The sequence below is a fragment of the Halalkaliarchaeum sp. AArc-GB genome, assembly GCF_031432225.1.
Lineage (GTDB): Archaea > Halobacteriota > Halobacteria > Halobacteriales > Haloferacaceae > Halalkaliarchaeum.
The window spans coordinates 1-190,230 of record NZ_JAVKGM010000004.1 but is presented as its reverse complement, the minus strand read 5'-3'; the positions used below and the strand labels follow the sequence as shown (position 1 = coordinate 190,230).

Sequence of the window (190,230 nt, the reverse complement as noted above, 5' to 3'; positions counted from 1 at the left end):
ATAGAATTAATCGTCACGAAACCGTGGGTGTGCAGGGAGAGCTTCGCGCGAGGGTATGTGGAAACGTCCATACGTTTATGGGTATGGAGAAGACAACATAGGTTGTTGGATGGCGTCTTACACCACCATCGCAGACTGGCAAGCTGTCGAAGCCGGTTACGTCGTCGACGTCACCATCCGGAAAACTGAAGACGAGACGTATCCGAGCGGATGGAACTACAGTCTCCATCTCGGGAAAATCGGTGGGGACACCGTTCTTCGATACGATAACGCTCACGAACGGGTGAAGGGTCACGAGCGTCACACCAGGGAGAGCGTCGAAACCATCGAATTTCCGGGGATGCTATCACTGTATCATCGATTCAAAAGAGAATGTGAAGAGTTGTCCCCTGTAACGTGGGACTGGCAGGAGTAGGACGTCTCCAGGAGGAACACACCATGGCCACGCTCAAAATCACCGTCGGCGAACGAGACCGTCTCGATCAGCGAACGCAGCGTCGTATCGAGGCTGTCCAGGAAGGAAACGAACTCGAGGACACACAGCCAGTGCTGAACTTCGACACGTATGCGGAACTCAGTCGCCTCTTGAGTCCCAAGAACCTGGAGCTGCTGGAGGCGATATCCGCACACGAACCGGAGAGTATCCGCCACGCTGCCGAACTGGTGGATCGGGACTACAAGCAGGTCCATCGAAACCTCTCCGAACTCGAAGATCTCGGGGTCATCGAATTCGAGGGAGGCGGACCCGGGAAGGCGAAGAAACCGATCCTGGCCTACGACGCCCTCGAAATCGACATTCCGTTCGCCAGTCGGAACGATCCCAACGCCGGCGCCGCCGCACCCTAACAGTCCGGTTCCGCCTGTCGCTATCGGTCGTCGCGTCCGTTCCCTCCACCGGCTTTATTACCCCGACCATCCCCCTCGATCCGGAGCCCGCCGTGGGCTTCAGCCACGGCGAGCAGGTCGGCGATGGGGTCGTCAGGCGAGAGGTCGTGGCGTTCGACGTACCGCAGCAGCGTCCCCGGGGGGTACTGGACGGGCGTTTCGGCGGCCGCAAGCAGGATTCCAAGCGCCTCCGGCGGCGGGGCGTCCTCGCCGACGTTGCGGACGAACCACGTCACCAGGGTGTCGAAGGTGGCGGTGACGTCGTTCGAGACCATTCGGTGGCGGACGACGTCGTCTTCGGTCGACAGCGTCGCGTCGAAGCCGTAGCCGAAGCCGTCGTTTGTAAACGAGGCCGCCAGCCACCGGCTCACGTCGCCGGCGGTGACCTCCTGCCGTCGGGGGTCGGACCGGGAGCGGTTCCGGGTTGTGTTTCTCGCGTCGCCTGTCCCGTCGTCCGCGTCATTCCCGTCGTCGAGGTCGTCGAGTCCTTCCGGGGGCACGTTCGGCGGGTCGTCGCTGGCGGAGACGACGTAGCGCCCCTCGTCGAGCTCCTCGACCCGTTTGTCCTCGCTGAAGTCGAGGTCGTCCGGGTCGAACGCGGGCCCTTCCTTCTCGTCGGCGTCGGGAGGAATTTTGGCGATGTCCTCCGGATCGAGGGGGGACTCGTCGTCGTCACTCATCGGCGGGGGTTCGCGGTGAAAACGAATAGGTGTTTGGGCGAGTGATACGGTTCGAAGAGGTCAGCGACCGTCTCGGCTAGAGGATCACCGCGGATCCGGGATCGCCGAACAGGTCCGGGGCGTTGAGCGTTTCCGAAGTCGTTGCAGACGACGGAGCGACGATGTCTAGCTGCGCCTGATCACCCTGTCCGAAGTTTTCTACGGCGCTGCCGCCTTCCTGCGGATTGATGATCAACGTGAAACGATCATTGTCGACGACTGCTTCCGAGGGATCTGTGACCCAGGCGCCGTCAGGATCCTTGATCCCAAATTCGCTGGGTCCAAGCTGATCGACTCCAGTAGCATCCGTGTTGGCTACCAGATTATCTTGACCGTTCGGCCCCACAATCTGAATCGTCGTCTCGTTGAGGTCGATCTGATCGGCACCGGCTGCAGTGGTAACGCTCACGTTGATCGAGTTCAGCTGATCGTCGTCGGGTGTTTCGTTAACAACTCCCACCGAACTCACTACGTCGAGCCGATCACTAACCTGGGAGGTACTCTCTTGACCCGTTGCCTCTGCCTGCGTCTGGAGGAAGCCAGCGGTGTTGATCAACACGCCGGCGGCGATCGCGGCGACCAGCACCATCGCGATGAACACGATGAGCGTGCCGATCCCCACCTGACCGCGCTCTTCCTCTTGCATGAATTCGAACATTGTTATAGCCTCACTGAATTGTCTTCCTGGGTAAGCGTGGTCGGGATCCGAATCTCTATCTGAGTTGTAGCTCCTGCGTCCGTGGTGAACGTGACAGTGAGCCGTTCTCCCTCACCGAGAGTTCCATATATGCCATCATTGGTCGTGTCTAGATTGAGCGTAATCTCGGCTCGATCACTGCTATCGGTGAGGACTGCGTTATCTACACCAAGTATGTCCTCGATATTAGCAGGGTTATCTGTACTAGAATCAATTTCGAAGACTTCCTGTCCTTGTTCTCCAATGAGTTCGACGGTTGTCTGGTTGAGGTCAATTGCACCAGCGCCGGGCGCTTTCGCAACAACGAATGTCAACTCATCTACGGTATCGCCGGCGGTGACATTACCCGACTGACTCACGATCTGAAGCCGCTCGCTAACCTGACTTGTACTCTCTTCACCCGTTGCCTCTGCTTGCGTCTGCAGGAAGCCGGCAGTGTTGATCAACACGCCGGCGGCGATCGCGGCGACCAGCACCATCGCGATGAACACGATGAGCGTGCCGATCCCCACCTGACCGCGCTCTTCCTCTTGCATGAACTCGAACATTGTTTTCGTTCGGCCCGCGGCGTTCTCCCCCGCGGACTTACTCGAAACGAGCATCAAGGAAGTGTTAAAAGCCCCGTCCAAAATATCTCTCCTGATAAGAACGCGCTGTCTTGCGATTTTGGTGGGGTTTCACCCCAAAAACCACCGGTTTTTGAGCCGATTCTTTGCTTCTGGTTTTCAGCGGTGAAAATCAGCGACCCCTTCGAAACGAATTCGTCCCGATTTCTCGCGCGAGAGCGCCCGAAACCGGAGAAATCCCGGGTTCTGGTCCGTTTAATCGGTTGTTTATCGGGGTGGAGGGACGGCGACACGGGGGCGGCTCGAGAGGGCGGCGCTCGTCACTCGTGAACGATCAGGCTGTACACGACGAAGGTGAATCCGGAGGCGGTCAACCCGCTGTTGACCAGCAGTAACGACCGAACGCTTTCGAAATCGGTGACAAAGGCGCTTATCGTAGTCGCAATCGCCGCGCCCACGACCAGCGTGAACCCGATCGAGAGGTGGACCATCGACTGTCGGTGTGTCTGGGCGTACGCCCGGATAGCGAGCCAGACCATGGCCAGGCCCGCCGCGACGAGCGCCGCCGTGGTGGCCAGATACAGGCCTTCCACGAGTTGCATATCTACCCGTCGCTCCACCGACCCAATAAATCTCAGGGCCCATCTATCACGTCCGATAACGAACGATCGATGGGCTTTCGATCTGTAATGTGTCGTTAATAGTGCGTTTAATAAGCAATAGTCTTTCTATTTTAAGGCCTGTCAAATCGGTTTTTCATTCTACTTAAACCCCAGATATAAGGCGGTTTTTTTCTCAAAACGGATTATTCGTCCCCCGAGATAGTATTGTATACTTAACACACGTTAAAAGAACGGGAGTCGAAACGTCATTTACCGGCTGACCCAGAGGCGATACACTACGGCAAGACGACTACCGATCCCGGTGGACCGATTCCGCGGCGTCAGTGACGCGCTCGGCCGACAGCTCCGCGAGGGGAATCCGCCGACCGCCGGTTTCGGTCTCGATCACGTCGACCAGCCCGGTTCCCCGCCCGGTCCCCCGTCCGTTTCCGGATTCCTCGCTTGCGTCGACGACCAGCGTGTCGACATCGGCCTCGGCGAGCCCCCGCGCGGCCTCCCGAGTCCGGGCGGTCGGGCTGCCGTCGGCGACGTTCGCCCGGCCGTCGGTGACCACCACGACCAGGCCGGCGTCGGCGTCCGATCTGGCGACCAGCCGCCGGGCGGCATCGAGCCCCGACGGCAGGGGGGTTCGGTCGCCGGTCGGCAGTTCCTTGAGGTGCCTGGCGGCGAGGGTGACACTGTCGGTCGGCGGCAGGAGGACCTCGCTCTCCTCTCCCGCGACGGCCACGAACGCCACCCGATCGCGGTGCTCGTAGGCGTCCTGTAGCATCGACAGCACCACCCCTTTGGCGTCGCGCATCGCGGCGCGCATCGAGGCGCTCGCGTCGACGACGAACACCACGAGCGTCCCCGCGGTGCCGCTCTTCACGGAGGTTTTTAAGTCCCGCTCCGTCGGGGTGGTCCGCCCCTCGGCGGCGGCGGCCCGGATCGAGGCGGCGGCGTCGACGGCGTCGTCTTCGCCCGCGGGTTCGGTTCGCACCCGCGCCCCTCGGGCATCCGTCGACTCCGACACCCGGGCACGGGTACCGTCCCGGACCCGGGCGGTTTCGGCGGTCGGCTCGACACCGTCCGGTCGGTCGGCCCCTCCGATCTCCGCCCGGGCCTCGCCGGGGACGATCGGCGTCGCCTCCTCGGTTTCGTCCGACTCGCCGTCGTCGTCGCCGTCCGGATCGTCGTGACCGTCTTCGTCGACACTGCCTTCGGTAGCCTCGTCGCCAGTTGGTGCTTCCTCCGTGAACCCTTCACCGACGTCGGGGGACGATCCCTCTCCACCCGCCGGGTCGCCGCCGTTGTCGCCGCCGTCGCCGTCGGCCGCCCCATCGCAGTCGTCGCTTTCATCCGGCCCCGTGCGTTCCCCCTCACTTCCACCGTCACCGCTCTCCGATCCGTCGCCGCTCTCCGATCCCTCACCGCTCTCCGATCCCTCACCACTCTCCGATCCGTCGCCGCCCTCGTCGTCCCCGTCGAAGTGATCCTCGAGTACGTCGTCGACGTCGGGATCGTCCTCGAACGGTCGACTCTGTAGTCGGTGGGGGAGCGCGAGCCGAGCCGCCTCCCGCAGGTCGGGTTCGATCACCTTCCCCCGGTCGTCGAGCGCGGCGAGCGTCCGGGCTGTGTGGGCGATCGCGATGTCCCCCCGGTGGCCGTCGACACCGGCGTCCCGACAGAGTTCGGCGATCTCGCGTTTGAATCCCTCGGGTACGGACACGTCGTCGAGTCGATCGCGCGCGCCGAGCAGACGCTCCCGCTCGGCGTGGGTCCCCTCGCGGTAGTCACCCTCGAACTCTTCGGGCGCGGCGTCCCGCGAGAGCGCCCGATCGATGATCTCGACCCGGGCGTCGACGTCGCGACAGCCCGTCACCGTCGCCTGGAGCGCGAACCGGTCTCGGAGCTGTGGCCGGAGGCTCCCCTCCTCGGGATTCATCGTCCCGATCAGGGTGAACTCCGCCGGATGCGTGAGGCTCACGCCGTCCCGCTCGACCCGGTTGACGCCGCTTTCTGCGGCGTCCAAGAGCACGTCGACCAGGTGATCCTCGAGCAGGTTCACCTCGTCGACGTACAGGATGCCGCGGTTGGCCCGCGCCAGCAGGCCTGGATCGAACTCCGCCTCGCCCTCGAGCGCGTCCGCCACCGACAGGGTCCCGACGACGCGCTCGCGGGTCGCTCCGAGCGGCAGCGTGACGAGCGGGATCGCCCTCGTCTCCACCGGCGGATCCTCGCGCGTCCGGCAGGACCCACACTGGCGCGCGGAGTCGTCGGGCGGACAGCCGTACGGGCAGTCCGCGACCGCGCGTTGCTCGGGAAGCAGGTCCACGAGCCCCCTGACGGCTGTCGACTTCGCGGTCCCTTTCTCGCCGCGGATCAACAGTCCGTCCAGCGCGTCGTTGGCCGCGACGGCCAGAAGCGCTCGCTTCAACTCCTCTTGCCCGACGATCGCGGGGAACGGCGTCCGGTGGTGAGCCATGTCGATATGAAATCTTATTTGTAGTACCTAAATAATGCTTTACTAAATCGTGACGACGATCGGGCTGTACACGGCGACCGAAAACGAACTGGGCGCGGTCGGCGAGGCGGCCGACAGGCTCGCGGCCGGCGGGCACGGGGAGATCCGCGAGGACACAGCGTCGATCCGGCTTTCGGTCCGATCGAAGGGCGATTTGCGCGAGGAGACCGACATCTCGGCGTTTCTCGCGGAGCTGGAGTCTGTCGACGCGGCGGTGTTCTGGCTCCACGGCGGTCCCGAGAGCATGCCCGGCTACGACCGCGCGGTCGAACGGCTGACCCGGGCCGGGGTGCCGCTGGTCGTGGTGTCGACCGGCGGCGGTACCGACACTGAGTCCGTCGGTGACGCGACGGTCGCCGACGCCGACCGCGAGCGCGTGGCCGCCTACCTCGAACGGGGAGGCGTCGTGAACGTCGAGAACTGCTGTCGGTACCTCGCGAGCGAGTACGGTGACTACGAGGGCGGCTACGACGATCCCGTCGAGCTCCCGACGGAAGGCGTCTACCACCCCGACTATCCGGGAGTCACCTACGAGGAGCTGTGCGAGTTGCACGATTCCGGAGCGCCGACGGTCGGGATCTGGTTTTACGAGTCCCACTGGATCCACGCCAACACGGGGTTCGTGGATGCGCTCGTCCGCCGGCTGGAGGCGCTGGGGACGAACGTCCTGCCGGCGTTTTGCGTCCCGGTCGCCGGCGAGGAGGACCGCAAGGACGCCGAGTGGGTCGCGCGCAACTGGTTTTCCGGGGTCGACGCCGTGATAAGCACGTTCGTGTTCTCGCTGGCGATGAACGAACGCGGACGGGACGCGATCGAACCCGGCGGCGAAGACGGGTCGAGGGCGGCGTCCGAACTCGAGGAGCTGTTCCTGCGAGAGCTCGGTGTTCCCGTCCTGCAGGCGATGACGACGAAACGCTCCCGCGAGGCGTACGCGGACGCCGACACCGGCGTGTTGGGGTTCGAACTCGCGCTGTCGGTGGCGCTGCCGGAGTTCGACGGCCCCATCGTCACCCATCCGATAAGCGGGAACGAACCGGTCGACGTCGAGGCGGGGATCGGTACCCAACCACGACGTCACCTCCCGATCGAGAACCGGATCGACCATCTCGCCCGCCTGGCACTCAACTGGGCCCGGCTCCGGCACCTTCCGAATCGCGACAAGAAGATCGCAGTCGTCCTGCACAACTACCCACCCAGCGACGACGGGATCGGGACCGCGTTCGGGCTCGACACGCCCGAAAGCGTCGTCAACCTGCTCCGGGAGTTCGACCGTCGCGGATACGACGTCGGAACGGTGCCGGAAGACGGCGCGGCGGTGCCGGAAGACGGCGCGGCCGTGTCGGAGGGCCGTACGGGGGTACCTGAGGACGGCGCGGCAGTGATCGACCGCCTGACGGCCCAGCTCACCCTCGACGGCCGGTGGATCGACCCCGACGACGTCAGGGAGGCGAGCGTCGACGTCGTCTCGCCCGACCGGTACCGAACCTGGTTCGACGGGCTCGACGGGCGCCTGCAGGAGCGCGTCCGCGAGGAGTGGGGCGAACCGCCGGACCGGCCCATCGCCATCCCCGGCTGCGAGTACGGCAACGTCCTCGTGACGGTCCAGCCCCCCCGCGGGTTCGGGATGGACCCCTCGAAAGTGTACCACGACTCCGACCTGCAGCCCCCCCACGAGTACGTCGCCTTCTACCGGTGGCTCCGGGAGTCGTACGGGGCCGACGCGGTCGTTCATCTGGGAACCCACGGCAGCCTTGAGTGGCTCCCCGGGAAGACGGTCGGGCTCGACGGCGCGAGCGCTCCCGACGCCCTGATCGACGACCTGCCGAACGTCTACCCGTACGTGATCAACAACCCCGGCGAGGGGACGCAGGCGAAGCGGCGCTCCTACGCCGCGATCGTCGACCACCTCACGCCGCCGATGCGCGAGGCCGGCACCTACGACGACCTCGCGGAGCTCGAGGAGCTGGCCCGCGAGTACCGGGAGGCCGGCGCCGAACGCGAGGGCCACCTCGCCGACCTCGTCCGCGATCGGGTGGCCGAACTGGACCTCGGGACGGAGCTCGGGATCGGCCACGACGCCGGTCCGGACACGGTCGAGGAGGTCCCGGTGCACGACCTCGTCGAGTCGCTCCACGAGTACCTCACCGACGTGAAGACCACCCAGATCCGAATGGGGCTGCACACGCTGGGAGAACCACCCGCAGGCGAGCGGTTCGTGGAGTACCTGGTCGCGCTCACCCGGATGGAGAACCCCGGCGCGCCGAGCCTCCACCGGAGCGTGGCCGACGCGCTCGGGCTCGACTACGACCGGCTGCGGGACTCCCCCGGCGCCTACGACGAGGAGCTGGGAATGTACTGCTCGGAGGCGATCGATTTCGTCGGCGAGGTCGCGACCGGACTGGTCGAGGAGCTCGCTCGAAACGAGTTCGACACCGCGATCACGGAGTTCGACACCGCGACCACGGAGTTCGACACCGCGACCACGGAGTTCGACGTCGGGCGGGTTGGTCGGAATCTCGATCCGTCGCCGTGCGACCTCGGCCTCGGCTGCCCCGATCCATCGGAGCACGACGACCTCGGGACGGTACTCGAATACGTCTGCGAGGAAGCCGCCCCACGAGTCCGGGGCGCGAGTGCCGAGGTTCCCCGGATCGCCGACGCGCTGGCGGGCGGCTACGTCCCGCCGGGAGGAAGCGGCGCGCCGACCCGCGGGGGCGTCGACCTGCTGCCCACCGGGCGGAACTTCTACACGCTGGATCCCCGGAAGGTGCCAGCCCGGCCGGCCTGGGAGGTGGGCAGCGAGGTCGCCGAGGGCGTGCTCGAACGGCACCGCGAGGAGCACGGCGAGTACCCCGAGGAGATCGGCGTCGTGGCGTGGGGGACGCCCACGGTCCGGACCCGGGGGGAGACGATCGCACAGGTGCTGGCCGCGATGGGCGTCGAGCCGGTCTGGACCGACGCGGGTCGAATCGAGGGCGTAGAGCCGATCCCGCTGTCGGAGCTGGGTCGTCCACGCGTCGACGTGACGACGCGCGTCTCCGGGCTGTTCCGGGACGCGTTCCCGGCGGCGGCGAGCGTGATCCACGAGGCGATCGACACCGTCGCCGATCTCGAGGAGCCCCACGATCGGAACTACGTCAAAAAGCACGTCGAGGAGGACGCCGAAGCCTTCGAGCGGGAGGGCCTCGACGACGAGGCGGCCAGGGAGGCGGCCGCCAGGCGGGTGTTCACGACGGCGCCCGGCGGCTACGGTGCGGGCACGAACAAGGTGCTCGACGAAGCCGACTGGGACGACCGGTCGGACCTCGCGCGGGCGTTCCTCCAGTGGGGCGGATACGCGCTCGACGGGGACGGCGAGGTGACGGAAGCACACGACGCCTTCGAGCGTCGTCTCGGGGAGATCGATGCGACCGTGAAACTCGAAGACACCGACGAGCAGGACGAGTTCGACTCCTCGGACTGGTACGCCTTCCACGGCGGGCTCGTCGCCGCCGTCGGCGAGGTGTCGGGGAGCGACCCCGCCTCCTACGTCGGCGACTCCAGCGACCCGGGCGACGTGCGGGTCTACACCAACGAACAGAAGGTCCGCAAGTCGATGCGGACCCGGGTGTTGAATCCGGACTGGCTCGAGAGCATGGAGGAGCACGGCTACAAGGGCGCCGGCGACCTCGCGACGACGGTCGAGGTGACCCTCGGGTGGGACGCGACTGCGGACGTCGTGAGCGATACGCTCTGGGAGAACGTCGCCGAGGAGTACGCGTTCGACGAGGACCGACGGGAGTGGATGCGCGAGGTCAATCCATGGGCGCTGTCGTCGATCACGGCGACGCTGCTCGAGGCGATCGACCGGGAGCTGTGGGACGCCGACCCGGAGACGGAAGACAGGCTGCGCGATCTCAATCTTTCGGTCGAGGGCGACCTGGAGGCGAGGGCAACCGACGCGGAGCTGTCGAGACACTAAGACTATGACGACACGAGACACCGACGACGAGTACGCGGACCTGGGTGCAACGACGCAGGAAGCAATGGACATCGCGGAGACGAGCATCGACATCGTCCGTCAGTTCGTCCCCGACGAGACGCTCGCGGACCGGTTCCGTCAGAAGGCGGTCCACTCCTCGGGCGACATCGAGTTCCAGCACCTCCTGCGGTTCGGAAACGATCCCGCAGTGGCGGGTGCGCGGGCCGTCCTCGAGGGATCGCCGATCGTGACCGACATCTCGATGGCCGCCGCCGGGATCACCGAGCGGGGCCACGACTGTCCGATCCGGACGACGATCGGACACGGCGACGACCTGGCCGAGGAAACCGGGATGACCCGATCGGCGGCAGCGACGCTGGAGCTGGACCGGGAAGGCGTCTACGACGGGGCGATCGTCACGATCGGCAACGCCCCGACCGCCGCGTTGACGCTCGCCGACTGTATCGAATCCGGCACCCGGCCGGCGGTCGTCGTCGCGACGCCGGTGGGCTTCGTGAAGGCCCCCGAGAGCCGAGAGCGGCTCCGGCAGGTCGGCAGGGAGTACGGCGTCCCGACGATCACGAACGTCGGCCGGCGCGGCGGGAGCGGGCTCGCCGCTGCGCTCACGAACGAACTGATCCACGTCGCCACCGACGCACGGGACGGGGAGATCGATCTCGAAGCACGAGGTGACGGCCAGTGACAGACGAGTACGACCTCGATTCGGGGCCGGATCCGGCGACCATCGCTGCCGCGACGCCGGAACCGGAGCCGGAACCGGAACCGGAACCCGAGGGCGACGACGAGACGGACGCTTCCGGCACCGTACACGCGGTGGGGATCGGTCCGGGGAACCCGGAGTACCTCACCCGTCGGGGCGCTCGGGCGATCCGGGAGGCCGACGTCGTGGTCGGCTTCCAGGCCGTGGTCGACTTCGTCGCCGACGAGACCGACGCCGACCTGCTCACCTGCGGCTACGCCGACGAGGCGGAGGCGCTCTCGGCGTTCGCCGACCGGGTCGCCGACGGCGAGACGGGGACTGCGGTGTTGATGGGCGACCCGAACCACTCGGGATACCAGTTCCTCGGGAAGGTCCAGAAGGCCGTCACGGGGGAGGTACCCGACGCGACGGTTCGGGTGATCCCCGGCATTTCGGCCATCCAGTTGGCCGCGAGCCGGGCGCGGACGCCGATGGAGGACTCCCGGTTCGTCACGCTCCACAAGAGCGGCGCCATCGACGCGGAGCTCGAGACGCTCGCCCGGAACGCCGGCGACCGCCACCTGCTGGTGTTGCCCCGGCCGTTCGACTGGATGCCCGGCGACGTGGCGGCGTTCCTGCTCGACAGGGGCGCCTCCGAGGACCTCGAGGGGCTGGTGTTCGAGCACCTGACCCACGACGAGGAGGCACACACCCGAACGACGCTCGACGAACTGGCCGAACACGCCGGCGGGGACGACGCCGAGTCGACGCCGTTTTCGGATCTCTCGGTGCTGGTCGTCCGGGCGGACGTCGAGTCGGACGGAGGTGACGAAACGTGACCGACGAAGCGACGCTTCTGGTCGGCCACGGCTCCACCCGCGAGCAGTCGAACGAACAGGTCGAGGCGGTCGCGTCGCTGCTCGACAACCGGATCGATCCCCCGGTCGAAACGGGGTTCATCGAGCTCACGGAGCCGCTGTTGCCGGAAGCGCTCGACGAGAGAGCCGCCCGGGTCGACGAACTCACGGTCGTCCCCCTCGCCCTGTTCGCCGCGGGACACGTCAAAAACGACATTCCGCTGGCGATTCAGCAGGCTCGAGGGCACCACGACGGCGTCGAAATCAACGGCGGCGCACCGATCGGCGTGTCGCCGACGATGGTCGAACTCGTCGACGATCGGATCGCCGACGCCGAAGCCGAGCTCGGCATCGATCGAAAGGTGGACGACGTCGCCGTCGCCTTCTGTGCCCGGGGGTCGAGCGATCCCGACGCCAACGCCGACGCGTACAAACTCGGTCGGTTGCTCTTCGAGGGGCGGGCGTTCGCTCGCGTGGAGACGACGTTCATCGGCATCACCGAGCCGCTGCTCGACGAGACGCTTTCGGCGATCGCCTTACACGAGCCCGACGCCGTCGTCGTCGTGCCCTACATGCTCGGGGACGGCGTGTTGACCCGGCGGATCGCCGACTGGACCGCCGACTTTGCCGAAGGTCGAGATCTCGTCGCCGGGACGACCGACGTGATCGGTACCGATTCCCGGCTGATCGACGTTCTCGTTCGTCGGTGGCGGGACGCCCGGGAGGAAGAGGTCACGATGTCGTGTGACACCTGCAAGTACAAGGTCTCGCTTTCGGGCTACGAGGAGGAGGTCGGCGGCGAGAAGGCGCTCGAGGAGGCGATTGCACACCAGCACGCACACGCTCACGGCGGGGACGACCACGACCACGATCACGGCCACGACCACGATCACGGCCACAACCACGATCACGGAAACTGAACCGACGCCTCGCGAGCCGCAGTCTTTTATATACATCCCGGCAATCACCGCCCGTGACGGACACCTATCGGACGGTCGCCGGGGAAGCGAGCGCGGCCTTCGAGATCGAGGGCTCGGAGTTCGTCGGCTACGTGGCGCCGGTGGACACCGTCGCGGAGGCGGAGGCGTTCATCGAGCAGGTCGAGAGTCGGCACGCCGACGCGACCCACAACGTGCCAGCCTACCGGGTGCCGGCGGGGGAGGCGTCGGCCGACCGCCCCGGAGAGGTGATGTTGCGGGAGTACGCAAGCGACGACGGCGAGCCGACGGGATCGGCCGGCAAACCGGCGTTGAACGTGCTCCAGCAGCAGGAGATCCAAAACGTCGTCGCTGTCGTAACACGATACTACGGCGGGACGAACCTCGGCGTCGGCGGACTCGCCCGGGCGTACGCCCGCGGCGTGAAGGACGCCGTCGCGGAAGCCGGCGTCGTCGAAGAGCGTCCCCACAGGACGCTGTCGATCGTGACCGACTACGACGACTCCGGGACGGTTCGTGGCATCCTCGAATCCGCCGACGTGGAGTTCGAAGCCGACTACGACGAACGCGTTTCCTTTTCGGTTCGGGTAGCCGTCGAAGCGGTCTCACAGCTGGAGGAGCGACTCAACGACGCGACGAGCGGGCGCGTAGAGATCGAGTAGCCCCGAGTAGTCGGCGCAGTTCGAGATCGAGTAGTGCGGTCGCTCACGCCCGAACGCGGGAGGCGACCAGTTCGCGCACCGTCAATCCCTGCTCGACGACGTCCCGGCGGTACTGCATGTACACCGCGCCGAGCGGTGGCTGGATCACGTACGCAAGCGCGATCGGCAACACCGCAGACGCCGGCGGGAAGCCGGGAGCAGCGGCGATCGCGATCGCGATCGAGAGGTTTCGCATGCTCGTGGCGTACACCAGAGCGACCTCGCCCGGTCCGTCCATCAGGAGCCGGCCGACCGCGGAGCCTGCCCCCAGGACGATCGCATAAAACAGCACCAGCGGGACGACCACCAGCGCCGAGGCGACCGGGTCCGCAAGAATCTCCGTCGATCGCATTGCCATCGCGATAAAAACGATCAACATCACCCCGAACGAGCTGATCCCGCCGAAGGTGGGCTTGAGCCGCTTGAACCCCTCCGGCCCGTATCGCCGGAGGAGGTACCGCCGCGTCAGGTTCCCCGCCACCATCGGGATCGCGACGATCACCGCGAGTTGACGGTACAGGGCGGCGGGATCGAACCCGACCCCCTGCTCCAGGAGAACCGACAGATACAGCGGCAGGATGACGACCGCCGCGAGGAGGTTGACCGCCATCGCAACCAGCGCACCCTCCAGGTCGCCGCCCGCCAGCCCGGTCCAGGCGGCGGTCATCCCGGAGGTGGGGATCAGCGCGATGAAGTACAACCCGACGGCGTACTCGGGCGTCCCTGCGAAGAAGAGCCGGGCGAGCGCCACCGCGACGAGCGGAGCGAGCCCGAAGTTCAAAAGGAGGCTCGCGAGGACGACCCGTGCGTGGAGCCGGACGTTGAGCACCTCCTGCAGGTCGATGTTGATCATCATCGGGTAGATCATCACGAACAGTACCGGGAGCACCGCCGACTGCAGTGCCGTCTTCGTTCCGGGGCCGATCACCTGACCGGCGACGAGACCCAGAAACAGCGACACGACCACGGCCGATATCAGGTTCGCCTTGATCGTCCGGAACAGCTCCCCGATCATCGGCTGTCACCGCCGTTGAATGCTCCGGAGCTGGCACACGGCGATCCGTGCTCCAGGTCAGCTGTCGTGCCAGTGCTCGGTTCCGCCATGCAGGTAGTATTGTTTAATATAGTCAAAAGCGTTCCGATTAGTCCTCAGGTGTCGCTAGGTTTGTTCCGAATTTCCAACCCTCTTTGGGCACTCTTAAGGCGCATTTGTCGGAGGATCTGTTTGACATCGTTGGAGGGATGATGTTTATTACCCCCAATACCACAGTGTTCGAGTCGGGGACGGGAGCCGCGGTGCCGGTGGGGACGGAATCGGACGAACAGCGACGAAAGTCTCCCTCACTCCCCACCCGCAAAACACACTTTGGCGATCAGTTCCACGTAGGTACCGACATGAGTAGTGAAGTGATAACATACCTATTAATCGGGCTCTGCGGTACCCCCTTCGTCTTTATCGTGGGGTTCGTTCTCGCGAAAGAACACATCCAGTATCTGGCGAGGAAGGGGGGCGAGGAACGGTATCCAGAACGGCTGCAGCGGGTCGTACAGAAGTATCGACAGGAGCACTATCCCGATCGCTGAAGAGCCATGTTCGAACTCCTGGTACTGGCTTCGGTCCTCGGGGCGTGGTACGTCGCCGTGTTCCTTTTCAGCTACCACGTCGCCATCGGGCACGTGGACAGGCTCCTCGAGATCGAAGAGGGCCAAGCGCCGCCGCAGTTGCTGCCCGAACTGGGCGAGTACGGAGAAAAACGGGCGTTATCCGCCGACGACATCGATCGGATGGACGACTGGGACCGGTGGGAGTGACGGATAGAGAGCGCGACTGACCGTGGCGTCGTGTCTGGTGGGTTCAGTCCCAGTCGTCCGGGAGACGACCGCCGACCTCGAGCTCCTGGATGTAGCCGTCGTCCATCTTCTCGCGGATCCGCTGTGAGGTCGTGTGGGTCGGTTCGACCTCGTCGTCTGCGAGTCGGGAGACGGCTTCCGTAACGAGCGTTACTACCTCGGTGAGATCACGTGGGTCGAGTTTGTCCAGGGTGTCGGCGTGGGTGTGCCCCCAGCCACGACCTGACTGGTCGGAGGTGGTCGAGACCATCACCGCGGGGATCCCCTCCTGGACGAACGCCCACTGATCGCCGTGGGGAGAAATCGTGTCGCCAGTCGATAGCGGCGCGTCGTAGTCGTCGGTCACGGACTCGAAGACGTCCCCGATCGTCGCGAAGCCGTTGGTCCCCACCCGGAGGTTCCGGGAGTTGCAGGCGCCGTCGAGGTTGACGACGCATTTGACCGCCTCCTTCGGGAGCGACTCCGCACAGTGGTACGCGCCCCACAGCCCGATCTCCTCGGCGCCGAACGTCACGAGCCTGAGCCGGCAGTCGAGGTCGTCGGCGACCCGGGCGAGCAGCCGACCGATCCCGGCGACAGCCGCACAGCCGGCGGCGTTGTCGTTCGCGCCGTCGCTGATGTCGTGACCGTCGACGTGCGCCGTCACCAGCACCTCCCGGTCGGCGTCCGCCGGACCGACCGTCGCCTGGACGTTCCGGGACGTCGCCGGCTCGTTCCGGCAGTCGACGTCGAGTTCGACGACGGGAGCATCGTTCCCGCCGTCGTGGTCGGCCGCGAGGCGGGCGAGCCGGTCGCCGACCTCCGCCGAGACGCCCACCGCGGGGATCGGTCCCGGTCGTTCGTGGTAGCCGATCTCGCCGGTAGGCGGGAGTGCACCCTCGATGTGGTTCTGGAAGACGAACCCGGCTGCGCCCCGGTCGGCGGCGTTGACGTACTTTTCCATCCGGTGGATCCACCGATCCGACGAGTCGGGACTCTCGCTGGAGGCCATCACGATCGCACCCTGGATATCCTCCGCCGCGTCCGCGAAGTCGTCGTACGAACCCGTCCCGACGTCGACGAGGGGTCCCGAGACCATGTCTGCGGGAGTGCCGGGCAACGCGATCACCTCGTGGCTCTCCTCGTGGGCGCGTTCGAGGGGGCCGGAGATCCGCAAGGAGGAGTCGCCGCGCCACCACCCCGGGATCTCGAACTCCACGATCTCGGCGTCGGCGAGTCCCGCCGAATCGAACGCCTCACAGACGAGTTCGGCTCCCCGGCGCTCACCCTCCTGGCCGGCCATCCGGTTCCCCACGTCAGCGAGGTCTTCGAGCAGCCCCCACGCGAACGAACTGGTCCGTGCGTCGCCGACGACGCTCTCCGGAAGGTCCGTCATATCTTCCCTTCGGATCCCCTGGCCCTTCACGCTGCGGGTCCCGGAACCGAAACGATCGAACGAGGCACTTTTTATCGGGTGGCGCCGAAACGTCTCTCCGTGAGCGATCCCCTTCCGGTCGGCTGTTCGTCGATCGACGATCTGCTGGGCGGCGGTCTCGAACGCGGCACCGTCACCCAGGTGTACGGCCCGCCCGCGGCCGGAAAGACGAACCTCGCGCTTTCGGCGGCCGTCGAGGTCGCTGCCGGCGGAGGGCGGGTCTGTTACGTCGACACTGAAGGGCTCTCCGTCGATCGCTTTCACCAGCTACTCGAGGGGCGAATCGGCCGGCCGGACGTCGATGGCTCGCTGGAGGAAATCGCGGGACGGCTCGTTATCTCCGATGCCTACGACTTCGAGCAACAGCAACAGGCCGTCCGGGACGCCGAGGATCTCGCTCCAGACCTGGAGCTGATCGTCCTCGACAGCGCGACCGGCTTTTATCGGCTCGAACGTACCCTCGAAGCCGACGAGGACGCCGGCGAGTCGCTCCGGGCGGTCGCCCGGCAGGTAACCCATCTGCTGTCGCTTGCGCGCAAACACGACCTCGCCGTCGTGATCACCAACCAGGTGTTTACCGATCCCGACAGCGACCGGGCGAAACCGCTGGGCGGACACACGCTGGATCACTGGACGGGCGTGATTCTCCGCCTCGACCGATTCCGTGGCGGGAACCGCCGGGCCACCCTGGAGAAACATCGATCGAAGGCGGCCGGCGAGTCGACGACGTTCAAGATAACCGGCACTGGACTTGCAGACGCCGACAAGATGTGAGACAGTCGAACTGAGACGGACGAGATTCCGGGTAGCAGCAACGGTCCTTTTATATCCCGGACGACCACAAACGGCCATGACCGGGAGTCACGACGAGCCCGACGAAAACGGGTCCGAACACCCCGATCCTGCCGACGTCTTCTCGTGGCTGGGGAACGAAACCCGGCTTTCGACCGTCAGTGTTCTCCACGGCGCAGAGGAGTCCCCCGTCCAGTTTTCCACGCTGTACGACCGCGTGGACGTCGACGACAGCGCGCAGTTCAACTACCACCTCAAGAAACTGGTCCCCTATTTCATCTCGAAAACGGACGACGGGTACGAGTTGACCGCCGCTGGTCGCCGGCTCGCCCGCGCGGTGACCGCCGGGATGTACACGCGTAGTCCGACCGTCGATCCGTTCGACGTCGGCGGCGAATGCTACGCCTGCGGCGACTCCCGACTCCGGGGCGCGTACGCCGACGAGCGGTTCACCGTCGACTGTGACGAGTGCGGCGAGTCGATCCTGCGGGTCCACGTTCCGCCGACGCTGGTTCGCGGTCGGGACCCCGACGAACTCGCCGACGCCTTCGAGCGGTGGTCGAGATACCAGGTCGAACAGGCCCGAACCGGGATCTGTCCCGAATGCGGCGGCACCGTCGACCCCCAGGTGCGGACCGATCTGGGCGAGGAGATTCCGTTCGAGGCGGTGGCGGCGTACCGCTGTACCGTCTGTGGTCGAGAGGCGGTGACGTCGTTCGGCTCGATCGCCTACCGACACCCGGACGTTCGGGGGTTCCACGAGCGCCGGGAGGCGTCGCTTTCGGACCGCCGGATCTGGGAGATCGGCCAGTACGTCGCCGGCGAGGGAGTCGAGGTGCACTCCCGGGACCCCTGGCTGGTCCGGGTGACGTTCCGCGCCGACGAAGACGTCTGCCAGGTGGAGATCGACGGCGACCTCGACGTGGTCGGAGTCGAGATCGCGGCCGACGAAGCTGGAGGCAAGTGAGAAATCACTCCTTGCTCGGGCCGAACAGCTCTCCGGCGTCGGCGGGCACGTCGAAGTCGTGGAAGTGGTCGCCCTCCTCTTTCGAGAGGATGTTCAGCGCGGCGGCGGCGCCGTCGCCGGCGGAGATGACGGCCTGCCACTCCTCGGTCCTGACCATCGCGCCCGTCGCATAGGCGTCTGCGACGCTGGTCTCCATCGTCACGTCGACGTCGACGACATCGCCGTCGAACGCGCAGCCGAGCGATTCGGCCAGGTCCCGGTTCGCGCCGGTCGCGAGCACCAGGTAGTCGGCGACGTACTCCCCCTCGGCGGTCTCGACGGCGAACCCGTCGTCGGCCGCGGCGACGTCGGTCACCTCCTCGCCTTGTCGGCGGTCGACGCCGAAGCTGTCGACCTGTGTACGGGCGGTCTCCATGAACGCCGTGCCGTCGACGGAGCCGACGCCCAGGTAGTTGAACAGGTGCGCCTTGTGCATCCACGTGCCGTCCGCGTCGAAGACGGTGGTCTCGAGGCCGTTCTTCTGTGCGAACAGGGCGGCGCTCAGCCCCGCGGGGCCACCCCCGACGACGAGGACGTCTGTGTTACCACTACTCATGCAACTGGCGTTCGGTCCGAACCGTCAAAACGTTGACCCGGTTTCGCGTCAGAGACGAGAGACCCGAACTGACTCTCGTCCGCCCGGAACCGCTTTTAAAGGGCGTGTTGGACGGCCCAGAACGTTCGCTTTCGGCTCCCCCGACCGAACGCTTCAAGCGACTGCCGCCACCACGTTGGGTATGCCCGAACCAGGCGACGACGCACCCGACTTTACCCTGCAAAACCAGGACGGCGAACCGGTCACGCTGTCGGAACTCGACGCGGAATACACGGTCGTGTACTTCTATCCCCGGGCGGACACGCCGGGCTGTACGACCGAGGCGTGTGGTTTCCGCGACGAGTGGGACACCTTTGCCGAGGCCGGCGTCACCGTCGTCGGGATCAGCGACGACCCGGTCGAGGACCTCGCCGACTTCGCCGAGAAGTACGACCTGCCGTTCGATCTGCTGTCTGATCCCGACGGCGAAGTCGCCGCAGCCTACGACTCCTACGGCGAGAAGAACATGTTCGGAAACACGTTCGACGGGGTGTTCAGGAACACCTACGTCGTCGACAAAGGGGGCGAGATCGTGCTGAGCTACGAGGGGGTCTCGCCGGAGGAGCACGCCGAAGAGATCCTCGAAGACATCGGTTCCTTATAAACGGTTGCCGAGTTCGAGACGCCGCCGGCGATCCCGATCAGAACCCGTCGACGAGACGTTCCAGCTGTTCGGGTGGAACCGCCCCCCGCGCGGCGTGGTCGTCGTAGACGAACGTCGGCACGCCGGTGACACCGTCTCGCTGGGCCGCCTCGAACGCCCCCCGTAGGCGGTCGCGGTACTCCTCGTCGGCGACGCAGCCCCGGATCTCGTCGGGATCGAGCCCCACCTCGAACGCGAGATCCGCGAGCACCTCGACGTCCCCGACGTCGCGGCCGTCGACCCACAGCGCCTCGAAGACAGCCTCGTCGAACGCGAGCCACCTGTCGGGGTGTTCAGTTTTCACGTACAGCGACGCCGCCTGGGCAGGAAGCGAGTCCACTCCGTCCGGGAGCTCCTCCAGGTCGAGCATCTCCTCGGCGCCGTACTGTTCCCGGAGTTTCTCGACGTTGCGCTGGACCTCCGCGTAGTACGCGTCGTCTTTTCCGTCGTCAATCGAATCGTCGATCTCGCCGTCGGGACCGCGCTTGTGCGACCGGAGGTCGAACGGCCGCCAGTCGACCCCGAGGTCGCCCTCCCGCCGCTCCCGGTATGCGTCCAGCGACCGACGACCGAGATAACAGAACGGACATATGTAATCCGAGTACACCGTGATCGTCTCCGGGTCGCCGGTCGACTCCCCGCCGCCGGATCGGTCCTCGTTTCGGTTCACGATACGCTGTGTAGGCCACACCCAGACATAAGGCTCGGCGTGGTGTGACGAGCCGGTCGCACGACCGCAGAAACAGGAGCCGAGAGCAACGGCGAACTCTCGAACTGGCAGACTGCGGGGAAGTGCAGACGGTGGGTGTATATAAATAGTGGCCGAAGGGACGGGCCGATCACACGTCCGCGGGGATGATTTATCGTGGATCGTGCTACCGGAACACGCAATGTCGAAAACAGCAGTCGTCATCCTGGCAGGCACCGATTCCCACGCCGACGTCGGCCGCCTCGTGAACGGCCTCGAGACCGCAAAGGAGTTCGCCGAGAACGGCGACGACGTGGAGCTCATCTTCGACGGCGCGGGCACCCAGTGGATTCCCGAACTCGAAGACGAGGACAGCGACCACCACGAACTGTACCAGACGGTCCGCGACGACGCCGCAGCCTGTGACTACTGTTCGGGGGCGTTCGGCGTCGCCGACGGGGTGGCCGACTCGGGAATCGTCAGGCTGGACGACCACGACGGCCACCCGAGCATCCGATCGCTCGTCTCGGACGGCGCGGAAGTCATCACGTTCTAGACACCCACCTTTTGCTGCGGTCGTTCGCTGGCTCGCGGCTTCGCCGCTCGCGATTCGAGGTGCTCACTTCGTTCGCACCTCGCTCCGCTCACTCCCTGTCGCCGGGCGGCGACGCCGCCCGGCTGCAAGAGGTTCCGTTGGAACCTCCCTGGCAAAAGCTGGACCAAAAGCCTGCGAGCCTCCCGATGGTCGGCTCTTGGCCCGCTCGCTCCCTGCGGTCGCTCGCGGTCGACGCGGGGTTCTACTTACCAGCGAGTTCAGTCAGCCTCGCGGTGAAAACAACCCCTTGTGAATAGTTCTATGACATCCTCTTGAAAAGACGAGCGACAGCACCGGCCGCGAGCGAAGCGAGGCGCTCCCTTCGGTCACGCCTCGAATAGGCGAGCGGCGGAGCCGCGAGCAACGCGAGATGTTTCACCGATAGCGAGGGCCGAAGGCCCGAGTTATCGGCTTTTTTGGTCCAGATTTTTTGGCGAGGGTCGAGGGGAGCGAGGGTCGAGGGGAGCGAGGGTCGAGCGAATGCGAGAACCTCGGAGACGCGAACGGGGAGCGAAGCGACCCGTGAGCGCGCTCGAAGAGCGCCCGAAGCCCCCGTTAAAAAAGGTGGAGGTACAAGACATTTATCGCGTCGTGTGTTAGGGGTCAGTGAATGCTGCTGATCCTCTGTGTCGACCTCGACGACGACCTCGGCCGAAAGACCGGGCTGCAGACCCCGGTGATCGGCCGCGACGAAGTCGAACGAGCAGCGGTCGCGCTCGCGACGGTCGATCCGGAGGACTCCGACGTCAACGTCCTGTTCCAGGGCGTTCACCTGTACGACGACCTCGTCCATCGGGAGGACCAGGAAGTCGAGGTCGCGGCCGTCACCGGCGTCGAAGGCAAAGACGTCGCCGCCAACCGCGCTGTCGGGCGGGAGGTCGACCGCGTGCTCGCCGAGCTGGAGACCGGCGAGGAGGTACACGCGATCGTCATCACCGACGGCGCACAGGACGAGTCGGTGCTGCCGGTGATCCGCTCGCGGATGCCGATTGACGGCGTCCGGCGGGTCGTCGTCCGGCAGGCACAGGACCTCGAGTCGATGTACTACACCATAAAGCAGGTCCTGGCCGACCCCGAAACCCGCGGTACCGTCCTGGTGCCGCTGGGAATCCTGCTGTTGATCTACCCGTTCGTGGTGATCGCGGGGCAGTTCGACGTCGGTGGGGCCGTCGTTTTGGGGCTCATTTCGGCGCTTCTGGGGCTGTACTCGCTGTTCCGCGGGTTGGGGCTGGAGACCACCATCGACAGCGTCGCCGAGCGGGTCCGGGCGGGGCTGTACGCCGGCCGGGTGACGCTCATCACCTACGTGGTCGCGCTCGCGCTGCTGGTCGTCTCGGGGGTCCAGGGGTACGAAACGGCGGTGACCGTCTCGGCGACCGTCGAAGACGCCTCCCGGACGGTCGCGCTCGCGGCGTTCGTCCACGGCGCGATCCAGTGGGTCGCTGCAGCGGGGATCACCTCCAGTCTGGGCCAGATAACCGACGAGTACCTCGCGGGACGGTTCCGGTGGCGCTACCTCAACGCGCCGTTTTACGTGATCGCGATCGCCGGGGTCGTGTTCGCGCTGTCGGGCTTTTTCCTCCCCGAGGCGCCCGGCATCACCACCGTGACGCTCTCGGAGCTCGCGATCGCGCTGACCGCCGGCACGCTCCTCGGCGTCCTGTCGACGCTCACGTTCGCGGTCGCCGAGTCGAAGACCCCCTCGACTGCAGAACCCGCCTGACCGGTGCGACCGCTCAGTCCCGATCCGCCAACAGCTCGGTTGCGGTGAGCAGCGACTCCAGTTCGATCCCGTGATCCGCCAGCAGCTCGCTCGCCCCCTCCTCTCGGTCGACGACGACGAACACCCGGTCGACCGTCGCGCCGGCTTCCCGGAGCGCCTCGACCGCCGAAAGCGCCGATTTCCCGGTGGTCGCGATGTCTTCGAGAACGATCACCTCCTCGCCGTCGTCGAGTCGTCCTTCGACCCGGTTTCCGGTGCCGTACTCTTTGGTCTCCTTGCGGACGATAACGTACGGACGACCGAGTTCCGTCGCCGTCACCGCGACCAGCGGCACCGCCCCGAGCGCCACGCCAGCGAGCGTCGACTCGGTGTCGGCGAGCCGCTCTGCAAACGCCGACGCGATCGCCTCGAGGCAGTCGGGATCGGTCTCGAAGAGGTACTTGTCGACGTAGTAGTCGCTCGTGCCACCGTGCGAGAGCTCGAACTCGCCGAACTCGACGGCCTCGGCCGCCCGGAGCGCAGCCACGAGGTCGCGATCGGTGCCGTCGTTCGTCCGGGGGGAGTCGGAATCACTCATTATCCAACCCAGACGCGGGTGGTGCCTAAAAGCGCCGCGGACGGGTCCTGGTCGGCTGTGGAGTCATTCGGTGCGGACCTGAACCGTTCCGTCCCCAGTGACGCCCACGAGCAGCTCCCGCCGGACCTTCCGCCCCTGGACTGCGTCGCCTGCGGCGTCGCTGATTGCCTTCATCAGGTCCGGCGCGGTGCGGTTCACCTTCACGCCCGCCTCGTCGCAGGCGTCGTACACCCGGTTCGGGATGTCGTACAGGTCGGTTCCGGTGTCGATCCGAACCTGCACCGGGGCGGTGAGCGCCTCCGCGAAACTGACGGTCTCGTGTGCCTTCCTGACGTTCTCGCGGGCGCTGGCCTCGACGCTGGAGACGTTCGCTCGTGACGTCCCGAGACGACTCGCGATGTCGGCCTGCCGGAGCCCCCGCTCGCGGAGCGCGAGCACCTCTGCCTGCCGCCTGGTGAGAATGTTCTCGTCGGGATCGAATCCGAGCCGCTCCAGCAGCTCGTCGACGTCCGCGGCGTCACCGGCGTCGTCACTCATACCTGCCGGTTCGTAGGGTGTACTCAAAAAGGCAACCGAAAACTGCAGGCGCCGACCGTCCGGCTGTGGTCCGTCCGGCCGATATCAGTCCGCTGGCGATTATCCGAGAGTGCCGACTGTCCGCACCGGCTCGAGGACTGTGCAGTCGCGTTATCCGCCCCAGAAGTTCTCCCGGCTCCCGAGCCGCTCCCGGCCGACCGACTCCTCGTCGTCCTCCGAGGGCTCTGCGCCGTCCTCCTCACCTTCGGAGACGCCCTCGATCTCGTCTTCCTCTTCCGACTCCAGCGGGAGCCGTTCGACGATCTCTTTTGCGGTGGCGTGGTTCGATTTCACCCGGTCGATCCGCACCCTCGCCCTGGCCTCCGGCAACAGCCCGTCGATCAGGACGATGAATCCGTCGTCGGTCCGGCCGACACCGGCGCCGCTTTCGTGGATGTCGTCGACCTCGACGATCACTTCCTCGCCGGGCTGGACCGGCTGCTGTTTTAGCTCCGAGATGGGCATGTTGTAGTGGTTGCACCACTCGGCGCCCCCGCGGTCGCCGTAGTGCTGGCATCCCATTCCCTGGATTCGTTCCTGAAAACTCGGGCAGTCGTCTGCGAGCGGACAGTTCGGCATGTCTACCGGTAGGCAACGGAGCGGTCTAAACGTTTCCGGCCTCGTTCCACGGCGCCTCCTCGAAGTCGACGATCCGCTCCTCCCGTTCGATTTCGTCGATCCGGGCGAGCGCGTCGTCGTCGAGATCCAGGTCGCGGGCCGCCCAGTTGTCCTCGATGTGATCGAAACTCGCCGCCTTCGGGATCGGCGCGACGGTCTCCTTCGAGAGCAGCCATGCCAGACTCACCTGGGCTGGCGAGGCGTCGTACTCGTCGGCGATTTCCTGGAGGGTGACGTTTGCGGCCACCCGATTGCGCGCGATCGGCGAGTACGCCACCAGCCAGTGGTCGTCCTCGAGGGCCACCGCTCTGAGTTCCCGCTGCTGGAGCAGCGGGTGACACTCCACCTGGTGGGCGAAAACCGGGCTGTCCAGCCGGTCGATCGCCGCCTCGAGCTGGTCGGGACGGAAGTTCGAGAGGCCGACGTGCTCGATCACGCCCTCCTCGACCAAGTGATCCAGTGCCGGCAGCGTCTCCGCGGGATCGTACGTTCGGATCGGCCAGTGGACGTACAACAGGTCGATCGAGTCGACGCCCAGCCGCTTGCGGCTTTCCTTCGCCGTTTCGATGACGTCGTCGTATGCGAGGTTGTCCGTCGAAAGCTTCGTGGCCACGAACAGTTCGTCGCGGTCGACCCCCGACCGATCGATTCCGTCAGCGACGGACGCCTCGTTGTCGTACCCCTGCGCGGTGTCGATATGCCGGTACCCGACGTCGATCGCGTGGGTGACCGCCGCCGCACACTCCGCGGGGTTCTCGAGCTTGTACGTCCCGTAACCGAGCCGGTCGAAGGTGTCGCTCATGTGGCACACTCGATCCGGATGGCGTGTATAGCTGTCGGCAGCGGGGGTGTACTTAAGTGGGACCTCGTCAGAAGGAACGGCATGCGCGAGGTCACCGTCGACGGATTCGTCCGGGAGTCGCCGCCGTCGATAAAGCGGCACCTCACCCCCGAGCAAGTGGTCGAATACGAGGGGAGCTTCGAGGTCGACCGCGTCGAGGCGGCCGGCGAGGCGACGTTCGTGACGGCGACGGGTCCGGGACTATCGATGACGCTCCGGTTCGAGACCCGCGAGGGGCGGCTCTACTACACCCAGGAGGGGGAATCCGGCCCGTTCGCGGCGATGGAGACGTGGATCGACGTGGAGCCGGAAAACGAGGGGTCCCGGGTGCGGTTCACCTCCGTGGTGAAGCTGTCGGCGCCGCTGCCGTTCGGCGACCGGATCGCCGCATGGAAGCGGAGAGGGGAGTTGAAACGGGCGATACGCTCGCTGCGCGAGGACGTCGAGTGAGGTCGGGAACTCGCCGGAGCAGTTCACAGGCGGGACCGGTCGCCAGTGCCGTCGGTGAGTGCGCTGGCAAGCGCCCCCTCGACGACGACGTCGTCACCCAGGTCGGTGAGCCCGATCTCGGGGACGTTGATGAACACCATCTCCTCGAGCCGTTCGCGGATCGGATCGAGCACACGCTCGGGATTGTTGAGCGCGACCGCGCCGCCGACCGAGATCACGAGCGGCGCGTACGCGTGGATGACGTTCGCGACGCCCATCGTGTTCCAGTGAGAGAACTGATCGAGGACGTAGTCGGCGAATTCGTCCTCGCCGGCGTGGGCGAAGACGTCCGCCGCCGAAAAGTCGGGGTCCTCGACGTCCAGCACCGTCTCGATGGGATCCTCGGCGTGGAGACGGCGGGCGTAGCGGGGAATGTTGTTACCGGAGCAGTAGGCTTCCCAGTGACCGTCCTTCCCGCAGCCGCAGGTCATGAATCCGGTCGGGTCGAGCGTCATGTGGCCGACCTCGCCGGCGTTGCCGTCCCAGCCGTCGAGCACCTCGCCGTCGACGCAGACGCCGGCCCCGATCCCCGAGGAGATGGTCAGATACACCATGTCGTCGGGGTTGCGGTCCGAGTGGAACCGCTCGCCGATGACGCCGGCGTTCGTGTCGTTGTGGAGATACACCTGATCGGTGTCCAGTAGGGCCGACAGCGGGCCGGTAAGCGGGATCCGGTCGATCGCGTCCGGCAGGTTCGCCGGGTTCTCGACGACGCCGGCCGCCAGGTCCAAGGGACCGATCGAGCCGATTCCCGCTGCGACCGCCGATGACGGCTCGACGCCTGCCTCCGCACACGCCTCCCTGACCCGGTCGAGCACCGCCTCAGTGACCGCGATCCCGGACGGTCCCTGTGGCGTGGGCCCCTCGGCGGAACCGAGAACTGTCGCGTCGTCGTCGCCGACGACGGCCCTGACGTTCGTCGCCCCGATATCGACGCCCACGTAGTAGGCCATCACCTCAAGGAGGTGGCCGACGCGACTTAAGAAAGGCGTTTCACGCCGATGCGTTCGGAGTCAACCGGGGACGCCACAGAGAAGAGAGATCACTGGGTGTCGCTGCGGACGAACGTCACCGGGCACGGCGAGGAGAGCATCACTTCCTGTGCGACGCTCCCGAACACCGCCTTGCCGGTCGGCGACCGGCGCCGGCCGCCGACGACGACGCTGTCGGCGTCGACCTCGTCGGCCAGGCGCACGATCTGGTCGCCCCGGTCGCCCACCGCACCACGGACCTCGTAGTCGATCCCCACCGCGTCCAGTTCCTCTGTAAGCTGTCGGATCAGCGAGTGCCGGCTGACGACGTCGGTCGGGAACACCTCGCCGTTGTCCGGATCGAACCCGAGTTTCACGGCGAGTTCGTCGTACGCGTCCCGATCCAGAACCTGAGCGATCACGACGGTTGCATCCGTCGGTTCCGCGAGCTCGATCGTTTCTTCGGTCAGTCGGTCGATGCGGTCGGCTTCGTCCGGCCCGATTGCCAGGAGGACTGTCTCTATTGCCATGTCGATTAGTCGTTCGTCTCGGAAAGGGATAAGTTTGTTGGAGAATTTACTCGATTTAGAATAAAAATCTTTCAGGGTCTGTAATCCCCGGTTTCAGAAGGTATAGATAAACAAGTGTTAGCTCTCCACACGAAATCGAGGGGTCATGAACCAAGATATGACAGTTTTAGCAATTGTTTCGAACCGTCGTGTTGGCCCCGGAACGCCGGAGGATTTCGCGACCGAGGATCCGGCGACGAGACGGCCGCACCGGGAGTGCAGTCAAAACGGCAGCAAAGGAAACACCGATACGGGAGGATTTCCTGGATAGTGGTATGAACAGCCAGAACAGAACACGCGTCAAGGAAGTAATGTCGACCCCGCTGGAGACGATCGCACCGGACGCATCCATCTCCGAGGCCGCAGAGAAGATGCACGAACGTGAAATCAGCGCACTAGTCGTGCGGACCACCCCGCGCTCGATCGTGAGCAGTTCCGACATCATCGCCGCCGTGGCACAGGGGGAGGACGTCACCGAACTTCGAGTGTCGGACGTGATGACCACGGACGTGGAGACGGTGACGCCGGACCTCTACATGGAGGAAGTGGCAGCGATGATGACGACCTACGGGATCAAACACCTCCCGGTCGTCGACGACGACTACGTGGGCATGGTCTCCTCGACGGACGTGACCGCCCACCTCTCGTGAGGGCGTGACCGTTCACCGTTCCCGAGACGATCGGAAAAACGGCAGGGGACGGACTTAAGAGACAGCGGCCATCGCTTCCTCGAGCGTGAACGCCCCCTCGTACAGAGCGGTGCCGACGACGACGGCGGCCGCGCCCGCCTCCCTCAAGGTACGGACGTCCTCGACGCTTGCGACCCCGCCGCTTGCGACCACCGGGATCTCCACCGCGTTTGCGACCCGAGAGACCAGCTCCGCGTTTACCCCCTCGAGTTGCCCCTCGACGTCGACGTCGGTAAACAGGATCGCGCCGGCACCGAGCTCCTCGTAACGCTGTGCAGCCTCGGCGGGGTCCAGCCCGGTCGACTCCGTCCAGCCCGCGACGACGACGTTCCCGTCCTTCGCGTCGAGGCTCACCACCACGCGCCCGGGGTGGGTCTCGGAGATCTCCGCGACAACATCCGGGTTCTCGACGGCGGCGGTCCCGAGGATCACCCGGTCCACGCCGAGATCGAGTAGTTCCCGGGCGTCGGCGGCGGTCCGGATTCCCCCGCCGAGTTGGACGTCGACGCCGAGGCCGTCGACAGCCTCGACGATCGCCTCGATCGCGTCGGCGTTGACGCGCTCACCCTCGAAGGCGCCGTCGAGATCAACGAGGTGGAGACTGCGAGCGCCGGCGTCGACCCACCGGCGCGCCGCCGCGACCGGGTCGCCGTAGCGCTTCCCGGTGCCGCGCTCGCCTTGCACCAGCTGGACGACCTCGCCGCCGGAGACGTCGACGGCCGGAACGACCTCGAACTGTGAAAACGGGTTCATTCGACCGGAACGAGGAACCGCGGAACCTATATTCGTTGCCTTCGCAGGGGCCAAGCGTGCCGCGTTTCCAGTATCCGTGCCCCGGCTGCCGGACGACGAACAGCCTCCACCAGCAGGGCTGCTCGTTCGAGGGCGCCGACTGGAGCGCGATCGAGAAGGCGTACACCGACCTGCTCGCCGTCCTGTCGGATCCCGACGCGGCGCCGCTTTCGGAGGCCGCGCTTCGAGAGGCGGTCCACGGCGAGTGGGGCGGACTGTACAAAGCCGCACTGGGCGTGCTCCGTCACGAGGGGCGCGTCGTGGAAGACGACGGGCGCCTTCGGCTGCTCACCGCCGCCGAGTACAAAGAGCAGGTGTCGGAGCCGGATCGGGAACCGCTGCGGACGATCTACGAACACGGCTCCGTGCCGGGGTGTCACGACAACGCCGTCTTCGCGATGATCGCCTGGTACGAGATGGTCGGACTCTCGTGGGCCGAAACGAAGGAGAACGTGGTCGAGTGGCTCCGGACCTCCGGCGCGTGGGATCGCGGCGGGTTCGAAGAGTCGTCGCCCGAGGAACTCGTCGAGAGCAAGCGCCACGTCTACGACGCCGGCTACGGCTGGAAGGAGAAGGCACAGGCGGCGAAACGCGTGATCGAGCGTCACCGATAGCTCCCCGTTCGTCTCACCGTCCGCCGGCTGTCAAAGCATACTTACCGCCAGCGCGGCGAATAACGGGTAATGAGTACCGACACGGAGGAGCCGAGCGAGGACCGGCGGAAGTACGAGTTCCGCAAGGTCATCGAGGAGCTCCAGGAGTACGAGGGGTCGGGCACCCAGCTCGTCACCATCTACATCCCCGAGGACAAGCAGATCGCCGACGTCGTCTCCCACGTCACCCAGGAGCACAGCGAGGCGGCGAACATCAAGTCCAAACAGACCCGGACGAACGTCCAGGACGCGCTTACAAGCATAAAGGACCGCCTCCGCTACTACGACACCTATCCGCCGGAAAAAGGGATGGTTATCTTCTCCGGGGCGGTCGACGCCGGCGGCGGCCAGACGGATATGGTGACCCGGACCCTGGAATCGCCCCCGGAGCCGATCCAGTCGTTCCGCTACCACTGCGACTCGGACTTCCTCACCGGGCCGCTCGAGGACATGCTGATGGACAAGGGCCTGTTCGGCCTGATCGTCCTCGACCGGCGGGAGGCCAACGTCGGCTGGCTGAAAGGCAAACGCGTCGAACCAGTCAAGTCTGCCTCCTCGCTGGTTCCCGGAAAGCAGCGGAAGGGTGGCCAGTCGGCCCAGCGGTTCGCCCGCCTGCGCCTGGAGGCGATCGACAACTTCTATCAGGAGGTCGCGGAGATGGCCAACGAGCTGTTCGTCTCGAAGCGTCACGATCTCGACGGGATCCTCGTCGGCGGCCCCTCGCCGACCAAAGACGAGTTCCTCGACGGCGACTACCTCCACCACGAGATCCAGGACAAGGTGATCGGCAAGTTCGACGTCGCCTACACCGACGAGTCCGGACTGTACGACCTGGTGGACGCCGCCGACGAGGCGCTTGCAGACCAGGAGGTCATCAAGGACAAAAAGCAGATGGAGGAATTCTTCGAGAATCTCAACACCGGCGAGAAGGCCACCTACGGCTTCGACCAGACTCGCCGAAACCTCGTGATGGGCTCTGTCGACCGGCTGCTGATCTCCGAGGATCTCCGGTCGGACGTCGTCGTCTACGAGTGCCCGAACGGCCACGAGGAGTACGAGGTGGTCGATAGCCGGCACTCGACGCCCGATCACGACTGTACCGAGTGCGGCGAGCCCGCCGACGTCCAGGAGCGGGAGGACGTGATCGAGCACCTGATGTCGATCGCCGAACAGCGCGGCACCGAAACGAAGTTCATCTCTACCGACTTCGAGAAGGGCGAACAGCTGCTGGACGCCTTCGGCGGCGTTGCCGGTATTCTGCGGTACTCGACGGGGATCTGATTTTCGTCCGAGACAGTCGCTCTCGGAGCCGGGAAACGGTCCCGGAACGAGTCAGGGAACAGATAGTGGGAATGGGATGACCCCCGTTTTTTGGGGAAAGATACAATTTCTACCCACAGCAATACGCACGTATGTCCGAAGCAACGCTGGACGACCGAGGCCGCCTCACACTACCGAAGGCGATGCGCGAGCGATACGGCGACCGGTACTACGTCGTCGAGGTACACGACGGGATCAAGCTCATTCCGATCGCTGACGATCCCCTGGCGGCACTCCAGGACGAGTTCGCCGACGTCGAGAAAACCGCCGAGGAACTCCGCGAGGAGGCACGTGACACAGCGCTGAACGAGGCAGGTGAATGAATGTACGCGGAAACCGATTTTCTGTTGGCACTCATCAAGGACGAAGACTGGCTCGATACGGCCGCAAAAGTGGTGTATCGCAATCACCGAGACGAACTGTGGACGTCACCGTTCACGCTCGTCGAGCTCCTCCTCGTCGCCTACAGGGAGGATCGAAACGCCGAACGGGTCGTTGCCAACGCCGCTGCGCTCGTGGATGTACGCGGAGACGTCAACACGATCATCGCGGCGGCCGCCTACGTAGAGGAGAACGGATTTACGCCGTTCGATGCGCTCCATCTCGTCGAATCCGAGGGAGACACGATCGTTTCCAGCGACGAGACGTACGAGGACTTCTCGCCGAGATTGGACCTCAAAACTGTCAACGCTGAACTCGAAGAGGAATGAGTCGAACGAGGAAGGAAATCAGATATAACAGTTGTTGGCAATGTGGGTGATGTTATTCAATTCGAGAGGGTCGAAGGCGGAACCTCTTTCAGACGCTGAACTTCAGGTAAAAATCCTTCCGAATCATCTCACTGAATTCTGATAACTCCCCCTCGGGAACTTCCCCAATTTCGAGTGACGCCGGGTCGTCAATCATGTTACTCAGGAACACGACCGCCTTCCAGTATTTCCCGTGCTTTCCGAGGTCATGATCGTCATCCCGGTCGGCACCAATCGCGTTCGCCACTGTCCACATGTTGTACAGCAGCACCGCGTACCCGAACAGGAATATCCGGTGTTCAATCTGGCTTGATCCTGACTGTGGTAGAAACCGGTTCTTGATCACTCGATATGAGGTTTCTACACCCCATCTTCCGCGGAATTTCTCAGCCAGTACCTCCGCGCCGTTTCGCTCCTTGGTGGCGAACTCTCGCGGTTGGTGTAGAACTGCGTCAGCGCGTCGGTCGGGTCGTCAAAGTCCTCTTTCTGGAGACGCGATTTCTTCTCTTCCGGCAGCACGAACATGTAGTCGCGTTCGTCCTTGACGTCGCCGACGCCCCACCGGAACATGTCCCACTCCTTGTCTTCTTCGAGGACCTCTTTGACCTCCTGAAGCTTGTCTGAGCCCTTCTTGCCCTTGATGATGAAGTCGGCCTCGCTCCGGACTTTGGTCGCTACGCCGCCTTGGTAGAACTCGCTGTCTAGGTAGACCCAATCGATGTCGAACTTCGCCGTAGCGAACCGCAGCAGCCGATCAACCACGCCATCCAGGTTCGAGGCCGACTTCACCGGAAGCGACACGACCGTGATCGGCGTGTTCGTACCGACGAGAGCCAGCGTAGCGAACTTCCACGCGTAGGCGTAGTTGCGACCAGCCTTCGTCCCCGAGACCCACTCGGGAATCTCGCCGTCCTCGTACGTGCCGAACCACGGCCACGGCGTCACGTCGATGGCGACTTCCACCGTGTCCCCGAAGTAGTCGTACTCCTCTTCGAGCAGCTGGATCATCGACTCGTTCGCCGCCAGGTACATCGCCGTGATTTCACGGCGGTCGGACTTGGCGAGGTGCGTGACGAAGTTGCGGCGCTTGGGTGGTTCACTACCCCACAGCCACGGCTTTCCCTCGATCACTTCCTGCGAAGTCTCCATGCTCGTCCCATGAAGACAGGCGACATCCAGCAGTTTGAACAGCACGTTCTTTTCGTGGGTGAGGTTGTTAGAGCGCTTGATCTGAAGGAATTTCAGGGCCTTCTGACGAAGATCGCGCGTGATTAGCTGGAGATCGCGTGGGCCTTCACCATCGGAAGCGAGAGACGGTGGGGCAGGTACGAGTTCTTCGTGTTTTGTCCCTTGGACGAATTCGATTACGTCATCCTGAAGCCGGTCAAAGTACGGTTGGAAGAGTTCTTCGACATCATCTTGATACCGAGACAGCGTCGGCTGAGTCACGGGCTCGGAGAGATTCAGCTCATCATCGTACTTTCCGGTGTTCTCACCTGACGATTTGGTAATACTATTCACCGATTCGTCTTTGAGTAGATTCGCCAGCAACAATGAGCGGACCAACTCATCAACAGCAAATTTCTGTCCGAACGATGGGAGTTCATCGACGTGTCCGTGGCCAGCTCGGAGCTCCAACTCTCCGACGGCACTGGCCAGATCGTCGTGTCTGATGATGTTCTGAAACAGTTGTTGCTTCAGGTTCTTATACGCGGGATCGCTGGTCTTGATGAAGGTACCCTTCCCGTCCCTGAGCGACTCTTCTGGATCAAGATCGCCGTGAATTAACTCGTACTCCTCTTTGAGAAAGTCCTGGATCGATTCGATCCGAGGTAGCTGCGACTCGTCGGTATCCCCACCGCTGTCTCCCGGCTCAAACGTGTATTCCGTCTTTTCGGGGTCGTAATCTGAATCGTCCACTGTTCGTAGATATTTTCGATATCTTTTAAATTCTGCCAGTCAAACACACACGCTCTTACGCAAAACAGTGGAATATACTCAACATCCAGACATTGGTCCTGCCTAGCTTGCAAGATATAGAGCTTGTAGTCATCACCTGAGTAAGTAGCGCGGTTACGCATTTCTTCCCGGGATATGAGAACCGGACGATACACTTATTTGGCCTTTGTGGAGATTAGTGGTATGGGGCGTTATCGTTCCCACCAGTCCGTAAAGCGTGTTTCCGGACTCGTACGCGCCACTACCCCATGGGGATTCCCACTTCTGTATCTTGGCTGGGCGTACCTGTTTTGGCTTCCGGTAGTTGCGTCAGACGCCTCGGTCTGGTCGTACCCGAACGTGGTTCTGTTCCTGATTGGCGGGGTAAGTCCCCTTCTGGCTGGACTCGTGCTGTTGTGGATGAACCACGGGCGAGCTGGGTTCGCCGATCTCCGTCGGCGATTGCTCGAAGTCGGTCGGATCAGTGGCCGATGGTGGCTGATCATCGTGCTGTTCTACCCGCTGTTCAATCTCGGTACGGCTGCTGTTGCGCTCGTCACCGGATTCACTGCCGAACCACTGGCGTTCATCGGCTCTGACCGACTGTTTGACCCCGGAGCGTTGTTCTTCTTGCTTGCGGTCGCGCTCCTCTTCCCCGCAATCGAAGAGATCGGTCTTCGTGGCTACTGGTTCGATCAACTCCAGGCACGCTGGAGCGCACTCGTGAGCAGTTTGATTTTGGGGACTGTGTGGGCGCTGTGGCACGTTCCACTTTTCTACATGTCCGGCTACTACGAGGGGACGACGTTCCAGCCCGAACTGTGGTGGTTTCTACCGAGCATCGTTCTGACTGCGATCATCGGAACGTGGGTCTACAACAATACTGCCCGGAGCGTCCTCGCGGTCATTGTCTTTCACTTCTTCGGAAACTTCACCGGCGAAACGATGGGATTTGCTGCCGAACTGTATCCCCTCGTCCACATCGGGACTGTGATTGTCGCGCTCGCGCTCGTGATCTGGTTCGGGCCGAGTTCGCTACGAGGCCGGGATACTCCACGACCGGTACCGGACTGGGGAATTGACCGCTAAGCTCCGTGAGCGATACGCACGCTCTATTTAACAGCATCGACTTCACTCGTAGGTCATTTTCGGGAATACTGCCATCAGGAACAGGAGTATTGCAACGAAAGAAAGCGAACCACCGAGCCAGTCAGCAAGTCTCGGCAGGAACAGGTCAGCCACTGGATATGCTACTCCCCACCAGAGGACGAGTAAGACAACCGCTACGCTTGCAACGACCCCTCGCTTCAGACGAGAATGGTCTGCAAGCGGCACGAATGTTCTTGTCCCATTCCGAAGGTCGCGGCCGAGAAGCCATGTTAGCCCTACCCCAGCGATTCCGAGAACGCCTGCCCCTATTCGACCGGCAGTTTCTACCCGGGAATATGTACGAGCGAGGGAGATTGTCCCGAGTCCGCGACTCTCGGCCCATTCTGTGAGTATGGCAGCGATCAACCGGAGGCTCCGGTTACTGTTGGTGAGAATCACGATCCCGTCGCCGGTCTCCGGGATGCTGTGATACCAGGTCCACGTACCGGTTCCCTGCCCTCCATGTGAGACTGCTCGATGCCCATCTGGAAGGGTCTCGACGAGGTGACCAAGCCCATACCCATCTGAGCCGTATCCGTAAAACCCGGTCGTCTCCACTTCCTTCGAGTGCAGTTCCGCAACACGCTCGGAACTCAACACCTCTCTACCGGCCTCTCGTCCGTCGGCTGCTGGCATCCCTGCTGCAACAATGGTAGCGATGTCTTCCACGGTCGCATACAGCATCCCGTGGGCCAGCGGTGCTTCACGATACGGCTCGACTGCTTCACCGGCCCGCTCGTGGCTGGTCGCAAGCCCCGATTGCAGGGCTTCATCCAGATCGAACGTCGCTGTGTCCATTCCAAGCGGCTCGAACACGGTGGCTTCCATGTACTGTGCGTAGTCTTGTCCGGTAACCTCCTCGACGAGCAGTTCGAGTAACACATAGCCGGGATTCGAATATCGGAATGTCGTTCCGGGAGGGTCTTCCGGTCGTGCTGGTGGCGCACCTGCGTTCCCGCGGACAGCTTCCTCTAAGGAGGGAATCGACGACTCGGGTGGATAGTTCGTGTATATTCCCTCTGGAAGACCTGCAGTATGACTGAGGAGCCGTCGGACGGTCACCTCGTCCCACGCATCCGAATCGGGGAGTTTTGCAGTCGGGATATACTCGCTGACCGGGGTATCAAGATCAACCTCGTCTCGCTCGACAAGGACCATTACACCCCACGCAGTGATCGATTTCGTGATCGACTGTGGTCGGCAGAGCGTGTCCGGCGTCATCGGGCAGTTCGTCTCCCGATCAGCGTCGCCGTATGCATTAGCCCACGATACTTCACCATCGGTGATGACGGCAACGGCCGCACCGGGAACATCGTATCGGTTGAGCAGTGTCGGGACGCGGTCATCCAGAACGGATGCAAGGTCTTTGTCGTCACCAGCACTTCGCTCCGAGAGAACAGAAATACCAGCAAAACCCGTGACCGCGGCGATAGAAGACCGACGGAGATAGTCGCGGCGTGAGTACTCCATGTAGTTCGATTGGCATGAGAGAGAATAATTCTATTTTGGATTCCCAGACTGTCGGAATGCTGCATACGCGCCTTGTATCCATCACGGCGTATTCTGACTGAAAATAGAAACGACCGTCTCCTCAGTCCAATAAGCACCTACAGTCAATACTGTGAGCGGATGTTTCGCCAGTCACCTCTCGTCACAGACAACGTCTCGCAACTCTTCGAGGAGTTCTGGGTGATGTTCCGCGAGAACATCGACATCGGTCTCCAACTCTTCGATTCTACTACGCACACGATGGATTGTCTGGTATCGTTTTTCATCAGATACAGTAACCTCACCGGTAATTCTCTCACGGTCAGTCGTTGTCATAATGGCTCGATATTTGCTCACGTACCGTGATTCAGAGACCATCTACTTCTACGTTAGCACCATAGCAACCTAACTTTGCATCATAGCCAATAGTTTGCTATAATGCTAAGTTCTAAGTTGGTGGCCAATAGAGATGTAGCTGAGAAGCGCGGGATGGCTGAAAATGAGACCGGTGTTGAAGGCACCGACCTCGCGCTTCGTGGAGCACACGAAGCATGAAGAACTCAACCCTAAAACCAGATGAAGACATCGGACTGAAGCTGTCAGACGATATGAAGCAGCGGGATAACCTGCTGCTGTACCATGACAGTGAACCGCACTGCAGGGAGCCGCTTGAAGCCAACGCGAAGACACAACTGGAGAAGTTAGAACACTCCTGCGAGAGGATTACTGATGATTACCGGGACGGTTGTGGGAATGAACGACCTGATCCGCCAGCAGCACATGGGTGGCGTCGTTTACACCTCTCTCGACGCGCCGAGGAACGCACCCGATACTCGCTGACCTTTAAACGTGATCAGGTCACAAAACTGGCTCACCATGATTGAAGACATCGACCACGACGTATTCGTGCGGATTCAGACTGACCTGCTGGTGGTCGGTGACAGCATCATGACCGACAGACACCACGCCTCGAACGGCAACTACGAGGACGACGATCCGCAGAACCAAATCGGCGGCATCATCCCCGCCTTTCCACTCTCGGGCTGGCTCCGCCACGGAATGGAGCGCGTCGTCTCCGAGAACGACGGTACTGCCTGCCATCCCGGCGAGGCCAACGCGAATTTCATGAAGGAAGATGTCTACGAGCGCGACCTCGATGACGGCTACCACGAGAAGGGCGCGTGCGTCGATGACCCGAAAGAAGACCACGGCTGCGTGGTTTTCGACCTCTTCGGCGGCTTCGGCAACCAGCCGGGAAAGGTGATGCGTCGCCCGATCAAGTTCAACCCCGTCCGCTCCAGCGTGGACTACACGCGCGGACAGGCCGAAGGCCACTACCGCCGGCTCAACCGGAACATCGTCTCCCGCAATCGGGAGGACAACCGCGAACCGCTGCGGAACGCCGAAGTGGACGCCGTCGCCAATCTTGACGGTTGCTGGCACCTCTCCTTCCGGGAGACGAAGCCCGAGTTCATCGGCCTGCTCGCCGAGGGGATCGACTTCCTCGATGGGCACAAGACGGACTTCATGCACCAGCTCGGTGGCGCGCGGAACTTCGGCGCGGGGATCGTCGATTGCCACCTCATCAATCCGCTCTACGAGGAACGCGAACTGAAGCGCGTCTTCGACCGCGGGAAGGGCAACACGAACAAGATGGACGAGAAAGACGACCAGTGGGCCGAAGAGTATCGCCCGGCATTCGTGGAGGCGCTGGAAGAGCGCATCGAGGAGGGGCCGTAGATGCCCGAGAACGTCACCCTCAGCGACTTCCAGGGCGACGGCGGCCAAGACGTGATGGTCGCAGCCTACCGCCACGACGCCCACAAGCTGAACGGCGAGACGCACAACTACGCGCCGGACACCTTCCACGGCGTCCCCGTCAACCAGACCGTCCCGCACGGCGCGGACGGCGACGCGTCGGCGCTCTCACGGCCTAACGGGAAGCCCGAACAGACGGTAGACAACCACGAAACGCACTACCGGCTCTCGCTGCTGACGGGCGACTCTCACTACGACCCCGAGGAGTTCTCACGCCCGCGCCTCTCTGAGGCCATCAACGACCTGCTGACGGGCTCCGACCCCGAGGCGATGCATCGGGCATGGCTCACGTCGGACGTAGCGAGCGGGTTCAACGAGAGTATCTACTACCCGTACACGAGCTTGAAGTACCACACGCTGCTCGTAGCGTCGCTCTTGGACAACTACCGCGCCGGTCACGAGTTCCCCGATCTCCTCCTGGTCGTGGACGATGCCGAGGAGATCGTGCCCCACCGGACGGTCTACGCGGGCGACCGCTTCGCGCTTCGAATCGACGAGGACGCGGACGCGCAACCGTGGGCGCGCTTTGGAAGCCGCCCGTGGCAGTCGTGGGCGTCGGCGTGGAAGCGCCTCACCGCGCACCCGCTCGACGTTAATCACGACAAGCACGACATGGTTCTCGATGCGAACCTCCGTCGGATCTGGAGTTGGAGTACCGCACTCCAGTACATCGAGGATCTCGAAACCCGGAGGGAGAACGCATGACCCGCATCCAGCAGGTTCATTGGGAACTCGACATGGACTACCTCGGGCATCCGTACTACGTCTCGGGGAACGCGATTTACCACGCGCTCGGGATGCAACTGGAGCACGATGTCCACCAGCACATCAACGCCAGCCACGGGATGTTCGTGCCGGGGCAGTTCGGGACGTTCCCCGAGGAACACTCGCAGAGCGGGATTCGCCCGTACATGGGGTCGTCGCTCCCCGACGTGGAGAGATACGACGACCTGTTCCTCTTCCGGCACCCAGACCATCCGTGGCTGCTCGATACCCGACCCCGCGACGGGCTGAACGCCCACGACATCCGATTCCAGAGCGGGATGCCCGCGCTGGCTCACGAGACGATCATGGGCCGGCCCGACGACGCTCGGAAACAGCAGCAGACCACGCGTTGGTACGTGAACGCCTACTTGCACGCCGATGACCCGGACGTTCTGCCCCTCGGCGAGGACGTGCTTGACGGCCTCCAGTTCGGAGGCAAACGGAACTACGGCTACGGGACGACCACGCTGAAAGACACGCAGGTCGTTGACCTGGAGGCAGTGGACTACTCGCGTCTCGAAGACGGCGAGGCGTTCATCCTCGAACTCGTGACGCCGTTCGTCCTCCGGTCGGAGTACCCCAAGGCGAACAACGTGGACGTGCCGTGGTGGTGGAGCGTAGACGACGAAGCGCAGCTGCGCCACCGCCTGGAGAAGGTCATCGAGGGCGGCGACGTATACGAGTTGGAGACCGTCGATCACGGCGTGGTCGTTGGCTACGATGGCGACCGTCCGGTGGAGACCGCGATGTCCGGACTCACCCGCGTCGGGAACCACTCGAAGTACGGCTTCGGAGAGCTTCGAGTGAAGCCCGTCACTCCAGATGAAACGAACGTCAAGAAACAGATAGAAAAGCCGAAGTCGGAGCACTGACAAACGAATAATGACTGGCAAGGATTCCGCAGTGTCCAGGTCGGTCAGACTGAATAAAGTAGATCACATTGCCAACAACTGATAAAGCCGGAAATACGACCACCACACCATGTCCCTCGACAGATACGAACCCGCGCTCGACGACCTCGATCCCGAGGAGGGCGAGGTCGAGACCGCCGAACTCGTCGTCACTGACGACGTGCTCGTGAAGGCGTTCGCGCTGGGTCCCGGCGCGGAACTCGATCCCCACGAGCACGCAGACAGCACCAACGTCTTCCACGTTCTGTCGGGCACCGTCACCGTGCTCCAGGGCGACGAGACCGAGACGGTCGCGGCCCCCGGCGTCGTCCTCCACGAACGCGGCGTCGATCACGGCGCGCGAAACGACACCGACGAGACCGTGGTGTTCACGGCGAGCCTCTGTCCGCTGCCGTCCTAGCGGAGGACCGCCGTTTCGCACCGTCAGGAACCCGTTGACTCCGACGGAGGAGAACCCCTTTAAGAGCCCCGACCGTCCGAATACGCATGAGCGAGCGACGCGGTGCCGTCTCCCGGGAGACAGCCGAGACCGACGTGGAGGTGACGCTCGTCGTCGACGGCGACGGCGAAAGCGAGATCGACACCGGCGTGAGCTTCTTCGATCACATGCTCGCGTCGTTTTCGAAACACGGGCTGTTCGACCTGACGGTCCGGTGTGACGGCGACCTCGAGATCGACGACCACCACACCGTCGAGGACGTCGCCATCGCGCTCGGCGAGGCGTTCGAGGAGGCGCTGGGCGACAAGCGCGGCATCGTCCGGTACGCCGACCGGCGGGTCCCGCTGGACGAGGCCGTCTCGAGCGTCGTCGTCGACGTCTCGGGTCGCCCGCGGTGGTACTTCGAGGGCGAGTTCTCACAGGAACAGGTCGGCGGGTTCACGAGCGACATGGCCCGCCACTTCGGCGAGTCGCTGGCGATGAACGCCGGCCTCACTCTCCACGCCGGCGTCGACGGCGAGAACGCCCACCACGAGATCGAGGCGCTATTCAAGTGCCTCGCCCGGGCGCTCGACGACGCCACCCGGATCGACGAGCGGCGGAGCGACACGCCGAGCACGAAAGGAGAGCTGTAAAAGAGGACACCCACGACACACTCGCCGCGCTCAAAGGTGAAGACGAGACGTTCGACGACGTACTCTCGCGTTTGATCCAGGACCGTTGCGAACGGGTGCAAGCGGGCGCCGGACTCTGGGAAGGGACCGATGCCGCCGAGAAAGCCCGGGAGAAGCGATGGGAGATGAAGCGGTAGGTCTGTTCCACGTGGCCGTATCCGACAGCAGTGTACTCACCGACTATTTAGCTGGCGAACGGAAGGCCGTTGACTACGTCGAGTCGCACGCAAACGAGAGAGCCCTCGTCCCGAAGTTAGCGATGTTCGAGGTGTATCAGGGACGTGCTCACCGTCGATTTTCTCTGAGTCCGAACTCGACGCCAGTCAGTTCCGCCGAAACCTCCCACAGCCGCCGCGCAGCCTCGCGGTCGTACGATCGCTCGGAGGAACGTTGTCGCTCTGGCGGCCCGCGCATAGTGAAGAATCCACCGGGGCCGTAGTACTCGCCACCCTGGACATCGGAGGCGGTCGCGGCGTACAGCGTCGGCAACGCGCCGTCTGCCGCCGGCTGGGCGAAGACCGCGTTCGCGGCGCGCATCATCACTTTTCGAACCGCAGAGTCAGTCATTTCGGGACCGCGCGATTGCAGGCTGGTGTCGGCGTATCCCGGGTGAACCCCGACACTTGTGATGTCGACCTCGGCGTCCTCGACCCGCCGGTCGAGCTCGTAGGCGAAAAGCAGGTTCGCGAGCTTCGACTGTGCGTACGCGTCCCACTTGCCGTACGACTCCTCCCCGTGGAGGTCCTCGAAGTCGATCTCCCCACGTTCGTGCATCCCGCTGGAGACGGTAACCACCCGTGCGTCGTCATCGAGCGAGTCGACCAGCGTCCCCGTGAGCGCGAAGTGTCCCAGGTGGTTGACGCCGAACTGTCGCTCGAACCCGTCCTCGGTTTCCCGTCTCGGAATTCCCATGATCCCGGCGTTGTTCACCAGGACGTCGATCGGGTAGTCGTCGAGCTCCAGCCGTTTCGGAAACGACGTCACCGACTCGAGATCGGCGAGATCGAGTCGCCGGACTACGACGTCGCCTGCGTTCGTCTCCCCTGTGTTCCTGATCGACGCCCGAACCGCTTTGGCTGCGGCCTCGCCCCGGTCCAGGCTCCGGCAGGCCATCACAACCCGGGCACCCTTCCGGACGAGAACCTTCGCCGCCTCGAACCCGATCCCGCTGTTCGCGCCCGTGATCACGATCCGACGACCGGTCTGGTCCGGGACGTCGTCGACGTTCCAGGACATCTATTCGACCAGTTCGATCGCGTCGTCGCCGTTCGGAACCGCACACAGGAACGCCCCCTCCTCGTCACCGTCGTTGCGGTACCAGTGGACCGTTCCCGCAGGGATCAGCAGGGCGTCGCCCGCAGAAACGACGTACTCCTCGACGTCGTTACCCTCGCCGATGCCGACGCTGTACTCGCCGGCGAGGACGTACTGCTCGTGCTCGACCTCGTTGGTATGTTTCGGGACCTCGGCCCCCGGCGCGAGGGTGAACCGTCGGATCGCGAAGTTCGGCGCCCCGTCGGACTCGTCGATCAGAACGCCCTTGCCGAGACCGTCGGCGGCGCCGACCGCCTCGTAAGTGACGTCTGCTGCGCGCTTGACGACCGGATCGACGGTTCGGGCGGATGCATCGTTCATATTCGATCACTGGTTCCCGACGAACAAAAACCCGGGCGCCAGCACGCTTTTAAGGCCCACCGGGCCGAAGGCAAACTATGCGCGGTATTCACATCGGGAGCGCGTTCGGTATCCCCGTCAGACTCAACTGGACGTTTCTCATCATTCTCCCGATCTTCGCGTACATCATCGGCGCGGACATCGGACTGATCGCGGAGGCACTAAACGACCTGTTCGCCGCCGACATCGACATCGGACAGCTCGAAAGCGGAATGACCCAGTGGGTGCTCGGGCTCGTCGCCGCGATCGGATTGTTCGTCGGCGTCTTGCTCCACGAGTTCGGCCACTCGCTGGTCGCGATGCGGTACGGCTACGAGATCGACTCGATCACGCTGTGGCTCCTTGGCGGGCTCGCGAGTTTCACCGATTTCCCCGAAGACTGGAAACACGAGTTCTGGATCGCGATCGCCGGGCCGGTGGTCAGCGTCGCCGTCGGCGTCGTCGCGTACGTCGGCTTCCTGTTGACGCCGTCGGGGCTGGACGGCGTGGCGTTCGTGCTGGGCTATCTGGCGCTGCTCAACGTCGTGCTCGCGGTTTTCAACATGCTCCCCGGCTTCCCGATGGACGGCGGTCGGGTACTCCGGGCGCTTCTGGCACGCAACCGCCCGCACGCGCAGGCGACTCAGATGGCCGCCGAGGTTGGGAAGATCTTCGCGTTCGTGCTCGGGCTGCTCGGGCTGTTCGCGTTCAACGTGATCTTGATCCTGCTCGCGTTCTTCATCTACATCGCCGCCTCCGGGGAGGCCCAACAGACCGTACTCAAAGCCACCTTCGAGGGCGTCTGCGTCCGCGACGTGATGACCCCCAGAAACGAGCTCAAGACGGTGACGGAAACAGAAACCGTCGCCGAACTCTTCGAACGAATGTTTCGGGAGCGCCACACCGGCTATCCGGTCGTCCGCGGCGGGGAACTCGTCGGGGTGGTGACGCTCAACGACGCCAGCGATATCAAGGAGGTCGAACGCGACGCCTTCCGTATCGACGACATCATGTCGACCGACGTGGCGACGATCCAGCCCGACGACGACGCGTTGACCGCCCTGCGAACGATGCAGGAGAACGGCGTCGGTCGCCTGCCGGTCGTCGACGAGGACGAAACTCTCGTCGGTCTCATCTCCCGGACCGACCTGATGACCGCATTCGACGTCATCCGGTCGGGTGGGTCGATCAGCCCCTTCGACGGAGAGAACATTCCGGGGCCGTTCGACGCCGGAAACCCGTCGAAGTGAACGAAGGACGGGGGGCTACGCTTCGACTTCCTCGTCGGCGGCGCCCGGCGCGTGTCGCTTCACGCGTTCGACCGCCTCGATACAGCCGGATCGGGAGGCGTACCCCTCGCCCGAATCGGCGATGATGTTGCCGTTCCGGTGTCGCAGCCGCCAGCGCCACTCCCCGCCTTTGTCCTCGTACACCTCGAACGCGGCGCGTTCGACGTCGAGGACGTCCGCCTCGCGGGCGTACTCGCGAACGCGATCGACGGCCTCGATGCAGCCAGACCTGGCGGAGTAGCCCTCCCCAGAGTCTGCGATGACGTTCCCGTTCCGGTGGACGAGCCGCCAGCGCCACTCGCCGCCCTTGTCCTCGTACACCTCGAAGACGGCGTCGGTGTTGGTTTCTTCCTCGGGTTCGGTCCCCGGGTCGACGATCGGCGCCTCGGTAACGTTCTTCCGGACGCTTTCGAGTCCCTTCCGGGCGTCACTGCGGCGGGTGTATCCCTGGCCGGAGTCGCCGAGGATGTTCCCGTTCTCGTGGAGGAGCCGCCAGCGATACTGGCCGGCCCGGTCGCGGTACACCTCGAACGCCGCCGGGTCGATGTCGAGATAATCCGCCGCCGAAACGTGATCGCGGACGTTCCGCATCGCCCGCCGTGTGTTGGACTTCGAGGCGTACCCCTCGCCCGAGTCGGCGACGATGTTGCCGTTTTCGTGTCTGAGCCGCCAGCGCCACCGGCCGCCCTCGTCCTCGAACACCTCGAACGTGGCAGCGCTCTCGAGGTCCTCGTCGACGCTGGGTACCGCGAGGTCGGGTTCGTCGGCGTCTTCGGGAACCGGCTCGCCGTCCTCGGTCGTCGTCTCGACGGCCTCGGATTCGAGCCGCAGGACGCCCGCACCGAGCGCGTTCCGCATCACGCTGTGCATTCCCTGCTGGCACTTCTGGCGGGAGCTGTACCCCTGTCCGGCCGCCGCGATCACGTTTCCGTTGCGGTGTCGGAGCCGCCAGCGGTGTTTCCCGCCCCGGTCCTCGAACAGTTCGAACCGTGCACTCGAACTGTGCAGCGCCGCGAGCTCGGCCTCGCGCTCGGAGAGTTCCTCCTCGAGTTCCGAGAGTTCCTCCTGCCGGGCGGCGAGATCACCCTCGAGTTCGTCGACTCGAGACTGTGACTCCTCGACACGCGCAGAGGAGGTCTCGAGTTCCGCACGCTGTCGTTCGGTCGTCTCGGTGAGCTGTGCGTGTTCGTCGTACACCGGATCGGTCCACAGCGGGACGACGGTGCCGGCGAGCCCGATGACGATCAGTCCGACCGTGTACACGCCGATGATGTCGATCCGGCCGGTCGCCCGGGGCCACCCGCCGGGGAACACCGACAGGAACCAGACCACCGCGCCCACCGAGAGCAACCCACCGACGACAGCGAGCCACATCGCGGTCCGTCGCAGTGGGAACCGGATCACCGCGCCGATCATGATCAGCGGCGGCGCGAGTGCCGCCAGCGCGTAGCCGATCCCACGTGAGACCGTCTGGGCGTCCGTGACGGCGAAGACGATCACGCCGAGCAGGCCAGCGAGGACGCCGATCACGAACAGCCAGTAGCCGAAGATTTCGTCGTCCGTTCTGGCCGTCCCGATCCGGTTCGTGTACAACGATTGGAGCATTCCGGATGGTTGTTGGTCCGACATATGTGTGAGATGAACTGCCAACTATATACCAGTATGCACCCGGCTGAAACTAGTTCGTCGCCCGGGTTGGTCGTTCGACCGCTGCCTCTTCCCGGGTTCAATCTCGCCTTCCGGCGTTTCCACTCCTCCCTGCGGTCGTCGTGGAAAAGTCCGGGTGCGAGAATCGAACCCGCGTCTCAGCCTCCACAAGGCTGAAGGATAACCACTACCCCAACCCGGACACGCGTTTCAACGTACGCCGTCTGGATGGCATATACGTTACGAAACGGAAAAGGGACTATGCTTCGACGAGCAGTTGATCCGCGGTCAACACCCGCGTCCCGATCGGCTTTTTGACGTACTCGCCGGCAGACCGGGCCACGAGCTGGTCGACGCCACGCTGGGCCGCCACGTCGAGGAGACGCTGGGTCGCCTCCCCGTCGAGGACCACCGCGTGTGGCGCCGCCTCCCGACGCTCGACGACGTCGAACGCCTCCTCGGCGTCGATTTCCTCGAGGAGTTCGAACTCCGCATCGAGCAGTCGGGCGAGTCCCGTCGATTCCGTGATGACCTCCTCGACGTGGCTCCGGAGGGTTCGGGCCTCCTCTGTGGACGCGTCCGCGTCGGGCTCGCCGGGTGCATCTTCGGTGGGGTCGGCCTCCCCGCGGTCTCTCGGTTCCTCGTCACCACCGGGACCGTCACCTGTGTCGACACCGTCGGCGTCGGATTGCGCTACCTCCGGTTCCGCCAGCTCGGACCCCTCGCTCGGTTCGACGTCGACAGTGGATTCGACGTCGCGATCGTTGGTTTCGCCCGTCTCCGCCTGCTGGTCGTCCGTCGCAGTCTCCTCCGATTCGTCTTCGGTATCTCCGTCGTCGATCCGATCAGGGGTCGCCGGGTCAGTCGGAACCCGCGACCCCGACAGAGGGTCCGTACCGTCACCCTGTAGCGAGAGCCGGGCGTTCGGTTCGTCGGCGATCTGGGCGTACGGCACCTTCGCCCGGAGCGCGTCCATGACCTCCGTCCGGTCGAGCTCCTCGACGGAGCGGCCCGCCGGCGCGAACGTCACGTAGTCGACGTTGCCGACCTGGGCGAGTTCCTGGAGGATGAGCTCGCCGCCGCGGTCGCCGTCCAGAAACGCCGTCACCGTCCGTTCTTCGGTGAGGTCGGCGATCGCGTCCGGAACGTTTGTCCCCTCGACCGCGACGGCGTTTTTGATGCCACACTGGAGCAGCCGCCCGACGTCGGCCCGCCCCTCGACGACGATGACGGCGTCGGAGTCGTAGACGCGAGGACCGGCAGGGAGCCCATCGTACTCGTCGATGTCGTCGATCCGAGCGGACTCGCGGACCTCGGTGAGGATCTCCTCGCTGGAGATGATCGACTCGTCGAACCCCTCCGCGAGCAGCTCCTTGGCCCGGTCGACGACCGCCCGGCGCTTTGCCGCGCGGACGTCCTCGATGTCCGCCACTTCGATGTGAGCGTGGCACGGTCCCACACGGGTGATCGTCTCGAGCGAGGCCGCCAGGATCGCCGTCTCCGCCTTGTTCAGGCTGGAGGCGATCGTCACCTCGCCGAACGACTGTCCGTTCTCCGATTCGATCTGTACGTCGATGCGACCGACCTTCGAGGCCTGCTGGAGCTCCCGGAGGTCCAGCTCCTCGCCGAGTAGCCCCTCGGTCTGTCCGAAAACCGCGCCGACCACGTCCGAGCGTTCGACGACGCCGTCGGCGGCGATGGTCGCGTGAATGAGATATTTTGCTGTGTCGTTCATGGATGTGTCCCCCTCGACGCGCGAGGCGGTGTGAATGTGGGTGAGATGATGGTTGTGTGGCTGTCGCGGCGTGAATTCCCACGACACACCCGACCAGATCGGCCGGGCCACACGATTGCAGTGTCACCGGAGCTATCATACGAACGGTCGCCGCATATACCTGTCGTCGCGGTCTCAGCGCTGATATTTCGCCGGTCGAACCGGGCGACGGCTGAAGGGAAACGGACAACTACCTGGACGGCCACGGGTTCTAACAACTGACCGATGCCCCGAACCGAAACCGTCCTGTGGGCCCTCGCGTTCCTGCTGCTCGTCGTCTTTTCGGTGCCGTGGTTCCTGTGGGGCAACGCGACCGTCGTCGCGGGACTGCCGATCTGGCTGTGGTGGCACATCGGCTGGATGATGCTTGCGGCGATCGTCTTTTACGCGTTCACCAGGCGTGCGTGGGATCGCGAGATGGGAATCGATCCGGACTCGAACGGTGAGACGCCGTGATCGGCGGGGGACTGCAGTTCGCGATCGTCGTCGGCTACCTGTTCGTAGCGCTCGGGATCGGCCTGCTCGCCTACTGGGTCTCGGAGGCGACCGCCGAGGACTACTTCCTCGCCTCGCGGTCGCTTGGAACGCTGGTGTTGCTTTTTACCACGTTCGCGACGCTGCTTTCGGCGTTTACCTTCTTCGGCGGCCCGAACCTCGCGTACGCGGCCGGGCCGGAGTGGATCCTCGTGATGGGCGTGATGGACGGCGTCATCTTCGCGATCCTGTGGTATCTCGTCGGCTACAAACAGTGGCTCGTCGGGCAACGCCACGACTACGTCACGCTGGGGGAGATGCTCGGGGACCGGTTCGGCTCCCGGCGCCTGCGAGCGACCGTCGCCGGCGTCAGCCTCTTCTGGCTGTTCCCGTACGTGATGCTCCAGCAGATGGGGGCCGGCGAGGCGCTTGTGGGGCTCACTGACGGCGCAGTACCGTACTGGGGTGGGGCGGCGCTGATCACCGCGTTTATGATCCTGTACGTGATCCTGGCGGGACTCCGCGGCGTCGCCTGGACCGACACGCTCCAGGGGCTGTTCATGCTGTCGATGGTGTGGATCGCCGTGCTGTGGGTGCTGTCTGCGGCCGGCGGCCTGGGGGCGGCGACCGACGCCGTCGCCGCCTCCCATCCGGAGTTCCTCGCGCTGGGCGGGGGGGTGTACACTCCACAGTTTATCATCTCGACGGCAGTGACGATCGCGTTCGGCGTCACCATGTTTCCCCAGATCAACCAACGGTTCTTCGTCGCCGAGAGCGACCGCGTCCTCAAGCGGTCGTTCACGCTGTGGCCGGTGCTCGTGCTCCTGTTGTTCGTTCCGGCGTTCATGCTGGGCACGTGGGCGGCCGGACTGGGCGTTGCGGTCCCCGAGGGGGCGAACGTGGTCCCGGTCGTCCTCAACGAGTTCACCCCGGAGTGGTTCGCGGCACTCGTGATCGCGGGCGCGATCGCGGCGATGATGTCCTCTTCCGACTCGATGCTGCTGTCCGGGTCGTCGTACTTCACGCGGGACGTGTACCGGCCGCTGGTGGACCACGAGGTGAGCGAGCGACGGGAGGCGTGGCTCGGCCGGATCGGCGTTGCCGTCTTCGCGACCGCGGCGTTCTTCGCTAGCCTCACGCGGCCGGGAACCCTCATCGAAGTTGGCGACACCGCTTTCTCCGGGTTCGCGCTCCTGACGCTCCCGGTGCTCGCGGCGCTGTATTGGGACCGGACGACCGGTGCCGGAATGATCGCGGGGATCCTCGTGCCGCAGACCGTCTACGTCACGCACGTCCTCGTCCCGGCCCGGACGGTCACACTACTCGGGAGCGAGATACCGCTGTTCGCCCGGACGTACGGTGGCTGGGACGTCGCGCTCGGGTTGATGGTGCTGGGGCTGGCGATCACGGTTGCGGTGTCGCTTTCGACGGCACCGAATCCGGCGGCTGAGCCGTCCCGTTTCGACGTTCGTGGTTGAAATGAAAAGCGGCTGAGGGGAGTAAGCCCCCTTCTGTTCGTCCCGACATTCGGCTGAGCGCCCGCGCCGTGGCCGGACTACCTGTCCGGCGGCGAGGCCGCCGGGTGGTGCGGGCTTGCACCGGCGAGGATTCGCCGTTCCATCCGTTCCCGATCGTCGGCTCGCGGGTAACCCCGCTCGCATCGGAGCACGTGAGGCCCCGCAGCCCTCGGTGGGTTAACTCCCTTCCCTCGCGGGTCGGTTCGCCCGTCCACGGCGGACCGCGGACGCCGTCGACCGCGTTCGCGGTCGACGCACCTCATCGGTCGGATCGGGGGGTGTCGTTTCTGTTCCAGAGCCAGCCGTCTCCGACTCCGGGCTTGCGCCCGGTCGCCCGTCCGGCCGGTGGGGGGACTTTCCTCATGGCCGGCGTCGCCGGCCACGGGGGTCGGGCTCCCTCTGCCAGGGGAACGTACGTCCCACATGCGATTAAGAGTTCGGTTACCAACCGTCTAACCGACAGTAGGGACCCTCTATCTCAACCGTCTATAATGAAGGGAAAGTTGAAGTCGTGTCCGATCATGTGAATGGGTATGTCAGAGGCGCAGGCCGTTCGGCTATCCTACGAGGACGGGGCCCGGGCGGTCGAACTGGCGCGTGAAGCCGTCGAATCGTTCGTTCTTCACGGCCAACGGGAACAACCGGGGAGCATGCGCGAGGCGTTCTACCAGCGTACCGGTGCGTTCGTCAGGCTGGAGTCCACCAGGGGACGCGGCCGCCTCCGCGGCTGTGCCGGCGCGTACAAAACCGGCGACCAGCTCGGTCACGCCATCGTCGAGGCGGCGATCAAGGCGGCTTCGGGTGACTCCGCCGGCTCCGAGGTCGGCTCGAAGGAGCTCGACAACCTTCGCGTGTCGGTGTGTGTCGTCTGCACGACTGTGCTTACGGACGACCCCCTCGCCGACATCGAACTGGGTTCCCACGGGGCAGCCATCGATCGGGGCGAAAACCACGGCTGGCTGTTCCCGACGCTGCCAGTGAAACACGGCTGGAGCGCCGAGGAGTATCTCGACCGCGTCGCCCGGAAGGCCGGACTCCCGCCGAAGGTGTGGCAACACGACGACGCGATGGTGACGCTCTTCGAAGGGCAGGTGTTCCGCGAGCGGGACGACGGCGCCAGCGTCGAAGAACTCTCTCTGTAGGCTACTCCCACTTCATCCCCGCGAGTATCAGTCCCGTCTGGGCCGACGCTTGCGGATCGGTTCGATGGGCGACACACTGACTTCACCGACGTGCAAAACGGCGGGACGTTCACGGAACGCGGTGAGGTCCCGGGACGACCGGACGACCATACCGTTGCCGGCGGTCAGGAGAACGGCTCCCTCCTCGCCGACGATCGCCGTGATCGTCCCTCGGATGTCGTCCGGAGAACTCGCGGGATCGAAGGCGACCACGTACGTCCGTTCCGTTCCGTCGTCCGGGTACTCAACGTCCATCGTCTCCACGTCCGTCGTCTTCACGCCCATCCTCGTTTACGGCGTCGAGTTCGTCGAACCAGCGCCGAACGCGACCATCCCCCGCATCCGTGATCGCAGCGACGCGTGTCGGTTCGAGCCGGACGAGCTCCCGAACGGTTTCGATTCCCTCCCGCTGGAGGCGCTCGGCGTAGGTCGGACCGATACCCGGGACCGTCCGAACCGGTTCGCCGCGTTCGCCGAGTTCTCCTTCCCGCTCTTCCGCCTCTCGCTCCTCCCGCTCTTCCGCCTCTCGCTCCTCCCGCTCTTCCGCCTCTCGCTCCTCCACAGATTCTGCGAGGACGAGATCGACGACAGTGCCGCGGTCTGTGTCGTCCGTGGGCGGCGGGTCCTGCTCGACCACGGTCCCGACAGGGGCGTCGGCGGGGGTCCGTTCGATTTCCCCGACCGACAGCCCAGCCTCCGCAAGCGCGGTTCTCGCTTCCGGCAGTCGTAGACCGAGACAGGAAGGAACGTCGACAGTCGTCGCCTCGGTAACGACCACGTCGACGTCTGCCCCTGGTTCCGCGAGGTCGCCCGGCTTCGGGAACTGATCGACGACCAGCCCGCCCGGATCGCCCGGCTCCGAATCGACCCGACCGACGGACAGATCAACCTCCGCGAGGAGCTGCCGGGCAGCCTCGTTCGACCGCCCGACGACGCGGGGGACGCGGACCAGATCGAGATCCCGTTGTGGCGGGGTCGGCCGAACCCCGAACCGGATCGTGCTCAGCGAGTCGGCGCTGTACTCCTCCGCGAGCCGCGGCAGGTGTAGCGCCATCCCGTCGTCCCGCTGGACGAGGCTGGCCTTGAGATCCACCTCCAGGTTCGAAATCGCATAGCCCGCCCGTTCCAGCTCCTCGAAGTCGCCGATCGAGTTGGCGAACGCCGTAACGACCCTGTCGGGTTCGACCGTGAGAACGTCCGCCGTCAACTCCTCGATCCGCTCGCGGAGTCGATCCCGTTCGGTCTCGGCCTCGTGACGGAGCTTCTCGAGACGATCGACCTTCGTCGACAGCATGTCCCGTTCGATTTCGACGTCGACCAGGCGGTCCTGGATCGACTCCACGAGGCGATGCTGGTTCCGGACTGCACCGGCCAGTTCGTACTGTTCGCGCGTGTCCAGCTTCCCGACGTCGACCGAGGGATACCGCTCCCGGATGAGCGTTTCGAGGTCGGTCATGCGTCGTTCCTGTCGCTCCCGTTCATGATCGCCACGACCTCACCGTTCGTCCGTCGGCGGCACCGGAGCGATCCGGAACCGGACCCGACTCGTGGCGTTCACGTCGTAGCCGTATCGCGAGGTGAGGTGTGGCCCGTACGGCGCCGCCGCGAGGAACTCCCGGTAACCGCGCTTGCGGTCGGGCTCCTGATCCTCGCCGGTCTCGCCCCTTTCGACGCGTCGACGTCGGTGTCGGTCTCGAAGCTCCCGGCCGTGTATCGAAAGCGCGACCGTAACGTCCGCCTCGACCTCCGTGAACCGGAACCACGGTGGATCGACCGCCCCCTCCAGCCCCTCGGCCTCCTCGATAGCTCTCGTGGCCTCGATCGAGTGATCGTCGAGCGCGAGTTGTCCGTCCGCAACCGCCCTGGAGACGCCTTCCACGACCTCCCCCAGCGGTCTAGAGAGCCACTGATCCATGGATCGAGATCACTCCGACGCCGACTGCCGAACGATCGTCGGAACGGCCCGATCCGGCGCTTCCTTGGGAACGAGCCGGGTCTTGAGTCGGCATGAAGCGCTCGCGTCGAGGCCGTACACCTTGCTGTGGTACTCGCTGTGGCGTTTGACCGCGATCTCCGTCTCGCGCTCCCCCGAGGCGCTCTGGGTGCTTCCACCCGCCCGTCCGCCGATCTTGAAGATCCCCAGATCCAGTGCGGCGCCGCCACCCCCGCCGAACTTCTTTTCAGACTCCTCGTAACTCGACCGCATCGACTGTTCGTACGTCGACGTCCGGTCGACCTCCCGGGTGTGGTCGTACCACCGAACCCAGAACCGCATATCGATCTCCGTCTCCGAGAACTCGTAAAACGTCGGCGTGATCCCATACGCGAGCAGGGAGAGCTCGGTGTCGTTCGTCACCGTCTCGAAATCGACCACGTTGCCGTCCTGATCCAGTTCCTCGATGATGCTCAACACCACCGAACCCGCGTCGAGTTTCATGTCCGCGAGCGTCTGGGCGGTCCGCACTGAATTGAGGTCCAGCGCCGTCTGCCCTTGCGCGATCGCCAGCGCCGACTTCCGCACGAGCTCGGGGAACGGGATCTCTTCGAACGTCTCCGCACCTGGGTTCGACATGATAACAATCCACAAGCAGCCAGAGATGTTATATCTTATTGATTAAAATGTTATATTTCACCAGTGTTTGTAAATTAGCGCTTGAATACCGGTTTTTAGGGGGTTACTGTTCGACACCAACTATTAATTTACTGTTATAAGAGCAGGCGAGGGCGAGATGCGCGCGAGCGATTCCCCCGAAATCAGCCGAGAAGCACTCGACGTACGTCCACTTTTACTGCAACAATTGCCAAATACCGCTGCGGAATATTTCCTTATATATATTGGATACGTCCTTATATATGACGTTCGTAGTATTATTACGGTGAAAAGTTCCGTTCGTGTACCGAGCGTTTATATACATCCGATTCCGGACGGGAAACCGTGATTCGGACGATGATCGAACAACTATTCGAGAATAGCATGGACAAACACACTGAATATTTGGTTATAAGTGAGGGATACTCGTGACCGTCGACCCCACGGTGCTGGCCGACGGAGTCAATCTGCTGTGGGTCGCGCTCGCCTGCTTTTTGATCTTCTTCATGCACGCCGGGTTCGCCATGCTGGAATCCGGTCAGGTGCGCGCGAAGAACGTGGCCAACCAGCTCACGAAGAACCTGCTCACCTGGAGCGTCGGCATCGTCGCCTACTTCTTCGTGGGGTTCGGGATCGAAGCGATCGCCGGCGGGCTCACCGGCGGGGGGTCCTACAGTGCCGGCGACCTCACGGCCGTGATGACCGCAGCCGACGGCGCGTGGATCAACGAGTGGCTGTTCGGAGCAGTCTTCGCGATGACCGCTGCCACGATCGTCTCCGGGGCCGTCGCCGGGCGCGCCAGGCTCCGGGCGTACGTCGGGTACACGCTGCTTCTGGCAGCGATTATCTACCCGGTCGTGGTCGGCTTCACCTGGGCGGGCGGGTTCCTCGACGCGCTCGGGTTTCACGACTTCGCCGGCGGCATGATCGTCCACGGGATGGGGGGCATCGCCGGGCTCACCGCCGCGTACGTGATCGGCCCGCGTCTGGACCGCTACGCCGAGGACGGCTCGACGAACGTGGTTCCGGGCCACTCGATGACGTTTGCGGTGCTGGGAACGCTGATCCTGGCGTTCGGCTGGTACGGCTTCAACGTCGGCACCACCGCCACCGTGTTCGCAGTCGAGGGAGGCGAACTCGTCCTCGACGGCTACGCGGTGGTGGGACGGGTCGCGCTCGCGACGACCGTCGGGATGGCGATGGGCGCCATCGGCGCGTCCATCGCGGCGCTGTACCTCACCGGGAAAGTCGACACCCTGTACGTCGCGAACGGCCTGCTCGCGGGGCTGGTGGCCGTCACCGGCATCGCAGACGTCGTCACCTGGTGGGGCGCGATGCTCGTGGCGCTGCTTGCGGGGCTCCAGCTCCCGTTCGTCTTCGAGATCGTCACCGACCGGATGAAAATCGACGACGTCTGTGCGGTGTTTCCGGTCCACGGCTCCGCAGGCGCGCTCGGCGTGCTCGCGCTGCCGTTCGTTCACGTCGGCGGCTTTTCGACGAGCCTGCTGGTCTCGCAGGTCGTCGGCGTCGCCGTGATCGCGGGGTGGACCGTCGGCGCGACCGCGGCCGTCTTCGGCGCGTTCAGGGCGGTCGGTCAAGCGCGGGTCTCGCCGGCGCACGAACGCGAGGGCCTCGACGTCTCCGAACACGGCGTCGACACCTACCCGGAGTTCGGCAAACCCGACCTCGCGGCCGACGGTGGTCGGGCGGTGCGGGCTCGCTCCACCGACGCCACGGAAGTCAGAACCGACGGCGGGACCGCCGCGGACGGAAGCTCCGACGACGGCATCAAGCTCGTGATGGCGATTGTTCGGCCGAACAAACTTGCGGACGTGAAGTACGCGCTCGCGGAGGCCGGCGCCCCCTCGCTTACGGTGACTCGGGTCTCGGGTCGGGGATCGCAGCCGGCGAAGACGGGCCAGTGGCGCGGCGAAGAGTACACCGTCGACCTCCACGAGAAGGTCAAAATCGAGTGTGTCGTCGCGGACGCCCCCGTCGACGACGTCGTGACCGCGATCCACGAAGCCGCCTCGACCGGAGAACCCGGGGATGGAAAGGTGTTCGTGCTCCCCGTCGACGGTGCCGTCCAGATCCGAACCGGCGAGGAGGGGCCAACAGCTGTCTGAGGTTGCACCACGTTTTAACCCGGTTCGGAACAGAGTTGTTACCATGTCACAGGATACCGAAGACCGGCTCGCGAACGTCGAGATCGGCGAGGAAATATACGACGGCGACGGAAACGGACTCGGAACCGTCCGTGGACTGGACGACGCCGGCTTTTACGTGCTCGCACGCGAGGAGACCGGAACGGTCCCACTGTCGGAGGCACGGGACATCTTCGGGAAGGCGTACGTGATGTGGCGCTGCTGGGAGTGCGGCGAGATGGGGAAGATCGAAGGTGACCTTCCCGACTCGTGTCCGTCGTGTGAGGCGCCGAAAGAGGAACTGTACTACTGGGCGGAGGACTAAGCCGATCGGGGGATCATCGGGGGACGATCGGACGCGATCGTTTTTTGCCGTCGGGCGAAGCAGCACCGGTATGGAGATCCTCGTGTTCGGCGCCGGCAGCCTCGGAAGCCTCGTGGGAGGCCTCCTCGCCCGGGCCCACGACGTCACGCTGGTGGGGCGGGACCCACACGTCGCCGCGGTCCGCGAGGAGGGACTGTCGATCACCGGCGCCGTCGACGCCCACACGACCCCGGACGCGACGACCGACGGAACCGAGCTGCGTGCCGATCTCGCGGTCGTCACCGTGAAGGCGTACGACACCGAGACCGCGGCCGACGCGCTCGCGACGGGTTCCTACGGTGCGGTTTGCTCGCTCCAGAACGGCCTCACCGAGGAGGTTCTCGCGTCTCGCCTGGCCGGAGAGAACATCGACGCCGGCGAAGGACGCGAGGGCACGCCGCCGACGATCCTCTCGGGGACGGCGACGTACGGTGCGCGCCTCCGGGAACCAGGCCACGTGGAGTGTACCGGCGAAGGGACGATCGCGATCGGCGCCTACGGCGGCGGTGCGGATCCGTGGGCAGACCGGGCCGGCGAGGCGTTCGACGCCGCCGGCATCGAGGTCGAGATCGCGACCGACATGCCGCATCGCCGGTGGAAAAAGCTCGCGATCAATGCCGGGATCAACGCGCCCACCGCTCTGGCGCGCGTGAGAAACGGGGAACTCGTGGATGGTCCTGCCGGCGATCTCTCCCGCGAGGCCGCCCGGGAGACCGCCCAAGTCGCCCGCACTGATGGCGTATCCCTCTCCGAGAGCGCGGCCGCCGACGCAGTCGAAGCAGTCGCCGACGCCACCGCCGCGAACCACTCCTCGATGCGGCAGGACGTCGATCGGGGCAACCGGACCGAGATCGACGCGATCAACGGCGTCGTCTGTGACCGGGGGAAAGCCCACGGTATCGACGTCCCGATCAACCGGACTCTGGCGGGGCTCGTTCGGGCGTGGGAAGCCGAACGCGACCTCCGGTGACTGACCCCCGTCCAGGCGGTCCGATCACTCGAGATAGCCGAGATCCCGAAGCCGCTCCTGGGCCGTTTCGTCCATCTCCTCGACGCCCGACTCCCCGACACTCGACGGATCGTCGGCGTTCTCGGCCGTCCACCGACCGCCCGCCGCCTCCTCGAACGACGCGAGCGCCGCCTCGACGTCGGCGATCGACTCGGAGTCGGATCCCGCCAGGTTCCGCGTTTCTCCCGGATCCCGGTCGATGCGGTACGCCTCGTCGGGGATCCGGTCGGCCCGGACGTACTTCGCGTCGGTCGACCGCGCGGCGCGCATCCGGGCGTAAAACCGGGAGTTCCGGTCGAGCGTGATCCCGGCGGCGTTCGCCTTGTTCTCGAGTTGGGTGAGTTCGACGACCGGCTGGGCGTACTCGACGAACGCGTAGTCGGCGTCGTCGCCGTCCCGCCGACGCTCGAGCACCGCCGACTGTCCGGGATCGGGCGCGTCGACTCCGTCGAACGCCCGGTACTCCTCCGACAGGAGCGACCGCGTCGGGTCCAGCGGGACACCGTCCCCACTACTGGGAGAGTCTGCCTCGTCGACGCCGGGGGAATCGGCATTTTCCGGGTCGAGCCCCAGCGCGTCCAGAACCGTGTGATACAGATCCAGCAGTTCGACGAGGTCCTCGCGTCGACCTGCCCCCACTTCGGGATGTTTCACTAGCAGTGGCACGTTGATCAGTGGGTCGTACAGCCCGAACTCGTGGCCGTAGAGATCGTGTTCGCCGTGGAGTTCGCCATGATCCGCACAGACGACGACCGCTGTGTCGTCCCACCGATCGGTCTCCCGGAGCCAGTCGAACAGCCGGCCGAGTTCGGCGTCCATGTGAGCGATTTCGGCGTCGTACAGCCCGCGGATCGCCTCCCATTCCTCGTCATCGATCTTCCGTGCGCCGGCGTTGTACTCCTTCGAATTCTGGCACACTGACGTCGAGTCGATGCCGGACGCGAACCGCTCGGCGTACTCCTCGGGGGGGTGGTACGGCAGATGTGCGTCCATCAGATTACAGAAGACGAACCAACCCGGGTCCCCGGCAGACGAGTCGGCCTCCGCGCTCTCGATGAACTCCCGTGCGCGATCGATCGCCCGCGGCGTCTTGGAGTCGGATCCCCCGCCGGACGCCAGGTACTCGTGGATCGTGTTGCCGAACGCGACGAGTCGGTTCGCGACGGATCGGAGCCGGTCGTCGTCGTTGAGTCGCTTCCAGGCACGCGCCAGCGGCCCCGACAGGAAGTCACCCGGCATCGCCTGAAAGAAGTTGTCTCGGTCGTCGAAACCGTCAGTGAGCCGCGTGTACGGTGTGATCCACGCGTTCGAGGAGTAACAGGCGGTGTCGTAGCCCGCCGTCGAAAGCGTCTCCGCGAGCGTCCGTTCACTCTCGAGGTACGGAGTCTCCTGATCGGCGCCGTGCTGGTGGGGGTACAGTCCGGTGAAAAGGGAGGCGTGAACCGGAAGCGTCCACGGTGCGGGCGCGACCGCCCCCTCGAACACGGTCGACTCCGCGGCGAACCGCTCCAGGGTCGGCGTCGTTTCGCGGTCGTACCCGTACGGCGTCAGGTGATCCGCCCGTACCGTGTCGAGCACGACGAAGAGCACGTTGTCGACGGCGTCCGCGTCGCTCATACGGGTACGCCACCGTCGCCGAACAAAAAGCGTCCGTTCTCGCGCCGGCCGCGAGAACGGGGGAGCGACCGGCTACCGACTCAACACCACTCCTCGAGAACCGCCGCGTCCGACTGTCGGACCGAAAGCCACGCCTCCTCCGTGGAGATGTCCGCGATGACGAGTGACGGGCGCGAAGCGCTCTCGTCGACGGAGGCCATCACCTGCGAATCGTCCCGTGGCGTGGGGTCCCGTGTCATGGTTGAAACCAGCACACTCGCGTATTTAAACTCGTCGAAACGACAGGAAGAAACGACGAAATCCGACACACGATCGTGTTTTGAATTCGAAGAGCGTTTGAGATTTGTTCGATGTTCGGCCCCACAACGAGGGATATTTCGGAGGATCACTCGGAGAAGTCCTTCGCAGTATACAAGAGGTACGACGCAATAGGGGACCCCATGAACGTCGAAGACGCCATGACGCCACGGTCGCAGCTCGTCGTCGTCGAGCTGCCGGGGACCCGCGACGACGCACTCGCGTACATCCAGGAGCACGGTTTCTCGTCGGTGCCCGTCGTGAAGCGGGACGGCGACGAGGAGGTGTACCGGGGGATCGTCTCGCGGGACGACCTCATCTCCAAACCCGAGGAGGACCAGCTCGCGCTGTTGATGCGGGAGGTGCCGACGGTGACGCCGACGGACACGCTGGTCGAGGCCGCAAGAGTGATGCTGGAGAAGGGAGCCCGCCGGCTCCCCGTCGTCGAGGCCGACAGCCTCGGGCTGAAGGGGATCGTCACCGTCACCGACGTGATCCGTGCGATCGCCCGCGGCCACGAGAACGGCAACACCCCGTGTGGCGACCTCGCAACCCGGGAGGTCAACGCCGCCTACGTCGGGACGCCGCTGCCGACCATCGAGCGGGAGCTCGGTCTCGCGCGCGTTCCGTATGCAGTCTGTCTCGACGAACACGGGAAGATGGCCGGGATCGTCACCGAGGTCGACATCCTCGAGGTCGCCCGCGTCGTCGAGGGCGAGGAAAGCACCGGCAACAGCTTCGCCGACCAGGACGCCGACTACGCCTGGGAGGGGATCAAGGGAACCGGGAACCGCTATCTCCCGACCCGGAACGTCGAGATCCCGACCGCGCCGGTCTCGGAGTTCATGAGCGAGGAGCTCGTCACCGTGAGCAAGCGCCGGACCGCACGCGAAGCGGCTCAGGAGATGATCACGAACGAGATCGAACAGATCCCGCTCGTCAGCGGCGGCGAACTCGTCGGCATCGTGCGAGACGTCGACCTGCTGGAGGCCCTATGACCGATCGGGAGCTTTCCGAACTCGCAAAACGGCGTGGCTTTTTCTTCGGATCCAACGGCGTCTACGGCGGCACGGCCGGATTTTACACCTTCGGACCGCAGGGCGCAGCGCTCAAGCGGAACCTCGAGGACGCCTGGCGCGACCGGTTTACCCTCCGACAGGGCAACAGCGAGATCGAGGCGCCGACAGTGATGCCCGAGGCCGTCTTCGAGGCGTCGGGGCACCTCGACGGCTTCGACGACATGCTCGTAGAGTGTGCGACCTGCGGGGAGTCCCACCGCGCGGATCACCTGATCGAGGACGCGACCGACATCGAGGAGGCCGAGTCGCTTCCGGTTGCGGAAGTCGAGGAGCTGATCCGCGAACACGACCTCGCGTGTCCGACCTGTGGAGCCGAACTCGCCGGCGAACCCGTCGAGGAGTTCAACCTGATGTTCGAGACGACGATCGGTCCCGGGTCGGGCCAGTCGGGGTATCTCCGCCCCGAGACCGCCCAGGGGATCTTCGTCGAGTTCCCCCGGCTGAAAGAGTACGCCCGCAACCAGCTCCCGTTCGGCGTCACCCAGATCGGGCCGGCGTACCGCAACGAGATCTCGCCGCGCCGCGGGATCATCCGGGTCCGGGAGTTCACCCAGGCCGAACTCGAGAAGTTCGTCGATCCCGAGCGCGACGACCCCCCGATCGGGGAGGTCGCAGACGTGGAACTGACGCTGTATCCGGTCGACGAACAGCAGGCCGAGGACGGCGACTACGTCGACGTGACAGTCGGTGACGCGATCGAGGACGGGACGGTCGAATCCGCCTGGGTCGGCTACTACCTCGGCCTCGCGAAGCGGTGGTTCCGGCGGATCGGCGTCGATCTCGATCGGCTCCGCTTCAGGCAGCATCTCCCCGGCGAACGCGCCCACTACGCGGCCGACTGCTGGGACGCCGAGGCCGAACTCGCCGGCAACTGGATCGAGATCGCCGGCTTCTCCACCCGGTCCGACTACGACCTCCGGAAACACGAGGAGCACTCCGGGGAGGCGTTCACGGTCTTCAGACAGTACGACGAACCGAAGACCGTCGAACGGGCGACCGTCGATCCGGACATGAGCGTGCTCGGTCCCGAGTTCGGCGGTGATGCCGGCGAGGTTGCCACAGCCCTCGAATCGCTTGCCGGGCGCGATCCATCGGCGTTCGACTCCGAGGAAGTCACCGTCGAGGTCGACGGCGAGGAGTACACCGTCGACACCGACGTCGCGAACTTCGAGGTCGAAACGGTGACAGAAGCGGGCGAACACGTACGTCCCCACGTCATCGAACCCTCCTTCGGAGTCGGGCGGATCGTCTACACCGTACTGGAGCACGCCTACCGCGAGGACGCAGTCGACGGCGAATCGCGGACGTATCTGGCGCTCGAACCCGAGCTCGCTCCGACGGACGTGGCCGTCTTTCCGCTGGTGTCGAACGACGACCGGCTGACGTCGCTGTCGGCGGAAGTTTCCGCCGAACTCAGGGCCGAGGGACTGTCGGTGACGACCGACGACTCCGGATCGATCGGTCGCCGATACCGCCGTCAGGACGAGATCGGAACCCCGTTTTGCGTGACCGTCGACCGCGACGGGATCGAAGGGGACGGAAAAGAGACGGTCACGCTCCGGGAGCGCGACACCGCCGCACAAGTGCGACTTCCGGTCGACGCCCTCGCGGCGGAGCTGTCGGCGCTGTCGACCGGTGGACGGACGTTCGTCGATCTCGAGAACGCCTACGAGAGCGTCGAAACGGACGTCTCTCGAACTTGATCGACCGTGAGCCTCGAACTCGGGAGGCGTGCGGTTCACGCGACCGGTGCCGGGCTGCCGGCGCTGTGGCTGTTGGGCGCGCCATGGTGGATCGTTCAGCTGCTGCTTGCAGTCGCGCTCGCGGTCGCACTCGTCCTCGAGTATCTGCGGCTGGTCGTCGGGCTCGACCACTGGGTGTACCGGAAGCTGACCCGTCCCTACGAGGACGACAGCGTCGCCGGCTACGCGCTGTACATGGTGAGCATGGCTGCGGTGGGGTTCGTCTTCGTCCCGTCGATCGCCGTCCCCGGTATGCTCATGCTCGCGCTGGGGGACCCGTTCTCCGGAATGCTGGGCTCCGGCGAAGTCGGCGGCTGGAAGGCCCCCGACGTGCTGGCGGCGACGTTCGGCTTCTGTTTCCTGCTCGCCGCGCCGTTTACGGTGTCGACCGCGGGCGTCGCCGTCGGAGCGCTCGCGGCGGCGGTCGGGGCGCTGGGTTCGACGGTTGCAGACGGTGCGACACCGGTCGTCGCCGGCTACGTGATCGACGACAATCTCACGATTCCGCCCGCCGCATGTCTGGGGATCACACTGGTGTATTTCGCGACCGGAATCCCCGTGGAGTTTGCGTTCCCGTTTTGAGGCGACCAACGGAGACGACTTTTGCCCACAATTATGTATCGGACGCCAGTATGTCCGGTATGGAAATTTACGAGAGCGATCTCCCCGGCGTGGGCAAGAAACACGAGATCGATCTCACCGACGGATCGCGGCTCGTGATCGTCACTCACAACACCGGAAAGCGGGAAGTGTTCCGCAGACCCGACGAGGACGCCGACTCCGAGAAACTGTTCGAACTGTCCGACAGGCTGGCTCGGATCGTCGGTACTGTTCTGGAGGGGGCGTACTTCCAGCCGATCCAGTCGGAAAGCGTCGAAACAGCCCTCGGTGGTGACACGCTTCTGGAGTGGTTCGCGGTCGACGAACACTCCCCGCTCGTCGGGAAGACCCTCGAGGCGGCCGACATCGGCCAGCGAACCGGCGTGTCCGTGATCGCGATCGAACGGGGCGGCGAGACGATCGGGAGTCCGACGTCGGACGACGAGATCAAATCGGGTGACACGCTGGTCGTCATCGGGAGCCGCGACGACTGTGAGGCGTTCGAGGAGCTTTTGACCGGTGGGGGACGAGACGCCGACGTCGACAGCGTCGACGCCGATCGGGACGGTGAAGCGTGACCGACGTGAGGAAGTGATCTCGAATGGCCAGTGAACTGTTGCTCCTCGAGGTCGGCGTCCTGTTTGCGGCCGTTGCGCTCGCCGGGTTCGTCGCGACGCGCTTGGGCCAGTCAGTGATCCCCTTCTACATCGTCTCCGGGATGCTGTTGTCGCCGTACGTGCTGGGTCGGCTCGGCATGCCGTTCGTCGAAGAAACGGTATTCGTCGAGATCGGCGCGGAGTTAGGTATCGTCTTCCTGCTGTTTTTCCTCGGGCTCGAGTTCAATCTGGACCGACTCATGGAGAGCAAACAGGAGATCGGCACTGCCGGGACGATCGATCTCGTGATCAACTTCGGCGTCGGGCTGCTCCTGGGATACGCGCTCTTTCGCGATCCACTCGCGGCGTTTCTGGCCGCGGGGATCGTCTACATCTCCTCGTCGGCGATCATCACCAAGTCGCTGATTGACCTCGGATGGATCGCAAACGACGAGAGCGCGCCGATGCTCGGCACGCTGGTGTACGAGGACCTCGTGATCGCTGTGTATCTCGCCGTCGCATCGGCGATCGTCCTCGGCGGCGACGGGTTCGGCGATGCGGCAGTCTCGATCGGGATCGCGATGGGCTTTATCCTGCTGTTGCTACTTGCAGTCTACTTCGGCACCAGCTACTTCGCCCGCGTTCTCGAGACAGATTCCAACGAGTTCGTCGTGCTCCGGGTGATCGGCGTGACCGTCCTCATCGCGGGGGCAGCGCTCGCACTCGGCGTGAGCGAGGCGGTCGCCGCGTTCTTCGTGGGCATGGCCTTTTCGGCGACTGGGCACGTCCACGAGATCGAAAACCTGCTGGAGCCGATTCGGGACACCTTCGCCGCCGTCTTCTTCTTCTGGATCGGGCTGATCACCGATCCGCTGTTGTTCGCGGGAGTCGCAGGCCTCATCGTCGCGGCGGTGATCGTCACGACCCCGACGAAGCTCGTCTCCGGTTTCCTCGGCGGCAAGGCGTACGATCTCGACGATCGTCGGAGCACGCGCGTCGCCCTCGGGATGACCACGCGCGGGGAGTTCTCGCTGATCATCGCGACGATCGCGCTTGCGGGGGCCGAGGCGGGGACGTTCCCGGAAGCGCTCGCGACCGACATCAACGCCTTCGCCGTCGGTTACGTGCTGGTGATGGCGATCCTCGGAACGACGCTGATGCAGTACTCCGAACCGTTCGAACGGTTCGTCGTCGAGCGGCGGAGCGAAAGCGACGCCTCAGTGTCCGCCGACTAACAACGGTCGGCGTTTAGTAGCTGGGACCCGTTGATCGACCGTGAGCGACGCAGACACCCCACTGTCACCCGACCGGCCCGAAGTCGACCGACCGTTCCGTGTCGACGCCCCCTTCGATCCCGCCGGCGACCAGCCCGACGCGATCGAGAAACTGGTCGAGGGGTACCGAGAGGGGGCCGAAAAACAGACCCTCCTGGGCGTCACCGGCTCCGGGAAGACCAACACTGTCTCGTGGGTTGTCGAGGAACTGGAGCGTCCGACGCTGGTGCTGGCACACAACAAGACGCTCGCCGCCCAGCTGTACGAGGAGTTCAAGAACCTCTTTCCGGACAACGCCGTCGAGTACTTCGTCTCCTACTACACCTACTACCAGCCGGAGGCGTACGTCGAGCAGACCGACACTTACATCGACAAGGAGATGTCGATCAACGAGGAGATCGATCGGCTGCGTCACTCGGCGACGCGGTCGCTTTTGACCCGCGAGGACGTGATCGTCGTGGCGTCGGTGTCGGCGATCTACGGGCTGGGTGACCCGGCGAACTACCGCGAGATGGCTCTGGAGATCGAAGTGGGGGAGGAGATCGGGAGAGACGAACTGCTCGCGGCGCTGGTGGATCGAAACTACGAGCGCAACGACGTCGACTTCCAGCAGGGCACCTTCCGGGTGCGGGGCGACACCGTCGAGGTGTTCCCGATGTACGGCCGATATCCGCTCCGGATCGAACTGTGGGGCGACGAGATCGACCGGATCTCGAAGATCGATCCGCTGGAGGGGACCGTCGAGTCCCGGGAGCCCGCGACGTTGATCCACCCCGCCGAGCACTACTCGATCCCCGAAGAGCGGTTGAACCGGGCCATCGAAGAAATCGAGGAGTTGCGGGAACGCCGGGTCCGGTACTTCGAACGCCAGGGAAACCTCGTGGCCGCCCAGCGGATCGACGAGCGCACGACGTTCGACCTGGAAATGCTCCGGGAGACCGGCTACTGTTCGGGGATCGAGAACTACTCCGTCCATCTGTCGGACCGGGAGTCCGGGGAACCACCGTACACGCTTTTGGACTACTTTCCGGACGACTTCCTCACCGTCGTCGACGAGTCACACCAGACGCTCCCGCAGATTCGGGGACAGTTCGAGGGTGACAAGTCACGCAAGGAGTCGCTCGTGGAGAACGGCTTCCGGCTGCCCACTGCGTTCGACAACCGGCCACTCACCTTCGAGGAGTTCGAGGAGAAGACCAGAAAAACCCTGTACGTCTCCGCGACGCCGGGCGAGTACGAACGCGAACAGTCCGCACAGGTCGTCGAACAGATCGTCCGGCCGACGTATCTGGTCGACCCGGCGATCGAAATCCAGGACGCCACCGGACAGGTCGAAGACCTCATGGGACGGATCGACGACCGGATCGGCCGGGGCGAACGGACCCTGGTGACGACGCTGACCAAGCGCATGGCCGAGGACCTCACGGAGTACCTGGAGGAGGCCGGCGTCGACGTGGCGTACATGCACGACGAGACGGACACGCTGGAGCGACACGAGATCGTTCGCGACCTCCGGATGGGGAACATCGACGTGCTCGTCGGGATCAACCTACTCCGGGAGGGGCTCGACATCCCGGAGGTGTCGCTGGTGGCGATCCTCGACGCCGACCAGGAGGGGTTCCTCCGGTCGGAGACCACGCTCGTCCAGACGATGGGACGTGCCGCCCGAAACGTCAACGGCGAGGTCGTGTTGTACGCCGACGAGACCACCGACGCAATGGAGTCGGCGATCGAGGAAACGAGGCGGCGTCGACGGATCCAGCGCGAATACAACGAGGAACGCGGCCACGAGCCGACGACGATCGAGAAGCCGGTCGGCGAAACCAACCTGCCGGGGTCCGAAACCGACACGAGTGGGCTGGCGGGCGACGACGTCGACGACGCCGAGGAGGCCGCCCGCCGGATCGAACTCCTCGAGGATCGGATGCAGGAGGCCGCAAACAACCTCGAGTTCGAACTGGCGGCGGACATCCGCGACCGGATTGCGGAACTCCGACGAGAATTCGACGTGGATGGTGAGGACGATCGCGACCGTGGCGTGCCGCCGGAGGTCGTCCCGACCGGTGACGTCCCGACCGAGGACGTCGAACCCGAGTAAAAAATCGTCTGTCGTTTCGGTTCGGCGAACTCAGGACCGATCGACTTCCGGAATGATCTCTTCGTCGTCGACGGGCGCCTCGCCCTCGGCAGTCGGGACGTCACCGCTCGTCCCCTCGATCTCCAGGGACTCCAGTTCCTCGAGTGCGGACTCGATGTCGTCGAGCCCGAGCATCTCTTCTGTCTCCTCGTCGAACTCGAGAGCGTCGAGCGCCTGCATCTCCTGGACGTCTGCACCCGAAAGTTGTTTGCCGTACCGACCGACGAGACTGGTCAGCTCCTGGGGCAACACGAACGTGGTCGACTCCCCTTCCCCGATCGCTTCGAGGGTTTCCATGCCGCGTTCGATGATTGCGCGTTCGCCCATCGCTTCCGCGGATCGGGCACGAAGCACCGTCGAGATCGCATCCCCCTGCGCTTCCAGGATCTGGCTCTGCTTTTCACCCTGCGCCCGGATGATGTTCGAGCGTTTGTCCCCCTCGGCGCGTTCGATCGCCGACCGGCGTTCCCCCTGGGCTTCGAGGATCATCGCCCGGCGACGGCGCTCGGCGGAGGTCTGTTCCTCCATCGCCCGCTGGACCTCGCGAGTGGGGTTGACCTCGCGAACCTCGACCGATTCGACGCGGATCCCCCACTCGTCGGTCGGTTCGTCCAGTTCGGTCCGGATCTTCGCGTTGATGGTCTCCCGGCGCGAGAGCGTGTCGTCCAGTTCCATGTCCCCGATGACCGCACGGAGGGTCGTCTGTGCGAGATTGGAGACTGCACGTTTGTAGTCGTCGACCTCCAGGAACGCCTTTTTGGCGTCCATCACCTTGATGTAGACGACCGCGTCGGCCGTCACCGGCGAGTTGTCCCGTGTGATCGCCTCCTGTGTGGGGACGTCGAGCGTCTGAGTCCGCATGTCGAACGGGTACGTCCGGGAGACGAACGGCGGGATGACGTGGAGCCCCGGTTCGAGCACGCGGCGGTACTCCCCGAAAATGGTGAGCGGCCGCCGTTCGTACGCCTCGACCACTTCGAAGGCGCTCATCAGCGTGATCGCCGCGAACAGGACGAACAGGATCCCCACCCCGACGAGGAGGTCACCCAGGAGGAGGGCGTATCCGAGCGCGAGGACGCCGATGAACGCCACGGCGCGCTTGAGGCTGTCGGGAGCGCCCGTGGCACTCATCCGCCCAAGCTTGCGAAGGAAACTCATACATGATCATCGAGTCCCGCACTCTTGGGCGTTTCCCCGGCGAGACCGTCGTTCTCCGGTGCGGAACCAGCGCTCCCCGATCAGCTCCAGTGTCTTCCCCGATCAGGGCCGGTTCTGGTCGTTCTGCTCGTCCTCGTCCGGTAGCTTGAGGACGTTCTCTCGACCGAGACGGAAGCTCTCGAGTTTCCCGTCCTCGCGAAGCGAGCCGACGACCTGGCTCGTCCGGGCGTCGGTCCAGTCCATTTCCCGGACAACCTCCTGCTGTTTCATCCGGCCGCCGTGCTCCCGAACGAGTTTCAACACTCGCTCCTCGGGGCTCAACAGTTCCTCGGCCGGCGGTGTGGGTTCGGCGTCGTCCTCGTTGCCGTCCTCCGATCCGGCGGCAACCCCGGTGGTCGAGTCTTCGCCGGTGGTGGCGGTGGCTCCCGGGTCGTCCGCTCCGGCGTCGCCGACCCCACTGCGACGGCGGAGATAGACGAACGCCACGGCGACGATCGCGATTGCAAATATTCCGGCGATGACCGCACTCGAGATCGGCGTTTCCGCGGGATCAGTAGGATCCGTTGGCTCCCCGGGTTCGGTCGGTTCCGTCGGATCTGTCGGCTCTGCCGGTGTCGGGACGATCGTCACTCTCGGTTCGTCACTCGAGAAATCGAACGGGCCGTCCCAGGTCGCGCTCGTCGACGACGACCTCGTCGGGTCGGGCCTCACCTCCGAGGCCTCGTAACCGTCCGGCCACGCGAGGACGAACCGGCTGTCCCCGTCGAGGAACAGTCCGGAGATCGCATCACCTGCCAGGATCGTGTCCTCCTCGACGGCGGCGAATCCACCCCAGGTAAACGAATACACCACTACCCCATACTCCCGAGCGAGCGTCTGTCTGTACGTTTCCACGGTGACGTCCGAAACCGACATCTCTCGACCGGTTGACTCCTCGGCGGTGGCGACGGTCGACTCCATCCGGTCGCGGAACCGGTCGACGTACGGCGTCTCGTTTTCCTCGATTTCCGTTTCCAGTTCCTCGAAGGCCGTCTGGCTCTCCTCATCGGCCAGGAGGAAGCGGTACTCAACGGTCCAGACCGCGTCCCCGTTCTCGTCGACGTCAGCCTCGAGGAGGATGTCGTCGGCGTCTGCGTCGTCCGTCTGGAAGAACGGGTCCTCGAAGGTGGCCGGATCGGTATCGCCGAATGTGGCAGTTCCCGAACCTGCGATCCCCGGACCGGCAAACAGGATCGCTGCCCCCACGAGTGCGACGCTCACTGCGAGAACGAACACCAGCGACCGGTTCCGCCAGTCCATGCCTACCGGTGATTGTGACCCCCGAGGAGAAAGTCGTTATCATCTGCGACAACTTCCCGGTCGTTGATCGGTGTTCATTGTGGTTGTGAATCCGACACAGTCTTTTTGTCCCCGACGAAACGAGAGTTCGTATGGATCTCCGCAGCGCAATCGAAGTCGAAACCCTCCTGAAAATCGTGCTGGGGCTGGTCGTCATGTGGCTCGTACTCGAGGTGCTGGGCGCGGTACTCCGGATCACCACGGCGTTTTTCCGGCTTTTGACCCCAGTTATCGGTCTGGTGATCGTCATACTCATTGTGTTGTGGTTGCTCGACCGGATCTGATAATAGATGGACACGTTCGATGTTCAGCCTCAACGTCCCGTTACCTCCCGCCGTCGATCGCCTCGTCGACCATCTGCGTCCGGAACTGACGCGATTCGATCGGATACGGGAACGGCGTACCCTCGTCTGCAAGCGGCTCGGCGTCGACGTTCTCTCCGATCCACACCGTCCTCCTGAAAAGGACGCCGCGCTCTCGGAGCTCCGATCGGAACTCCGGCCGCTCGTTCGCGGAACCGATCCGTTTCGGGTGGAGATAACGGGTATCGACGCCTTCGAAAAGCCGACAGCGGGTCCGGGACCGGTCGTGTACCTCGCCGTCGAAAGCGAACCACTGGTTCGTCTCCACTGGCGGCTCGTTCGGGCGTTCGGTGCGATCGAAGGGATCGAAGGCGAAGCGTACGTCCCTCACGTGACGCTTGCACGCGGGCTGGAAAATCGGTCGAACGAGTTCGGGAACCGAACGAACGAGTTCGGTCGACAGAGCGGTCCGGGGCTCAAACGGGAACTCGATCGGTTGCGGTCGGCCGCCGGCGAGATCGACGTGGAGTGGCAGGTCGACGAACTGGAGTTGTGGGATCCGGAGTTTCGGGAATCTGCGGGCAAAATTCGACTGTAAAGGTTCTGAGCGAGAAACTCCGGAGTTAGTCTCGGGAGTCAGTCTCGGGAGTCAGTCGCTCTGGATCCGGGGCGCAAGCATGTAGGTCACCTGACCGAGCCCCTCCGAGAACTCGTAGTGGAGTTTGACCGGGAACTCCTCGCCGAGTTCGACGACGACTTCCGCGTCGCCCGGGATCGCCTTGTTCATGTCCTTGAGATAATCCAGCGAGAACAGCGAGTCAGCGGGACCGACAGTGAGATCGATGAGGTCCTCGGTGGTGAGTTCGAAGTCGACGTCGTCGGTATCCCCCTCCGCCTCGATGTAAAAGGCCTCGGTGTTGTCGTCGACCCGCAGCCGGATGTGGTCACTGACCATGTCGGAGGCTTTGATCCCGCGATCGAGCTGTGCTCCTTCCAGGACGATTTCCGCCGGCAGATCCAGGTCGGGGATGTCGGGCTCCTGCCGGATCGCGTCCGGGTCGATGAGCGCGAGCGTGTACGAGAGGCCATCCATCTGGATGTGGAGCTTGCGGGTCTCCTCGTCGAGTTCGAGGTGAACCAGATCGTCGCTGTCGGCCATGCTCGCGATGTCCTCGAGACGATTGAGGTTGACGCCGATGACGCCCCCGTCAGCCTCGTAGGACTCGAAGGCCGCTGCCTCGAGAGTGAGATCGACCATCCCCACGTTCGCGGGATCGACCGCCCGGATGGAGAGTTCGTCCTCGTTCAACCGGATCTTGCACTCGTCGACCAGCACGCTCACCGAGTCGAGCGCGTCCCGGAGCGTGGACGCGCTCACGATGGCCTTGAACATATGAGGAGTGATACGGCACCTCGCATTAAAAACCACCCGTTTCCTGGCTGTTTCGAACGGATCCACAGCCGGTACGAGCCGGATCCGCCGACCTTGCAGTAGTTGGCGAACAAGCGATTTACCAAATTTACCACGGCTCGTCTTTCAGTCCGAGGCGGTACGCGAAAACGTTGGTCCCGACGTGAAGCACCGGGGTGATGACAAGCACTGCCAGAACGATCGCGACGGAGAACGTGTCGAAAAACCAGTCGCTCGCGAACACCGCCGAAAGGACGAGTCCACCGACGACAAAGTCCAACTGATCGAGTCCCGGGAAGGCGGCCCCCCGTTCGCGTCCGGTACGACGTTTGAGGAACGAAGCGCCGATGTCTCCGACCATCGCCCCCAGCGCCAGGCCGAACGCCGCTGCGATCGGAAAGCTCGGAAGGTCCACACCGACCGCGACGCCGATCGGTTCGACGACGAGGTTCAAAACCATTGCAAGGAGAACACCCGCGATCGTCCCGGCTGCGGTGCCACGCCAGGTTTTTCCGTCACCGAGGACGCGTTTCCCGTTCCACGTCGCACCCCCGTCGATCGGTCGCCCGCCACCGGCGACGACCGCGACGTTGTTCGGAATATATGCTGGTAACATTACCCAAAAAGCGGTGACAACGACGGAAAATGTAGAAGCTATCACGAGCACGACGGATCCAGCCATATCGGAAGGACGAAAGCGGAGGTAAAAGGGCCGACGGTTCCAGGCTCCGCGTTCGCGAATCTAGAATCGGTTTCTCGATCGTGCCGATCCTCGCCTTCTCCAACAGTTGGAGTATTCATCCAACAATCGGACCCCCCCACCCCTTCGTTTCAGGTGGAACCGGAAACACGTGGGTAGGGGGGCAGAACTATCTATTATAAACAAGTAGTTTTAACACTTTGTAGCTAAAACAATATCCGCAAACTATTCTCTTACTATTTTTCATCTGGTTAATTGTTGTTAAGTAAGAACGATGGATAGCTACAAGGAGCTCTCCTGAATGTTTCTCGTGTTCACTCTATCGCTCTTTTCGGGTTCCACCTGAAACGAAGGGGTGGGGGGCGGAGGGAAGGAGTGAGGGCCGAAGGAAAGGAGTGAGGGCCGAAGGAAAGGAGTGAGGGCCGAAGGAAAGGAGTGGGGGCCGAAGGGAAGGAGCGGGGGCCGAAGGGAAGGGGCGAGGGAGGCGGAAAGCAATGGAGAAACAAAAGCTAGAGGGGACGAACGCAACGAAAGATCATGGAACGTTAGCTCGCCCGTTTTCGCGATCGAGTCAGTCAGTAAACAACGTGTGATTCCGGATATGTGTCTGACGCAGATTTAAGTGCGCACGGGGACGTGAATGCGGTATACGGTCGCGTATCGACCGAAACGGAGGACTTCAGGAGGCCACGGATGGGACTGATAACGAACCTGAAAGACAGCATTTCACGGGCCGCGGACCGACTGTTCTCGGCATCCGAGCCCAAACGAATCGGCATTTACGGTCCGCCTAACGCAGGCAAGACGACCCTCGCCAACCGGATCGCTCGCGACTGGACGGGGGATGCAGTCGGACCGGAGAGTCACATTCCACACGAAACGAGGCGTGCACGCCGCAAGGAAGGTGTCGAGATCGAACGGAACGGCCGAACGGTGACGATCGACATCGTCGACACGCCCGGGGTGACCACGAAGGTCGACTACAAGGAGTTCCTCGACCACGACATGGAGAAAGACGACGCCGTCCGACGCTCCAGGGAGGCGACCGAGGGGGTGGCGGAGGCGATGCACTGGCTTCGAGAAGACGTCGACGGTGTCATATACGTTCTCGACTCGACGGAGGACCCCTTCACCCAGGTGAACACCATGCTGGTCGGGATCATCGAGTCCCAGGACCTGCCGGTGCTCATCCTGGCGAACAAGACGGACCTCGAGGAGTCGCAGATACAGCGCGTCGCCAACGCGTTCCCGCAACACGAGACGATACCGCTGTCGGCGCTGGAGGGAAGCAACATGGACGAAGTGTACGACAAGATCGCGGAGAAGTTCGGGTGATACAGATGCCCGAAGCAACACCTACCGACCTGGAGCCCGTTCCCGGGGAACCGGACGGGACCAACGGAACCGACGGTGGCAACGGTAACGGCGTCAGGATCGACCTGATAAGCGGCGCCCGAATGGAGGGATTAACCGGGATGGAGAAGATCCGGCTCATCCTTGACGGCGTCCGGGACGGGAACATCGTCATCCTCGAGGAGGGGCTGTCACCCGACGAGGAGTCGAAACTCATCGAGGTGACGATGACCGAGATCAGCCCGGACGACTTCAGCGGGATCGAAATCGAGACGTATCCTCGGGCGGAAACCGCCAACCAGTCGATCCTCGATCGCATTATGGGTCGAGAATCGACGAAGAAACTCACGGTGATCGGGCCGGCGAATCAGATCGAGACGCTCCACAAAGACGAGAACCTGATCAGCGCACTCGTCTCTCGGAAGTGAACGCCGGACATGCCTCATCAGTGTACCTCCTGCGGTCGGGTTTTCTCTGACGGCTCGAAAGAGATGCTTTCGGGTTGCCCGGACTGTGGAGGGAACAAGTTCCAGTTCCGGCCGTCGAGTGCGGTCGAAAAGCAGCGGAAATCCGCCTCGGAGATGAAAAAGCGAAAGCGGTCGACTTCCGATACGGGGTCCTCGTCAAGAACCGCGGGAAGGTCGGATAATCCGACGGTCGAACGGAAGGAATCGACCACAGAACAGCAGGACGAACCCCGAAACGAGGGGGAAGTAGTGTCTTCCACGGACCTGGGCGATTCCCCGGAAAACCGCGCGCAGGCGGACGCTCGATCCGGCGTCGTTTCAGAGGAGGAACTTTCGGCTCTGGCGGAATCCACGAGTGGGGACACGGAGTCGTCTCCCGACGAGGGAACCGGGCGAGCTTCCGACAGGGAAGTCGAGGGGGAACGCGTCCCCGAGAACGTCGACCGTCCGGACCTCTCCCAGCTCCGCGAGGAGCTCAACAGTCAGTTCGAGAGCATCAAGATCGTCAGCCAGGGGCAGTACGAACTCAACCTGATGGAACTCTACGACCGGCAGGAGTACATCATCTCCCTGCAGGAGGACGGCCGATACGTCATCGAGATGCCGGACGCGTGGGGACCGGACGACGAGTGAATCTCGTGGACTGCGATGTGTTCGGCTGGCAACCGTTGATGAAGTGGACACAGTTATCCGCGTTCCCCTGCTACCGGGGCGCATGAGCACGTTTCACCTTCGTGATCGAGGGCTCCCGGTAGTGGCATCCGGGGGCGTGTCCGAAGGACCAGGCGGATCGAACGGGTCGGCGTCTGCAGAGGCCTCTTCCATGCGAACTCGGGGTGAGTGTTGATGCGGGTGGTTGCGAAGTTCGGCGGAACTAGCCTGGGCAGCGGCGACCGGATCAACCGGGCTGCCGATTCGATCGCCAACGCGGTGCGGGAAGGCCACGAGATCGCAGTCGTCGCGAGCGCGATGGGATCCACCACCGACGATCTCCTCGAGGAGATCACCTTCGAGACCGAGGATTCCGACAGGGCGGAGATCGTCTCTATGGGCGAACGCACCAGCGTCCGGATGCTCAAGGCGGCGCTCGTCGCCCGAGGGATCGATGCAGTGTTCGTCGAACCGGGCAGCGACCTGTGGCCGATCGTCACGAACGAACACGGGGAGGTCGACGTCGAGGTGACCAAACGTGGAGTCGAGGCGCTCGCGGCCGAACTCGGGAACGTGGTCCCGGTCGTCACCGGATTCCTCGCGGAAACACCGGACGGCCGCGTCACGACGCTCGGGCGGGGTGGCAGCGACACCACGGCAGTCATGCTCGGCAGATACATGAACGCCGACGAGGTCGTCATCGTCACTGACGTCGAGGGCGTCATGACGGGCGATCCCCACGTGGTCGAGGGCGCGCGAAACGTCGGGCAGATCACCGTCGACGAGCTCCGAAACCTCTCGTTCCGGGGCGCGGAAGTCATCGCCCCGAGCGCGCTCGCGTACAAAACGGACGACCTCGACGTTCGAGTCGTTCACTATCAGCACGGGGATCTGCTCACGGGCGGGACCCGCATCGAAGGCGCGTTCGAGAATCTGATCGACATGCGGGAGGAGCCGCTCGCGTGTATCACCGTTGCCGGCCGATCGATCCGAAACCGACCGGGGATCCTGGCGGACCTCTCGCAGGCGCTCAGACAAGAGGAGATCAACATCGACGCGGTCGCAAGCGGGATGGATTCGGTCACGTTCTACGTCGACGTCGAACGGGCGGAGGAGGCGGAGGCACTCCTCCACGAGGAAGTCGTCCACGACGATCTGCTCTCCTCGGTGACCGTCGAGGACGACATCGTCGTCATCCGGGTAACCGGCGGAGAACTCCCGAACCAGCCAGGAGTAATAAGCGAGATCGTGGCCCCGATCGCGGAGGCGGGGATCAACCTCCACGACGTCATTACCAGCGCCACCTCGGTCGCGCTGTTCGTCGCGTGGGATGACCGCGAGCAGACCCTGGAAATCGTCCAGCAGGAGTTTTGAATCGCCTGTCTGAAACGGGAATGAACCGGTGAACAGAGAAGGTATTTTGAAGCACCCTCTCTGAGGAAATGTATGAGCTACGACGCGGTCGTCTTCGACAACGACGGTGTACTCACGGAACTCACTCCACACGACGTGCTCCAGGACGCGGTTCGGGCTACGTTCCGAGAGTTCGACGTCGACCCGTCACCGGACGCAGTCGAAGCCCTAGTCAGGGAAGAAATCGATCCGATTTACCAGGTTTGTAAGGAATACGATCTCGACGCCGAACAGCTCTGGGCTCGACGGGAAGCAAACGCCACTAGTGCTCAAAAGGAGGCGATCGACGCGGGGATAAAGGGACTATTCGACGACGTCGACACACTCCGGGAGTTCGACGCGACCAGGGGGGTGGTATCGAACAACCAGCACGCGACCGTCGAGTACATCGTCGACGCATTCGACCTCCAGAACCTCTTTTCAGTCACGATCGGACGGGAACCGACTCTCGAGGGGTTCCTGAACCGGAAACCGAACCCCTACTACCTCGAGCGTGCAGCTTCGCGGATCGAGGCGAATTCGGTCCTGTACGTCGGCGACAGCAACGTCGACGTGGCCGCTGCTCGGCGTGCGGGGATGGACGTGGCATTTCTCCGCAGAGACCACCGGAACGGCTACGAACTCCAGTTTGAACCTACCTACGAGATCGAATCGCTTGCGGAGCTCCCGGCGCTCGTCTAGCCGAACGCGTACATCGCGAGGATGATCACGACGAGAAACGCCGACACTCCGACTGTACCCAAAACGACCTTTGTTGCCGTGCTCATACCTACGGCTCCGACGGCCGCCTTCTTAAATTCACCTCGTTCGAGCGGATCTACCAGTCACCCTTAAAAGGGAACCGACCGAAACAGTGTGGTATGCGAGTACGTGACGCGGTCGAAGCTGACGCCGACGCGATGGCAACGTTGGCGGATCGGCCGGTGGAAGTGATGCGGAATCTCGTTCACGATAGAACTGTCCGCGTCGCCGTAGACGGATCGGAAGAAAGCGTCCCGCAGGAAGGGACACCCACCGAAACCGAGTCGGAGTTCTCGGGGATACGCGGGATAGTGTCGTTCGATGCGCGTCAGAAAACGGTTCACATCACCCAGCTTGCCGGCGATGGCGAGGCAGTCGAGCGGCTCCTGGAGGAGCCGATCAGGTTCGCCCGCAGGGAGGGGATGGACGTCGAGGCGATCGTCGCTGCCGCCGACGAACAGGGCAAAGCTGCAGTGGAAACAAAGGGGTTCAGCCGGGCGGGTGACGGGCCACGGTTCGACGGGAAACCGACGGTTCGGTACCGGCTGGAACAGTGACTCGGGGGGTTCGGTTTCCTCACTGACCGAGCACTGCTCGCACCGCAAACAGGGCGTTTTCCTTGCGTTCCCGCAGCCGGCGATAGAAGTAGGAGAACCACTTGTTCCCGTAGGGGGCGTACTGCCAGACTTCGTACCCCTGGGAGGCGAGATCTCGCTGTGCGTCCTCGCGGACCCCCATCAGCATCTGGACTTCGAACTCCGTGCCGTGTTCGTCGTGGAGCCGCTTTGCATACGAGATCATCTCCGGATCGTGGCTTCCGATGCCGACGCCGCGCTCGCGGTTCTCGAAGCAGTAGCGGATCAGTTCCTTGTACGCTTCGTTCACTCGCTGTTTCCCCTTATAAGATATTTCGGGATCCTCGTTGTATGCACCTTTCACCAGCCGAAGACGACCGGGTCGGTCGATCAACCGTTCCATGTCGTCCATTGTCCGCTCGAGGTTCGCCTGGACGCACAGCCCCACGCCCCACGGATGGATGTCCATCGCTTCGTCGAACGCGTCCAGAGTCGCATCCGTGGTGGTTGCATCCTCCATATCACACCACACGAAGACGTCGTGTTCAGCTCCTGCCTCGACGATCCGGTGGAGGTTCTTTGCAAACACGTCGTCGCCGAGGTCGAGCCCGAGTTGAGACGGCTTCACGGAGACACACGCGTCCATCTCGGTTCCTGCGATGTCTTCGACTAGACTGAGGTAGGTGCGCGTGTCCTCCTCGACGGGCTTGTGATCGTCGTAGTGTTCTCCCAAGAGATTCAGGATGACTCCGACGCCGTCTTCGTTCATCTGCCGGGTGTGTTCGAACGCTGCGGCCGGCGTTTCTCCGGCGACGAATCGACCGGCGATGGGTGGCAGCATGACCCAACCTACCCCGGCCCGCATAAAGAGCGTACCGCTGTCTTCTCACAGTTCGAAAAAACGGCTCACTCTGTTACCATGATACACGGTAACTTGTATACATAAGGGGGAGAGGTTAATTTCAGTCCCGATAATTTGAACCGCGGGTATATAACAGGGTTTCAGAAATCTCCGGATATGGGAGAGAGGCGTCGCCACTCGAACCTGGGCTCGGACCTGGACACAGATCGAGGGGCGCAAACAGAAGGGGAAGTTCGGAATGAGGGGCCAATCAAGGGGACCTATCGACGTTTACTCAGACAAATTTTGCGTGCAGTCGGGGTCAACGATTCGACACGATACAAGATCCTCGCGGCTGTCGCGATCCAGTACGGGTTGTTTCTCCTCATGGCGGGACTGTTTTTCGTGGATCTCGGTGAGTATCTCCTCCCGCTGATCGCCGTGTTCGTACTCGGGGGGACCGTCGCATTTTTCAATACGATCATGCTGACCGAGTGGGACTACGTCGGTCCGATCACGGAACTCGACGAGGAGGCCAGCAAGATCGCCGACGGAGATCTCGATCTTCGGAAGATCGAGGCGGAAACGGACGACGACATTGCCAGCCTGGCGGATTCGTTTGCGGAGATGCAGGCGTATCTCGAGACGGTTGTCGACCAGGCGAACGCGATCGCCCGACAGGAGTTCGACGATCCGGTGCTCGACCAGGAGATTCCGGGGGAGCTCGGCGATGCGCTCGAGACGATGCAGGCCGACATCCAGCAGTTTACCGAGGAGGCACAACGGGCCCGAAGGGAAGCCGAGGAGCTCGCCACGAGTCTCGAACGACAGGCCGAACAGTTCGGCGAGACGATGGAGCTGGCCGCGGAGGGCGATCTCACCCAGCGACTCGACGAGGACATCGACAACGAGGCGCTCCGGTCGATTGCGGAGTCGTTCAACGAGATGCTCGGCGAGATCGAGCGGACGATCCTGGAGATGCAGGAGGTGGGTGACGAGGTCGCCGCCGCGAGCGAACAGGTCGCGTCCGGCTCGGAGGAGATAAAGCGGGCGAGCGAGCAGGTCGCCCGGTCGGTCGAGGAGATTTCCGATGGGGCGGACAGACAGACCGACCAGCTCGGCCAGGCCGCCGACGAGATGACAGACCTGTCGGCGACGGTCGAGGAGATTGCCTCCTCGTCGGACGAGGTTGCCGAGATGGCCCACCGCGCCGCCAGCCACGGCAAGGAGGGAAGCGAGCTCGCCGGCGAGTCGGCAGCGAGCATGCGGGACATCGAGAGCAAGACCACCGAAACGGTCGAGGAGATCGAGGGCCTCGACTCTCGTATCGACGAAATCGACGAGATCGTCGAAGTCATAAACGACATCGCGGAACAGACCAACCTGCTGGCGCTCAACGCCTCGATCGAGGCGGCCCGCGTCGGCGACGCCGGTTCCGGGTTCGGAGTCGTCGCAGACGAAATAAAGAGCCTCGCGGAGGAGACCCACGACGCAACCGAAGAGATCGAGGATCTCATCGACGAAATACAGGGGACGAGCCGCGAAGCCACCGAGGACATCCGCGAAATGAACGAACTCGTCGACGACGGAACGACCACGATCGAGGAGGGGTTGAACGCCCTCGAGGAAATCGTCGACGTCGTCGAGGAGGTCAATGCCGGTATCCAGACGATAAACGACACGACCGACCAGCAGGCGGAGTCGGCCCAGGAAGTCGTCGCCATGGTCGACGACGTTTCCGAGGTGAGCCGCAAGGCGGCCGAGGAGGCCCAGAACGTCTCTGCGAGCGCGGAGGAGCAGACGGCGTCCGTCTCCGAGATCTCGACGAGCGCCCAGCAACTGTCGGACCAGGCGGATCAGCTCCGTGCGACGCTGGAGACGTTCGAAGTCCGCGAGGAACCGAGGGCGAAGCAATCGAGCGAGAACGCTGGGACGTTCGAGTGGGACGCGACAGATCGACCGACTGATTCGGGGACGAACCGATCGGGAGACACGTCCGTCGCCACCGACGGGAACGGCTTCAACTGGAATTAGTTCGCCGAATAGAGATTCTGACCGGATAACGAATTGATGAATCAGTGAACGGGGCTGAAATCGTTCGAGGACAACGCTTTTATGCCGCCTCTTCGTCTGCTTCGTTTGCATCATCTGGACTTCGGGTGCGAATCGAACCTCCGAGAATTCGGGCCGACGGCCGGGGAACCCGTCGTGTTCCGGTTCGCGCACCGATGTCCTCCAGTCGAAACGAAGGGGTGCAATATGGACGAGGACGACACGAAGCCAGTCGACGACGGCGACAGCAGGGACGACGAACCGTCGGTATCTTCCGAAAGGGTCCGAACGGACGACTCGAAGGCGATCGCCAATCCGGACGGGAAAGGAAACCCGGACGAAATAACCGGCTCTCGGGACGCTACTGATTCGAACTCCGGCGATGTCGACGACGTGTTGGCGGCCGGAACGACTGGGCAGACGTCGGACGGAGGGGGAAGCGAACCGACGAGCCGCGATCGGTCTTCGCCGGAGGTCGACATCGGGAGCATGGTGCTCGACGACGAGGGTGAAGACGACAAGGGGTTGTTCGACGACCTGTTGTCCGGCGAACCGATCTTCGAGAACAAGGAGGTGCTCCGACCGTCGTACACGCCTCACAAACTCCCGCATCGTTCGGATCAGATCAACCAGATGGCGACGATCCTCGTGTCTGCGCTTCGGGGGGAGACGCCGTCGAACATTCTGATCTACGGGAAAACCGGAACCGGGAAAACCGCGAGCGCCAAGTTCGTCTCACAGGAACTCGAATCGACGTCCCAGAAGTACGACGTCCCCTGTGATGTCGAATACATAAACTGTGAAGTGACGGACACCCAGTATCGGGTGCTCGCACAACTGGCGAACAAGTTCATCGAGAAGAACCAGAACCGAATTCAGGGACAGCTCGAACGTCTTCGAGAGCTCCGTTCGGACGTCGTTCGGGACGGCGACCTCCAGCAATCCATGGACGGACAGTCGGCGGGTTTGGGCGGACAGTCGGCGGGTTCGGACGAACAAACAGCGGGTTCGGACGGACAACCGGCGGATTCAGAAGAGATCACCGTCTCGGAGTTCGACAGCGTCGAGGAACTCGACGAGCGGATCGAGGGTCTCGAAGCAGATGCCGAGGGGATGAAGGAAGTTCCGATGACGGGGTGGCCGACCGATCGCGTGTATTCGACGTTCTTCGAGGCGATCGACTACCGCGAGCGCGTCGTCGTCATCATGCTGGACGAAATCGACAAACTCGTCGAAAAGTCGGGTGACGACACGCTGTACAACCTTTCGCGTATGAACTCCGAGCTCGACAACTCCCGGATCTCTATCATGGGGATCTCGAACGATCTGAAGTTCACCGACTTCCTGGATCCCCGCGTCAAGTCGAGCCTCGGCGAGGAGGAGATCGTCTTCCCGCCGTACGACGCGAACCAGCTCCGGGACATCCTCCAGCATCGCGCGGACGTCGCGTTCAAGTCCGACGCGCTCACCGAAGACGTGATTCCGCTGTGTGCGGCGTTTGCGGCTCAGGAACACGGCGACGCCAGGCGCGCGCTCGATCTCCTCCGAACGGCGGGGGAACTCGCCGAGCGCAGTCAGGCGGATCTGGTCCGCGAGGAGCACGTCAGACAGGCACAGGACAAGATCGAACTCGACAGGGTCGTCGAGGTCGTCCGGACGCTACCTACCCAGAGTAAGATCGTTCTGTTTTCGATAATCCTGCTCGAGAAAAACGGCGTTCACAACATCAACACCGGCGAGGTGTTCAACATCTACAAGCGACTCTGTGAGGAGATCGACGCAGACGTGCTCACCCAGCGCCGCGTTACGGATCTGATTTCCGAACTCGACATGCTCGGGATCGTCAACGCCGTCGTCGTCTCGAAGGGTCGGTACGGAAGGACCAAGGAGATGAACCTCTCGGTGCCGATCGAGGAGACGGAGGCAGTCCTCCTTTCCGACTCTCGGCTCGGCGACATCGAAAACGCACAGCCGTTCGTTCAGGCGCGCTTCGACAACTGACTCCCGATCCTCTCGGTTTCGCTGAACCGGAACGCTAGTTGCGCCGATTCATCCAGCCCGCGTTGCGCCCGACAGCCACTGCGCTCGCCCCGGACGCGACAAGCACGGTTTCGGGGTCGAGAGGAACGGCGGGTAGCGTTCCGGCGAACGGCCCGGCTTCGCCGGTGAAGATCAGGCGGATCCACCCCAGCATCGGAACACGGAGGCGAGCCACGCCGGTCACCCAGTCCTCGTGGACCACCGGGGCGATGCCGTTGTGTTCGTAGTCCTGATCGTACCACCTGTTGTGATCGCCCTTGGTAATGAACCCGTCATAGGGGGCGGGACAGGTCGCGAGTTCCTCGCAGCTGTCGGCGTTCATCGCGTCCTGGTCCACCCGGTCGTACCAGTTCTCCCCCTCTTCGACGTGGTGGTGGGCGCGGTGGATGATCGGTGATCCGGCACGGTCGGGCGGATCAAAGACGATCACGGATCCGGGCATGCCGAACGTTTCATAGCCCACCTCGGCACCCTGTTCGTAGGTCACGACCCCGGTTCCGGGGACGGCGACGTCAGGAGCGTACCGCCCGGGTTCGGTAACGAGCACGAGGTCGCCCATGTTCATGTTCGGCTCCATGCTCGTGCTCTCGACGGCGACGAGGGGCGGCCATACTCCACTTATGGCAAACAGCACCAGGCCGATCGCGACTACAACCACGACGCTCAGCAACACCTCCCGGACGACCATATACGGGCCGTCCTGGTCGTTCAGGAATCGATCCAACGGGGTTCGATTGTCCTGCCTGGCGTCGGGTTCGCCGCCGAGATCCGGCTCGGCGTCGTTACTGGTTTCGTCACTGCTGGTTTCGTCGCTACCGAGATCAACACTATCGGACCAGCCACTATCGGCCTCGTGGCCATCGCCTTCGTCTGGCGGAACGGGATCGCCAGCGTCGGTGTCGTCGTCGGTAGGGGGCCGCTCCCCGGATGTCATCGGAGAGTATTCGTCACCTCGTCGTTTCAACCTTCTGGGTTCGAAACGATGTGGAATTCGGCCCCGGAGCGCTCCGGCACGCTTTTGAGCGATCGAATCCATCCGGGAGACGTGCCGCTGGAGACGCCCTCGCGTATCGTCCAGGAGCTGGCGAGCCGGGGCTACAACGCTGAACGCGAGGCCGTCACGCTGATCGCCGGCGCGTCGAACCCGGGTGCGGTCCTCGAGGCGACAGTCGATCGCACTCCCGGTGACGCGCTCCGGATCACCGCTGACACCGTTCGTGAGGTCCTCGAAGCCGACCCGAACAGCCGGGACCGAACCCCGAACGACAACCCCTCTGTTTCAACTGGAACCACCACCGAGAATCCACCCGACGATGGCCAGTCGTCTCCAGTCGAAACGAAGGGGTCTTCGGATCGGGGGAGCGGACGGTCCAGCCGAGATCCCTCCAAAAGCGGAGATGCCTCCAAAAGCCGAGATGCCTCCAAAAGCCGAGATGCCTCCAAAAGCCGAGATCCCTCCAAACGATCCATTGAGGTCGCCGGAGACATCACGGGACAGTCGACCGGGACGGGAACGTACGACGATTTCGTCGCAGTGTTCCGGGACCGGTTCGAGAAACTCTCGAAGAAGCTCCGAAACCGGGTCAACCATCGGCCCGCGGAGACGATTTCCGCGATGTCGGGCGGAACCGACGTCGAACTCATCGGTCTGGTGAACGAGATCCGGTCGACCTCTGGGGGACACTGGATCGTGGAACTGGAGGACACGACCGGCACCTTTCCGTGCCTGGTGATGAACGACAGGGACATCGTGGAACTCGTCGACGACCTCCTGTTAGACGAGTGTATCGCCGTCTCCGGGACGCTCTCGGACGATGGCGAGATCGTGTTCGTCGACTCCATCCACTTCCCCGATGTTCCGCGGAGTTACCGCCCGTCGACGGCGGATCGTCAGGTCCAGGCCGCATTGATTTCGGACGTTCACGTCGGCAGCCAGGAGTTCGCCGCCGACGCGTGGCACCGGTTCACCGACTGGCTCCACTCCGAGGAAGCGGCGTCCGTCGAGTACCTGCTGATCGCTGGCGACATGGTCGAAGGCGTCGGCGTTTATCCGAACCAGGACGAGGAGCTTTCGATCGTCGACATCTACGACCAGTACGAACGGTTCGCGGAGTGTCTCAAGGAGGTTCCAGGGGACATGGAGATCGTTATGATCCCCGGAAACCACGACGCAGTCAGGCTCGCGGAACCCCAGCCCGGCTTCGACGAGGAGCTTCGGGAGATCATGTCGGCACACGACGCCCGGATCTACGGCAACCCGGCGTCTGTAACGATCGAGGGGGTCACCGTGCTCATGTACCACGGTGTCTCGCTGGACGAACTCATCGCCGAACTCCCCGAGGAGAAAGCAAGCTACGAGGAACCACATCGGGCGATGTATCAGCTTCTCAAAAAGCGACACGTCGCGCCACAGTACGGCGGCCATATGCGTCTCGCCCCCGAAACGGAGGATTACCTCGTGATCGAAGAGATTCCGGACGTGTTCCATACCGGCCACGTTCACAAACTGGGGTGGGGGAAGTACCACAACGTTCTCGCGGTGAACTCCGGCTGCTGGCAGGAGCAGACTGCCTTCCAGAAGTCCGTGAACATCGAACCCGACTACGGCTACGCCCCGATCCTCGATCTCGACACGCTCGAGTTGGCGGTCCGGAAATTCGTGTAGCCACCTGTCTGGACGATGCGTTCCGTGACGGGTTCCTTATGAATCCTCCAGCGGTAGGGAAACCATGTTTCAGAACCGGCCGGATCGCGATACTGAAGTCGTACTCGTGGGACGCTCGAACGTGGGGAAGTCGACCCTCATGCGCGAACTCACGGGACACGACTTCACAACCGGGAAGAAACCCGGCGTCACCCGGAAGCCGAACCACTACGACTGGGCCGGCGAATCGTTCATGTTCACGGACCTTCCGGGGTTCGGCTTCATGTCCGGTGTAGAAGAAGACCGGCGAGAACAAATAAAAACGGACGTAGTCAGGTACATCGAAGAGTACGCCGACAATATCATCGCGTCCGTCCTCGTCGTCGACGGGAAGGCGGTGATCGACATTATCGACCGCCACCGGGCGGACGGGGAAATCCCACACGACGTCGAACTGTTCCACTTCCTCGAGGACGTCGGCGCCAGTCCGATCGTGGCCGTAAACAAGATGGACAAGGTGGACGACCGCGACGACCGACTCGACGAGGTGTGTGATCGACTCGGCCTGTTTCCCCCGTGGCAGCAGTGGCAGGACACCGTCGCGCCTATCTCCGCAAAGCAAGGACGGATCGAACCACTACTGGAGTGTCTCCGTTCCCGATTCAAGGCGGAAAAGCGGGACGACCTTTTAAAATTCGTCACCTGAACCGCCGTGTTTTTCTGGATCGTTCGCGGAAAAACCTTCCTTCCCTTAAAGACCTAAAACCTGTGTTATCATTCCTCACGATTTGTCATCGATATAGCAATCCACATTAACCCCGAACACGAAATCTTCGCTCATGAGTGAATCGTTCGTCATCATCGGCGACGGAATCGCTGGCTCGTCGGCGGCAGAGACACTCCGTGAAGAAGCGCCTGACGCAGACATCACGATCCTCACCGACGAGGGTGAAGCGCTGTACAACCGGATTCTGATAAAGGAGTACGCGAAGGGCAAGCTCCCCGAAGCGCCCGTCTCGATCCACGAAACGTCGTGGTACGAGGAGCGGGACATCGATCTCCACTTGAACACGCTCGTCACCGACATCGACGTGGAGAACGACCAGGTCGAGACCCACGAGGGCGAGACATACGGCTACGACAAGCTCCTCGTCTCGATCGGTGGCACTCCCCAGCAGCTTCCGGTTCCGAACTCGGACGCCGAAGGGATCCACCACTTCTGGACGTTCCAGGACGCACGGGCGATCCGGGAACACGTCGAACAGGCCGAAAGCGGCGTCGTCGTCGGAGCTGGCCTGCTCGGGATCGACCTGGCGGCGATCTGTGGTGCACAGGACCTTCCGGCCCACTATCTGATGCGCGGCAAGTGCTGGTGGCGGTATGCACTCTCGGAGGAGGGCGCCGAGATCATCCACGACGCGCTCCGGGACGTGGGTGTCACACCGGTGTTCGAATCCGGCGTCGACCACTTCGAGACGGACGAGGACGGCAAGCTCGTCGCCGCCGTCGATCCGAACGGCGAACGGTACGAGGCGGACTTCGGGGGCGTCGCGATCGGCCTCGACTTCAACACCGAGCTGCTCGAGGACACCCCTGTCGAGACGGACACCGGCATCTACGTCGACGAGTACATGCGGACGGACGTCGACAACATTTTCGCAGCGGGTGACGTCACCGAGTTCCACGACGTCATCCTGGGCGAGCGCGCACAGAACGGCGCGTGGGGCTCCGCAAAACAGCAGGGGACCATCGCCGCGAAGAACATGATCGACTACGGCAGCGAGGAGTTCCGTTGGGTTTCCTCGTACTCGATCACGCACTTCGACTTCCCGTTCCTCTCGTTCGGTCACCCGACGCTGGGCGAGGAGACTGTCGAGCGGAAACACTCAGAAAACGAGTGGCGGCGGCTCGCGTTCAAGGACGGCAAGATCATCGGCGGCGTCCTGATCGGCGACCTCTCCCCGCAGTCGGCGTACAAGCAGCTGATGCGGGAAGAGCGCATCGTCGCGGACCAGAAGGACGTCCTGATGCAGGAGGACTTCACGGTGGACGACCTCTCGGCCCCACAAAAGCAGTAAGCCGGCGACCGATCACAGATCGCGCGGCGTAGAACGTCGACGGCGCGAGGGAAAGCGAAGCGGTTTTCGGCGCAGCCCGGTTTCTCTCCGGTATGGACCCCGGTTCCAGCGACATGACGCTGGCGTTCGAGCTCGAGGCGCTCAAAGAGCTTGCGGATCCGAACGCGGTCATCAACGACGCCCGGCAGTGGACGAAATATCTCGGCGTAGTCAGCGAGAAACCGACCTACGTCGTCACGAACTTCACGCGGAAACACCGGATCCGTCAGGACTTCTTTTCGGGCCCCCGTGGCGTAACAGAGAGCCTCGAGAACGTCAAGGATCAGTTCGACACTGAACGATACGTACTCGTCGGAAACTCCGAGGACGCCGAAGAGATCGCAGAGAACGTCGGGTGGGAGTATCTCCCCTTGTCCGACGCGGCAGAGGCGGCCGACTGGCAGATCGCGGCCGACGACGGGAACGACGTCGATCCGTTCCAGGAGGACGGACGCGACGACTGGCCCTGACCGCCGATTTCTGCGTTTCGGCCGTCCCGCGACTACCGTCATGGACGACGGCATGGAAAGGTCTAACAGCGCAGACTCCCTCATTTCGGGAGATGAGTCACCAGCTGCCAGACGTTCAGGCGAGTCGTCCGGACGTGACCGTCGGCCTCTCTCAGGTCGGTGTTACCGGAGTTCAAAAGCTCGTCAAACTCTCGCGCGGATCGCTGCGTCCGATCGTTCTGATGGCGGAGTTCGAAGTGTTCGTCGATCTGCCTGCCGGCCGAAAAGGGATCGACATGAGCCGAAACATGGAGGTCATCGACGAGATCCTCGAAGACATCACCCGCGAGGAGGCGTACCGGGTCGAGGACGTCTGTGGAGACGCTGCAGAGCGCCTCCTCGAGAAGCACGACTACACGTCGACGGCCGAAGTCCGGATGACCGCAGACTACATGGTCCGGGATCGAACCCCTGCGAGCGAACGCCCTACGCAAAACACCGCGGAAATCATCGCTAGTGCGGTCGCGACCGACGAGGAAACCCGATCGGAGATCGGGGCTGAAGTCACCGGGATCACCGTCTGTCCCTGTTCACAGGGGATGTCTGAATCCCGTGCTCGCGAGCAACTCGAGGACCTCGGGGTCGACGAGGAAACGATCGATCAGTTCCTCGATCGTGTTCCGCAGCCGGGACACTCACAGCGCGGTCACGCGACGCTTACCGTCTCCGACGAAGGGTCACCCGACGTCGACCTGGTTGAACTGATCGACATCGCGCGGGACGCGATGAGCGCCAGGATCTACAACCTGGCGAAACGACCAGACGAGGACCACATGACCTACCACGCCCACGCGAACGCGAAGTTCGTCGAGGACTGCGTCCGGTCGCTGGCGGAGGACGTCGTCGACCAGCTCGATCACCTCCCCGACGAAGCAGTCATTCGGATGAAACAGTCCAACGACGAGTCGATCCACCAGCACAACGCCCACGCCGAGCGGGAGGTCACGATGGGACAGCTGCGCGAGGAGCTCGCCGGAAACGGCGTCTGACTGCGGATATTCGAAATCCGATCACGGAGTTTCGCGATCTCGCTCTCGTCTACAGATTCAGCGGTTTCGCGTTCTCCCATCGGGGCTCGAACGACTCTCGGACGTCGCCGGCGAACTCCGGATCCTTCAGATCGATCATCGCGAACGCTTCGCCCGGATCCAGGGGATTCGACACTTCGATGCAGACCTCGACGTCGTCGATCAACTCGAAGGTGCCCTGTAAACCGGTGGCGACGCGGACGGAGAAGTTCTCCCGGTCGGCGAGCCGTTCGGTGTACCGTCGGCCCACGCTCCGAGGGAGCCCGTCGACGACGTCGGGCGAGAGAAGCAGGGAGACGGAGACGCCGCGTTCGAGCGCTTTCTCGAGCTCGTCGGTGATCTGTTCGCCGATCTCGCCGAGGTCCAGCCCTGCGGCGGGTGCGCCCGCCACCATGACGATCTCCCGTTCGGCCGTCGAGATCCGTTCGAGCAGCAGATCCAGCGTTTCGTCGGGACCGACCGCCGCAGTCCAGAAGTGGCCGTCGACCGGTTCGGCGGTCTCAAGTTCCTGTGAGAGCTCGTCGACGACGTCTTCGTACTGTTCGGCCTTCCGTTCGAGCTCCGCTTTCCTGTCCGCGAGCAGACGATCGAGCCCCGCGTCGGGCTCGACGGCGACGTACTTCTTCGGCCGGCTCGCTGCCTGGCTCCGAACCAGGCTGTACTGCTCGAGACTGTTCAACACGTCGTAGATCCGTCCCATCGGGACTTCGCTCGCCCGCGACAGCTCCTTTGCCGTCGTCGGGCCGAGACGCAGAAGTGACCGATAGGCCCGGGCCTCGTACTCCGAGAGCCCGAGATCGCGGAGGCTCGCCATGCCCGAACGTTGCCGCGTCAGAGTATAAACGCACCGAAAGTTTATGGAATGTTGGAACGTCCAGTCGCCGCATATCTCCGGGAATCTGGCGTCGTTTCCGTTTCGAGACGACAACCGACTGGCCCGGATCGGGGCGGTGCCAACTTTCGACTCGTTTTTCCCGTGACGGACGGCGGTTTCCCCCCGTCGACAGCGGCTTCTCCCGAGTTCGCTCCGGTTTGCACCCCTTCGACGCCTGTACTTTTATATTCTCCACCGAATTCGTCGAACACATGAGCAAATCGTTCACGGTTGCCAGCGCGAAGGGTGGCGTTGGCAAAACGACGACGACGGCGAACCTGGGGGCGGCGCTCGCGGCGGCCGGTCACGACGTAGTGCTCGTCGATGCGGACATCGGCATGGCGAACCTCGGGGCGATGCTTGGAATCGTTCCGGAGGGGCCGACACTCCACGACGTGTTATCGGGTGACGCGAACCTCGAGGAGGCGCTTTACGAGGGGCCCTGTGGAATGCGCGTTGTTCCGGGGAGCGTCGAACTCGAGGCGTACGCGGGCGTCGACCCGGCGAAGTTGCGGGAGGTCGTCGAGACCCTGTCGGAATTCGACGGCTACGTCCTCGTCGACAGCAGTGCTGGATTGAGTCACGACAGTTCGCTGCCGCTCGCGCTCGGCGACGGGACGCTTCTCGTTTCGACGCCGGACCGGGCGTCGCTTCTGGACACCGAGAAAACACGCGAGCTGACTTCCCGACTCGGCGGCTCGGTACTCGGCGTTGCCCTGACGCGAGTCGAGCCGGACCACCCGATGCTGCAGTCGGCACCGGAGGTACTGGGCGCCGACGTGATCGGAGAGATCCCCGAAGACGAAGCGGTGACCGCGGCTGCTGCCGCACAGGAACCACTGGAGGTTCACGCGCCGCAGTCTCCGGCTGCGGTTTCCTACCGCGAACTCGCCAGGGAGCTCACCGGCGAAGCGATCCCCGAACCGGAACCGGAGACGGAGCCAGAATCTGTCGCCATTTCGGGCGGTGGTTCAGAACCCGAAGACGAATCCATTTCGGATTCGGGGGAGGAGGCGGAGGAGGCTGCCGTGGCTTCGGGACCGGAGCAGGAGGCGGCGTCCGATGCGGAACCTGAAGACCTGGAGTTAGACGAGGAGTTGGGTGAGGAGACGGATGAGTCAGAGGAGCTGGAGTTAGACGAGGAGTTAGAGGAGGAGTCGGACGAGTCAGAGGAGCTGGAGTTAGACGAGGAGTTAGAGGGGGAGTCGGATGAGTCAGAGGAGCTGGAGTTAGGCGAGGAGTCGGATGAGTCAGAGGAGCTGGAGTTAGGCGAGGAGTCGGATGAGTCAGAGGAGCTGGAGTTAGGCGAGGAGTCGGATGAGTCGGAGGAGCTGGAGTTAGGCGAGGAGACGGATGAGTCAGAGGAGTTGGAGTTAGGCGAGGAGTCGGATGAGTCGGAGGACTTGGAGTTAGAGGAGGAGTTGGGTGAGGAGACGGATGAGTCAGAGGACTTGGAGTTAGACGAGGAGCCGGAAAACCCGGAACCGGATACTCGTGAAGACGAGGAAGGTTCCGAAGACGAGATCGAACTCGAAGAGCCGATTCAGGAGGCTGGCTCCGGGAAAAAAGACGAATCGGCGGCGGCCGAAACCACAGCAGAGTCGAACGAAGAAGAACCGGCAGAATCCGGCGGTGAGTTGGCGGAACCCATCCCCGACGCAGAGCCGTCTGACGCCCAGGAGGACAGTCCTGACGCGGACGAGGAGTCGGACGAGAACGAACACGACGAAGGCGACGGGAAAACTGCAGAGGACGAAGCTGACGACGAAGAAGCAGAGGGAGCGGAGGAACCGGAGGAACCGGAGGAACCGGAGGAACCGGAGGAATCTGACGAAGCTGACGAAGAAAAAGAAGAGAAGAGCGGTTTCTTCAGCAGACTGTTCGGCCGTTAGCAGGGTCGGCGGGACTGTTTGGCCCTACGTTTCGAACAGCCCGCTCACGTCGTCGCGTTTCCGTCGTCGTCGACGAATCCGGGCAGCCAACTGGTCGTAGACGAACTCCCGAGACGGATCCTCGCCGGCGACGAAATCGAAAAGCAGCGTCGTGATCGCCGCGCGGCCATCCGCCTGTTCTTCCCGGGCGACTTCGATTGCCTCGGCCAGTATGTCTCCCTCGTAGGTCTCGTACTCCTCGGCCAGCGCGTCGACCGCCGGTACGAGTTCCTCGAATGGGAGATCCGTCACCTCGAGAACGTCTTCCCGGTACGAGATCGGATCCGGGGGTCCCCGCTCGATCCGCTCGGGATCGCGTGCGAGCGCGTTCAGGAACGCGACGGCGTCTCCGACGGCCACGCCGCGATACCGGTTCGGAAGGTCGTCGAGATACTCGCGACCGCTCTCGGCTAGCCCCACCGCACCACTCCAGTTGCGGTTTCGGGCGTGGTGTATCGCCGCAGTCAACTGTATCAATCCGTGAAACAGCTTCTCGTCGTCGGTTCCGGTCTCGAGTTCCAGCCAGACCTCCTCCCAGGGGTCGTGTGCAGCGTGATACTCCCCAGTTGCGTACAGCACGAGTCCGGCCCGAAGCGGCCCGCCGATCGACACGTCCATGACGTTACGTTTGGCGTCCGATCCCGACAGCGCTCAGACGGCCATCTCGTTGGTGACGCCGATCTCCTCGCCGACGTCGGGGATATCCAGTTGGGAGAGCGTCTCCCGGAGCGGGACGCCCTGGGTGTCCCACCCGCGGACGGCGTAGTACCGATCGAGTTCCCGTTCGTACTCCGCTTCGTCGATGAATGCGCCCTGACTTGGCCCGTCCGGGACCGTCTCGGTGAACCGCGGGGGGAGGCGATCGTCCTCGCGACTGAATCCTTCCCGCACGTTGTACGCCTTCGAGAGGTTGTACATCCGCTCGCCCGCGGTGAGGAACTCCGACCGGGAGAGGTCGAAGCCGGTCATCGCGTTGACCAACTCACGGACACCCTCCGAGAGAGTGATGCCGCGGGTGAACTTGCAGACGCCGGTGATGTCGTAGACCGCCATCAGGTCTTCCATCTCCTTGAGTGCGATCGCCTTGCCCTCCATCTTCGTGCGATCGTAGTTCTCGAAGTCCCAGAAGTCCCCGCCCATCTCGAGGGCGTACAGACAGGACGTGAGGTGGTCGGCACCGCGGGGTGAGACCCCGAACGCCAGCGCCATTCCCTTGATTCCGCGTGCCTCGAACCCGGCGGGAGCCTGGTTTTTCACGTGGACGGCGAACTCCTCGCCGGCGCCGGCCCGCTGTGCGGCCCGGACGTGACCGTCCATCAGCAGCTGTCCGAGTTCGCCCTCGCCGCTGGCCATCCGACGCAACAGCTCCAGCAGCGCGTCGGCGTTCCCGAACTCGAGGTCGACGTCCTCGTCTCCGACGTCGATTATGTCCTTTTCGGCTGCCTCCATCGCCCACGCGATCGCGTTGCCGGCGTCGATCGTGTCCAATCCGAGCCGGTCGCAGATCTCGTTTGCCTTCGCGACCGCCTCGATGTCGTCGACCTCGACGTTTCCGCCCAGCGCGTACTGAGTCTCGTACTCCGGGCCGTCGACGGCGATGTCGCCGTACTTCGTGTCTTCGGCCTCGAAGAACTGGCTGCACGGTTTCGTACAGTACGGACACGGTCGCTTGGTGTCGACGTACTCCTCGGTCCAGTATCGCGGATCGAGCGACACGCGATCCTCCTCGGGATCTTCGAGTTTGTCGTACGCCCGCTTGAAGAAGCCGGACTGCCAGTTCCGCGTCGGGAAGATGCCGAGCGCGGTGTTTTTCGCGTCGAACGCCTCGCCGGTACCGTACTGGACGTCGACTGTGGGGTTCCCGGTTCCGGTGATGTCGGTGCCGCCCCGCCCGGTCGTCTCCAGACGCCACTTCTTGTTGAGCTCCTCCAGTTCCTCGGGACGGGCGACAGGGATGTCCTTCGTCCCCTTGACCGCGATCCCCTTCAGGCGCTTCGAGCCCATCACGGCGCCGGGTCCGCCGCGACCCGCCTGCCGGTCTTCGCATTCGATCATCGAGATCCGGGACTCGTTTTCCCCGGCCGGTCCGATGACTGCCGTCCGGAAGCCGGAGCCGTACGTCTCCTTGAGCTTCTCTCCGGTCTCCCAGGTGTCGAGCCCCCACAGGTCCTCGGCGGACTCGACGCGGACGTCGTCGTCCTCGATGACGAGCGTCGACGGCTCCTCGCAGGCGCCCCGCACGATCAGCGCGTCGTAGCCGGCCCGTTTGAGCTGGTCGCCCATCTTCGCTCCCACGATCGACTTGCCGTATCCGCCGGTGAGCGGAGACTTGAATCCGAACGTCGTCTTCGACCCCGTCGGAACCGACGGGCCGACCAGCAGCCCCGGTGCGATCGCGAGCACGTTTTCGGGATCCAGTGGATCGACCTCTGGACCGACCTCGTCGTAGAGAATCCGGGTGGTGAATCCAGATCCACCGAGATACTTCTGGACGTAGTCGTCGGACAGTTCTACTGTCCGGTGTTCTCCAGTTGTCAGATCGACATCGAGAAGCCGTTTCCAGTAACCCATAACAGTACGTTACTCGTTTCGGGAGCAGCATAACAGTTGTTCTGTTTCTCGGTCGTTGCTCACGTTGCCACGCTACCCTACCGATCGATTTTACCGTCTCCAGCCGGTATATACCGTTACATGGCGGATTCGGATCTCGAAGTCACTATCGTCGACGGCTACGTCGACGAACCGGCACACTTCGGCGTCCCGCCGTACATTTCGACGTATCCCCGGTTCACGGCGGGGGCGCTGGTCGACGCCGGCGTCGCTCCCGGCGACGTCACCTATCACACGATCGATGCGCTCCGGGACGACAGGAACCGGTGGCGGGACGTAGCGGGGGCCGACCTCCTGGTGTACGTCGGCGGGATGACCGTCCCCGGGAAGTACGTCGGCGGCACGCCCGCCGAACCCGAAGAGGTCCGGGAACTCGCGTGGACCGCCCGCGGGACGACCCTCCTCGGGGGGCCGGTCCGGTTCGGCGTCGGCGAGGAGAACGCCGGCGCACAGGAAACCCGCCGCGAGGATCTGGATTTCGATTTCGTCGCGAAAGGTGACGTCGAGGCGGCCGCCCACGATCTCGTCGCGAACGACCTGGAGGGGTTCAACGACCGAATGCGCGACAACGACGAACTCGACCGGTGGGCAGCGGCCGGCGCGTTCGTCGTCGAGGGGCATCCGAACCATCCCGACTACCTGATCGCAGAGTTGGAAACCTCCCGCGGCTGTGCCTACCGGTGTTCGTTCTGTACCGAGCCACTGTACGGCAACCCGTCCTTCCGGACGCCGGAGTCCGTCGTCGAGGAAGTCCGGGCACTCGCCGACGCCGGCGTCCGACACTTCCGGCTCGGGCGGCAGGCGGACATCCTCGCGTTCGGCGGCGACGGCGAGGCCCCCAATCCCGGGGCGCTGTCCCGGCTGTACGGTGGGATCCGCGAGGCGGTCCCGGACCTCGGCACGCTGCATCTCGACAACATGAACCCGGTGACGATCGTCGAGTACCCCGAGCGCTCCCGGGAGGCGATCCGCATCATCGCCGAACACAACACGCCGGGGGACACCGCCGCGTTCGGCCTCGAATCCGCCGACCCGGTGGTGCAAGAGGAGAACAATCTACTCGTCACTGCCGAGGAGTGTCTCGAGGCGGTACGGGTCGTCAACGAGGTCGGCGGATGGCGTCCCGGCGACGATTCGGGGCCGGAGACCGGCGATCCGGACGGTGACGGTCGGCGGTACGGCCCGTCGACAGATCCCGCCCCGGGCCAGAATCTCCCGAAACTTCTTCCGGGCATAAACCTGGTCCACGGGCTCCAGGGCGAACGCGAGGAGACGTTCGAACACAACAGACGGTTCCTCGAGCGGGTCCTCGAGGAGGGGCTGATGGTTCGGCGGATCAACATTCGGCAGGTGATGTCCTTCGAGGGGACGGAGATGTCCGACGTCGGCGCTGACATCGCCCGCGACCACAAAAAGCAGTTCAAACAGTACAAACAGGAGGTTCGGGAGACGATCGATCGACCGATGCTGCGGCGCGTTGCCCCGCCGGGGACGGTGTTGCCGGACGTCCACCTCGAGTACCATCGCGACGGGAAGACGTTCGGCCGGCAACTCGGTACGTACCCGCTGCTCGTCGGGTTGCCGGGCGAACGACAGCTCGGGGACAGCGTCGACGTCGCGATCGTGGACCACGGCTACCGGTCGGTGACGGGGATCCCCTTCCCGCTGGACGTCAACGCGGCTTCGATGGACGAACTCACGGCGATACCGGGAATCGGGCGCTCCCGGGCCGGAGACCTCGTCGTGAACCGACCACACGAAACGCTCCCCGAACTGGACGACGGGAGTGTCGGCGGGGCCGACGTCGACCTGTCGGCGTTTCTCACCGTCCGAACCGACGCTGGCGGTTCTGAAAATCCAGAAGTGCCCGGAGATAGTCCCGCTTCCGGAAGTCCCGCCAGTTCACGTCGGTGAAGTACAGCTCCGCGTAGACGGACTGCCAGATCAGAAAGTCCGAAAGTCGCTCGGCGCCGGTTTTGATGAGCAGGTCCGGCTCGTCGGGGAAGACCAGCCGTTCGCTCACGTCCGCCTCGTCGATACTGTCCGGATCCAGCGTTCCAGCCTCCACGTCGGCGCCGATCTCGCGCACCGCCCGAGCGAACTCCTGTTTCCCGCCGAGACCGATGTTGACCGTGATCGGCGCGTTCGCGGGCTCCGTAGACTCGGGCGTCCTGACTGCGACCGGACGCGGAGCGTCGACGTCGCGAAGTTCCCGTTCCAGGGTCGGCACCACGACCTCGTCGAGCACGCTTACCGTAATCGTCACCTGCTGGCCGCCGTACTCGAACGCCCAGCCGAGAAACGACTCGAGCGTGTCGTACGCGCCCTGTTCCAGCAGGTCGCGCTCGGTGATCGCGACGGCGACGTGGCGCGGCGGCTCCGCATCGTGTAGCCGGTGGCGGACGGCGAGGTACCGATCGTACAGCCCCACGTCGCCCTCCACGGGGTGTGGATCAAAAAGGACGCCGTTTCGGGGGCGATGTCGGGAGCGTTAAGTGCGCGTCGGGGATACCTCGTGACGTGACGAACAGGCTCCGCCGTGCCGGGGGATTCGCTGCGGTTTCGTCGCTCGCACTCGCGGCCCCCGAACTCGGACAGGCGGCCGCTGTCCCCTTCGCGGCTATTGCGGTACTTGCGGCGTTCGTCGTCGACGACGGCCCCCTTTTCGAGCTGTTCGCCCGCCCGAGCGATCGACAGGAGGGTCGCCTGTACGGGCTGGCCGGCTTTTCGCTCGCGGCAGCGGGACTGGCGGTGTTTGCGACGATCCCGACTGTTCCGATGTCCGAGAGCGTCTTCGCCGCCGCTGTGGTCGTCGTCGGGTTCGGCAACCTCGGCCGCGCGCTGGTCGCCGAACTCTCCACCGAGGAGTTTCTCGAGGTCGCCGGGTTCGTTGCGGCGGGCTTTCTTGCGGCGACGGCCGCCCAGGCGATCGTCGCCACGCAGCTTCCGGGGCGGGTCGACCTCTCGCTTTTCGCTTTCCTCGCTGCAGTCGCGGCGCTGGTCGCCGCGTTGTTGCGATCCATGTTGTTCCCGCGGGACGATCCGCTGGTGATGCTCTCGGTGGGCCTCGTCCTCTGGCTGTTCGCCGAACTCGTGCTCGCGGTGTCCCCGATACTGGTCGGAGCCGGACTCGCGATCACCGTCGTGCTCGGGTACGTCTCGTATGCCCTGGGGACTGCCTCCGTTCCGGGCATGCTCACCGGCGTGCTGCTCGGGCTGCTCGCGGTCGTACTCGGCGGCGTCGGCTGGTTCCTCGCGCTCATGGCGTTCTTCGCGATCGGCGGGCTCTCCTCGAAGTACCGCTACGAGGAGAAGAAAGCCCGCGGCGTCGCCGAGGAGAACGAGGGGGCCCGTGGCACCGGGAACGTGCTCGCGAACTCTGCGGTCGCGCTCGCGGCCGTCCTCGGGTTCGCCGCCACTGCACACGGCGACGTTCCCGCCTGGCCGCTGGCGCTCGCGTTTGCGGGGTCGGTGGCGACGGCACTGGGGGACACGCTCTCCTCTGAAATCGGCGGGCTGTACGACGATCCGCGGCTGGTGACGACGCTGGAACCGGTCGAACCGGGAACCGACGGTGCGATCACCTGGCAGGGGGAGTTTGCGGGCCTGGCCGGGGCGGCCATCGTTGCCGCGATCGCGGCGGCCTCCATGCCGCTCGGATTCCAACCGATTATCGGGGCCGGAATCGTGCTCGCTGCGGGGTTCGTCGGGATGACCGTCGACTCTCTGCTCGGTGCCGCAGTCGAGGGCGACCTGCTCGGCAACCAGGCGGTCAACTTCGCCGCCACGCTCGCCGGGGCGATCGCCGCCGTCGGGTTCGGGGTTCTCCTCGCCTGGTGAGTCGCCACGGGCGCGCGAGACGCCTCGCTTTTACCGCTCGATCGCGTATCGGACGACAGCAGTGGCTATCACCGACAAGATCTACGTCAAGAACCACAGACAGCTCGCCTCGCAGCTGGAGACGAATCTGCCGAAGGGAGCGTTCGCGGGAGCGACGCTGGATCTGCTGTTCACCGGCGACGGGTTGGCCGACCTCGACGAGGCCACCCGGGAGCGGGTGCTCGACTTCGCCGAGGACTTCCTCGATTGCGACTGCGAGAACAACCCGTACTGCGGCTGCCCGGAACGGAAGTTCATCCGGTACCTGCTCGAACTGCGGGCCCAGGGGATGGGTCCCGACGAGATCGTCGACACGATGACCGCAGAGTACATGGTGTACGCGTATCCGGGCGACGTGTTGTCGTTTCTGGACAGCGCGGTCCGGCGGCTCGAGGCGGTCGAGTCGCTTTCGGCGGTCGAGGGAAACGACGAGATGGAACGGAAGGCTCGCGAGGCGCGGCAGGCACTCACCCGAGCCTGAACGACGGCTCGTCCGGTTCCCCGTCGAGGTCCTCCAGCTGGATGACGTCCTCCTCTTCGTCCTCGAGCTGTTCGCGGAGGTAGTTCACGTACCGTTTGTGCTCCTCGAGCTGCTCGCGGAGGTGTTCGGCCTCGAGTTCGAGGCGCTCGTGCTCCCGGATGAAGCTTTTCGGCACCTCGACTTTCGGCGGGAACGACTCCTCGCCGTCCATGTTCTCGAGCTCGTGTTCCGGGACCACTCGAACCTGGCCGCCGTGGGCAACGAGGGTGTCCACGTAGTCGCGGAACACCGCCGACAGAGAGATGTCGCGCTCCTCGGCGATCTCGCGGAGCGTCTCGAACGCGTCCTCGTTGACGCGAAACGAGATGGTCTTGTTCTTGTTGCCCATCGTATTACCCACTCTACGCCCCGATTACTTAACGGTTTGTCAGACGCTCGCCGTTTTTCGACCCGAATACCCTTTGCGACATGGTCTCATGCAGGACACATGACTGTCGCACTCGACGGCGACTCCCTCGAAGTTGCCGACGTCGTTGCGGTGGCCCGGCACGGGGAGCCAGTTTCGATCGCTCCCGCCGCCCGGGAGGCCGTCCGGGAGGCACGAACGCGGGTCGAGGACGTCGTTTCGGTCGGCGATCCTGTTTACGGGGTAAACACCGGCTTCGGCGAACTCGTGGACCAACGGATCCCACCGGAACGGCTCGAGGAACTCCAGTCGAACCTCCTGCGGAGCCACGCCGCCGGTACCGGACGCGAACTCGATCGCGAGGAAGTCCGGGCGATGCTTCTCACAAGGCTGAACGCGCTTCTTTCCGGTTACTCCGGGGTGCGGATCGACGTCGTCGACGCGCTCGCGGCCCTCCTGAACGAAGGCGTCCATCCGGTGGTCCCGTCGCGGGGGAGCCTCGGAGCGTCCGGCGACCTCGCACCGCTGGCCCATCTTGCGCTCGTACTCGTGGGAGAAGGTGAGGCCGACGTCGACATCGACGGCAGCGCTGACGGGACACGACGACTCCCCGGCGACGAGGCGCTTGCCACTGCGGGACTCGAGCCGCTCTCGTTGCGAGCGAAAGAGGGGTTGGCACTGATAAACGGGACACAGCTCACTCTCGGATTGGCGGCGCTTTTCGTCCACGACGCCGAGCGGCTCTGCCGGGCGGCCGACGCGGCGGGGGCGCTCACGACGGAGGTGACGATGGGAACGACCGCCTCCTGTGCGCCGGCGGTCCACGACGCCCGGCCTCACCCCGGTAGTGCCGAAAGCGCCCGCGTGGTCCGACAGCTCACTGTCGAATCGGAGGTGGTCGAATCCCACCGGAACTGCGACCGGGTGCAGGACGCCTACTCGATCCGGTGTCTCCCGCAGGTTCACGGCGCCGTTCGCGACGCCGTCTCCCACCTCCGGGACGCCGTCGAGGTCGAACTCGACAGCGCGACCGACAACCCGCTGGTGTTCCCCCGCGAGATGGTCGACGACCGGGCGTCCGGAACCGGGCGGGCCGCGGTGGTCTCCGCCGGCAATTTCCACGGGGAACCGCTGGCCTTGCCGCTGGACTACGCGGTCGGCGCGCTCACGGAACTCGCGTCGATCTCGGAACGCCGCGTCGACCGGCTTCTCAACCCGGCGCTCCAGGAGCCGTACCTCCCGCCGTTTCTCGCGCGCGAGCCGGGCGTCGAATCCGGGCTGATGATCGCACAGTACACCGCCGCGTCGCTCGTCAACGAGTGTCGAAACGTCGGCCGCGCCGCGACGGACAACGTCCCCGTCTCGGGCAACCAGGAGGATCACGTCTCCATGGGTGCGACCGCCGCACTCGGAGCCCGGCGGACCCTCGATCGCGCCCGGCGGGTCGTCGCCACCGAGCTCCTGTGTGGCGTCGAAGCGACCGAGTACCTCGACCCGGAGCTGTCGCTGGGGGATGGAACCGAATCCGTCCGACAGCTCGTTCGGGACGTCGTCCCGCCGCTTTCGGGCGACCGTCGGCTCGACGGCGACCTCGAGGCGGTCGCCTCGCTGATCGCGGAGGGGCTCTTGGACGAGGTCGTTCGCGAAACGGCTGTGGAGTCCGATTAGGTCCGTCCGTCAGGAGGCGCTATACCCCTGCGTCCGCCGTCGGCTCGGAGTCGAGTTCGTCCGACCCCTCGGTTTCCTCGAGGCTCTCGAGCGCCGCGATGGCGGCGTCCCTGTACTCCTCGACTGGGAGGTCGTACTCCTCGCGGGCCATCCGGGCGTATTCGTTGCCCTCATCGTCGAAGGCGGCGATGCGGTCGATCGTCCGTTCGGCGGTCTCGACGACCCACCGGTCGCGGGTCTCGGCGTCGACCTCGGTGATCGCCTCCGGGCGGACGGAGACGTTGACGGTGCCGTCGTCGGTTTCGAACGTGCGCGGTTTGCCGACCACCGAGACGTACGCCGGCGGCTCCAGATCCCGGAGGACGCTTGCCGCCTCCGGCTGGTACTGTCCGGCGTAGACGAAGAACGTCCCCGTCGGATCGACGATGCGACCGCGCCAGTACTCGTTGTCCTCGCCGACGTCTTCCTTCTCGGTGAGGGTGCCGACCAGGAACACCCGGTTCGCCTGCTCTCCCGTCGGGAGCAGCAGGTAGACGGGCGCGCGCTCGTCCTCGGATTCCTTGAACGTGTAACCGGCGTCGTTGAACTCTCCTGCGAAGACGCGCCGGGCGACCTCTCGCGTGGGTGTCGTTTGGCTTTGACTCATCGTGTTCACCTCAAAGCGATCGCGCCCTCACGAGCGCCTGTTCGGGGTCGACTGCCCCCGGCGATTCCTGTTCGTCGACGAGGAGATACCGGCCGAGCAGCGGTCCACTCACCCGGTAGTACTGACCGAGCACTCGCCCGGCCATCTCGTCGGCGACGACGGTCGTGTCCAGCGCGTCCATTGCCATCTCCTTGGCCTCCTCGAGGGCGATCCCGGTGAGCTCCTCGGTGGCCTCCTTGTCGAAGATGACCTCCTGGGTCTCGACGCCGTCGTCGAGGACGCCCTTGATCCGGAGGTCGAACTCGCCTTCGACGTCGCCGTGCTCGGAACATCGGCCGTTCTGAAGCACGCGCGTACAGCTGTCCTCCGGGCACCGCTTTATCAGGCCCGAGCCGGACTGGATGTCCACGAGCGCGCCTTCGACGGTTTCTGCGTCGTCGCCGACCTCGATCTCCTCGTCGAGTTCGGTGATCTCGGTCGTGCGGTTGAGCTTCACCGAGTAGCGCCCCTGGTACTCGTCGGTGACGACGTTCGAGAGCGCGTACGTCTTCCCCTCCTCGAGGTGGTCGAGGTCGGAGGTTTCGAAGGCGACGAACTTGATCGTCCCCGACTCGTCGCCCAGGAGCCCGACCTGCGCGATCGAATCGCTTCTGGGCTCCCACAGGTCGACGACCTTCACTCGTAGGTCGACCCACTGTTCGTCCTCCTCGATGTCGCTTGTCTGCATCTGCTGGCTCCCGCCGCGACTGGTGACGTCGTCGCGTTCGAGCCCTGCTTCGTCGAGGTAACTGTTGTAGACGCTGCGCCGTGCTTCGTCGACCGGCACGCGGTATTCGCTCACGAGGTTGTCGAGCCGCTCTTCGACCTCGTCTACGTCCACGTCCAGGTGATCCGAGAACTGTTCGGCTATCTCCGCTGCGTGTTGCCGCAACTCTGTCATAGGGTATCCCGCCTCCACTTCGTTTTCAATGGGAGGCACACGGTGGTTGGTGCGTCATAGCTTAAAAGCCATCGCCAGCGGACCGGAAGTGAATCGGGCGGTCACACTGACCGTAGCGGACTTGATCCACTCGAACAGTTTCCAACATATAAAAGAAGATTTTTAATCTAAAAGATTTTGAAATAAACGCATGACGGACACCGACGACGGAGACGGATCGCTCGTGGCGCTCGTCGGGGCGACGGGTGGTGCAGGGACGACGCGGACGAGTGTCGAGCTGGCAACGACACTGGCACGGGGTGGTCGGTCGGCGGTCGTGGTCGACGCGGCGTTCGCCACCCAGGGGCTCTCGGAGTACGTCGCCGGACGGATCGCCCCCGACGTGACCGCCCTCGTCACCGACGAGACGAACGTGCCGGTTCGCTCGGCGACCGTCGAACTGGCCGACGCTCCCCTCGACGACGAGGCACAGCACTCGTTCGGCAGCGTCGAACTGCTCCCGGCCTACGCCCCGTTCGAACGGCTGGCGCGTGCGAAGACGCCCGCGGCCGCAGAGCGGTTCGAGGAGCTGCTCGCTGGCGCGGCTGACGCGTTCGATCACGCGATCGTCGACGTGCCGCCGGTGGCGTCGAACCAGGCGATTGCGGCGGTGTCGGCCGCAGACACGGTCGTCGCGGTGACGCCGGCCGACGACCACGGAACCGATTCCCTCGTCCGCCTTCGCGATCGGCTGGCGGATCTCGACGTTCCGGTCGACGCCGCCGTCGGCGTTGGCGGGGAGCTGCCGGTCGCGGGTTCGTCGACCGAGAGTTCGTCGACCGAGAGTTCGTCGACCGAGAGTTCGTCGTTCGTTAATTCTTCGACGATGAATCTGTCGCTTCCCGGGACCGATCCGTCTCCGCACGACGCCCCGTCCTGTCTCGAGGACGACCGCTACGGAGAGGCGCTCGTCGAACTCGCCGAATCGACGATCGGCGTTACCCTTTCGATCGCGTTCGAGCCCGAGAGCGTGCGCGACCGTGTGGCTGCCGCCGTCACGGATCGCGTGGGACCGAACGCGACGGACGGCTCCTGAACGAATCGTCACTACTTCGGTTCCGGAGTCCACCCAGAACGCTCACTCCAGGAGGTCGTGGAACGTGTTCCGGATCGTCACCGGCGTCACGTCGGCGACGTCGGCTGCCGCCCGCTGTGTGAGATCCGACGATCCGTGCACGTGTGCGGCGGTGTACAGACAGGCGGCGGCGACGCCGCTGGGATCGCGCCCGACGTCGACTCCGTTCTCGCGTGCGCGATCGGCCAGCTTCCGGGCTCGCCGTTCGATTTCGGGCCCGACGTCCAGCTGTGACGCGAACCGGGGGAGATACTCCGCCGGCGGAACCGGACCGACCGGAAGGCCGAGTTCGCGGTTCATCGCGTCGTAGGCCGCCTCGTGCTCGTTCGGTGTTGCTTTGGCGACGTCGACGACTTCCTCTACGGTCCTGGCGAGTCCGGCGACCCGACACGCCGCGTACAGACACGCCGAGGCGAACCCCTCGATCGACCGGCCACGGAGCAGCGACTCCCCTTGTGCGGAGTCGAAGAGGGTACACGCCTGATCGCGCACGTGCTCGGGCAACCCCAGCACGTCCGTCATTCGCCGGATCTCCGTGAAGCCGTACACCTGGTTCCGTTCCCGCTTCGATCGGATCTTGGTCCGGTCGTGCTGCCGGCGGAGACGGGCAAACTTGCGGCGCTTGCGTCCCTTGACCCGGGTGTGACCGATCTCGGTCGAGAGCCCCCGGTCGTGACGCGACCGGGTCAGCGGCGCGCCGGTGCGCTCGGGGTTCGTGTCATCGTCCGCGAACGAGCGCCACTCGGGGCCGCGATCGATGCGGTCGGCGTCGACGACCAGTCCACAGTTCGAACAGATCGTCTCGTCGCCGTCGGCGTGCAATTGACCGTCACATTCCGGGCAACCAGCGGCTCGTGCCTGGCTCATACGTGAAGGTTGGTCGCGATGGTTTACTTAAACGGGGGACGAACGGCGACGAGAACCCCGGAACTACCGCGTCGAACCTACCGGTTACCGGTGTGTTCGGAGGGCGAACCGGAGATCTTCGTGACGAATACGGATATTTAACTGGGATGAGCAGACAGTCGTTCACGTGACGCTGTCGGACATCGCATCGGGACTGGAGGTGACGACGAGCCAGCGCGAGGCGGAGAGTCATGGCGTCGCGACCGTCGACGGGACGGAAGCGACGTTGCGAGAGCGGATCGAACCGCACGCCGACGAGCTTCCCTGTACCGCAAGCGCCGCCGCCACAGTACTCGAGTCGTACGAATGCGGCACGAGCGTCGGGGAGAGCGCACGCGAGGCGGCGGTCGCGCCGATGACGGCCGCGAAGGCGCTCCACCGGTGTGGCGTCTCGGGGATCTGTCCGCTGGCGCCGACGAAACGCCGGATCGTCCGGGACTGGCTCGACGGCGAACTCTCCCGGAGCGAGGCACAGTCACTTTCCGGTGCCGACGAGGCCGAGTTCGCGCTGGCAACGTACGTCGAAACCCACGATCCGATTCCGGAGCTGGTGGACGCGGTCGCGACCGCCGGCCGCGGTCGAGATCCCGCGGTCGAAAAGCGGGACGCGCTCGCGGGGACGATGAGCGACGCGACGGAACTCCGATAGTGATCTTCCTTCGCTGACCCGTTTTCGATCCGGACGGTTTTCACCGACAGGAGTCTGCCGCTCTCGCGAGTTCTCGGATCCGTTCGGCGGCCGTACTTTTCGGCGCGGAGTCGGTGATCGGCGTCTCCGTACGGACCGACCGCCCCAGTCGCGGATCCGCTGGTACCGGCGTCACCGGCCCGCCCAGCGCCGACGCCATCGACTCCGTCGGCGGTGGATCCACGACACGGTTGCACGCCGCGCCGACCAGTCCGGCATCGAGCTCCCGTGCGAGCTCGCGGGTCCGAACGGCGTTCGCGAGCGCGAACGGCTGGGGTGAGACGACGAGCAGACACGCGTCCGCAAGCGCCAGTGGAACGCCCACGTCGGTGCGCAGTCCCGCCGGACAGTCGACCACGAGCGTCCCCCGTTCTCGTTCGAGCGTTTCGAGCACGTCCCGCAGTCGGCTCAGATCCGACGCCCGCGCACCGGAAAGCGATCGGCCACAGGGGACGAGCGTGACCGGTCCCTCGTGGACACACTCGGTCGGTGCCGCGCGCCCGGCGAGCGCGTCGTGGAGGTCCGGTCCCCGGCCCGCCGGGAGGTCGGCCATCCCGAGATCCGCATCGACGGCGACGGCGTCGAGCGCGGCAGCGAGGTTGTACGCGACCGTCGTCTTGCCGACGCCGCCCTTCCCGCCAGCGACCGCGAGGATCACGCGAACCGCTCCAGTGTGTCGACCGGAAGTTCGACAGATCGTGCCCGGTCGGCTCGCGACTGTGCCCGGGCTGCGTCCTCCAGGGCCTGCTCTGCGGCTCGACGCAGCCGATCTGCTCTCGAACGGAGCCGCGATGCGTACCCCTCGAGGATCTCGGCGTCCTCCTCCAGTGCCCTGTCGAGCACTCTCGCGATTTCGATTCCTGTATGGCCGACGGGAGCCGTTTCGTCCCCGACGAGAGCTGTCTCTGCGAGTTCCTCCAGTACGTCTGCTGCCCCTTCGACGCCCGTCGTTTCCAGCCGTTCTCCGAGCTCGATCCGTCGGACCGCCCGATCGATGTCGTCGCTATGCTCCGGTGGGTCGTTCCGGCTCTCCGCGACCGATTCGCCTGCTCCAGTCGTCTCCGGTTCGGTGACGGCCATTCGGGGCGGCCGAAACGTTCCGAGAGAGCGTCTCGCGCGGGATTCCGTGTCGTCCTCCGGAGCTGGCCCTCGGCCGGTGGACTCGATTTCGACGGCAGGATCCTCCGGCGGCGAGGAACAGGCGTATCCGATCCCGATCGTCTTTCCGGCGGGAACCGTGATCGTGACTCCCGTTTCGTCCCAGCCACGCTTCGGAACGCCGTTTTTCCGTGGCGGCAACACGGTACCGCCGAGCCGGTTTTCCAGTCTGGCGTGCCGTATCACGGGTGCGGGGTTGTGCACGCTCGCCGTTACGAACGTCACCCCGTCCCGTCGTTCGACGTCGTGCTCCAGGTTCACGCCGACGAGTGCTTCCTCTTCCGGTTTGAATCATTCCTCGCAGAGCCAGACGTCGACCTCCAGGATGCGGGCCACCCGCCCGGCGTCGTCGATGTCGGTCTCGTGGGCGTCGACCACGATCGGCACCTCGAGATCCGCGAGCGCGACGGCGGCGAGCTGTGATGCTGTCCCTCCGAACTTCGATCCGATCGCCCCGTCCGAATCCTCGTCGACGAGCGATCCAACGCGTTCCCGGATCGCCTCGAACTCGTCAAACAACGCGTCTACGAGGGCGGCCCTCGCCTCCCGGCGCCGGTTCTCGAGTCGGTCCTGCAGTTTCATCCGACGATCCCGAACGCTCCGGGCGTTTCGAGCATCCCGCTTTGCCGCCTCGAGCGCCTGGTCGGCCGCGATCCGGTCGGTCGACACCTCTGACAGCTCCGCGACCGCCGCTTCGAGCGCCTCGGCCGTCTCCTCGGTTGGCTCGCCGAGCTCCCGTTCCGTTCGAAGCCGGCCGCGAAGCGACGCGATCCGCTCTCGCAGCTCCGCCTCGTTCTTCGTCGCGTCGACGACCTTTCGTTTTGCCGCTTCGATCTCCCTTTCGGGCTTCGGCACCTCGATCGACGCCAGCTCCGCTTCGAGATCCCGGATCACGTCGTCGTGGGATGTCGTTGCCCCGCGGGTCCGTGCCGCGGCGGCCACCAGCCGACGGACGGTCGTCTCGGATTTTCCGATCGGCCCGAGCACGTCGTATGCGTCGGGTTCGTCCGGACGTCGCTCGCTTGCGTCCCGCTCTGGTCGAGAAGCGGCAGCCGGTTCGTCGATCCGCGTTCCGTCCCGGATCGCGGCGTGAGCGGCGGCCGGCGATATCGCGAAACCGCGTAGATCTCGTCCCCGTTTTCCGGCGGAACACTCCCGTAGTCGGTTCACAGCTCCCGCCCCCGGAGCTCGTCGGGATCCGGATAATCGGTGCCGGCGGCGAACTTGGCGTACGGCGTGCTCGGTTTCGCCCGTTCCTCGTAGGCTCGGGCCGCCGTTCGAATCCGCTCGGGAACACCCGCGAACTCGTTGAACGGTTCGGTTCGCTCGATCTGGACGTCGTCACCGTGTTTGTACCGCATCCGCAGCGCCAGAAACACTGAAAACGCCGTCTCCGAAAGCAGAGCTACCCGCCCGAATCGGCGGACGACGGCGTTTTCGTGTGACCGACAAACGTTCCGCAGCGTCGTCCGAGCCTCCCGCGAATACGTCGCCACGAACAGCATATATTCGACAGTATCTACTATTCAAATATATCTTTCGAGAATAGATACAATAACAACAGCAGAGAAATATATCAAACTCGTTCGAGGTCGACCTCGTCGCGGTCACAGTCGAGATCCCGGAGGGCAACGATCCGTTCGGCCGCCGCGGGAGCGGAGGGGGCGACGACCACGGCGTCAGCGGCGGCGTCGGGAGCGGTCGCCCGGAACAGCGCCTTTTCGCCCTCGAAATCGGTCGCATACGTCCGGAGGACGCCGACCACGCGCTCTTCGGTCGTCGCGAGATCCGTCTCGCCCGCTTCGAACGCACACAGTGCCTCCTCGACGTTCCGGAGCGCGGAGATCCGATCCATCGTCACGTGGTCCGGAGGTGGTTCTGCCGCGGTTCGTACACCTCTCCCTTCCGGCGGAGCTTCTCGATCTCGTCTTCCGCCTTGGTGGGGTCCATCCCCACCTCGTCGGCCCGCTCGATTACCTCTTCGATCGGCGCGCCCTCCTCGAACTCGTCTTCGAGCTCCTCGATCAGCCCTTTGAGGTTCTTGATCCGGTCGCGCTGGCTCTTCGAGGTGCCGGTCTCGATCACGTCTGCGTCGAACTGACCTGTCTCGGGGTCGACACCGATGTCCTGGAGGCTGGATTCGACGATGTCGATCACGCGTTCGGCGTCCTCGCTGTCGACGGTGTCGGACAGCCGGACGCGGGCGCTCGCCTCCGAGAGCCGCACCAGCGCCTCCAGCTTCCGGGCGGTCACGGGGACTGGGGCGTCCTCGTCTGCTCCCTGCGCGCGAAGATCGACGTAAAAGCCACGGATCGCCTCCCGTGCCTCGTCGGTCATCGTCGGGAAGCAGTTGCGCTTCGCGTAGGCGATGTACTTGCGCAACATCTCGGCGTCCAAGAGTGGCTCCACCTCCTGGGTGGCTTCCTGAACCTCCGCCTCGGTGAACTCCGAGGTCGCGAGTCGCTCGCGTTGAGTGTTCATCTCCCCGGCGTAGTTCGTCGTCAGGATGTGATCCGCCAGCCGGGCGTCGTGGTCGGGGTCCGGCTGGTCGGTGACGGTGAAGATGAGGTCGAACCGCGAGATCAACGCCGGCTCCAGATCGATCTGCTCGCCCAGGGGTTCGTACTGGTCGAACCGGCCGTACTTGGGGTTCGCGGCGCCCAGAAGCGAACACCGGGATTTGAGGGTGGCATTTATTCCGGCCTTGGAGATGCTGATTGAATTGTGAAGCACGACGCCCTTGCTGACGAACGTGTTCGTCGGTTCGACGGTGACGTCGTACACCCAGTCACAGGCGTTTTCGCCTTCGTTCGAGATCCGTTCGACGTCCGTGATTCGGTAATACCGCAGGTCGGAACCGTCCTGGAGTTCCTCGATACGCCGTTCGGCTTCGGCTATCGCATCCTCTATAGCCCGCTTAGCACCGTCGAAGATATCCTGTCGTCGCTCCTTACTGTATCCTCCGTTTTCGGCGTAGTGAATCGAACTCGTCGTTACACCGTCGACTCGTTCGGCGAGTTGTCTTCCGGACCAACCGACCGCCGATCGAGCAGATCCGATGTCTTCTGCCTCGGAGAGTTCTGCTTCGATCGTAGCGATTCGTTCCCGGAGAGTTTGTATTTCCGTCTGCAGCGTTTCTGTCTGGATTCCATAACCGTTGTCGAGGATCGGCTTGAACCGCCCCGTGAGCCGGAGGCCGAGTAGGCGTCTGAGCGATCTGATCTCCTCGGCAGCGCTGGTCGGTACGACGTCGTGATGGCGTCTGGTCGCTTCGCTCCGATCGACAAAGGCTCTAGCCTGATCGTATCGATGGTCTTCCGTTTCCACGACGGCGTCGACGAACCGACCGACGGAGTCACCCATGACGTACACCTTCCAGGAATCTTCAGCGGTGTCGTGGTGGATCCGAGACGCGACGCCAATCTTCGAGAGCGCGTCCGCGTAGTCTTCGGCGAGCCCGGGGGACGCCGTCGAGAATGACATCGCTTCGCTCTCGACGCCGCCGTCCCCGGCGAACGCGCCCACGAGGAACCGTCGGATTTCCTCCTGTGAGGCCGCGAGCACCTTCGCCGGGATTCGCTTGTCCCTGGCAGTGTTCAAAAGCTCCGGAAAGTTCGACTCGAACCATCGGTAGAGCTTCGTCGAAATCAACGACATCGTAATCGTACCGGCCGCATTCGTATGATCTGCAGTCAACATCCCGAAGAGGTCGTCGACGAGTTTTCCGAATCGATCGAGCAGTCGCTGGTCCTGGTTCGAGAACCCGATTTCGTGGGTGCGACCCACGTACGAGTGTCCCTCCGCGACGAGGAATCCAAGGAACTCCGCGAGTTTCGGGCTCATCTCGTCAGGCAACGTCACGTCCTTTTCCTTTCCGACGTGAGGCTCCTCCGCCAGTTCGACCGCCGCGGCCGAATTCGGCAACTGCCGCGGTGCCGGAACGAACTCGTCGACGTCGACGTCACATGCGGGGACGGTTTTCGTCTCTCCATCTCTCGAAACGAACATGGGGTGCTCGGGGGTCACGGTGACGCTCCGCCCGTTCGAGAACGTCACCCGGACGAACTCCTCGGGCGCTTCGTGGCGGCTGACTCGATCGACGGGGACCTTTCGCGTCTCGTTCGTTTCGAGATCCGTCGAGTGGACCGAGACGCCGTCGACGGGAAGGATCTCGCAATCGACCCCATCGACGACCCTATCGGGACTCTCGGACATCTTCTCGTCGACGAACTCGCCGATCTCGACTCGGCGACCGTCCGCAAGCAGGATCTCCGAACCCGGGTGGTATGACTGCTGTTCCAGCGCTTCGTGCATCGCGGAGCGGTCCTCGGAGTTGTGGACGACGATCCCGTTCGCGACGAAGTTGTGCGTCCCATCGACGGTGAGGTCGTACACCTTCGGCTCCCGTTTCTCGTCAGTTACCGTATCGATAGTCTCGACTTCTGCTACCCGTCTCGTCGTGACGTCCCTTCGAGACCTCGTCGGGATCGTCGCCGATCCGACGCCCCCATCCGTCGCCGCCGGGGATCCGTCTCGGCCATCGCGGGGAACGTAAACCCGGTCGCCGCAGTCCAGTTCCCCGGCGGCTTTCTCGGTCCTGCCGGCCTCGACGTCTACGAAGAACGGGTGGTCCGCCGTTGCCGTCACCGACTCGCCGGTCCCCAGTTCCACTCGCACGAGGCTGTCGGGTGCGTCGTACTCGTGGATCGCGGTCACGGGTCGACGGACGATCCTCCCCCGTTCGTCCATCGTCCACGCAGTGAACTCGATGTCCCGGATCGTTCGCCCGTTCGAGAGTTCCTCGATGGTTCCTGTTTCAGTCGCGTTCGCTGCCATCTCGCGGATCGGTACGGTTTCTCCATCCCCCAGTCGGACGCGTGTATCACCGGTCACACACCGCATCTTGTCCAACTCGTCGACTGCTGCGATCCCCTTGTCCGCGAGCACGAGCGCACCGGCCTCGAGGGTCCACTGTTGGCCGTCGCCGAAGTCGTCGCGTACGGCGGCGGCGGTGTTGTGCGTGACGATCCCGTTTCCGACGAAATTGTGCGTCTCGGGAACCGTCAGGTCGAACACCTCCTTCTGGCCGGTGTCGGCGGCTGAAACAACCTCGTCCCAGACAAGGGAGGCTTCGGCGGTCTCCCGGGAAACGGTCTGGAGGGGATCAGAATCGTAGCCTGCCAGAACCTCTTCCGTCGGTTCGAGTTTTTCTCTGGCGGACGCGAAGAACTCCCGAACCGGAGGCGAAAAGCGGTCGACGTCGTCGTACTCCGGTACGGCTACGTGATCTCCAGCATCGATCTCGGAAATCTCGCGCCATTCGAGCCCCCTCTCGTCACAGACGAGGACGGGCGTGTTGACCGACGCTTCCAATTCCTTTCCGTGCGCGGTCTCGATCCGTCGGCACGGCTTCTCTGGCATTCGCCAGACGTGTGAACTCTCGCGTAGTTCTATCTCGCCGCTCCCGCGATCGAAGCTGTAGACTTCGTGTTCGCTTTCGGAAGCGGTGTCCGCGTCTACGGGAGTCGGATGGTGCTCCGCGGCGAGTTCGCGGATCGGCACGAAGCCCTCGGCTGTGTGAATAGTTGTGTCACCGGTCACGCACAGCCCGGCCGAACTGCTTCCCTTCCCCGAGGTGTACACCGACCTCGGGGCGATGTTTTGGATATAAGAGAGTAGCTGAGAGTTGTGTGAGACGATCCCGTTCGAGAGGTAGTTGTGGGTGCCTTCGATTTCCAGGTCGTAGACCCACTCGTCGCCCGTGTCGACGGGTTCGATCGACGTGATCCGATCCCTGCCGATTTCGTTTTCGGCCGGAGACGTGGACGGCCGGTTTCCTTGCCCGTCCACCGTCCCACCGTCGGTTGTGGCTATCGTCAAACTGTCTTCGTCCCGAATTGGCCCGATTGGACCGTCGGTTTCGGGAGCTGCCGCGATGACCTGTCCGTCGGTCAGGTTTTCTGCTTCGATCGGTCGGAACGCGTCCCCGACGTCGACGAATAGCGGATGAGACGACGTCACCTCGAGTTCCCGCCCGGAATCTGTGCGGATTCGATACATTCGATCGGATGATTCCCGCTTCCACACCCTCGTCGCTCGCGCGGATCCGATTGTCCCATTTGGGAGAAGCGACGGGACATCGATGTCGACTGAATCGTACACTCCGTCGTCGACCGGCGTTGGGTCGTCGAGGTTATCCTCGACCAGTTCGCGTATCGGCACCCGTCGGCCGTCCGCCAACGTCACCATCGTATCCCCGGCGACGCATTTCCCGGTACCAGGATCTCCGATCAACAGCATGTGCAGGTCCCCCCGGATGCGGGAGCCGTCGGGGAGGTGTTTGGTGACGCCGGAGAACAGCTGGAGGATCATCGCGAGCTTCTCCTGTTCGTAGCCGTAAATCGACGGCGCGACCGAGTCGACCATCTGCTGGTAGATGTCGTCCTCGCTCGATCGCTCGATGATGTTCTGGACGTCGTCCTGGGTGATGTCCATGTCCTCGAACTCCTCGTCCTCGATCGAGATGGAGACGCCCTCCATATACAGATCGAAGACGGGTGTCTTCTCGTTGCCGTCGGTCATCTGCTCGATGTGCAACACGCCGACGACAGTGACGTGGTCGCCGGGCGTCACCCGGCCAGTGATGTCGTCTTCGACGTCGACGTCGATCGCCTGGGGCGTCTCCCCGCCGCGCAGCCCCTCGGGGGACTCCTGGACGCGGAGTTTCTGAGAGTCGATGAACTCCGACTGGTCGTGGTTGACGCGGAACGGACCCTGTCGCTCACAGCCCTGACACTCGTGGGGCTCCTGAAAGCCCGAATCCGACTGGGGGATGTAGGTCATCGTCCCGCAGCGCTGGCACTCGAAGGCGGCTTCGGTGATCTTCGGGCGGACGTCGGTCGCCTTCCGGACGATCCCCTGGACGGCGATCATCCGGCCGATGTGGTCGTCCTGGACACGGATCCCGCGAATGTCGATCGTTTTCGATCGCGGGAGGTTCTCGACCCGAACGTGAGCCTGTCCGAGACTCACGTCCGCCGGAAGGTCGTACAGCCGCAGCGCCTCCTCGGCGTACTCGCGGAACTGTTCCGGCTTTGCCAGGTAGTCCTCCGCGAGGTCGGGATCGAACGTGTACAGGTCGTCGTAGTCGACGTACAGCGACCGCTGTTCGTTGGGGTATCGCTGGGCGAGCTGCCCGATCTGCTCGCGGTAGTAGTTGCGGTAAAACTGGATGAATCGCTCGGTGAGGTCGTCCGTTCCAGCCGTGGCCATCGCGCCGGGATACGTCGGCATCACGTATGAACCTCATGCTCGCGGGGCGGAACTGAACAGTTGCAAACCACATGACAACTTCCTGCCGTCGGTCGGGATGTCGAAGGCGCAATTGTTTCGGTGGTCTCTACAGAATATGACCGTATGCAGGTGCTGGGTGACGCTGGCTATCCTGGCGGGGGGATGGATGCGACAGTGACTGATCCCGGGGTTGGATCTGGATTCCCACAGTTCGCCCCACCGGTACCAATACCGGCACAGACGCCGACGCCGTCCGGGGAGTTCGAACTCCTCGCCGGACTCCCCACGTGGGCCCAGGTGCTCGTGATCCTCGCGGGCGCGGTCATCGCGGCGAAACTCATCGAACTCGCGGGGAAGTGGCTCGTCCGGTCGATCGGGGACGGTGGATCACTCAGAACCGTCTTCTTCGAGGAGATCACCCTCCCGCTGTACGTGTCTGTGTTCCTGTGGGGCGTCCTCGAGAGCATCGCGCTCGTCGAACTGGAACTGGCGGTCGGCGGAGTTCGGAACGTGATTCTGACAGTGATCCTCGTGATGTGGACCCGGGCGGGGATCCGGATCGGAAACCGATCGCTGAGCCAGTTGAAGGATCGCGACAAGAGCTACGAGTTCGCGCCGATGCTGAAAAACATCTGGTCGGTCGCGGTCGTGTCGATCGCGTTCGTCTCGCTGTTGTCGATCTGGCAGATCGACGTCACGCCGCTTCTTGCCTCAGCGGGGGTGCTCGGGATCGTCATCGGCTTTGCCGCCAGGGACGCTGTCGCGAACTTCATCGGAGGGATCGCGCTGTACTTCGACGACACCTACAAACTGGGTGATTTCATCGTGCTCGAATCCGGTGAGAGGGGCACCGTCGTCGACATCGGGCTCAGATCGACGACCCTCCTCACCCGGGATCGGGTGATGGTGACGGTTCCGAACTCCGTGCTCAACTCCTCGCAGGTCGTAAACGAGTCGGCGCCACAGCGGTACAAGCGCGTTCGGGTTCCCGTACAGGTCGCGTACGGCTCCGACATCGACACGGTGGAGTCGATACTCGACAGTGTCGCCGAGGACCTCGACCTCGTAATCGATACCCCCTCCCACGAGGTCAGGTTTCTGGAATTCGGCGACAGCGGTCTCGAATACGAATTACGCGGGTTCATCCCACATCCTGCGCGTGAACCCCGGGCGGTTCACCGGATAAACCAGGAGATCTACCGACGATTCGGCGAGAACGACGTCGAAATTCCGTACCCACAGCGCGACGTCCATTTCCCCGAAGGCTCTCACGAGGTCCCTGAAGAGGCTGTGAACCAATCGATCGACTGAGCCGCGTCGCCGCTTCCGGACGGTACGTCCCGGTTTCGCAAACACCTTATACGCCGATTTGCATGATGTACACGACGAATATGGCGAGACCCGAAGTTCTCGAACGAGTGAAAGCCGCCGAGCGCGAGGCCGACCAGATCGTCGAGGAGGCCAGCGCCGAAGCCGACAAGATCATCGAGGAGGCCCGAAGCGAGGCCGACCGAATCCGGAGTGAGGCACAACAGGAGGCCGAGGAGGCGGCCCAGACGCGACTCGAGGAGGCCCGCGAGGAGATCGAAACCGAACGGGAAGAGATCCTCGAGTCGGGCGGGGAAGATCGGGCCGAACTCGAAGAGCGAGCACGCGACCGGTTCGACGAGGTTGTCGACCTCGCGCTGGAACGGTTCGAGGAGGCGGTATATGCTCAGACCTGAGCGGATGAGCAAGGTCTCGGTGACGGGATCCAAGCGGGTACTGGACGACGTCATCGAGGCCGTACACGACCTCAACCTGCTCCACATCAGCGAGTACGACGGCTCCTGGGAGGGGTTCTCCCCAGGCAATCCGATCGACGGGGCCGAGGAGACGTCCGAAAAGCTGGTGACCGTTCGCGCTCTCGAGAGCGTTCTCGATCTCGATCCCGAGGACGCCGGCGTGCGAAAAGCCCTCTCGGACGACGACATCGAGGCGGAACTCGAGGAGGTCCGCGAGCGGGTAAACGAACTCGACGACAGGCGGGAGGAACTGAAAGACGAGCTCCGGGAGATCGACGAGGAGATCGACGCGATGGAGCCGTTCGCCGACCTGGGTATCGAACTGGACCTGCTGTCGGGCTACGACACCCTCGCGGTGGCGGTCGGGCTCGGCAAACCCAAGGACGTCGAGGAAGCGCTCTCGGGGGCGGAGTCGATCGGTCCGTTCGAGCTGTTTTCCGGCGACCGGACGGTCGCCGTGTTCGCCCGGTCGGAGACGGACTCGGAGGACCCGATCGCGGACGCGCTCGTCGGCATCGACTTCCAGCCGATCGACGTCCCGGCAGCCGAGGGGAGTCCCGAGGATTACGTCCGTGAGCTCCGCTCGCGACGGCGCCAGCTCGACTCGAAGCTCGACAACGTCGAAAGCGAACTCGAGGTCGTAAAGCGGGAAGCGGCAGACTTCCTGCTCGCAGCCGAAGAGGAACTCTCGATCGACGCACAGAAGCGCGACGCACCGCTTTCGTTTGCGACGACCGCCAACGCGTTCGTCGCCGAGGGATGGATCCCGACCGAGCGCTACGAGGAGTTCGAGGGGGCCATCCGCGATGCGGTCGGCGACCACGCGGAAGTCGAGGAGATCGAGCGGGCGGCGTTTACTCCCGACGGCGATCACCACAACGAAGCAGTCGGCGAGGCTGCGGCCGACGGTGGCTACGAGACGAGCAGCGAGAAACCGCCGGTCGTTCAGGACAACCCGACGATCGCCTCGCCGTTCGAGACCCTCGTCAATGCGGTTTCCCGGCCGAAGTACTCGGAGTTCGATCCGACGTTGCTGGTGTTTCTCACGTTCCCGCTGATGTTCGGGTTCATGATCTCGGACATCGGCTACGGAATCCTCTACGTCGCGATGGGCTACTACTTCTGGAAGACGTACGACACGGCCGGGATGAAAAACGTCGGCGCTGTCGCGATGTGGGCCGGCGCCTTCACGATCTTCTTCGGGTTCCCCTTCGGCGGGGACGTCTTCGGTCACCACCTCCTGGACACGGAGATGGCGAAAGGCGTCGCTCCAGGCTACACGAGCTGGGCCCAGGCCTGGCTGGTCGTGACAGTGCTGTTCGGGGTGCTCCACCTCAACATCGGCTACGTGCTGTCGTTCGTGAGTACGATCCAGCACCACGACCTCAAACATGCCATGTACGAGGCCGGCTCGTGGCTGCTCCTGCTGAACGGCCTGTGGGTGTGGGTGTTCAGTTCCCACTACTACGAGGCCAAACCGGAGATCCTGTTTGCGGCGTTCGAGACGACGCTCGGGATACAGACGCAGGGGCTCCCCGAGATCGTCGGCCTCCTCGGCCTCGTTGCCGTGGTCGTCGGCGCAGTACTGCTCGCCGTCGGCGAGCCTCAGGAACTGCCCGAGGTGCTGTCGCCGCTCGTGAACGCGGTCTCCTACACGCGGATGACTGCTGTGCTCCTCGCGAAAGGTGGGATGGCGGTCGCCGCGAACCTGCTCGCGTTCGGCGCCTACATCGAGGACGGCAGCTTCGTCTTCATGTTCACTCCCTCGAACCTCGCTGAGGCGCAGGCAGCCGGCCAGGACATCGTCTTCGCAGGGCTGACGACGCAGGGTGCCGTCGGCATCGTCGGTGGCATCCTGGTGGCGATCCTGGGTCACATCGTCGTGTTGATGCTCGGAATCACTGCCGCCGGCATTCAGGGGATCCGTCTCGAATACGTCGAGTTCTTCAACAAGTTCTACGAGGGCGGCGGCCGGAAGTACGATCCGTTCGGCTACGTCCGCCGGTTCACGAGAGGCTGACTGCCGTTCGTCGGCTCTTTCCCTCGACTGTTTCCAGTTCGTCGGCTCTTTCCCTCGACTGTTTCGACAGCCGATTCCCTGGCGACCACGTTCGCTTCGGTCGATTTCTCCCTTTTCAAAACCCGTCACTCCTGTGCACGCACTTTACACATTCGATCTCGGAGAAAACAGCCGGTTCGGGCCCTGCGACGAACGTCTTTGGGAAGCTTTATGGCACTTCTGGCAGCAATAAGTTACTGTTCGGAGAGCGGCGAACACTACTCGAAGTGGATTGATACAAATGATCGAAATCGCACACGAACTCGGAAATTTCGTACTGCAGAACGGTGCTGAGACTGGCGGATGGGACCCGGAGGCTGCCCAACACCTCGCGAGCGCGGCGGCGGCGATCGCCGTCGGCCTCGCCGCGCTCGGATCGGGATACGCCGAACGTGGCATCGGTGCCGCCGCGGTCGGCGCAATGGCCGAAGACGAGGACTTGTTCGTCCGTGGCCTGATTCTGACAGTCATCCCGGAAACGCTCGTCATCCTCGCGCTGGTCGTCGTGTTCCTGGTCTAACCGACCTACCTTTCACAAATGAGTCTGGACACTGTCGTTGAGGACATTCGAGAGGAAGCCCGCGCGCGTGCGGACGAACTCATCGAGGACGCCGAGGCGGAGGCCGAGGAGATCGTCTCCAGTGCCGAGGAGGACGCCGAGCGCATCCGACAGGAGCGAAAGGCGGAGGTCGAGCGCACGATCGAGCAGGAGCGCGACCGATCGCTCTCGAGCGCCAAACTCGAGGCGAAACAGGAACGGCTCGAGGCTCGTCGCGACCTCCTCTCGGAGGTCCGGGAGGAGACTGAAGGTGCGCTGACTGAACTGGACGGTGACCGTCGCGAGGAGCTCACCGAGGCGCTGCTGGAGTCGGCTCTCGCCGAGTTCGACGACGAAACCGTCGTCGTTCGCGGCCGCGAGGAGGACGGCGAGCTGCTCGAGGCGCTGTTGTCGGACGTCGAGGACGCCAGCGTGGGCGACGCCTACGACTGTCTGGGCGGCGTCGTCGTCGAGGGCGAGGGCTCGCGGGTGAAAGTGAACAATACGTTCGACTCGCTGCTCGAAGAGGTCTGGAACCGGCATCTCAAAGAGCTGAGCGACAAACTGTTCGAGCAATGAGCACCGCCGGGAGTTCGAACACGGAGTACGTGGTCGCCAGAGTCCGCGCCCGCCGCGGAAGCCTCTACTCCGACGAGGAGTACCGGAAGCTCATCCGCATGACGCCGGCGGAGATCGCCCGGTTCATGGAGGAGTCGACGTACAAACCCGAGATCAACGCGCTCGGGACGCGGTACTCCGGGGTCGACCTCATCGAGTACGCGCTCAACCGGAACCTGGCAAAGCAGTTTAACACCATTCTCGGCTGGGCAGAGGGTCGGCTGTACGACCTTCTGGCGCGATATCTCCGGAAGTTCGACGCCTGGAACGCCAAGACTGTACTCCGGGGAATCTACACGGACGCTTCCCGCGAGGCAATCGAGTCGGACCTCATCCGTGCCGGCGAGTTCGACGACCGGCTGATCTCCCGGCTGCTGGAAGCCGGGACGATCGAGGCTGCCGTCGACGTGCTCGAGGACACGCTGTTCGGCGATGATCTCGCCGCGGCGTTTGCCGATTACGAGGAGACCGACGTGCTGGTACCGCTCGAGAACGCGATCGATCGGGCGTACTACGACCACCTGATCGCCGACATCGGTGGCGACGAACCCACCACCCAGTACCGGGAGTTCCTCCAGGCGGAGATCGACTTCCGGAACGCCAGAAACGCCCTCCGACTCGCGCGATCGACGGCCGCCATCGACCCCGCCGAGTACTACATCGCCGGGGGGAAGCTGTTTACGGAGTCACAGCTCGCCCAGCTCGCGAACAACCTCGACGAGCTGGTCGGCTACATCCGGGAGAGCCAGTACGCTGACGAGCTGTCCGACGCACTCGGGCAGCTGGAGGAGGCCGACAGCCTCATCGCGTTCGAGCACGCCGTCGACGCCGCCCTACTGGAGTACTCGGACCGTCTCGGGTACGTGTATCCGGTGTCGATCACACCGATCGCCTCGTACATCCTCGCGAAGGAGCGCGAGGTCGAGAACATCCGTGCGATCGCCCGCGGCAAGGAAGCGGGACTGTCCGAGGAAGAGATCGAACGGGAGCTGGTGATCATATGAGCCAGGAAATCGCCGTCATCGGCAGTCCGGAGTTCACTACCGGATTCCGCCTGGCCGGCGTCAGAAAGTTCGAGAACGTCCCGGAAGAGGACAAAGACGAGCAGCTCGACGACGCGGTCGAACGGACCCTCGCGGACGACGACGTCGGCATCATCGTGATGCACGACGAGGACATGGAGCATCTCTCCCGTGGCGTCCGGGAGTCCGTCGAGACGAGCATCGAACCGACGCTTGTGACGCTGGGCGGCAGCGCCGGCAGCGGCGGACTACGAAACCAGATCAAACGCGCCATCGGCATCGATCTGATGGAGGAGGAAGACTAATCATGAGTCAAGCGACACAACAGGAGACCACCGACACCGGTGTCATCCAGCGAGTCAGCGGACCGGTCGTGGTCGCCCGCGATCTCGACGCCCGCATGAACGACGTCGTCTACGTCGGCGACGAAGGGTTGATGGGGGAAGTCATCGAGATCGAAGGCGAGACCACGACCATACAGGTGTACGAAGAGACCTCGGGCGTCAGCCCCGGCGAACCCGTCGAGAACACGGGCGAGCCGCTGACGGTCGACCTCGGTCCGGGAATGCTCGACGCCATCTACGACGGCGTCCAGCGTCCCCTGGACGTCCTCGAAGAGAAGATGGGGAGCCCATACCTCGACCGCGGGGTCGACGCCCCCGGCATCGACCTCGAGGAGACCTGGGAGTTCGAGCCCACCGTCGAGGAAGGAGAGGAAGTCGAGGCCGGTGACGTCGTCGGGATCGTCGAGGAGACGGTCACTGTCGATCACAAGGTGATGGTCCCGCCCGACTTCGAGGGCGGCGAGGTGACCGCCGTCGAGGCCGGCACCTTCACCGTCGACGAGACGGTCGTCGAACTCGACACCGGCGAGGAAGTGACGATGCACCAGGAGTGGCCGGTCCGGGAGCCGCGTCCGACCGTCGAAAAGCGGACGCCCCGGACGCCGCTGGTGTCGGGCCAGCGGATCCTCGATGGCCTGTTCCCGATCGCGAAGGGTGGGACGGCCGCGATTCCGGGACCCTTCGGGAGCGGGAAAACTGTCACCCAACATTCACTTGCCAAGTGGGCCGACGCAGACATCGTCGTGTACGTCGGCTGCGGCGAGCGCGGAAACGAGATGACCGAGGTGATCGAGGACTTCCCCGAACTGGAGGACCCGAAGACCGGCAACCCGCTGATGGCCCGAACCTCACTCATCGCCAACACCTCGAACATGCCGGTGGCGGCCCGCGAATCCTGCGTGTACACCGGGATCACGATCGCGGAGTTCTACCGCGACATGGGCTACGACGTGGCACTGATGGCCGACTCCACCTCCCGGTGGGCCGAGGCGATGCGGGAGATCTCGTCCCGTCTCGAGGAAATGCCCGGCGAGGAGGGGTATCCAGCCTATCTGGCCGCACGGCTCGCGCAGTTCTACGAGCGCGCCGGCTACTTCGAGAACGTCAACGGCACCGAGGGGTCGGTGTCGGTCATCGGCGCGGTGTCGCCGCCGGGCGGCGACTTCTCCGAGCCGGTCACCCAGAACACCCTGCGGATCGTGAAAACGTTCTGGGCGCTGGACGCCGACCTCGCCGAGCGCCGGCACTTCCCGGCGATCAACTGGAACGAGTCGTATTCGCTGTACCGCGAACAGCTGGATCCCTGGTTCACCGAGAACGTCGCCGAGGACTGGGCGGAGATCCGCCAGTGGGCGATCGACACCCTCGACGAGGAGGGCGAGCTCCAGGAGATCGTCCAGCTGGTCGGCAAGGACGCGCTGCCGGAAGACCAGCAGCTCACCCTCGAGGTGGCACGCTACCTCCGGGAGGCGTACCTCCAGCAGAACGCGTTCCACGACGTCGACACCTACTGTGAACCGACGAAGACGTACCGCATTCTCGTCGCCATCAAGGCGTTCAACGACGAGGCGTTCTCTGCCCTCGACGCTGGAGTGCCGGTCGAGGAGGTCATCGACGTCGACGCCGCACCGCGACTCAACCGAATCGCGGTCCAGGAGGAGTACGAAGAGTACGTCGACGAGCTCGTCGACGAGCTCACCGAACAGCTCCGTGCGCTCTACTGAACCATGAAAGAGTACCAGACTATCACCGAAATCAGCGGCCCGCTGGTGTTCGCCGAGGTCGACGAGGCGATCGGCTACGACGAGATCGTCGAGATCGAGACCCCACAGGGGGAGATCAAGCGGGGCCAGGTGCTGGAGTCCTCGGAGGGCCTCGTGGCCATCCAGGTGTTCGAAGGCACCTCCGGTATCGACCAGAACGCGTCCGTCCGATTCATGGGCGAGACGCTGAAGATGCCCGTCACCGAGGATCTGCTCGGTCGGGTGATGGACGGCTCGGGACAGCCGATCGACGGCGGGCCCGAGATCGTCCCCGACGAGCGGCGGGACATCGTCGGTGCGGCGATCAACCCCTACTCCCGGGAGTATCCCGAGGAGTTCATCCAGACGGGCGTATCCGCCATCGACGGGATGAACACGCTCGTTCGGGGCCAGAAGCTGCCGATCTTCTCCGGATCGGGCCTCCCGCACAACGAACTCGCGCTCCAGATCGCCCGCCAGTCGACGGTTCCCGAAGAGGACGCCGCCGCCGAGGAGGGAGAGGGGTCCGAGTTCGCAGTGATCTTCGGTGCGATGGGGATCACCCAGGAGGAGGCAAACGAGTTCATGGCCGACTTCGAGCGCACCGGCGCGCTGGAGCGGTCGGTCGTGTTCATGAACACGGCCGACGACCCCGCAGTCGAGCGGACGGTCACGCCGCGGCTGGCGCTTACGACCGCGGAGTACCTCGCGTTCGACAAGGGGTATCACGTGCTCGTGATCCTCACGGACATGACCAACTACTGTGAGGCGCTGCGGGAGATCGGCGCGGCCCGCGAAGAGGTGCCGGGTCGCCGTGGCTACCCCGGTTACATGTACACCGACCTGGCGACGCTGTACGAGCGCGCCGGCCGGATCCAGGGCCGGGAGGGTTCGGTCACCCAGATCCCGATCCTCACGATGCCGGGCGACGACGACACCCACCCGATCCCCGACCTGACGGGATACATCACCGAAGGGCAGATCTACGTCGACCGTGACCTCAACTCTCAGGGGATCCAGCCGCCGATCAACGTGCTGCCGAGCCTCTCGCGGCTGATGGACGACGGGATCGGCGAGGGACTCACCCGCGCGGATCACGCGGACGTCTCCGACCAGATGTACGCCGCGTACGCGGAGGGTGAGGACCTCCGTTCCCTGGTGAACATTGTCGGGCGCGAGGCGCTTTCCGAGCGTGACAACAAGTACCTCGACTTCGCGGACGCGTTCGAAAACGAGTTCGTCGAGCAGGGGTACCAAACGAACCGCGACATCGACGAGACGATCGATATCGGCTGGGATCTGCTGTCGGAATTCCCGAAGGAGGAGCTCAACCGGATCGACGAGGAACTCATCGAACAGCACTACCGCGAGGACGAGACCGACCGCCAGGTCGTCGAGGCGGCGGAGTAACCACCCATGGCCGAGGACGTCAAACCGACGCGCAAGAACCTCATGGCGATTGAGGACCGAATCGAGCTCTCCGAGCGCGGCCACGACACGCTCGAGCAGAAGCGCGACGGACTCATCATGGAGTTTATGGACATCCTCGATCAGGCCAAGGACGTCCGGTCGCAGCTCGACGCCGACTACGAGGCCGCCCAGCGGAAGATCAACATGGCCCGGGCCATGGAGGGCGACGTCGCGGTCCGCGGTGCGGCGGCGGCGCTGAAGGAGCATCCCGAGATCACGACCCAGTCGAAGAACATCATGGGGGTGGTCGTCCCCCAGATCGAGTCCACCAAGGTCCGGAAGAACCTCGAAGAGCGCGGCTACGGGCTACTCGGCTCGTCGGCACGGATCGACGAGACCGCCGACGCCTACGAGCAGCTTCTGGAGACGATTATCCTCGCGGCCGAGGTCGAGACGGCGATGAAGAAGATGCTCGAGGAGATCGAGACCACGAAGCGTCGCGTCAACGCCCTCGAGTTCAAACTGTTGCCCGAACTGTACGACAACAAGGAGTACATCGAGCAGAAGCTCGAGGAACAGGAACGCGAGGAGATCTTCCGGCTCAAGAAGATCAAAGCGAAAAAAGAGGAGGAGGAAGCCGAGGAGAAGGCCGAGGCCGCAGCGAACGCCGAGACGGCCCGCCTCGAGCAGGCCGAATCCGAGCGGTAATGACGCCTGTGCCCTGTCCCCGGTGTGAGGCGCCGACCGTCGCGTTCGCCGTCCCAGCATCGCTTCGCGAGCACGTGGACGGTGCGTCGTCGGCGTCGATCTGTACCGACTGTCTGTTGCTCGAGCCACTGGACGACACCGACAGGTCTGGCGCGTTGGGACCCGTCGAATTCGACCCGCTGCCGTTTCCGGACGGCGAGGGCGGGGCCGCAGCAGCGCTCGCGGTCGGCCTGCTCGACTCGCTTGCGCTCAACCGTCCGGCGATCGAGGCCTGCCTCGAGTACGCCGAACGTGACGGTGTAGACGTATTCCTCGCGCTCGATCGGCTCGCCGAGGGCGGCGTGAACCCGCCGTTCGATCCGGCCAGACGAAAAGCGCAACTCGAAAACCTGCTCTAGTTTCGCGGGCGAGGACCGTCACCTCGCAAGCAGTTCGACGAGAAGCGCCTTCTGTGCGTGGAGCCTGTTTTCCGCCTGGTCCCACACCAGCACCCGATCCGACTCCATCACCGCGTCGGTGATCTCCTCGCCGCGGTGGGCCGGCAGACAGTGCATCACCTTTGCGTCGGTGCCTGCAAGCAGTTCATCGTTCACCTGAAAACCGTCGAAGGCGGCGAGCTTCTTTTCGCGTTCGTCCTCCTGGCCCATGCTCACCCACACGTCCGTGTAGACGACGTCTGCGCCGTCGACCGCATCCCCGGGATCCGTTGTCACGGCCGGTGCCGCCCCGAGTTCGCCGGCGCGTTCGATCACCTGCTTCTCCATCGCGTACGCCGGCGGCGTCGCGACCGTCACGTCGATCCCCGCCATCGCCGCCCCGAGGACGAACGACTGGCCGACGTTGTTTCCGTCGCCGATCCACGCGACCGAGACGTCGTCGCCGAACTGCTCGCGCAGCGTGAGCAGGTCGGCGAGCGTCTGGCACGGATGTGCCTCGTCGGTGAGGCCGTTTATCACCGGACAGTCGGCGTACTCCGCGAGCGTCACCACGTCCTCGTGATCGAACACCCGTGCCATCACGGCGTCGACGTACCGTCCCAGCACCCGCGCGGTGTCCCGGAGCGGCTCCCCGTGCCCCAGCTGGATGTCGTCGGGACCGAGGAACATCGCGTGGCCGCCCAGCTGCGTCATCCCGGTTTCGAAGGAGACTCGCGTTCGCGTGCTGGGCTTTTCGAACAGCATCCCGAGGGTGGCGTCCGCCAGCCGCGTTCCGTCTTCGCCGGCCTTCATCGCGGCGGCTCGCTCGAGGACTCGCTGTAGTTCCGCCGACGAGAGGTCGTCGATGTCGACGAAGTCGGTCGCCTCGATCCCGGAGGGGGCTCCCTCCGACGCTTCTCCGGCCGTGCTGTCGGGGTCTTCTTGATCGGTCATCGTCTGTCTCTCGTTCGGGTCAGTCGTCGTCCGATACGCACCGTTTACACACCGCAGTCAACACGCGCACGCTCCGGTCGAACTCCGAAAGCGACAGGTGTTCGTCGGGGGCGTGATCCAGCGCCGAGTCGCCGGGGCCGTACGTCACCATCGGGCGGTCCCAGGCGTCGGCGTAGAGGTTGACGTCGCTGGTGCCGGTCTTCCGCAACAGCCGCGGATCGCCACCCTCGCCGCGGATCGCCACCCGGAAGGCCCGGGCCAGCTCCCCCCGTGGATCACTCATGGTCGGCGGGATCGGCTCCTTCCAGGAGACGGTCCCGCCGTCGAGCTCCGCCTCGGCGCGCTCCCGAACCGCCTCTACAGTGCTCGAGGGAGGGACGCGAAGCTGGACGTCGACGGTCGCCTCCACCGAGAGGCCGTCGGCCGAGAGCCCGCCGTCGAAGCCGACGGGCTTTGTCGTCACCTGCTCGAAAACCGGCGTCCACTCGTCGGGGTCGAACGCCGCCTCGATCCGGTTCCACCACGCGATCGCGTCCTGGATGGCGTTCGGTTCCGGCCGGGAGGTGTGGCCGGACTCGCTCGTGGTGACGTACGTTCCGGACAGAAAGCCCCGGTAGCCGAGTGTAATGCCGTCCCAGCCGGAGGGCTCGCCGTTGATCACCGCCTCCGGGGGGGAGCGGTCCTCGACGAGGTAGCGGGCACCCCGGGAGTCGGTCTCCTCGCCGACGACGCCGACGAACGAGGCGCCGGTACGGACGGCCGCGACAGCCATCGCGGCGAGCGGTCCCGTCGCGTCGACGCTCCCTCGCCCCCACAGTTCGTGGTCGTTTCCCCCGTCGACAACGTCACCGTCGCCACCGTCGTCATCGACGGCAGCCTCGTCACCGCTATCACCGCCGGCTTCCGTCTCCGCGGTCCGGATCTCGACGGGCACCTCGCCCGGGACGGTGTCGACGTGGGAGGTAAGGAGCACGGCGTCGTTCCCGGGAGCCCGGACGTTGCCGACGTCGTCGAGAAACACCTCCCGATCGTTTGCCTCGAAGAAGGCGGCGAGCCGTTCGGCCGCTACCTGCTCGTCACCGGAGGGCGACGGGATCGACACCAGATCGTACAGTAGGCCCCGTCCGACCGTGTTCAGGGCAGTGTGGTGGCGTTCGTCGCTGGCTTCGGGTATGTCAGTCACGTTCTCGGCGCTTTCGGAGACACTCATCACGAGAGAACCTCCGTGACGGCGTCGACGACCCGGTCGGCGTGGGACTGTTCGACGACGAGCGGCGGCAGGAACCGAACGACCGTCCGACCGGCCGGCAGCGCGAGCACCTGCTGGTCGATCGCGAGATCCCGGAGCACGCGGTTCGCCCCGCGTTTCACCTCGATTCCGACGAGCAGTCCATTGCCGCGCACGTCACGTACTGGAAGGTCGTGTTTCTCGGCGGCCGCCTCAAGTTCTTCCCGGAAGTACGTCCCGATCTCGCCGGCGTGAGACGGGAGGTCCGCCTCGACGATTGTCTCCAGGGTCGCGTTTGCGGCCGCACACACGACCGGGCCGCCGGAGAACGTCGAACCGTGGTCGCCGGCGTCCTCGGCGATCCAGTCGGCACACAGCGTCGCCGCCGCGGGGAGCCCGTTTGCCAGTCCTTTCGCCGTCGTGAGCATGTCCGGGACGACGCCCGCGGCCTCGCAGGCCCACAGCGTTCCCGTCCGACCGAGGCCGGTCTGGATCTCGTCGAAGACGAGCGCTGCCCCCGCCTCCGTGGTGATCTCGCGGGCACTCTCGAGATAGCTTCGGGAGGCGGGGTGGATCCCGCCTTCCCCCTGGACGGGTTCGAGAAACAGCGCCGCCGTTTCCTCGTCTACGGCCGACTCGAGAGCCTCGGCGTCGCCGTACTCGACGAACTCGATCCCGCCGGCGAGCGGTTCGAACGGTGCCTTGTACTTCTGTTTCCAGGTCATCGCGAGCGCTCCCATCGTCCGGCCGTGGAACGCCCGCTTCGTGGCGACGATCTTCCCACGGCCGGTCGCGCTCCGAGCGAACTTCATGGCCGCCTCGTTGGCCTCGGTGCCGGAATTGCACAGCCAGACGTTCGAGAGGTCGCCCGGCGCGACAGTCGCCAGCCGATCGTACAGTTCCGTCCGGACCTCGACTGGATACGACGCCTGGACGTACGTCAGCGTCGCGGCCTGTGTCTGGATCGCGTCCACAACCGCGGGATGGGAGTGCCCCAGCGGCGTCACCGCATACGAGGCGCCGAAGTCGAGGTAGTCGGTGCCGTCTGCGGATTGTAAGTACACGCCGTCTCCCGATTCGATCCGGATGGGCTTTTCCGAGAAGACGAACCCGCTCATCTCACGCCTCCGTCTCCGACTTCGTCTCGGGTTCGGCGTCCGCGTCGGCTTCGGACGTAGGGTCGACGCCGAGTACGCCCGGGTCGATCCGGGTGCCGGCCCCGCCGAGCGCGGCGACGACCGGGTCACGGAGGTTGGCGTCCGACACCGTCACGCCGGCGGCGCCTCCCTCCAGGGCCTCGACTGCGGCCATCACCTTCTTCGTCATGAACCCCTCGGCTGCGGACTCGAGCGCTTCGAGTTCCGCAGGCGAGGCAACCGACCCGATCAGCGTCTCCGGATCCTCCGGATCCGCGTATATTCCGTCGACGTCGGTCAAAAGCACCAGTTCGGCGCCGATTTCGGCGGCGATCGCCCCCGCGGCGCGGTCGGCGTCGGTGTTGACGGGCGTGACTCCGCCGTCGGACTCCTCGCCGGCCATCGGCGGGGAGACGACCGGGACGTAGCCCGCCTCCAACAGCAGCGACAACAGCTCGCCGTTGACCGACTCGAGCTTTCCGGAGTGCTCGCCGCGTTTGATCTTCTTCTTGCCGTTCTCGCGCACTCGGACCGCCGACTTGCGCGGGCCCGAAAGGAGCCCCCCGTCCACGCCCGAGAGCCCGACGGCGTCGACGCCGGACTCCTGCAGGAGCGCAACCAGGTCCGTGTTGAGTTTGCCGGGCAACACCATCGAGAACACGTCCATCGTCTCGGCGTCGGTAAACCGTCCGGAGACGCCCGAGGGCGTCTCGACGTAGGTCGGTTCCTTGCCGAGCCGTTCCAGCGTGTCGTCGACTGCCGTCGAACCGCCGTGGACGACGACTACCTCGCGCGCGTTGGCGACGAGGTGGGCAACGTCGCCGACCGCCCCGGCTGGATCGACGGCCTTCGCGCCGCCGATCTTCACGACGACGGGTGCCTCTCCGTCCGTCGACTCCGATACCTCTCCCTGTGTGGATGGTTCGTCCTCGTTCATGGCGATCCCACGGGGTGAAGTCCCCGGAACTCCAGGCCGGCGGTCTCCTCGAACCCGAGAGCGACGTTGGCAGCGTGGACTGCCTGTCCGGCAGATCCTTTCATCATGTTGTCGATCGCAGAGAACGTCACGACCCGGCCGTTTCCGGGATCGAGTTCGAAGCCGACCTCCGCGTGGTTCGTTCCGGCGACGGCCTTGGGCTCCGGATAGCGATACACGCCTGAGCCGCCGGCGACGAGCCGGACGAACGGTTCCTCCTCGTACGCCTCGCGGTAGGCCGACCAGAGGTCGCCCTTCGAGACCGGCTCCGGGAAGACGTGACCCGTCGCCGACGCGCCCCGAACCATGTCCACCGCGTGAACCGTGAAGGCGACATCGAGACCGAGGAATTCCTCGATCTCGGCCTCGTGGCGGTGGCCCGTCGGAGCGTACGGCCGCACGACCCCGGACCGCTCGGGATGGGAGGAGGCGACGCCTCCACCCGCCCCGCCCTCCGAGGAACCGACTTTCACGTCGACGACGATCCGATCGTCCTCGCCGAGCAGTCCGGCGTCGACGAGCGGTTGCAACCCGAGGATCGTCGCCGTCGCGTTGCACCCCCCCGAAGCGATCAGGTCGGCGCCAGGGAGCTGCTCCCTGGTGAGTTCAGGCAGGGCGTACACCGCCCTGTCGAGGTACTCCGGCGCGTCGTGGCCGTCGTACCACTCCTCGTACGCCTCGACGGTGTTCAACCGGAAGTCCGCCGAGAGATCGACGACAGTGTCTGCGGCCTCGAAGAACTCGTCGATCCGGCCCATCGACACGCCGTGGGGCGTCGCCGCGAACAGGATGTCGACGCTCTCGAGGTCCGTCGGGTCGGTAAACCGCAGATCGAGCCCCCGGAGGTTCGGGTGGACTGCACCGACCGTCTTGCGGTCGTACGAGCGGGAGGTCGCCTGCACGATCTCGAAGCCTGGATGGCCCGAAAGCAGGCGGAGCAGCTCCCCGCCCGTAAACCCGGAGCCACCGACGACAGCGGCGGTGAGTGCGTCGTGTGCCTCGCTCATACGGCCGATACCTCTGTGTCGCCGGCGTCGACTTCGCCGCCGGAGCCTTCCGTTCTCTCGGCGGCTGCGTCGGCTTTCGTCTCGAGCCAGTCGACGACCGCCGCGGGCACGTCGACATCGACGGTCTCGTTCAGCGCCTTGAACTCCACCGTGTGGTTCACCTCGTGGACCGTGTATTCGCCGGACTTTGCGCCGCCGACCTCCATCAGGTCGACGCCGAGCAACCCGCCGCCGACGGCGTCGCTGGCCCGCTCGACGAGATCCAGCGCCGTCTCGTCGAGCTCGAACGCCGCGGTATCGCTGCCTTTCGCGGCGTTCGTGAGCCAGTGGTCCGACGTCCGGGTCATCGCCGCGATCGGTTCGCCGTCGGCCGCGAGCACGCGCACGTCACGACCCGGTTTATCGACGAACTCCTGGACGTAGAACACCTTGTGCTCGTAGTGGCCCAGCGTCGCCTTGTGCTCGAGAATCGCCTCGGCGGCCGACCGGGAGTCGACCTTCGCCATCAGGCGCCCCCACGAGCCGACGACCGGCTTGAGCACGCACGGATAGCCGAACTTCTCGATCGTCTCGAGGGCGGCGTCTGTCGTGAACGCTACCTCGGTCTCGGGCGTGGGGACGTCCGCGTTCGACAGCGCGAGGGAATTTTTCACCTTGTTCGCGCAGACGTCGGCTGTCTCCGGGCCGTTGACCACCGGGACACCGTAGCTGTCGAGGAACCGGGTTGCATACAGCGACCGGCTCGTCGCGAGACAGCGATCGACGACGAGATCGAGCCCGTCGACGGGCGCAGAGGTCTCTTCGAGCCCGAACTGGTGTTTCCGAACGTCGATCTTCTCTACCTCGTGGCCGCGGTCGCGCAGCTCCGAGAGGAGTAATTTCTCGTCCTTGCGGATCCGGGAGTAGAGGATGCCGAACTGCAATTTCACTCCCCCCAGTCCTCTTCGAGCTCCGGGGCTCGGTCGAGGACTGGCGGGTTGACGTCGAGTACCTCCAGCTCCGCACCGCAGGTGTCACAGTCGAGTATCTCTCCAGCCTCCAGGTCGTCGTACAGGGTCACGTCGGCCCCGCATTCGACGCATTCTGCCTGGCTCATGTGTGTAGATGATGCTATGGGGGAGAACCTACATAAGGGTTGCGAAAATAAAGTAATTCTTACAATTTCCCAAGCCCGGAGCTAAGCGCCAATTAGCTGCAAACCGCCGCCGTTAGAAATCCAGTGTCAGATTCCGTTAGTGTATTGTTGTCCCCTCGCGGGGACGGCGGCGGAATCGGAACGCCGACGGGTCGTCGCGCTCGTCGGGATCGGACGTCGTCTCTTCGGGATCGTCGCTCACACATAGGTCGCTACCTCCGTTGCCAGCGTTTCTCTCGCGGTTTCGATCCGATCGCGGCGCTCGCGTGCCGCGGCTTCGTCGTCGCCAATCGCCTCCGTCGCCGTCGCGATCGCGGCGGTCACTTCGGGTTCGGCGGGACCGCCCACGGAGTCGCGGCTCGCGACGCTTTCGGCGGGATCGAGCGCGGCCTTGACCTCCTCGCGGCTCACGTGGGCAAACAGCGACTCCCCGGTCACCTCTTCGGCGACTGCGTCAATGTTTGCCGCGGAGACGTCGGTTTCGAACCGTTCGGCGGCCGTCGCGACCACCTCGTGGGCTGTCCGGAACGGGACGCCCGCCATCGCAAGCAGGTCGGCAACGCCGGTCGCCGTCGAGAACCCCTCGCCCGCGGCGTCGGCAAGCGCCGTCTCGTCCCACGACGCGGTGGCGACCGCGCCCCCGGCGACGTCGGTCGCGTCGACCACCGCGTCGACCGCGTCGAAGGCGTGGGGGTGAACGCGCTGGAGATCGCGGTTGTACGCCCGGGGGAGCCCTTTCAGGCTCGACAGCGTCGCCGTGGCGGCGCCGACGGCGTCGCCTGCGACGCCCCGAACGAGTTCCAGCGTGTCGGGGTTTTTCTTCTGGGGCATGATCGAAGAGGTCGACGCGTAGTCGTCGTCGAGTTCGAGGAATCCCCGATTCGAGAACAGCACCAGATCTTCTGCAAGTCCCGAGAGCGTGACTGCATGGGTTGCGAGCGCTCCCGTCGCTTCAGCGAGGAAGTCGCGGGCGGAGGCGGCGTCCATCGAGTTGCGGACGATCCCGTCGAAGCCCAGCAGAGCTGCGGTCCGGTCGCGGTCGACCTCAAAGGGCGTCCCCGCGAACGCGGCGGCGCCCAGTGGCGAGCGGTTCGTCCGGTCGTACGCGTCCAGCAGCCGGGCGGTGTCGCGCGCGACCGCCGACTCGTAGGACAGCAGGTAGTGGCCGACGGTCGTCGGCTGGGCCGGCTGGAGGTGGGTGTACCCGGGCATCACCGTCCCGGTGTGATCGGCTGCGGTGGAACACAGCGCCTCCCGGAGCGCGATCGTCGCGTCGATCGCGTCCAGCAGGTCCGAACGCAGCCGATACCGGATGCACGTCGCCACCTCGTCGTTGCGCGAGCGGGCGGTGTGCATCTTCCCGCCGTCGGGACCGATCCGGTCGATGACGGCGGTTTCGATCGCCTCGTGGACGTCTTCGCCCGCCGGGAGTCCCTCGTGGCCCGACGCCTCGACGTCGTCGAGCGCCGCGAGGATCTCGCCTGCGGTCTCCTCTTCGACGATCCCCTGTTCGGCGAGCATCGCCACGTGGGCGCGATCGACCGCGAGGTCGGCCGCGAAGATGCGCCGGTCGGCGGCGAGACTCGAGAGGAACTCTCTTGCAGGACCGCCGCTGAAGCGGTCGCGGCGAACTGCCGTCCCATCGCGATCCTCCCCGGCTCCGGTCATGTCACTCGTGAGTGTCGTTCGATCCGTCGACGGATCCGTCGATCGTTTCGCCGGCGGTTCCGCCGCCCAGCGTGCCGCCGTCGGCGGCCAGCTCCGCTTTCGACTCGGCTACGTTCTTCGCGACCTCGTTGGCGAGCCGGCTCTGGAACCCGTGGTACTTGGCGACGCCGGTAGCGTCGCCCTGCTCGATGCCGTCGACCGTCTCGGTGTTGAAGGAGGCGGCCGACTCGGAGTACACCGCGTAGTCGCTTTTGCGACCGACTACGCGCGCCTGTCCTCCTTCGAGTTTGATCGTCACCGTGCCGGTCACCTTCGTCTGCGTCTCGTCGATGAATCCCTCCAGGGCGTTGACGAGTGGTGCGTCGACGAGTCCCTCGTAGCCCTTCTGGGCCCACTCGTTGTCGACGGTCGTTTTGAAGTCCAGTTCCTCTTTGGTCAACACCAGCTGTTCGAGTCCCGCGTGGGCGTTCAAAAGCACCGTCGCCGCGGGATGTTCGTAGTTCTCGCGCACTTTCAGACCGAGCATCCGATCTTCCATCATGTCGGTCCGGCCGACGCCGTGGGCGCCGGCGATCTCGTTGAGGTGCTCGATCAGTTCGACGGAGTCGTACTCCTCGCCGTCGACGGCGACCGGATAGCCGTCTTCGAAGGTGATCTCGAGCAGTTCGGTGTCGCCGGTCGGGGGCTGGGTCCACTCGTAGATCTCCTCGGGCGGGACGTAGCCGGGATCCTCGAGCTTGCCCCCCTCGACCGACCGGCTCCAGAGGTTCGTGTCGATCGACCAGACGCCCTCGTTGCCGCTCTCGACGGGAAGCCCCTTCTTTTCGGCGTACTCGATCTCCCACTCGCGGGTGAGCCCCAGGTCGCGAACGGGTGCGGCGACCTCCATGTCGGAGGCGCGCCACACTGCCTCGAACCGGAGCTGGTCGTTGCCCTTGCCGGTACAGCCGTGTGCGAGCGCCCCGCAGTTCTGTTCTTTCGCCACATCGAGGATCGCCTTCGCGATCACCGGGCGGGCGAGGGCGGTCCCCAGCGGGTAGCCCTGATACGTGGCGTTCGCGCGGACACTCTCGAGACACTGGTTTGCAAACTCCGCTCGCGCGTCCACGACGTAATGTTCGACCCCGAGCGCCTCGGCGGTCTCTGCGGCCTCCTCGAACTCCGCCTCGGGCTGGCCGACGTCGACCGTGACGCCGATGACTTCGTCGTATCCGTACTCCTCCTTTAGCAGCGGGACACACACCGTGGTGTCGAGTCCGCCGCTGAACGCGAGTGCCGCGCGTGTCATGTGTCTCACTCTGTGGCCTTGTGGGACTTAAATTCGTCGCTTTTGTTTGTGAAATTAAATGAAAGGGATGACTCTCGGGACGCGAAACGCGTGGAAACTGGGGAACATACGGCAGCCGACGACGGGGGTGTTTATAAGTGGCCTCAAAGGGCCGGTCGTCGTCGGGCCGGGCCGATCGGTCGGCCCGGTCGCGACGCTCGTCGCTCTCGGAGAAGGGCGGAACTGCGACGAGCGGTCGCCATCATTGGTGTGTCGTAGCGTCGGAACCGTACTAAAAGCTTTCGAGAGTCGAGCGGCGCCCCGACGTGCAGTCGATCCGGAGTGGTGTCAGGTCGTCCGGAACGCCCGATCGCCCGCGTCGCCCAGTCCGGGCACGATGAAGCCGTCCTCGTCGAGTTTCTCGTCGATCGCGACCGTGAGCAGCGTCGCCTCGTCGAACTCCTCGTCGACCCGGATGAGTCCGTCGGGAGCCGACACAGCAGAGAGCACGAACAGGTCCTCCGGGTCGTTCGCCTCCTCGAGGACGTGATCCAGCACCGCACACATCGTGCTGCCGGTCGCGAGCATCGGATCCGCCACGATCACGGTGTCGTCCTCGCTGATCTCGGGCAGCTTCACGTAGTCGATCGAGATCGGGAACTCGCCACCCTCGTCCATGCCGGCCTCCTCGTCGCGACCCGCCGAGATCACGCCCTGCTTCGCCCGGGGGAATGCTTTCAATAACCCTTCGACGAACGGCGTCGCCGCCCGGAGTACGTTGATGATCACCACGTCGTCCAGGCCTGTCACGCGCTCGCCCGTCGTCTCGGCGAGGGGGGTCTCGATGGAGACGAACTCCGTCTCCATCGCCCCGTCGATGATCTCGTAGCCGCAGATCCGACCGAGTTTGACGAGCCCCTTCCGGAACGCCACCTGTTCGGTCTCGACGCTTCGGAGCTTCGAGAGGGTGTCCTTCGCGAGCGCGTGGGTGATCAGTTTCGCGTGATCGCGGTTCTCGATGGTCATACTCCAACTGGGGTTCGGAGAGCCCTTAAAAGAGGGCGATCCCCGACGGGACGCACGCAGGCGTGGGGATCGTCGACACTCCCCCCGTCGACTCCGAAACGGTTTAGTCGAACGCTCGCGCACCGTCGGTATGCCGACGGAACCCAACACGGGGTACGATCCATCACTGGGTCGGAAGTTCGTTTTCGTCACGGGGGGCGTAATGTCGGGGCTCGGGAAGGGCATCACGGCCGCCAGCATCGGCCGACTGCTCGTCAACGCCGGTTTCGACGTCACCGCCGTGAAGATCGATCCGTATCTCAACGTCGACGCCGGAACGATGAACCCCTACCAGCACGGCGAGGTGTACGTGCTGAAAGACGGGGGTGAGGTCGACCTCGATCTGGGGAACTACGAGCGGTTCCTCGGGATCGACATGACCTCCGATCACAACGTCACCACGGGAAAGACGTACCAGCACGTGATCGAAAAGGAGCGTGCGGGCGATTACCTGGGAAAGACCGTCCAGATCATTCCCCACATCACCGACGACATCAAACGTCGCGTGCGCGAGGCCGCCGAGGGGACCGACGTCTGTCTCGTCGAGGTCGGTGGCACCGTCGGCGACATCGAGGGGATGCCGTATCTCGAGGCGCTCCGGCAGTTCGCCCACGAGGAGGACGAGGAGGACATCCTGTTTACCCACGTGACGCTGGTTCCGTACTCGAAGAACGGCGAACAGAAGACCAAGCCCACCCAACACTCCGTAAAGGAGCTGCGCTCGATCGGACTCCAGCCGGACGTGCTCGTCGGTCGATGCGACGACGAACTCGAACCGTCCACCAAGGAGAAGATCGCGCTGTTCTGTGACGTCCCCACCGACGCGGTGTTTTCGAACCCGGACGTCGAGGACATCTACCACGTCCCGCTGGTCGTCGAGGACGAAGGGCTCGACGAGTACGTGATGGAGGAGCTCGGCCTCGCAGACGAGGCGCTTCCAAAGGCGGACCGCAGCACGCAATGGCGGGAACTCGTCACGCGCGAGCGATCCGGCAGCGTCGACATCGCACTCGTCGGGAAGTACGCGCTGGAGGACGCGTACATGTCGATCCACGAGGCGCTGAAACACGCCGGCATCGAGCTCGGCGTCGAAGTGAACACCCTGTGGGTCAACGCCGACGAGATGCGGGACCACCACACCGAACGGCTGAAAGACGCCGACGGGATCGTCGTTCCCGGCGGATTCGGATCCCGCGGCACCGAGGGGAAGATCCGCGCGATCCAGTACGCCCGCGAGAACGACGTCCCGTATCTGGGGCTGTGTCTCGGTTTCCAGCTCGCGGTGATCGAGTACGCCCGCAACGTGCTCGGGCTCGAGGGCGCCCACTCTGCGGAACTCGATCCCGACACCCCGCACCCGGTGATCGACCTGTTGCCAGAGCAGTACGAGGTGGACGACCTCGGGGGAACGATGCGACTGGGCGCACACACCACCGAGATCCAGTCCGGCTCCCTCGCGGCCCACGTGTACCGCGACGACTCCTGCACCGAGCGCCACCGCCACCGCTACGAGGTGAATCCCGAGTACATCGGCGACCTGGAATCCGGCCCGCTTTCCTTTTCGGGGCGGGCGAACAACCGCATGGAGATCCTCGAGCGCGACGATCATCCCTTCTTCCTCGGGACGCAGTTCCATCCGGAGTTCCGATCGCGGCCGGACCGGGCGAGCCCGCCGTTCGTCGGACTCTTACAGGCCGTGATGGGGGAGCTCGACGCCCGAGAGGTCGTCGAAGGGGAGCGACGAGACGTGGACCGTCCTGACATCGAGCCCGACGGGGAGGTGCGTGCCTGATGGTCGACCCCGGGCCGTTCATCGAGGAGGCGATCGAGGAGATCGAAGCCGAGATCGACGACGCCAACGCCGTAATCGCGCTGTCCGGCGGCGTCGACTCGTCGGTGTCTGCGACGCTCGCCTACCGGGCGATCGGCGACCAGCTGACGCCGGTGTACGTCGACACCGGACTGATGCGGAAAGGCGAGACCGAGGAGATCCGGGAGACGTTCTCGTTCATGGATAGCCTCCGGATCGTCGACGCACAGGATCGGTTCCTGGACGCGCTCTCGGGCGTCACCGATCCCGAGGAGAAGCGGCACGTCATCGGCGAGGAGTTCATCCGTGTCCTCGAACAGGAGGCGCGGGAAGCGGGCGCGGACTACCTCGTCCAGGGGACCATCTATCCCGACCGCATCGAGTCGGAGGGCGGGATCAAATCCCACCACAACGTCGGTGGACTCCCGGACGTCGTCGACTTCGAGGGGATCGTCGAACCGGTGCGGGACCTCTACAAGGACGAGGTCCGCGAACTCGCTCGGGAGCTGGGGCTGGAATCGGTGATCGCAGAGCGGATGCCGTTCCCCGGCCCGGGACTCGCGGTTCGGGTGGTCGGCGAGGTCACCCGCGAGAAGGTCGAGGTGGCACGCGAGGCGTGTCACGTCGTCGAGGAGGAGCTGGAACCGTACGAGCCGTGGCAGGCGTTCGCCGCCGTGGTCGGCAAGGGCACCGGCGTCAAGGGAGACAACCGGGTCCACGGCTGGATCGTCGCGGTGCGGTCGGTCGACTCCCGTGACGGGATGACTGCCCAGGCGCAGGAACTCGACTGGGAGACGCTCCAGCGGATCCAGTCGCGGATCACGAGCCAGCTCGACAACGTCTCTCGAGTCGTCTACGACGTGACTCACAAACCACCCGCGACGATCGAATACGAGTGACGACGCGAGCGAAATCCAGGAAAACCCATGACATCTACTGATGCGGACGCAGGCGAACTGAACCAGACGAACGCGCGCGTGATCGTCGCCGGCCCCGACGAACACGGGCTCGCCGCCGAACTCGAGTCTCGAGGGGCGACGGTCGCCCGGATCCCCGGAATCGTCAACGGCGAAACGCTCGCGGAGGCGGGAATCGAGTCGGCGGCGATCCTGGTGTTGACGGATCTGGGGGAGGCGTCGGCGATCCCGGTCGCAAAGGAGGTCAATCCCGATCTGCGGGCGGTGTCGTACAGCCACCAGTCGCTGCCGGAGTACGCGAAGGCACAGGCGGATCTGGCCGTCGACCCCGATCTCCTTTCGCCGGACGTCGTCGCCGAGGAACTGCTCGAGTAGCTCCGTTGTCGCCTTCGGCGCGCGCAAGCCGAACGAACAGTCGGAATTCGGTCCGACTACTCGTCGTTCCGAAACTGACGGACGCATCCGACTTAATCCGGCTTAATTGGGCAGTAGGTGAGTGTAAACCTCCTGAATCCGGCTTCGCTACGTCCACGGTTCAAGTGGCTCTCTAGGAAAGGATCGATCGCAATGAACGCAAAAACGCTACTCGCGATCGCCACTGCGGTCGCGGTTCTGTTCGCCGGCCTCGGCGCGGCTGGCGCCGTCGCTGCCGACCAGTCCCCCGACCAGCCAGCCGACGAGGAACTGCCCGACACTGCCGACGACGCTGCCGACCGCGATCGCGACGGCGATCGCGCGAACGAGTCCGAACGTGATCGGGTTCGCGAACACGCAAACGAGACCGACGGCGAGTTCGGCCCACACCACGCTGACGACCGGCACGGCCCGCACTACGCCGACGAGAACACACCGGCTGTGGACGACCGGCCCGGATTCGCCGGTCCGATGTGGGGTGTTGCCGATACCGTACCGGACGACGTTCCCACGAACGTGACGCACATGCACGAGGTCATGCAGTCGTACTTCGACAACGAGGAACCGCCTTACCGGTTCGGTGAGACGATCCGTTCGATCGCCGGCGGCGAGCACCCCTGGAGCGACGACCACCCGCGGAACGACCGCGGTGACGACCACCGACACGGGAACGGACGGTAACTGATGTACGAAAGGGACCACCTACTGGATCGACGCACGTATCTGAAAGCCACCGGTGGGATCGCCGCCGTCGGCAGCGCCGGCCTCGCCGGCTGTGTCGGCGACGACGCGTCCGGGGGGGCGACCGGGACGCTCGCGACCCGAGTCACCGACCAGCCCGGCGACATCGGCGACTTCGAGTCCTGTATCGTCACGATCGAGGGCCTGTGGGTAAAACCGGCCGGTGTCGACGAGGAAGACGACGAGGGCGACGACGGGAACGACGGTGATAACGACGAAGGCAACGACGAAAACAATGACGAGGACGAGGAGGAGACTCCGGATCTGAGCGAGGCCCGGGAGTACCACGAGTTCGACGAGCCACAGGAGGCCGACCTGGTCCAGCTGCAGGACGGCGAGACCCAGCTCGTCGACGAGCAGGAGCTTGCGGCCCGCGAATACGAGTTCCTCCAGCTCGAGGTGACCGACGTCGACGGAACCCTGGCCGACGGCGGCGACGCCGACGTCTCCACGCCCGGGAACGCGCCCTTGCAGTTCAAACACCGCTTCGAGATCCGCGAAGCCCAGCGAACCGTCTTCACCGCCGACTTCACGCCGGTCCGGCGCGGCGCGACCGGAAGCTACCTCCTCCAGCCCGTCGCACAGGGAACGACAGTAGAGTACGAGGACGTCGAAGACGAAGAGGACGACTCGGACGGCGATGCCGACGGCGACGCGGACGACGACCAGTGATCCCCCTTCGGCCCTCCGTTCGACCTCCAGACGACCGTTAATCGGGCGTATTATCCCGACGCGGCGCGCCGTTTCGTCCGTGACCGACGACCGCGACCGATGGAACGAACGGTACAGGGACGACGAGTTCGAGCTCCCCGACGATCCCGTTCCCGAGCTGGCCCGCCGGATCGACACGCTGCCCGACGGCCGGGCGCTCGACGTGGCGACGGGGAGCGGTCGGAACGCGCTGTTTCTCGCCGAACACGGGTACGACGTCGAGGCGGTCGACGTTTCCGACGAGGCGCTCGCGCAGGCGCGTGCTCGTGCCGACGAACTCGACCTCGAGATCGACTGGATCCGCGCCGACGTCACCGATCCCGAGGGGGCGTTCCAGCTCGAACCCCGGGCGTACGACCTGATCGTCGTGAGCTTCTTTTATTCCCCCGAGCTGCTGCCGGAGCTCAAGGAAGCACTCGCGCCCGGAGGCGTGCTGGTGTACGAACACCACCTGCGGTCGAGCGATCCCGTCGAGGTCGGCCCCTCCGACGACCGGGTTCGGTTCAGGTCGAACGACCTGCTCCGGTCGTGCCTCGACTTGACGGTGCTTCACTACGCGGAGGCGACACGACACGGGAAGGAGGACGGCAGGCCGTCGACGATCGCGACTGTCGTCGCCCGCAAGTCCTGCGGCGGTGCCCAGTCGTACCCCGCCGAGCGCGACATGCGGGACGCCCCCCGGGAGTAGTCGCCGGCGGACGGGAGCAACAAAAAGACGAAAGGAAGGCTTTACCGGCCTGACGGCGTACGGGCCGTCAAATGGTACTCGACGACCTCGGGAGTTCCCTTCGGGGGACTCTCAACGACCTCCGCGGGAAGTCCCGCATCGACGAGGACGACGTCGGGGAGGTCGTAAAGGAGATCCAGCGCGCCCTCCTGCAGGCGGACGTCGAGGTCGGGCTGGTGATGGAGCTGTCCGACAGCATCGAACAGCGTGCGCTGTCGGAGGACCCCCCGGCCGGAACGACCGCGCGAGATCACGTCCTGAAGATCGTCTACGAGGAACTCGTCGATCTCGTCGGAGAATCCACGGAACTGCCGCTGGAGCCCCAGACGATCATGCTCGCCGGCCTGCAGGGGTCGGGGAAGACCACCACCGCCGCCAAGATGGCGTGGTGGTTCTCGAAGAAGGGTCTCCGGCCGGCGGTGATCCAGACGGACACGTTCCGCCCGGGCGCGTACGACCAGGCCAAGCAGATGTGCGAGCGGGCGGAGGTGGAGTTTTACGGCGATCCTGACGAGAACGACCCCGTCGAGATCGCCCGTGCGGGAATGGAGGCGACCGCGGACGCCGACGTCCGGATCGTCGACACCGCCGGCCGCCACGCCCTCGAGGACGACCTCATCGACGAGATCGAGGAGATCGAGGCGACGGTCGCCCCGGACGTCTCCTTGCTCGTGCTCGATGCGGCGATCGGGCAGGGCGCCAGAGACCAGGCCCGGGAGTTCGAGAGTTCTGTCGGCATCCAGGGTGTCGTCATCACGAAACTCGACGGGACTGCGAAAGGTGGCGGGGCGCTGACCGCCGTCAACGAGACCGACTCCTCGATCGCGTTCCTCGGGACGGGGGAGACCGTAAAGGACATCGAGCGGTTCGAACCCTCCGGGTTCATCTCCCGGCTGCTCGGGATGGGCGATCTCAAGCAGCTCTCCGAGCGGGTCGAACGCGCGATGCAGGAGACCCAACAGGAGGACGACGACTGGGAACCCGAGGACCTGCTGGAAGGGGAGTTCACCCTGAAGGACATGCAGCGCCAGATGGAGGCGATGAACCGGATGGGGCCGCTGGACCAGGTGATGGACATGATCCCCGGACTCGGCGGCGGGCTGATGGATCAGCTGCCCGACGACGCGATGGACGTCACCCAGGACCGGATGCGCCGGTTCGACGTCGCGATGGACTCGATGACAGACGAGGAACTGGAGAACCCCAGAATCGTCGGCCGATCGCGCGTCGAGCGCATCGCCCGCGGCTCCGGCGTCGACGAGGAGACCATCCGGGAACTCCTCGAACAGCACAAGATGATGGAGCGGACGCTCAAACAGTTCCAGGGGATGGGCGAGGGCGACATGCAGCGGATGATGAAGAAGTTCGGCGGCGGGGGCGGCGCCGGCGGCATGGGCGACCTCGAGGAGCTGGGCGGCGGCAAGGGTCCGTTCGGCTGACGCCGTGGGCCGAAACCCCGGCGACGGACGTGGCGCCAGTCGACGCCTCCGCGACCGCCTCGGAGGGCTCACACGCTTCGACGTCCTCGCGCTGACCGCGGCCATCTGGTTTCTCGGGAAGTTCCTCCGGTACGCGTTCCCGCCGCTTTTCGAACCGTTTCAGGGGACGTACGGCGTCTCGAACGCGGAAGTCGGCGCAGCGTTCACCGGGTTCATGCTCGTGTACGCCGCGATGCAGTTCCCCTCCGGCGCGCTCGCGGACCGGCTGGGATCGGTGCGGGTCGTCGTCGCGGGTGCAGCGCTTGCAGCGGTCGGGGCGCTCGCCGTGGCGGTCGGCTCCGTCGCCGGGGCTGCCGCCGGGTTCGGCGTCCTCGTCGCGACGATGCTCGTGATGGGTGGGGGGACCGGCGCCCACAAGACGGTCGCCATCCGGCTGCTCGCCCGCGTCTATCCGGCCCGGACTGGTCGGGCGCTGGGCGCGTTCGATACGGTCGGAACGTTCGGCGGCGTTGTCGCGCCGATCGCCGTCGTCGCGTTCACCACCGGGCTGCTCTCGGGGCTCCCGGGTGATCCCTGGCGATGGCTCTTCTTTTCGGCGGGACTCGTCGGCGTCGCCCTCGCGGTTGCGTTCCTCCGGCGGGTTCCCGGTCGACTCCAGGCCGAACACGCCGAGACCGAATCCGCCGTCGCGGAATCACCCGCCGCCGAATCCGCCGTCGGCGAATCAGCCGACGTCGATTCCGGCGATTCGGTCGACGACGACCGATCCGTCGAGGAGAAGACTGGCTCGAATCCCGCCCTCCGACGATACGTGAGGCTGTTTTCCGGTCGTCGTCTCGCCGCGTTCGTCGTGGTGACGCTGTCGTTTTCGTTCGCGTACAACGGACTGGTAGCCTTTCTTCCGCTGTATCTCACCCGCGAAGCCGGGCTTGCGGCGGCGACCGCCGGCGGACTGTACAGCCTGTTGTTTCTGGTCAGTTTTGTCCAGCTGTTCTCGGGGGAGGCGAGCGACCGGGCGGGACAGCTTCCCGTGATCGTCGCGGCGCTGTCGCTGGCCACGGCCGGCGTGCTCGCGTTGGTGCTGCTCCCGATCGGGGGCACGCCCGGGGGTGCCCTCGGTGTCGCGGTCGCGGTCGCGGTCGGCGGGATCGGGATGCACGGGTTCAGGCCGGTGCGGGGCTCGTATCTCATGGTCGTCCTGCCCGACGACATCGCCGGCGGCGCGCTCGGAGTCGTCCGAACCGGATTGATGGGGGCGGGCGCGGTCGCCCCCGTGATAATCGGGGTTATCTCGGACGGAGTCGGCTTCCGCCCCGCATTCGCGCTGCTCGCGGCCGCGATGGCCACGGCGGCGACGATCGCGGTCGGCCTTTGGCTCACCGCAGAGCGGGCGTGATCTCGAAGCGGACGGAACTGGTGTCCTTTTCACGCCGCGCCGACCACATCCGGTATGGACGAGGGTACGTTACGGCTCGCGACACGGGGTTCGACCCTCGCGCGCCGACAGGCGACAACCGTCCGCGACTCGCTGTCGAGCCGACGGCTCGACGTCGAACTCGTGGAGATCGAAACGCGCGGGGATCGAATCACCGACGAGCTGATTCATCGGCTGGGCCGGACGGGGGCGTTCGTCCGGGCGCTGGACGAGAAGGTGCTCGAGGGGGAGGTCGACGCGGCCGTCCACTCCATGAAGGACATGCCGACGGAGTTCCCTGATGACCTGGTCGTCGCCGGCGTCCCGGAACGGGCTCCCGCCGGTGACGTGCTCGTCACGCCCGACGGGACCCCGTTCGCGGAGCTTCCCAACGGTGCCACCGTCGGTACGTCGTCGCTTCGTCGAGGCGCACAGCTATCCAACGCGCGCCCGGATCTCGAGGTCGAACCGCTCCGTGGCAACGTCGACACCCGCCTGGAAAAGCTGCTCGCGCCGTCGCTGCAGCGGGAGCACGAACGGCGGCTGGAGGCCGAATCGGACGAGGCGTTCGACGAGGACGTCACGTTCGACCGCACCGCCGAGGAGTGGTTCGACGACCTGACTGAACTCGAACGGAACGCAATGGAACGGACGGTCGACCCGGAGTACGACGCGATCGTCCTCGCGGAGGCGGGCCTGCGCCGGAGCGGCCTGTTCGACGACGTCGAGACGGAGCGGCTCGAACGCTCGCAGTTCGTCCCCGCCCCTGGACAGGGAGCGATTGCGGTTACCGCCGCCGACCCGGACGTGATCGACCTGGTTCGGTCTCGCATCGACCATCCCCCGACGAGGATCACGACGACAGTCGAACGGACCGTCCTCGCGGAGCTGGGTGGCGGCTGCATCGCGCCAATCGGCGTCAACGCCATCCTGCAGGGCGAGTACGTCCACGCGCGGGCACAGGTGTCGAGCACCGACGGGGAGACGGTCATAAACGACACCCGGGATCTCCCGGTCGAATCACACGCGGAGGCGGCTGCAGAGTTCGCCGACGACCTCGCAGATCGGGGCGCAGCCGACCTCATTGACGAGGCCCGCGAACGCGCCGAGGGGGGAGACGCGTGAGCCCGCCGTCCCGAGTCGCGGTGTTTCGTCCGGACGACGACCGCATCCGGACGGCAGTCGATCTGCTCGAGGAGCTGGGAGTCGAGCCGATCGCCGATCCGATGCTGGCCGTCGAGCCGACCGGCGCCGCTCCGGCGTCGGCGGAACTCGTCGTCCTCACGAGCAAGACCGGCGTCGAACTCGCCGCCGAGGCGGGTTGGTCGCCCGAGGAGGCCGGTCCGGACGGCAAGGCGGTCACCCTCGTCGCGATCGGTCCGGCGACGGCGGCGGCGGCCCGCGAGATGGGCTGGGCTGTCGACGTCGTCCCCGACGAGTACACCTCTTCGGGGCTCGTCGAGGCGCTCGACGGGCGGGTCGACGGCCGTACTGTCGAGGTCGCGCGCAGCGATCACGGCAGCCCGGTGCTTCTGGAGGGACTCCGGGAGGCGGGCGCCGACGTCAACGAGACGATTCTTTATAAACTCGTCCGGCCACCAGCGTCCGGGCAGTCCGCCGAACTCGCCGCCCTCGGCGACCTCGACGCGGCGGCGTTCACGTCGTCGCTGACTGTCGAACACTTCCTGGAGGCGGCCGAGGAGCGGGGCGTTCGCGAGGACGCCCTCTCGGGACTCGATCGTGCAGTCGTCGGTGCGATCGGCGAGCCGACACGGAACACGGCCGAATCCCGCGGGATCGACGTCGACGTCGTGCCCGAGGACGCCACCTTCGAGGCGCTCGCCCGTGCGGTCGTCGAGGAAGCGACACGCCGGGCGGAGTCGGAATAGCTGCCGAGAGACGGGTAGTTACCGGTCGTCTCGGGCCGAAAGCAGCCCTCGTTCCTCGAACACGCGCGCCAGCCGGGACATCGAGGCGACGACGACGTCACAGGCCGGACGGACCGCATCCTTCGGGAGATACCCCACCGAGAGCCCGGCGACCTCCAGCATCGGAAGGTCGTTCGCGCCGTCGCCGACCGCGACGGTTCTCGCCATCGGGACGCCGATCTCCTCGGCGAGGTCCTCGAGTGCCTCGTCTTTCGTCCCTTCGACCAGCGGACCGCCGACGTTCCCGTTGAGCTGACCGCCGCGGATCGGCAGCCGGTTCGCGATCACGTGGTCGACGTCGACGCCAGCCGAGTCGAGTGCGGCTTCGACGCCCCGATCGAAACCCCCCGTGAGAATTGCTACTTCGTGACCCTCCTCTCGGAGCCGTTCGATGAGCCGCCCGGCACCCGGGCGAAGGGTCACCTCGCCGTAAGCCGCCGTCACGTCCTTCTCCGGGAGCCCCTCGAGCAAGGCGGCGCGCTCCCGGAGGCTCTCGGCGTAGCTCAACTCGTCGTTCATCGCCCGCTCGGTGATCTCGGCCACTTCCGATTCGACGTCCGCTCGTCGAGCCAGCAACACGGTCATTTCCGAATCCGAGAGGGTTCCATCGAAGTCGAACGCGATGAGTCGCATGTTCGACAGTGGTGTCCCGATCCCTTTTATATCGGGGTGGTCGCGGTCGCGGACGCGGTTCGGCCGGTCACGACTCCGACCGGGTTCGCTCGATCCTGACCCGAAGAACGCGGGTCGGCGAGGCGGAAAGCACCGTCACCGTCGCGTCTCCGAACTCGAACCGTTCGCCTTCCTCGACGAGCCGTCCCGCGTGGGCGGCAAGGAGGCCGGCAACCGTCTCGTAGACGTCGGCGGTCGGAAGCGAGATGTCGAGTGACTCGTTTGCGTACTCGACGGTGGTCCAGCCACGGACGACCGCCGTCGTCGCGTCGACCACCTCGATCGGCTCGGATTCGTGGACGTCGACGATCTCCCCGACAACTTCCTCGAGAACGTCCTCGAGGGTCGCCAGCCCGTCGACGGAGCCGAACTCGTCGACCACGAGCACCATCCGCCGTCCGTCCCGTTGCATCTCCGCGAGCAGATCGTCGACGGACATCGTCGCCGGCACGAACCGGGGTTCCTCCATGGCGTCTGCGAGCGATCCTCCGGCCCGACGTGCGGCAAGCACGTCCCGAACGTCGACGATTCCACGGACGTCGTCGCGATTGTTGCCGTACACCGGAACACGGGTCACCGTCGCGTCGACGCAGGTGTCGATCACGGTGTCGAGTTCGGCGTCGACGGGGACGGTCACCATGTCGCGTCTGGGCACCATCACAGCCTTGACTGGCGTCTCCTCCAGGTCGAGCACCGACCGGATGATGGATCCCTCGTCGGAATCGAGTGCGCCGGTCCGTTCCCCCGTCGTCACGATGGTTTCGATGTCCTCCCGGGTCAGGTACGTCTCGAACTCCGAACTGCCGCCAGTGAGTCGGTTTACGGCCCTGGTTGCGACCTCGAAGACGTAGACGACGGGATACATGACCCGGGTTGCAAGCGCGAGTGGACGCGAGACGCGAAGCGCCCACGGTTCCGCGTTGGTCACCGCGTAGGATTTGGGAGCGATTTCCCCGAGAATGAGCACGAAGAAACTGGTGAAGACTGTCGACACCGCAACGGCCTCCCCCGAAGGCAGCGTCCTGACCAGCACCGCGGTCGCGATCGACGCCGCGGCGATGTTGGCGACGTTGTTGCCGACGAGTACGGTTACCAGCAGCCGGTGAGGGTCATCCCGTAACCGGGCGACGACCGCGCCGGCCCTGCTTTCGGCTTCGAGGGCGTCGACCCGGTGTTGGGCGAGCGAAAACAGCGCGAGTTCGCTGCTCGAGAAGAAGGCGCTCACGCCGATCAGTACGAGAATGCCTGCGAGGCCGGCAAGGAAGGTGCCGTCGATCGCGGCGAGAAGCGGTTCGGCCATAGCTGCACAGACGGCCAACGAGCACAAAGGATCTAGGGGAGCGGGGACGAAACCAGTCCATGAGCCGAAACGACGAAATCGCCCGTCGTCTCGAGGAGTTCGCGGACCTGTTGGAGGCGCAGGGCGTCGAGTACAAGCCGAACGCCTACCGGCGCGCCGCCGAGAACGTCCGGGAGTATCCCGAACCGGTCGAGGCGCTGGCGAAGGCCGGCGAGGACGCCGTCGCCGAGATCGATCGGGTCGGCGACGCCATCGCGGCGAAGATCGTTGAGTACGTCCAGACCGGCGGGATCGAGGAACTCGACGAGCTTCGGGAGGAGCTTCCCGTCGACATGGCGGCGCTCACGAGCGTCTCCGGGGTCGGGCCCAAAACCGTCGGTACGCTGTACGAGGCGCTCTCGATCACGACACTCGAGGAGCTGGAGGCGGCCGCCGAGGCGGGCGAAATCCGGGAGGTGAGGGGATTCGGCGCGAAGACCGAGGAGAACATCCTCGAAAACATTCCGTTCGCCCGGAAATCCCAACAGCGGTCACGGCTCGGGAACGCCCGTCCAGTCGCAGACGACCTGCTCGCGACGCTTCGGGAGTCGCCAGCGGTCGAGACCGCCGAAACAGCCGGATCGATCCGGCGGTGGCGCGAGACCGTCGGCGACGTCGACGTCCTCGTCGCGAGCACGGACGGACCGGCGGTGCTCGAGGCGTTCACCGAGTGGGACGCCGTCGACGCGGTGATCGAGTCGGGCACCTCGAAGGGGAGCGTTCGCGCCGACGGCATGCGGGTCGACCTCCGGGTCGTCGATCCCGACGAGTTCGGATCGGCGCTCCAGTACTTCACCGGAAGCAAGGACCACAACGTCCACCTCCGAAACCTCGCGATCGATCGCGGCCTCAAGATGAACGAGTACGGCGTCTTCGACGTGAGCGACGTCGAGGATCCCGACGCCGACCAGCGGATCGGCAAGCGGATCGCCGGCGAGACGGAGGCGGAAATGTACGACGTGCTCGACCTCCCGCTCATCCCGCCGGAGTTGCGCGAGGACCGCGGCGAGATCGAGGCCGCACAGGCCGGTGACCTCCCGGATCTCGTCGATCCCGAGGACGTACGGGGTGACCTGCACACTCACACGGACTGGTCCGACGGGAGAGACGACCTCGAGACGATGGTCACTGCGGCAGCGGAGCGCGGCTACGACTACTACGCGGTCACCGACCACGCCGAGGGACCTGGCGTCTTCGGCAACGCGGGGCTTTCGGACGCTGAGATCAGAGAGCAGGGTGACGTCGTCGCGTCGGTCGCCGAGGAGGTCGACCTCGAACTGTTCCACGGGATCGAAGCGAACATCGATTCGGAGGGGGTCGTCACGACGGACGACGACGTTCTTGCGGAGTTGGACATCGTGATCGCCTCGCCACACAGCGCGCTCGACCAGGCTGGCGAAAGGGCGACTGAACGCCTCTGTCGGGCGATCGAGCACCCTCACACCGACGTGATCGGCCATCCCACGGGTCGGATCATCAACAGCCGCCCCGGGCTCGACGTCGACGTGAGCCGCGTCGTCGAGGCGGCTGCCGACCACGACGTTGCGCTCGAGGTGAACGCCAACCCAGCGCGGCTCGACCTGGCGGACGAACCGATCCGGCGCTGCGTCGAGGCGGGCGTCCCGATCGTCGTGAACACCGACGCTCACAGCCCCGGCGAGTTCGACTACGTGCGGTACGGTGTTCACACGGCCCGACGGGGGTGGGCCGAGGCGGCAGACGTGCTCAACACGTGGGACGGTTCCGCAGTACGGTCGTTCCTGGAGTCGTGACCCGACCACCGGAATCCGGGGACGGACGCCGCCTCTTGCTGGATGCCATGCTGGGCAAGTTGGCGACGTACCTCCGGATGTGCGGCTACGACACTGCCTACGCCCTCGATCGGGGGATCGAAGGCGACGAGGAACTGCGCGCAGCAGCCAGCGAAGAAAACCGGATCCTCCTCACCAGGGACCGCTCGCTCGCCGACCACACGGCAGCCGAGCCGAACGGCGAGACGCCACCGGGGTCGGTGTTACTGGTCGAACGCGAGGTGACAGACCAGCTCCGAGAGCTTCGCGACGCCGGTTTCGACCTCTCGCTTTCGGATCCACCGGCGCGGTGTGGCCGGTGTAACGGGCGTCTCGAGACACCGGCCTCCGACGCGTCTCGACCCGAGTACGTCCCCGACCAGGATCCAGTCTGGCGGTGTCGCGACTGTGGGCAGTGGTTCTGGAAGGGGAGTCACTGGGCCGATGTCGAAGCGAGACTCGCGGACGTTCGAACCGGGTGATCGCAGAGTGGAAGTCAGCGACCCCTCGGCGTCCAGTCCTCGCAGGCGTCCATGTCGTCCATCCGCCCGTCGTGGAAGTCACAGTACGGCTGCATTCCTTCCGGGGTTCTGACGTACCGGAACTGCGTACACGAGCCGCAGTACTTGTCCGCAGTGGATTTGGACGCGCGATCGGCTCCCGCCCTCGAACTGCCTCCTCGTGATTTCCGCGCCCCGTTCGACACATTAGTCGGGGAGTCGGTCGTCCCACCGGAGGAACTCGTCGAAGCAGCGCTCCGGGATTGGGTACTCCGGGATGGGTTGCTCCGGGAGGGGACGGTGGAGGACGTGTTGTCCGGCGAAGACGTATCCAGCGGGGATGAGATGCCCGTTGTCTCCGCGCCGCCGTCGCTCGAGGGCGCGCTCGTCGGCGATGGTCCCGTGGCCGGTCCCGATGACCGACTCGATCGGCCCCCGCCGGTTCGGTTCGTCTGCGTGTCCACGTCGCCGTCCGGGGTCGATCCCAGGAAGCCGATGCCACCGAGCCCGCGGGACCCGCGTTCGACCTCGACAATTTTCGTTTCGCCTTTCCGCGTGACTTCCATCGTCACCGTCCCACCCGGGTCGTTCCGGCGTTTGAAGTTGGCGACGCCGACGAACAGACACCAGAACGTCGTCAGCGTACCGAGGAAGTAGATACTCGAGGTAGCAAGCGTCAGGTCGGCGAGCCCCTCCCCACAGTTGGAGCCGATCCACTGGCACGGATACGCGTGGTAGAACATCGCGACGCCCAGGATGGCGACTGCGGCACCGACGGTCGCCGCGGCGCGGGTCGCCCGGCTCGCCGGTAGCACGGCGAAGATGCCCAGAAATACCGCCGGAACGCCGAGCCCGCCGAGCACGCCGCCGTACAGCCGAGCCTCGCCCAGCGAGTACCCTCTCGTGGTGAGGATCTCGGTCCCTGCCGCGAGTATCCCGGCGACGACGAGTAACACCCCCCCGAGAAACAGCCCGATCCCGAGGTACAGCCGTCGGAGGTCGACCTCCGTCCCCGGCCCATCCCCGTACGCCTCCGAGAGACTGGTCATACGCGCGAGTACGTGATCGTCCCCCAAAAGGATATGTCAGACGCACGCACGACGGGAAACCGAGGCATGTCGTCGGTCGTCACGTCCCGAAAGGACTACTATCGTCGGCCGAAGAGATGCGGACATGAGCGACGAGGAATCCGAGGAGCCGGAGGAACCGACCGTCGAACTGGGAGAGGGCCCCGACGTCGAGGGGGCACCGCTTTCGCGTGTCGCCGCCCGGCTGACGTGGCCCCAGACCAAAAGCGACGTCGAGGCCCAGGAGGGTGACGCCGAGATCCGGACACCCGACGGACCGAAACTCATCTCGGAGCTGCTCGAGGAGGTCGACGAAACGTATTTCGACTCCAGACAGGCGTTCGTCGCGGAGATCGAGGCTGTCGCCGGCCGCGGCCCCGTCGCGACCGAGTAGCCGGCCGACGAAGACTTTTGCTCACTCGGCCCTACCCGTCGGTATGACGTTACCCTTCGATCCGGACGAGATCGACCCCGAGGAGTACGGCGAACAGCAAACGACCCTCGGGATGGGACACGAGGAAGCCATCGAGCACGTGCGGGAGGTCTGTGAGGGCGTCGGTTTCGGGATCCCCGTCGAGTTCTCGCCGTCGGAACTGCTCAACGAGAAGGTCGACGCCGACCGCGATCCCTACTACGTTCTCGGGGCGTGCAACCCGGCAGTAGCCGATCGCGCGCTGGACGCGACTGACGGCCGGATCGGCGCGCTGTTTCCGTGCAACATGGTCGTCTGGGAGCGGGAGCCGGGGGTGCAGGTGGTGTACCACGTCTCGATCATGCGGATCGCGCGACTGCTCGGGATGGCAGTCGACGACGCGGAGATGGACCGGATCGTCGCCGACACCGCCGAACTCGTCGACACGGCCTTCGAGAAACTCGAGGCCGACCGGAGCAGGTGAGCGCTACCGGTCGCTTTCATCTCGCCCCGGTTCGTCTCGCCTGGCGGCGAGTTCCGACTCGAGTTCGTCGATCCGCCGGTTCTGTTCGTCGACTTTCGCCTGCAGATCCGCGTCCGGCTGATCCGTGGATCGATCCCCCGACCCGCGGCGCAGGAGGACCACGGCGACGATCACTGCGACTCCGACGAACGCGCCGAAAAACGCGAGCATGAGCAGGACGACCAGCAGTTCCGGACCGCCGGGAACCTGAAGCACCATACCGGGGCCACGGAGCGGAACTCAAAAAACCGTTCCGGCGGTCACCGTGCTCGCGAGCCGAACTCCGCAAGCGACGTCTGTAGCCCGGCACACATTCTCGACTTTCGCCGGAGATCCGCGAGGGAAACGGGGAGGTGGGGAGCGATCCCACGGACTGCGTCGCCGAACGTCTCCGCTTCGCCCGGCTCGTCGTCGAACGCGTTCCGGACCGTCTCCCGGACCTGCCAGACCCCGGCCGGGCCCCAGTAGTCGTCGGAGACGTGCCGGAGCACGAGCGCCTTGGCCTGGCGACCGCGGTCCTGGAGATGTTCGAGGACCGCAAGCCGGGCGGCGTAGTAGGCGCCCGCAGTCTCCTCGACGTATCCCGTTCGACCCTCCCGGCCTTCAGCGTCGGCTGCGAGCCAGACGCCCGCCTCGGGATCCGGGTTCCAGATGGACCCCGGGGCTTTCATTTCGACGAGCTCGAACTCCCAGTTCCCCGGCGCGAGCACGATCCAGAAGGCGTTTCCGAGATAGTCGTTCCGATGGACTTCCACGGTGTCGATCCCTGGGGCGTTCCGGATCGTCCCACGGAGGAACTGTCCCACGGTGTCGTCGACGGCTGTGATCGACCACCGCGTCGGTACGAGCCGGCGGTTCTCCCGCTCGCCGAGCGCGCCGGCCGACAGGATCGTGTTGATCTCGTAGACGTCGAATCCCCGTCGGTAGAGGTAGTTCATCGCGCCGGTCGCCCGCCAGTCGTCGTCCTCGAGCGTCTTTTGAACCGGCCGGGGGACGTGGGGGTTCTCCGTGAGGTCCGCGCGGTCGGCGGGCGCCCGCGGACCGGTCGGCGTTGACACGTCGGCGTCGCTTACGTCGAAATCGAGATCGGGCCGGTCCTCGAGACCGATTTCGACGCCGACGGGTCGGTCGGCGATTGCGACCTCCCGCTGGGTACCGAGAAATCCGTCCCAGGCGTCGTAGACGGAGCCCCTGCCGTCTCCAGTTCCGACGCCGCCTCCGGTTTCGAACCCGGTGGAACCTTTCCTGACGTCGACGCTGCTGGTGGAGTTGAGCAGGCTCGTCCGCCGTCGAAAGACTCCTTCGATCGAAATTCCCTCCTCGTACCAGTCGGCACTGGTTGCAAAGCGGTCGGCGTCCGCCTCGCGACCGACGGGCGAGAGAATCCCGGCCGACACGTTCGGGTAGCCGGTTCGGCCGACGAAGATGGACGGAGAAACGCTCCCGACGACGGCGTCGCCCGAGACCGTCTCCTCGAAGCGGTCCTGGAACGTTTCGAGGTGGTCGAGGATCTTGTAGGACTTCTCCTCGGCGAGCCGTCGCCGACGGGCCCGGTCGTTCACCTCGAGGTCGAGATACTCGTCCAGCCGCATTCACCGGTGGTTGGCCGGGGGAACGCTTCAACGTTTCTTCGGTGTCGCTCTCAGCTTCTCGGCGACATGCGGAAAGCATTCCGAAGAGTGGCGAACAGCCGGTGTATTCCCGTTTCCGCGGCGGCACACCGGACACCCGCCGGAACCGCACGCGGACCGATCGTCAGGTCACGGGTCGGCTGGTTCGTGATCGTACAAAAACGTGGACGGTGAGAGCGACCGATCAGCTGTGGATCCCCATCGCTTCGATCTGTTCCTGATAGCGGTTGCGGATGGTGACTTCGGTGACCTGGGCGACGTCAGCGACTTCGCGCTGGGTTTTCTTCTCGTTGCACAGAAGCGAGGCGGCGTAGATGGCGGCGGCGGCGTAGCCGGTGGGGGATTTCCCCGAGAGGAGACCCTTCTCGGCAGTGGTTTCGATGATCTCGTTCGCCTTCCCCTGTACCTCCTCGGAGAGTTCGAGTTCCGAACAGAACCGGGGAACGTACTTTTTCGGGTCGACCGGCTTCATCTCCAGGCCCAGTTCCTGGGAGATGTACCGGTACGTTCGGCCGATCTCCTTGCGTTCGACCCGCGAAACCTCGGATATTTCCTCGAGCGATCGGGGGATCCCTTCCTTCCTGCAGGCGGCGTAAAGGGCGGCGGTGGCGACGCCCTCGATGGAGCGGCCGCGGATGAGGTCTTCATCGAGCGCGCGACGGTAGATAACGGAGGCGACCTCCCGTACCGATCGTGGGACGCCGAGCGCGGAGGCCATGCGGTCGATCTCCGAGAGGGCAAACTGGAGGTTGCGTTCGCCCGCGTCCTTGGTTCGGATGCGTTCCTGCCACTTGCGCAGCCGGTGCATCTGGGAGCGCTTCTTCGAGGAGATCGACCGCCCGTAGGCGTCCTTGTCCTTCCAGTCTATCGTCGTCGTCAGCCCCTTGTCGTGCATCGTCCGGGTCGTCGGTGCGCCGACCCGCGACTTCTCCTGTCGCTCGGAGTGGTTGAATGCCCGCCACTCCGGTCCGGGATCGATCTGCTCCTCTTCGACGATGAGACCAGTCTCCTCGTGTATGAGTTCCCCGTCAGCCGTTCTGACTAGATCTTCCGGATCGACCTCGTCGAGGTCGATCTCCTCTTCGCCGGCGTCTTCGTCTTCTTCCTGCCACGTCCGCTCTCGTTGCTCCCGCTGACGCGTGGGCCGTGTCATCGCATTTTTATAGTATTCCGACATTCGTACTTAAAGGTTGATTCATGCGGCGGAAAATTCCGGATCTTCGGCGGCAGCCGAACCAGCTAAACGTCCACGCCAACGACGGCAGGTATGCCGGTTATCGAGGCTGATCCGGACGCCGCCCGCGAGCGTCTCGAGGCGGCTGGCGTCGACGTCACGCCGGGCAACACCGACCACGAGGAGTGGCGCGCAAAGCGGGGGGACGCTGTCGCCGTCGCGTACGCCGACAAAATCGTCGTCCAGGGCGCCTCGCCGACAGATCTCACCCTTCTGCTCGAGGAGGGGGGTGGCCGAGCACACGTCTATTTCGACGGTGCGAGCCGGGGGAACCCCGGTCCGGCGGCGGTCGGGTGGGTGCTGGTCACGAGCGACGGTATCGTCGCCGAGGGTGGCGAGCGGATCGGCGAGGCGACGAACAACCAGGCAGAGTATCGCGCCCTCCTCGGAGCGCTGGAGGCGGCCCGGGACTATGGGTTCGACGAGGTCGATGTCCGCGGGGATTCGGAGCTCATCGTCAAACAAGTTCGAGGAGAGTGGGACGCGAACGATCCGACGTTGCGCGAACACCGGGTTCGGGTTCGCGAACTCCTGTCGTCGTTCGACCGGTGGTCGATCGCACACGTTCCGCGGGAGATAAACGACCGCGCCGACGAACTGGCGAACGAGGCGCTCGATGGCTGACATAGACTCCCACGACAACGGACAGTCGAGCGAGGAACTTCCGGAGGCAGTCGTCGACGAGGCAGAACGGCTCACCCGCCTCGCGAGACGGGCGACCGACGACGACGAGACCGCCCTGTATCGTCGCGAGCGCGATCGACTTCTCGAGGAGTACGGGTTCGCGCCGCGGTTCCGCGAGGACGACGACACGCTCGTCTGTTATCCGTCCGAGTGGATCGAGGACGGGACTGCCCAGATAGACCGGATCGAGGAGACGGGTCGGGCCAGCGAGATTCCGCTTTCCGGGCCGGGGGATCCCGATCGCTACGACGAGGTCGAGACACACAACGCCGAAATCGTCGAAGCGGTGGCCGAAGAGTACGGCCCCATCCACGGAGCGAACGTTCGCGCATTCGCTGACTTCATGGGGAACCACTACGTCAAGCAGGTCGAACGGGCGACGGCAGACGAAATCTCGGAGTTCAGAGGGGAGTACTTCCCCAGAAACGCCTGGCCGAGCGACGAACAGCGCGATCGGATCGCCCAGTCGCTGGCGTACGTGTTCGAGGTAGCTGACGCGTCGCTTCCCCCGGGAACGCAGCTTTCGAGAGAGTCGAAGTGAACCGTCGGGAGTCCGTCGTCCCGAACCGGCCGTGCCCGAGGCGGCCGATGTCGGCTCCGGTCGTGCCCGAAACTACAGCTGTTCGTCGACGAGCGCCTCGATCTCCCCGGCGCGTTCCTCGTCGGTGACGAACTTCTCGAAGATCCACTCGAGCTGACTCAACACGGCGTCATGGCCCGCACGGGTCAGTTCGTACTGATTGGTTCGCTTGTCGAGTTCGCTCTTTTCGACCAGGCCGAGTTCGACGAGGTCGTCGAGGTTGGGGTACAGTCGTCCGTGATTAACCTCCGTCCCGTAGTACGCCTCGAGTTCCCGCTTGATGGCGAGCCCGTACATCGGTTCCTTCGAGAGGATGGTCAGGATATTCTGCTGGAACGCCGTGAGGTCACGCACCACGCCTACTTCGTCCTCAACTGTTTGTGCCTCTGACATACCTGCCTGAAGGATACCCGCATATTTAACACTTAGTAACTGGGAACAAGTTGATGGTATTTTTTCATTATATTTCTTCGTTGAGTGTGGTGGATTTTCCCGAAAACAACCGTTCGTAAAGAATTATCATAGGAAAAAACATCCAAAACTGTTCGATCTTTCTTCCGATCCGGACGGTTCTCCCGGCGGATCCCGCATGTCGAAAGGACTTTGCTCCCGTTGGCGGAAGCGTAGCGTGCATGACGAACCTCTGGGCAGATCTCGAGACGGGACCGAACCCGCCGGAAACGATCTACGCTGTCGTCGAGTGTCTGAAAGGCGAACGCAACAAGTACGAGTACGACAAGGATATCCCCGGCGTCGTTCTCGATCGAGTGCTCCACTCGAACGTCCATTATCCCTCCGACTACGGGTTCATTCCCCGGTCGTACTACGACGACGGCGATCCGTTCGACGTGCTCGTGCTCGTCGAGGATCAGACCTTCCCCGGCTGTGTCATCGAGGCACGTCCGATCGCACTGATGAAGATGGACGACGACGGCGAGCAGGACGACAAGGTGATCGCAGTCCCCAGCGAGGATCCGCGGTTCGACCATCTCCAGAACCTCGAGGATATCCCCCAGCAGACGATCGACGAGATCGACGAATTCTTCGCGACCTACAAGAACCTCGAGGAAGGCAAGGAGGTCGAGACGCTCGGTTGGGAGGGCCGCGAGGCCGCTTTCGACGCGATCGAACACGCACAGGACCTGTACGAGAAGCACTTCGGCTAGTTCGAGTTCGCCAGGCGCGTATTCGGCCCGAACATCCGCTTCGGGATCGAAATAACTCCCTGTTTTGAGCATGTCCCCGAGTTATTCGACCACCGACTGGCGATGTGTTATGCGTATGGGTAATTTTTAGAGGGTGAGACACGTACGAACGACCAGAGATGGCCACTACCGAATCACGCTTCGGGATCGACCACCCGACCGTCGTGCCGACCAACTTCGATCCGGAGCAGGCCCGGCGCCTGCAGGCCGACCGGAACGGCGAGGAGTGACTGCTACCCGACTGGTCACGCAGTCGCGGTTCGCGGGCGGTCGGTCTCCGATCGGCCTGCCGACTGCGTCGAGAGGGGAATCCATTTTAGTGTGACCGCGTAACGTTGGGTGATGGCCACCTGTGACGAGTGTGGGGAGTACGAGAACCTGCCGTACCAGTGTCATCGGTGTGGGCGGACGTTCTGTGCGGACCATCGGCTCCCGGAGAATCACGACTGTCCAGGACTCGACGATTGGAACGACCCCGGTGGCGTCTTCGACTCGGGCTTCGACGACAGCGTCCAGGACCGTGAGGGACGGGATACGGTCGGTTCTGGGGTCGGAACGCGCGTGAAACGGCGCGTCGAACGGGAGACGTCGACCGGCGGGTTGGTGAGCTACTTCCGCGAGAACATGACGTTCGTGTTCCTCGGGTTGATGTGGATAACGTTTTTCCTGCAGTTCCTGGTCGCACTCCTCTTCGGGAGTGCTGTCTCCGAGAGCCTGTTCGTGCTTCGATCGGCCAATCTGGAGTACGTCTGGACGTGGATCACCTCGATCTTCGCTCACGGCGGGTTCGGACACATCGCTATAAACAGCATCGTGCTGTACTTCTTCGGCCCGCCGGTCGAGCGCCGTCTCGGCACCCGACGTTTCGTCGGACTGTTCCTCGGTGCCGGGATCATCGCGAGCGCTGCCCAGATCGGGAGCGGGTTCCTGCTCGGGGATCCGGTCGTCGGCGTCGTCGGCGCCTCCGGTGCGATCATGGCCGTGATGGGCGTACTCACGGTGCTGAACCCGAAACTGAAGGTGTATCTCTACTTTGTCCTCCCGATGCCGCTGTGGCTGCTCACCGTCGGCTTTGCGGCGTTCAGCATCTTCGCCGGCCTCGGCGCGCTCGACGACAACGTCGCCCACTTCGCCCACCTCGGCGGGCTGGTTGTCGGCCTCGCGTACGGACAGCTCCTGAAGGACAAACTCCGCGCTCCCAGCCGTCTGCAGTTCGGTGGCGGCGGTGGTCCCGGAGGCCCCGGAGGGCCCGGAGGCCCGGGCGGACCCGGCCGGTTCTGAGGAGGGCCCGTGACGCCCATTCGTCCGCAGTTCCTCCCCGAACCCGGCCTCGACCGCGAGGAGATGCTCGCTCTCCAGCGCGAACTGGCGGCGACCGCGGTCTTCGAAACCCCGCTCTCGTTTTCTCCGGCGGACGTCTCGCTCGTGGAGCCGGTTCAGTTCGGGGAACAGGTTCGCTCCGAGGATCACACGCTCGCGTCGTTCTCGAAGGGAGACGCGCTCACGGACGTTGATCCGGACGGCCCTCCAGTCGTCGCTGGCATCGACCAGGCCTTCCTCGACGATCGCGCGATAAGCGCGGTCGTGCTGCTTCAGGGAGGCGCCGTTGTGGGGTGGGCATACGCGGTCTCGGAACCGCCGATCCCGTACATTCCCGGACTGTTAGCGTTCCGCGAAGGTGGGCCGATCGTCGACGCGCTCTCGCAACTACCCGTCCAGCCGGATTTACTCGTGTTCGACGGCTCCGGTCGGGTCCACTTCCGGGAGGCGGGTCTCGCGACCCACGTCGGCGTCGTCTTCGACTGTCCCGCGGTCGGCGTCGCGAAGTCGCTTTTGTGCGGGACGCCCGACGAACCGACCGACGGGCGGCCCGAGGGATGGTCGACTGCCATCCGGGTCGGTGCCGACGACGACGTCACTGCCCCAGTCGGGACTGTCATCGGGTACGCATACCAGTCCAGGCAGTACGACGGGGAACCGCGAATCAACCCGCTCTACGTGAGCCCGGGACACCGCGTGAGCGCCGAGACGGCCCGGGATCTCGTCGCGGCGCTGTCTGCGGGATACAAGCTCCCCGAACCCACCCGACTCGCCGACCGCCTGGCGGACGACCTGAAACGTGAACTTGGGGAGGACAGATAGCGACCTTCCGACGAACGCAACGCTTTTTCGGCGTCCATCGAACGGACGGACATGGACGACACCCACCTCGAGGAGGGGACGGTCGCCGCGGTTCGCGGGGCAGCCGGAGCGGTCGCCGCGGGTGGGACGGTCGTCTACCCCACCGAGACCGTCTACGGCCTGGGGACCAATGCGCTCGATCCCGCCGCTGTCGAACGGGTGTTCGAGATCAAACGGCGTCCGAGATCCGAGCCGCTGTCGCTCGCGGTCCCGACCGTCGACGACGCGTCGGCCGTCGCCGAGGTCGACGACCGCACAGCGCGGTTCATGCGTCGGTTTCTCCCGGGACCGGTGACGGTCGTCGTCCCCCGGACTGCGGCGGTCCCGGACGTCCTCACCGCCGGGCTGTCCCGGGTCGGGATCCGGGTTCCCGATCACGCCGTCGCGCTCGCGCTCCTCCGCAAGACGCCGCCGCTTACGGCCACGAGCGCCAATCTGAGCGGCGCCGGCAGCGCACGTCGGATCGAGGAGATCGACCCGGACGTACGCGAGGCCGTCGACGCGATCATTGACGGCGGGAAAACGCCAGGGGGAGCAAGCACCGTCGTCGATCCCGGCCGAAACGAGATCATCCGTCGGGGGTTGCTCGCCGACGAGATCGAGGCGTGGCTCGACGGGAACTGATCGACAGCCGCGGTCGGACGGCCGTCCAGGACCCGTCTCAGTAGAATTCGGACTCGATCCGTTCGTCGAACAGCCGCGCGAGCAGCCGGGTCACCGGACCGCCGGGGTAGGTGGCGTCCGAACCCTGCGAGTCCGACCTCTCACTCTCTGCTGGGTCGACGGGGTCGCCGTCGATCGAGGCGACGGGCCAGACTTCCCCGGTCGTGTTTGTGATGAACACCTCGTCGGCCGCGCGAACGTCTGCCGGCGAGAACGTCCCCTCGTCGACCGGGATTCCCTCTTCGCGGGCCAACTCGAGCACCACCTGGCGGGTGACGCCGGGCAGCACCGGACCCTCGAGGCTCGGGGTGTGCAGCGCGCGGTCGTCGACGAAGAAGACGTTGCTCGTCGTCCCTTCCGCGACGTTGCCTTCGACGTCACACAGGAGCGCCTCGTCGGCGTCAGTTCCCCGAAGCGCTAAGCGGGCCAGGATCCCTCCGAGATAGTTGTGCGTCTTCAGATGGGAGGGCATCACGTTCTCTGGGGGGCGCCTGACGTCGACCGTCCGGAGGGACGCGGGCCCGTCCCACCGCGGCTCACCGCCCCGATCCGGTCGGCCGCCCCGGGGGAGCGGCTTCGCGATGACGACGACCGTCGGATCGACCTCCGGATCCGGTGTCAGCTTCCCCGGCTGGACGCCCCTGGTGATCGACAGCCGGACGTACGCCTCCTCGAGGTCGTTGGCCGCGAGCGTCTCGTCGATCCGGGCGCGCAGGTCCTCGTCGGCGAGACCGTGGTCCAGTTCCAGCGTCTCGCAGGTGTTCGCCAGGCGTTCGGCGTGATCTCCCCACCTGAAGAGGTCGCCGCCGTAGGCGCGAAGCGTCTCGAACGCCGCGTCACCGTACATAAATCCCCGATCGTTCACCGCGACTGACGCCTCGTCGGCGGAAACGAGTTCTCCGTCCACGTGGTATGTGAGCGATTCCGGTCCGCCGTCAGTTCGGGTTTCCGCGCTTCTGTCGTCACTCATTTTCCCATCTCTCGCAGAGTTTCAGGAAGTTCCAGATCATCCGTTTACCTCCCTCGGTGAGAATGCTTTCGGGATGGAACTGCACCCCGACGTGGGGTCGGCTTTCGTGTCGGACGCCCATGACGACTTCCCGCTCGTCGTCCGTTCGGGCCGTCTCGACGAGCCCGTCGGGGAGGTCGGTCCGCTCGACACACAGCGAATGGTACCGACCGACTTCGAACCGCTCGGGGAGCCCGTCGAACAGCCCCTCGCCGTCGTGGGTTACCGTCGAGGGTTTCCCGTGGACGACGTCGGGCGCGTGTCCCACGGGTGAGCCGTAGGAGGCACACATCGCCTGGTGGCCGAGACAGACGCCGAAGACCGGACGCGCGAGCGCGTCGAAAAGCGGGATCGAGATCCCCGCCGCAGCCGGCGTTCCCGGCCCCGGCGAGACGACCACTCCGTCGGGATCGAGCTCGCGGACCTCCTCGATGTCGACGGCGTCGTTGCGAACGACGATCACCTCCGCCGCGAGTTCGCCGACGTACTGGACCAGGTTGTACGCAAACGAGTCGTAGTTGTCGACGACCAGCACCGTCGCGTCCACGTCGCGTTCGTCCGGGTCCGGCAGGTACGCGTCCTCGTTTATGGTCTCGGTCGGTTCCCCGCGGGCCGCGGCGGGAACCGTTCCGTCGCGTTCCGTTCCGTCGCGTTCCGTTGCGGGCCTTTCGGCACTCGGTTCAGTCATCGCTCACCTCCGGCTCGTCGACGCGCATCCGGCCGGCCGCGAGCGCCTCGTCGATCGCGGTCACGAGAGCCCGTCCCTTCGCCAGCGTCTCCTCGTACTCGAAGTCGGGATCCGAATCGTGGACGATCCCCGCGCCGACCCGGAGGTGATACTCGTCTCGCCACCGCGTCAGCGTCCGGATCACGATGTTGCTCGTCGCGGTTCCGTCGAAGCCGGCGACGAACATCGAGCCGGTGTAGGGCCCCCGACGGGTCTTCTCCACCTCGTCGATGATCTCCATTGTCCGGGGTTTGGGGGCGCCGGTGATCGTTCCGCCCGGGAACGTCGCGCCGAGGGCGTCTGCGAGATCGACGTCCGGGCGGGCGGTTCCGTCCACGAGTGACACCAGATGCATCACCTCCGAATAGCGATCGACTCTGCGGTACTCGGACACCTCCACGGTGCCGTACTCGCAGACTTTCCCGAGGTCGTTGCGCTCCAGGTCGACGAGCATCGCGTGTTCGGCGCGTTCCTTCTCGTCGACGAGGAGGTCGCGTTCGAAGTCGTCGTCCTCCTCGAGTGTGTCACCCCGCGGGCGGGTACCTGCGATCGGTTCGGTCACCAGCCGGCGGCCGTCGCGGTGCAACAGCAGCTCGGGCGAGGCGCTCACGAGATCGACGCCGAGCGTCTCCTCTGGTCTGTCCACGTCACCTTCCCTTCCCGTTTTCCGGTCACGGGCGAACTCCAGCAGCCCGGAGTACGGGGCGGGATTCACCTCCCGGAGGGCGTCGTACGCCTCGACGGGATGGACCGCCGCCGGGGCGACCAGCCGCTGGGAGATGTTGGCCTGGAACGTGTCGCCGTCGCGGATGTACCCTTTGACCTGTCGGACCCGGTCGGCGAACGCTTCACGTCCGCAGTCGCTTTCGAACCTGGCCTCGGTCGCGTCGACCGGGGCGGGGCCGACGTCGGGTTCGCCATCGAGCGCCCGTTCGGCAAGATCTCTCGCGCGTTCGATCGCGCCGTCGTAAACGGCGTCGAGATCGTCGGAGGTAGTCTCGGCGGAGGGGTCGGCGCCGGTATCCTCGATCGTCGGACACGCCGTGACGTGGAGCGTGACGTCTCCCTCGTTGGGTTCCTTCCAGGCCGCCAGCCGGTCGAACAGTGCCGCCTGGAGTCGGGGGAGGCCTCTCTCGTCGTCGGTTTCGTCCGGCAGCGTTTCCAGCTCGCGGGCGACGTCGTACGAGAGCCAGCCGACGACGCCGCAGGGGTACGGCACCGAACAGTCCCCTCGGACGAGCGCTCCGTCGTCGAGAACGCCGGAAAGCGCCGACAGCGTCGGCGACGGGCGGCGATAGTCGGTGTACGTCTCCGCTTCGGCGTCCGCGGCGAGATCCGGATCCGCGACGACGGCGTCGGGACCGACGGTCAGTCGCTCGGCCGGATCGACGCCGAAGTAGCCCCAGCCGGACTGACCACCGGTCGTCTCGAGATAGATCCCTCCCGGGCCGTCGCGGGCGCGCCGGTACGCCTCGTAGGGATCCGGTACGGTCACCCGGAGCTCCACCGGGACCCGTGCGCCGGGCGGGGCGTCTTCAGCCGTCGCGCGGAACGCGGCTCGGTCGGTTTCCACGGCGATGCGCATGGCTATCCGTTGTCTCCGGCCGGGGAAAAGATTGCGACAGGCGGCCGAAGTGTGTTGACTTGTTGTAACCTCCGAGCAAGGTTTATGTCTCAGTACCGTTTCGATTCGTAATGATGGCTGGAACCGACACGGAGGGTCTCGAGGATCTTCCCCCGAGCGCCAAACTGGTGTTCAAGGTGCTCGAATACAACGGCTCGTTGACACAGAAGGGGATCGTCGAGGAATCGATGCTCTCCGCCCGGACGGTACGGTACGCGCTCGAACGGCTCGAAGACATCGGTGTCGTGGACGAGGACGTCTACTTCGCGGACGCCCGACAGAACCTCTATCAGTTGAACGGGGCGGCCGCGGAGTTCACCGGCGACGACCCCGAAAGCGACGCCTGCACGGCGGACGCGGACTAAACGAACGGCTTTTCCCGGCGGCTACCGCACTCACCAGTATGGCAACCGAGACGTCGTCCAGGTTCTCCGACCACACGCGAGGGGTGACGGTCACGACGGTCGCGTGTCTGGCGGGCATCGCGTCCGCGATCGCCGCCGCGTACCTGTTCGGAACAACGCCGGACGCTGCACAGAACACGTACGCCGTCGTCGTGATGGCGGGGTTCGTGTTGATCCAGTTCCCGGTGCTCAAGCTCATCGGGATCGACGTATCGGAGTTCGGTGTGAAGGACAACCTCTACGTCACGTTCATGACCTTCACGCTGTGGTTCATCACGTACACCGTTCTTCTCACCTCGGAAGTGACGCTGTAGTATGGCCGACGACAGCATCGCGGTCGTGGACCTGGATCGCTGTCAGCCGGACCGGTGCAACTACGAGTGCTCGAACTACTGCCCGCCGAACCGCACCGGAAAGGAGTGTATCACGGTCCGCGGCGAGGACACCGAAGAGGGGGATCCCGATCAGATCCGTATCTCCGAGGAGATCTGTCTGGGGGAGACCTGCGGCATCTGCGTTCAGAAGTGCCCGTTCGACGCGATCGAGATCCGCAACCTCCCCTCCGAGCTCTCGGACGATCCGATCCACCGGTACGGTGAAAACGCGTTCGCCCTGTACGGGTTGCCCCTCCCCGAACCGGGTCGGGTGACCGGGATCCTCGGCCCGAACGGGATCGGGAAGTCGACTGCGGTCCACGCGCTGGCCGGCGAACTCGTCCCGAACCTCGGCGACCACCTCGCCGATCCCGAGTGGGAGCGAGTGCTCGATCGGTTCCGGGGGACGGAGCTGCAGAACTACCTCGAACGGCTCATCGACGGGGACGTGACCGTTTCGCGGAAGCCGCAGTACGTCGACCGGATCCCGGACCAGTTTTCGGGACGGACCCGCGAGCTGCTCGAACGAACCGACGAGCGGGGCGATCTCGATCGGCTCGTCGATCGGCTCGGGATCGAGCCGGTGATGGACCAGCCGATCGAATCCATCTCCGGCGGCGAGCTCCAGCGGGTGGCGATCGCGGCAGCACTGGCCCGCGAGGCGGATTTCTACTTCCTCGACGAGATCACGCCGTACCTCGACATCAGCCAGCGGATGACCGTCGCCCGGCTGATCCAGGAGCTGGCCGAGGAAGAGAACCGGTCGATGCTCGTGGTCGAACACGACCTGGCGATCCTCGATCTGCTCGCCGACTCGTTGCACGTCGCGTACGGACAGCCCGGCGCGTTCGGCGTCATCACCGATCCCAAATCCGTTCGAAACGGAATCAACGAGTACCTGAAAGGCTACCTCGAAAACGAGAACATGCGGATCCGCCCCTCCCGGATCGAGTTCGAGGAGCACGCTCCCCGAACGGGGACGACCGGGAACCCGCTCGTGGAGTATCCCGACCTGTACAAGTCCTACGGCGAGGGCGAGTTCGAACTGACCGTCGAGGGCGGGACCGTCTACGAGTCGGAGGTGCTGGGCATCGTCGGTCCGAACGGGATCGGGAAGTCGACGCTGGCGAAGCTGTTCGCTGGGCGGCTCGAACCCGACGAGGGCGATCTCGACTTCCGGCTCGACATCGCCTACAAGCCGCAGTACGTCGAGATCGATCAGCCGATGCGGGTCGACGCGTTCCTCTCGTCGATCACCGACGACTTCGGAACCTCTTTCTGGAACACGGAAATCGCTCAACCACTCCAGCTCGAACGGATCATGGAGCAGAACCTCACCGACCTCTCGGGCGGGGAGCGCCAGCGGGTGGCGATCGCGGCGTGTCTCTCCGAGGACGCCGACCTCTACCTGATGGACGAGCCGTCGGCACATCTCGACGTCGATCAGCGGGTGCAGGCGACGTCGGCGATCCGGCGGTACGCCGAGAACCACGACGCGACGGTGATGGTGATCGACCACGACATCTACATGATTGACCTCCTTTCGGATCGACTGATGGTGTTCGACGGAGAGCCCGCCGCCCGGGGGCACGCCTCGAAGCCCCAGGAGATGCGGGCGGGAATGAACGATTTCCTCTCGGACCTGTCGGTCACGTTCCGGCGCGACGAGCGTACGGGTCGGCCCCGCATCAACAAGCCCGGTTCCCAGAAGGACCAGCAGCAAAAGCGGGACGGCGAGTACTACTACGCCTGACCACCGACCTTTTTTAACGGGGGCCTCGGAGCGCGAGGTTCTCGCATTCGCTCGAACCTCGCGCTCCTCGACCCCCGCCAAAAAAGCTCGACCAAAAAAGCCGATAGCTCGGGCCTCCGCCCCTCGCTATCGGTCCCCTCCGCCCCTCGCTATCGGTCCCCTCCGCCCCTCGCTATCGGTCCCCTCCGCCCCTCGCTATCGGTCCCCTCCGCCCCTCGCTATCGGTCCCCTCCGCCCCTCGTTCACGGCTCTCTCCGCTCACCGTTCGCGTCTCCGAGGTTCTCGCATTCGCTCGAACCTCGCTATGCTCGCGGTCACCGAACCGACGACAGGTCGAAATTCGCGATCCGTCGGAACCGGTCGTGTTTCACGAGCGCGAACCCGCCGAAGATCGTCACCAGTCCGCCCATCGTCGTGGGATCGATCAGCGACCCCAGCAACGCCCAGGAGATCGCGGTCGTCGGGACGGGTTGCGCGTAGATGACGAGGTTCAACTCCGAAGGGCCGACCCGATTCAGCAGGTAAAAGTACAGGAGGTAGGCGACGACGCTGGATCCGAGAGCGAGATACACGAGTGCGACGATCAGTGACGGGGTCCACGTGACGGCCGTCGATTCACTACTCAAGAGGCTGGCACCGTGCAGCAGGACGGCACCGACCAGCATCGCCCACGCCTGCATCGAGCGGATCGGTATCGCCGGATCCAGCGGCCGCATCCCCACGGTTCCCAGGGCCATCGACGCTGCTGCCACGAGGAGGAGCCCCACGCCGAACAGCGAGACGTCGGCGACGTGACCGGGTGAGGGCGAAACCACGATCACGACGCCGACGAACCCGAGAGCGACCCCCGAATACTGGAGTGCCGAGAGGCGCTCGTCGGGGAAGACCGACGACGCGAACGTCACGGTGAGGACGGGAACGAGGCTGACGACGACGGCGGCGACCGCACCGGAGACGTACTGTTGTCCGAGATACAGAAACGCGTGGTGTGCGCCGATGAGAAGCGCACCCCCCACGAGGACTGCGAACACGCTATCGGCATCACGCGGTACCCACTTGTCGGTCGTCGCCACCGCGTACGCCAGCAGCACGATCCCGGCGATGTCGTATCGAAGCGCCGCAAACAGCAACGGCGACACGTGTGGGAGGCCGATCTCGATCGCGACGAACGAACTCCCCCACAGTATCGCAAGCGCTCCGAATGCGACTGGGATGACTGGTATTTTTCTCCAACTTGCCGCCATATCTATTGGATGTAATTCGATACAATCCGGTGACGATATTATAGTTTACTATCGGATATCAGAGTATTTTCGGTGTGAGTTCTACTATCTGTGTATTAATTGAATGAGCTTCTAGTTCGTCTCGGAGGGGCAATAGATAATTGAGGATTCGGCTATACGGGCCTGTATGGACGAGCGCGACGTACGACTCCTCAAGGCGATCGCCGACCTCGGGACGGGCAGTCCGGAGAAACTCAACGAGGAGACTGAAATCCCCGTCTCGACTATTCACTACCGACTCAAGCGGCTCCGCGAGCAAGGGGTCATCGAGAACGACTGCTACGACTTCGATCTGGACGAACTCGGCCTCGGGGTAACTGTGATCGTAGAGGTGCTGGCCCCGTACGGGGACGATTACGATGACCTGGCGGAGACGATCCTCGCCATCGAGGGCGTCACCAACATGTACTTCATGCTCGGGGAGATGGACTTCGTCCTCATCGCCCGCCTCAGCGACGCCGACGAGGTCGAGCGACTGGTGAAAGATCTCAACGCCGTCCCGGCGGTCGAACGGACGTTCTCCAAACTCGTCATCGACACACATCGAGAGGATGCGCGGGCCCTCGGCAGTTACACCCTCGAGACGCTCGAGGCAGAACTCGTCGAGGAGTAATACGGATTCGAGGCGTGAACGGGGGACGAGTCCTCACGCCAGCAACGTTTCGAACCAGACGAAAAGCACCGCCAGGATCGACTGGAACGACAGCGTTCCGATCGCCGAGAGGACGACGAACTTCCGGCCGGACATGTCCGAGAGGCCGGCCGGGACCGTGAGCATCCCGCGGGTGAAAAGCAAGGTGTTGCTCACGGGGATCACGACTGGGCCCCAGCGGTCGAACCAGCCGTCGAACCGGTCGAGCGTCGACTCGGAGATCCGGAACCAGCGCTTCTGCAGCAGGTACTCCCGGCCGCCGTGGTGGGCGACCCGAAACAGTGCGTACTGGCCGATCGTCGCCCCCACGACGGCGACGGTCAACACTGCCGCGACGTCTTCGGGGGCCGTGCCGATCAACAGGAGGGAACTGGGGACGACGAGCTCGCTGGGCATGAAATACATCAGCATTGCCCCCTCGAGGATGAACACCCCCAGGAGCACCAAAAGCGCCCACTCCGAGTCGAGCCACGCCCGGAGCCACGGCGGCATCTCCGCGAGCTGGAGGGGACCGATCGCGTGGCCGGGGGTCGCGTACTCGAGTGCGATGACCGGCGCCAGTCCGAGACCCATCGATACGAGCATACTGAACTGGCCGTAATGGGTCTTGCGTTCCGACCCCCCGACAGGAACGGGTGGAGACCGCAGCCAGCGTGGCAAGGGGCGAACCGGGGGCGTTTTTGCCGCCGCGGGGCGAACCGAGGGTATGGATCCGACCCCCCGATCACGGCGATCGGCTCCCACACACCGTTCCCGTCGCCCACGGCGGCTGCGGACCGACGGCGTCCGATCGCTGGTTCGCGAGACGCAACTGTCCCCGAGCGACCTCGTCGCCCCGGTGTTCGTGGACGCGACCACTGACGAGCGCGTTCCGATCCCCTCGATGCCCGGACACGAACGCGTCCCCGTCCCGGAGGCGGTCGAGCGGGTCGAGGAGGTACTCGAAACCGGCATCGAGGCGGTGATCCTGTTTGGCATTCCGGGCTCGAAGGACGATCGCGGCTCGCGAGCGTACGCCGAGGACGGCGTCGTCCAGCGAGCACTCCGGGAAATCTCCGCGGAGACTGACGCGTACGTAATCGCCGACGTCTGTCTGTGCGAGTACACCGACCACGGCCACTGTGGCGTGCTCGAACCCGACGCCCGGTCGGACCCGACGCTTACGGTCCGCAACGACGACACCCTCGAACTGCTGGCCGAGACGGCTGTCTCGCAGGCGGAGGCCGGCGCGGACATGGTCGCGCCGTCATCGATGACCGACGGGATGGTCGACGCGATCAGGGCCGGCCTCGACGACGCCGGCTTCGAGGATGTACCGATCCTGAGCTACGCGGTGAAGTACGAGTCGGCCTTTTACGGTCCGTTCCGGGACGCCGCAGACGGCGCCCCGTCGTTCGGCGACCGACGGCACTACCAGATGGATCCCGGCAACGCCCGTGAGGCACTCCGGGAGGCTCGCCTCGACGTCGAGGAAGGAGCCGACGCACTGATGGTCAAACCCGCGTTGCCGTACCTGGACGTCGTCCGCGACGTCCGTCGGGAGGTCGACGTTCCGGTGGCGGCGTACAACGTCTCCGGGGAGTACGCGATGTTACACGCCGCAGCCGAGAAGGGCTGGCTCGACCTGGAGGCGACCGCCCACGAGTCGCTGGTGTCGATCAAGCGAGCCGGCGCTGATCTGATCGTCACGTACTTCGCCGAGGACGTCGCCCGCCGTCTGTAGTCGCAGCATCGTCTGCAGACCGGCACCGACCCGCGCCGACCGGCGCCGTGGGGCGATGAGCCCGGTGCCCCACCGGCACGAGATGGACAGGATTTTATGGGCGCCACGGCAAGAGACGGCTACTATGGGCAAGAAATCGAAGGCCAAGAAGAAGCGGCTGGCCAAAAAGGAGCGCCAGAACACGCGCGTTCCCGCGTGGGTGATGATGAAGACGAACATGGAAGTGACCCGGAATCCGAAGCGCCGAAACTGGCGGCGTAGCGACCTCGACGAATAATGAGCACGAGTGACTTCGAGGAGCGCGTCGTAACCGTTCCGCTCCGCGACGCCAGGAAGGTCCCCGCACAGGAGCGCGCCGACGAGGCGATGTCGATCGTTCGCGGGCATCTCGCAACGCACTTCAGCGTCGACGAGGACGCCGTCCGACTCGACCCGAGCGTCAACGAGGCGATCTGGGCGAACGGGCGACAGAGCCCGCCGTCGAAGCTCCGCGTCCGTGCCGCCCGGTTCGTCGAGGACGACGAGGCGATCGTCGAGGCGGAACCGGCCTGACGTGCTTCGGGCTTCCTTTGCCGGGTCGTCGTACGTCGGCGTCTTCGCCCGGACGACCACCGAAACCCTGCTGGTTCGCCCCGACCTCGATGAGGACCTGGTGAGCGACCTCGCCGAGGAACTGTCGGTGGAGGCCCACCCGACTACAGTCGCCGGCTCGAACACCGTCGGCGCGCTCGCAGTCGGTAACGAGAACGGAATCTTGGTCTCCGAACGCGTCACCGAACGGGAGCGGGACGCGATCGAGGACGCCGCGGATCTTCCGGTGTTCGAACTTCCTGGTCGAATCAACGCCGCGGGCAACGTCGTGCTCGCGAACGATTACGGCGCGTACGTCCACCCCGAACTGACCGACGAGGCGGTCGAGGCCGTCGGCGACGCCCTGGCGGTGCCCGTCGAACGCGGGAGCCTCGGGGACGTCCGGACGGTCGGCACCGCCGCCGTGGCCACCAACCGGGGCGCGCTGTGTCACCCGAAGTCCCGCGAACCCGAACTCGAGGCGCTGGAAGCCCACCTCGACGTGCGTGCGGACCTGGGGACGATCAACTACGGCGCACCGCTGGTCGGCTCCGGGCTGCTCGCCAACGACGCCGGCTACGTCGCCGGCGAGAAAACTACTGGTCCCGAACTGGGGCGCATCGAGGACGCGCTCGACTACATCTGAGCGACCACCCCAGATTTTCGGAGGCTTTTGATGGTTTCGACGCGTCTGGTCGTGTACGTTTCGCTGGTCGCCAGTGCGGCGATCGCCGTCGCGAAGTTCCTCGCGTACCTGCTCACCGGGAACGTGAGCATGCTGAGTCAGGTGTACTACTCGCTTTCCGACGTCGGCAACCAGCTGCTGCTGTTGCTCGGCTTTCGGTTCAGCGAACGGGGCGCCAGCCGGAAACATCCCTTCGGCCGGGGAAAAGAGCAGTTCTTCTTCGCGTTCGTGGTGACGGTGCTTTTGTTCGGGATCGCTGGTTTCGCCTCGGTTCGAGAGGGATACGCCGCGGTCGGCCAGCCGTTCGTCGACGTGGACGTCACCGTCAACTACGCGGTTCTCGGGGTCGCGCTCGTCTTCGAGTCGGCTGCCCTGTACAAGTCGTATCAGGCGATCGACGCCGAAAAGGAGTCCGAACGGTTCCGCTCGTTCGTGAAGACGTTCCGGCACACGAAGGACACGCCCCTCCTGACCGCGGCGACTGAGAACCTCGTGGCCGTGATCGGCGTGATCGTCGCGATCCTCGGCGTGTACCTCACGGACGCGACCGGAAACACCACCTACGACGCTGCCGCGAGCGTGATCATCGGGCTGCTGTTGATGGGGTTGGCGCTCGCGCTGGCCTGGGAGAGCCGCAGCCTGATCGTCGGGGAGGCCGTCACGCCGAGGGAACGGAAGAAGCTGATCGCGGCTGTCGAATCCGTCGGCGGGGCCGACGAACTTCTCGATCTCCGGACGATGCACATGGGCCCCGACTCCGTGCTCGTCGCCTGCGAGATTTCGTTCGATCCCGACCTGGACACTGCCGGCGTCGAAGCGGCGATCGACGACGTCGAGGCGGCGATCCGCGAGGCGGTTCCGGAGGCGAACCGGATCTACGTCGAAGCCGAGTCCGAGTCGGAGCGGTGATCGGCTGGTTCCCGATCACTCGTGAGCCCGGGCGATGGCCGCCTCGGCCCGTCGACTCGCCCGCTCGCGGACAGCCTCCTCGTCGAGGACCAGTACGTCCCGGTCGCGCATGAGCACCTGTCCGTCACATACGGTGTGACGCACGTCGCTCCCCCGGGCGGCGTACGCGAGGTGGCTCACGACGTCGTGACGCGGCGTGAGATGTGGCGCCTCGAAGTCGACGACCGCGAGGTCCGCCGCCGCACCGGGTTCGATCCGTCCCCCCGGTAGCCCGACTGCGTCGGCGCCGCCGGCAGTCGCCATTCGGATCGCCGATCCGGCCGAAACCGCGCTCGCATCGTCGGCGGCGAGTTTGCCCATCATTGCGGCGTCGCGGATCTCGTCGAACACGTCGAGGTCGTTGTTCGAGGCGGCTCCGTCGGTGCCCAGTCCGACGGTGACCTCCGCCTCGAGCAGCTTTTCGACGGGGGCCATCCCCGACGCGAGTTTCATGTTCGAGGCGGGACAGTGGATCACGCCGGTTCCCGACTCCGACAGCAGTTCGATCTCCCGGTCGTCGACGTGAACCCCGTGTGCCAGGAAGTCCTCGGCGGCGAGCCCGAGTTCCCTCGCGTATTCGAGGGGCCGCATCCCCCGATCCTCGACGATCGGCTCGACCTCGTCGGTCGTCTCGTTGGCGTGGAGGTGGACCGGAACGTCGATCTCTCGGGCGGCCGAAAACGCCTCCTGGAGGTGCTCTTCTCCGACCGTCGTAAGCGAGTGTGGCGCGACCATCGATCGGATCCGACCGTCTGCAGTACCGTCGAGTTCGCGGGCGATGTCGACGCTCTCCTCGAGATCCGCGAGGGCCTCAGACTCGTCCTTTCCGACAGTGACGATTCCGTGACCCAGACGGGCCCGGAGGCCGGAGCGCTCGACGACATTGGCGATCCGGTCGACGTGAAAGTACATGTCGGCGAACGCCGTCGTCCCCGATCTGATCATCTCGAGGACCCCCAGCTCGGCGCCGGCCTCGACGTCAGCCGGCTCGAAGGCGCCCTCGATCGGCCAGACGTCCTCTCTGAGCCACGTCTCGAGCGGCTTGTCGTCGGCGTACCCTCGCAACAGCGTCATCGCGACGTGGGTGTGGGCGTTCACCAGCCCGGGTATCACCACGCAGCCGGACGCGTCGAGCGTCTCCGTCGCGTCAGCCGCCAGTTCCGTTCCGACTTCCAGAATCGTCCCCTCCTCGCGATCGATCAGTACGTCCGCTGGTTCGACCTCCTGATCCGGACGGAGCACGGTGCCGCCGGAAACACACAGGGTGTTCATGCCGGACGCCACGGCGGCGCCGGAGGTTAATCCGTCGAAGCCCGGTGGGGCTGTCCACCGGGTCGTTTCTCCGATGACCCCACTCGCCCCAGCGACTATATATGCCACAATTCCACAGCCAACCGGAAAATCTTGGACATAGTAAACAATTTAATACCGGCCCCATATGTGGAGATATGTCCGGCAGACCGCAGTGGTCGGGGGACAGGCGCACATTCATCAAAACGACCGGCGCAGCGGGGGTCGCGGGGCTCACTGGTTTTGCGGGATGTCTCGGCGGTGAAGCAGCCGACATCCAGCTCGTGTTGAACCCTGCCGAGGCCGGGGTCGACATCCAGGTACAGTATCGTCCGCTGATCGAATACATCGAAGAGGAGGCAGACGTCACGATCAACACAGAGCGGACCGCAGGGTATACGGAGACAGTCACCGCGATGCGCGACGGTCAGGCCGAAATTTCCGGCGTCTCGCCCGGAGCGGTGCCGGCGACGAGTCCGGAGATCTTCGACATCATCGGGATGCGCGTGGCGTTCGGCTCCGCCCAGTACTACTCGACGATCACGACGACGGACGACAGCCCGGTCGACGAGCTGTCGGACATCTCGGACCTCGACGAACCCGAGGTCAACTTCGCGGACGCGCTGTCGGTGTCGGGGACGCTGGTCCCGATGTCGATGCTCGTCGACGCGGGCGTCGACGTCGGGAACGCGCCCGACGGCGACCCGCCGGACTTCGACCCGAACTACTCGGACCACCAGACGTCCCGCGAACAGATGGTCCAGCGCGAGGACATCGTCGCCGCCGGACAGGGCGCGTTCCAGTCGGCGGCGTGGGTCAGTCAAGAGCAGTTCGACGACCACGATCCGGAGTTTGCGGATATCTCTTCGGAGTATCCGGATGCCGGGAGCCGAATCGGCGAGGAGCACGACGAACTCCAGCTGATCGCGCTTTCGGATCCGATCCCGCGTGCACCGATGGTTGCGCGGGCCGACTGGGACGATCCGGTCCGGGAGGACATCGAGGAGGCGATGCTGACCGCGCCCGACAGCGCGTTCCAGCACGACGAGGAGGTCGACGAGGACGAGGAGCTGTGGTTTACCGGAATCGTCGAGGCCGATCGGTCGGACTACGATCCAATTCAGGGCGTCATCGACAACCTCGAGATCGAATTCGAGGACCTCATCTGAGGTCACCGGCACAGCCACACAACCAGTAACTGCTCTAACCGAACTAGCTATACCGAATGAGTACAATCACTGTCGACGGAGTGACAAAACGATTTGGAGAGACCGTCGCGCTCGACGACGTCTCCTTCGAAATCGACGAAGGAGAGTTCACGATCGTGATGGGGGTCTCCGGATCGGGGAAATCGACGCTGTTGCGATGCTTGAGCGGCCTTCTCGAACCGACTGAAGGAGAGATTTACATGGACGGCGAGCCGGTAACTGGGACGAACAAGGACGTCGCCCTGATCTTCCAGCAGCACAACCTCGTGGGAGAGATGAGCGCGTACGCGAACGCCCTCACCGGCTCGCTGAGTCGGAGCACTCTCGTCGAAAGCGTCCTCCAGCTCCAGGACGAAGAGGAGAAGTACCGGGCGCTGTCGGCGCTGGAAACCGTCGGACTCATCGACGAGGCACAAAAGAAGGTCCGACAGATGAGCGGCGGTCAGCAACAGCGCGTGGGCATTGCACGAGCACTCGTCCAGGAACCGCAGGTGATGCTCGCCGACGAGCCGGTTTCGAGCCTCGATCCCGGCTCCGCCCAGGAGGTGATGCGGTACCTCCGTGAAACGACCGCCCAACGGGGACTCACGACGCTCACGAGTCTTCACCAGGTAAACATCGCCCGGAAGTTCGGCTACCGGTTCATCGGACTCCACGACGGACAGAAGGTGTTCGACGGCTACCGCGACGACCTCACGATCGAGGTGATCGATCGAATCTACGGCGACATCGACACGGAGGGAATGTTCGTTTCCGACGCGGAGGCTGTCGATCGGGGGTCGAGCCCCGAAGAAATCGAGGCTGACGGTGGTCGACGATGACCGACGAGCCTGAAGAGCCGGCCGACGAGTCGAACGGAGGCCCTCCCACGGCGGACGGCGGCACAGCCGAGGCAGCCGAAACCGCCGAGGCAACTGCAGCCGAGCCGGAACGCGGGGTAAGCGACTACGTCGAGCGCCAGTTCGCGGAAATCGCGATCTCTCGGAAGGCGCGCTGGCTCGGCGCGTCGATGGCGATGGTCGTCGTGGTGTATCTGTTTTTGATGTCGCTGGAAACAGTGGGCTGGTTCCGCGCGGATCTTCCGTCGTATCTCGGAACGTTCGCCGAGGCGCTGCAGGATTACTTCCCGTTCGTCGTTATCGGAGAGACGAACTGGAACCTCGGGCTCGTCTCTATCCCGTCGGTTCATTTCAATCCGGCCGGATTCCTGGAGTACTGGGCGTTCATCTCCGAACGGAACCTCATATACGAATCCGGGTTCTTCGCCGAGGCCGAGACCATCCTGGATTATCCGATCCTTCTGTTCACCGAGACGGGTGGACCGATCGGCATCTTCGGCGCGGCCGGTGAGACGCTCGCGATCGGGTTCGCCGGGACGATCATGGGGTTCCCGCTCGCACTGCTTTTCAGTATCCTCGGCTCCGGACGGGTGACGCCGTTCCCGTTCAACTTCCTGTTCCGGGGCGTCATGTCGTCGATTCGCGCGATCCCGGCGCTGGTGTGGGTGCTGATCTACGTCCCACTGGGCGGGATCGGCCCGACGACGGCGACGCTTGCAGTCGCGACCGACACCGTCGGCAATCTCGGACGACTGTTCAGCGACGAACTCGAAGAGATCGGCGACGGTCCCGTCGAGGCGATGCAGACTACCGGCGCAAACAAACCCCAGATCATCGTGTTCGGGATGCTCGCACAGGTCAAACGCTCCTTTATCGCCTGGACGCTGTACGTCTTCGAGATCAACGTCCGCATCGCCGTCGGGCTCGGCATCATCGGCGCCGGCGGGCTCGGACTCGTGCTGGACGTCCAGCAGGGGTTGTTCGCGTACACGAACATGATGGCGACGATCATCGTCATCTTCCTGCTGGTCGTCTCCGTCGAGATGATCTCCCAGCGGACCCGGGCGTATCTCCGCTCCGACGAGGAGCCGATGGGGATCGTCCAGCTCGTCACGGGGTTCCCGCGCCGGATGATCGAGTCGATGGCGAAGTAACGGGCCCCGGCCGTCCTCTCCCTGGACTGTCGGTCGTCGTCGTCGAAACCTCGCCGAAACGACAACCGACTTATTTGCTCGGACGGAGTAAAACGTATGAGTCACAACGCGCCCGGGGAGACAGTCGCCGAGGAGACGACCGCCGACGTCGTCGTCGTCGATTACGGGCTGGGGAACCTCCGGAGCGTCACGCGCGGGCTGGAACGTGCCGGCGCTGCAGTCGAGATCACCGACGATCCCGACGACTTCGCGGCGGCCGACGGGGTCGTCCTTCCCGGAGTCGGCGCGTTCCGCGAGGGGATGGAAAACGCCGGCCCCTACCGCGAGGCGCTCGCAAGCTACGCGAAGGCTGGACGGCCGCTGTTCGGCATCTGTCTGGGGATGCAGATGCTGCTGGGCTCCAGCGAGGAGGCTCAACGTGCCGGGGAAGGGGACGCGGAAGGGTTGAACCTGGTCCCAGGAACGAACGTCCGGTTCGACGTCGACCGGAAGATCCCCCACATGGGATGGAACGAACTCGCGGTGACGCGTGACCACCCACTCGTCGAGGGCGTCGACGGCGAGTACGCCTACTTCGTCCACTCCTACTACGCGTTGCCGGACGACGGCGACGCAGTCGTGGCCGAAAGCGACTACGGAACGACGTTTCCGGCGGTCATCGCAAACGAGCGCGGAAACGTCTTCGGGACCCAGTTTCACCCGGAGAAGAGCGGCGAGACCGGTCTGCAGATACTGCGGAACTTCGTCGACTACTGTACGGAGCGATGAACCTGCAAACGCCCGCGCGACACCGCACATCAAATTCTCCCTATCGATAATTGAACCGATTATCGGATGCGAAACCCGAATATCGGCGCTGAATCCGTCGTGTTCGGCTCGGATCGGCCGATTTGTCGGTGCTGATCTCGTCGGCTGGAAAAGGGGACATTCGTCCGGTACTCTTATGTAAATAAGAATCAAAACTGAGAACGGTTACATGGCGTCGGAGCAGCTGATAGAGGTTCTCGGAAACAAGTACAACACCGACATCCTGTCGGCGACGACGGAGCCGAAGTCCGCTCAGGACCTGAGCGAGGAGCTCGACGTTCCGATCGCGACCTGTTATCGCCGCATCGACGAGCTGACCGACGCAGAGCTGCTCGAACTGTACGATCGACCCCTCTCGGAGGAGCACCGACGGGTGAAGGTGTATCGGCGAAACGTCGATCAGGTCGAGATCGACTTCCAGGACGGGGTGTCCGTCAACGTCACCGAACGGACGGAAGTGAAAAACCGCCTCGACGACGTCTGGCGGACCCTCTCGGACGCCTGAACGCGGATCGGCCTCCAGCCGGTCCAGCCGGAAAGCAGATCAGGTCCTCAAAACGACGGGCCGCTGTCGGCGTCCGATCCGGACGTTCCCGGAACGCCACGTTCGCCACCCATCATCGAGAAGCCGCCCGCCTGTTCGTGCACCGTGATTCCCCCGTCGCCGATCTCCATCGGATAGATGTCGGTGTCGATGTCCTGCTTTCGCATCTTCGCCACCCAGACGTATCGGTTGACGCCGGACTCCGTCGGGGTCTGGATGAAGTAGACGTTGCCATCGGTGAGGAAGTTCTCCAGTCCGACTTCGGTCTTCGGGAAGACTGCGCCCTGCTCGTTTATCAAAAGCGACGTCACTCCGTAATCCTTGAGAATGTCGGTGAACTTCAGCAGGTAGGTTCGCTCCTCCTGTTCGTCCTCGAAGAAGAGCTGGAACATCGAAAGTGAATCCAGCACGAGCCGTTCGTAGGAGTCCTCCTCCAGCGCGTCGAGCAACTTGTCGAGCGTGGCGGAGAAGTTTCCGTTGCCCAGCATCTCTCGCTTGCCGTACACGGTGATCTTGCCGTCGTCGACGAGATCGCCCCACTCGTCGAGCCCGATCGACTCGGCGGCCTGACGGATGTCGTCTTCGTCCTCCTCGAAGGAGACGTAGATCCCGCGCTGGTCCTCCTCGATCGCGCCGTGATACAGGTACTGAATCCCGAAGATGCTCTTTCCGGTCCCGGGGTTCCCGCTCACCAGCACCGCCGACTGCGGCCTGAAGCCGCCACCCAGCAGGGAATCGAGTCCGTCGACCCCCGTCTTGACGAACGTCACCATATCAACCGTTGCGTCCTCTTGACTTATAAAGGATCCCCGTTCAGGACAGCTGTTCGCCGATCAGCTCGTCGACGGCGGCAAGGAACTCGTTTCGCATTTCGGCGGGAATCGTCGCGCCCGCGGCGACGTCGTGGCCGCCGCCGTCGCCGCCGACACTCCTGGCGGACTTCTGCATGGCTGCAGAGAGGTCCAGTCCCTTCCGAACGAGCCGGTAGTTCCCTCGGGCGGACACTTTCAGTTCGGTTTTGTTTTTCGACGCGAACGCCACGATCGGTTTGCCGCCGTCGATCGCCGGCGTACCGATCGCCATCCCGGCGACGATCCCGACGATCGTCTCCCGGATCCGGGTGCCGGCGTCGAACCACTGGACGTTCGACTCGACGGTGACGCCTTCGGATTTCACCCACTCGAGTCCCTCCGAGAGGTTCCGCCGGTGGTTCGAAAGCAGCGTCCGGGCCCGCTCCAGCGCGGGTCCGCGGTCGCCGAGACACACCGCGAGCCCGACGTCTGCCCGTTCGTACCGCGCGGTCGCGTTCAACAGCGTCGAGAACTCGCTTACGTCCCTGAGGGCGGTTCCGGGCTCCTCCTCGAGCAGGGTGTAGGAGGTCCCCACGAGTGTCTCCACCCGGCTCGAGGGAACGCCGCGCTCGATCGCCCGCCGGATGAGCGCGCTCGCGACCGTCTGCCGCTCCGCGGGCGACAGATCGGCCCAGACGCGCCAGTCGCCATCCCGTTTCAGGTCGACGGACAGCTCCGAGAGGAACCGCACCGCGCCCGCCTCGTCGTTCGTGATCCCGGGGATCCGGACGTCGGTGGCGTACTCGAGGAACTTCGGCAGGGGTCGCGTCTGCCTCCCGTAGATCGCCAGATCCGTGGCCGACTCGATCGCGCCCGCTTCGATTCCCTCCTCGAGGATCGCCTCGTTTGCCCCCGTGAGCCCGTCGGTACCCCCCTGCATGTCGCCGACGGCCCCGACGACTGCAAGCGCCGCGAGGTCGCGGTTGTCCACCGGTTTCCCCTCACGTGTAGTGGCCAGCGATTCCATCGCCCGGGCGAGCACGTACGCCGCCCCCGCCCCCGACAGCTCGGCTGCGCCGTCGATCCCGAACAAAAGCGGGTTGAGGTGGTAGTCGGTTTCGGCGTCGGCCGGCTGGTGGTGGTCGGCGATCACCGGCGTGAACGCGCCCGCGGTCTCGTGGAGACGGAGCTCCTCCAGTTGCCCGGAGCCGAAGTCGGTGAACAGCACGGTGTCGTACTCGCGGGCGGCGATTCCGGCGATCGACTCGGCATCCAGCTGTTTCTCGAAGACGACCTCGTGGGGGATTCCGGCGCGCTCGAGGGCGGTCGAGGCGATCGCGGCGCTCGTGAGGCCGTCGGCGTCGATGTGGGACGCGAGGAGAACGCGACCGGCCTCCCGCAGCTGCCTCGCGCAGGCGTCTGCACGGTCGGCCATGGCGGGGACTGGTGGTGATCCGACGGAAACGCCCATGTCAGCTGGTACTCCCGCGATCGGTCATAAATCGTCGTCTTCGGGGTCGGAATCGCTACGGAACGCGTCGGGATCTCCACGGAGCGCGTCGATGTCCGCGTTGGTTGGCTCCCTGTCGCCGGGAAGCCGCTCCATGCAGTCGAAACAGAGGAAGTGCTCGGTGTCGTCGGTCAGTTCGAGGGTCATCCCCTGGGTCGAAGAGAACTCGAAGTTCCAGAGGTCCGCGATCCCGCCCCCGATCCTGACGTCGTCGCCACAGACGTCACACCGCTTGGTTGCCATCGATCGTCCTACGCGCTACAGCCCTAAAGGGGCTCCCTTCGGGTCGGCGGAGGTCCCTTCCAGGCGTTCGGGTCGGCAGAGGTCCCTGGCCAGCGGACGGTCGCTTCTCGGCGGTAGCGGTCGCCGGTCGGCTTTTGTCGTGCGAGTGTGTACCATTCTGTGTGCGTCTCGACTGCGAGGGCTGTGCGGGCTGCTGTCTGGACTGGCGTCCGCTGGTCCCCGACGGCAGCGATCACGAACGTCGGGGGCGCCGAGAGCCGCTGGACGATCGGTACAACTTCCCGCAACTGAGCGGTCGGGAGGTCAGAGGGTTCATCGAGGCCGGATACGGGGACGCGTTGACGGTTCGACTGTTCGAGCCGGAGGACGGCGACGACGCGGTGTGTGTCGACGGCCACGACCTGGCGGCGATACGGGGGCGCCCAGTGTTCCTCGTCGGCCTCCGCGTGGCGCCAAAGCCCGTCGCGCCGTTCGGCACCGACGCCGACACCGCCAACGGAGACGGACGCGACGCGCCCGGCCGGACGTGGCTCGACGCCTGCGTCTTCCTGGATCCCGAAACCCTGCAATGTCGGATCCACAGGGACGACCACTACCCGGAGACGTGTTCGACGTATCCGGGGACGAACCTCCGTCTCGGACGGGAAACCGAATGCGAACGGGTCGAGGACGCCTTCGGCGGCGACAGGCTACTGGACGACGATCCCCCCGACGACGCGCCAAACCCGTTCGATCCCGGCGCGCTCGGCGGCAGCGTGTTCGCCCATCCCGAGCCGGACGCGCTCGACGGGACGGTCGCTCGGATCGTCGCCGGCGATCCGCGGCGGGAACACCTGGCACCCTTTTTGAGCGTCGCGGCCGGATCGGCGCCCGGAACGCTCGCAGTCGACGACGTCCGGGTCCGGCAGGCCGAGACGGCGCTGCGGGAACCCGATGACTGCGTGGAGTCGGACGGCTTCTGGGTCGGGGACGCGCGCTCGGCGTGGACCGAACGGGCCGAGGAACCGGGAACCCCGGTGACGGAATCGTGGCTAGACTTCGACCGGAAATACGGTGCCCCCGCTACCCCGGGATGGAGGCAGAGTGATCAGTAGCAGTGCGGAATCGGTCGGAAAAACCCGTCGTCACTTGCCCTGCAACTCGCGGAACTGATCGAGCAGTTCCTCCGCAGAGTCCCCCGAATCGTAGGTGAGTGTCCCGTCGTACTCCGTCCGTTCGTCGTCGAAGTCGGCATCGACAGTCGTGGCCTTCCGTTCGCGGCGCTCGTGCTCGTCCTCGTCATAGGCACCCATTGACATAGTATGCCTTCACTTGGCAATGTTGGGTATTATATGTAACGGTCGGACACATTCACGCCCCGAAGGAGTTCCGGTCGGTTCGAGACCGCGTCACCTCACTGTCGCTGCCAGACCGGCGGCGCGTAGCCGAGCCGGCGAACGACCGGCGGGTAGCCGAAGCCAATGACGAACACGACCACGAGCGACTGCCAGAAGGAAAGTGTCATCACGAACGCTTCGATCACCGCGAGCACGCCGATCATGAGAATGAACATCATCGCCCAGTGGGGCGCGAGTTGACGGATCCGCTCTTTCCAATCGGTCATACCGGAGAGACGACGGTCCGGGGAAAGAATCTGTCGGCCGGAATCAGTAGCGCGAGGGGAGATACGCGAACGAGAGCAGCGTGATCACCATGAGCCCGGCGAGGGTGGTGACGTACCACAGCCCGGTCACCTTCTGTTCGTACTGTTCGATCCCGGCGAGCTGTGCCTCGTAGCTCTCGAAGTCGGTCGTCAGCTGCAACCGGAGGTCGTCCCCCTCCCCGATGAAGTGTGCGAGATACTCCGTCTCGCCGAACGTCGTCTCCGCACCCTGCGTGAGTGTGGTCGTTCGCATCTCGTCTTCCGACCACGTCACGGTCACGCCCATTTCGTCGATCGCCTCGACGGACGCGGTGTGGTTCCCGTACTCGAACGCATCGCCCACGGCGAACTGTCGCTCCTGTGGCGCGGGGAAGTACTCGTCTGCGGGGACGAACTCGGTTTCCCCGTCCGCTTCGATCACGACGTACTCCTCGCCGTTTCGCTCGACCGTTTCGTTGTCGGCGCTCGGATCGTCGGCGAGGATCGTCTCCCTGTCGATCACCTCACGCAGGGTGAACGTCTCCGGATCGTCGCCGTCGACGAGCACCTCGTAGTCGCCGTCTGCGTGCGGGATCACGGTACCGTTCTCCCACGTCTCCTCCTGTTGTGCGTCCACCACCGTCCACTCGATCGTCGCCTCGTAGGTAATCCGAGTTTCACCCATGTCGCCCTCCTCTTCTAACCGATCGAGGGTCGCCACCGTGTACAGCTGTCCGTCGATTTCGAACTGGTCGCCTTCCGCCAGCTCGACGTCCGGATCGTCGAACTGTATTTCCGGATCCTCGGCCGTCGCGATCAGCGAGTACGACGCGACCCCGATCAAGAGGAAAAACGCCGCGTAAATCGCTACCGTGCGTCGTTGCATGGGTTACGCATAGGACAGATCTTGTATAACGGTTACTACCGCGAACGCTCCCCTGGGGGCCGACGTATCCCTGGGACCCGGCCGCCGTCGCCCGCCGGCTTAACACAGTCGAGACCGTACGACCCTCATGGCCACCACGGAGGGAACCTGGCGGTACCGCGACCGGTTTTGCGACGCGTTCGGGCGGACGGGGTTTCGCCAGTTCGGCCCGGGCGTCGTCTCCAGTCTCGGGATCGGGACGTATCTCGGCGAACCCACCGACGCTGTAGACGACAGCTACCGAGAGGCGATCGTCACGGCGCTGGAAAACGGCGTCAACGTGGTCGACACGGCGATCAACTACCGGTGTCAGCGCAGCGAACACGCGGTGGGCCGGGCGATCCGCGAGAGCGACGCCGATCGCGAGGAAGTACTCGTCGCGACGAAGGGGGGATTCGTCCCGTTCGACGGGAGCCGACCGGACGATCCGGGTGCGTACGTCCGACAGGAGTTCGTCGAGACGGGGCTCGCCTCGCAGGAAGACCTCGCCATGGGGAGTCACTGCATCGTGCCATCGTTTCTGGACGCGATGATCGACCGCTCGCTCGACAACCTCGGGCTGGATCACCTCGATCTCCACTACGTTCACAATCCCGAAACGCAGCTCGCGGCACGCTCCCGGGCGGCCGTGTACGATCAGTTGGAGGCCGCGTTCCGGCTGCTCGAGCGTCGGCGGATCGCCGGCGACGTCGGCAGCTACGGGGTCGCAACCTGGGACGCGTTTAGAGTTCCGCAGGGACACGAGCGGTACCTCTCGCTTCCGGAGGTCATCTCCCGGGCGGCGTCGGCGGCCGACGCCGTCGGTGTCGCCGATCACGGGTTCGACGGCCACGGGCTGGCGGCGATCCAGCTCCCGTTCAACGTCCACATGGCCGACGCCTTCACCGAACGGGTTCACCTCGTCGACGGGGTGGAGAAAAGCGCACTCGAGTGTGCCCGGGAGGCCGGGCTCGGCGCGTTCACGAGCGCGAGCATCGGCCAGGGGGAACTGACCACCGAGGGAGCCATCCCGCCCGACGTTGACGCCCGGCTCGCGGGCGACAGCCCGATCCAGCGGGCGATCAACTTCGCGCGGTCCGCCCCGGGCGTGACCTGCTCGCTGGTTGGGATGTCCCGACCCGAACACGTCCGGGAGAACGTCGCCGCCTGCACGTTCGATCCCCTCGGCGCGCGGGCGTTCGACGAGACGTTCGAGTGACCTGACTCGGGATGGGGGACGGCGGTCACGCGGCGGTCACCCTCCGTCCTGCAGTTCGGCCTCCCGGAGCGCCTCGTTGAGGTCCTCGCGGATCCGCTCGCCCGTCTCGCGGTCGGGTGCGGTCGTGACGATCCGGTTCTCCTGGACGCTCGATCCCGAGCGCAACAGCAACCGGAGGTTGCCGTTGTCGTCGGCACGGGTCGCCTTCGCCCGGAGCCCGGTCCGGGAGCCGGTGCCGCCGGCGTCGATCGGTCCGGGAATGAGCTTTTTTACGTGTGGGTGCTCCGCGACCGTCGTCACTGCCCGTCGGCCGTCGCGGCCGCCGATCAGCGTCGAGTGTCTGCCTCCGAGTTTCTCGCGGGGGGCGACGTCGACGACTTCGAGCGCCCGGTCGCCGCGCCGGTCGAGGACCCACTCGACGGGATCGTCGTCGGGGACGCGGTAGAACTCGTAGCGGAGCTGTTTGCGGGCCTCCCGAAGCGGAGCCCGCTGTCCGGCTGCGTACACCGTCTCGGGACGCTTGCGGCGGATCTCGTCTGCGACCCGCCCGGCGAAATTGCGCAACTGGACGACCCCGACCTCCCCGCCGGATTCGGGCGTCGTCGTGACGATCGTCTGCCCGACGATCGTCTCCTCGTCGAGCATCGACAGCGTTGCCCGTTCGGATCCGAACTCGACGACGACGGCGTCGCTGTTTCCGGTGTCGCAGGCCAGACAGTAGTCCCCCGGCTTTTCGAGGGACGTCCTACACCGCTTGCACTCCATCGCGAAGCTCCCGGACGCGGGAGACGTTCCACTCGAACCCCTTGCCGTCTTCGGTGGGCGTCTCCAGCACGAGCGGCACGTCCGCGAGGGCGGGATGGTTGACGAACGCGCGCATGCCGTCCTCGCCGATCTCCCCCTCGCCTACGTGGGCGTGTTCGTCCTTGTTGGTCCCGCAGGCGTGCTTCGAGTCGTTGAGGTGGACACACTGCAGGTGTTCCAGCCCGATCACGTCGTCGAACTCCGCGATCGTCTCCTCGACCGCGTCGGGCGTCGAGAGGTCGTATCCGGCCGCGAACGCGTGGGCGGTGTCCAGACAGACGTCCAGATCCTGGTTCGACCGGGAGCGCACCGCCGCAAGATGCTCGAACTGGCCGCCGAGCTTCGTCCCGCTGCCGGCGTCGGATTCGACGAGGATCGTCACGCCATTCGGGACCTCCAGTTCGTCGAGCGCCGACGCGGCGTTGTCGAGCCCGGCTTCGACGCCGGCACCGGTGTGGGCGCCGAGGTGGACGTTGACGTACGGGATGTCCAACGTTGCTGCGGCGTCGAGTTCCTTCTGCATCGAGTCGATCGACTTCTCGCGGAGATCGTCTTTCGGCGTACACAGGTTCACCAGATACGAACTGTGGATCACCCACGGCCCGTCGAGGTTCGCGTCGGTGCCGTCCCGGAACGCCGTCGCCTCCTCGTCGCCGATGTTCGGGTCTTGCCACACCTGCGGGGAGTGAGTGAAGATCTGACCGCAGTTACCGCCGATCTCCAGCTGGTTCTCGACGGCGTTGTCGACGCCGCCGGCGATGGAGACGTGTGCTCCGACTTTGAGAGTCATACAGACAACAGGTGGGTATCGCTCAAATGGACTTCGATCCCCCGCAGTCTCCGTGGCCGGTGACGGTCACGCCCGGGGCGCTTCCCGTTCGCGCACCCACGACTCGGCGGCGTACTTTTCGTCGACCCGCTTTCGGGCCCGTTCGAGTTCGTCGTCGGTCCAGGAACCGGTCGTCGCGCCGACCCACTCGGTCAGGCACTCCTCGAGTGTTTCGACGGCGTCGTGCCGGGCGATCCCGTCCGACCGGTCGGTCTCGCTCGCGACGTCGGTGGTCCGTTCCCGGAACGTCGCCGCCGACGTCTCCGGATTTGCGAACGTCTCGAGGTGGCGCCCCGGAAGCGACTCGAAGGTGATCGATCCGTGCTGGATCACGGCGTCGTGGCGGCGGTACTGGGCGTTGCCCGAGAGTTTCCGCCCGTCGACGACGACGTCGTGGGCGGGGTGTAACTCGCGGAGGTAACACGCCGGCTGGTGGATCGCTGGACGCTTCTCGTCGGCGAAGCCGGCGTCGACGCCCATCCGCGAAAGCGCCGCCAGCACCGGCTCACACAGCAAGTGATAGCAGTCCAACAGGTCTCCCGGAACCGACTCGGCTGGCACCGCGATCGAGTAGGAGATGTCCCCCCAGCTGTCGTGGTAGATGCCGCCGCCGCCCGTCTGGCGCCGGGTGACGTCGATTCCCTCTCGTCGGCAGAACTCCCAGTCGACGGTGTCGGGATCCTGGTGGTAGCCGAGAGAGAGACAGCTCGGCTCCCAGCGGTACACCCGGACCGTACAGGGACCGCCCGCGGCTGCCGTTTCGGCGGCGGTTTCGTCGAGCGCCATCTGGAGCGGTCCCGGCCGGGACTCCTCGGGAACGAGCCGCCAGTCCAGCTGTGAAAGCTCCGGGTTGTTCATACCCGAACGCGGGTCCGGGGGCTGAAGTCGGTTGCGTCCTCACCGTAGCGACTCGACGAGCTCCACGCCGGCGGAAGCCAGTTCGTCGGCGCGATCGCCCGCGTCTGCCTCCGCGTACACCCTGAGCTTCGGCTCCGTTCCCGACGGGCGCACGAGCACCCACGAGCCGTCGGCGAGCAGGAGCTTGAACCCGTCGAGCGTGACCACCCGATCGACGGGCTCGCCCGCGATCGCCTCCGGGACGACACCTTCCAGTTTGGAGACCACGGCGGCCTTCCGGTCGTCCGGACAGTCGACGTTCCGCCGGGCGGTGTGGATCTCCCCGTGGAGGTCGAACAGGCGATCGACCCTGGCGTCGTACGGCTCGGCCGCCGTCACCGCGGCCGCGAGCAGCGCCATCAACACGCCGTCCTTCTCCCGGACGTGACCCCGGACGCTGAACCCGCCCGACTCTTCCCCGCCGAAGATCACGTCTCGGTCGGCCATCGCCTCGGCGACCCACTTGAACCCGACCGGCACCTCACGGACGAACTCGCCGTGGGCCTCGGCGATCCGATCGATCAGGAACGTCGTCGAGACGGTTCGGACGACGCCGCGTTCGCCCGACGTCGGGGGCGTTACGACTCCCTCGTCGTCGACTGGCGAACCGAGAAGGTCCTCCGAAAGCAGCGCCTCGTAGGTCGCCGCGAAGAAGCGATTGGCGTCGAGGTGGCCCTCGGGTGTGACGATCGCGATCCGATCGGCGTCCCCGTCGTTTGCGATTCCGAGATCGGCGCCGTGCTCCCCGACGGCGGCGACCAGCCCCTCGAGCCGTTCCGGGACCGGATCCGGCGCGCCGCCGCCGAAGTCGGGGTCCTGCGAGCACCGCCGGCGGATCACCGTCGCTCCTGCCGCGGAAAGCAGCCCGTCGGTGACGTCCCGACCGCTGCCGTGCATCGCATCGTACACGACGGTGACTCCCTCGATGTCGGCGTCCACGAGCCGGCGGGCCGCGCGTCGGTGCGGTTCGATCGGATCGAACCGCCGGATCTCTCCGCTCTCGCGTCGGTCGTCCGTTCCGTCGGATTCTCCCAGTCTGGATTCGATGTCGTCGGTGGCGTCCGGAAGCGCCGGCGCGCCGTCGCCGGGGAGGAACTTCACGCCGTTGTACTCGGGGGGGTTGTGGGAGGCGGTGATCACGACCGCGCCCGCACAGCCGCGGTCGACGACCGCGTGGGCGATCACGGGGGTTGGGACGTCCCGCTCCGGCAGCAGGACGTCGAACCCCTCGTCCGCGAGCGTCTCGGCGACGGTTTCGGCGAACCCCGGCGAGCTCCCGCGGGCGTCGTAGCCGACGGCCACGGGACCGTCCTCTCGTTCGGCCCGCAGATGGTCGGCGATCGCTCGCGCGACGAGCCGGAGCCGCCCGTCGGTGAACTCCTCCAGAGGCGCCCGCCAGCCGTCGGTTCCAAAGGAAATCGCGTCGGCGTCTGTCCGCTCGGTGTCCATACGCCGGCATGTGCGGCCGCGGTCAAAAACCGTCCGGCGACTGATCACCGTCCCCGTCGACCAGCCGCTGTTTCTCCCGGCGCGAGAGCGACTTGATCTCGTGTTCCCGGGACATCGCCGCCGACCGCGTGTCGTGTTCCTCGACGTAGACCGGGCGAACGGGTGTCCGGCCTCGAGTGTACTTCGCGCCCTCGCCCGCGTTGTGTTCTGCAACCCGCCGCTCGACGTCGGTCGTGTAGCCGGTGTATAGCGTTCCGTCGGCGCACTCGAGGACGTACACGTACGGCACTATCGGAGACGTCGGGGCCGGAAACAAAGAGTTGTCCGGCTCCGGATGTTCACGTCGGTTTTCTGTCGGGCGGTGCGCAGTCGTCGTTCGATACGTGTGGCCGTCAGCTGGATCGGTCAGTTTCGCGAACGAGCGCGGTGTCGCGCCACTTCGGCGATCCCCGCGTTCGCCGAACAGGCCGGACAGGCGTTGAGCTGTCCTTGTCCGTCGGCGAACACGCGGGCGAACTGTTCGGATACGTGCGAACCACAGTGATCGCAGGTTGCCATTGTCTCTTTGGCCTCCTTCACAGGCTGTATCACACCCTACGTTCTCGGGGGTCATATACTCTACTATAATCAATACCCCGATAGCTAAGGGGGACTTTTTATGTTGAACTTTCGTTCCTGGATTATCGAATGTAAAACAAACACCGCTCTCGAGGCGCAACGAGTAGTCGAATCGGGGCGATACGGGGCCGCTCGCGCCAGAATTTGGGAAGTCTTATTAAGTACGCGTCAATATCTTCGACTGCATGGCAGATCTTATCGTCAAAGCAGCAGTCAAAGAGGCGCTGGACGACAAAAACGTTGCTTCGGACTTCTACGACGCGCTCGACGAGGAAGTCGCGGAACTGCTGGAAGACGCCGCCCGCCGAGCCGAGGCGAACGACCGCAAGACGGTCCAGCCTCGCGACCTGTAATCCGGGCGATTTCCGTTTTTGATTTTTTCGACCGGCGAGCGACGGCTATCGACCGAGAACGTCGACGTCGCCGCCGTCGTCGCCGACGTACACCTCGTCTGCGATTCCGACGAACAGCCCGTGCTCGACGACGCCGGGGAGCGCCGAGAGCCGCGCGGAGAGCGCGTCGGGATCGTCAATCCGGCCGAACTCGCAGTCTAAAACCAGGTTCCCGTTGTCGGTGACGACCGGGCCGTCTTTCCGGTCGGCCGTCCGCAGCGTCGCCTCGCCGCCGAGATCGAACACGGCGTCGGTGACGGTCCCCCGGGCGTCCGGGAGCACCTCCACTGGAACCGGCGCGGCGAGCGCGTCGGCGACTTTCGACCGGTCGACGACCACGACGAACCGGTCTGCAGCGTCGTCGACGAGTTTCTCACGAGCGTGGGCTGCGCCGCCGCCCTTTATGAGGTCGCCGTCGGCGACCTGGTCGGCGCCGTCGATCGCGAGATCGATCCCGGAACCACCGGCCGCCTCACCCTGTTCGACGCCGGTGACGTCGGGAAGCTCCACCAGCGGGATCCCGCAGTCGCGTGCGAGCTCCCGGGCCGCAAACGACGTCGCCACCCCACGGACGTCGAGTCCGGCGTCGACCCGGCGCCCGATCGCGCGGATCGCGAACGCCGCCGTCGAACCGGTGCCGAGTCCGACGACCGTCCCGTCCTCGACGAGCTCCGCGGCCGCCTCGCCGGCGGCGCGTTTGGCCGCGTCGGTGCCGTCCGTTCGTTTCATCCGAACAGTTCGGCCGCGGCGTCGACCGCCTCGAGCAGTTTGTCGACCTCGGCTCTGGTGTTGTACAGGTAAAACGACGCTCGCGCGGACGCGGCGATCTCGAGGGTGTCGTGCAGCGGCTGCGTACAGTGGTCGCCCGCCCGGATCGCGACCGCGTGGTCGTTGAGGATGCTCGAGAGGTCGTGGGCGTGGACGCCCTCGACGTTGAACGCCACCAGTCCACCCCGGTCGTCGCCCGGCGGTCCGTAGATCTCCACGTCGCCCCGCTCCGTGAGGCGGTCGTAAGCGTACTCCGCGAGCAGTTCCTCGTGGGCCTGGATCGCCTCGAGGCCGACGTCCTCGAGGTAGTCGATCGCCGCCTCGAGGGCGATCCCCTGCTCGATGACGGGAGTACCCGCTTCGTACTTCCAGGGGAGGTCCTCCCACTCTGCGTCCTCGTAGGTGACCCGCCGGATCATCTCGCCGCCGTAGAGGTACGGCTCCATCTCATCTAAGACGTGCTGTTTCCCGTACAGCACGCCGATTCCCGTCGGGCCGAGCATCTTGTGGCCCGAAAACGCCAGGAAGTCGGCGTCGATCTCGCCGACGTCGACCGGCCGGTTGGGCACCGACTGGGCCGCGTCGACGAACGAGTACGCCCCCACCTCGTGAGCCATCTCAGTCAGCTCCGTGACGGGATTGACGGTACCGAGCGTGTTCGAGACGTGGACGACGCTCACCATCTTGGTGTCCTCGTCGATCAGCTCCGCGGCGTGATCCATGTCGAGGTAGCCGTCCTCGTCGACCCGGATGAACCGCGCTTCGGCGCCGGTCTTCTTGCACAGTTGCTGCCAGGTGACCAGCGACGCGTGGTGCTCCATCTGGGTGAGCACCACGTTGTCGCCCGGGCCGAGCTCGTTGAGCCCCCACGCGTACGCGACCAGGTTCTCCGCTTCAGTCGTGTTCTTCGTGAAGATGATCTCTTCGCGTCCCTCAGCGCCGATGAACTCCGCCACGCGGTCGTGAGCTTCCTCGTAGGCGACTGACGCCTCCTGGCTCAGCTGATGGATGCCGCGGTGGACGTTGGAGTTGTACCCTCGGTAGTAGTCAGTGATCGCCTCGACGACCGGCTCGGGGGTGTGACTCGTCGCCGCGTTGTCGAGGTACACCAGCGGTTCGGTGTCGTCCGGACTCTCACCGGGCGTCGTGACGTCCCCGCCGACCTTCCGCTCGAGGATCGGGAAGTCGGCACGGATCGCCTCGACGTCGACTGGATACGATTCTTGGGCTCCCATTGTCGGAACGTAGGAGCGAACGCGTAATTTCTCTTCGGTCCGTGGCGACGGTGCGTAGCCTCGCTGAGCCCGGCGAGGGGTGCGTTTCGGCTGTCGGAGAGAACAGGGGACGGGGTGTCAGCTCTCGCACTCTTCGGGCGGTTCGATCTCGAACGACTCGCCGAAGCTGTGGTTCCGCTGTTCGAACCGGATCACGACCGGGTTGTCCCCGTGCCCCGTCTCGTACCAGCTCTCTATCAGCAGGACGTGGCCGGTTGCCACCTCGACGGCCACCGTCATCTCTCCGTCGTGTGCGAACGTTTCGTCGGGAGTGAACCGCCAGACGTCGACGTCCCGTCCGTCCACTACGTCCGGCCCGAGGTACTCGGCGTCGTCGTCGGTTTCGATCTCCCGGACGTCGGGGAGCCGCACGTTCGCTTCCCGGAGTTCGTCCCGCCTGATCAGCCGTCCGTCGAAACTCACGCAGCCGTCCGGACGGAGCTGATAGGTGGTCTCCCCGACGACGTAATACTCCATTACCGGAACCTCGACCGTCTCGTCGTTCTCCATGGTGGTTTCGACACGGCGGTACACTCGATCGTTCTCCGTGTCCCACTCGGTGTACAGCTCGTTGACGACCACTCTACCGTCCGGCTGTTCCTGGCGTACCCACGTTTCGCTGACGTGGGGGTCGATGTCGGCGGCTATCTCCACTTGCGGATCGTCGTCCTCCGCAGGGGAGTCGTCGGGGGTGGAATCGTCGTCAGACGTCGTATCGTCCTCGGGAGGGTCGTCCGCGGGATCCTCGCCGACCACGTCGTCCGGATCGGGCTCGTCGCCGGAACAGCCCGCGAGTCCCGCGACGCTCGCGACACACACTGCGTGGAGAAACCACCGCCGGGGTTCCGAGTCGGGAACTCGCGCCATCTCACTCCCCCGTCACCCCGGCGTTTCGGGGTCGATACGCCGACCGACACGAGCGTTTTTCGTCGCTATCGGGCTGTTCGTCGGCCGTCCGGGCGGGTCGGACCGGCGGTCGTTTGATTGTTGATAACATTCCACATCTTACGGAAAGCCCACAAGTAGTTATGTAGCAATAAACTCTGGATAAGCTCTGCTAAGCGAATTATAATTCGAGTCGACTGGATGTGAAATCATAGGCGCTGCGTGTGTATCGCGGCGCTACAGCCAGAGCAACTGGGCGTGTCTGGTGTCTTCGAACTCGAGCACCGTCTCTTCGTCGACGAGCCCCGCCTCGATCGCCACGCCGACGCTCTCGGTGCCCACCAGGTTCGCCACCTGTGCGCGGTGGAGGCTCTCGACGACGGCGTCGGCGTTGGCCTCGACGGCCGCCTCGCCCCCGTAAAATCCGGGGTCGACTTCCAGTCTCGCGTTGCCGTTGTCGTAGGTTTCGCCGAGACAGTCGGAATCACAGACGGAGACGAGAAGCCCCTCCGGGGTTTCCCGCTCGCGGAGCAGCACCGTTCCGTCCTCGATGGGATCGTCCGTCATCAGCTCTCGCGGCGGCCGTGCTCCTCGACGAGCTCGCGTTCCGCCTGTTCGCGCAGTTCCTGTGCCTGTTCGTGGACGGTTTCGGCCTCCTCGTGTTCGCCCTGCTCTTCGAGCGCCCTGGCCTTCTCCTCGAGGACGTCGGCGTTGCGCATCCCGAGCCGGATCGCGTTGTCGAACGCGGTGACGGCGTCCTCGGCCAGGCCCCGTTCGAGGAGGAAAAAGCCGCGATTGTACCACGCTTGCGCGAATCGGGGATCGATCTCGACTGCACGTTCGGCGTGCTCGAGCGCTTCCTCCGTGTGTCCCCATTCCCAGAGGGCGTACGCCAGATTCGTCTCCGCGGTGGCGGCGTGCTCGGAGTCGTCGTCGATGCGCAGCGCCTCCTCGTAGGCGCCGACGGCGGCGTCGTACTCCTCGAGTCGGGCGTGGGCTGCGCCCTTGTTCACCCACGCTTCCTGTGAGATGCCCTCGTCGTCGGCGAACTGCGCGGCCCGCTCGAGGGTTTCTGTCGCCTCTTCGAACCGGTTTATGCCCATGTAGGAGAGCCCGATGTCGAGCAGTTCTTCGGCGTCCACCTGGTCGCTCGCCAGGTTCCGTTCGTCGAGGATGTCCGAAAGCACCCGCGAGTCGACGGGGTCGACCTTCGAGGGATCGACGGACAGCTCCGGCGGGTCGAGGGTGAACTCCTCGTACTCCTCGTCGAACCCCTGGCCCGAGGAGAACTCGTGTTCGTCTCGCTCGTCGCGCTCGTCGGTCATATCACGGGATTGGCGGTGGTCGCGGGTAAGCGTTGCGTCACGTGTTT

Annotated in this window: 200 protein-coding genes, 1 tRNA gene, 1 other RNA gene and 1 pseudogene; 111 read left to right on the top strand and 92 right to left on the bottom strand. The window is 64.7% G+C overall.

Going from position 1 to position 190,230, the window contains the following annotated elements; translation table 11 throughout:
* The first annotated feature begins 109 nt into the window (after positions 1 to 109).
* The gene (locus RH858_RS06740; protein WP_259534375.1) at positions 110 to 415 is read left to right on the top strand and encodes a DUF6516 family protein; all 306 of its coding nucleotides are present in this window, start codon (positions 110 to 112) and stop codon (positions 413 to 415) included.
* A 23-nt stretch (positions 416 to 438) separates the two neighbouring features.
* Positions 439 to 846 carry a transcriptional regulator gene (locus RH858_RS06735; protein WP_310561401.1) on the top strand — a complete coding sequence of 136 codons (408 nt, stop codon included), beginning with the start codon at positions 439 to 441 and terminating at the stop codon, positions 844 to 846.
* 20 nt (positions 847 to 866) lie between these two features.
* On the opposite strand, the gene RH858_RS06730 is transcribed toward RH858_RS06735, so the two are convergent.
* From RH858_RS06730 to RH858_RS06710, 5 genes are all read right to left on the bottom strand, one after another.
* On the bottom strand, positions 867 to 1,565 hold the full coding sequence (locus RH858_RS06730) for a hypothetical protein (RefSeq protein WP_310561400.1): 699 nt from the start codon (positions 1,563 to 1,565) through the stop codon (positions 867 to 869).
* A 76-nt stretch (positions 1,566 to 1,641) separates the two neighbouring features.
* The gene (locus RH858_RS06725; RefSeq protein ID WP_310561399.1) at positions 1,642 to 2,262 is read right to left on the bottom strand and encodes an archaellin/type IV pilin N-terminal domain-containing protein; all 621 of its coding nucleotides are present in this window, start codon (positions 2,260 to 2,262) and stop codon (positions 1,642 to 1,644) included.
* Between the two features lie 2 nt (positions 2,263 to 2,264).
* On the bottom strand, positions 2,265 to 2,849 hold the full coding sequence (locus RH858_RS06720; RefSeq protein WP_310561408.1) for an archaellin/type IV pilin N-terminal domain-containing protein: 585 nt from the start codon (positions 2,847 to 2,849) through the stop codon (positions 2,265 to 2,267).
* Between the two features lie 338 nt (positions 2,850 to 3,187).
* Positions 3,188 to 3,469, bottom strand: a complete 282-nt coding sequence (locus RH858_RS06715) for a hypothetical protein (RefSeq protein ID WP_259534379.1) — start codon at positions 3,467 to 3,469, stop codon at positions 3,188 to 3,190.
* A gap of 310 nt (positions 3,470 to 3,779) precedes the next feature.
* On the bottom strand, positions 3,780 to 5,954 hold the full coding sequence (locus RH858_RS06710; protein WP_310561398.1) for an ATP-binding protein: 2,175 nt from the start codon (positions 5,952 to 5,954) through the stop codon (positions 3,780 to 3,782).
* 46 nt (positions 5,955 to 6,000) lie between these two features.
* Between RH858_RS06710 and cobN the strand changes: the two genes are divergently transcribed.
* The 5 genes from cobN to RH858_RS06685 are packed head-to-tail and all read left to right on the top strand — an operon-like array spanning position 6,001 to position 13,111.
* Positions 6,001 to 9,954 (top strand): cobaltochelatase subunit CobN, encoded by a 3,954-nt coding sequence (gene cobN, locus RH858_RS06705; protein ID WP_310561407.1) that lies wholly within the window; start codon positions 6,001 to 6,003, stop codon positions 9,952 to 9,954.
* A gap of 4 nt (positions 9,955 to 9,958) precedes the next feature.
* Positions 9,959 to 10,657, top strand: a complete 699-nt coding sequence (locus tag RH858_RS06700) for a precorrin-8X methylmutase (RefSeq protein WP_310561397.1) — start codon at positions 9,959 to 9,961, stop codon at positions 10,655 to 10,657.
* Positions 10,654 to 11,493 carry a cobalt-precorrin-7 (C(5))-methyltransferase gene (locus RH858_RS06695; RefSeq protein ID WP_310561396.1) on the top strand — a complete coding sequence of 280 codons (840 nt, stop codon included), beginning with the start codon at positions 10,654 to 10,656 and terminating at the stop codon, positions 11,491 to 11,493. Before RH858_RS06700 ends, RH858_RS06695 begins: the two co-directional genes overlap by 4 nt.
* Positions 11,490 to 12,431, top strand: coding sequence for a sirohydrochlorin chelatase (locus tag RH858_RS06690; protein WP_259534383.1), 942 nt, complete (start codon positions 11,490 to 11,492; stop codon positions 12,429 to 12,431). The genes RH858_RS06695 and RH858_RS06690 overlap by 4 nt, the downstream gene beginning before the upstream one ends.
* 53 nt (positions 12,432 to 12,484) lie before the next feature.
* A complete protein-coding gene (locus RH858_RS06685; RefSeq protein ID WP_259534384.1) occupies positions 12,485 to 13,111 on the top strand; it encodes a YigZ family protein in 627 nt (208 codons plus the stop codon).
* Between the two features lie 43 nt (positions 13,112 to 13,154).
* Here the strand turns inward: RH858_RS06685 and RH858_RS06680 are convergent, their stop codons facing one another.
* A complete protein-coding gene (locus RH858_RS06680) occupies positions 13,155 to 14,165 on the bottom strand; it encodes a bile acid:sodium symporter (protein ID WP_310561395.1) in 1,011 nt (336 codons plus the stop codon).
* 380 nt (positions 14,166 to 14,545) lie between these two features.
* On the opposite strand from RH858_RS06680, the gene RH858_RS06675 reads away from it, so the two are divergent.
* Together RH858_RS06675 and RH858_RS06670 are read left to right on the top strand one after the other, a co-directional pair.
* Positions 14,546 to 14,734 carry a hypothetical protein gene (locus RH858_RS06675; protein WP_259534386.1) on the top strand — a complete coding sequence of 63 codons (189 nt, stop codon included), beginning with the start codon at positions 14,546 to 14,548 and terminating at the stop codon, positions 14,732 to 14,734.
* A gap of 6 nt (positions 14,735 to 14,740) precedes the next feature.
* Positions 14,741 to 14,962 carry a hypothetical protein gene (locus RH858_RS06670; RefSeq protein WP_259534387.1) on the top strand — a complete coding sequence of 74 codons (222 nt, stop codon included), beginning with the start codon at positions 14,741 to 14,743 and terminating at the stop codon, positions 14,960 to 14,962.
* Between the two features lie 43 nt (positions 14,963 to 15,005).
* Here the strand turns inward: RH858_RS06670 and RH858_RS06665 are convergent, their stop codons facing one another.
* A complete protein-coding gene (locus RH858_RS06665) occupies positions 15,006 to 16,376 on the bottom strand; it encodes a M28 family peptidase (protein ID WP_259534388.1) in 1,371 nt (456 codons plus the stop codon).
* Between the two features lie 99 nt (positions 16,377 to 16,475).
* On the opposite strand from RH858_RS06665, the gene radB reads away from it, so the two are divergent.
* Complete coding sequence (gene radB, locus RH858_RS06660; RefSeq protein ID WP_259534389.1) at positions 16,476 to 17,189, top strand: DNA repair and recombination protein RadB; 714 nt, start codon at positions 16,476 to 16,478, stop codon at positions 17,187 to 17,189.
* A 76-nt stretch (positions 17,190 to 17,265) separates the two neighbouring features.
* On the top strand, positions 17,266 to 18,174 hold the full coding sequence (locus RH858_RS06655) for a helix-turn-helix domain-containing protein (protein WP_259534390.1): 909 nt from the start codon (positions 17,266 to 17,268) through the stop codon (positions 18,172 to 18,174).
* Positions 18,175 to 18,178: 4 nt separating this feature from the next.
* Here the strand turns inward: RH858_RS06655 and RH858_RS06650 are convergent, their stop codons facing one another.
* Positions 18,179 to 18,769, bottom strand: coding sequence for an FAD-dependent oxidoreductase (locus RH858_RS06650; protein ID WP_310561394.1), 591 nt, complete (start codon positions 18,767 to 18,769; stop codon positions 18,179 to 18,181).
* Between the two features lie 181 nt (positions 18,770 to 18,950).
* Between RH858_RS06650 and bcp the strand changes: the two genes are divergently transcribed.
* Positions 18,951 to 19,412 carry a thioredoxin-dependent thiol peroxidase gene (gene bcp, locus RH858_RS06645; RefSeq protein WP_310561393.1) on the top strand — a complete coding sequence of 154 codons (462 nt, stop codon included), beginning with the start codon at positions 18,951 to 18,953 and terminating at the stop codon, positions 19,410 to 19,412.
* 37 nt (positions 19,413 to 19,449) lie between these two features.
* Here the strand turns inward: bcp and RH858_RS06640 are convergent, their stop codons facing one another.
* Positions 19,450 to 20,121 (bottom strand): DsbA family protein, encoded by a 672-nt coding sequence (locus RH858_RS06640; RefSeq protein WP_310561392.1) that lies wholly within the window; start codon positions 20,119 to 20,121, stop codon positions 19,450 to 19,452.
* A gap of 220 nt (positions 20,122 to 20,341) precedes the next feature.
* On the opposite strand from RH858_RS06640, the gene RH858_RS06635 reads away from it, so the two are divergent.
* On the top strand, positions 20,342 to 20,695 hold the full coding sequence (locus tag RH858_RS06635) for a hypothetical protein (protein ID WP_310561391.1): 354 nt from the start codon (positions 20,342 to 20,344) through the stop codon (positions 20,693 to 20,695).
* Positions 20,696 to 21,344: 649 nt separating this feature from the next.
* Positions 21,345 to 22,457: a DUF373 family protein gene (locus RH858_RS06630; protein ID WP_310561390.1), complete on the top strand. Its 1,113-nt coding sequence runs from the start codon at positions 21,345 to 21,347 to the stop codon at positions 22,455 to 22,457.
* A gap of 13 nt (positions 22,458 to 22,470) precedes the next feature.
* Here RH858_RS06630 and pyrE read toward each other — a convergent pair whose 3' ends face one another.
* The 4 genes from pyrE to RH858_RS06610 all read right to left on the bottom strand — a co-directional run bounded on the left by pyrE (position 22,471) and on the right by RH858_RS06610 (position 25,030).
* The gene (gene pyrE / locus RH858_RS06625) at positions 22,471 to 23,034 is read right to left on the bottom strand and encodes an orotate phosphoribosyltransferase (RefSeq protein ID WP_259534394.1); all 564 of its coding nucleotides are present in this window, start codon (positions 23,032 to 23,034) and stop codon (positions 22,471 to 22,473) included.
* Positions 23,035 to 23,097: 63 nt separating this feature from the next.
* Positions 23,098 to 23,571 (bottom strand): Tfx family DNA-binding protein, encoded by a 474-nt coding sequence (locus tag RH858_RS06620; RefSeq protein WP_259534395.1) that lies wholly within the window; start codon positions 23,569 to 23,571, stop codon positions 23,098 to 23,100.
* 150 nt (positions 23,572 to 23,721) lie between these two features.
* Positions 23,722 to 24,189 carry a TRAM domain-containing protein gene (locus RH858_RS06615; protein ID WP_310561389.1) on the bottom strand — a complete coding sequence of 156 codons (468 nt, stop codon included), beginning with the start codon at positions 24,187 to 24,189 and terminating at the stop codon, positions 23,722 to 23,724.
* 25 nt (positions 24,190 to 24,214) lie between these two features.
* Positions 24,215 to 25,030, bottom strand: a complete 816-nt coding sequence (locus tag RH858_RS06610; RefSeq protein WP_310561388.1) for an aldo/keto reductase — start codon at positions 25,028 to 25,030, stop codon at positions 24,215 to 24,217.
* Between RH858_RS06610 and RH858_RS06605 the strand changes: the two genes are divergently transcribed.
* Positions 25,031 to 25,519, top strand: a complete 489-nt coding sequence (locus tag RH858_RS06605) for an SRPBCC family protein (protein WP_310561387.1) — start codon at positions 25,031 to 25,033, stop codon at positions 25,517 to 25,519.
* A 23-nt stretch (positions 25,520 to 25,542) separates the two neighbouring features.
* On the opposite strand, the gene RH858_RS06600 is transcribed toward RH858_RS06605, so the two are convergent.
* Both RH858_RS06600 and RH858_RS06595 read right to left on the bottom strand, forming a co-directional pair.
* Positions 25,543 to 26,511: an ROK family protein gene (locus RH858_RS06600; protein WP_259534399.1), complete on the bottom strand. Its 969-nt coding sequence runs from the start codon at positions 26,509 to 26,511 to the stop codon at positions 25,543 to 25,545.
* 89 nt (positions 26,512 to 26,600) lie between these two features.
* Positions 26,601 to 27,059 carry a universal stress protein gene (locus RH858_RS06595; RefSeq protein WP_259534400.1) on the bottom strand — a complete coding sequence of 153 codons (459 nt, stop codon included), beginning with the start codon at positions 27,057 to 27,059 and terminating at the stop codon, positions 26,601 to 26,603.
* Positions 27,060 to 27,373: 314 nt separating this feature from the next.
* Here RH858_RS06595 and RH858_RS06590 point away from each other — a divergent pair, with 314 nt between their 5' ends.
* Positions 27,374 to 27,748: a CBS domain-containing protein gene (locus RH858_RS06590; protein ID WP_259534401.1), complete on the top strand. Its 375-nt coding sequence runs from the start codon at positions 27,374 to 27,376 to the stop codon at positions 27,746 to 27,748.
* A gap of 54 nt (positions 27,749 to 27,802) precedes the next feature.
* On the opposite strand, the gene hisA is transcribed toward RH858_RS06590, so the two are convergent.
* On the bottom strand, positions 27,803 to 28,540 hold the full coding sequence (gene hisA / locus RH858_RS06585) for a 1-(5-phosphoribosyl)-5-[(5-phosphoribosylamino)methylideneamino]imidazole-4-carboxamide isomerase (RefSeq protein ID WP_259534402.1): 738 nt from the start codon (positions 28,538 to 28,540) through the stop codon (positions 27,803 to 27,805).
* Between the two features lie 56 nt (positions 28,541 to 28,596).
* Here hisA and RH858_RS06580 point away from each other — a divergent pair, with 56 nt between their 5' ends.
* The 4 genes from RH858_RS06580 to RH858_RS06565 all read left to right on the top strand — a co-directional run bounded on the left by RH858_RS06580 (position 28,597) and on the right by RH858_RS06565 (position 31,262).
* A complete protein-coding gene (locus RH858_RS06580; protein WP_259534403.1) occupies positions 28,597 to 29,193 on the top strand; it encodes a hypothetical protein in 597 nt (198 codons plus the stop codon).
* A gap of 69 nt (positions 29,194 to 29,262) precedes the next feature.
* Positions 29,263 to 30,513, top strand: coding sequence for a peptide chain release factor aRF-1 (gene prf1, locus RH858_RS06575; RefSeq protein ID WP_259534404.1), 1,251 nt, complete (start codon positions 29,263 to 29,265; stop codon positions 30,511 to 30,513).
* A 131-nt stretch (positions 30,514 to 30,644) separates the two neighbouring features.
* Positions 30,645 to 30,875, top strand: coding sequence for an AbrB/MazE/SpoVT family DNA-binding domain-containing protein (locus RH858_RS06570; protein ID WP_259534405.1), 231 nt, complete (start codon positions 30,645 to 30,647; stop codon positions 30,873 to 30,875).
* Entirely contained in the window at positions 30,876 to 31,262 is a 387-nt protein-coding gene (locus RH858_RS06565) for a PIN domain-containing protein (RefSeq protein ID WP_310561386.1), read from the top strand.
* An 88-nt stretch (positions 31,263 to 31,350) separates the two neighbouring features.
* Here the strand turns inward: RH858_RS06565 and RH858_RS06560 are convergent, their stop codons facing one another.
* Positions 31,351 to 31,647, bottom strand: a complete 297-nt coding sequence (locus RH858_RS06560) for a hypothetical protein (RefSeq protein ID WP_310561385.1) — start codon at positions 31,645 to 31,647, stop codon at positions 31,351 to 31,353.
* Between the two features lie 14 nt (positions 31,648 to 31,661).
* Positions 31,662 to 33,221: a hypothetical protein gene (locus tag RH858_RS06555; protein ID WP_259534408.1), complete on the bottom strand. Its 1,560-nt coding sequence runs from the start codon at positions 33,219 to 33,221 to the stop codon at positions 31,662 to 31,664.
* A 438-nt stretch (positions 33,222 to 33,659) separates the two neighbouring features.
* Here RH858_RS06555 and RH858_RS06550 point away from each other — a divergent pair, with 438 nt between their 5' ends.
* The gene (locus tag RH858_RS06550; protein ID WP_259534409.1) at positions 33,660 to 34,328 is read left to right on the top strand and encodes a CPBP family intramembrane glutamic endopeptidase; all 669 of its coding nucleotides are present in this window, start codon (positions 33,660 to 33,662) and stop codon (positions 34,326 to 34,328) included.
* Positions 34,329 to 34,370: 42 nt separating this feature from the next.
* On the opposite strand, the gene RH858_RS06545 is transcribed toward RH858_RS06550, so the two are convergent.
* Complete coding sequence (locus tag RH858_RS06545; protein ID WP_259534410.1) at positions 34,371 to 35,858, bottom strand: serine hydrolase domain-containing protein; 1,488 nt, start codon at positions 35,856 to 35,858, stop codon at positions 34,371 to 34,373.
* A 171-nt stretch (positions 35,859 to 36,029) separates the two neighbouring features.
* The gene (locus RH858_RS06540; protein WP_310561384.1) at positions 36,030 to 36,212 is read right to left on the bottom strand and encodes a hypothetical protein; all 183 of its coding nucleotides are present in this window, start codon (positions 36,210 to 36,212) and stop codon (positions 36,030 to 36,032) included.
* A gap of 215 nt (positions 36,213 to 36,427) precedes the next feature.
* Here RH858_RS06540 and RH858_RS06535 point away from each other — a divergent pair, with 215 nt between their 5' ends.
* The 7 genes from RH858_RS06535 to RH858_RS06505 all read left to right on the top strand — a co-directional run bounded on the left by RH858_RS06535 (position 36,428) and on the right by RH858_RS06505 (position 40,620).
* Positions 36,428 to 36,760 (top strand): hypothetical protein, encoded by a 333-nt coding sequence (locus tag RH858_RS06535; RefSeq protein WP_259534413.1) that lies wholly within the window; start codon positions 36,428 to 36,430, stop codon positions 36,758 to 36,760.
* On the top strand, positions 36,753 to 37,616 hold the full coding sequence (locus tag RH858_RS06530; RefSeq protein WP_259534414.1) for a hypothetical protein: 864 nt from the start codon (positions 36,753 to 36,755) through the stop codon (positions 37,614 to 37,616). Before RH858_RS06535 ends, RH858_RS06530 begins: the two co-directional genes overlap by 8 nt.
* Complete coding sequence (locus RH858_RS06525) at positions 37,617 to 38,399, top strand: hypothetical protein (protein WP_259534415.1); 783 nt, start codon at positions 37,617 to 37,619, stop codon at positions 38,397 to 38,399.
* Positions 38,396 to 39,331 (top strand): hypothetical protein, encoded by a 936-nt coding sequence (locus tag RH858_RS06520; RefSeq protein ID WP_259534416.1) that lies wholly within the window; start codon positions 38,396 to 38,398, stop codon positions 39,329 to 39,331. The genes RH858_RS06525 and RH858_RS06520 overlap by 4 nt, the downstream gene beginning before the upstream one ends.
* A 109-nt stretch (positions 39,332 to 39,440) precedes the next feature.
* Positions 39,441 to 39,770 (top strand): cupin domain-containing protein, encoded by a 330-nt coding sequence (locus RH858_RS06515; RefSeq protein WP_259534417.1) that lies wholly within the window; start codon positions 39,441 to 39,443, stop codon positions 39,768 to 39,770.
* A gap of 86 nt (positions 39,771 to 39,856) precedes the next feature.
* Positions 39,857 to 40,444: an imidazoleglycerol-phosphate dehydratase HisB gene (hisB, locus tag RH858_RS06510; RefSeq protein WP_259534418.1), complete on the top strand. Its 588-nt coding sequence runs from the start codon at positions 39,857 to 39,859 to the stop codon at positions 40,442 to 40,444.
* The gene (locus RH858_RS06505) at positions 40,363 to 40,620 is read left to right on the top strand and encodes an antitoxin VapB family protein (RefSeq protein ID WP_310561383.1); all 258 of its coding nucleotides are present in this window, start codon (positions 40,363 to 40,365) and stop codon (positions 40,618 to 40,620) included. The genes hisB and RH858_RS06505 overlap by 82 nt, the downstream gene beginning before the upstream one ends.
* 148 nt (positions 40,621 to 40,768) lie before the next feature.
* On the opposite strand, the gene RH858_RS06500 is transcribed toward RH858_RS06505, so the two are convergent.
* Entirely contained in the window at positions 40,769 to 41,719 is a 951-nt protein-coding gene (locus RH858_RS06500) for an oxidoreductase (RefSeq protein WP_310561382.1), read from the bottom strand.
* A complete protein-coding gene (locus tag RH858_RS06495; RefSeq protein ID WP_310561381.1) occupies positions 41,720 to 42,118 on the bottom strand; it encodes a cupin domain-containing protein in 399 nt (132 codons plus the stop codon).
* Positions 42,119 to 42,195: 77 nt separating this feature from the next.
* Here RH858_RS06495 and RH858_RS06490 point away from each other — a divergent pair, with 77 nt between their 5' ends.
* On the top strand, positions 42,196 to 43,386 hold the full coding sequence (locus RH858_RS06490; RefSeq protein WP_310561380.1) for a CBS domain-containing protein: 1,191 nt from the start codon (positions 42,196 to 42,198) through the stop codon (positions 43,384 to 43,386).
* Positions 43,387 to 43,401: 15 nt separating this feature from the next.
* Here RH858_RS06490 and RH858_RS06485 read toward each other — a convergent pair whose 3' ends face one another.
* The 3 genes from RH858_RS06485 to dnaG form a co-directional block, all read right to left on the bottom strand.
* A complete protein-coding gene (locus RH858_RS06485; protein WP_310561379.1) occupies positions 43,402 to 45,054 on the bottom strand; it encodes a DUF1508 domain-containing protein in 1,653 nt (550 codons plus the stop codon).
* 148 nt (positions 45,055 to 45,202) lie between these two features.
* Positions 45,203 to 45,274 (bottom strand) — tRNA-His (locus RH858_RS06480).
* 57 nt (positions 45,275 to 45,331) lie between these two features.
* A complete protein-coding gene (dnaG, locus tag RH858_RS06475) occupies positions 45,332 to 46,807 on the bottom strand; it encodes a DNA primase DnaG (RefSeq protein WP_310561378.1) in 1,476 nt (491 codons plus the stop codon).
* Between the two features lie 264 nt (positions 46,808 to 47,071).
* Here dnaG and RH858_RS06470 point away from each other — a divergent pair, with 264 nt between their 5' ends.
* Entirely contained in the window at positions 47,072 to 47,302 is a 231-nt protein-coding gene (locus tag RH858_RS06470) for a DUF3311 domain-containing protein (RefSeq protein WP_259534424.1), read from the top strand.
* On the top strand, positions 47,302 to 48,798 hold the full coding sequence (locus RH858_RS06465) for a sodium:solute symporter family protein (protein ID WP_259536477.1): 1,497 nt from the start codon (positions 47,302 to 47,304) through the stop codon (positions 48,796 to 48,798). Before RH858_RS06470 ends, RH858_RS06465 begins: the two co-directional genes overlap by 1 nt.
* Positions 48,799 to 48,808: 10 nt before the next feature.
* Here RH858_RS06465 and rnpB read toward each other — a convergent pair.
* Positions 48,809 to 49,241: RNase P RNA component (gene rnpB, locus RH858_RS06460), an RNA gene on the bottom strand.
* A gap of 129 nt (positions 49,242 to 49,370) precedes the next feature.
* Here rnpB and RH858_RS06455 point away from each other — a divergent pair.
* Complete coding sequence (locus RH858_RS06455; protein WP_310561377.1) at positions 49,371 to 49,979, top strand: TIGR00296 family protein; 609 nt, start codon at positions 49,371 to 49,373, stop codon at positions 49,977 to 49,979.
* Positions 49,980 to 50,006: 27 nt separating this feature from the next.
* Here RH858_RS06455 and RH858_RS06450 read toward each other — a convergent pair whose 3' ends face one another.
* The 4 genes from RH858_RS06450 to RH858_RS06435 are packed head-to-tail and all read right to left on the bottom strand — an operon-like array spanning position 50,007 to position 52,590.
* Positions 50,007 to 50,273 (bottom strand): hypothetical protein, encoded by a 267-nt coding sequence (locus RH858_RS06450; protein ID WP_259534426.1) that lies wholly within the window; start codon positions 50,271 to 50,273, stop codon positions 50,007 to 50,009.
* On the bottom strand, positions 50,263 to 51,474 hold the full coding sequence (locus tag RH858_RS06445) for a PASTA domain-containing protein (protein WP_310561376.1): 1,212 nt from the start codon (positions 51,472 to 51,474) through the stop codon (positions 50,263 to 50,265). Before RH858_RS06445 ends, RH858_RS06450 begins: the two co-directional genes overlap by 11 nt.
* 39 nt (positions 51,475 to 51,513) lie before the next feature.
* The gene (locus RH858_RS06440) at positions 51,514 to 51,933 is read right to left on the bottom strand and encodes a hypothetical protein (protein WP_310561375.1); all 420 of its coding nucleotides are present in this window, start codon (positions 51,931 to 51,933) and stop codon (positions 51,514 to 51,516) included.
* Positions 51,934 to 51,942: 9 nt separating this feature from the next.
* Entirely contained in the window at positions 51,943 to 52,590 is a 648-nt protein-coding gene (locus RH858_RS06435) for a hypothetical protein (RefSeq protein WP_310561374.1), read from the bottom strand.
* Positions 52,591 to 53,030: 440 nt separating this feature from the next.
* Between RH858_RS06435 and RH858_RS06430 the strand changes: the two genes are divergently transcribed.
* From RH858_RS06430 to RH858_RS06420, 3 genes are all read left to right on the top strand, one after another.
* A complete protein-coding gene (locus RH858_RS06430) occupies positions 53,031 to 54,734 on the top strand; it encodes an ammonium transporter (protein ID WP_310561406.1) in 1,704 nt (567 codons plus the stop codon).
* A gap of 43 nt (positions 54,735 to 54,777) precedes the next feature.
* Complete coding sequence (locus RH858_RS06425) at positions 54,778 to 55,077, top strand: hypothetical protein (protein ID WP_259534430.1); 300 nt, start codon at positions 54,778 to 54,780, stop codon at positions 55,075 to 55,077.
* 70 nt (positions 55,078 to 55,147) lie between these two features.
* On the top strand, positions 55,148 to 56,086 hold the full coding sequence (locus tag RH858_RS06420) for a ketopantoate reductase family protein (protein ID WP_310561373.1): 939 nt from the start codon (positions 55,148 to 55,150) through the stop codon (positions 56,084 to 56,086).
* Between the two features lie 24 nt (positions 56,087 to 56,110).
* Here the strand turns inward: RH858_RS06420 and RH858_RS06415 are convergent, their stop codons facing one another.
* Positions 56,111 to 57,742, bottom strand: a complete 1,632-nt coding sequence (locus tag RH858_RS06415) for a sulfatase (RefSeq protein WP_310561372.1) — start codon at positions 57,740 to 57,742, stop codon at positions 56,111 to 56,113.
* A gap of 80 nt (positions 57,743 to 57,822) precedes the next feature.
* Complete coding sequence (locus tag RH858_RS06410; RefSeq protein WP_193588482.1) at positions 57,823 to 57,981, bottom strand: hypothetical protein; 159 nt, start codon at positions 57,979 to 57,981, stop codon at positions 57,823 to 57,825.
* A 201-nt stretch (positions 57,982 to 58,182) separates the two neighbouring features.
* On the opposite strand from RH858_RS06410, the gene RH858_RS06405 reads away from it, so the two are divergent.
* The 6 genes from RH858_RS06405 to uvrB are packed head-to-tail and all read left to right on the top strand — an operon-like array spanning position 58,183 to position 65,428.
* Positions 58,183 to 59,037, top strand: a complete 855-nt coding sequence (locus tag RH858_RS06405; RefSeq protein ID WP_310561371.1) for a CBS domain-containing protein — start codon at positions 58,183 to 58,185, stop codon at positions 59,035 to 59,037.
* Entirely contained in the window at positions 59,034 to 60,821 is a 1,788-nt protein-coding gene (gene glyS / locus RH858_RS06400) for a glycine--tRNA ligase (protein WP_310561370.1), read from the top strand. Before RH858_RS06405 ends, glyS begins: the two co-directional genes overlap by 4 nt.
* Before the next feature lie 6 nt (positions 60,822 to 60,827).
* Positions 60,828 to 61,442: a dolichol kinase gene (locus RH858_RS06395; protein ID WP_310561369.1), complete on the top strand. Its 615-nt coding sequence runs from the start codon at positions 60,828 to 60,830 to the stop codon at positions 61,440 to 61,442.
* Positions 61,443 to 61,501: 59 nt separating this feature from the next.
* A complete protein-coding gene (locus tag RH858_RS06390; protein WP_310561368.1) occupies positions 61,502 to 62,038 on the top strand; it encodes a TrkA C-terminal domain-containing protein in 537 nt (178 codons plus the stop codon).
* Between the two features lie 35 nt (positions 62,039 to 62,073).
* The gene (locus RH858_RS06385; RefSeq protein ID WP_310561405.1) at positions 62,074 to 63,291 is read left to right on the top strand and encodes a cation:proton antiporter; all 1,218 of its coding nucleotides are present in this window, start codon (positions 62,074 to 62,076) and stop codon (positions 63,289 to 63,291) included.
* A gap of 40 nt (positions 63,292 to 63,331) precedes the next feature.
* Positions 63,332 to 65,428, top strand: coding sequence for an excinuclease ABC subunit UvrB (gene uvrB / locus RH858_RS06380; RefSeq protein WP_310561367.1), 2,097 nt, complete (start codon positions 63,332 to 63,334; stop codon positions 65,426 to 65,428).
* A gap of 30 nt (positions 65,429 to 65,458) precedes the next feature.
* Here the strand turns inward: uvrB and RH858_RS06375 are convergent, their stop codons facing one another.
* Complete coding sequence (locus RH858_RS06375; protein ID WP_259536481.1) at positions 65,459 to 66,550, bottom strand: SPFH domain-containing protein; 1,092 nt, start codon at positions 66,548 to 66,550, stop codon at positions 65,459 to 65,461.
* A 177-nt stretch (positions 66,551 to 66,727) separates the two neighbouring features.
* On the bottom strand, positions 66,728 to 67,924 hold the full coding sequence (locus RH858_RS06370) for a hypothetical protein (protein ID WP_259536537.1): 1,197 nt from the start codon (positions 67,922 to 67,924) through the stop codon (positions 66,728 to 66,730).
* 131 nt (positions 67,925 to 68,055) lie between these two features.
* Here RH858_RS06370 and RH858_RS06365 point away from each other — a divergent pair, with 131 nt between their 5' ends.
* Together RH858_RS06365 and RH858_RS06360 are read left to right on the top strand one after the other, a co-directional pair.
* A complete protein-coding gene (locus RH858_RS06365) occupies positions 68,056 to 68,247 on the top strand; it encodes a hypothetical protein (RefSeq protein ID WP_310561366.1) in 192 nt (63 codons plus the stop codon).
* Positions 68,248 to 68,266: 19 nt separating this feature from the next.
* A complete protein-coding gene (locus RH858_RS06360; protein ID WP_259534438.1) occupies positions 68,267 to 68,863 on the top strand; it encodes a 2'-5' RNA ligase family protein in 597 nt (198 codons plus the stop codon).
* 51 nt (positions 68,864 to 68,914) lie between these two features.
* Here the strand turns inward: RH858_RS06360 and RH858_RS06355 are convergent, their stop codons facing one another.
* Both RH858_RS06355 and RH858_RS06350 read right to left on the bottom strand, forming a co-directional pair.
* A complete protein-coding gene (locus RH858_RS06355; RefSeq protein WP_259534439.1) occupies positions 68,915 to 69,658 on the bottom strand; it encodes a DNA polymerase sliding clamp in 744 nt (247 codons plus the stop codon).
* Positions 69,659 to 69,785: 127 nt separating this feature from the next.
* Complete coding sequence (locus tag RH858_RS06350) at positions 69,786 to 70,358, bottom strand: CDP-2,3-bis-(O-geranylgeranyl)-sn-glycerol synthase (RefSeq protein WP_259534440.1); 573 nt, start codon at positions 70,356 to 70,358, stop codon at positions 69,786 to 69,788.
* A 711-nt stretch (positions 70,359 to 71,069) separates the two neighbouring features.
* Here RH858_RS06350 and RH858_RS06345 point away from each other — a divergent pair.
* From RH858_RS06345 to RH858_RS06320, 6 genes are all read left to right on the top strand, one after another.
* Positions 71,070 to 71,711 (top strand): GTP-binding protein, encoded by a 642-nt coding sequence (locus tag RH858_RS06345; protein WP_259534441.1) that lies wholly within the window; start codon positions 71,070 to 71,072, stop codon positions 71,709 to 71,711.
* Positions 71,712 to 71,833: 122 nt separating this feature from the next.
* Complete coding sequence (locus RH858_RS06340) at positions 71,834 to 72,157, top strand: DUF2073 domain-containing protein (RefSeq protein WP_259536482.1); 324 nt, start codon at positions 71,834 to 71,836, stop codon at positions 72,155 to 72,157.
* A 9-nt stretch (positions 72,158 to 72,166) separates the two neighbouring features.
* Positions 72,167 to 72,829: a Zn-ribbon domain-containing protein gene (locus tag RH858_RS06335; RefSeq protein WP_259534442.1), complete on the top strand. Its 663-nt coding sequence runs from the start codon at positions 72,167 to 72,169 to the stop codon at positions 72,827 to 72,829.
* A 213-nt stretch (positions 72,830 to 73,042) separates the two neighbouring features.
* Positions 73,043 to 74,221 (top strand): aspartate kinase, encoded by a 1,179-nt coding sequence (locus RH858_RS06330; RefSeq protein WP_310561365.1) that lies wholly within the window; start codon positions 73,043 to 73,045, stop codon positions 74,219 to 74,221.
* A 72-nt stretch (positions 74,222 to 74,293) separates the two neighbouring features.
* Positions 74,294 to 74,941 (top strand): HAD family hydrolase, encoded by a 648-nt coding sequence (locus RH858_RS06325; protein ID WP_259534444.1) that lies wholly within the window; start codon positions 74,294 to 74,296, stop codon positions 74,939 to 74,941.
* Between the two features lie 179 nt (positions 74,942 to 75,120).
* Positions 75,121 to 75,558 (top strand): hypothetical protein, encoded by a 438-nt coding sequence (locus tag RH858_RS06320; RefSeq protein ID WP_259534445.1) that lies wholly within the window; start codon positions 75,121 to 75,123, stop codon positions 75,556 to 75,558.
* Positions 75,559 to 75,577: 19 nt separating this feature from the next.
* Here RH858_RS06320 and RH858_RS06315 read toward each other — a convergent pair whose 3' ends face one another.
* Complete coding sequence (locus RH858_RS06315) at positions 75,578 to 76,417, bottom strand: proline dehydrogenase family protein (protein WP_259534446.1); 840 nt, start codon at positions 76,415 to 76,417, stop codon at positions 75,578 to 75,580.
* A gap of 177 nt (positions 76,418 to 76,594) precedes the next feature.
* On the opposite strand from RH858_RS06315, the gene RH858_RS06310 reads away from it, so the two are divergent.
* Positions 76,595 to 78,451 (top strand): methyl-accepting chemotaxis protein, encoded by a 1,857-nt coding sequence (locus RH858_RS06310; RefSeq protein WP_259534447.1) that lies wholly within the window; start codon positions 76,595 to 76,597, stop codon positions 78,449 to 78,451.
* Positions 78,452 to 78,676: 225 nt separating this feature from the next.
* Positions 78,677 to 80,470, top strand: coding sequence for an orc1/cdc6 family replication initiation protein (locus RH858_RS06305; protein WP_259534448.1), 1,794 nt, complete (start codon positions 78,677 to 78,679; stop codon positions 80,468 to 80,470).
* 34 nt (positions 80,471 to 80,504) lie between these two features.
* On the opposite strand, the gene RH858_RS06300 is transcribed toward RH858_RS06305, so the two are convergent.
* Positions 80,505 to 81,443 (bottom strand): S26 family signal peptidase, encoded by a 939-nt coding sequence (locus RH858_RS06300; protein WP_259534449.1) that lies wholly within the window; start codon positions 81,441 to 81,443, stop codon positions 80,505 to 80,507.
* Positions 81,444 to 81,554: 111 nt separating this feature from the next.
* On the opposite strand from RH858_RS06300, the gene RH858_RS06295 reads away from it, so the two are divergent.
* The 5 genes from RH858_RS06295 to mptA all read left to right on the top strand — a co-directional run bounded on the left by RH858_RS06295 (position 81,555) and on the right by mptA (position 86,768).
* Positions 81,555 to 83,174 carry a DNA-directed DNA polymerase II small subunit gene (locus tag RH858_RS06295; RefSeq protein ID WP_259534450.1) on the top strand — a complete coding sequence of 540 codons (1,620 nt, stop codon included), beginning with the start codon at positions 81,555 to 81,557 and terminating at the stop codon, positions 83,172 to 83,174.
* Positions 83,175 to 83,238: 64 nt separating this feature from the next.
* Positions 83,239 to 83,859, top strand: a complete 621-nt coding sequence (engB, locus tag RH858_RS06290; RefSeq protein ID WP_259534451.1) for a GTP-binding protein EngB — start codon at positions 83,239 to 83,241, stop codon at positions 83,857 to 83,859.
* A 133-nt stretch (positions 83,860 to 83,992) separates the two neighbouring features.
* The gene (locus RH858_RS06285) at positions 83,993 to 85,231 is read left to right on the top strand and encodes an FAD-dependent oxidoreductase (protein WP_259534452.1); all 1,239 of its coding nucleotides are present in this window, start codon (positions 83,993 to 83,995) and stop codon (positions 85,229 to 85,231) included.
* Between the two features lie 92 nt (positions 85,232 to 85,323).
* Positions 85,324 to 85,740 carry a hypothetical protein gene (locus RH858_RS06280; RefSeq protein ID WP_259534453.1) on the top strand — a complete coding sequence of 139 codons (417 nt, stop codon included), beginning with the start codon at positions 85,324 to 85,326 and terminating at the stop codon, positions 85,738 to 85,740.
* Positions 85,741 to 85,832: 92 nt separating this feature from the next.
* Positions 85,833 to 86,768 carry a GTP cyclohydrolase MptA gene (gene mptA / locus RH858_RS06275; RefSeq protein WP_259534454.1) on the top strand — a complete coding sequence of 312 codons (936 nt, stop codon included), beginning with the start codon at positions 85,833 to 85,835 and terminating at the stop codon, positions 86,766 to 86,768.
* 49 nt (positions 86,769 to 86,817) lie between these two features.
* Here mptA and RH858_RS06270 read toward each other — a convergent pair whose 3' ends face one another.
* The gene (locus tag RH858_RS06270; protein WP_259534455.1) at positions 86,818 to 87,621 is read right to left on the bottom strand and encodes a TrmB family transcriptional regulator; all 804 of its coding nucleotides are present in this window, start codon (positions 87,619 to 87,621) and stop codon (positions 86,818 to 86,820) included.
* 272 nt (positions 87,622 to 87,893) lie between these two features.
* Here RH858_RS06270 and minD point away from each other — a divergent pair, with 272 nt between their 5' ends.
* Positions 87,894 to 89,573: a cell division ATPase MinD gene (minD, locus tag RH858_RS06265; protein ID WP_310561364.1), complete on the top strand. Its 1,680-nt coding sequence runs from the start codon at positions 87,894 to 87,896 to the stop codon at positions 89,571 to 89,573.
* Between the two features lie 24 nt (positions 89,574 to 89,597).
* On the opposite strand, the gene RH858_RS06260 is transcribed toward minD, so the two are convergent.
* Together RH858_RS06260 and RH858_RS06255 are read right to left on the bottom strand one after the other, a co-directional pair.
* A complete protein-coding gene (locus RH858_RS06260; RefSeq protein ID WP_259534456.1) occupies positions 89,598 to 90,230 on the bottom strand; it encodes a DUF309 domain-containing protein in 633 nt (210 codons plus the stop codon).
* A 33-nt stretch (positions 90,231 to 90,263) separates the two neighbouring features.
* A complete protein-coding gene (locus RH858_RS06255; protein ID WP_310561363.1) occupies positions 90,264 to 92,183 on the bottom strand; it encodes an aldehyde ferredoxin oxidoreductase family protein in 1,920 nt (639 codons plus the stop codon).
* A 120-nt stretch (positions 92,184 to 92,303) separates the two neighbouring features.
* Here RH858_RS06255 and RH858_RS06250 point away from each other — a divergent pair, with 120 nt between their 5' ends.
* Positions 92,304 to 94,136, top strand: a complete 1,833-nt coding sequence (locus RH858_RS06250) for a radical SAM protein (RefSeq protein ID WP_259534458.1) — start codon at positions 92,304 to 92,306, stop codon at positions 94,134 to 94,136.
* On the opposite strand, the gene RH858_RS06245 is transcribed toward RH858_RS06250, so the two are convergent.
* Positions 94,045 to 94,653, bottom strand: a complete 609-nt coding sequence (locus RH858_RS06245; RefSeq protein WP_310561362.1) for an undecaprenyl diphosphate synthase family protein — start codon at positions 94,651 to 94,653, stop codon at positions 94,045 to 94,047. The two genes, RH858_RS06250 and RH858_RS06245, sit on opposite strands and share 92 nt — an antisense overlap.
* An 89-nt stretch (positions 94,654 to 94,742) precedes the next feature.
* Between RH858_RS06245 and RH858_RS06240 the strand changes: the two genes are divergently transcribed.
* Positions 94,743 to 96,062: a DUF92 domain-containing protein gene (locus RH858_RS06240; RefSeq protein WP_259534460.1), complete on the top strand. Its 1,320-nt coding sequence runs from the start codon at positions 94,743 to 94,745 to the stop codon at positions 96,060 to 96,062.
* A 61-nt stretch (positions 96,063 to 96,123) separates the two neighbouring features.
* Positions 96,124 to 96,582, top strand: coding sequence for a DUF5814 domain-containing protein (locus RH858_RS06235; protein ID WP_259534461.1), 459 nt, complete (start codon positions 96,124 to 96,126; stop codon positions 96,580 to 96,582).
* On the opposite strand, the gene RH858_RS06230 is transcribed toward RH858_RS06235, so the two are convergent.
* On the bottom strand, positions 96,569 to 96,970 hold the full coding sequence (locus RH858_RS06230) for a ribbon-helix-helix protein, CopG family (RefSeq protein WP_259534462.1): 402 nt from the start codon (positions 96,968 to 96,970) through the stop codon (positions 96,569 to 96,571). The two genes, RH858_RS06235 and RH858_RS06230, sit on opposite strands and share 14 nt — an antisense overlap.
* Positions 96,971 to 97,069: 99 nt before the next feature.
* Here RH858_RS06230 and hutH point away from each other — a divergent pair, with 99 nt between their 5' ends.
* Positions 97,070 to 98,656 carry a histidine ammonia-lyase gene (hutH, locus tag RH858_RS06225; protein ID WP_259534463.1) on the top strand — a complete coding sequence of 529 codons (1,587 nt, stop codon included), beginning with the start codon at positions 97,070 to 97,072 and terminating at the stop codon, positions 98,654 to 98,656.
* Between the two features lie 19 nt (positions 98,657 to 98,675).
* On the opposite strand, the gene RH858_RS06220 is transcribed toward hutH, so the two are convergent.
* Positions 98,676 to 99,302, bottom strand: coding sequence for an RPA family protein (locus tag RH858_RS06220; RefSeq protein WP_259534464.1), 627 nt, complete (start codon positions 99,300 to 99,302; stop codon positions 98,676 to 98,678).
* A 10-nt stretch (positions 99,303 to 99,312) separates the two neighbouring features.
* The gene (locus RH858_RS06215; RefSeq protein WP_310561361.1) at positions 99,313 to 100,242 is read right to left on the bottom strand and encodes a replication factor A; all 930 of its coding nucleotides are present in this window, start codon (positions 100,240 to 100,242) and stop codon (positions 99,313 to 99,315) included.
* 190 nt (positions 100,243 to 100,432) lie between these two features.
* Between RH858_RS06215 and RH858_RS06210 the strand changes: the two genes are divergently transcribed.
* Entirely contained in the window at positions 100,433 to 101,317 is an 885-nt protein-coding gene (locus RH858_RS06210) for a ParA family protein (protein WP_310561360.1), read from the top strand.
* 42 nt (positions 101,318 to 101,359) lie between these two features.
* On the opposite strand, the gene RH858_RS06205 is transcribed toward RH858_RS06210, so the two are convergent.
* Entirely contained in the window at positions 101,360 to 102,223 is an 864-nt protein-coding gene (locus RH858_RS06205; RefSeq protein WP_259534467.1) for a transcription initiation factor IIB family protein, read from the bottom strand.
* Between the two features lie 166 nt (positions 102,224 to 102,389).
* Between RH858_RS06205 and RH858_RS06200 the strand changes: the two genes are divergently transcribed.
* Positions 102,390 to 102,911: a hypothetical protein gene (locus RH858_RS06200; protein ID WP_259534468.1), complete on the top strand. Its 522-nt coding sequence runs from the start codon at positions 102,390 to 102,392 to the stop codon at positions 102,909 to 102,911.
* A 40-nt stretch (positions 102,912 to 102,951) separates the two neighbouring features.
* Here RH858_RS06200 and RH858_RS06195 read toward each other — a convergent pair whose 3' ends face one another.
* From RH858_RS06195 to RH858_RS06170, 6 genes are all read right to left on the bottom strand, one after another.
* On the bottom strand, positions 102,952 to 103,608 hold the full coding sequence (locus tag RH858_RS06195; protein ID WP_259534469.1) for a MinD/ParA family protein: 657 nt from the start codon (positions 103,606 to 103,608) through the stop codon (positions 102,952 to 102,954).
* Positions 103,605 to 104,369 carry a hypothetical protein gene (locus RH858_RS06190; protein ID WP_259534470.1) on the bottom strand — a complete coding sequence of 255 codons (765 nt, stop codon included), beginning with the start codon at positions 104,367 to 104,369 and terminating at the stop codon, positions 103,605 to 103,607. Before RH858_RS06190 ends, RH858_RS06195 begins: the two co-directional genes overlap by 4 nt.
* A 30-nt stretch (positions 104,370 to 104,399) precedes the next feature.
* A complete protein-coding gene (locus RH858_RS06185) occupies positions 104,400 to 105,278 on the bottom strand; it encodes a hypothetical protein (RefSeq protein WP_310561359.1) in 879 nt (292 codons plus the stop codon).
* Positions 105,275 to 105,613, bottom strand: a complete 339-nt coding sequence (locus RH858_RS06180; RefSeq protein WP_310561358.1) for a hypothetical protein — start codon at positions 105,611 to 105,613, stop codon at positions 105,275 to 105,277. Before RH858_RS06180 ends, RH858_RS06185 begins: the two co-directional genes overlap by 4 nt.
* 71 nt (positions 105,614 to 105,684) lie before the next feature.
* Positions 105,685 to 105,963 carry a hypothetical protein gene (locus tag RH858_RS06175; protein WP_310561357.1) on the bottom strand — a complete coding sequence of 93 codons (279 nt, stop codon included), beginning with the start codon at positions 105,961 to 105,963 and terminating at the stop codon, positions 105,685 to 105,687.
* A 2-nt stretch (positions 105,964 to 105,965) separates the two neighbouring features.
* Entirely contained in the window at positions 105,966 to 111,380 is a 5,415-nt protein-coding gene (locus RH858_RS06170) for an LAGLIDADG family homing endonuclease (RefSeq protein ID WP_310561404.1), read from the bottom strand.
* A 144-nt stretch (positions 111,381 to 111,524) separates the two neighbouring features.
* Between RH858_RS06170 and RH858_RS06165 the strand changes: the two genes are divergently transcribed.
* From RH858_RS06165 to RH858_RS06115, 11 genes are all read left to right on the top strand, one after another.
* Positions 111,525 to 112,712: a mechanosensitive ion channel family protein gene (locus RH858_RS06165; RefSeq protein WP_310561356.1), complete on the top strand. Its 1,188-nt coding sequence runs from the start codon at positions 111,525 to 111,527 to the stop codon at positions 112,710 to 112,712.
* 80 nt (positions 112,713 to 112,792) lie between these two features.
* Positions 112,793 to 113,125 carry an ATP synthase archaeal subunit H gene (gene ahaH, locus RH858_RS06160; RefSeq protein WP_259534475.1) on the top strand — a complete coding sequence of 111 codons (333 nt, stop codon included), beginning with the start codon at positions 112,793 to 112,795 and terminating at the stop codon, positions 113,123 to 113,125.
* Positions 113,112 to 115,205, top strand: a complete 2,094-nt coding sequence (locus tag RH858_RS06155) for a V-type ATP synthase subunit I (protein ID WP_259534476.1) — start codon at positions 113,112 to 113,114, stop codon at positions 115,203 to 115,205. The genes ahaH and RH858_RS06155 overlap by 14 nt, the downstream gene beginning before the upstream one ends.
* A 280-nt stretch (positions 115,206 to 115,485) precedes the next feature.
* Entirely contained in the window at positions 115,486 to 115,764 is a 279-nt protein-coding gene (locus tag RH858_RS06150) for a hypothetical protein (protein WP_259534477.1), read from the top strand.
* Between the two features lie 18 nt (positions 115,765 to 115,782).
* Entirely contained in the window at positions 115,783 to 116,361 is a 579-nt protein-coding gene (locus RH858_RS06145) for a V-type ATP synthase subunit E (protein ID WP_259534478.1), read from the top strand.
* Positions 116,358 to 117,404, top strand: coding sequence for a V-type ATP synthase subunit C (locus RH858_RS06140; RefSeq protein ID WP_259534479.1), 1,047 nt, complete (start codon positions 116,358 to 116,360; stop codon positions 117,402 to 117,404). The genes RH858_RS06145 and RH858_RS06140 overlap by 4 nt, the downstream gene beginning before the upstream one ends.
* A complete protein-coding gene (locus RH858_RS06135; protein ID WP_259534480.1) occupies positions 117,401 to 117,727 on the top strand; it encodes a V-type ATP synthase subunit F in 327 nt (108 codons plus the stop codon). The genes RH858_RS06140 and RH858_RS06135 overlap by 4 nt, the downstream gene beginning before the upstream one ends.
* 2 nt (positions 117,728 to 117,729) lie before the next feature.
* Positions 117,730 to 119,490, top strand: a complete 1,761-nt coding sequence (locus RH858_RS06130; RefSeq protein ID WP_259534481.1) for an ATP synthase subunit A — start codon at positions 117,730 to 117,732, stop codon at positions 119,488 to 119,490.
* Between the two features lie 3 nt (positions 119,491 to 119,493).
* The gene (locus RH858_RS06125) at positions 119,494 to 120,918 is read left to right on the top strand and encodes an ATP synthase subunit B (RefSeq protein WP_310561355.1); all 1,425 of its coding nucleotides are present in this window, start codon (positions 119,494 to 119,496) and stop codon (positions 120,916 to 120,918) included.
* 6 nt (positions 120,919 to 120,924) lie between these two features.
* Positions 120,925 to 121,626: a V-type ATP synthase subunit D gene (locus RH858_RS06120; protein WP_310561354.1), complete on the top strand. Its 702-nt coding sequence runs from the start codon at positions 120,925 to 120,927 to the stop codon at positions 121,624 to 121,626.
* Positions 121,626 to 122,024: a DUF6276 family protein gene (locus tag RH858_RS06115; RefSeq protein WP_310561353.1), complete on the top strand. Its 399-nt coding sequence runs from the start codon at positions 121,626 to 121,628 to the stop codon at positions 122,022 to 122,024. The genes RH858_RS06120 and RH858_RS06115 overlap by 1 nt, the downstream gene beginning before the upstream one ends.
* 18 nt (positions 122,025 to 122,042) lie before the next feature.
* Here RH858_RS06115 and argF read toward each other — a convergent pair whose 3' ends face one another.
* The 10 genes from argF to upp form a co-directional block, all read right to left on the bottom strand.
* Positions 122,043 to 122,996 carry an ornithine carbamoyltransferase gene (gene argF / locus RH858_RS06110; protein WP_310561352.1) on the bottom strand — a complete coding sequence of 318 codons (954 nt, stop codon included), beginning with the start codon at positions 122,994 to 122,996 and terminating at the stop codon, positions 122,043 to 122,045.
* 19 nt (positions 122,997 to 123,015) lie between these two features.
* Positions 123,016 to 124,206 (bottom strand): [LysW]-lysine hydrolase, encoded by a 1,191-nt coding sequence (locus RH858_RS06105; RefSeq protein WP_310561351.1) that lies wholly within the window; start codon positions 124,204 to 124,206, stop codon positions 123,016 to 123,018.
* Entirely contained in the window at positions 124,206 to 125,342 is a 1,137-nt protein-coding gene (locus tag RH858_RS06100; protein ID WP_259534487.1) for an aminotransferase class III-fold pyridoxal phosphate-dependent enzyme, read from the bottom strand. Before RH858_RS06100 ends, RH858_RS06105 begins: the two co-directional genes overlap by 1 nt.
* Before the next feature lies 1 nt (position 125,343).
* Positions 125,344 to 126,297, bottom strand: a complete 954-nt coding sequence (locus RH858_RS06095) for an acetylglutamate/acetylaminoadipate kinase (protein WP_259534488.1) — start codon at positions 126,295 to 126,297, stop codon at positions 125,344 to 125,346.
* A complete protein-coding gene (argC, locus tag RH858_RS06090) occupies positions 126,294 to 127,343 on the bottom strand; it encodes an N-acetyl-gamma-glutamyl-phosphate reductase (RefSeq protein WP_259534489.1) in 1,050 nt (349 codons plus the stop codon). Before argC ends, RH858_RS06095 begins: the two co-directional genes overlap by 4 nt.
* Positions 127,340 to 128,266: a lysine biosynthesis protein LysX gene (lysX, locus tag RH858_RS06085; RefSeq protein WP_259536488.1), complete on the bottom strand. Its 927-nt coding sequence runs from the start codon at positions 128,264 to 128,266 to the stop codon at positions 127,340 to 127,342. Before lysX ends, argC begins: the two co-directional genes overlap by 4 nt.
* A 2-nt stretch (positions 128,267 to 128,268) precedes the next feature.
* Entirely contained in the window at positions 128,269 to 128,439 is a 171-nt protein-coding gene (lysW, locus tag RH858_RS06080; RefSeq protein ID WP_259534490.1) for a lysine biosynthesis protein LysW, read from the bottom strand.
* A gap of 237 nt (positions 128,440 to 128,676) precedes the next feature.
* Positions 128,677 to 130,146 (bottom strand): argininosuccinate lyase, encoded by a 1,470-nt coding sequence (gene argH / locus RH858_RS06075; protein ID WP_310561350.1) that lies wholly within the window; start codon positions 130,144 to 130,146, stop codon positions 128,677 to 128,679.
* 1 nt (position 130,147) lies between these two features.
* Complete coding sequence (locus RH858_RS06070; protein WP_310561349.1) at positions 130,148 to 131,434, bottom strand: argininosuccinate synthase; 1,287 nt, start codon at positions 131,432 to 131,434, stop codon at positions 130,148 to 130,150.
* A gap of 327 nt (positions 131,435 to 131,761) precedes the next feature.
* Entirely contained in the window at positions 131,762 to 132,439 is a 678-nt protein-coding gene (gene upp, locus RH858_RS06065; RefSeq protein ID WP_259534493.1) for a uracil phosphoribosyltransferase, read from the bottom strand.
* Between the two features lie 130 nt (positions 132,440 to 132,569).
* On the opposite strand from upp, the gene pyrG reads away from it, so the two are divergent.
* The 10 genes from pyrG to RH858_RS06015 all read left to right on the top strand — a co-directional run bounded on the left by pyrG (position 132,570) and on the right by RH858_RS06015 (position 142,540).
* Positions 132,570 to 134,270, top strand: a complete 1,701-nt coding sequence (gene pyrG, locus RH858_RS06060; protein ID WP_259534494.1) for a CTP synthase (glutamine hydrolyzing) — start codon at positions 132,570 to 132,572, stop codon at positions 134,268 to 134,270.
* A complete protein-coding gene (gene guaA / locus RH858_RS06055) occupies positions 134,270 to 135,187 on the top strand; it encodes a glutamine-hydrolyzing GMP synthase (RefSeq protein WP_259534495.1) in 918 nt (305 codons plus the stop codon). Before pyrG ends, guaA begins: the two co-directional genes overlap by 1 nt.
* 27 nt (positions 135,188 to 135,214) lie before the next feature.
* Positions 135,215 to 135,580: a CTP synthetase gene (locus RH858_RS06050; protein WP_259534496.1), complete on the top strand. Its 366-nt coding sequence runs from the start codon at positions 135,215 to 135,217 to the stop codon at positions 135,578 to 135,580.
* Between the two features lie 192 nt (positions 135,581 to 135,772).
* Positions 135,773 to 136,300, top strand: coding sequence for a hypothetical protein (locus tag RH858_RS06045; RefSeq protein WP_310561348.1), 528 nt, complete (start codon positions 135,773 to 135,775; stop codon positions 136,298 to 136,300).
* Between the two features lie 3 nt (positions 136,301 to 136,303).
* Positions 136,304 to 137,032, top strand: a complete 729-nt coding sequence (locus RH858_RS06040) for a DUF4382 domain-containing protein (protein WP_310561347.1) — start codon at positions 136,304 to 136,306, stop codon at positions 137,030 to 137,032.
* Positions 137,033 to 137,111: 79 nt separating this feature from the next.
* Positions 137,112 to 137,759, top strand: a complete 648-nt coding sequence (locus RH858_RS06035; protein WP_310561346.1) for a class I SAM-dependent methyltransferase — start codon at positions 137,112 to 137,114, stop codon at positions 137,757 to 137,759.
* 71 nt (positions 137,760 to 137,830) lie between these two features.
* Entirely contained in the window at positions 137,831 to 139,237 is a 1,407-nt protein-coding gene (locus tag RH858_RS06030) for a signal recognition particle protein Srp54 (RefSeq protein WP_310561345.1), read from the top strand.
* Positions 139,238 to 139,241: 4 nt separating this feature from the next.
* Positions 139,242 to 140,633, top strand: a complete 1,392-nt coding sequence (locus RH858_RS06025) for an MFS transporter (RefSeq protein ID WP_259534501.1) — start codon at positions 139,242 to 139,244, stop codon at positions 140,631 to 140,633.
* A 54-nt stretch (positions 140,634 to 140,687) separates the two neighbouring features.
* Complete coding sequence (gene hemC / locus RH858_RS06020) at positions 140,688 to 141,776, top strand: hydroxymethylbilane synthase (protein WP_259534502.1); 1,089 nt, start codon at positions 140,688 to 140,690, stop codon at positions 141,774 to 141,776.
* A complete protein-coding gene (locus tag RH858_RS06015) occupies positions 141,773 to 142,540 on the top strand; it encodes a uroporphyrinogen-III synthase (RefSeq protein WP_259534503.1) in 768 nt (255 codons plus the stop codon). The genes hemC and RH858_RS06015 overlap by 4 nt, the downstream gene beginning before the upstream one ends.
* A gap of 18 nt (positions 142,541 to 142,558) precedes the next feature.
* Here RH858_RS06015 and serB read toward each other — a convergent pair whose 3' ends face one another.
* Both serB and RH858_RS06005 read right to left on the bottom strand, forming a co-directional pair.
* Positions 142,559 to 143,212, bottom strand: coding sequence for a phosphoserine phosphatase SerB (gene serB / locus RH858_RS06010; RefSeq protein ID WP_259534504.1), 654 nt, complete (start codon positions 143,210 to 143,212; stop codon positions 142,559 to 142,561).
* Between the two features lie 67 nt (positions 143,213 to 143,279).
* Complete coding sequence (locus tag RH858_RS06005; protein WP_310561344.1) at positions 143,280 to 144,551, bottom strand: hemolysin family protein; 1,272 nt, start codon at positions 144,549 to 144,551, stop codon at positions 143,280 to 143,282.
* 59 nt (positions 144,552 to 144,610) lie between these two features.
* On the opposite strand from RH858_RS06005, the gene polX reads away from it, so the two are divergent.
* Together polX and RH858_RS05995 are read left to right on the top strand one after the other, a co-directional pair.
* Complete coding sequence (gene polX / locus RH858_RS06000) at positions 144,611 to 146,362, top strand: DNA polymerase/3'-5' exonuclease PolX (RefSeq protein ID WP_310561343.1); 1,752 nt, start codon at positions 144,611 to 144,613, stop codon at positions 146,360 to 146,362.
* On the top strand, positions 146,359 to 146,862 hold the full coding sequence (locus tag RH858_RS05995; protein WP_310561342.1) for a Mut7-C RNAse domain-containing protein: 504 nt from the start codon (positions 146,359 to 146,361) through the stop codon (positions 146,860 to 146,862). The genes polX and RH858_RS05995 overlap by 4 nt, the downstream gene beginning before the upstream one ends.
* A gap of 14 nt (positions 146,863 to 146,876) precedes the next feature.
* On the opposite strand, the gene RH858_RS05990 is transcribed toward RH858_RS05995, so the two are convergent.
* Positions 146,877 to 147,929 carry a ribonuclease BN gene (locus RH858_RS05990; protein ID WP_259534508.1) on the bottom strand — a complete coding sequence of 351 codons (1,053 nt, stop codon included), beginning with the start codon at positions 147,927 to 147,929 and terminating at the stop codon, positions 146,877 to 146,879.
* A gap of 124 nt (positions 147,930 to 148,053) precedes the next feature.
* Here RH858_RS05990 and RH858_RS05985 point away from each other — a divergent pair, with 124 nt between their 5' ends.
* Both RH858_RS05985 and RH858_RS05980 read left to right on the top strand, forming a co-directional pair.
* On the top strand, positions 148,054 to 148,341 hold the full coding sequence (locus RH858_RS05985) for a DUF5789 family protein (protein ID WP_259534510.1): 288 nt from the start codon (positions 148,054 to 148,056) through the stop codon (positions 148,339 to 148,341).
* Positions 148,342 to 148,384: 43 nt separating this feature from the next.
* Positions 148,385 to 148,843 (top strand): DUF302 domain-containing protein, encoded by a 459-nt coding sequence (locus RH858_RS05980; RefSeq protein ID WP_259534511.1) that lies wholly within the window; start codon positions 148,385 to 148,387, stop codon positions 148,841 to 148,843.
* 3 nt (positions 148,844 to 148,846) lie between these two features.
* Here the strand turns inward: RH858_RS05980 and RH858_RS05975 are convergent, their stop codons facing one another.
* From RH858_RS05975 to RH858_RS05965, 3 genes are all read right to left on the bottom strand, one after another.
* Positions 148,847 to 149,101 (bottom strand): hypothetical protein, encoded by a 255-nt coding sequence (locus tag RH858_RS05975; RefSeq protein ID WP_259534512.1) that lies wholly within the window; start codon positions 149,099 to 149,101, stop codon positions 148,847 to 148,849.
* A 41-nt stretch (positions 149,102 to 149,142) separates the two neighbouring features.
* Complete coding sequence (gene nreA / locus RH858_RS05970) at positions 149,143 to 150,474, bottom strand: DNA repair protein NreA (RefSeq protein WP_310561341.1); 1,332 nt, start codon at positions 150,472 to 150,474, stop codon at positions 149,143 to 149,145.
* Positions 150,475 to 150,697: 223 nt separating this feature from the next.
* A complete protein-coding gene (locus RH858_RS05965) occupies positions 150,698 to 151,666 on the bottom strand; it encodes a transcription initiation factor IIB (protein ID WP_259534516.1) in 969 nt (322 codons plus the stop codon).
* A 114-nt stretch (positions 151,667 to 151,780) separates the two neighbouring features.
* On the opposite strand from RH858_RS05965, the gene rnhA reads away from it, so the two are divergent.
* Positions 151,781 to 152,371 (top strand): ribonuclease HI, encoded by a 591-nt coding sequence (gene rnhA / locus RH858_RS05960; RefSeq protein WP_310561340.1) that lies wholly within the window; start codon positions 151,781 to 151,783, stop codon positions 152,369 to 152,371.
* A complete protein-coding gene (locus RH858_RS05955; protein ID WP_310561339.1) occupies positions 152,364 to 152,972 on the top strand; it encodes a rnhA operon protein in 609 nt (202 codons plus the stop codon). The genes rnhA and RH858_RS05955 overlap by 8 nt, the downstream gene beginning before the upstream one ends.
* 72 nt (positions 152,973 to 153,044) lie before the next feature.
* On the opposite strand, the gene RH858_RS05950 is transcribed toward RH858_RS05955, so the two are convergent.
* A complete protein-coding gene (locus tag RH858_RS05950; RefSeq protein WP_259534520.1) occupies positions 153,045 to 153,404 on the bottom strand; it encodes a PadR family transcriptional regulator in 360 nt (119 codons plus the stop codon).
* Between the two features lie 239 nt (positions 153,405 to 153,643).
* Between RH858_RS05950 and RH858_RS05945 the strand changes: the two genes are divergently transcribed.
* From RH858_RS05945 to RH858_RS05930, 4 genes are all read left to right on the top strand, one after another.
* Entirely contained in the window at positions 153,644 to 154,177 is a 534-nt protein-coding gene (locus tag RH858_RS05945) for an inorganic diphosphatase (protein ID WP_259534521.1), read from the top strand.
* 381 nt (positions 154,178 to 154,558) lie between these two features.
* Complete coding sequence (locus RH858_RS05940) at positions 154,559 to 155,497, top strand: rhomboid family intramembrane serine protease (protein ID WP_259534522.1); 939 nt, start codon at positions 154,559 to 154,561, stop codon at positions 155,495 to 155,497.
* A 63-nt stretch (positions 155,498 to 155,560) separates the two neighbouring features.
* On the top strand, positions 155,561 to 156,358 hold the full coding sequence (locus tag RH858_RS05935) for an endonuclease V (protein ID WP_259536491.1): 798 nt from the start codon (positions 155,561 to 155,563) through the stop codon (positions 156,356 to 156,358).
* A gap of 51 nt (positions 156,359 to 156,409) precedes the next feature.
* Entirely contained in the window at positions 156,410 to 157,021 is a 612-nt protein-coding gene (locus RH858_RS05930; RefSeq protein ID WP_259534523.1) for an L-threonylcarbamoyladenylate synthase, read from the top strand.
* Between the two features lie 37 nt (positions 157,022 to 157,058).
* On the opposite strand, the gene RH858_RS05925 is transcribed toward RH858_RS05930, so the two are convergent.
* Genes RH858_RS05925 through RH858_RS05915 form a run of 3 tightly spaced genes read right to left on the bottom strand, consistent with a single transcriptional unit; the run spans position 157,059 to position 160,381 of the window.
* The gene (locus tag RH858_RS05925; protein ID WP_259534525.1) at positions 157,059 to 158,030 is read right to left on the bottom strand and encodes an aminotransferase class IV; all 972 of its coding nucleotides are present in this window, start codon (positions 158,028 to 158,030) and stop codon (positions 157,059 to 157,061) included.
* Positions 158,023 to 158,757 (bottom strand): aminodeoxychorismate/anthranilate synthase component II, encoded by a 735-nt coding sequence (locus RH858_RS05920; RefSeq protein ID WP_259534526.1) that lies wholly within the window; start codon positions 158,755 to 158,757, stop codon positions 158,023 to 158,025. Before RH858_RS05920 ends, RH858_RS05925 begins: the two co-directional genes overlap by 8 nt.
* The gene (locus tag RH858_RS05915; RefSeq protein ID WP_310561338.1) at positions 158,750 to 160,381 is read right to left on the bottom strand and encodes an anthranilate synthase component I family protein; all 1,632 of its coding nucleotides are present in this window, start codon (positions 160,379 to 160,381) and stop codon (positions 158,750 to 158,752) included. The genes RH858_RS05920 and RH858_RS05915 overlap by 8 nt, the downstream gene beginning before the upstream one ends.
* A 113-nt stretch (positions 160,382 to 160,494) precedes the next feature.
* Between RH858_RS05915 and RH858_RS05910 the strand changes: the two genes are divergently transcribed.
* From RH858_RS05910 to RH858_RS05900, 3 genes are read left to right on the top strand one after another with little or no spacing between them, the layout of a single operon-like run.
* The gene (locus RH858_RS05910) at positions 160,495 to 160,785 is read left to right on the top strand and encodes a winged helix-turn-helix domain-containing protein (protein ID WP_259536492.1); all 291 of its coding nucleotides are present in this window, start codon (positions 160,495 to 160,497) and stop codon (positions 160,783 to 160,785) included.
* Positions 160,786 to 160,823: 38 nt separating this feature from the next.
* On the top strand, positions 160,824 to 161,138 hold the full coding sequence (locus RH858_RS05905) for a hypothetical protein (protein ID WP_259534528.1): 315 nt from the start codon (positions 160,824 to 160,826) through the stop codon (positions 161,136 to 161,138).
* A 1-nt stretch (position 161,139) separates the two neighbouring features.
* Positions 161,140 to 162,951: a ribosome biogenesis/translation initiation ATPase RLI gene (locus RH858_RS05900; protein ID WP_259534529.1), complete on the top strand. Its 1,812-nt coding sequence runs from the start codon at positions 161,140 to 161,142 to the stop codon at positions 162,949 to 162,951.
* 314 nt (positions 162,952 to 163,265) lie between these two features.
* Here RH858_RS05900 and RH858_RS05895 read toward each other — a convergent pair whose 3' ends face one another.
* Entirely contained in the window at positions 163,266 to 164,195 is a 930-nt protein-coding gene (locus RH858_RS05895; protein WP_310561337.1) for an EamA family transporter, read from the bottom strand.
* Between the two features lie 166 nt (positions 164,196 to 164,361).
* Between RH858_RS05895 and RH858_RS05890 the strand changes: the two genes are divergently transcribed.
* The gene (locus RH858_RS05890) at positions 164,362 to 164,847 is read left to right on the top strand and encodes an Lrp/AsnC family transcriptional regulator (RefSeq protein WP_310561336.1); all 486 of its coding nucleotides are present in this window, start codon (positions 164,362 to 164,364) and stop codon (positions 164,845 to 164,847) included.
* A 33-nt stretch (positions 164,848 to 164,880) separates the two neighbouring features.
* Here RH858_RS05890 and RH858_RS05885 read toward each other — a convergent pair whose 3' ends face one another.
* Positions 164,881 to 165,378, bottom strand: coding sequence for a VTT domain-containing protein (locus tag RH858_RS05885; RefSeq protein WP_310561403.1), 498 nt, complete (start codon positions 165,376 to 165,378; stop codon positions 164,881 to 164,883).
* Positions 165,379 to 165,592: 214 nt separating this feature from the next.
* On the opposite strand from RH858_RS05885, the gene hemB reads away from it, so the two are divergent.
* The 5 genes from hemB to RH858_RS05860 all read left to right on the top strand — a co-directional run bounded on the left by hemB (position 165,593) and on the right by RH858_RS05860 (position 168,773).
* Positions 165,593 to 166,609, top strand: coding sequence for a porphobilinogen synthase (gene hemB, locus RH858_RS05880; RefSeq protein WP_310561335.1), 1,017 nt, complete (start codon positions 165,593 to 165,595; stop codon positions 166,607 to 166,609).
* 124 nt (positions 166,610 to 166,733) lie between these two features.
* A complete protein-coding gene (locus RH858_RS05875) occupies positions 166,734 to 166,886 on the top strand; it encodes a 50S ribosomal protein L39e (protein WP_119817757.1) in 153 nt (50 codons plus the stop codon).
* Positions 166,886 to 167,161 (top strand): 50S ribosomal protein L31e, encoded by a 276-nt coding sequence (locus RH858_RS05870; protein WP_310561334.1) that lies wholly within the window; start codon positions 166,886 to 166,888, stop codon positions 167,159 to 167,161. Before RH858_RS05875 ends, RH858_RS05870 begins: the two co-directional genes overlap by 1 nt.
* Position 167,162: 1 nt before the next feature.
* A complete protein-coding gene (locus tag RH858_RS05865) occupies positions 167,163 to 167,825 on the top strand; it encodes a translation initiation factor IF-6 (RefSeq protein ID WP_310561333.1) in 663 nt (220 codons plus the stop codon).
* 30 nt (positions 167,826 to 167,855) lie between these two features.
* Positions 167,856 to 168,773, top strand: coding sequence for a cation diffusion facilitator family transporter (locus RH858_RS05860; protein WP_310561332.1), 918 nt, complete (start codon positions 167,856 to 167,858; stop codon positions 168,771 to 168,773).
* A gap of 15 nt (positions 168,774 to 168,788) precedes the next feature.
* Here the strand turns inward: RH858_RS05860 and RH858_RS05855 are convergent, their stop codons facing one another.
* The gene (locus RH858_RS05855) at positions 168,789 to 170,084 is read right to left on the bottom strand and encodes an amidohydrolase (protein ID WP_310561331.1); all 1,296 of its coding nucleotides are present in this window, start codon (positions 170,082 to 170,084) and stop codon (positions 168,789 to 168,791) included.
* A gap of 176 nt (positions 170,085 to 170,260) precedes the next feature.
* On the opposite strand from RH858_RS05855, the gene RH858_RS05850 reads away from it, so the two are divergent.
* The 5 genes from RH858_RS05850 (at position 170,261) to RH858_RS05830 (ending at position 174,615) form a co-directional block, all read left to right on the top strand.
* Positions 170,261 to 171,271, top strand: coding sequence for a substrate-binding domain-containing protein (locus RH858_RS05850; RefSeq protein WP_259534539.1), 1,011 nt, complete (start codon positions 170,261 to 170,263; stop codon positions 171,269 to 171,271).
* Positions 171,272 to 171,327: 56 nt separating this feature from the next.
* Positions 171,328 to 172,131, top strand: a complete 804-nt coding sequence (locus tag RH858_RS05845; RefSeq protein WP_259534540.1) for a phosphonate ABC transporter ATP-binding protein — start codon at positions 171,328 to 171,330, stop codon at positions 172,129 to 172,131.
* A 188-nt stretch (positions 172,132 to 172,319) separates the two neighbouring features.
* Positions 172,320 to 173,303 (top strand): phosphonate ABC transporter, permease protein PhnE, encoded by a 984-nt coding sequence (gene phnE, locus RH858_RS05840; protein ID WP_259536500.1) that lies wholly within the window; start codon positions 172,320 to 172,322, stop codon positions 173,301 to 173,303.
* A gap of 96 nt (positions 173,304 to 173,399) precedes the next feature.
* Positions 173,400 to 174,071 carry an imidazole glycerol phosphate synthase subunit HisH gene (gene hisH / locus RH858_RS05835; protein WP_259534541.1) on the top strand — a complete coding sequence of 224 codons (672 nt, stop codon included), beginning with the start codon at positions 173,400 to 173,402 and terminating at the stop codon, positions 174,069 to 174,071.
* A gap of 208 nt (positions 174,072 to 174,279) precedes the next feature.
* A complete protein-coding gene (locus RH858_RS05830) occupies positions 174,280 to 174,615 on the top strand; it encodes a helix-turn-helix domain-containing protein (RefSeq protein ID WP_259534543.1) in 336 nt (111 codons plus the stop codon).
* A gap of 47 nt (positions 174,616 to 174,662) precedes the next feature.
* Here RH858_RS05830 and RH858_RS05825 read toward each other — a convergent pair whose 3' ends face one another.
* From RH858_RS05825 to RH858_RS05815, 3 genes are read right to left on the bottom strand one after another with little or no spacing between them, the layout of a single operon-like run.
* The gene (locus tag RH858_RS05825; protein ID WP_259534544.1) at positions 174,663 to 175,427 is read right to left on the bottom strand and encodes an ATPase domain-containing protein; all 765 of its coding nucleotides are present in this window, start codon (positions 175,425 to 175,427) and stop codon (positions 174,663 to 174,665) included.
* 40 nt (positions 175,428 to 175,467) lie between these two features.
* Positions 175,468 to 176,916: a DHH family phosphoesterase gene (locus RH858_RS05820; RefSeq protein WP_310561330.1), complete on the bottom strand. Its 1,449-nt coding sequence runs from the start codon at positions 176,914 to 176,916 to the stop codon at positions 175,468 to 175,470.
* 24 nt (positions 176,917 to 176,940) lie between these two features.
* Entirely contained in the window at positions 176,941 to 177,198 is a 258-nt protein-coding gene (locus RH858_RS05815; RefSeq protein ID WP_259534546.1) for a hypothetical protein, read from the bottom strand.
* Between the two features lie 161 nt (positions 177,199 to 177,359).
* On the opposite strand from RH858_RS05815, the gene RH858_RS05810 reads away from it, so the two are divergent.
* Positions 177,360 to 178,292 carry a YkgJ family cysteine cluster protein gene (locus RH858_RS05810; protein WP_259534547.1) on the top strand — a complete coding sequence of 311 codons (933 nt, stop codon included), beginning with the start codon at positions 177,360 to 177,362 and terminating at the stop codon, positions 178,290 to 178,292.
* A 30-nt stretch (positions 178,293 to 178,322) separates the two neighbouring features.
* Here the strand turns inward: RH858_RS05810 and RH858_RS05805 are convergent, their stop codons facing one another.
* From RH858_RS05805 to RH858_RS05795, 3 genes are all read right to left on the bottom strand, one after another.
* Complete coding sequence (locus tag RH858_RS05805) at positions 178,323 to 178,490, bottom strand: DUF5786 family protein (protein WP_259534548.1); 168 nt, start codon at positions 178,488 to 178,490, stop codon at positions 178,323 to 178,325.
* A 101-nt stretch (positions 178,491 to 178,591) separates the two neighbouring features.
* Entirely contained in the window at positions 178,592 to 178,801 is a 210-nt protein-coding gene (locus tag RH858_RS05800; RefSeq protein ID WP_259534549.1) for a hypothetical protein, read from the bottom strand.
* Between the two features lie 43 nt (positions 178,802 to 178,844).
* A complete protein-coding gene (locus tag RH858_RS05795; RefSeq protein WP_259534550.1) occupies positions 178,845 to 179,705 on the bottom strand; it encodes a hypothetical protein in 861 nt (286 codons plus the stop codon).
* 127 nt (positions 179,706 to 179,832) lie between these two features.
* Here RH858_RS05795 and RH858_RS05790 point away from each other — a divergent pair, with 127 nt between their 5' ends.
* Complete coding sequence (locus tag RH858_RS05790; protein ID WP_259534551.1) at positions 179,833 to 180,942, top strand: aldo/keto reductase; 1,110 nt, start codon at positions 179,833 to 179,835, stop codon at positions 180,940 to 180,942.
* Between the two features lie 36 nt (positions 180,943 to 180,978).
* Here RH858_RS05790 and RH858_RS05785 read toward each other — a convergent pair whose 3' ends face one another.
* The 6 genes from RH858_RS05785 to RH858_RS05760 form a co-directional block, all read right to left on the bottom strand.
* Complete coding sequence (locus RH858_RS05785; RefSeq protein ID WP_259534552.1) at positions 180,979 to 181,707, bottom strand: DUF2103 domain-containing protein; 729 nt, start codon at positions 181,705 to 181,707, stop codon at positions 180,979 to 180,981.
* Positions 181,688 to 182,536: a deoxyribonuclease IV gene (locus tag RH858_RS05780; protein ID WP_259534553.1), complete on the bottom strand. Its 849-nt coding sequence runs from the start codon at positions 182,534 to 182,536 to the stop codon at positions 181,688 to 181,690. Before RH858_RS05780 ends, RH858_RS05785 begins: the two co-directional genes overlap by 20 nt.
* Positions 182,537 to 182,602: 66 nt before the next feature.
* On the bottom strand, positions 182,603 to 183,433 hold the full coding sequence (locus RH858_RS05775) for a biotin/lipoate A/B protein ligase family protein (protein ID WP_310561329.1): 831 nt from the start codon (positions 183,431 to 183,433) through the stop codon (positions 182,603 to 182,605).
* Between the two features lie 39 nt (positions 183,434 to 183,472).
* Positions 183,473 to 184,921, bottom strand: coding sequence for a phosphoglucomutase/phosphomannomutase family protein (locus RH858_RS05770; RefSeq protein WP_259534555.1), 1,449 nt, complete (start codon positions 184,919 to 184,921; stop codon positions 183,473 to 183,475).
* 22 nt (positions 184,922 to 184,943) lie between these two features.
* On the bottom strand, positions 184,944 to 185,210 hold the full coding sequence (locus RH858_RS05765; protein ID WP_259534556.1) for a GIY-YIG nuclease family protein: 267 nt from the start codon (positions 185,208 to 185,210) through the stop codon (positions 184,944 to 184,946).
* Positions 185,211 to 185,326: 116 nt separating this feature from the next.
* Positions 185,327 to 185,479, bottom strand: coding sequence for a hypothetical protein (locus RH858_RS05760; protein ID WP_310561328.1), 153 nt, complete (start codon positions 185,477 to 185,479; stop codon positions 185,327 to 185,329).
* A 245-nt stretch (positions 185,480 to 185,724) separates the two neighbouring features.
* Between RH858_RS05760 and RH858_RS05755 the strand changes: the two genes are divergently transcribed.
* Positions 185,725 to 185,892, top strand: coding sequence for a DUF1931 family protein (locus RH858_RS05755; protein ID WP_119817817.1), 168 nt, complete (start codon positions 185,725 to 185,727; stop codon positions 185,890 to 185,892).
* Between the two features lie 45 nt (positions 185,893 to 185,937).
* On the opposite strand, the gene rpiA is transcribed toward RH858_RS05755, so the two are convergent.
* The 5 genes and pseudogenes from rpiA to RH858_RS05730 all read right to left on the bottom strand — a co-directional run.
* A complete protein-coding gene (gene rpiA, locus RH858_RS05750) occupies positions 185,938 to 186,660 on the bottom strand; it encodes a ribose-5-phosphate isomerase RpiA (RefSeq protein WP_259534557.1) in 723 nt (240 codons plus the stop codon).
* Entirely contained in the window at positions 186,657 to 187,934 is a 1,278-nt protein-coding gene (locus tag RH858_RS05745) for a cysteine desulfurase (protein WP_310561327.1), read from the bottom strand. Before RH858_RS05745 ends, rpiA begins: the two co-directional genes overlap by 4 nt.
* Positions 187,935 to 188,051: 117 nt before the next feature.
* A complete protein-coding gene (locus tag RH858_RS05740; protein WP_259534559.1) occupies positions 188,052 to 188,840 on the bottom strand; it encodes a hypothetical protein in 789 nt (262 codons plus the stop codon).
* A gap of 255 nt (positions 188,841 to 189,095) precedes the next feature.
* Positions 189,096 to 189,395, bottom strand: a complete 300-nt coding sequence (locus RH858_RS05735; RefSeq protein ID WP_310561402.1) for a DUF424 domain-containing protein — start codon at positions 189,393 to 189,395, stop codon at positions 189,096 to 189,098.
* 50 nt (positions 189,396 to 189,445) lie between these two features.
* Positions 189,446 to 190,183 (bottom strand): annotated as a pseudogene (locus RH858_RS05730) (tetratricopeptide repeat protein); the annotation flags it as partial.
* Positions 190,184 to 190,230 lie beyond the last annotated feature (47 nt).

Excerpts from the sequence above, each read along its gene's own strand:
- RH858_RS06440 (WP_310561375.1), bottom strand. The coding sequence starts at position 51,933 with ATGGATCAGTGGCTCTCTAGACCGCTGGGGGAGGTCGTGGAAGGCGTC.
- RH858_RS05825 (WP_259534544.1), bottom strand. The coding sequence starts at position 175,427 with ATGGTGACGTTCGTCAAGACGGGGGTCGACGGACTCGATTCCCTGCTG.
- RH858_RS05975 (WP_259534512.1), bottom strand. The coding sequence starts at position 149,101 with ATGGTGCTTCAGGTTCCCGGCGGTCCGGAACTGCTGGTCGTCCTGCTC.
- RH858_RS06500 (WP_310561382.1), bottom strand. The coding sequence starts at position 41,719 with ATGTCCTGGAACGTCGACGACGTCCCGGACCAGACCGGTCGTCGGATC.
- RH858_RS06370 (WP_259536537.1), bottom strand. The coding sequence starts at position 67,924 with ATGGACTGGCGGAACCGGTCGCTGGTGTTCGTTCTCGCAGTGAGCGTC.
- RH858_RS05990 (WP_259534508.1), bottom strand. The coding sequence starts at position 147,929 with ATGACCAGTCTCTCGGAGGCGTACGGGGATGGGCCGGGGACGGAGGTC.
- RH858_RS06270 (WP_259534455.1), bottom strand. The coding sequence starts at position 87,621 with ATGGCGAGCCTCCGCGATCTCGGGCTCTCGGAGTACGAGGCCCGGGCC.
- RH858_RS05745 (WP_310561327.1), bottom strand. The coding sequence starts at position 187,934 with ATGGGAGCCCAAGAATCGTATCCAGTCGACGTCGAGGCGATCCGTGCC.
- RH858_RS06260 (WP_259534456.1), bottom strand. The coding sequence starts at position 90,230 with ATGGACGTGTCGATCGGCGGGCCGCTTCGGGCCGGACTCGTGCTGTAC.
- RH858_RS05940 (WP_259534522.1), top strand. The coding sequence starts at position 154,559 with ATGGCCACCTGTGACGAGTGTGGGGAGTACGAGAACCTGCCGTACCAG.
- RH858_RS06005 (WP_310561344.1), bottom strand. The coding sequence starts at position 144,551 with ATGGCCGAACCGCTTCTCGCCGCGATCGACGGCACCTTCCTTGCCGGC.
- RH858_RS06650 (WP_310561394.1), bottom strand. The coding sequence starts at position 18,769 with ATGAGTAGTGGTAACACAGACGTCCTCGTCGTCGGGGGTGGCCCCGCG.
- RH858_RS05965 (WP_259534516.1), bottom strand. The coding sequence starts at position 151,666 with ATGACACGGCCCACGCGTCAGCGGGAGCAACGAGAGCGGACGTGGCAG.
- RH858_RS06150 (WP_259534477.1), top strand. The coding sequence starts at position 115,486 with ATGATCGAAATCGCACACGAACTCGGAAATTTCGTACTGCAGAACGGT.
- RH858_RS06450 (WP_259534426.1), bottom strand. The coding sequence starts at position 50,273 with ATGGACGTTGAGTACCCGGACGACGGAACGGAACGGACGTACGTGGTC.
- RH858_RS06175 (WP_310561357.1), bottom strand. The coding sequence starts at position 105,963 with ATGGATCGGATCTCCGCGCTCCGGAACGTCGAGGAGGCACTGTGTGCG.
- RH858_RS06355 (WP_259534439.1), bottom strand. The coding sequence starts at position 69,658 with ATGTTCAAGGCCATCGTGAGCGCGTCCACGCTCCGGGACGCGCTCGAC.
- RH858_RS06180 (WP_310561358.1), bottom strand. The coding sequence starts at position 105,613 with ATGCTGTTCGTGGCGACGTATTCGCGGGAGGCTCGGACGACGCTGCGG.
- RH858_RS06670 (WP_259534387.1), top strand. The coding sequence starts at position 14,741 with ATGTTCGAACTCCTGGTACTGGCTTCGGTCCTCGGGGCGTGGTACGTC.
- RH858_RS06230 (WP_259534462.1), bottom strand. The coding sequence starts at position 96,970 with ATGGGCAACAAGAACAAGACCATCTCGTTTCGCGTCAACGAGGACGCG.
- engB (WP_259534451.1), top strand. The coding sequence starts at position 83,239 with ATGTTTCAGAACCGGCCGGATCGCGATACTGAAGTCGTACTCGTGGGA.
- RH858_RS05815 (WP_259534546.1), bottom strand. The coding sequence starts at position 177,198 with ATGGCAACCAAGCGGTGTGACGTCTGTGGCGACGACGTCAGGATCGGG.
- RH858_RS06145 (WP_259534478.1), top strand. The coding sequence starts at position 115,783 with ATGAGTCTGGACACTGTCGTTGAGGACATTCGAGAGGAAGCCCGCGCG.
- RH858_RS06435 (WP_310561374.1), bottom strand. The coding sequence starts at position 52,590 with ATGTCGAACCCAGGTGCGGAGACGTTCGAAGAGATCCCGTTCCCCGAG.
- RH858_RS05850 (WP_259534539.1), top strand. The coding sequence starts at position 170,261 with ATGTCCGGCAGACCGCAGTGGTCGGGGGACAGGCGCACATTCATCAAA.
- RH858_RS06140 (WP_259534479.1), top strand. The coding sequence starts at position 116,358 with ATGAGCACCGCCGGGAGTTCGAACACGGAGTACGTGGTCGCCAGAGTC.
- hisB (WP_259534418.1), top strand. The coding sequence starts at position 39,857 with ATGAGCGAGCGACGCGGTGCCGTCTCCCGGGAGACAGCCGAGACCGAC.
- mptA (WP_259534454.1), top strand. The coding sequence starts at position 85,833 with ATGAGTCACCAGCTGCCAGACGTTCAGGCGAGTCGTCCGGACGTGACC.
- RH858_RS06205 (WP_259534467.1), bottom strand. The coding sequence starts at position 102,223 with ATGAGCCAGGCACGAGCCGCTGGTTGCCCGGAATGTGACGGTCAATTG.
- RH858_RS06305 (WP_259534448.1), top strand. The coding sequence starts at position 78,677 with ATGGACGAGGACGACACGAAGCCAGTCGACGACGGCGACAGCAGGGAC.
- RH858_RS06070 (WP_310561349.1), bottom strand. The coding sequence starts at position 131,434 with ATGACACGCGCGGCACTCGCGTTCAGCGGCGGACTCGACACCACGGTG.
- RH858_RS05925 (WP_259534525.1), bottom strand. The coding sequence starts at position 158,030 with ATGAGTGACGACAGAAGCGCGGAAACCCGAACTGACGGCGGACCGGAA.
- RH858_RS05935 (WP_259536491.1), top strand. The coding sequence starts at position 155,561 with ATGCTCGCTCTCCAGCGCGAACTGGCGGCGACCGCGGTCTTCGAAACC.
- RH858_RS06715 (WP_259534379.1), bottom strand. The coding sequence starts at position 3,469 with ATGCAACTCGTGGAAGGCCTGTATCTGGCCACCACGGCGGCGCTCGTC.
- RH858_RS06550 (WP_259534409.1), top strand. The coding sequence starts at position 33,660 with ATGAACCACGGGCGAGCTGGGTTCGCCGATCTCCGTCGGCGATTGCTC.
- rpiA (WP_259534557.1), bottom strand. The coding sequence starts at position 186,660 with ATGAAACGAACGGACGGCACCGACGCGGCCAAACGCGCCGCCGGCGAG.
- RH858_RS06530 (WP_259534414.1), top strand. The coding sequence starts at position 36,753 with ATGATTGAAGACATCGACCACGACGTATTCGTGCGGATTCAGACTGAC.
- RH858_RS06730 (WP_310561400.1), bottom strand. The coding sequence starts at position 1,565 with ATGAGTGACGACGACGAGTCCCCCCTCGATCCGGAGGACATCGCCAAA.
- argH (WP_310561350.1), bottom strand. The coding sequence starts at position 130,146 with ATGACCGGAGCCGGGGAGGATCGCGATGGGACGGCAGTTCGCCGCGAC.
- RH858_RS05775 (WP_310561329.1), bottom strand. The coding sequence starts at position 183,433 with ATGAACAACCCGGAGCTTTCACAGCTGGACTGGCGGCTCGTTCCCGAG.
- minD (WP_310561364.1), top strand. The coding sequence starts at position 87,894 with ATGAGCAAATCGTTCACGGTTGCCAGCGCGAAGGGTGGCGTTGGCAAA.
- RH858_RS06495 (WP_310561381.1), bottom strand. The coding sequence starts at position 42,118 with ATGAACGATGCATCCGCCCGAACCGTCGATCCGGTCGTCAAGCGCGCA.
- RH858_RS05875 (WP_119817757.1), top strand. The coding sequence starts at position 166,734 with ATGGGCAAGAAATCGAAGGCCAAGAAGAAGCGGCTGGCCAAAAAGGAG.
- RH858_RS06310 (WP_259534447.1), top strand. The coding sequence starts at position 76,595 with ATGGGAGAGAGGCGTCGCCACTCGAACCTGGGCTCGGACCTGGACACA.
- RH858_RS06525 (WP_259534415.1), top strand. The coding sequence starts at position 37,617 with ATGCCCGAGAACGTCACCCTCAGCGACTTCCAGGGCGACGGCGGCCAA.
- RH858_RS06125 (WP_310561355.1), top strand. The coding sequence starts at position 119,494 with ATGAAAGAGTACCAGACTATCACCGAAATCAGCGGCCCGCTGGTGTTC.
- RH858_RS06565 (WP_310561386.1), top strand. The coding sequence starts at position 30,876 with ATGTACGCGGAAACCGATTTTCTGTTGGCACTCATCAAGGACGAAGAC.
- RH858_RS05790 (WP_259534551.1), top strand. The coding sequence starts at position 179,833 with ATGGCCACCACGGAGGGAACCTGGCGGTACCGCGACCGGTTTTGCGAC.
- pyrE (WP_259534394.1), bottom strand. The coding sequence starts at position 23,034 with ATGAGTGATTCCGACTCCCCCCGGACGAACGACGGCACCGATCGCGAC.
- RH858_RS06515 (WP_259534417.1), top strand. The coding sequence starts at position 39,441 with ATGTCCCTCGACAGATACGAACCCGCGCTCGACGACCTCGATCCCGAG.
- RH858_RS06675 (WP_259534386.1), top strand. The coding sequence starts at position 14,546 with ATGAGTAGTGAAGTGATAACATACCTATTAATCGGGCTCTGCGGTACC.
- RH858_RS06635 (WP_310561391.1), top strand. The coding sequence starts at position 20,342 with ATGTCGAAAACAGCAGTCGTCATCCTGGCAGGCACCGATTCCCACGCC.
- RH858_RS06215 (WP_310561361.1), bottom strand. The coding sequence starts at position 100,242 with ATGACAGAGTTGCGGCAACACGCAGCGGAGATAGCCGAACAGTTCTCG.
- RH858_RS06320 (WP_259534445.1), top strand. The coding sequence starts at position 75,121 with ATGCGAGTACGTGACGCGGTCGAAGCTGACGCCGACGCGATGGCAACG.
- RH858_RS06130 (WP_259534481.1), top strand. The coding sequence starts at position 117,730 with ATGAGTCAAGCGACACAACAGGAGACCACCGACACCGGTGTCATCCAG.
- hisA (WP_259534402.1), bottom strand. The coding sequence starts at position 28,540 with ATGAACCCGTTTTCACAGTTCGAGGTCGTTCCGGCCGTCGACGTCTCC.
- RH858_RS06300 (WP_259534449.1), bottom strand. The coding sequence starts at position 81,443 with ATGACATCCGGGGAGCGGCCCCCTACCGACGACGACACCGACGCTGGC.
- RH858_RS05770 (WP_259534555.1), bottom strand. The coding sequence starts at position 184,921 with ATGGACACCGAGCGGACAGACGCCGACGCGATTTCCTTTGGAACCGAC.
- RH858_RS06740 (WP_259534375.1), top strand. The coding sequence starts at position 110 with ATGGCGTCTTACACCACCATCGCAGACTGGCAAGCTGTCGAAGCCGGT.
- RH858_RS06040 (WP_310561347.1), top strand. The coding sequence starts at position 136,304 with ATGTACGAAAGGGACCACCTACTGGATCGACGCACGTATCTGAAAGCC.
- dnaG (WP_310561378.1), bottom strand. The coding sequence starts at position 46,807 with ATGAACGACACAGCAAAATATCTCATTCACGCGACCATCGCCGCCGAC.
- pyrG (WP_259534494.1), top strand. The coding sequence starts at position 132,570 with ATGCCGACGGAACCCAACACGGGGTACGATCCATCACTGGGTCGGAAG.
- RH858_RS05915 (WP_310561338.1), bottom strand. The coding sequence starts at position 160,381 with ATGCGCATCGCCGTGGAAACCGACCGAGCCGCGTTCCGCGCGACGGCT.
- RH858_RS06445 (WP_310561376.1), bottom strand. The coding sequence starts at position 51,474 with ATGACCGACCTCGAAACGCTCATCCGGGAGCGGTATCCCTCGGTCGAC.
- RH858_RS05785 (WP_259534552.1), bottom strand. The coding sequence starts at position 181,707 with ATGGAGTGCAAGCGGTGTAGGACGTCCCTCGAAAAGCCGGGGGACTAC.
- hemC (WP_259534502.1), top strand. The coding sequence starts at position 140,688 with ATGGACGAGGGTACGTTACGGCTCGCGACACGGGGTTCGACCCTCGCG.
- RH858_RS06490 (WP_310561380.1), top strand. The coding sequence starts at position 42,196 with ATGCGCGGTATTCACATCGGGAGCGCGTTCGGTATCCCCGTCAGACTC.
- RH858_RS06255 (WP_310561363.1), bottom strand. The coding sequence starts at position 92,183 with ATGGGTTACTGGAAACGGCTTCTCGATGTCGATCTGACAACTGGAGAA.
- phnE (WP_259536500.1), top strand. The coding sequence starts at position 172,320 with ATGGCGATGGTCGTCGTGGTGTATCTGTTTTTGATGTCGCTGGAAACA.
- RH858_RS05985 (WP_259534510.1), top strand. The coding sequence starts at position 148,054 with ATGAGCGACGAGGAATCCGAGGAGCCGGAGGAACCGACCGTCGAACTG.
- RH858_RS05855 (WP_310561331.1), bottom strand. The coding sequence starts at position 170,084 with ATGAACACCCTGTGTGTTTCCGGCGGCACCGTGCTCCGTCCGGATCAG.
- RH858_RS05740 (WP_259534559.1), bottom strand. The coding sequence starts at position 188,840 with ATGGCGCGAGTTCCCGACTCGGAACCCCGGCGGTGGTTTCTCCACGCA.
- RH858_RS06485 (WP_310561379.1), bottom strand. The coding sequence starts at position 45,054 with ATGTCGGACCAACAACCATCCGGAATGCTCCAATCGTTGTACACGAAC.
- polX (WP_310561343.1), top strand. The coding sequence starts at position 144,611 with ATGAGCCGAAACGACGAAATCGCCCGTCGTCTCGAGGAGTTCGCGGAC.
- RH858_RS06345 (WP_259534441.1), top strand. The coding sequence starts at position 71,070 with ATGGGACTGATAACGAACCTGAAAGACAGCATTTCACGGGCCGCGGAC.
- RH858_RS06390 (WP_310561368.1), top strand. The coding sequence starts at position 61,502 with ATGGAAATTTACGAGAGCGATCTCCCCGGCGTGGGCAAGAAACACGAG.
- RH858_RS06535 (WP_259534413.1), top strand. The coding sequence starts at position 36,428 with ATGAAGAACTCAACCCTAAAACCAGATGAAGACATCGGACTGAAGCTG.
- RH858_RS06425 (WP_259534430.1), top strand. The coding sequence starts at position 54,778 with ATGTCACAGGATACCGAAGACCGGCTCGCGAACGTCGAGATCGGCGAG.
- RH858_RS06470 (WP_259534424.1), top strand. The coding sequence starts at position 47,072 with ATGCCCCGAACCGAAACCGTCCTGTGGGCCCTCGCGTTCCTGCTGCTC.
- serB (WP_259534504.1), bottom strand. The coding sequence starts at position 143,212 with ATGCGACTCATCGCGTTCGACTTCGATGGAACCCTCTCGGATTCGGAA.
- hisH (WP_259534541.1), top strand. The coding sequence starts at position 173,400 with ATGAGTCACAACGCGCCCGGGGAGACAGTCGCCGAGGAGACGACCGCC.
- RH858_RS06280 (WP_259534453.1), top strand. The coding sequence starts at position 85,324 with ATGGACCCCGGTTCCAGCGACATGACGCTGGCGTTCGAGCTCGAGGCG.
- RH858_RS05950 (WP_259534520.1), bottom strand. The coding sequence starts at position 153,404 with ATGTCAGAGGCACAAACAGTTGAGGACGAAGTAGGCGTGGTGCGTGAC.
- RH858_RS06170 (WP_310561404.1), bottom strand. The coding sequence starts at position 111,380 with ATGGCCACGGCTGGAACGGACGACCTCACCGAGCGATTCATCCAGTTT.
- RH858_RS06285 (WP_259534452.1), top strand. The coding sequence starts at position 83,993 with ATGAGTGAATCGTTCGTCATCATCGGCGACGGAATCGCTGGCTCGTCG.
- RH858_RS06420 (WP_310561373.1), top strand. The coding sequence starts at position 55,148 with ATGGAGATCCTCGTGTTCGGCGCCGGCAGCCTCGGAAGCCTCGTGGGA.
- RH858_RS06415 (WP_310561372.1), bottom strand. The coding sequence starts at position 57,742 with ATGAGCGACGCGGACGCCGTCGACAACGTGCTCTTCGTCGTGCTCGAC.
- RH858_RS06155 (WP_259534476.1), top strand. The coding sequence starts at position 113,112 with ATGCTCAGACCTGAGCGGATGAGCAAGGTCTCGGTGACGGGATCCAAG.
- RH858_RS06590 (WP_259534401.1), top strand. The coding sequence starts at position 27,374 with ATGAACAGCCAGAACAGAACACGCGTCAAGGAAGTAATGTCGACCCCG.
- RH858_RS06540 (WP_310561384.1), bottom strand. The coding sequence starts at position 36,212 with ATGACAACGACTGACCGTGAGAGAATTACCGGTGAGGTTACTGTATCT.
- RH858_RS06720 (WP_310561408.1), bottom strand. The coding sequence starts at position 2,849 with ATGTTCGAGTTCATGCAAGAGGAAGAGCGCGGTCAGGTGGGGATCGGC.
- argF (WP_310561352.1), bottom strand. The coding sequence starts at position 122,996 with ATGACCGATCAAGAAGACCCCGACAGCACGGCCGGAGAAGCGTCGGAG.
- RH858_RS06330 (WP_310561365.1), top strand. The coding sequence starts at position 73,043 with ATGCGGGTGGTTGCGAAGTTCGGCGGAACTAGCCTGGGCAGCGGCGAC.
- RH858_RS05905 (WP_259534528.1), top strand. The coding sequence starts at position 160,824 with ATGGCAACCGAGACGTCGTCCAGGTTCTCCGACCACACGCGAGGGGTG.
- RH858_RS06615 (WP_310561389.1), bottom strand. The coding sequence starts at position 24,189 with ATGCCGAACTGTCCGCTCGCAGACGACTGCCCGAGTTTTCAGGAACGA.
- RH858_RS06030 (WP_310561345.1), top strand. The coding sequence starts at position 137,831 with ATGGTACTCGACGACCTCGGGAGTTCCCTTCGGGGGACTCTCAACGAC.
- RH858_RS05980 (WP_259534511.1), top strand. The coding sequence starts at position 148,385 with ATGACGTTACCCTTCGATCCGGACGAGATCGACCCCGAGGAGTACGGC.
- RH858_RS05760 (WP_310561328.1), bottom strand. The coding sequence starts at position 185,479 with ATGGCAACCTGCGATCACTGTGGTTCGCACGTATCCGAACAGTTCGCC.
- RH858_RS06250 (WP_259534458.1), top strand. The coding sequence starts at position 92,304 with ATGGCGGATTCGGATCTCGAAGTCACTATCGTCGACGGCTACGTCGAC.
- RH858_RS06570 (WP_259534405.1), top strand. The coding sequence starts at position 30,645 with ATGTCCGAAGCAACGCTGGACGACCGAGGCCGCCTCACACTACCGAAG.
- RH858_RS06120 (WP_310561354.1), top strand. The coding sequence starts at position 120,925 with ATGGCCGAGGACGTCAAACCGACGCGCAAGAACCTCATGGCGATTGAG.
- RH858_RS05860 (WP_310561332.1), top strand. The coding sequence starts at position 167,856 with ATGGTTTCGACGCGTCTGGTCGTGTACGTTTCGCTGGTCGCCAGTGCG.
- RH858_RS05910 (WP_259536492.1), top strand. The coding sequence starts at position 160,495 with ATGGCTGGAACCGACACGGAGGGTCTCGAGGATCTTCCCCCGAGCGCC.
- RH858_RS06165 (WP_310561356.1), top strand. The coding sequence starts at position 111,525 with ATGCAGGTGCTGGGTGACGCTGGCTATCCTGGCGGGGGGATGGATGCG.
- RH858_RS05830 (WP_259534543.1), top strand. The coding sequence starts at position 174,280 with ATGGCGTCGGAGCAGCTGATAGAGGTTCTCGGAAACAAGTACAACACC.
- RH858_RS05900 (WP_259534529.1), top strand. The coding sequence starts at position 161,140 with ATGGCCGACGACAGCATCGCGGTCGTGGACCTGGATCGCTGTCAGCCG.
- RH858_RS06620 (WP_259534395.1), bottom strand. The coding sequence starts at position 23,571 with ATGAGTGACGACGCCGGTGACGCCGCGGACGTCGACGAGCTGCTGGAG.
- hutH (WP_259534463.1), top strand. The coding sequence starts at position 97,070 with ATGACTGTCGCACTCGACGGCGACTCCCTCGAAGTTGCCGACGTCGTT.
- RH858_RS06315 (WP_259534446.1), bottom strand. The coding sequence starts at position 76,417 with ATGCTGCCACCCATCGCCGGTCGATTCGTCGCCGGAGAAACGCCGGCC.
- RH858_RS06105 (WP_310561351.1), bottom strand. The coding sequence starts at position 124,206 with ATGAGTGTCTCCGAAAGCGCCGAGAACGTGACTGACATACCCGAAGCC.
- RH858_RS05895 (WP_310561337.1), bottom strand. The coding sequence starts at position 164,195 with ATGGCGGCAAGTTGGAGAAAAATACCAGTCATCCCAGTCGCATTCGGA.
- glyS (WP_310561370.1), top strand. The coding sequence starts at position 59,034 with ATGACCGATCGGGAGCTTTCCGAACTCGCAAAACGGCGTGGCTTTTTC.
- RH858_RS06115 (WP_310561353.1), top strand. The coding sequence starts at position 121,626 with ATGACGCCTGTGCCCTGTCCCCGGTGTGAGGCGCCGACCGTCGCGTTC.
- RH858_RS05800 (WP_259534549.1), bottom strand. The coding sequence starts at position 178,801 with ATGACCGATTGGAAAGAGCGGATCCGTCAACTCGCGCCCCACTGGGCG.
- ahaH (WP_259534475.1), top strand. The coding sequence starts at position 112,793 with ATGGCGAGACCCGAAGTTCTCGAACGAGTGAAAGCCGCCGAGCGCGAG.
- RH858_RS05820 (WP_310561330.1), bottom strand. The coding sequence starts at position 176,916 with ATGGGCGTTTCCGTCGGATCACCACCAGTCCCCGCCATGGCCGACCGT.
- RH858_RS06680 (WP_310561395.1), bottom strand. The coding sequence starts at position 14,165 with ATGATCGGGGAGCTGTTCCGGACGATCAAGGCGAACCTGATATCGGCC.
- RH858_RS06050 (WP_259534496.1), top strand. The coding sequence starts at position 135,215 with ATGACATCTACTGATGCGGACGCAGGCGAACTGAACCAGACGAACGCG.
- RH858_RS06340 (WP_259536482.1), top strand. The coding sequence starts at position 71,834 with ATGGAGGGATTAACCGGGATGGAGAAGATCCGGCTCATCCTTGACGGC.
- RH858_RS06325 (WP_259534444.1), top strand. The coding sequence starts at position 74,294 with ATGAGCTACGACGCGGTCGTCTTCGACAACGACGGTGTACTCACGGAA.
- RH858_RS05930 (WP_259534523.1), top strand. The coding sequence starts at position 156,410 with ATGGACGACACCCACCTCGAGGAGGGGACGGTCGCCGCGGTTCGCGGG.
- RH858_RS06220 (WP_259534464.1), bottom strand. The coding sequence starts at position 99,302 with ATGAGTCAAAGCCAAACGACACCCACGCGAGAGGTCGCCCGGCGCGTC.
- RH858_RS05945 (WP_259534521.1), top strand. The coding sequence starts at position 153,644 with ATGACGAACCTCTGGGCAGATCTCGAGACGGGACCGAACCCGCCGGAA.
- upp (WP_259534493.1), bottom strand. The coding sequence starts at position 132,439 with ATGACCATCGAGAACCGCGATCACGCGAAACTGATCACCCACGCGCTC.
- RH858_RS05755 (WP_119817817.1), top strand. The coding sequence starts at position 185,725 with ATGGCAGATCTTATCGTCAAAGCAGCAGTCAAAGAGGCGCTGGACGAC.
- RH858_RS06520 (WP_259534416.1), top strand. The coding sequence starts at position 38,396 with ATGACCCGCATCCAGCAGGTTCATTGGGAACTCGACATGGACTACCTC.
- RH858_RS05805 (WP_259534548.1), bottom strand. The coding sequence starts at position 178,490 with ATGGGTGCCTATGACGAGGACGAGCACGAGCGCCGCGAACGGAAGGCC.
- RH858_RS05920 (WP_259534526.1), bottom strand. The coding sequence starts at position 158,757 with ATGACTGAACCGAGTGCCGAAAGGCCCGCAACGGAACGCGACGGAACG.
- RH858_RS06700 (WP_310561397.1), top strand. The coding sequence starts at position 9,959 with ATGACGACACGAGACACCGACGACGAGTACGCGGACCTGGGTGCAACG.
- RH858_RS06630 (WP_310561390.1), top strand. The coding sequence starts at position 21,345 with ATGCTGCTGATCCTCTGTGTCGACCTCGACGACGACCTCGGCCGAAAG.
- RH858_RS06600 (WP_259534399.1), bottom strand. The coding sequence starts at position 26,511 with ATGGCCTACTACGTGGGCGTCGATATCGGGGCGACGAACGTCAGGGCC.
- prf1 (WP_259534404.1), top strand. The coding sequence starts at position 29,263 with ATGAGTACCGACACGGAGGAGCCGAGCGAGGACCGGCGGAAGTACGAG.
- RH858_RS06350 (WP_259534440.1), bottom strand. The coding sequence starts at position 70,358 with ATGGCTGGATCCGTCGTGCTCGTGATAGCTTCTACATTTTCCGTCGTT.
- RH858_RS05885 (WP_310561403.1), bottom strand. The coding sequence starts at position 165,378 with ATGCCGCCGTGGCTCCGGGCGTGGCTCGACTCGGAGTGGGCGCTTTTG.
- rnhA (WP_310561340.1), top strand. The coding sequence starts at position 151,781 with ATGCCGGTTATCGAGGCTGATCCGGACGCCGCCCGCGAGCGTCTCGAG.
- RH858_RS06360 (WP_259534438.1), top strand. The coding sequence starts at position 68,267 with ATGTTCAGCCTCAACGTCCCGTTACCTCCCGCCGTCGATCGCCTCGTC.
- nreA (WP_310561341.1), bottom strand. The coding sequence starts at position 150,474 with ATGCGGCTGGACGAGTATCTCGACCTCGAGGTGAACGACCGGGCCCGT.
- RH858_RS06735 (WP_310561401.1), top strand. The coding sequence starts at position 439 with ATGGCCACGCTCAAAATCACCGTCGGCGAACGAGACCGTCTCGATCAG.
- RH858_RS06665 (WP_259534388.1), bottom strand. The coding sequence starts at position 16,376 with ATGACGGACCTTCCGGAGAGCGTCGTCGGCGACGCACGGACCAGTTCG.
- RH858_RS05780 (WP_259534553.1), bottom strand. The coding sequence starts at position 182,536 with ATGACTCTCAAAGTCGGAGCACACGTCTCCATCGCCGGCGGCGTCGAC.
- RH858_RS06545 (WP_259534410.1), bottom strand. The coding sequence starts at position 35,858 with ATGGAGTACTCACGCCGCGACTATCTCCGTCGGTCTTCTATCGCCGCG.
- RH858_RS06100 (WP_259534487.1), bottom strand. The coding sequence starts at position 125,342 with ATGAGCGGGTTCGTCTTCTCGGAAAAGCCCATCCGGATCGAATCGGGA.
- RH858_RS06135 (WP_259534480.1), top strand. The coding sequence starts at position 117,401 with ATGAGCCAGGAAATCGCCGTCATCGGCAGTCCGGAGTTCACTACCGGA.
- hemB (WP_310561335.1), top strand. The coding sequence starts at position 165,593 with ATGGATCCGACCCCCCGATCACGGCGATCGGCTCCCACACACCGTTCC.
- RH858_RS05890 (WP_310561336.1), top strand. The coding sequence starts at position 164,362 with ATGGACGAGCGCGACGTACGACTCCTCAAGGCGATCGCCGACCTCGGG.
- RH858_RS06365 (WP_310561366.1), top strand. The coding sequence starts at position 68,056 with ATGGATCTCCGCAGCGCAATCGAAGTCGAAACCCTCCTGAAAATCGTG.
- RH858_RS06610 (WP_310561388.1), bottom strand. The coding sequence starts at position 25,030 with ATGAGCGACACCTTCGACCGGCTCGGTTACGGGACGTACAAGCTCGAG.
- RH858_RS05845 (WP_259534540.1), top strand. The coding sequence starts at position 171,328 with ATGAGTACAATCACTGTCGACGGAGTGACAAAACGATTTGGAGAGACC.
- RH858_RS06710 (WP_310561398.1), bottom strand. The coding sequence starts at position 5,954 with ATGGCTCACCACCGGACGCCGTTCCCCGCGATCGTCGGGCAAGAGGAG.
- guaA (WP_259534495.1), top strand. The coding sequence starts at position 134,270 with ATGGTCGACCCCGGGCCGTTCATCGAGGAGGCGATCGAGGAGATCGAA.
- RH858_RS06655 (WP_259534390.1), top strand. The coding sequence starts at position 17,266 with ATGACCGGGAGTCACGACGAGCCCGACGAAAACGGGTCCGAACACCCC.
- RH858_RS06095 (WP_259534488.1), bottom strand. The coding sequence starts at position 126,297 with ATGAACGAGGACGAACCATCCACACAGGGAGAGGTATCGGAGTCGACG.
- RH858_RS05870 (WP_310561334.1), top strand. The coding sequence starts at position 166,886 with ATGAGCACGAGTGACTTCGAGGAGCGCGTCGTAACCGTTCCGCTCCGC.
- bcp (WP_310561393.1), top strand. The coding sequence starts at position 18,951 with ATGCCCGAACCAGGCGACGACGCACCCGACTTTACCCTGCAAAACCAG.
- RH858_RS06455 (WP_310561377.1), top strand. The coding sequence starts at position 49,371 with ATGTCAGAGGCGCAGGCCGTTCGGCTATCCTACGAGGACGGGGCCCGG.
- RH858_RS05955 (WP_310561339.1), top strand. The coding sequence starts at position 152,364 with ATGGCTGACATAGACTCCCACGACAACGGACAGTCGAGCGAGGAACTT.
- RH858_RS06210 (WP_310561360.1), top strand. The coding sequence starts at position 100,433 with ATGACGGACACCGACGACGGAGACGGATCGCTCGTGGCGCTCGTCGGG.
- RH858_RS06595 (WP_259534400.1), bottom strand. The coding sequence starts at position 27,059 with ATGGCAATAGAGACAGTCCTCCTGGCAATCGGGCCGGACGAAGCCGAC.
- lysW (WP_259534490.1), bottom strand. The coding sequence starts at position 128,439 with ATGAGCCAGGCAGAATGCGTCGAATGCGGGGCCGACGTGACCCTGTAC.
- RH858_RS06725 (WP_310561399.1), bottom strand. The coding sequence starts at position 2,262 with ATGTTCGAATTCATGCAAGAGGAAGAGCGCGGTCAGGTGGGGATCGGC.
- argC (WP_259534489.1), bottom strand. The coding sequence starts at position 127,343 with ATGAGCGAGGCACACGACGCACTCACCGCCGCTGTCGTCGGTGGCTCC.
- RH858_RS06045 (WP_310561348.1), top strand. The coding sequence starts at position 135,773 with ATGAACGCAAAAACGCTACTCGCGATCGCCACTGCGGTCGCGGTTCTG.
- RH858_RS06335 (WP_259534442.1), top strand. The coding sequence starts at position 72,167 with ATGCCTCATCAGTGTACCTCCTGCGGTCGGGTTTTCTCTGACGGCTCG.
- RH858_RS05795 (WP_259534550.1), bottom strand. The coding sequence starts at position 179,705 with ATGCAACGACGCACGGTAGCGATTTACGCGGCGTTTTTCCTCTTGATC.
- RH858_RS06405 (WP_310561371.1), top strand. The coding sequence starts at position 58,183 with ATGAACGTCGAAGACGCCATGACGCCACGGTCGCAGCTCGTCGTCGTC.
- RH858_RS06410 (WP_193588482.1), bottom strand. The coding sequence starts at position 57,981 with ATGACACGGGACCCCACGCCACGGGACGATTCGCAGGTGATGGCCTCC.